This is a genomic window from Octadecabacter temperatus (genome assembly GCF_001187845.1).
Lineage (GTDB): Bacteria > Pseudomonadota > Alphaproteobacteria > Rhodobacterales > Rhodobacteraceae > Octadecabacter > Octadecabacter temperatus.
In genome coordinates this window covers 1,543,132-1,772,807 of record NZ_CP012160.1, presented here as the reverse complement: position 1 = coordinate 1,772,807, position 229,676 = coordinate 1,543,132, and the positions used below count along the sequence as shown (strand labels likewise).

The following is a 229,676-nucleotide window of genomic DNA, read 5'->3' as shown; positions in this document are numbered from 1 at the left end:
ACTGAGCCGACTTTGGCAGTCGTGACACCACTAGGTTGACCCGAATATGTCCACCTGCGCGTAGGGTGTGTGCCATCGCCAAGAACGTGGCCCCTGCTAACATGAAGCCGGAAAAATCTGCGTAGGATGGAATGGTTGAGGGTAAGATACCCGGCGCAAAACGCCCGAAGGCGTTCAGGCAAATCTGAGCTGAGATCAAAAGGCAGATGCACAGGATCAGCCCGCCTGACATCATACCGCATACGTCGTATAGTTTTTGGAGTAGGCGAGACATCGCAAAGCCGTCCTTTTTACAAGAAAAGAGGCCGACAGCTTACATGCTGCCGGCCAGTTCAGGGAGGATTTAATTGTTGTAGGCGCCGAGCACCGCACGTGCGCTGTCTGATGCGGCTGCATCCCATGTCCCGAGCATCGTCTCGCCGATACCTTGCAAGCCTTCAATCAAAGCCGAACTTGGTTCGTAGACGGTGATGCCGTTCTCAGCGAGGGCAGCTGTCATGCTCTCAGCCTCTGTAGCAGACATCTCCCAGCCGCGGGTTTCGGCGGCTTCGGCTGCGGCCAAAACGGCGGCCTGAGTGTCGGCATCCAAACCATCAAACATACGCTGGTTCACAACGACGATGTTCTTAGGCACCCAAGCGTTGATCGGTGTGTAGTGGGTCACGAAATCCCAAGCGGTTGAGTTCACGCCTGTCGACGGGGATGTAATCATCGCTTCAACTTGACCTGTCGCAAAGGCCTGCGGGATATTGGACGCCTCAATCTGGACAGGTGCGGCACCTGCCAGTGTTGCGAATTCTTCCAACGCGGCGTTGTACGCGCGGAAGCGCAACCCGTTCAGATCATCGACGGTTGCGACTTCACCGTTTGTATAGAGGCCCTGGGCTGGCCACGGCACGGAAAACAGCGGCAGCAAGCCTTGTTCGGCCAACAACTCGGATATGACGGGCTTTTGGGCGGCCCAAAGGCGCGCTGCATCCTCATAGCTGGTTGCAACAAAAGGCTGGCTGTCTACGCCGAACGCCAAATCTTCGTTTGACAGACGTGACAGAAAGAATTCGCCCAATGGCACAGAGCGATTGCGCACGGCACCTTTGATTTCGGCGTGCGGGAACAAAGAACCCGCAGAGTGCAGCGTGATATCAAGCGCACCGTCGGTTGCAGCGCGTACGTCATTTGCAAACTGGGCGATGTTCTGAGTATGGAATGTACTGTCGCCATACGGTGTCGACATGTCCCAGCTTTGCGCATGAACGGCCGTTGCACAGACAAGCGCCGCTGCGCCAAGAATAAAGTTTTTCATGTGGTCTCTCCCTATCAAGATCAAAATGGCGCGAATAAATTCGAATCCATTACGTTGACAATTTGTCAGCGTTATATCCATAAAGCAACAACAAATTGATTCTGGGAGAGCGATGTGGATTACGTGGACAATAAGAAGTGGCAGTTTTGGGTCGACCGTGGCGGCACCTTTACAGATATAGTGGCGCGCAAACCTGATGGCACGTTGCAGACCCACAAGCTTTTGTCGGATAATCCAGAAGTCTACCCCGACGCTGCCGTGCATGGCATCAAGTCGCTTCTGGGTGTCGAGCCCGGTGAAGACATCCCGCCCGATCAAATTTCTGCGTTGAAGATGGGCACGACTGTCGCAACCAACGCTTTGTTGGAACGAAAGGGCGAGCGCACGGTTTTGCTAATCACCAAAGGGCTACGCGATCTGTTGCGCATTGGGTATCAGAACCGCCCTGATCTTTTTGCTTTGAACATCAAGCTGCCGGAATTGCTCTATGAAGAGGTGATTGAGATTGACGAGCGGGTCGCAGCCGATGGGGAAATCATCACAGCCCTCGAAACAACAAAGGCGCGCGAAGCGTTGTCGCGTGCCTATGGAAAAGGTTACCGGTCTGTCGCAATCGCGCTGATGCACGGCTATAAATACACCGATCACGAGGTGCGTTTAGGCGAAATGGCACGGCAGTCGGGCTTTACGCAGGTCTCTCTTAGCCATGAGGCCAGCCCGTTGATCAAATTGGTGTCGCGCGGTGATACCGCTGTCGTAGATGCCTACCTATCCCCCATTTTACGCCGCTATATTGAACAAGTTGCGTCTGCCTTGAATGCCAAGGATGGCGGATGTGATAGCCTGATGTTCATGCAATCCAACGGCGGCTTGACGGATGCTGCGCGGTTCCAAGGTAAGGATGCGATCCTGTCCGGCCCTGCGGGTGGCGTTGTGGGTATGGTGCGCACAGCCGCCGACCTAGGGTTTGATCGCTTGATCGGTTTCGACATGGGCGGCACATCGACGGATGTCTGCCACTATGCGGGTGAATTTGAACGCTCGTTCGAGACTGAAGTGGCAGGTGTGCGGATGCGTGCGCCAATGATGTCGATCCATACGGTCGCCGCGGGTGGGGGATCAATTCTGTCTTATCGTGACGGGCGTATGCAGGTTGGCCCTGAAAGCGCAGGCGCTAATCCAGGCCCTGCTGCTTACCGCCGTGGTGGCCCGCTGACCGTGACCGACTGCAACGTGTTGCTGGGCAAGCTGCAGCCTTCCCAATTTCCTTCGGTTTTTGGGCCGGAGGCGGATCAACCGCTCGATGCGGATATCGTGCGTGAAAAATTCACTGCCTTGAAACACGAGATTGGCACGGACAAATCCATCGAGGACATCGCTGAAGGGTTCTTGCGCATTGCGGTCGAGAACATGGCCAATGCGATCAAACAGATCAGTGTGCAACGTGGTTATGACGTGACCCAATACACCATGAATTGCTTTGGTGGTGCGGGCGGGCAACACGCCTGTCTGGTCGCGGACACCTTGGGGATGGAAAGCATCTTTATCCATCCATTCGCGGGCGTTCTGTCTGCGTTTGGGATGGGGTTGGCAGATGTTAGATCGATCCATGAACACCAATTTGCCGGACCCATTGACGACACGACACGGGCTAAAATCGCCCTTGGCGACTTGATTGAAGCGACCCAATCGGACGTGCTGTCTCAGGGTATTGCCGACACAGATATCTCCACGGTCGTCGCCGCGCATATCCGTACCGACGGCGCGCATCAGACGTTGGAGGTGCCTTTCGGCACCCCGAGCGAGATGACCATTAGCTTTAATCAGGCGCATAAAACCCGCTTTGGTTTTGTGCCTGAGAACGCGACGTTGATCATCGATCTGCTTACAGCGGAGGCGATTGGCTCTACTGGCGAAACGGTGACCTTACCCGATACAGCCCACATTAATGTAGACGGTAAAACCGCCCGAATGTATGTCCACGGGACGTGGGTGGATGTACCCTTGGTCAATCGCGCGTGCCTTGCGGCTGGGGAAACCGTCAAAGGACCTGCGATTTTGACCGAACCAACGGGCACCAATATCATTGAGGATGGTTGGCAGGCTGAGTGCGCGGCGGGTGGCAACCTTGTGCTGCGTCGCATCGTGCCGCTGGATCGCGTTGAGGCCATCGGCACCACTGTTGATCCGGTCATGCTTGAGGTGTTCAACAACCTTTACATGTCCATTGCCGAACAGATGGGTGCGACCCTCGCGAACACCGCTTTTTCAGTGAATATCAAAGAACGCTTGGATTTCTCTTGTGCGATTTTCGACCATCACGGTGATCTGGTCGCTAACGCACCACATGTGCCGGTGCATCTGGGGTCCATGTCGGGCAGCGTACGTTCGATCCTGCGGCAGAATGCGGGCAAAATTCGCCCCGGCGATGTGTTCATGATGAACAACCCGTTCAATGGCGGCACCCACTTGCCCGATGTGACAGTCATCACGCCGGTTTTTGATGCCACTGGTGAACACATCATCTACACGGTGGCCTCTCGCGGGCACCACGCCGACATTGGTGGCACGACGCCAGGTTCCGCCCCCCCAGACAGTCGCCATATTGATGAAGAAGGCGTGTTGATCGACAACTTCCTGCTGGTCAAACAAGGCGTCCTGCAAGAGGCGCAAACCCGTGAGTTGTTGTCTTCCGCCAAATATCCGTGCCGCAATGTGGATCAGAACATGGCCGATTTGGCCGCGCAAATTGCCGCCAACGCAACGGGCGAGCGGGAATTGCAAAAGATCACCCGACAGTTCGGTTTAAACGTTGTGCATGCCTATATGGGCCATGTCCAAGACAACGCCGAAGAAAGCGTGCGCCGTGTTTTGGAGGTGCTGCATGATTGCGATTTCACCTATCCACTGGACAGCGGTGCTCAGATCAAAGTGAAGATCTCGGTCGACAAAAAAGCACGTACTGCTGACATTGATTTTACGGGTACGTCCAAACAAGATGAACTTAACTACAATGCACCTTTGTCCATCTGTCGCGCCGTGGTCTTGTATGTCTTCCGCACGCTCGTCGGGGCCAACATCCCCATGAACGAAGGCTGCATGAAGCCACTGCATCTAACTGTTCCCCAAGGATCCATGATCAACCCTGATGCGCCGGCTGCGGTTATTTCGGGCAACACTGAAGTCAGCCAAGCCATCGCAGACACTCTTTATGGTGCGCTTGGTGTCGTCGCGGGCAGCCAAGGGACGATGAACAACTTCGTCTATGGTAATGACGACGTCCAAAACTATGAAACGATTTGCGGCGGCACCGGTGCAGGCGATGGGTTCAATGGGGCCAGTGCTGTACACAGCCACATGACCAACACCCGCATGACGGACCCAGAAGTTCTGGAAACGCGTTTTCCCGTGCGCGTGGAGGAATTTTCAATCCGGCGCGGTTCTGGTGGTGATGGGGCGTTCAAAGGTGGTGACGGCATCATCCGCAAATTGCGGTTTATGGAACCGATGACCGTCACGACCCTGACATCACATCGCAAAACTGCGCCACATGGGGCATCAGGCGGGGCACCCGGCGCTACGGGCGAAAACTCTGTCGTTCGTGCGGATGGAACTCAGATCGCAATGCAGGGTAATGATGTCGCGCAGATGGATGTCGGTGATGTTTTTGTCCTCAAATCCCCCGGTGGTGGTGGTTATGGAAAGGCAAAATCATGAGCGCGGGGTTCCTGTCTGACGTAGAGGCGATGTACGACCGCGCAGCCGTAAATGTGGATATGCCAGATGGCTTGTCTGATAAAATTAAGGCCTGCAATGCAACCTATGTCACCCGCTTTGGTGTGCGTCTGCGCGGGCGGATGTTTACCTTTCGTGGATGGCGCGCCACGCATTCCACCCATAGCGGCCCTGCAAAGGGCGGGATTAGATACGCGCCCAACGTTGATCAAGATGAGGTCGAAGCATTGGCCGCGCTGATGAGTTATAAATGCGCCTTGCTCAACCTGCCGTTTGGCGGATCAAAGGGCGCATTGGAAATCACGCCGTCCGATTGGGAGCCGTTCGAGCTTGAGAAAATCACCCGCCGCTTCGCGCAAGAACTTATGCGCCACGGGTTTCTGGCCTCTGCCACCAATGTTCCGGCCCCTGACGTTGGCACCAATCAGCAAATGATGATGTGGATTGCAGATGAATATCGCCGCTACAAACCCGATGATATCAACGGAATGGGATGCGTTACAGGCAAACCGGTCGAAGGTGGCGGGATCGCTGGGCGAACGGAAGCCACAGGGCGCGGTGTGCAATACGCGATCCATGCGTTCTTTCAGTCTGAACGGGACAGACACGCTGCAGGATTTGAGAGCGACAAACTGGAGGGGCAGCGCGTTATCATACAGGGGTTGGGAAACGTCGGCTGCCACGCCGCGCAGTTTCTCAGCGTTGACGATGGGTGCAAGATTATCGCCGTGATTGAACATGACGGTGTGGTGCGCAACGCCGATGGCTTGGACATCGCGGCCCTCAAAGCGCATCAAATCGCGACGGGCAGCATCATGGGATTTGAGGGCGGAACATCTGACATGAACGGCGCTGCGGCATTGGAAGATGCCTGCGATATCCTGATCCCCGCGGCTTTGGAAAGCGTCATTCACGCGGACAACGCAGCAAGAATTCAAGCGCGGCTGGTGGTGGAAGCTGCGAACGGCCCCGTCACATATGCCGCTGATGAAATTCTCAGACAACGCGGCATCACGATCATACCTGATATGTTGGCCAATGCAGGGGGAGTGGTCGTCAGCTATTTTGAATGGGTTAAAAACCTCACCCACATGCCCTTTGGCTTGATGGAGCGTCGCCAGACCGACCGGGAGCATCGTATTCTCGCCCACTCGATGGAGAAAATGACAGGGCAATCTTTTCCGTCTGAACATAAGGGCGAATTTCTCGCCGAACGCGGCGAAATCGACCTTGTACGGTCGGGTTTGGCTGAAATGATGCATCAAGCGTTTGCCGAAGTGTCGGCACATGCGCACCAAAGCCGGGATGGTGCCGTGACATTACGAGACGCTGCATATGAGATTGCCATCAAACGTATTTCGGGGGCGTATCAAGCGATTGGCCTTTAACTCTGATGATATCAAACCGGACATTGGCGCGGCTGCAGCGAAAGCTAACTTTGTCCGCAGAGCAGACCTTCCGGTAGGCCAGACCGTTCGCAGTTGCAGCGAACGGCGGCTTTGAGCCCATAGCTACGCAGCGATTCCGTAATTTGCCAAATGCCAAAGTTGCCGTTAGCATTAACCTCTATTTTGGGGCGATCCGGCAATATTCTGCGGACGTGCAAGTATTTTAAAAGGAATTTATGATGGCTACGATTACTGCTGCAACTGGAAGTGTTCTGCCTGATAACCGGAATTTTGACGTGGATATTGATGTTGTTTTGACGTCAAGCTCGTCGACATATGAATGGACAACTTTTGACGGAAGTCGAATTACCCTTGTGGGGGCCTTTACCTACCCCGGCGCAGACCCGACGGGCAGCGTCGCCCAGATACTAATCGATACTGAAAATGACGGTGACACTGACCTCACCATCGCGTTTTCGTCGTTGCAGCCGATATTGGCTGACTTGATAAGCGGGAATGACGATTTATTTTGGACGGCTGCGTTTTCACAGGACAATACATTCAACATTGGCGGCGACGCCGTAGATTTTTCCTTTGGACCATACACCCCATTTGAGGGTCATGTGGGGTCGAACGATACAGGCACGCTCACCGGCAGCGGTGATTACCATCTTGACGGCGAGTTTGTCCGTGACGGTTTTGTTGGTGGCAATGATGTCGTTACTATTGATGCTCTCGATCCAAACTTAAGTATTACTGTGAATGGTGAAGGCTTGGTTACTTTTTCGATTGGGGAAATTACCGGTGGTAATGATGAAATCACAGACATCAGCGCCGCTGGCGCCGGGAATGTCACTATCCGCGGCGACTTCAGTAGTAGTCAGATGCATACGATTTACGGGGGTGATGACATTCTCACCGGCACCAATCGTGAGGTCACTTTAACTGGTGACGTACGTTGGCTCTACGGTAATGCCACCATACTCAATGCTGGTGACGACATACTGAACGGCAGCAGTGAAGACGACGCCCTGTACGGTGATTTCGAATATTCCAATTCTTCTGGCGTTATCGTGAATGGAGGTAACGACATTCTCAATGGCCACGGTGGAGATGATGTTCTCTACGGTGATCACGGTTACTCTTCGAGTGGCGCGAATGGGGCGGTCTATTCCGCTGGCAATGACACACTAGACGGCGGAGTGGGTGAAGACACCCTCTATGGCCAATATGGTAATGATGTACTCAACGGTGGCGCGAACAACGACACCCTCTACGGTGGTGTCGGTGATGATACGATTGACGGCGACGGAGGGCGGGATACGGCCGATTTTTCGCAGAGTCTGTTTGGGGTCACGGTCACCCTTGCCGAAGGCGCGGTCGATGGAAGTGCAGTCGGCAACGGCACCGATATTATACGCGATATCGAGAACGTCGTGGGGACCTCAGTCAACGACGTTTTTACGGGGAACTCCGGCAACAATGTCTTCACGGGCGGCGAGGGTAATGACACTTTGGATGGCGGTGTTGGTAACGATACGGCGTCCTATGAAACGGCTGGTTCTGGGGTCACCGTTGACTTGTCCATTCAAGGATCGCAGCAATCAACGGGCGGTGCAGGTGACGACACGTTGATCAACATCGAGCGTTTGATCGGATCCCAGTATGATGACATCTTGTTCGGCAACGGCAGCGACAACGCCATTGATGGTGGTGATGGCGACGACATCATTCTTGTCTCCAGCAGCACTACAAGCTTTCCCGTGCCCGGCACGAACCAGTTCGACGGCGGCGCCGGAAATGATATTATTGGGTTTTCATTGACAGGTGTGGGTCAAGGCAATCTAGGCAGCAACCACGAAATGTCCGGCGGCAGCGGCGTCGATACATTCGTGTTTGAAACCTACTCTTCTGATTACGATGTCGATCTGGAAGGTGAGAGCTTCTACACCGTGAGTGGCACCTACATCGCCGACCTTTTTGAGTTCGAAAACATTTCAGCCGGTGGTGGCGAGGACGTACTGAGAGGCGATAACGCGGTCAACGACATTGATGGCAATGAAGGCGACGACACAATCGAAGGCCGCGGCGGAAGCGACGTCCTCGACGGTGGCGGTAACAGTGCCGTGGGAGACACGTTGTCCTACTCCACCTCGTCATCGGGTGTGTCCGTAAACATGACCACCGGAGCGGCCAGCGGAGGCGATGCGACGGGAGATGTGTTCACCGGTTTTGAGAACCTCGAGGGATCGTCTAACGCGGACACGCTAGAAGGCGACGCAGGCGCGAACGCTATCGATGGCGGCGACGGGACCGACACGGTCACCTTTACCAGCACCACAGGGCGGGTGATTGTTGATCTGCAAATCAACGCGCTGAACTTTGGGTTCGCGGTGGGGGACACGTACACCGATGTCGAGGTGTTCGAAGGTTCAAACTGGAACGACCAGCTGCGGGGCGACACAGCCGACAATATCTTCTACGGCGGCAACTTCACTGACCGGCTCTACGGGCGCGGTGGCGATGACACGTTGTTGGGCGAGGCCGGGGCCGACGCGATCTATGGAAATGCGGGCGTTGATACCATGACTGGAGGCGACGACACGTTGCGCGATCGCTTCATCTACTTCAATACCGTCGAGTCGGGTGTGGGCACGGGCAATCGCGATATCATCACCGACTTCACATCTGGCGAAGACCGGATCGAGATCAGCCGTTTTGACGCCAACTCCGTGGGTGGCGGTGGCAACGACGTGTTCGACTTTATCCAAGACACCGCGTTCTCAAACACCGCAGGCGAACTTCGTTTCGAACAAGACGCCGCGATGGGGACTACCGTGATACAAGCCGACCTCGACGGCGACGGCACGGCGGATTTCGAGATTGAGCTGACCGGATTGGTTGATTTGGAGTCCACCGACTTCCTGCTCTAAAATGGATTTTGACTTGAGGCACCCCAAGTTTTCCAGATACCAGCCTTTTCAAATTGCTCTGTCCTGAGTCAATTTCGGTCGATCACGGCATGCCGTTGTTTATGTGGATGCGGTTTGAGTCATAAGACGTCTCTATGCAATCGAACACGCCCTGCCGTGCGGCATCGCCCGTTGGCTTAAACTAAGTCATAGAACCGCAAGGGCCGATTGCAGTATGTTGTCTCTCTGATGCCGACGCTGGGACGGGCCAATGCAACAGCTTGTCGGCTTGGCCTTAGATGTTAGGTATTTCCTTGAAGTTCGGGGCCAGCTCTGCATTCTCAATGATGCATTAATCTGATACGTGCTTGCTCTGTGTTATGGTGCTGTTTCTCCAGAAGGAGGGCGTGAAATCCAAACCAACAACGACCGTTCAAACCTGGCGTGCGTCCGCCGACTTTAAACTTGCAGACCGGAAGGTTCGCTTCTTCCCGCTTAGCTGACCTTGGAACAGACTACAGCGAAAGTCAGCTATCTGCCCCATTGCGAGCGCTTATCCGACTTTAAAGGCGCAGCTCTGTGGCAGGCGTGCAACGCCAATCATATGACATACCTTGCTTCCGTAGTGCTTGCGCACATACATACCGATACAGTTCACATAGCCTGAATTGCGTTTAAGTATTTGTTTTTATTTAGTAATGTGGCTCCGGCGGTAGGGATCGAACCTACGACAAATTGATTAACAGTCAACTGCTCTACCGCTGAGCTACGCCGGAAAACCAAGGTCCGTATAGCCACGAGATTCTGGCGCGTCTAGGGGGGTTGAAAGGTTTTTTCGCTTCACGTCAGGACAAATTGCGCTGAGGCTGAAAGCGGGCCTATTGATGCGGCTTTTTCGCGTTGGATGAGGTCCACAAGATGGGCCAGCACATTGCGTTGCGCCATTGGAAGTAAGGGCTTTGGGATGTCGTGGTAGATACGGTTGGTTAATTCAACCGATGTTGCGGGGCCGTTGTCTAGCGCGGTGAGAATCTCTGCCTCGCGGGTCAAACGGTGGGAAACGAGGTCTGCGAGGCGCGATTGAGCATCAAAAATCGGCGCGCCGTGGGCAGAATAGGCGCGAGTCATCGCCGTTTTCGAAAGTGCAGCGCAAGACGCCATAAAATCCGTAAGATCACCATCTGGCGGCGAGACAAGCGAGCTGGCCCAACCCATCAAGTGATCACCAGTAAAGGCGGCGTTGCCCCACAGAAAGCTGAGATGATTCCCGAAGTGTCCCGGTGTGTGGCACGCGGTGAGCGTCCAAGCGTCTCCGTCGATAACCTCACCGTCGGTCAACAAAATATCTGGTGTGAAGTCATGGTCGACACCTTCGCCACCACCCATCTCACCTGATGCCGCGAGAGTTTTCATAATCTTCGAACGGCCAGCATAACTATCACCAAAGGCATAGATCGGCGCAGCGGTCTTTTCGGACAGTGCGCGGGCGAGGGGGGAATGGTCCAAATGGCTATGTGTCACGAGGATATGACTAACCGGGCGGCCATCAATTGCGGCTATTAATGCTGCAAGGTGTTCGTCGTCCAAGGGGCCAGGATCGATCACTGCAAGGTTATTTTTTCCGAGAAGGTAGGTGTTCGTCCCCCTGTAGGTCATCGGGGACGGATTCGGGGCCAACACGCAAGACAATCCGTCTTCCAATTGGACCGGAACTCCGGCCTTTGGCGCCTCATTGCTCATACTGCGTTCCCTTGTCTGCCATTTCGCATTAGCTTCGCGTTATGGCTTATCGCATGTCTTTCAAATGGCTCAAACATTACATGCCGCGTTCCCTTTATGGGCGGGCGGCGCTGATCCTTGTTTTGCCGGTCGTCACCCTGCAATTGGTCATTTCTATTGGCATTGTTCAACGCCATTTCGAAAAAGTTACAGAGCAGATGACGCGCTCTGTGTCGCTGGATTTGCAGTATGTGCAAGATGCGGTGAACGCGTCACCGGATTTGACAGACCTAATGGCGGTTGAGGAACGCGTTGCAACGCCGCTGGGGTTAACACTGACCGTCCCTGCGTCTGGCATGCCGACATCAGGCGAACGCCGTTGGTTTGACCTAACGGGGGGCGTGGTTGAGCGAACGTTGCACGAAACCATGAGCGAGCTTGGCCCTGTTGTACTTCCAAATACCAGCAGGGTTGAGTTGTGGTTTGACAGCGCACACGGACCGATGTTGATTGAATTTCAACGGTGGCGTGTGTCTGCGTCCAACCCCCACCAACTGTTGGTTTGGCTGATCGTGCTTGGCGCATTGATGACGTTGATTGCCTATTTTTACCTGCGAAATCAGTTGCGCCCGATCAAACGGCTTGCGGCGGCGTCCACCGAGTACGGACGCGGACATGTCGTGCCCTATCACCCCGCGGGCGCAAACGAGGTTCGCGCGGCGGGTCACGCATTCTTAGATATGCGCAACCGGATTGAGCGCCAAACCCATACCAGAACGATGATGTTGTCAGGTGTAAGCCATGATTTACGCACGCCGCTGACGCGGCTTCGGCTTGGCTTGGGGATGATGGATGAAGACGAGGCTGCGCCATTGGTGCGCGATGTCGATGATATGCAGGGGCTGCTTGATGCATTCCTTGATTTTGCCCGTGGTGATGCCGAGGGCGAGGCGGAAATGGTGGATCCGATCGCACTTGCAGCGACCATTCTGGCTGACGGCGAACGTATGGGGCAGGCGGTTACGGCCGGGGTCATGGAAGGCGGAGGCGAAGTGGCGCTTCGGCCGCTTGCGATCCGACGCGCGCTTGAAAACCTTATTGGCAATGCGCTGCGCTATGCCAGCAATGCCCGTCTGACGGTTTCGATGACGCCAAAAGCGCTGGTGTTTTGTGTTGAAGACGACGGTCCGGGCATTCCAGCTGAGCAACGAGAAGACGCCGTGCGTCCATTCACACGCCTTGATCCTGCGCGCAACCAAGACCGAGGCACTGGTGTTGGGCTTGGCTTGGCGATTGTCGAAGATATTGCACGCGCGCATGGTGGGCTGCTGCGCCTTGGCGAAAGCGCGGACATGGGCGGATTGAAGGCAGAAATCGTTTTGGCGCGTTGATACGAATTGGCGCTGAACCGGAATTAGATGCGTTTGCGGAAACGGCACCGTGAGTTTGCCTTGCAAAAGCGCCACGTCCTGATCCGCGAATTTGCCTTTGCAAATTGCGCGGTGGTAGGCCCGGTAGGACTCGAACCTACGACCAAAGCGTTATGAGCGCTCTGCTCTAACCAACTGAGCTACAGGCCCGCCGAAAACAGGTGCTACCAGACAGAGACGGCTGGTCAAGTGTTTCGCCCCGTTTCAAAAAACATCTTTGGAATAAATGACTTTGAACCTATGGTTTGGATATTAAAAATTTTTGGGGAAAAATTATGAAGACAATTTTCTTAAGCGCTCTTTCAATGGGCTTCGCAACATCGGCTTTTGCCGGCGCACCCGTTTCGACACCAACCGCGTCTAGCGGTGGTGCAGATGGGGCTGTGATCCTCTTGCTGTTGGTCGGGGCTGTGTTGCTTATTAATGGGGTCAACCAGAGCTCAGATCGCGCGAAAGCGCCTGAAGCCGACGCGGATGACGACGATGATCTCATCATGAGGTTCTGATTCTAGCGCGCTGACCGAAACACGCGGCGCAATGGATCTAGTAGAATGGGGCCAAGCCGGTGCGTCATCAAGGGCGCGTCGGCTTTGTCTGTTAGACCAAAGGTCACAACCTCTTTTTCGCGAATTATATAGAGGGTCCCGAAAATCCAATCCCAAACAGCTAAGACCTGCCCGTAGTTGCGGTTGAAGTGGCGTGGCTTAACGGAATGGTGAATTTGATGTTGTGCAGGGGAGATGATCAATCGCTCAATGATTGGCCCGAAGCTGACCCAGATGTGGGAGTGGTGAAAATTGGAGACGGTCAAGTTGGATAAGATCACAAAGGCATTCACACCAGCGATTTCATACAGGCTGAGGTCTGGGCTGAACGCGCCAACTAAAACGCCAAACACAACTCCGAAAATGACAGTTGCCATCGCTGTCGTGACCATCTGGGCGACAGGATGCGTGCGGTAGGCGGTTAACGGCGTCAGAACAGAGGCGCTGTGATGAACAGCGTGTAATGGCCACAAGACCCTTGAGCCGTGATGAATGCGGTGAATCCAATACGACGTGAAGTCCGTTATCACAAAGACCAACCCTGCAAGTACCAACGGCGAGAGGCTGAAACCCGACAACGCGGGATGCTGGATCATCTCCGCGACCCAAGTGGCCACAACAGGTACAGCTGCAAACCGCGCAAATAGGCCAAACAAGGACAAAAGCCGATTGATGACGATGAGCGCCACATCCACCCGAATGGATCTGTGCGACCAGATTTCGCGCGGGATTAAGAATGCGATGAAGCTGCCTTTCTCGCGGCGCACTAAGTAAACCAACGCTGTGAACAGAACGAAACATCCCAGGTAGATCGGGGAGAGCGCTTCATTGAGTGCAAAGGTATCACGGATGAACGTGGTCAAGAATTCCATGCTCTAGTGATGATGATCTAGGCGGTGCTGGTCAAGAAATTGAATACTGCTGCGCAGGGTAGTTGCTCGCAAGGGGGCTTTGAGGTATCGCGCAGGGCAAGGCGACCTAGGGGACAAAGCAGATGAGCGATACGAGCAAAACTGGACTGACATATGCGGATGCTGGCGTTGATATCGACGCAGGTAACACGCTGGTAGAACGCATTAAGCCGGCAGCTAAACGCACCACGCGACCCGGTGTTATGGCAGGGCTTGGCGGCTTTGGCGCGATGTTTGATTTGAAAGGCGCTGGTTATAGCGATCCGATCCTTGTGGGGGCGACGGACGGTGTCGGTACCAAACTGCGCATCGCCATTGATACGGGTAACGTCGACGGCGTTGGGATTGATCTTGTTGCCATGTGCGTCAACGATCTGGTTTGCCAAGGCGCTGAGCCGCTGTTTTTCCTAGACTATTTCGCGACTGGCAAGCTTGAACTTGAACAAGCAACACGCATCATCAACGGCATCGCTAAGGGCTGTGAGCTGTCTGGTTGTGCATTGATTGGCGGCGAAACGGCGGAAATGCCCGGCATGTACCCTGAAGGTGATTTCGACCTTGCTGGCTTCAGCGTTGGTGCGATGGAACGTGGCGCTGATCTGCCTGCGGGTGTTGAAGAGGGTGACGTTTTGGTCGGCATTACGTCCAATGGTGTGCATTCTAACGGCTATTCTTTGGTCCGTGCGATTGTTGAAAAATCCGGTCTTGGCTGGGGCGACGACTGTCCTTGGGGTGCTGGTACATTGGGGGAAGCTCTGCTTGCGCCAACGACACTTTACGTAAAAGGCTGCGTTGCGGCACTGAAAGATGAGGGCGCTGTTCACGCGTTTGCCCACATTACGGGCGGTGGCTTGACCGAAAACCTGCCGCGCGTCTTGCCTGAAGGGCTTGGTGCGAACGTCGAACTGAATGCATGGCCTTTGCCACCCGTGTTCAAATGGTTGGCTGAGCAGGGCGGCTTGGATGAAGCTGAAATGCTTAAGACCTTCAACTGCGGGATGGGCATGGTCGCTGTTGTGAAGCGCGACAAAGCGCAGGCCATCGGCAACACCTTTGAAGCCGCAGGCCACAGCGTGGCAGTAATCGGTGAGATCGTTGCGGGCGAGGGCGTCAGCTACACAGGCTCATTGGTATGAGCAAACGGGTTGCCATCCTGATTTCGGGTGGTGGCTCGAATATGGTGGCGCTTGCGCAAAGCATGGTTGGCGATCATCCGGCGCGTCCGGTGGTCGTGATTTCAAATGATCCTAATGCCGGCGGGCTTGCGAAAGCGCGTGACCTTGGGATTGCGACGGCTGCTGTCGATCATCGTGATTATCCTAATGATCGTAGTGCCTTCGAGGAAGTTCTTCATAAAACGCTTGAGGGTTATCAGCCTGATATCGTCTGCCTTGCGGGGTTCATGCGCATCCTGACAGAAGGCTTCACTGCGCGTTATGAAGGGCGGATGTTAAACATTCATCCGTCGCTGTTGCCCAAGTACAAAGGCCTACACACCCATGCGCGTGCGCTTGAGGCGGGGGATAATGAACACGGTTGTAGCGTCCATGAAGTGACCGCCGCGTTGGATGACGGACCTGTTCTAGGCCAAGCACGTATCGCGATTGAAGAGGGTGATACGCCAGAAACCCTCGCCAGTCGTTTGCTTCCATTGGAACATAAATTGTACCCAGCTGTTTTGCGCAGCTTTGCAGCGAATGACAAAACGCCGATACGTTTCTAGCCAATCTGTAAAAGTTCACCTTCCCAACGTCGCAAACACGCGTGGGCAATTGGGCTTGGTTCATTGACTTGAAGCTCTGGGAACAGGGTTAGAACTTCGGCTTTGGATGCGCGATCTAGGGATGACATTGTCATCGCCCCGAGATGTAAGCTCTCGGAGGGGATGCCCTCAGCATAGATGACCTCGTGTTGATCAAAGCTCATGTGGACGTAGGTGACTTCGTCGCATGGTGCACTGCGAATGGTGGAATCGTTCGTGAGGTGCTTGGCCGCAACAAAAACCTGCGGTTCACCGAAATACATCTCGCTGCGCCAGTCATTCACGAGCATGCGGTGTTGCGGTGAAACATATAGGTTGCGATAATTGCCCAATGCTCCTGCGCGGATCAAGATTGGTGCCATGTCCGCCCGTCCGCTGATCTTGCGGTTTCCGATCCATCGAATTGGCTGGAACCCGTTGTCCATTGTGCGCACAAGATCACCAATGGTCAGTGATTCAACCGCGATTGGCCCTGCATCTGTTTCAATCAATGTACCCTTTGCAAAGCAAGGAAATACGGGTGGGGTTGTCGACAGGCTTGAAAACTCAAACTCTTGATAGCGGGTCGGGCTAATGCCGGGGCCAATTTGGTGATCGCCGGTTGAGATTCCGTCTAAGTCTATTACCAAGCCGGTGTCGCCCACGCCGTCAAAGATAAAGTGATCAGCCGACGTTGCGCGCCCATTGTAGGCGTCGGGATCTGACAGTTGGCTTGTGTATATTGGTGTGGGGGGGGCGGTGTCGGGGTAGGCATAAACCGTAACGATCATGCCGTACTCGAACCCAGTGTCCGAACCACTTACGCCCGAAATCTCTATCCGGAACACGTCAGTCGATGAGCCAAGCGGATTTGTGTCGCCAAGGATGACCTTGGTTCCATTGCTTTTACCGCTGACAGAAACAGAGTTGTAAAACCCAATCTCATCGCCCGTGACGTATAGTTCCAGAGTGGCCACCGAAGTGCCGCCTTTGACCAGTCCCCCCCGGGCAAGCGTCATCACTTTGATGTTCGATTGTTTTCAGATCAACCCAATTACAACCGTTTGGCGAAGATTGTGTCTGTTTTGCACCCTTATGTGGGCTTTAACTTAGGTGGCCGTTCCCCTAGATTGGCGCAAGAAGCGGGTGACCCCGCATTAGCCAAATGAACAGGCCCAGATGAAGACCATCACAACGACGACCGAGCTTGCCGCGTATTGCGCCGAGGCCTCTAAATATCCTTACGTGACCGTGGACACCGAATTCCTGCGCGAACGGACCTATTATTCCAAACTTTGCCTGATCCAACTGGCCTATGCGGGTGATGGAAATGATGACGCAGTTTTGGTTGATCCGCTGTCTGATGGGCTTGACCTGGCACCGCTTTATGCGCTTTTCCAAGATGAAAACGTGGTTAAGGTTTTCCACGCTGCCCGCCAAGACCTTGAGATTTTTTATATTGATCAAGGTGTTATTCCCGCGCCGTTGTTCGACACGCAGGTCGCTGCGATGGTTTGCGGGTTTGGTGAACAGGCCGGCTATGAAACGCTGGTACGCAAAATCGCTAAGGATTCCGTTGATAAGTCTTCGCGCTTTACCGATTGGTCGCGCCGTCCACTGACGGATGCACAGCAAACCTATGCGTTGGCTGACGTGACCCATTTGCGCGTCATTTATGAATTTCTGTCCGCCCAATTAGATAAGTCTGGTCGCAAGAAGTGGGTGGCCGAAGAAATGGCCGTGCTAAACGATCCGGCCACGTACAAAGCCGACCCAGATTTGGCATGGAAGCGGGTGAAGACACGCACAAGCACGGGCAAGTTTTTGTCGATCGTACGCGAATTGGCGCGGTTCCGCGAAAACCACGCGCAATCCCGCAATATTCCGCGCAACCGCGTGTTCAAAGACGACGCCTTGGTTGAGATCGCATCGACTAAGCCCGCGTCTGAAAAAGACCTTAGCCGTTCGCGTCTTTTGCTACGCGAAGCCCGCCGTGGTGAGATTGCCGAAGGTATCTTGAATGCGGTGAAGGTTGGTTTGGCTGTCAAACCCGAAGATGCGCCGCGCGTTGATTCCAACCGTGAGAAACTTCAGGTGAACCCTGCTTTGGCAGACATGCTACGCGTTCTGGTTAAATCCGCCGCGGACACTGAGGGTGTGGCCCAAAAGTTGATCGCCAACAGCGCTGATCTGGATGCGATTGCAGGCGGAATTCGCGATGTCGCAGCCCTTCGTGGGTGGCGCAAAGAGGTGTTCGGCGACGATGCCATGCGCCTTTGCAATGGCGAGATCGGCTTGGCCGTAAAGGGCGAAAAGGTCGTTACGTTTACGCTATAAAAGGTGTTTAACGGCCAGATGTTCGCGCGTTTGTAGCCGCTTGAACGCGAACTGTGCGGATGCCTGAAAGGTCAATACTATCAATGACGTAAGCTGCGCTGATTTGGCGAGAGCGCGTTGTGCCCGGCACTTCTAGGCGGTTCGGTGTTTGGGCGCGGAACTCAAGCATAAGAACCCCGTTTTCAACTCCGCGGCTGACTAGTTCCGCATTAAAGAAGCCCTGCGTTTCAGCAACGCCAACCGCACGCACGATGGCACCACTTGGTGCGCGATCAACGTTGAGGGATGTAATGCTTTGAACTAGAACACGACCATCGACTGTTACGTCACGGCGACCTTCTGGAATAAGTGGGCGAACCTCACTTGGCTCGGCCACGGCGACCTCAGAGCTGTTCCCAAACCAGTTAAAAGGATTGAACCGGCTTTCGGAAATCCGTGCGCAGCCCGAAAGCGTGAGCAGAACAGCGGTGCCTAAAAGTGTTGCGCGCAGCATGTGTCAGTCCCTTTGGTCTTGGTTGGTACGTCTTGCTAGCCCAAAGTTGCGTGTATGAAAAGCGGGCACTGGACGTTTGGCGGGGTGGGGCCTAAGTCAGGAGCAAGATAGGGGATTACTATGGCCACGACCGCCTTTGAAGATATTGCTGAAACGTTCGAGTTTCTGGATGATTGGGAAGACCGGTATGCGCATGTCATCGACATGGGCCGCGAGATGCCGCCGCTTGATGACGCGTTCAAAGTTCCCGCGACCAAGGTTGATGGCTGTGCATCACAGGTTTGGCTGGTTCCCAAGGTCGATGACGGCGTGTTCACGTTCCAAGGCGCAAGTGACGCAATGATCGTCAGCGGGCTCATCGCGATTTTGCATGCATTGTATAACGGACTGCCTGTGAATGAGGTTGCTGGCGTTGATGCGCGGGCGGAATTCGAACGTCTTGGACTGAATGACCATTTGTCGGCGCAGCGGTCCAACGGATTGCGCGCAATGATTGAGCGGATTCGGAGCGTTACTGCTTAACGAACTGCGGCAAGCGACGTTTCAAGATCACCATAGCCAGTCAGGCGACGCTCAAACTTGAGCCCAAGGCGTTCTGCGTGTTTCTTGGCCAGCTCAGTCAGGGCCGGGTCGTCTGTTTGGGCCTGATAGACCATCTTTTCATAATTGCCGAAGTACATATCGCGAAGATCGGGGTGGCGATCCATGCCGAGCGGTTTCCAAATAAACGCGTCAAACTGGCGGACGGAAAAGTCTGTTAGGTAGAATGCTGTCATCTCGCCCAGTTCTTCAAACGCGGCATTGCCCTCAAAGAAACTATAGCAATGGGGGCCTTCGACCATCTGTACACCCATGCGATCGCACGCGGCCTTTAACAGCCCGCCGGTGCCGCAATCGGCGTAAACCACGTAGATGTCCTCAAAGTCATTACGGCGTTCCGCGACCATCTTTTCAACAGCACCCACGATCTTATCGGGCGTGTGGTGAAGGTTCGCGGGCAGGCAATGTAGGTGCAGATGATCCCAGCCGTTCGCTTCGTTCAGCGCGAGGATTTCACGCGCCAAGGCACCACAGGCGATCAAAAGAATGCGACCCGTTCCACGGGTCTGGTTTTGCACGATATCAGGGCTATGCATGGGCTTTGAAGACGTTTGCGACTGCTGGACGCGATGTCATGGCGGCAAAATGCGCCGCGAGTTTCGGATAGTTCGCAATGTCGACTCCATCACCCGCCAGCCAACGACATACAGTTACCAAATGAATGTCAGCGATTGAATAGGTGCCGACGAGCCATCCCGTGTCAGGCAATTGGCTTTCAACATAGGCGCAGCTGTCAGCCATTGTTTGCGGGACTTTGGCAACCATTGAAGCATGGGCCGAAGGGTCGTCAGCCCACCGTGCACCACGAAACCTATGGGCGTGATTTACATGCATCGTCGAGGCGAGATAGCTGAGCATTTCACGTACGCGGGCGCGCTCAATCGCCGCTTCGGGCATCAATTGGCCCGATAGTTCAGCGACGTATTCAAGGATCGCAGGCGTCTCGGTCAGCGGGCCAAAATCGGTGATCAAGGCGGGAACCCGTCCTTTGGGGTTCACGGCCAGAAAGGGTGCTGCGTGCTGGTCACCATCGGCAAAGCTAATCCAGCGGATGTTGTAAGGTAGATTTGCTTCTTCCAGAGAGATCTGGCTGGCAATGGCGACGGTACCCTTAGCTGCAAACAGAGTGAGCATTTCGTGCCTTTCAAATGAAAACGCGTTCGGCAGCATTGGGCCACCAAACGCGCATGTTCGTCAAGTTTGACCCTTGTTTAGGCTGTTGCACCTTGGTTGTGCTTGCGTGCCATAAACGTCTTTGCTGTTTCAACGGCCACAGCTGCGTCACGGCAATAGGCGTCCGCGCCGATGGCTTTGCCGAACTCTTCGTTCAGCGGCGCGCCGCCAACCAGAACGATCATCTCATCGCGGATGCCTTGTTCGATCATCGTGTCGATCACGACTTTCATGTAAGGCATGGTTGTGGTGAGGAGGGCGGACATGCCAAGAATATCGGGCTCTTCAGACGCAATTGCGTCGAGGTAGCTTTCAACGGCGTTGTTGATGCCAAGGTCGACAACTTCAAAGCCAGCGCCTTCCATCATCATGGACACAAGGTTCTTGCCGATGTCGTGGATGTCACCCTTAACAGTACCGATAACCATTTTACCAACACGTGGCGCACCAGTTTCTGCAAGCAGTGGCTTGAGGATGAACATGCCACCCTTCATTGCGTTCGCCGCCAGCAGCACTTCTGGCACGAACAAAATACCATCGCGGAAGTCGTGGCCAACGATTGTCATGCCGCCAACCAGCGCTTTGGTCAGAATGTCGTAAGGCACCCACTTGCGTTCAAGTAGGATATTCACAGCCTCTTCGATTTCCTCTTTGAGGCCATCGTACAGGTCATCAAACATCTGCGCGACAAGATCGTCGTCGTTCAGGTCTGCGAGGATGATGTCGTCTTCTTGGTCGGACATGAGGGAACCCTTTGAAGTGTCGTTGGTTGATTTGTGCGCAAATGTCGCAGGCGGTCTGGACCGATTGCGACACAAGTTGCGCAGACTGCGACGATCAAGCAAATGAATAGTTTGCAGAACGAAGGTGAGGGGGCTTCAGTTTCGCCTGGACTGATTAGCTGCGGCGTCGGCCACGGCGCGGTGCGCGTGTTGGTCCTGCACCATCAGTGCCATCAGATTCAGAAGAAAAACCACCCATTGCTTCGGCGATTTCTTCCAACGTTGGTGCAGCAGCTTTAGGGCGCGTTTCCAGTGCTTCGCGCATCGCCTTCAAATGTTCTGGTGTCGTGCCACAGCAGCCACCAATGATTGACGCGCCGCTATTGCGGGCAAGACAGGCGTAGTCGGCCATCAGCTCAGGTGTGCCATCATAGTGGATGTGGCCTTCAACGTATTTCGGGATGCCTGCGTTGCCTTTTGCGATGACGGGTTGTTCAGGCCCAGCCGCAGCGAACCCCAAGACAGTGCGCAACAGGTCAGATGATCCAACACCGCAGTTCGCACCGAACGCGATTGGTGGGTTTGGTAATTTTCCGACAAGCTTTACCAATTCAGCGCTGGTAAGACCCATCATTGTGCGTCCGGCTGTGTCGAAACTCATGGTGCCGCACCATGGCATGTCGGCAAGCGCAAAGGCTGCGGCGGCGGCTTTGAACTCATCGCCAGCGGAAATTGTTTCGACCCAGCACACATCTGCACCACCAGCTTTCAGCCCTTCAGCCTGCTCGTGAAACATCTCAACGGCGGAATCGAATGTCAGCGTGCCACCCATGTGGTCCATGATGTCGCCCGTTGGCCCGACAGAGCCTGCAACAACGATTTTGCGCCCAGACTTATCCGCGACTTCGCGGCCTATCTCAGCGCCGGCTTTGTTGATCTCAGACACTCGGTCTTGGCCGTCGTGCAATTTGAGGCGTGACGCGTTGCCGCCAAAAGTGTTGGTCAGGAAAATGTCGGAACCAGCATCAACCGCGCCTTGGTATAGGGCGGTGATCCGGTCTGTATGTTCAAAATTCCAAAATTCCGGAGCATCGCCAGACTGTAGCCCCATGTTGAACAGGGTCGTACCGGTTGCGCCATCAGCCAAAAGCCAATCGCGGGTTGCAAGAAGATCAGACAGGGCGTTCGGTTGAATACTGGACATTTTGACGTGCTCCTAAAGGGGTCGCACGCGCTTCGCATGTGCGTGACATCGGCGCAATTGAATAATTTTCATCATTTCGCTGAGCGGTTTTTGGGTGCGGCAAGGGCAGCGGGTAATGAATGGCATAGGCCAAGGTCGCCATTGTGAAAACAAGCTGCGTTTTGCTTGGGGCGCAAAGGTAGCGGGGGTGCCACGTTGGGGCAAAGGATTGTTTAAAGCGACGCAATCCGGCTGAGGCTTCGATCGCTCGCGTTGCGAACGGGATGTTCATTGCGGCTGAAGGGACTGCGGCCAAGGAAAGTTGATGTGCGTTGTCCTGAATTGCAGCAAGAATGCCTGCATGGACAAGCGCATGGATCGTTCCATTGGGCAAAGGCGCGCCTGACGGCAGTGCCGCGTGACGCATAAGATCAAGCGTCCACAACGGCCCTGTGTGAAAACTAACGAAGGCGACCGGGGTCGTTCCGGCATAGGCAGCAAACACACGTTGATGGCGCAGATAGTCGGGACAAAACCGCCCCATGGTATGGCCGCGTTCACCACCTGACGCACGCGCCCATCTTTGCGCGATATGGGCTAGCGACGTGGTGTCACTGACTTCGGAAATATGCAGGCCTGAGGTTGCAAAAGATTTGAGTGCGCGCCGCAATTGGCGTTTCTCAGCGCCTTGGGTAGACCAAGTGGACAGATCAATCAGTGCGTCTTCAGCGCATAAAACGGTTTGCCAACCTGCCTTGCGCGCGTGAACGGCGTGTTTTGCCGAACACTTATAGACTGCGCTTGGTGCGCCCCGTTTTTGCAAATCAGAGAAAGTAATCGTTTCGGGGAAATCCCCGAGAACCGCGCCATTCCCCCAGCAAGACAGCGTGAGGAGGGGCGCTTTCTTGTGGGGGAACACATGAGCCGTCTGCCGCGCAAGGGCGGCTTCGGGATGCTGTATAGGCCGCTGTGATGCGACGGGTGTCGGGCGGATAAGGCAAAGCAATGCGATAGCGGCAGGGAGTGCATAATAAATGGTGCGAAACGCCAGAAGTGCGGCCATTGCCGCGGCAGAATTGCTGACGGGAATAAGAGCGAGCAATGACAGATCAAACGCGCCGACGCCGCCAGGGGCGTTAGAAAGCAACCCTGCGCCAAGCGCCACAACATAGGCTGCAAATAATAGCTGGAAAGAAACCTCTTCAGGCCAAAGCACCCAAAGCGCCGCTGCCGCAAACCCTGTGTCCGCAGCTGTCGCAGAGAGTAAAACAAGGAGTGTGGAGGCCCGAACGGGTGCCGGTATCCAGCCAAGGCGGTGACCAAGGCGTGCCAAAAGCACCAATCCGAAAAGCGATGCGAGACCACCCAAAACAAGCGCATTCGAGTGAGGTATGAGACCAGAAGGCGGCACGATGAGGGCTGCAACAACGGCGAGTGCTGCCAGAAACGACAGGCTTACAGCGGCAGAAAGCCGTGCAATGGCGCTTGCGGATAGGTCCGGAAGGCAACGCCAGCGGACCAAGGCGCTTGTCACTGCGCCAAATCCCAAAGTCTGGGAAACTGCGATCGCCTTTATGCCTGCGCTACGCGCAAGGTTTGGGTGTTGGCGGGTTTGTAGAACGCGGTGCACCAAGACGTCATAGATGCCAATGGCGCGAAAGCTGAGCGCAGTGAACCCCATCGCGACGAGCCATTGCCACCACTGCAATGATCCCAGCGCGGCCCAGATTGCGGTGCTTTCCATCTGCAGTATGTGGCGCACAAACAATGCGCCGAACACGCCGAGCGCCAGTATGGGAACAGATCTCGCGATCCATCCCGTCGAGAAAGCGGAGCTTAACCCCGACGTAGAAGTTTTATCTTGTGACATGCCCATACCCCACCTCAATTTTAGCTAGACCCCACGAGGGGCAACGTAGCGGGGGAATGGTTTTCCAAACGTAAAGGCCAGCGCGTCTAACGACGGGCTGGCCCTGACTTTATCTATTGAATTAGAACGAAATTTTTATCAACCGCGACGGGTTTAAGCTTCGTTAAGCAACTGTGCTTTGGCTTCTGCCATGCATTCCGCCATTTTCGCGCGAATGGTGGCTTCATCGGATAGGTGGCCAACATCTGTGAACAGCTTGCGGTAGACGTCTTCGTGACCGGCTTCCTCGAAATCGGCTTTGATGACTTCTTTCGCGTATTCCGCAGCTTCGTCGCCTTCTTTACCCAACAGGCCAGCAGCCCAGAGGCCAACAAGCTTGTTGCGGCGGGCTTCTGCCTTGAACTGCATTTCTGCGTCATGGGCGAATTTGTTTTCAAAAGCGTTTTCGCGGTCGTCAAAAGTGGACATTTTCAGGCTCCATTTGGTGTTCATACAAGATATGCCCCTCGCAGCGCTTGCCCGCAAGGGGGGCTTGGCTTAAGAGGCGCATATCGGGCCTTTTCTGCCCTCTTTGACGTCCAAAGAGAGGGGCCTGCGCAGGAGACAGCATGGCACGTCGCAAACTGGTTTATGAAGGCAAGGCAAAGATCCTCTATGAAGGCACTGAGCCGGGCACGCTTATTCAGTATTTCAAGGATGACGCGACCGCGTTTAACGCCGAAAAGAAAGACGTAATCGACGGTAAGGGTGTTCTAAACAACCGACTGTCTGAGTTCTTTATGCTGGGTCTACAACGCATTGGCGTCCCGACCCACTTCATCAAACGCATCAACATGCGCGAACAGCTAATCCGTCAGGTTGAGATCATTCCGCTTGAAGTGATTGTGCGCAACTTTGCCGCAGGAACGATGGCCAAACGTCTTGGCATGGAAGAGGGCACACCGCTGCCGCGCCCGATTGTTGAGTTCTCTTACAAGGACGACTCACTTGGGGATCCGCTGGTGCCAGAAGAATACATCATCGCATTTGGCTGGGCTACGCAGCAGGATCTGGACGATATTGTCGCGCTCGCCCTACGAGTGAATGACTTTATGGCCGGTGTTATGCACGGGGTCGGCATCAAACTGATCGATTTCAAAATCGAGATTGGCCGCGTTTGGGACAATGATTTCATGCGCCTTGTTGTGGCAGATGAAATTAGCCCTGACAGCTGCCGTCTGTGGGACATCGAAACTGGGCGCAAGCTCGATAAGGATGTGTTCCGCCAAGACCTTGGTGATCTGGCAGACGCCTACACCGAAGTTGCAAAACGCCTTGGTGTGATGCCGTCCAATGCGACGAACATCACGAAGCCGACACTGATAAACTAACAAAGAAAGACTGCTGCCATGAAAGCCCGCGTACATGTAATGTTGAAAGACGGCGTTTTGGACCCACAAGGGGCCGCCGTAAAGCACGCGCTTGGCGCGCTTGGGTTTGATGGGGTGGACGGTGTTCGCCAAGGTAAAGTCATCGAGCTTGATCTCGCGGATGGCGCGACCGAAGTCCAAGTTGGTGAGATGTGTGAAAAGCTGCTCGCCAATACAGTGATCGAAAGCTACCGGATCGAAGTTCTATGAAGGCGGCAGTAATACAGTTCCCAGGGTCAAACTGCGACCGTGACATGGCAGTGGCGCTTGAGAAATCCGGCGCGGATGTCACGACGGTTTGGCACAAAGATGCAACGCTCCCTAAGGGTGTTGATCTGGTTGCGATCCCGGGCGGGTTCTCGTTTGGGGATTACCTGCGCTGCGGTGCGATTGCTGCGAATTCGCCAATTTGTAACGCGGTTGTCGATCACGCGAATGCGGGTGGATACGTCCTAGGCGTTTGTAATGGCTTTCAAATCTTGACTGAAACAGGCTTGTTGCCTGGTGCGTTGTTGCGCAATGCAGGGCTGAAATACATCTGCCGCACGGTTGGTTTGAAGGTTGAGACATCCAATTCCGCCTATACTGAAGGCTACAACGCTGGCGCTGAAATCGGCGTGCCGATTGCGCACCACGACGGCAACTACTTTGCTGACGACGAAACCATTGCGCAGCTTAAGGGCGATGATCGCGTGGCTTTTACCTACACGGACAACCCGAACGGAAGCCGCGGCGATATCGCTGGCATTCTGTCCGAAAACCGTCGTGTGCTGGGAATGATGCCGCACCCTGAGCGTGCCTTTGAAGAAGCGCATGGCAACACAGACGGTCAGCGTCTTTTTGCCGGTTTGATGGCGCAATTGGCTGACGCCTAAGCGCTGCAATGGACGCCGCGCGGGTAGGGCGGTAGTATCCTGAAATGACCTGGGGAATTCTGTGAAAAGGCGGCGCCTGTCGCCCGTTTGGTGGACGCGCATCCTCGTGAGCGCGCTTGTCCTTGTGGCATGCGTTGTTGTCTTCACGTCCAACCGCCTTTTGACCGAACGCTTTACGGACCGCACGCGCGGCGCTGCGGAAGTTCGGCTGGCGCTATATTCTGCTAACCTTCTCAGTGAGTTACAGCGAAATTCCATTGTTCCACAACTGTTAGCGCGTGACCCGTCACTGATCGGTGCATTGAATTCGGCTGACTACACTCAATCGACATCTCGCCTGTTGTCGTTCGTTGACGAAATTGGCGCGGCCTCTTTGCTATTGATGGATACGGACGGTCGTATAGTTGCGGCGACCAACCGTGAACGTCTGGGTGAAAACCAATGGTCTCAACGGTCTTTTCTCGACGCGCTGCGTACGAACGTGACGACATTCACCGTGGGTGAGCGCGAAGAAGGGGGATACTCGTTCACCTATTCACGCCGCATAGATGACGGCGGTCAGGTAATTGGAGTTGTTTCGGTTGAAGTGGATTTGGCCAAATGGGAACGCTCATGGGCCGGTATTTCTGACGCTGTTATGGTGCTTGATAGCGAAGGTATCGCGATTTTGGCGACAGAACCGCGCTGGCGTGGTCGCCTTGAAGAAGAGGGAATTGCGCTGCAGGAACCGCAAACCGCGATTGAACGAGCATTGCGCGGGACCCCTGATTGGTCTGCTTTGCCAATTGATGCCTACTTGCGCGGGGATGGTGTTATGCGCCAAGAGGCACGCGTATCGTTCCAAGGTTGGCGCGTGGTAAGTTTCACGACTTTCCAATCTGTTCGCGAACGGGTTAACGCGATTTTGGCGCTCGAAATTATGGGCTTTGCGATTACATTGGCGGGACTATTTTGGTTCCTGTCACGTAAATCAAACCTCGCGGCGCGGATGTTCCAGATGGAATCGGCGGAGCTTCGCCAGTTGAATAGTCGCCTACAGCGGGAAATTGCCGAACGGAAAAAGGTCGAAAAGGACCTTGAAGTGGCCGAGCAAACCGTTGCGCAAACCTCCAAGCTCGCCGCCCTTGGTGAGATGTCGGCGGCCGTTTCACACGAGCTGAACCAGCCCCTCGCGGCGATGAAAACTTACCTTGCGGGTGTACGCCTGTTGATCAGCCGTGAACGCCCAGATGAGGCCGTTGTCGCGGTGCAGCGGATCGATAGCCTGATTGAGCGGATGGGCGCGATTACCAAGCAGCTAAAGTCCTATGCGCGCAAAGGCAAAGACAGCCTAGAACCCGTTGATATGAAGGACGCGGTACTGTCTTCCCTGTCCATGATGGAGCCGCAATTGCGCCAACGTCAGGTCGCGATTACGCGTACCTTGCCAGACCAACCGGTGATGATTTTCGGCGATCGGATGCGGCTGGAACAAGTCATCATTAACTTGCTTCGAAACGCTTTGGACGCCACCAAAATGGCGGGTGAACCCGTTATCGAAATCCTGCTGGTCCAAGGGGATGTTGCGCGGCTTTCGGTGCATGACAATGGCGGTGGGATTGAAGACCTCGATGAATTGTTTGAGCCGTTTTACACGACCAAAGCCCCCGGGGATGGTACCGGCTTGGGCCTTGCTATCTCATCAGGCATCGTAAACGACTTCGGTGGACGGCTAACCGCGCGCAATTCTGCGAAGGGTGGGGCTGTATTTGAAGTAGAACTGCCCATATTGGGTTCAGAAATAGAAGCAGCGGAGTAAACGCGCATGGCTCAGGCAATGAAGATCGCGATTGTGGACGACGAACAGGACATGCGGCAGTCCATTTCCCAGTGGCTGGCCCTTTCGGGTTACGACACTGAGACTTTCGCCAGTGCTGAAGATGCTTTGAAAGGCGTCGGCCAAGACTATCCGGGCATTGTTGTCAGCGACATCAAGATGCCGGGCATGGATGGCATGCAGTTCCTGAAAAAGCTGAAAGGCGTTGATAGCTCGCTTCCCGTTATCATGATCACGGGCCACGGCGATGTGCCGATGGCAGTTGAGGCGATGCGCATTGGGGCGTTTGATTTCCTTGAAAAACCGTTCAATCCAGACCGCATGACGGAACTTGCGAAAAAAGCGACTGTTGCGCGACGTTTGACGTTGGATAACCGTGCATTGCGCCGTGAGCTGTCTGACGGTGGGGCGTTGATGAAAAAACTTATCGGCGCTTCACCAGTGATGGAGCGTCTGAAAGAAGACATTCTTGATCTGGGGCAGGCCGATGGTCATGCGTTGATTGAAGGCGAAACCGGCACGGGTAAGACGCTCGTGGCCCATGCGCTGCATGCTGTTGGCGCCCGTGCGAACAAGAAGTTCGTTTTGATTTCTTGTGCCGCTTATGAAGAAGAGGCGCTTGCTAAGCGGCTGTTTGGCCCAGCAGGGCAGGACGATCCGATCCCAGCTATGGAAGAGGCCCGTGGTGGCACCTTGGTGCTGGAAGACGTCGAAGCGCTGTCTGAGACAAATCAAGCGCGTTTGCTGACGGCGATCAATGAGCAGGGCACGCCAGCAGAAACCCGCATCGTCGCGATCTGTAACCTGCAAGATGAAGGCAAGACCTGCGAAAGCGTGTTACGCAATGATCTGTTCTACCGTTTGGCCGCCTTGCGGATCACAGTTCCGCCGCTGCGTGCGCGTGGCGAAGACATCCTGACGTTGTTCACCCGTTTGGGTGAAGGGTTTGCCGAAGAATACGGGTGTGATGCGCCTGAAGTTTCCGCCCAAGAAGCAGCGCAATTGTTGCAAGCCCCTTGGCCGGGCAACGTGCGTCAGCTCTATAATGTGGCTGAACGTGCCGTTCTGCAAAACCGCCGTGGGTCAGGCACCATCGCGAGCCTCTTGATGACGGAAGACGACGAAAGCCAGCCCGCTATAACGACTGAGGGCAAGCCGCTTAAGGAGTTCGTCGAAGCGTTTGAGCGGATGTTGATCGACAACACCATGCGCCGCCACAAAGGGTCCATCGTGAATGTGATGGATGAGTTGTGCCTGCCGCGCCGGACGCTGAACGAGAAAATGGCGAAGTACGGTCTGCAACGGTCGGACTATCTTGGGTAGGGGCTCTCTGTTAACAACCTGATATGACGCGTTCATTTTATACTATCTGGATCACAGTAGCTGTGCTTATCGGAGCCGTGACCTTCTTGGGAATCGGTTTTTTGAGTGCGATGGCATTGAACCCCAATGGCAATACGAGCCCAGCCCCATTGGGTTTGATGTTCGGTATGTCGGGCGGGTTAGTGTTTTATTGGAGTGTGCTCTGTTGGGCGCTTGGGCTTTTACGGCGCAAACCGCTTGTGTCGCTCGGGCTTGTGGCAGGTGCGCTTTTGCTGGCGTTTCTTTATCCGGCTTACGATGCGAGGTCCTACGCAAACCAACGTGCGGCAATAGCGACCCACGCGATTCAGGGCGAGATGCCAAACTTTCATGGCAAGACGGCGGTTTTGTTGTGGGGACGGGATAATACCTGCGCGTATAACTGTTGGAACATTTCAAAACACATGGCTGCCCGCGTTCTTGTGCTGAGACAGGATGATCTTGAAGCTGTCGATTTCAACGGAAACGTAAACCTCCTTGAACTGCCTCTGTATGAATACGGGTTCAGCGACGATATAGATGACTTCAACTTGGCGGATCCTCAGCCCGAAGCCGTTGATTTTGTTTTGGTAAATATTACCGCTTCACCCCGGTTTGATGACGCATTCGAAGCGTTCCGACCACGTGGAATCGCACGCGACGGGTTGCATATTGATGCGTTGATTTTGCCCACGCGTGAACGTCAGTTTGTGAACCTGAAGGACGATATGCCACTGCTCCGCTTGATGAGTGTGAGCAGGAATCTCGCCTCAAACCCGTGGTTGCCGATGGCGGGTCGCCGTTTGTACTGGAACAGCGCGGACCGCCGGGCAAACAACGAAATCGCGCAGCCTTATTTTTGCACAAGCAACCTCGGCAGCAACGGACATTGGTGCCGGAACGCGTTTGATTGACCTAAACGCCCCATCTGAGCAAGTTGGCACACTTAAACATTGTAAAATGCCCCCAGACTCCCCTATGTATAAACCACGGGTGGTTGCCATAACGCTTTGCGCAAAATCCCGGTGAGTTTTTCTGTGTTTTGGTTGAGTGGCCCGATCAGGCGATCCCGTCATACCCAATAGACAGACCGAAGAATGTGGTTTCTTTTATCAGAGGCCAGATGAATAGCCCTCGGCGGTGATGGAAAACCTAACGCTTGGGGCCTTGAACGGGCCACTTTCGCATTTGCATTGGTGGTCGGAGACCAACGCGATGAACCGCGCGACATTATATTGCGAGAGAGCAGGGGGCCAATTGGCCGCCGCATCCGCTGACGCGCGCATCGCCACAATCAATCACGCATCAGACACCGCAGCACCCTCAGGGGGGCCGCCAAATGGCGCGTGGAATAGGATACAATGGCTAAGAAAATGCTTATCGATGCCACCCACGCGGAAGAAACCCGCGTTGTTGTGGTTGACGGAAACAAAGTCGAGGAATTCGACTTTGAAACCCAATCCCGTCGCCAGCTGGCCGGCAACATCTATCTCGCAAAAGTAACACGGGTCGAACCATCGCTTCAGGCGGCGTTTGTGGACTATGGCGGCAACCGCCACGGTTTCCTCGCGTTCAACGAGATCCACCCTGACTACTACCAAATTCCGGTTGCTGACCGTGAAGCGCTGATGGCTGAAGAAAAAGCCTACGCCGAAGCGATGAAGGCCGAGGCTGAAGCCGAAGCTGAAAAGCCCAAGCGTTCACGTCGTCGCCGTAAGCCAAAAGCGGCTGAGGTCGACACAAAGGACGCAGTCGCAACGGCTGAGCCTGCAGAAACACCTGAGGAAGATACCTCCGGTGATATCGCGGGCATGGAAACGATTGATCTGGGTGAAGACGCCGCCATCGTAGAAGGCGAAGCCACGTCGCACATGGAAACTGTTGCGGAAACACCTGTTGAAGAGCCAGCAGATGACGGGGACGACAACAGTGATGACGAAGCTGCGGCTGGAAGCGCAGATGCGACCGCTAAAGATGAATCCATCGAAAGTGTTGCCGATGAGGACGACCAAGAAGATGTACGTCCTGTGCGCAAACCGCGCCCGAAGCGTTATAAAATTCAAGAAGTTATCAAAGTTCGCCAAATCCTTCTGATCCAAGTGGTCAAAGAAGAACGCGGCAACAAGGGCGCTGCCCTGACGACTTACCTTTCCCTTGCTGGCCGTTACTGCGTGCTGATGCCAAACACCGCGCGTGGTGGTGGTATTTCCCGCAAGATCACGAATGCCGCAGACCGCAAGAAGCTGAAATCCATCGCCAATGAAATGCTTGTACCTGAGGGTGCTGGCCTGATCATTCGAACAGCCGGATCGCAGCGCACCAAGACCGAGATCAAGCGCGACTACGAATACCTGCAGCGCCTGTGGGAACAGATCCGCGAGCTTACGCTGAAATCCACAGCGCCCGCTCAAATCTATGAAGAAGGCAATCTGATCAAACGTTCGATCCGTGATCTTTATAGCAAAGAGATCGACGAAGTGATCGTTGAAGGCGAGACCGGTTACCGCACCGCCAAAGACTTCATGAAGATGATCATGCCGTCCCACGCCAAGAACGTGACCAACTATAAAGATCAGATGCCGCTTTATGCGCGCCATCAGGTCGAAGGCTATTTGAACGGCATGTTCAACCCGACCGTGCAGCTGCCGTCCGGTGGCTACATCGTGATCGACACGACTGAAGCGCTTGTCGCGGTGGACGTGAACTCTGGTCGTGCGACCAAGGAAGGCTCGATCGAGCAAACGGCGACAAAGACGAACCTTGAGGCCGCTGCAGAAGTGGCACGCCAATTGCGTCTGCGTGACCTTGCTGGGCTGATCGTCATCGACTTCATCGACATGGACGAGCGTAAGAACAACGCTGCCGTTGAAAAGATGATGAAAGATAAGCTGAAAACGGATCGGGCACGCATTCAGGTGGGCCGGATTTCTGGTTTTGGCCTTATGGAAATGTCGCGTCAGCGTCTGCGTCCGGGCATGTTGGAGTCAACGACACAGCCGTGCCCACATTGCCACGGCACTGGGCTTCTACGCTCTGATGATAATGTCGCCCTCGGCATTCTTCGCCAACTCGAAGAAGAAGGCGTGCGCGGTCGTTCCAAAGAAGTTCTGATCAAAGCACCGGTGATGATCGCCAACTTCCTAATGAACCAAAAGCGCGAACATATCGCACAGATTGAGGCCCGCTATGGTCTGTCCGTGCGTATTGAATGCGATCCGCATCTGGTCTCGCCTGACTACACGCTTGAGAAGTTCAAGACTGCGACCCGCGTGGTTGCCGAAGTAGAGCTTGCATCGGTTATTTCGTCCGAAACAGCCGTTATGGCTGAGGTTGAGGACGTGGATGTGACCGCTGAGGCCCAACCTGAGCAACAAGACGGCGAAGCACCAACCAAGAAGCGCCGTCGTCGTCGTCGTCGTCGTCGCGGCGGTGGGGGCGGTGGCGAGAACGCTGAAGCCAACAACGCTGAGAACGGTGGCGAAAACGCTGGTGAAGTTGCAGCCGCGCCTGTTGAAGGTGAAGCGCCTGCGGTTGAAGCACCTGCTGTCGCCGCTGAGGCCGTGGCAGAAGAGGCACCAAAGCCGAAACGCACTCGCACCCGTCGCAAGAAAAGCGATGCGGCACCAGCCGAGGTTGCTGAAACAGTTGAGACCGCTGAAGCTGCACCAGAAGAACCTGCAGCTGAAGAAGCCCCAGCGAAGCCAAAGCGCACGCGCACCCGTCGTAAGAAAAGCGACGATGCGCCAGCGGAAGAGGTGAAGGCCGAAGAGGTAAAGGCAGAAGAGCCAGCACCTGCAGCGGAAGAAGAGCCTGCGCCAAAGCCAAAGAAGAAGGCCACACGCGCACGTAAGAAGCCTGCGGCAAAAAAGGCTGAGACTGCTGAAGCAGAGGCTCCAGCTGCTGAAACGTCAGCGGAGGCGCCTGAACCTGTCGCAGAAGCAAAGCCGAAACGCGTTCGCAAGACCACATCAAAGCCGAAGCCCGTAGAGGCGGAAGCAGAAGTCGTAGAACCAGCTGCCGAGGCCAAAGAAGCGCCTAAGAAGCGTGGCTGGTGGTCGCTAGGTGGTCGCTAAGGCGACACATGACCTTCACTCCGTAAGGGATTGATAATAAATGCCGCTCCACTAACGTGGGGCGGCATTTTTATTTGGTTACACGCTCAATGACGTAGATCTGATGTGCCCCATCGTCGGTCTGCGACACCAGTCTATGGCCTGCTTCAACGCAGAAATGAGGAATGTCTATCACGGCAATTGGATCATCCGCCCATAGGGTCACAACTGTCCCAACAGGCACACCGCGCATCACCTTACCGAGCTTTAAGACCGGCAAAGGGCACATCAATCCACGGGCATCAACGATATCTTTCATGGCCTAGGGGTGCCGTGCGTTGTCACAAAAGTCCACAAGGAAGTGACCAACTGTCGCGTGACGCCGCGCATACGGAACGCTAAGAGGGTTCTATGTTTGAAACCGAAACCTTCCTTGCCGCCTCACTGATTCCCGCACTCCTCGTTGCGTTTTCCGCGGGCATCCTGTCGTTCCTCAGCCCTTGTGTGCTGCCGATTGTGCCGCCGTACCTTGCTTATATGGGCGGTGTGAGTGTGTCCGAGATGGAAGACAACAAAGACGCGCGCAATCGTGCCGTCGTTTCAGCGTTGTTTTTTGTGCTGGGCCTTTCGACAGTTTTCCTGATCCTTGGGGCAGGGGCATCGGCGTTAGGGCGTACGTTCCTTGGGGTCAAAACCTATTTTGAGATAGGTGCAGGGATTGTTGTCATCATCTTTGGGTTCCATTTCCTTGGGCTTTATCGGCTAAAATTCCTTGATCGCGAGATGCGTGTGGATGCGGGGGATCAAGGCGGGTCGGCGTTTGGTGCGTATTTCCTAGGCCTCGCATTCGCATTCGGTTGGACGCCCTGCCTAGGCCCGATCCTAAGCGCCATTCTGGGTCTCGCTACGGGGCAGGCGGATGTTGGTAAGGGTATGGTATTGCTGGGAACTTACGCGCTTGGCCTTGGTGTTCCTTTCTTGCTTGTTGCCGCGTTCTTCCCGCAGATGAAACGTCCGATGGCTTGGATGAAGCGCAACATGGGTGTGATCGAGAAAACGTCTGGCGTTCTGCTGATCATCGTTGGTTTGGCGATGGCGACGGGTTTCCTCGCGGTGTTTGCTTACTGGATGCTTGAAGCGATGCCGTTCTTGGCCGTTTTTGGTTAACCCGTAACTTATTTTCGCCGAAGTTTGTGTCTATAGTGCCTTCAAATTAAGGGCGAAGCACAATGGATCAGGTTGAGAATAGACAGGTGAAACGCCGTAAGGTGTTCTACATTCCGGGCTATGATCCTATTCACCCACGCCGCTACCGCGAGCTTTATCGCACTGAATCCGCAACACAATCCGAGATATCTGGCTATGAAGTCGGCATCGCTGCGAAAGACGGTGAGCATTACGGCTGGCGTGTAGAATCCCGTATGGACGGCCAATCTGTTGATGCTGAAGTTGAAGTGCTCGTCTGGTCAGACATCGTGCGCAATTCAATGGCGTCGAGCATTCCCGCGACCTACCTGCAATTACTGCGTACCGCGTTCATCTACATCACGTCAGGTGCCTTGCGCCGCTTGATGTGGCTGCGCAAGGGGCCGGTGATTGCCGCGCTATACCCCGTTGGCATGTTGCTGCTGCAGTTGTTGGGGGCCGTGCTCGCAGGGCTTTTGGCGGCAAAGGTCCTGAGCTGGGCGTTGGGCGGGATTGGCCGTGCGATTGTCGGGTTGTTCACGGGCGGCGAGCCGTCGACGTTGGATTTCTCGATCTTTCATACCGGATTATTCGTCGTCCAATTGGTGCTAATTGCATGGGTCGCTTGGCAGGTATTATGCTGGTTCAAGAAGAATGACGGTAAATTCTTCGCTTACTATCTGATGCATGATTTTGCCTATTCCGCCAAAACCAAAGGCACGACCGCGCCCGAGCTTGAAGACCGCATGGCGGATTTTCGCGGCGTGATTGGTGAGGCGTTAGAAGCGGACTTCGATGAAGTCTTGATCGTCGGCCATTCATCTGGCGCGCATCTGGCGGTGTCCATTCTTTCGGATTTGATCCGTGAGGGCGGCGTTCCTGCGGGTGGCCCTGCGCTTGGGTTCCTAAGCCTTGGACAAGTCGTCCCGATGGTGAGCTTCCTTCCAAAGGCTGACCGTTTGCGTACCGACCTTAACTTCTTGTCCACACGGGATGAGCTGACTTGGGTTGATGTCACAGCCCCCGGTGATGGCTGTACATTTGCACTGTGCGATCCGGTCGCTGTGTCTGGTGTCGCGCCAGAAGGCCAAAAGTGGCCGTTGGTGATTTCTGCGGCCTTCACCCAAACCCTGTCGCCTGAGCGCTGGAAGGAACTGCGTTGGAAGTTCTTCCGCCTGCATTTCCAGTACCTTTGCGCGTTTGACCGGGTGGGGGACTATGACTATTTCCGCATCACGGCGGGGCCACAGACCCTTGCTGACCGTTTTGAAGGCCGCGAGCCGTCTAAATCACGCATTGACGTGGCCGCCTCCAAGTTTACCAGTATGAACCATGATCCCGCCCAAACCCCCATCACGTCCTGAGAAGGTCACGCTTTGGCGATACCTTAAGCTGTTTCGCCAAGACATCCTGTCGGCGCAACCGGCAAAGCTGTACCGCGCGTGGATGGCGGAGTTTAAGACGCCGTTCTTTCGCAGTTATTTGGCGAATGATCCCGAATTGGTGAAACGGGTGCTAAAAGACCGTCCCGATGATTTCCCAAAGTCTGATCGCATTGGTGCAGGTTTGCGCCCGTTGCTTGGGAACTCGGTGTTCTTGACCAATGGCGAGACGTGGAAACGACAGCGCCGCATCATTGACCCTGCATTTGAAGGCGGACGTCTGCGCGACACTTATGGCGCGATGTATGCAGCGGGGGAGGCCGCCGTGGAACGGATGGCGGCCAACCTAGGTGTGCAGGATATTGAGCCTGAAACGTCTCATGCTGCCGCTGACGTGATCTTTCGCACCCTGTTTTCCATTCCGATTGAGGATGAAACAGCCACGGCTGTGTTTGAGAAATTCCGCGACCACCAACGTACGCAGCCGATCCTGAACCTCGCCGCGTTTATTCCCGGTCCGCGCTGGATGCCGCGGTTCTTTCGCCGTGCGACCAAAGACACTGCCGCTGATATTCGCCGACTGATCACAGGTCTGACCGAACAACGCATGGCCGAAATTACCGCCGGAACTGCACCGGATGATCTTGCCACTAAGATCATGACCACAGCCGACCCTGAAACCGGTGAGAAATTCAGCACTGATGAAATGGTGGACCAAGTTGCGATCTTCTTCCTTGCAGGCCATGAAACCAGCGCGTCTGCCTTGGCGTGGACGTTCTATTTGTTGGCGATGTATCCGGACTGGCAGGATAAGTTGGCGGATGAGGCTAAAGCCGTTAGCGCGGAATTCGCCAGCGTTTCCAAGTTGCGCCTTGCTCGCGATGTCTTCCGCGAGGCTTTGCGCCTTTATCCGCCTGTCCCAATGATGGTGCGTGAAACCAAATGCCCTGAACAGATGCGTGACCGTCAGGCCCCAAAGGGCGCGCAGGTCGTGCTTAGCCCGTGGCACCTGCACCGACATGAACGTCTTTGGGATAACCCTGATGGGTTTGATCCGACCCGTTGGACCACTGAGAACGGCAAGGAATGCCAGCGAAACGCCTACATCCCGTTCTCTGCAGGCCCGAGGGTTTGTACGGGCGCTGGTTTCGCGATGGTTGAGGGGCCATTGCTGCTGGCCATGTTGCTGCGGCGGTTCAAGTTTGAACTGACAGAGAAAGAACCTGTCCCCGTCGCCCACCTAACAGTGCGCGCAAAGGATGGGATTTGGCTTAAGATTTCGGAACGTTCTGCGCCTTAACCGCTGTCAGAGAATCACTAAAACTGGCGCGCATCGTTTTCTTGCGCGCATTAATTGCATTCTCTCCGATTTGATTGTCGCGTATTCATAAACACTGTTTCCGATCGGGAAAACAAAATTGGGCAAAAATGGGGCAACAGCCCTTTCGATAAGTTGTTATTTTTCAGTATGTTGTGGGTAACCGTATTGGTTGCGCCGCCAATTGTGACGCATCTGCCCTATTCTCCGACGCCTTCGTTTAAACTAAATTAACGATGTGGGGGCTTCAAAGGGGTCGGTCTTATGACTGTAGCGAAGCCAATTTCTATTGTTCTGACAGCACCAAATAGTGTGATGTCTTTTCTGCGTTCCCGTTTCGGCGCGCCGATTGAAGATTTGTATGTTCCAAAGCCAAAAGCACAGCTACCTCAGCGTGAGATGGATCCGCTGATGGTGGATCGTTCTCGCTATGCACGCTTGCTTGATCATGAGCTGGACCGTCAATTGCTGACGGAAGTTGAGCGCGAAGATTCCGATATGCTCGACCGCGTTCGTGCGGCGCTCTATCAGGCCTGATTGTCACGCAGGGTGTTGAGAACAAACACCCGGATCGCAGACGCGAGGCCCACATCACCGCGGGCCTCGTCTATTTTGATCGCCATTCCGTTTAACGTTTGATCGCGTTCAGCGGCAATCTGGCGAAACGCATCCCAAAATTCCGGTTCCAGTGACACGCTCGTGCGGTGGCCACGCAGCGTGAGGCTGTGTTTGACGGGGCGGGTGCTCATTCGTCCTCGAACTTGAGCTGATCGAGGCGGCCCTTGGCCTGTGCTTCGCGGGCAGCTTCTGCCATCCGCTCAGCTTTGGTGCGCCCGAACTTGCGGGCGTTCAGATCGGCCTCGGCCTTTTTCTCTGTACGCTCGCGGTCCTTCCGGACTTTGTTCAGGTTTACGACTTCAGACAATACAGCGCTCCTTCGGTGCGATCATTTGGGGCCGATCATATCCTCAGGGCGCACAACGCGATCAAAGGTTTCTTCGTCAACGAACCCAAGCGCCACAGCTTCGACCCGCAATGTGGTGCCGTTTTTATGTGCAGTTTTCGCGACTTTCGTAGCGTTGTCGTAGCCGATTTCGGGGGCCAATGCTGTCACCAGCATCAGGGATTCCTTCATCAGCTTGTCGATGCGGGCCTCGTTGGCCTCAGTGCCAGCCAGCATACGATCCGTAAAGCTGTCCGTCACGTCGCCCAAAAGCTGCATAGATTGCAACAGGTTATAGGACATCATCGGGTTGTAGACGTTCAATTCGAAGTGACCTTGTGAGCCCGCAAAACCAATCGCGGCGTCGTTGCCCATGATGTGGGCGCACACCTGCGTCATGGCTTCGGCTTGGGTTGGGTTCACTTTGCCCGGCATGATGGAAGAGCCAGGCTCGTTCTCTGGCAGGATCAATTCGCCGAGGCCAGAGCGCGGGCCAGAGCCCAAGAAGCGCATGTCGTTGGCGATTTTGTAGCACGCCATTGCAGTCGTTTTGATCGCGCCAGACATGAACACCATCGCGTCGTGTGCTGCGAGGGCTTCGAATTTGTTTGGGGCTGTGACGAACGGCAGGCCAGTTATGTCAGCCATGTGGCCCGCAACAGTCGTGTCCCAACCTTTGTCGGTGTTCAGGCCGGTGCCCACGGCTGTACCGCCTTGTGCAAGCTCATAGATGCCGGGCAGGGCCATCTTGATGCGCTCAATCCCGTTGCGGATCTGTTTGGCGTAGCCGGAAAATTCCTGACCCAGTGTCAGCGGTGTCGCGTCTTGGGTGTGCGTGCGGCCGATTTTGATGATGTCTTTGAAATCTGCGGCTTTCTTTTCCAGCTCGGCTGCGAATTTTTCGAGACCCGGCAGCATCACGTCGCGCGCCGTCATCGCGGATGCGATGTGCATGGCGGTGGGGAAGGTGTCGTTGGACGACTGGCCCATGTTGCAGTGGTCATTCGGGTGAACCGGCTCTTTGGAGCCGATCACGCCGCCGAGGATTTCAATCGCACGGTTTGAAATGACCTCATTGGAGTTCATGTTGGATTGCGTGCCAGACCCTGTCTGCCAAACCACCAGTGGGAAGTGGTCATCGAGTTTGCCGTCAATCACTTCGCCAGCTGCTTCGATCATCGCATCAGCCAGTTTGCCGTCCAGCTTGCCAGAGGCTTTGTTCGCCATAGCGCAGGCCTGTTTGATCACACCCAACGCGCGCACGATGGCGACGGGCTGTTTTTCCCAACCAATCGGGAAGTTCATCAGGGAACGCTGGGTCTGAGCACCCCAGTAGCGGTCTGATTGAACCTCAAGTGGGCCAAAGCTGTCGGTTTCGGTGCGTGTATCGGTCATGGTACGTCCTTGCAGAAATGTCTGTATACGGTTGTATGCCGTTTATCGCCACGCGCAGCGCGAGGCAACTGCGCAATCAGGGCAGGTTATTTTCGGAATTGATCCAAGCTGACGACTTCGGCGTCTTTCTTGGGGGCGTCTTCCTCGGGTTCGGCCATCACTTCCATCGGGGCTTCTGGCGCGTCCTCGTCGTCTTCATCGTCCTGCGTTTCAAAGCGCAGGCCAAACTCGACGCTTGGGTCGACGAAGGTTTTGATCGCATCGTAGGGCACATAAAGCGGCTCAGGCGTGTCGCCAAAGCTGAGCGTGATTGAGAACCCACGGTCCGTAACCGCGAGGCTTTCGTATTGGTGCTGGATCACGATGGTCATCTCACCGGGGTAACGGTCTGACAGCCAATCCGCGATTTCGACGTCGGGATGCATGGTGTCAAACGTCACAAAGAAGTGGTGATTGCCCGGCAAACCATTGGCAGAAATGTCTGTTAAGACTTCATAAATCAGCCCGCGCATCGCTTTGTGCATCAGGTTGCCGTAATCAATGGTTTGGTTTGTGATAGACACGAGGCAGCGCTCCGGTGTTGAAGACCCCTTTAGCATACGAGATTCTTGGCCGGATAAAAGGGCCGTTTAACCCAGTTGCGCAATTGCGATCCCTGCGAGCGCCATGGTGCCCAATGTTAGCCCCATCGGCCATTTACGCCAAAGGAGGAGGGCGGCGGCAAGGGCGGTAAGAACAGCAGCGGCAAGGTTGAACGACGACCAGATAGGGCTAAGGATTGCGAGCGGACCCTCAGAAACACCCACCTCATCAAACACCACGTGGGCGGCAAACCAAAGCGACAGGTTGGCAATGACGCCGACAACTGCGGCCGTGATGGCGGCAAGCCCTGCACGGATACGCGGGTAACCATCAAGCCAATCAATCAGCGGTGCGCCTGCGAAGATCCAGATAAAGCAGGGCACAAATGTGACCCATAACGTCATTGCAGCCGCCAGCAGGCCAAGCATCCATCCGCCGTGTGCAATACCTGCGAGTTGCCCGACGAACTGTGTCACAAGGATCAGGGGGCCGGGGGTCGTTTCGGCCAGTCCGAAGGCGTCGATCATTTCAGGCGTGCTGATCCAGCCGTAATCCGTCACCACCGTTTGCGTCATATAGGCGAGCACGGCGTAGGCACCGCCGAAGGTGACCAGTGCCAGCTTAGAAAAGAACAACCCAATGGCGAGCAGGAACGTCGCACCGGCCAGCCAAGCGGCAATCAATGGCAAAGCCCATAACGCCCCGCCAACTGCGATTGGCGCAATTGAGTGTCGCCACGGCAGGGCGGATTTAACGCTGGTGTGATCCGTGCAGGCCCATGCGCCGTACAACGCGGCTACGATGATGACCAAAGGATAAGGCAGATTGAATATAAACAGCGCAAGGAATGCGAGTAGGGCAATTATTCGGTAATCCGTTCGCCCCAACGCGCGGCTAAGAAGCTTCAGGATCGCCTGCACAACGATGATGATGACAGCCGCTTTGATGCCCAGAAATGCGGCCTGAACCAATGGCAACGAACCAAGGGCCGCGTAAGCAAACGCAAGCACTGCAATGACCAACGCACCGGGAAGGACAAACAGCCCTCCGGCGATCAGGCCACCGCGAATACCGCTGATTTTCCAACCCGCATAAGTCGCGAGCTGCATGGCTTCAGGGCCGGGGAGCATCATGCAAAATGACAGCGCCTTAAGAAAATCCGGTTGCGACAGCAGCGGGCGGTCGTCCACCAGTTCCTTTTGCATGAGCGCGATTTGCGCAGCAGGGCCACCAAAGGACATGCACCCAATGCGTCCGAATAGGCGGACCATATCTGGGGTGTTCATGGGGCGTCCTGCAGGCTGGCGTGGGTTTCCGCCACGCCATCACGGGCCCAACGGTAGAGCGCATCATAGAGCGGCATCGCGGCGTCCAGCTGTGCGTGATCATCGCGGTGCATGCGCGACAGACCCACTGACATCGCCAAAAGCCCCGCCGCTTGTGGGTTGTCGTCGCGGCCCGTGTCTGCGGCGCGGATGACTTCTGATAAGCGGTTTAAGGCTTCGGTGCGCAAATCAAATAGGTCGAGCATTGCATCAAATGTGCAGTGATCGCCTTTGTGGGTAAAAGCGACATCAGGAATGTCAAAGGGTGTTGCGCCAAAGCGCTCGGCGACGCCTGCGACTTGATCTGGTGCGACAAACATGAATTCCGCCTGCGGATTCACAAAACGGCGGATCAACCACGGGCAAGCAATGCGGTCGATTTTCGGGCGGTGACGTGTGACCCACAGGTTGCTTTGGGGCAAGGCAGCAAAGGGGAGGCGCGGCGCGGCATCTGTGTCGCGCCAACCATACATTCCACCTTCGAGATACTGCGCATCAACACCGCGCGCGCGCAGGTGCGACGCCAGACCTTGGCTGAGCTTAAGGCCCTTCTGACAGGACACAATACAAGGGCGCCCATCCAATGTGCGGATTAACCCGTCAATATCGGTATGTGGATGCTTGATCGATCCGGGGATCAAATAGGGGTCATCTGCGAAATCATCATCAATGCAAATATCGACGATCGCAGGCGCATCAGGCACACCTATCAGTCGCAGAAGGTTTTTGCAGGAAATCTCATTAGGGGCAGCCATAGCGCATGCTTCCTTTCGGTGAACATGCGAACCTTTGGCCTAAGCCTCACGGGGGTGTTCGCATTGCGCCCCATGCCGGTATTTTGCCGTGCCTTCGGGGTGGGGTCAAGTCGCGACGCGCAGGGCTTCTAATCCGTGGAAGTGGTAGGTGTTGCCGTATTGTGGTGGCGTGGCGAGGGCGAGGTTCGGGCAGCGTTCAAACAATACTTGCAGGGCAACCCGCAGCTCTAAGCGTGCAAGGGGCGCGCCGACGCAGAAATGAATGCCGCCGCCAAAGGCCACATTAACCGGACCCGTGCGGGTGGGATTAAACGTATTTGGATCGGGGTAGGGCGCGGGGTCGCGGTTGGCAGCGCCAAGAAGGCATTTGACCGTATCGCCACGTTTGAAGGCATGGCCGAACAGTTCGCAGTCCTCAATGACATAGCGGTCAAACATGTGCAGGGGCGGATCAAATCGCAGGGCTTCTTCGACGATCTTTTCATCGGCCGTGCGGATCTGGCGTTCCAATAGGGTTTTGACAGTGTTGCCAAGCGTGTGCACCGTCGCCTCATGACCTGCGTTCAACAGCAAGATGCATGTGGTGATGAGTTCATCCGTGCTCAGCTTTTCGCCGCCTTCTTCAGCAGCGATGAGGTGGGACATCAGGTCATCCGCAGGCGCCTTTCGCTTCTCGTCAACGTGAGCGCGCATGAAGGTCACGAACGCCTCGGTCGCCTCAATCGCGTGGTCCTCAATGGCGCGGGTACGACCAGAGACATACATCGCGACCATTGCATTGGACCAAGCAAGCAGATCATCGGCACGGTTTTCCGGAACCCCCAATAGACGCGCGATAATGATGACGGGGACGGTGCGGGCGTAGGCGTCCAACAGGTCGAATTCACTGGTTGGAAATGCGTCGATCAATTGATGGCACAGGGTTTCGATCTCGGGCTCAAGCTCTGCGATGCGCCGCGAAGTGAAGGCACGCAGCACCAAACCACGCAGGCGCGTATGGCGAGGCGGGTTAAGCTCAAGCATGGAATGCGCTTCAACGGCGTAGAACGGCGCGAGGTGTTCAGGGATCGCGCGTGCAAACTCAGCCGGAACTTCACGCCCCAAGCGTTTGTCCTTTAGGCAAGCGGCGACAGCGGCGTGCGAAACCGCGCAAACGGCATCGTAGTCTTCCCAAAAGAACAAATCACGACCCGCGCGGGCGAGGTCGTAGAAAGGGTAGGGGTTTTGCACGAAGGTCGGATCGGTCGGGGATTGGGAAAGGCTTTGCATGAAAGTTTGATGCCTCCGGTCCAGTGCGAAGGCAAGGCTAAGCGCGTGCACACGTCTAGAAAAATTGTTGGGTTTGATCTGTGTCAGAGCCCAGTTCACGCAAAAATGACATCTTTTGATTGCTGCAATTATGACGTTAACTGGCTTAATGGATCGTCCATGAAGGGCGGCCCGATTCCAATTCCTTGGGAGGAAACCGATGAAATTTCTTATGAACGCGGCAAGCATTGCTGCTTTGACACTGTCCGCTGGTGCGGCATTTGCTGACACAATGGGCTGCGACGGCGACGAAATTGTTGTTAAGTTCGCACACGTAACAAACACAGACCGCCACCCAAAAGGCATCGCGGCATCTTTGCTGCAAGAACGTGTAAACGCTGAGATGGACGGCACGATGTGCATGGAGGTCTTCCCGAACTCCACGCTGTATAATGATGACCAAGTTCTCGAAGCGATGCTTCAGGGTGACGTTCAGCTGGCTGCTCCATCTTTGTCCAAGTTTGAAGCATTCACGCGTCAGTTCCGCATTTTCGATCTGCCGTTCATGTTCGCAAACATCGACGCGGTTGATGCGTTCCAAGCGTCTGACGCTGGTCAGGCCATGCTGGATTCCATGCAACGCCGTGGTCTTCAGGGTCTTGGTTACTGGCACAACGGCATGAAGCAGATGTCAGCGAACGTTCCACTTGAGCTGCCAACAGATGCAGACGGCCTTAAGTTCCGCGTTCAGAACTCTGACGTTCTGGTTGCGCAAATGGAAGCAATGGGCGCATCCCCACAGCCAATGGCGTTTTCCGAAGTTTACGGTGCGCTGCAAACTGGCGTTGTGGACGGCCAAGAGAACACATGGTCCAACGTTTGGGGTCAGAAGTTCTTTGAAGTTCAGGACGGCACCACACAAACAGATCACGGCGTTATCGACTATCTTGTCGTGACATCTGTTGACTGGTTGGACAGCCTTGACGCGGACACACGCGATCAGTTCCTGACGATCCTCGATGAAGTTACGGTTACTCGTAACGCTGAATCTTTTGCTGTGAACGAAGAAGCAAAAGAATCCATCATCGCAGCGGGTGGCGTTGTACGCCAGCTGACAGACGAGCAGCGCTCTGCTTGGATTGAAGCAATGAAGCCTGTTTGGGACCAGTTCGTTGACGATGTAGGTCAGGAAAACATCGACGCGGCGCAGGCGATCAACGCAGCACTGTAAACGATAGCCGGTGGCGATGCGCGGTGTTCTTCGGAACACTCGACGCAACGCTTGCCAGTAAATTGGGGTCGGCCGCAGATGTGGCCGGCCCCTCTTAAAAGGGGAGGACGCTATGTCTGGGGCATATAAGCCGAAGGGTCGCGTTGGGGCGATCGTTCACACGCTAGAAGAAAGCATCATTGCGTTGTTGTTGGGACTGATGACCCTCGTGACGTTTGTTAACGTCGTTTTACGTTATGGATTTAACAGTCAGCTGATCTGGGGTCTTGAGGTCACGCTCGTCCTGTTCGCGTGGCTGGTTTTGTTTGGTATTTCTTACGGTTTCAAGATTGTGAGCCACCTTGGGGTTGATGCTGTTCTGAATATCGTTGGGCCAAAACCGAAGCGCATTATGGCTGTTGTCGCTGCGCTCGTTTGTATTTTCTATGCAGTGTTATTGATGAAAGGTGCTTGGGATTACTGGGCACCATTTGCAGGGCTTGATGCCACATCTGGACGTTGGTTCCCCACAGGTTTTGAAAGCTCTCGTGATCAAGGCTGGTATGAAACCGACCACGTTCCGATCCCATTTGCCCAAACCTGGCTCGAGAACACGTTCAACCTTGGCGAAGAATACGAAAAGATGCCGCGCCTTGTTCCTTACGCAATCGTTCCGTTTGCAATGGCACTGATGCTGTACCGCCTTGTGCAGGCCTTGGTGCGCGTTGTGCGTGGAGAGATTGATACGCTGATCGTCAGCCATGAAGCGGAAGACGACGTAAAAGAAGCAGGCGAAAGCCTGACTTGGGAGGAATAAGCAATGGATGTTGCAATTCTATTTGGCATGGTGATTGCCTTCCTTGCGATCGGTGTTCCGATTGCTGTGGCACTTGGCCTGTCGTCAACGCTGTTCTTGTTGGTGTTGTCTGACAGCTCGCTCGCCAGCGTCGCGCAGTCGCTGTATCAGGCGATGGCGGGGCACTACACGCTTCTGGCCATTCCGTTCTTCATTCTGGCGTCGTCGTTCATGTCGACGGGTGGCGTGGCACGGCGCATCATTGATTTCGCGATTGCAGTTATCGGACACGTGCGCGGGGGCCTCGCGATTGCGGGGGTTCTAGCGTGTATGTTGTTTGCGGCTTTGTCCGGATCGTCCCCTGCGACGGTTGTGGCTGTTGGGTCCATTGTGATCACGGGCATGGTAAAGTCGGGTTATTCCAAAGATTTTGCGGCCGGCGTTATTTGTAACGCTGGGACACTTGGTATCCTGATCCCGCCAAGCATCGTGATGGTTGTTTATGCCTCTGCCACGGATGTGTCCGTTGGTCGGATGTTCCTTGCCGGTGTAATCCCAGGTCTTCTGGCTGGTTTCATGCTTATGGTGACGATCTATGTCATCGCGCGCATCAAGAACCTGCCAAAGGGTGAATGGCTTGGTTGGTCCGAGATTTTCTCAACCATCCTGACCGCGTCTTGGGGCTTGTTCCTGATGGTTGTCATCTTGGGCGGCATCTACGGAGGTGTGTTCACACCAACCGAAGCTGCGGCGATTGCATCTATCTATGCGTTCATCGTGTCGATCTTCATCTACCGTGACATGGGTCCACTTAAAGGGCGTCCTTGGCTGCAAAAAGACGAGGAAGATTCTGGCCTGTTGGGTATGCGAATTTGGGGTTTCACGCTGGTGACGCTGATCCTTTATGGCGTTGGCTGTTTCGTCATGGACCTCCCGATGTCGATCGCGCTTTGGGCGGCTGGGATTTTCCTTGTGGTTGCCCTGATCCTTGGTGCGTTGATGGCGCAGGCGGTGAAAGAGGGCTGGGAGATGCTTTTGGCCGTTGGCGCAGTGGCCGTGTTTGGTATTTTGCCGATGCTTGTCGCGCTCTGGAACGTATGGACATCCGACATTGGCGTGATCTTCCAGATCATTCAAAGTGTGATGGCCGTGATGTTGCTGTTGTTGCCACCTGCCGTGTTTGTTTTCGCGATGCTTCGGGCTGCGGAACGTCTGAACGTTTCGGGTGAAAGCTATGAACAGTCTGTCATGATCGGCGCAACTGCCATTCTGCGGTCCAACTTTGAGAACATCGTGATGGCCATTCCAGCACTTGTTCACAAAGACACCAAGCAGACCCTGCTTGAGGCCGGTAAGCTGACGATCATGTTGATGTTCATCATCGCCAACGCTTTGATCCTGAAGCATGTTCTGACGGATGAGCAAATCCCGCAGCACATCACAGAAGCCATGCTGGCCGCTGGATTGGGACCGATCACGTTCTTGATTATCGTCAACATCATCCTGTTGATCGGTGGCCAGTTTATGGAACCATCCGGCTTGATCGTGATTGTCGCACCATTGGTGTTCCCGATTGCCATTCAGCTTGGGATTGATCCGATCCATTTGGGCATCATCATGGTGGTAAACATGGAGATCGGGATGATCACACCTCCTGTTGGCCTCAACCTGTTTGTGACGTCCGGCGTGGCAAACATGTCGATGATGCGGGTCGTACGCGCTGCGCTGCCGTTCCTTGCGGTGTTGTTCGTGTTCCTAATCATGGTCACCTATATCCCGTGGCTGTCGACGGTCTTGCCAACGGCCTACATGGGACCAGAGATCATCACGAACTAAAGGCGCGCTACCGCGCGTTCTTAAGTCTAAAACTGGAAAGGCGACGCTCTGTTTTTCAGGGCGTCGCCTTTTGCTTTTGTAGAGATGAGTATTTGTGAGCCAAAGAAAACGGAGGCTTAGGCGCTATTTTCCAAGGCTGTGATAATTGGAGAGAAGTCCGTGGCCCTAAGGGACGCGCCGCCGACAAGTGCACCGTCCACGTTTGGAAGGGCAAAGATGTCATCTGCGTTGCTCGCTTTCACCGAGCCGCCATAGAGGAGGCGCATTTGGGTTCCTTCAGCGCCAAAGCGGGCTTCGAGATGCGTGCGTAGGGCGGCGTGAACGGCGGCGATCTCGTCTGGCGTAGGCGTAAGGCCCGTGCCGATGGCCCAAACGGGTTCATAAGCGATTGTGGTCGTCTCTGCGGTTGCTGCGTCAGGGATGGATTGGTCCATCTGGGCACGCAAGATATCAAGCGTTTCACCGGCGCGGTACTGCGCCTCGGTTTCACCGATGCAAAGGATCACATGCAGGTCGGCGTTCCAACCGGCCTCAGTTTTGGATGCGATGAGGGCGTCGTCTTCTGCGTGGTCTGTGCGGCGTTCAGAATGGCCGGTGATAACGTAGCGCGCGCCTGTGTCTGCGATCATCGCAGCTGAGATATTGCCAGTGTAGGCGCCGGAGTCCGCAGGGTGGCAGTCTTCGCCGCCAATCAGGAGACCCGTGTCGGCCATCCGGCTGAGCAAAGTTGCTGGACCGCAGATCACGACATCAACCGCTGCATCCGCATGGGTGCTGGCCAGTTGTGTCAGTTCCGGTAAATCCGCGCTCGTGCCGTTCATCTTCCAGTTTCCGGCAATCAGTTTACGCATGTCGCTCTCCCCATTTGGTTAAGCGTGATGTAGCAAGTGGCGAGATTAAGTGAAAGGCACCCAATGTCAGAGATTGAGATTCCTCGAATTGATGCGCAGGCATTGTTGGCTGGTGATGAGGCTGTGGTCGAACAGGTTCGTGTCGCCGCGCGGGAGATTGGGTTTTTAACGTTGCATAACACGCCAATTCCAGTTGCGGACATCCAAGAGGTGTTTGACACGTATCGTGCGTTTTTCCTGCTTCCAGCGGCGCAAAAAGAGGCCGTGAACATGGCGCGGACGGGGTCCAACCGCGGGTGGGGCGCAGCTGGTTCTGAGCAAGTCGATCCTGATGCGAACCCAGATTACAAACAGGTGTTTGATTCCGGATTTGAGGTTGAGGGGTCCGAATTGGCGACCTATGCGCCGAACTTATGGCCTGAAGATCCAGAGGATTTTCGCATTGTCGTTGAGAATTACTATGCGCGGGCGTTGGCGTTTTCTGGTGAGTTGCTGGAGGCAATCGTTGGCGGGATTGGCGAAGATAGTAACTACTTTCGTGCGCAATTTGAACAGCCAATGGCCTTGATGCGCGGGAACTACTATCCGCCACGTCCGGCCAGTGCTGGTGCAAAGGATTTTGGGATCGCGACCCACACGGATTACGGCTGCCTTACGTTGTTGGCCATGGATGGAACCCCGGGGTTGGAAGTGCGCAAGCGGGGCGGGGGCTGGATTCCGGTGTCTGCGCCGGTCGGGGAATATGTCGTCAATTTCGGTGAAATGCTTGAAATGTGGACTGAAAAGCGCGTCGTTGCCACGCCGCACCGTGTGATCGGTGGCGACGCTGAACGAATGTCTTTGCCGCTGTTCTTTAACCCAAGTGCGCAAACCAATGTCGCGCCGATCGGGTCGGGGGAGGTCATTCATGCTGTGGATCACCTGCAAAAACGCTTTGATGAAACCTATCTGCACTTGAAGGATAAATCATGATCACGTGTCTTCATACAGCCGACGTTCATGTGGCAACGTTTGGGGCGCTATTGCCGGATGCGAGCCATGTCGTGCGTGTTGATTTCCTTGATCGCGCGCGCGCTGACGGGGTGGATGCCGTCGCCGATGAGGTGAAGATGTTGTTGGGCGATTTAGCGTCGCAAGGCCCAGTTCTGTGCACCTGTTCAACGCTTGGCCCATTGGTGGATGAAGTTGCGCTATCCAATGTTGTGCGCATCGACCGTCCGGCAATGGAAGCTGCGGTGTCCGAAGGCGGAGAAGTGGTCGTTGCGATCTGTTTAGAGAGTACGCGTGACGCGACAATGGCCTTATTTGATGAGGTTTCCGCAGGGCGCGCGTCAGGAAAACTGGTGCTGTGTGATGCGGCTTGGCCATTTTTTGAAGCAGGCGATATGGCTGGGTTTGCTCAAGCCATCGTGGACGCCGTTAGTGGGCAGGCTTCGCGGGTGTTGCTGGCGCAGGCATCTATGGCCGTCGCAGCGCCATTGTTCGCAGAGCAGGGTGTTGAGGTGTTTACGACACCAAAAGCGGCGGCAGATGCGGTGGCTGCGCTGGCCTAAAGGTGGGCGAGGGCGCGGCGCGCTAGATCGCAAGCTTCCTCTGGATCATCCAGCGCTGAATCTGGCAACTTCCAATAAGGCATGGCCGTTGGTTTAGGGGCGTTCTCGCGCTGGTAGGTCCAACGGGTCAGGCCCATCGCGTCAAGTTCGTCTTTAAAGGAACCCGCACCTTTAATCATGGTTCCGTAGTCTGAATGTACGATCGCGAAGATCGTGCCATCAAGATAAAGACACAGACCGCCCATCATCTTGCGGGTCGTTAGTGGGCCGAGGCCGGAAAACAAATCCGTTGCGAATTCAATATCTTCCGGCGTTACGCTCATGTGTTGAGGTTTTCGTCGAATTTGATGGACTCGCCACACCCGCAGGCCTCAGTGACGTTCGGATTGCGGAATTTGAAACCGGCTTCAAGCAGGGACACCTCGTAGTCGATTTCCGTGCCAAACAGGAACATCTGCGCCATTGGCGCGATCATCACACGCGCGCCATCCTGTTCGACAACCTCATCAAGGGGATCGACTTCGGCCACGTATTCCATGGTGTATTCCATGCCCGCACAGCCGCCCTTTTTGACGCCAATGCGTAGGCCTGCGTGTTCATCTTTCGCCATAAGCTTGGCGATTTGTATCGCTGCGGCATCGGTGATGGATACAGCTTGTTTTCCAGGGATTCCAAACATTTAGCGAACCTCCTTAGAGGATTAAGATTACATGAACCCGAGCTCTAGACGGGCCTCATCAGACATCATTTCCATGCCCCATTGGGGCTCCCAGACGAGTTCAACGTCAACGGTTTTCACGCCAGCCAGCGGTTCAATCGCTTCAGCGACCCAGCCCGGCATTTCACCTGCAACAGGGCAGCCCGGTGCGGTGAGGGACATCAGAACTTTGACTTCGTTCTCGTCGTTGATGTCGATCGTGTAGATCAGCCCAAGGTCCAGAATATTTACTGGAATTTCAGGGTCATAAACCGTGCGGCAAGCCTCAACGATGTTCTCGTAGAGCGCGTGTTCGGTGGTGGAAGGCTTGATAAGCGGTGTGCCTTCTAGTGGGGGTGTCGCGTCGTTCATGATTTGGCGTCCTGTAATTCCTGACAGAACATATAGGGATTAGGGTGGCGGGCGTAAAGATGTGGGGGCGCGGCGTTTTCGCTATTTCTTCAAGGTGTTTACGCCAGCAGAACAGGTCGTCTCTTTTCATTCACCCCATCAAAGGCCTAGAAGCGCATGAAGATAAGAGGCCGATATGACAAAGACGTTTTCATTTGAATTGCAAAAAACCGATGGTGCTGCGCGCACAGGCGTGATGCACACGCCGCGCGGGGACATTCGCACGCCTGCGTTTATGCCGGTGGGTACGGCCGCGACGGTAAAGGCCATGATGCCGGAATCTGTGCGTGAAACGGGTGCCGATATTCTACTCGGGAACACCTACCATTTGATGCTGCGCCCTACGGCGGAACGGATCGCCAAGCTTGGTGGTTTACACAAGTTTATGAACTGGGAACGGCCTATTTTGACGGACTCTGGTGGTTTTCAAGTGATGAGCCTCGCCGGTATGCGCAAGCTGACCGAAGAGGGTGTTGTTTTTCAAAGCCATTATGACGGTTCCAAACACAATCTGACGCCGGAACGTTCGATGGAAATCCAGCGCTTGCTCGGGTCTGACATTGTGATGTGTTTTGACGAATGTCCCGCATTACCTGCGGATCGCAAACGCCTTGAAGACAGTATGGAAATGTCGATGCGGTGGGCCAAGCGTAGCCGCGATGCATTCGGGGACCGTCCTGGTCACGCGCTGTTTGGCATCCAGCAGGGCGGGCTTGAGGAAGATTTGCGCAAACGATCAGCCGATGCGCTGCAAGAGATCGGGTTTGAAGGTTACGCCGTTGGTGGCCTCGCCGTGGGTGAGGGGCAGGAGGCGATGTTTGATTGCCTCGATTTCGCGCCCGACCAATTGCCTGTCGATAAGCCACGCTACCTGATGGGCGTTGGTAAACCGGATGATATCGTCGGTGCCGTGAAGCGCGGCATTGATATGATGGATTGTGTTTTGCCGTCCCGTTCTGGTCGTACGGGGCAGGTGTTTACCCGCCACGGTGTGGTGAACATCAAGAACGCGCGTCATGCGGACGATCCGCGCCCATTGGATGAAAACTGCCGCTGCCCAGCTTGTTCAAACTATTCACGGGCCTATCTGCACCATGTGTTCCGCTCTCATGAAATGATTTCAGGGATGCTGCTGACGTGGCATAACCTGACGTATTTCCAAGACATTATGCAGGGTATGCGTGACGCGATCAGTGGAGGAACCTTTGCCGCGTGGGAAAGCGACTTTCACAGTAAACGTGCGCAAGGCGATATTGACCCGTTATAGCGAAAACACGTCTTTTGGTGTCATTTTGCGCCCCTATTTGTGTTTTAACGTACGTTTTTTCGGTTTATCCCCAGTTTTGACAAATTGCTGCCTTGCAGCGACCACGCGGCACAGGCAATGTGGGCGAACCTGAAACGGACTGGTTGAAAGCGGGCAAAAGACCCCCACATCTATAGACCAAGTCCGGAGATTGGTGCGTTGCCTATGAATAGGGACCGCTGATCTTGCCAACAAAGGAAAAGAGCATGCAAGAACCATTGAGTTCATCCTACCCCGTCCTCCCGCTGCGCGACATTGTTGTGTTTCCACATATGGTCGTTCCGCTTTTCGTTGGACGTGAAAAATCTGTTTCAGCCCTTGAAGAGGTGATGGCAGATGACAAGCAGATCCTATTGTCCAGCCAGATCGACCCGGGCGTGGATGATCCCGACCAAGACGGAATCTACAGGGCTGGCGTTCTGGCCAATGTGCTGCAACTGTTGAAGCTGCCGGATGGCACTGTGAAGGTGCTTGTTGAAGGCATCGCACGTGTGCGCATTTCCGAATTCGTTGAAAACGACAAACATTTTGAGGCGACGGCAGAATATCTGACCGAAATGCCGGGCGATATGACCACGATTGAGGCGCTAACCCGTTCCGTGGCCAAGGAGTTTGAGCGTTACGCCAAAGTCAAAAAGAACATCCCTGAAGAAGCGCTTGGCGCGGTGTCCGAGGCGTCCGAGCCTGCAAAACTGGCTGACCTTGTTGCTGGCCACCTTGGGATTGAGGTTGAGCAACGCCAAGAGCTGCTGGAAACACTGTCCGTATCCGAGCGCCTTGAGAAGGTTTACGGCTTTATGCAGGGCGAATTGTCCGTGCTGCAGGTCGAAAAGAAGATCAAGACCCGCGTAAAGACCCAGATGGAACGCACCCAGCGTGAGTACTATTTGAATGAGCAAATGAAGGCCATTCAGAAGGAACTTGGCGATGGTGAAGAGGGCGAAGGCGAAATGGCCGAGCTTGAAGGCAAGATTGCCAACACCAAGCTGTCCAAAGAAGCGCAGGAAAAGGTCGACGGTGAGCTGAAGAAGCTTAAGAACATGTCGCCGATGTCTGCGGAAGCCACAGTTGTGCGCAACTATCTGGATTGGATGCTGTCCATCCCGTGGAACAAGAAATCTCGCGTTAAGAAAGACTTGGGTAAGGCTGAGGCCATTCTTGATGGCGATCACTATGGCCTTGATAAGGTTAAAGAACGCATCGTTGAGTATCTTGCGGTGCAGCAACGTAGCCAAAAGTTGAAAGGGCCAATCATGTGTCTCGTCGGCCCTCCTGGTGTGGGTAAAACCTCGCTCGGGAAGTCCGTTGCGAAAGCCACTGGGCGTGAATTTATTCGCATCTCCCTTGGTGGTGTGCGTGATGAATCTGAAATCCGTGGCCACCGTCGGACCTACATCGGGTCCATGCCCGGTAAGATCATTCAGGCGCTGAAAAAGGCGAAAACCACGAACCCGCTTATCTTGCTCGATGAGATCGACAAGATGGGGCAGGACTTCCGTGGAGACCCTGCATCCGCTATGCTTGAGGTGCTTGATCCGGAACAGAACGGCTCGTTCGTCGATCACTACTTGGAGGTCGAATATGACCTGTCCAACGTGATGTTCCTGACCACGTCCAACTCATACAACATGCCAGGCCCATTGCTGGACCGGATGGAGATCATCCCGCTGTCCGGCTACACCGAAGACGAAAAGCGCGAGATCGCGAAGCAGCATTTGCTTGAGAAAGTGATGAAAAACCATGGCCTTAAGTCCAAGGAATTCACGCTTGAGGATTCCGCGCTGACGTCCATGATCCGCTATTACACTCGCGAAGCTGGTGTGCGGAACTTAGAGCGTGAGATCGCGAAAGTGGCCCGTAAAGCTGTGACCAAGATCGTCAAGAAAGAAGTCGAAAGCGTTGTCGTTACTGAAGACAACATCGAAGATTTCTTGGGCGTGAAGAAGCATCGTTTCGGTTTGGCTGAAGAAAGTGACCAGATCGGCGTTGTCACGGGCTTGGCTTATACTTCTGTCGGTGGGGAGCTTTTGAACATCGAAGCGCTGCGTCTTCCAGGTAAAGGCCGTATGAAAACAACGGGTAAGCTGGGCGATGTGATGAAAGAATCCATCGATGCGGCATCCAGCTACGTGCGGTCTATTTCCCCACAGATCGGGGTGAAACCGCCGGAGTTTGATAAGCTCGACATTCACGTGCACGTGCCAGATGGCGCGACGCCAAAAGATGGGCCAAGCGCTGGTTTGGCGATGGTGACGTCAATTGTGTCCGTGTTGACCAAGATCCCAGTGCGCAAAGATATTGCCATGACTGGCGAGGTGTCCTTGCGCGGGAATGCGATGCCGATTGGTGGTTTGAAGGAAAAACTTCTGGCGGCGCTGCGTGGTGGAATTAAAACCGTGCTGATCCCTGAGGAAAACGTCAAAGACCTCGCGGATATTCCGGACAACGTGAAAGAGGGGCTGGAGATTATTCCAGTGACCCACGCGTCCGAAGTGTTGAAGCATGCGTTGGTGTCTGAACCTGAAGCGGTTGAATGGGACCAAGAGGCAGAAGATGCGGCTGCCGCGGCCGCCGCGCTGCGTGCCCGTGAAGCAGGGACGGGCGCTGTCGCGCATTAAATTTTCTCGAATGGCATGAAAAAAGGGCGCCGCTGGATTCACAGCGGCGCCTTTCATTTACCCAAGAACATGCGCGGGCAAAAACTCTTAAAGTGATGAAAGTTCCGAAACTTGCGCGGCCGAACCGCCACCTTTGCTCAACGCCGCTGCGATCAATGCGATCAGGATCAGTGGTATGATAAGGCCTGCGGATGACGAAGATCCGGCAGTATCTGCCACGATGATTTCAGGCTGCATTGTCATGACCGGGTCAGCTAATCCGCCAGCACTGGCGACTGAGGAAACAGCAATAAGTGCCGCTGCGGACGTTGTTGTAATAAGTTTCATTAATATTCTCCTTTAATTCGCAAAGCGTGAAGTGTTTTGTCGATTCGATCAAGTCTTAGTGAGATGCGGGCGAACGAAAACTCATTTCGGCCGCATGGAAAAAAGGCGCTGAGATCACTCTCAACGCCCTTTACCGTTAGATGGTGTCGTCGGTTTTACCCAGCAGTTGCGGCAGCTACGAGCAGCGCGAAGATGATGACAGGCAACATGGCAGAGCCGCTTGACGGTGTTTCAACGTGTTGGATGATGATTTCGGGATCCATGATCGGATCAGAAATGCCGCCAGCAAAAGCAGGCAATGCGAATGTGGTCGCAAGCGCAGCGGCGACGAGTGTGTTTCTTGTCATAATATTCCCCCCTAGTTAACGCAGGCAAGAATTCAGACTGTGGGCGGAGTGGCAACCCCAAGGTGCAACTTGTCCACAGGTTTCGCGTCACAACTCGCAATTTTCTTCATTATGCCAATGGGAAAAGCCTTAAAGTATCGCTATTGTTTCTGTAACAGGCACAATCTTGTGCGACCGATCGGAGAGAATGATGGCCACTAGCAGTACAAAAACAGCGACAAATACGCCAAAGAAGGCCACGAAAACCGCTGCGAAGTCAGCGCCAAAAGTAGCAACGAAGCCAGTCGCGACAGCGAAAGCCGTGGCCACGCCAGCGAAAGCAGCCGTAATTCCGAAAGCCACCATCGTTGAGACTGTAAAGCCGGTTGTTGCCGGCGCGCCGATCAAAAAGCCTGAGCTTATTGATCGTGTGATGGCCGAAACGGGCATGAAGAAAAAAGACGTTAAACCTGTCGTTGAAGCCATGCTCGCGGTGTTGGGCCGTGCATTGACGAAAGGCGAAGATCTGACGGTTCCACCGCTTGGTAAACTGATGGTAAAGCGTACGAAAGAGGCGGCAAACGCGACGATTGTGACGGTGAAACTGCGTCACCCGAACAACCCAGGTGGCCCTGCGAAAACCGTTGTGGGCGATGAAGTTATCTAGTCAAATCAACGACCTGTAAATTCTATGCGGCACGTGATGGAAACCCCTTCACGTGCCGTTTTGCCTTAGGCTGCGTTTGAACGCGATGCATCCAGCACGCTGTCGGCCACGATCTCGGCGGTGGCGGCGGACAGCGTCCAACCCAGATGGCCGTGTCCTGTGTTGTAAAACACGCCCGAAGATTTGCCCGGACCGACACGCGGCATCATGTTCGGCATCATCGGACGCAGACCAGCCCAGGGGATGGCATGTTCCGTGCTGACGTCTGGAAATAGATTCTCAACCCACTTCACCAGCGGCTGAATGCGGTCATCACGGATGTCGCGGTTTTCACCGTTGAATTCGGCCGTGCCAGCGACGCGGAAACGATTGTCTCCAAGGCGTGAGGTCACGATCTTTGCTTTGTCATCCAGCAGAGACACCCACGGCGCGGCTGCTTGGCTTTGTTCATCGTCCAGCGCGACTGTGATAGAATATCCTTTGACAGGGTAGACGTTTACGCGGTCCCCAACCATCGACGCGAACGCACGGCTACGCACGCCGGCGCAAATGACGATTCCATCAAAGTGACCGGATTGGTTACCTGAGGCTTCGGTCCAGCCGACATCGACGCCGCCGCGCTCACGCGCTGTTAGGGTTTCGACGTAACAGCCGTATTTGAACGTTGTGCCATGTTTCTTACAGGCCTCGCCAAGCCCCTTGGCATAGCTGTGAATGTCACCGGTAAAATCGCTTTCGGTGTAGTAGCCGCCATAGATTTCGCCCTTCAACGCAGGCTCGAGTTCTCGCATTTCATCCGCGGTGACGGCGTGGCGTTCGAGACCACCTTCTTTGAGCATGTCATTCACTTTTGCAGCACCGTCGAAGTCCGGTTTGCAATCATAGACGTGTAGGATGCCGCGTTTTTCCAGTGAAAAATCAAAGCCTTCCTTGGCCGCGTGTGACATTAGATGTTCACGGGCGGCAATGGCGAGGCGCACAGTTTCAACGGTGTTTTTGCGGTAGTTGGGGATGTTGGACATGAATTCCGCCATCCAAGAATATTTGTGCCAGCTTGGTTTCGGGTTCACAAGCAACGGCGCGCCGCGTTGTGTCATCCATTTGAGGCCTTTGAAAATCGTGGACCATTGGGTCCAGACTTCGGCGTTTGATGCGGACAGTTGCCCGCCATTGGCAAAGGACGTTTCCATCGCAGCATAGCGATTGCGATCAAACACGGTGACGTCAAAGCCACGGTTCATCAAGGCGTAGGCGGTGGTTATTCCGGTGATGCCGGCACCGATAACGGCGATTGTTTTCATGGGGTTATTTCCCTTTAGACAGCGTTCAAACATGCCGACGTATCGGCGGTGAACCCATCTGTCAGGGGACCTGAGAGTTTCGCCACGATGATCTGTGACGGCTCCTTCGGTGGGCGCGCCTTAACGCCACTCTCCAGATTGCGATACGCTCCGCGGTCCGTGTGCCTGAGAGTTTCCGGGTCGTTGCTCCTTCGGCGCTGGGTCGAACCCAGACTCTCCCGCGGGCGAGAGATGCAGGCTCTCTATCGGGCTATTTGAATTTCAAATCAATGATTCTGTGCAATCGGGGTTTTGGTTTGTTCGCGCCCGCGCTACCCACGCCATATGACATATCCAGAACTTTATATCCTGCGCCACGGCCAGACCGAGTGGAATGCAGAAGACCGCATGCAAGGTTGGCTAAATTCACCCCTTACGCCCAAAGGTGAGATGGATGCCGCGCGGCAGGGCGAGATCCTGCGCGACCTAGACTTAACGGGTTTTGAATTTTGGTCCAGCCCATCGGGTCGTGCGGTGCAAACTGCTGGCATTGCTTGTGGCCCCTTGGCCGAGGCCGTGCATACCGACACTCGCCTGCGTGAGATTGGCGTCGGTGATTGGGCAGGGCGCCTGCGCGCCGAGCTGCCACAAGGCACGGGGGATGATCCCTATATGGCGCAATATGAGATGGCCCCGAACGGTGAGGGGCTGGCAGCGGTTGAGGCGCGATGCCTTTCGTTCTTGTCTGAAATGAAACGCCCTACAGTTCTGATAACCCATGGAATTACCAGCCGCGTGATCCGTTCCATCGTTGTTGGAAAGGACGCTTTGGCCAACCCAAGCATCCACGGCGGGCAGGGTTGTGTGTATCATTTGAAGGGCGGCACACAAAAGATGCTCACATAGGCAATCGGGGGCTTGCACGTCGTGAAAAGGGGCGCTAAACGCTGCCCATCGGGTCGTTAGCTCAGTTGGTAGAGCGCTTCGTTTACACCGAAGATGTCGGGAGTTCGAGCCTCTCACGACCCACCATTTCCCCCAATTTTGAATAGATCATCGGGCGGAACGCGATTTAGCGTTTCACTTCGGAAACGCGTGCGCGCCCCGTTTCCGGTTAAGCGCTTTATTCCATATCTTCAAAAATCCCTGTCTCAAAGCCATCGACGCTTTTGACGTTCTTCTTATGCCAGAACTTGTCGACGCCCTCTGGGCCCATTTCAGCATACCAAGGCTCCATGTCTTTATCTGCACGGGTTCGGGTGACCTCAACTTCGGGAACGCTTGTGCCACATGAGGTCGTAACCAGATCAATGTCCAAGGTGAAAATATTGCGTGCGCCCGCATAGTCTGGGAAGTGCGCGAGGAGGGCGGTCCAATCCGCATCGCGAGGGTGAACAACACGTGCAGTGCCATAGACACGCAGCGTCAGTGGATCACCTTCAAACGAGCTGAACATCATTGTCATGCGCGGGGATTGTGCGACGTGGGCGGCCGTTTCATTGCCGCTGCCCGTCAAGTTCAACCATACCAGCTGTTTATCAGACAGAATTTTCAGGCAATCTAGCCCCTTGGGTGAGACGTTGACGCGACCGGTCGGGGCTGCTGTGGCGACAAAAAATAGAAATTGCTTTTCGATGAACGCGCGGAACGATCTGTTCAGTTTATCTGTTTGAATTCCCATTTTTTGTCCTTCGATCTGGTCTTCGGGTAATGGCTTTCATCAGGTAACCATGTTGCAAAACAAAATGCGAACAAATTTTATCCTATGATTTTGAACGTGTGTGGGTGGAAAAACACGGTAACGCATTCAAAACATTTCCAGTAATCGGTTTACCCCCCGCTCCAGAAGTCGTTAAGTTCCCCCAAAAGTTGTTAGAGTTAGATGGGGGATTCCATGAAATCAATTATTACAAAGATGATCGCAGGCGGTTGCTTGCTCGGTTTGGCGGGCTGCATGATGGTGCCAGCAGATTTCATTTGGGGCGATAACGCCAGCCAGTGGGCGAACGACGGGGATTGTGATGATCCGCGCTTTACTGGACCGATGGCACACACGCTGCTGCTGCCAGAAGACGCATTGCACGATGCCAACGATTGCCGTGCGCTGTTCTTGGATGGCAAGGTGCAAATGCGCTCGAATTACCAGCAGGGCGTAACGTACGAAAACCCAGGCTACGTCGGACCGAATTGATCCAATGCGCGACTGATTAAAAAAGCCCGCCTCAGTTTTGAGGCGGGCTTTTGTGTTTTAGGACTTTGTGCGTGGCTTGCGTGGGGCGGCGTTTCCGCCTTTGGCTGCAAGGGCGCGTGCCCGGTTTTTCTTGCTGGACGGTTTGCCCACCTTTGGCGCGCCGCCGCCATCTTTGCCCGCCGGCTTACCGCCGCCCTTACCTGCGTATGGCTTGCCGGTAGGCTTCCCATCAGACTTGCCAGCGTAGGGTTTGCCATCACGTGGCTTGCGCGGCTTGTAGGATTCGATGGTATCATCGGATGACTTGTTCTTGTCGAACTTTGGTTTGCCACCATGTGGCTTCGCGCCACCCTTTGGCTTTTTCGCGCGCGGTTCGCGTTCGTCATTCCAATCCACCGGCTTTGTGGTGCCTTTGGATTTGTGGTGCGGCTTGTCGCCGTCCTTGCCACGGTGTGGGGCCTTGTCGCGCGATTTAAAGTCCTTACGCGGTGCGCCACGTTCAAAGACCGGCAGCTTTTCAACGCGGGTGAGGGGGGCGCCGTTTTCCAGCGTCATATCCCCACCGAGTGCGTCCGTCAGCGTCTTGAGGGCGGTTTCGCGCACTTCGATGTAGGATTCGTTTGGCTGAATGCGGATCGCACCGATGTCGTCTTTGGTGATGTTGCCCATCTTGCAGATCATCGGCAGCAAACGGCGCGGTTCGGCACCAGCTTCGCGGCCACCGGGAAGCGAGAACCAGACGGATTTGCCAAAGGCTTCGCGTGGTTTCGCTGGGGCGGACGGTGCAGACAATTCTTCAGGGGCTGTGTGTTTTTCGCGGTAAAGACGCAGGTAAGCCGCCGCAAGCTGTTCCGGCGCGAACCGTTCAGCCATGGTTGTAACCATTGATTGGGCCGAACCGTCGACTTCAGGGGACCAATCCGTGTCCTCGAGCATGCGCTCTTCGTCTTTTGCTCTGACTTCGTCGGCAGACGGGGCATCCGCCCATGTTGCCGTCAGTTTTGCCCAACCCAGTAAACGCTCAGCCTTCTTGCGCACGGCTGGCGGCGCGATCAGTGCAGAAACACCCTTGCGGCCAGCGCGGCCTGTACGACCTGAACGGTGCAAAAGCGTGTCTTGGTTTGATGGCAATTCGGCGTGAATCACCAATTCAAGGTTTGGCAAATCGATACCGCGGGCTGCAACGTCGGTTGCCACACAGACGCGGGCGCGGCCATCACGCATAGCCTGAAGCGCGTTCGTGCGTTCGGCTTGTGACAACTCACCAGACAAGGCCACAACGCTAAATCCACGATTGGACAGGCGCGTAGTCATGCGATTCACGGTTGCGCGGGTGTTACAGAAAACGATTGCGTTTGGCGCTTCATAGTAACGCAGAACGTTGATGATTGCGTTCTCACCGTCACGTGGTGAAACGTTGAATGCGCGGTATTCGATGTCCGCGTGCTGCTTTTCACCTGTCGTAGTCGCCACGCGCTGTGCGTCTTTCTGGTAGCGCTGTGCAAGCTTGGCGATGGACGCAGGGACAGTCGCCGAGAATAGCAGCGTCTGGCGGTCTTCCGGGGATTGTTCGAGGATGAATTCAAGATCTTCGCGAAACCCAAGGTCGAGCATTTCATCCGCTTCATCCAGAACAACCGCTTTAAGGGCGTTCAGGTTGATGGATTTGCGCATGATGTGGTCGCGCAGACGGCCCGGTGTGGACACAACGATATGTGCGCCACGTTCCAATGCGCGTCGTTCATCACGCATGTCCATGCCGCCAACGGTGGATGCAATCACGGCACCCGTTTTCTCGTACAGCCACGCCAGTTCCCGCTTAACCTGCAGGGCCAATTCGCGTGTCGGTGCGATGACCAATGCCAGTGGTGCGCCTGCGCGGTCAAACTTTTCGCTGTCACCCAGCAGGCTTGGCGCAATCGCGATGCCAAAGCCAAGTGTTTTACCAGAACCGGTTTGCGCAGAGACCAGAAGGTCTTTGCCTTCCAGCGCAGGATCGGAACACGCCTCTTGGACGGGGGTCAGCGTTTCGTAGCCACGCGCTTTGATGGCATCAGCAAGAGCCTGTTTCACAGCAGTATCACTTTTCTTAGTTGGGTTTGGCGCAGCCAACACGGGCGCGCATCAATGTTGGCGCGGCTCTAACGTGTTGAAGGGCACTTGTATAGGGCGTCAGGTGGGCGGCAGCTATGCGGTGTGCTTATCCGGTTTGCACGACACGACGGAAGTTACGGGTTTCCCTCAAGGGCCGGCCAAGGGTTGGCCCGACAATCAGACTAAAAAATTGATTATTTTCGCTCTTTTGGGAGAAACTTAAATTCAAGCTCGCTTGTGGCTTGACGGGGCGATGCGTGCTGCCTAGAAGCACCCCACATCGACTAACGTTGATGGACAGTGGGCGGTTGTAGCTCAGTTGGTTAGAGTACCGGCCTGTCACGCCGGGGGTCGCGGGTTCGAGTCCCGTCAACCGCGCCACCGCTGTCCCTTTGGTTCAAGGATTGAACCGCTCTGCTAGAGGATAAAAGCAAAAAGTGCGCGGTTGTAGCTCAGTTGGTTAGAGTACCGGCCTGTCACGCCGGGGGTCGCGGGTTCGAGTCCCGTCAACCGCGCCACTTATTTCTCTGAAATGATCTGATCGACCTGTCGGACGAGAGAATGTCGTGGTGCTTTGTTGACGGACGGATTGTCTGTTACACGGTGCAGCGAATGTCTGGATTGAGCCAATAGTTACCGTCATAGCACGAAAATTCCCTTCCAAAGTGCTTGGGCGTTACTTACGGTGCCCCTGTTGACGCATTGGGAATGAAAGCTATGAAATTCCTTAACCGAATTAAGGCCATTTGGTCGCGACTTTTCCTTGCGGCAGTCTTTGTAGCTCCCGCGCTTTTCCAGTTAAGCGAAACTTTTCCAGATGTTAAAAAGGGGGGGTGGCCTCGGCTGTTTCTATTTTATGTCATTATTTGCGCGGTCGTTGCTTGGGGTTTCTGGTCTAATCGCAAACGGAAGCGCGATATAGACAAAACAGAGCTTTAGCTCTTTCTGAGCTAAAACATCAACGGCAACTAAGTCCCGCAAAACCGCCGTTTCGTGCCTCGAGTACCCGACCAATTTTAGTCCCGTGCGGCTGCGAGTGCAGCGCGTAGAAGGGGGTCTTCGCCTCGCATGAGTGGGGGCGCTTCGATCGTAAACGGGACATCAGGCGGGATGCCAACAGCCTCGTAAAGTGATCCATCCATCGTGCGGTAGGTTTGATGCGACAGGCCTAAGTCCCAGCCGTTCGGCAGTTTGAAACCCAAAATGTCCGATAACCCGCCTGACGTGGCTTCGCCCATGACCGTAACCTGCGGCATTTCACGAAAGGCCATGGTCAAGATCTCAGCGGCAGAGCCTGTGAGCTTGCTGGTGAGGACGATCACTGGTTGGGTGAGGGGTGTCGCGTCAAACGGTTGCAACGTGGCTGTGAACGGGGCGGTTTGCCCATTCCCGTCCCGTGTTGTTTTGGTAAACACATTAAGGGGTTGGTCGACAAAGTGGCTGGCGACGCCAAATGACACCGAATCCGAACCGCCAGGGTTGTAGCGCAGATCGATGATGATGGAATTTGCTTCGGCCAATGCATCGGCGACCTGAATAAACGCCTGCGCCATTGCCGGTTCGCTGCGTGCGCCGAATGGCGTGTCGAACCCCATGTGACGGATGGAAATGTAACCAATGCCATCGGGAAGTAGGGCGTATTCGATGCCAGTAAGTTCAACAGGTGTAAGTGGGGTGCCAACGGTATCATGAGCCGCGCGTGTCAGGTCGGCGCGGATAAGGTAGCCGTCGCGTGTGAAGAACGGGTCTTGGGTGAACCAAGTTGGCGCTTCGGAAGGTGAGAAAAATCCGATCGGCGTTCCAAGCTGAACATGCCCATCGTCCAAGCCTTCCAACGCTTGGCCGATGAGATCGAAAATCTCTGTGTCGTCCAATTCCGCAGTCGGCTCGGGGGCTAATGCACGCCTCGCATCCCAGTCGACGCCATGAAGGTCGAAGAAAGCGTAGTGTTCGTCCATTGCGGTCCACATGGCGTCGAAGACGTCGCGGGGCGAGGCGGCGTCGGCCACTTCGCAAGGCGCGGGCAGGGCGTCGATACGGGTGTAAGGCGTCGCGTCCAATGCACCGTCAACGCGCAGTATAAGGGTGTCGTCTTCTACCGAAACAGTCGCGCCTTCTGCGAACTCGACCAGCTTCAAGTGGGCGGGAAACGTAAGTTGCTCAACGCATGAATGGCTGTTTTCACTATATAACTTAGCCTGAAGCATGTTGAGGGTGATGATCGAACCACCAGTTTGCGCCCGCCAAGCGCCGCGTTGTTCAGCGTCTGGCATGTAGATGAACCAAGACACAATAAACGCGACGACAACCGCGCCGATCACGATCCAAAGCTGGTTAAGCAGGCGCTTCATGTCAGTGCCGCCAGTACCCGCGCCCATGAACGCGTGCCTTTGTGAAACGCTTCAACGTCGTATTTCTCATTGGGTGAATGGATGCGGTCGTCCTCAGACGCAAAGCCGATCAGCATCGCGTCCATGTCCAGCACGGTTTTGAAATGGCCAGCGATGGGGATGGACCCGCCCATGCCGACGAAGACGGCCTCGCGGTCCCATTCATTGCTCAGCGCTTGGCGGGCTTGTTCAAATTCGGGGCGGTCTGTGTTCATTACTGACGCTGGCGCGCCTTCAAGGTCGTTGTCCCAAGTGACGGACGTGCCAAGGCGCAGCTGGCTTTCGACGTGTTTGCGTAGGGCGATGCGGATTTTATCCGGATCCATGTCCCCAACGAGGCGGCAGGTGATCTTGCAATGGGCGTCCGCTGGGATCACGGTTTTGGACCCCGCACCTTGATAGCCACCCCATAAGCCGTTGATTTCTAACGTTGGGCGGGACCATTGTTGTTCGAGGATTGAATAGTTCTTTTCGCCAGCAGACTCGGTAAGACCCGCGTTTTGCATGTATTCGGCTTCATCGAAGCCGCATGTTTTCCATTGCGCCTTAAGGTTGTCGCCAATCTCGATGACGTCGTCGTAAAACCCATCAATCGTTACGCGGCCATCGTCATCATGGAAGGACGCGATGATGCGGCTGATTTCCTTGAGGGGGTTCACGGCGGGGCCGCCGTAGTGACCGGAATGCAAATCCATGGCTGGGCCATGCAGGACAAATTCTTCCTTCAACATCCCGCGCAATTGGCTGGCGATGGAGGGTACGCCTTGGGCGACCATGCCTGTATCACAGATCAGGGCGAGGTCAGCTTTCAACTCATCTGCGTTGGCCTCCATGAAAGGCACCAAGCTGGGGGAGCCGGTTTCTTCTTCGCCCTCAAACAGGAACGTGATGCGGCAGGGGAGTTCGCCATGCACGGCGATCCACGCGCGGCAGGCTTCCATAAAGGTCATTAATTGGCCCTTGTCATCAGACGTGCCGCGGCCGCGAATGACCTTTTTGCCGTCTCGATCTTCGATGAAGGGCGCAAAGGGGTCGTGATCCCATAGTTCAATAGGATCAACGGGTTGCACGTCGTAGTGACCGTAAAACAGCAAGTGTGGGCCAGAGTTCCCGACATGCCCAACGACCATTGGGTGCATCGGGGTGTCGCGTTTGGAGGCGTCCACGCCAAGCGATTTTAGGTCTTCCACAAGCCAGTCTGCAGCCTTGTTAACCTCGTCTTTGTAGGCAGGATCGGTGGACACGGACTGTAGCTTTAGCAGCCCCATCAGGCGATCAAGGGACGCATCGAGATCATCATCAATTTTGGTAAGGACTGCATCTAATGACATGGGGGACTCCGGAATTAAGGTTTCATCGGAGAGTGTCACAGTGGAGGGCAGCGTCAAGCGTTCGTGATGGGACTTGGATCAGGGTGTTAGGGCGCGTAATCTATAAGTGCGACGAACCGTATCAGGGGTAAGATAACGGTGCGCAAAGTGTTGCCTGAATTGGGTCGTGGATATATCAGGCATTAAACCTAATTGGCGGGGCGAGTCCCGCCGCTGTTCGACTAGGAATTCGTTTTGGATTTTGACGCTAAACTTGATGCTGCTTTGGCCCGCCTTCACGAAGAAGGCCGCTACCGCACGTTTATCGATATTGAACGCAAGCAGGGCCAGTACCCGCATGCGATCTGGACGACGCCCGAAGGCACACAAAAGGACATCACTGTCTGGTGTGGCAATGACTACCTCGGCATGGGTCAACACCCTGTTGTGCTTGACGCAATGCACGAGGCGATCAATGCAACGGGCGCTGGTTCTGGCGGTACACGCAACATTTCCGGCACCACGGTTTACCACAAGCGCCTTGAGGCTGAATTGGCGGATTTGCACGCCAAAGAAGACGCGCTTTTGTTTACGTCTGCTTACATTGCGAACGATGCGACGCTGTCCACATTGCCGCGTTTGTTCCCAGGGCTGATCATTTATTCTGACGCGTTGAATCACGCCTCAATGATTGAGGGGATTCGCCGCAACGGTGGCGAAAAGCGCATCTTCAAGCACAACGATCTGGACGATCTGCGCCGGGTAATGGCCGCTGATGACCCCGCTGCACCTAAGCTGATCGCGTTTGAGTCGGTTTATTCGATGGACGGCGATTTCGCGCCGATCAAAGAAATTTGCGACATTGCTGATGAATTTGGCGCACTGACCTATTTGGACGAAGTCCACGCCGTTGGCATGTACGGTCCACGTGGAGGCGGTATAGCGGAACGTGATGGGTTGATGGGTCGTATCGACATCATCAACGGCACATTGGCTAAGGCGTTCGGCGTCATGGGTGGTTACATCGCGGCAAGCGCTAAGATGTGTGACGCTGTGCGTTCTTATGCACCCGGCTTTATCTTTACGACATCCATTCCACCTGCTGTTGCGGCGGGGGCGGCGGCGTCTGTTGCGCATCTGAAGGTCGACCAAGACCTGCGCGATCAGCATCAAACACAGGCGAAAATCCTTAAGACCCGTCTGCGCGGGCTTGGATTGCCGATCATTGATCATGGCAGCCACATTGTGCCGCTGATCGTGGGCAACCCTGTGCACACGCAAAAGCTGTCCGATATGCTGCTGCAAGACCACGGCATGTACGTCCAGCCCATCAATTTCCCGACGGTGCCACGCGGCACGGAACGTCTGCGCTTTACGCCGTCACCGGTGCATGGGCCAAAAGAAATGGATGCACTGGTTAAAGCACTGGACGCACTGTGGTCCCATTGTGCACTTAATCGCGCCGAACTCGCCGGTTAGGTTACCCTACGTCGGCGGGTTTTTGAGCTTCTTGTTTGCCGCACGTGCAAAATAGTTTTTCTTGTGGTAATAAGAGCGTAAGGAACGCGTATGGGACGAATCGACGCGTTTCAACTGGGGCAGCAACACGAGGGTAACGGATGATCCGGAAAGGGTTCAGACGCGCAAAGGAAGAGCAAGCTGTAGAGACAGCCGGCTTTGACGCGTTCGAATTACGTCTTGGTGATCTGATGCGCGGCGAACGCGCAACCATCGGTAAAAGCCTTTTGGATGTTCAACGCGAGTTGAAAATCAAAGCGGCCTACATCGCTGCCATCGAAAATTCCGATCCAACCGCATTCGACACACCAGGTTTTATTGCCGGTTACGTGCGCTCATATGCGCGCTACCTGAACATGGATCCTGACTGGGCGTTTGATACGTTCTGTACTGAATCCGGCTTTGCGACAGCGCACGGCATGTCCGAACAAGCGTCTGGCGCCAAGCCTGTCAAAGCTGCGCCATTTGAGAAAGACATCTTCGCGACCCCAGCCACGCCATTTATTCCGGCAGGGGATGCGATGTTTGCATCTGTTGAACCGCGAGCCATAGGGTCCTTTGCGGTTCTGATCGCTTTGATCGGCGGCCTTGGTTTTGGTGGCTACACGGTTTTACAAGAAGTGCAGAAGGTACAGCTTGCGCCGGTTGAAAATACACCAACCGTTGTTGCTGACATTGACCCACTCGCCGGTGGCGGTTTGCCCGCAGCGGACGCTGGCGTTGATGTTGTTGCTGGTTTTGAAGCGCCGACATCTGAAAGCCTTGATCGTCTTTATCGCCCACAAGCGCTTGATGCGCCTGTTTTGGTGCCACGTGATGGCCCGATCGCAACGCTGAACCCAGGTACGAACGGTGCTTTGGCGCCAACTTCAGCTGAACGTCCTGGTTTGTTGGATGACGGCAGCACGACGCTTGCTGGCGTTGGCCCAAACATCCAAGTCACCGAAAATCCGATCCCTGGTGTACAGCTTGTTGCTGTGCGCGATGCTTGGGTGCGTGTCCGTTCCGCAGATGGCACAGTTCTGTATGAATCGGTTATGACTGCGGGGGATACATACAATGTTCCGCAAAACGAAGTTCCAGCGACTTTGCGTATCGGTGAATCAGGTGCGGTATATTTCGCAGTGAATGGTACCCACTATGGACCGGTTGGCCCACGCGGGCAGGTCACGTCTAACTTGGCGCTTTCCGTTGATAACCTGACCGAAACATATGCGGCCGCAGACATCGAAGCGGACTCTGATTGGCTGAAGGCGCAAGAGATCATTCTCGCGCGTCTCGCGTTGGAACTGGCGAACCCGCTCGACGATGCAGATACGTCTGCACAAGACGCCGACCAATAATCCCGAAACAAACTGTCGCAGCCCGTTGTTCGTACGACGTGCGAGGGATAGGTAATGCCTAACGTATCCTGACAGGTGATCTGATGTCGCTGAACCATATCCGCCCGTGGCGAAATATCTATCGTCGTGAAAGCCGCCAGATTATGGTGGGGAACGTCCCAGTAGGGGGCGGCGCGCCGATCACGGTGCAAACGATGACCAATACGCTGACACCGGATGTTGAGGGTACTCTGGCGCAGATCAACCGCTGTGTGGACGCTGGTGTTGATATCGTGCGCGTGTCCGTGCCCGACGAGGACAGCAGCGCCGCAATGAAAGAGATTTGCGCGCGCAGTCCAGTGCCGATCGTGGCCGACATTCATTTCCACTATAAGCGCGGCATCGAAGCGGCCGAAGCGGGGGCGGCGTGTCTGCGCATCAACCCTGGAAATATCGGATCGCCTGAGCGCGTGCGTGAAGTGATCAAGGCGGCCAAGGACAATAACTGTTCTATCCGTATCGGTGTAAACGCGGGGTCACTGGAAAAGCATCTGCTTGATAAATATGGCGAACCTTGCCCTGATGCGATGGTGGAAAGCGGCCTCGATCACATCAAAATCCTGCAAGACAATGATTTCCATGAATTCAAGATAAGCTGTAAAGCGTCCGATGTGTTCATGGCGGCCGCTGCATACCAACAGCTAGCCGAAGCCACAGATGCGCCTATCCACCTTGGTATTACCGAGGCTGGCGGGTTGACGAGCGGCACGATCAAATCATCCATCGGCATGGGTAGCCTGTTGTGGGCTGGGATTGGCGACACGATCCGCGTGTCACTTTCTGCTGATCCAGTTGAAGAAGTTAAAGTCGGATATGAAATCCTTAAATCCCTTGGGTTGCGTCACCGCGGTGTGAATATCATTTCCTGTCCTAGCTGCGCACGGCAGGGTTTTGACGTGATAAAGACAGTTGAGAAGCTGGAAAAACGGCTTGAGCATATCAAGACACCAATGAGCCTGAGCATCATCGGCTGCGTTGTGAACGGACCTGGTGAAGCGCTGATGACGGACGTTGGGTTTACCGGCGGCGGCAATGGGGCAGGCATGGTTTATCTTGCAGGCAAGCAATCCCACAAGTTGAGCAATGACGAGATGGTTGAGCACATCGTTGAGCAGGTAGAGGCGAAAGCGGCTGAGCTGGACGCGGCGGCAGAGGCAGAGGGTTAAGGATCGAATTGGCTTCGCCAATCCGACACGCTGGGGGCCAGCCCGCCAGACCGACAGGGATATTTCTAAAACAAAAGCAAAGTGACTGGGGTATGGATTTCCTGTCTTTGGGTTTGTGACTCATTCCATATTGTGAACATTGTTCATGGTGGAGTGTGGCGATGAAAAAGTTATTGGTATTCGTGGTTGCTTTGATTGCGATCGGCCTTGGGTCTTATGTGAGCGCGCAAGGGCGTGAGATTTCGGGCGGGTTGCCTTGGAACAATCAAGACGCCGAAGTGGTCTTAAAGGAACGTGTTGCGGAGCGATTTCCCGACGGAACACCGGTTGGGGTTCTGAATGAGATACTCGACGCTGAACGCTTTTCGATGGTGTCAGATGATCGTGGTCAAACGACGCCGACGGGCGATGGATCGCGCTATGCAAGTAGGGGCGTCGCGCGGTTCATTTTTGGTTGTTCCACACGGGTGTCATTGCGTTGGCAGCAACGTGACGGGCAAGTCTTTGAAATGGAAGGCTATATGCACCAAGGGTGCCTATAGTTAACTGTCTTCGCGTTCTTCGGAGATGATCTTGCGCATTTGAGCAAGGTCGACATAGCCGCGCACCAGTTGTTCACCGAATACGAATGTTGGTGTGCCCGAGATTTGCATGCGATCACCCAGTGCGCGGTTGTTGGCGAGAACTTCACGTACTGCATCGCTTTCCATTTCGGCCATGATCGCATCACCGTCCAGATCAAACGCAGAGGCAAGTGCGGACAGGCTGGCAGGGGTCACGTCAGAGCGCATATTGATCAGAGCGTCAGAGACAAGTTTGTAAGCCTCGTCGCCCGCGACGATCTTGGTCGCGACAGCGAACTGCGATGCGATGACTGATTGCTCGCCCAAGATCGGGAATTCTTTTGTGATGATGCGAATATTGCCGTCAGTTTCGATCAGTTCGGCAACTTCTGGGTGCGCACGACGGCAGAACCCACAGCGGTAGTCAGTGAACTCAATAATCGTAACGTCGCCATCAGGGTTACCGCCCACATAAGAGAACCCGTCATCAACAAGTGCGGTCATGTTCGTGGCAACCAGTTGGTCGTCACGCAGGACTTCGGCCTGTGCCTGACGGGTTTCCAAAACGGCGATGGCTTCCATCAGGACCTCGGGGTTTTCCAAAAGATAGGCGCGGACTTCGGCGCGGAATTCGGTGCGCTCGGAATCAGACATCGTGTCTTGGGCAAAAACGCTGGATGCTGTCATCATCAAGGCGGCGAAAGTGGATGTGAGGCGCATTGGAAACTCCGTCAAAATACTATTGTGCAGCAGAAAGCACGTCTTGCGCGCGCTGCCAAGGGGCGGAACCGCGCGGTAGGCGATCTGACGCACGCGTGGCATGCACAATCGCGTCATCTATGCGGCCCTGAAGGGCATAGCGCTCGGCCGTGGCGAGAGACGCAAGGCCAGGTTGACCGGAGCGCGCATAGGCTTGGCCCAAGTCCCGCAAAGTGCTTGATGACTGCCCGTCCAGCGCGCGGGATCGTTCTAAAGCACGCACAGCGCGGGCGTTCCCGTCAGCGGTGTCCAACGCCAATAACGCACGACCGTAGCCCGCAAGGATCAGTGGTTCGTTCCCGTTTAGGGACACCGCGTTTTGGTAGGCTTGAACCGCTGGACCCGGTTGGCGGCTTTCGAGCAAGATTTGCCCGTAAAGTTCGTACCAATAGGCATCGTTTGGATATTGGGCGAGTAGGGTTTGCATTTCACGGATCGCACGGTTCGCATCGGCTTGGCGGTGATAGGCTACCGCGCGGCGCATCACACCAATGGGGCTGTCGTCATTGCGCACACGGCGCAGGGTCCAACCAGGGTTTTGAACAAACGCGCTCAGTTTGCCTTGCGCACGGGCAAACCAAAAATCGGCGTTTGCATTGGCTTCGGCTGCACCGGGGTTGGCGGCGACAAGTCCACGCAAGGCACGGATGCGATCATTGGTAAGGGGGTGAGTACGGGCGTAAGGATCTTGGCGTGAAACGGACAATGCCTCTTGCCCGCGGAAAATCTCAAGCACTTCGATTGAGGCGGCAGGGTCAATTCCAGCACGCAGCATAAAGCGGATGCTGGATTGATCGGCTGAGGATTCTTCTGCACGGGTATGGGCGAAAAACTGTCTTTGCGCAGACCCGGCTGCCCCAGCCGCGATGCCGCCTGCTGCAGCTGGATTGTCTGAGGCCAATGCTACAGCGAGGGCCAGAGCTAGGCCAAATCCAGCCGCACTGCTTGAACCGCGCAGGTTCGTCAGACGTCGAGAGATATGGCCATTGGCGATATGGGCCGTTTCATGGGCGATAATGGACTGCAGTTGGGCTGCTGACGTGACGCGCTGCAAAAGCCCCGAATGAATAAAGATCGCGCGGTTATTGATGACAAAGGCATTCAGCCCGCTGTCATTCACCACCAAAATACGCACGTTGTTGGGGTTCAGCCCCGCAGCACGCAGAATGGGGGCAGCCAGCTGATCTAAACTGTGTTCGATGTCTGCGTCGCGGATTAAGCTCACGGCGTGTGCGGGTTTTGCCGCGCTGATAAACGTCAGGCAAAAGCCTAGACAGAGAGACAAGATCGAGAGGCGCATTGACGGGCTCCGGCTGGACAGGGCAAACAGGGTTCAAAGAAGAATAGGGCGGGCAGCATGCGAAACTCAAGACGGGGCGAGGTTGATCCCTTCATCGTGATGGATGTGATGGAGCAAGCGCGCGCAGCAGAGGCCGCAGGGCGCCATATTATCCACATGGAAGTGGGGCAGCCGGGAACCGGAGCGCCGCGGGCCGCGATTGAGCGATTGTCCGCTGATATGGCGGGGGATCCGCTGGGGTATACTGTCGGGCTTGGGTTGCCGGAATTGCGCGCGCGGATCGCGCAGCATTACTGCGAATGGTATGACTTGGAGCTGGACCCTGAGCGGATTGTTATTACGGCGGGCGCGTCTGGTGCGTTTTTATTGGCGTTCTCGGCGTTATTCGACACGGGCGAACGCGTCGGTCTTGGTGCGCCGTGCTATCCGTCTTATCGCCAGATTTTGAAGGCGTTGGATTTGGTTCCGGTAGACATGCCAACAACGCTGGAGGCGCGGATGCAGCCTGTCGCTGCTGATGTGGCAGCACATGACTTAGCAGGTTTGATTGTCGCATCGCCAGCCAACCCGACAGGTACGATGCTTGATATCGATGCTATGCGCGCGCTGGCTAGGGCATGTGAGGCGACGGGCGCGGCATTTATCAGCGATGAAATCTATCATGGATTGGGATACGAGGGCCGCGCGGTAAGCGCGCTTGAGGTGACGGACGAGGTCTATGTTATCAACTCGTTCTCAAAGTACTTCTCAATGACGGGGTGGCGCGTGGGGTGGATGGTCGTGCCGCAAGACCATGTTCGCAAGATCGAACGCCTTGCGCAAAACATGTTCATTTGCCCGTCCCATGCGTCCCAACGGTTGGCGCTGCATGCCATGGACTGTGCGCCGGAACTGGATTTGAACGTCGATGTGTATCGCGCCAATCGTGCGTTGATGTTGGCGGAACTCCCCAAAGCGGGATTGGACAAGTTCGCACCACCTGACGGGGCGTTTTACGTTTATGTCGATGTGTCGGATTACACGGATGACAGCCTTAAGTTTTGCCGAGAAGTCCTTGATAAGGCTGGTGTTGCGATTACACCTGGCCTCGATTTTGATCCGGTTGAGGGACATAAATGGGTCCGGTTGTCTTATGCGCGTTCAACAGAAGATATTCGTGAGGGGCTTGTCCGGTTGGCGACGTTCATGGATGAGTTAAGGGCGATGCTTTGAGTTTTTTCGCCAAAATGAAGGCCGCGGTTTGCGCGTCGTTGACTGTGCTGGGCTCTGTGGTTGGCGCACAGGAGTTTTCTGCGTTGGCGCGGTTGGATGTGACCCAATCGGGTGCGGACGATGGATTTCGCCACGCGGGGGTTGAGTTGTTTTTGTCCCAACCCGTGCCGTACCGCGTATTTACGCTGGATGATCCGATGCGATTGGTCATGGATTTCCGTGAAGTTGATTTTCGTGGTGCTGACGCAGAGGCATTCACCCAAAGCGACTGGATTTCCGGTGCGCGGTTTGGCGGGCTGCGGCCCGGTTGGTCGCGCATGATCTTGGATTTGACGGACCCTGTGCAAATTGATGAAGCGGGGATGCGGGTGGACGATGTTGACGGCACAGCGCAAATCAGCTTGGTGTTGAAAAGCACGTCTGTTGACGAATTTATTGCCGCATCCGGCGCACCCAATGATCCTGATTGGGCGTTTCTAATGGCGGCTGATCCAGCGACGGCTGCACCGCAAGACGATGATGGCCCATTGGTTATTGTGATTGACCCTGGCCACGGCGGAATTGACCCCGGCGCGGATGTCGGTGACGTGCATGAGGCTGATGTCATGCTGGCTTTGGGATTGGAGCTTGCGGCGGCATTGGGCCGAATTGAAGGCGTGCAGCCTGCAGTGACCCGCGCGGATGATACGTTTGTGCCATTGCAAGAACGCCTTACATTGGCGCGTGGATCGGGCGCTGATTTGTTTATTTCACTTCATGCGGATGCCTTAGAAGGCATTCAGGCAACGGGCGCGTCTGTTTACACACTTACAAGTAAAGCCGCCGAAGAAGCGTCCCAACGCATGGCGGAGCGCCATGAAAGCGGGGATCTGCTGGCCGGTGTCGATCTAAGCGGGCAGGGCGACGAGGTGGCTATGGTGTTGCAGGACCTTGTGCGTGTTGAAACCGCCGCATCCGGAGAACGATTTGCAGATCAACTGGTTACTGCAATGCGTGATACGGGCGCCGTTTTGAATTCGCGCCCGCGTCGTGAAGCGGAGCTGGCCGTTTTGAATGCGGCGGATTTTCCGTCGATCCTTTTGGAGGTTGGATTTTTGTCTAACCCTGATGATCGTGCGCGTCTCACGACAGCACAGGGACGCGCACCGATTGTTGCTGCGGTAACCTTGGCCGTTGGACGTTGGGCGATTGAAGAAGCCGCGCTAAAGCCCCTTATCCGCCAGTAAACCGCGCTAACCAAATGCTATGGCCCTGACAGTTCGGGTCTTCGGCGCGAAAGCTAATGACCTTGAAGCCATTGGCGATCAGAAGGGCGCGATATTCATCGGGGGCCAAGCTGGAATGGTAGACCTGTTCTTTCACCGCATGGCCCCAAACTTCGCCGTCTGACGTGCCGGATGTGAACATCAACGCGGCGTTTGGTGCTGCGTGCGCGGCAAAGATCGGGAACATGGCGCGCTGCGCGTCTTGGTCGAGATGGAAGAAGCTGTTCCACGCAAGAATGGCGTCGAAACTCTCGCCTAGATCAAGGGTTCTCATATCCGCGTGAATGGCGCGGGCGTTTGGCAGGGTCGCCGCAAAGAGTTCGACCATTGTGGCCGCTCCATCTACACCCGTTACGGCAAGCCCGCGATCTGTCAGGTAGGTCGCAATCGGCGCGCCGGGACCACAGCCCAAATCAAGCAATCTACGCTGCGCGACATTGCGTGGGGTAATGCCTAACATCCTGTCTAGGTTCGATTTTTCGAACAAAGACTTGTTGCGCACTGCCTGAAAATCAGCCGCTTCACGTTCATACGTTGGCAGGATGTCGGCGGGTGTTGTGAAGGTTGTCATGGATACGGTGTGGGCTGTCAGGGCGGGGCGCACAAGGGCGTTTCAGGTTACCCCAATGTAACCGGCGGGAATTGGCCAGAATGGGTGTTTGGCCTTTTGACGCCAAGATGCATTCTGCCTATAAGCAGGGCAATTCTACCAAGGGGCGGTCTACTACATGGTCTTGCGATTCATCTTCTCGTTCTTTGGCGGCATCTTTTCGATGCTCACGCTTGGCGCGGGCATGGCAGCCCTGACGCTGGGTGCAATTTTCTACATGTATGGGCGCAACTTGCCGACCTACGAAACTTTGGCGAACTATCAGCCGAAAACCATCAGCCGTGTGTATTCCGGCGAAGGGCAAGTGATTGATGAATTCGCCGAAGAGCGCCGTCTGTTTACGCCGGCAGCTGAAATTCCTGATATCGTAAAGCAGGCGTTTATTTCCGCTGAGGATAAGAACTTTTACACCCATGACGGTTACGATCTGCGCGGTATTGGTGCTGCTTTGGTTGAGGCCGTGGTTAGCCGTGGTGAAAACCTGCGCGGTGCGTCGACGATTACACAGCAGGTTGCTAAGAACTTCCTACTCGATGGCTCGCGCCGTGTTGAGCGTAAGATCCAAGAGATCATTCTTGCGCCACGTATTGAAGAAACTTTGGGCAAAGAGGGCATCCTTGAGCTTTATTTGAATGAGATCGACCTTGGTGTTCGTTCCTTTGGGGTGACGGCTGCGGCGAGGTCTTACTTCAATAAGCCGTTGTCTGAATTGTCCCCCGCTGAGGCTGCATTCCTCGCGGTGCACCCGAAAGCGCCCTATAGCTATCACCCTGTGCGCAACCGTGAAGCCGCGCTTGAGCGCCGTGACTTCATCCTCGAAGAGATGTTTGAAAACGGCTATATCGACGAAAACGAGCTCGCGATTGCATTGGCCGATCCAATTCGCACCGTACAAAATGGCGACTTCCCGAGCGCCCGTTCTGAACGCCCACCACGCGACTACTTCACCGCTGCTATCGTGAACGAAGTTGAAGGGTTGTTTCCTGATTATGAAATGAACTCTGCCGGTCTTTCGATCCGTGCGACAGTGGATGAAAGCCTGCAAGACGCGGCACGTGATGCGTTGCAGCGTCAGTTAGAAAGCTATGACCGTGGGATTGGGCGATGGCGGGGCACTGGCCTTACGCTGCCGGTTGAAATGCTGACGGACGAAGAAACATGGCGCGCCAACCTGCGCAACGCGTCGGTCATCCGCACGGTGACACTGGAAAACCAATGGTACCCTGCTGTTGTACTTGAAGTTGGTGAAAACCAGATGCGCATGGGTATTGAAGGTTGGGAGATCGGCGACGAAGAACCGATCATCCCACGCCGCGATATCGAATGGATGCGTGGTGGGTTTGCTGACAATTTCTCGGCCGGCGATATTGTGCACGTGCGCCGTATGATGACGGGTGACAACGGTGAAGGCGATTTCATTCGCTGGACGCTACGCCAAGTACCAGAAGTGCAGGGTGCGTTCATGGCAATGGACGTGAACACGGGGCGCGTTTTGGCGATGCAGGGTGGTTTCGGCTACGAGATTGCGATTTCCGAATTGAACCGCGCCTATGCCGAGCGCCAGCCTGGTTCGGCGTTTAAGCCGTTCGTTTTCGCGGCAGCGCTCGATTCCGGCTATACGCCTGCGACGATTGTTGTGGATGCGCCGATTGAAGTTGTGGCGGGTGGCGAAGTTTGGCGCCCGATGAACGCATCTGATCGCTTTTATGGCCCAACGCCATTGCGCACCGGGATTGAGCAATCTCGCAACGTTATGACCGTGCGTTTGGCGCAAGAGGTCGGGATGCGCACCATTGCGGAATACGCTGAACGGTTCGGCGTCTATGACCGGATGAATGCCTACCTTTCAGCGTCGTTAGGTTCTGAAGAAACACAGCTGTATAAGCTCGTGGCAGCCTATGCGATGTTCGCCAACGGTGGTGAGCGGGTTGAGCCAACCTTGGTTGACCGTGTTCAAGACCGTTACGGAAACACGATCTATCGCCATGATCAACGCGTCTGTGCTGAATGTCTGGATGCGACCCTTGAACAGGGCCGTGGTCCGCGCATTGCATCTGACCGTGAACGCGTGATGAACGCGGTAACGGCCTATCAGCTGACGTCGATGATGGAAGGTGTTGTACAACGCGGTACGGCGCGTTCTTCCATTAACCTATCGGTGCCGATCGCTGGTAAGACAGGTACGACGAACGATGCCAAGGACGTTTGGTTCGTTGGCTTCAGTTCCAACATCGTGGCTGGTTGCTACATTGGCTTTGATACGCCGCGCTCCCTTGGGCGCGGGGCGTCTGGTGGCGGCCTTTGCGGTCCGGTGTTTAACAGCTTTATGCGTACTGCCATCAATGAGTACGGCGGTGGATCGTTTCGTGCGCCCGAAGAATGTCTGTTCATTAATATTGACCGCTTTACCGGTGCACGCCTTCCAGAAGGGGCAAGCGGCGACAACGTTGTGCGCGAATGTTTCCGCGAAGATGAAGAGCCAGTGTTTGGTATCACGTTTGACGGTGGTTTCGCGATGGCGGCCGATTTGCCGTTGTTTGACGAAGTACGTCCACCAGCGGCCGTTAGCGTAACGACATCAACTGGTGAGACGGCGACCATTAACTCAAACGCGTCTTTCGGGTCGTTGTCTTCGGGTGGTTTGTATTAGGGCTAAGGATTAGGGAAGCGGGCCGATTGCCCAGCCTACAGGGATAGGTTAGACCCTGCACAACCCTTTGACATAGAAGTCTGATATGCGCGCTGAAATCCAAACGATCGTTACCGAAATCGAGAAAAGCCTGGCGTTGCTAGAGCAGCGGATGGACTGGGAAACCGCGCCCCATCGCCTTGAGGAATTTGATGCACGTGTTGAGGACCCCAACCTTTGGGATGATCCAGACGCAGCGCAAAAGCTGATGAAAGATCGCCAAGCGCTGGTGGATGCGATCGCGAATTATGAGGGCATCAAACAAGAACTGTCCGATCAGCAAGAGATGATCGAGATGGGCGAGATGGAAGATGATGCAGACGTCGTTACCGAGGCCGAAGATGCGCTTAAAGCGTTGAAGGTGACAGCAGCCGCGAAAGAGCTAGAGGCGCTGCTGAACGGCGAAGCGGATTCCAATGACACTTTCCTTGAGATCAACTCTGGCGCTGGCGGTACAGAGGCTTGTGATTGGGCCGCGATGCTGGCGCGCATGTATGTCCGCTGGGCTGAGCGCAAGGGCTACAAAGTTGAGCTGCAATCAGAGAGCGCGGGCGAAGAAGTTGGCATCAAGTCGGCGTCTTACAAGATTTCCGGCCACAATGCTTATGGTTGGTTGAAGTCTGAAAGCGGCGTACATCGTCTGGTGCGGATTTCGCCGTTTGATAGCGCCGCCAAACGGCACACGTCATTTACATCGGTGAAGGTCTATCCGGTGGTGGACGACAACATCGAGATTGAGGTTAATCCGGCTGATATTCGTGTCGACACCTACCGCTCGTCCGGTGCGGGTGGTCAGCACGTTAACACGACAGATTCCGCTGTACGAATTACGCACGCACCCACGGGTATTGTGACGACCTCATCAGAAAAATCCCAACACCAGAACCGCGACATTGCGATGAAGGCGTTGAAGTCTCGTTTGTATCAAATGGAGTTGGATAAGCGTTCGGCGCTGGTCAACGAGGTGCACGAGAACGCGGGTGATGCAGGTTGGGGCAATCAGATCCGGTCTTATGTTCTGCAGCCGTACCAGATGGTGAAAGATCTTCGGACTGCTCATGAAACGTCAGACACCAAAGGTGTTCTCGATGGCGATTTGGATGCATTCATGGGCGCGACTTTGGCGATGGACGTGAGCGGTAAAAGCCGCGCGGATGCCAACGCTGAGGACTAATGCGCTAACGCATTGCGCCTGCGGCGGGCGGCGGGCAAAATTCTGCGAATTTTGGCAGCGCTTGCAACGGGCGAGTATTTTCGAACCAAAGAAGACCGCGGGGCGCTTGACCTGACGTGTTTGCCGCTCAATTCTGGGGGCGGAGGATACTTATGTCGCAAGCAGAACACCCAACCGCATCTCCGGTACCTGAAATTGGCACTGTGACCCTTGTTGAAGTGTGGGTCTGCCTGAAGGCGGGGCTCGCGGATTTTCGGGCCGCGCCCCAGTTTGGATTGTTCTTTTCCGCCGTTTACGTTGTTGGTGGGTTTGTAATGTTGTGGCTTGGGGCAGGACATGTGTCTTGGACATTGGCCACGTCATTAGGGTTTCCGTTGGCGGCGCCATTTGCGGCTGTTGGTCTGTATGAGGTTTCCCGCCGTTTAGAGAACGGGGATGCGTTGGATTGGCGCGAAGTTCTGGGGGTAGTTTGGAAGGAACGCACCAAGCAGGTGCCGTGGATCGGCGCGATAATCTTGTTTTACTTTTTGTTCTGGACGTTTCTGGCGCACATGATTTTTGCACTGTTCATGGGGCTGAGCGCGATGACCAACATCTCAACCTCGTGGGATGTGTTTTTTACATCAAACGGATTGACGATGATTGCCGTTGAGTTGGGTGTTGGCGGGGTGCTGGCGTTCTTACTATTCTCGCTGACCGTGGTGAGTTTGCCGTTGGTCTTGGACAAGGAGATCGATTTCGTCACGGCGATGTTGCTGAGCCTGTCCTGCGTGAAGGCGAACTTTCGCATCATGCTGGTTTGGGCTGCGATCATTGCGGTGATGACGTTCGTGGCGTTGCTACCTTGGTTTTTGGGGCTTGTTGTTGTGTTGCCAATATTGGGGCACGCAACATGGCACATGTACCGGCGCGCGCTTTACAGTCCTGTCTAGAGCAAGGCGCATGAAAAAGGGGCCAGCGTTAACACGCGGCCCCCGTTTCGAAATCATTTTCGGATGCTTTACGCTTTTGGCGCAGCAGCCTTCGCAGCCTTAGTCGCACCGGACCCCAGTGGATCATCCTGACGCTGAACGGAGCCTTCAAAGTGGGCGCCAGACTCAATCGCGATCGTCTTGTGGATGATGTCACCCTCAACGCGTGCGGTGGATGTCAGGCGAACCTTAAGGCCGCGGACTGTGCCAACAATGCGGCCGTTGACTACAACGTCGTCTGCCATGCATTCGCCGTTTACAGTGGCGCTTTCCCCGATGGTCAGCAGGTGCGCACGGATGTCGCCGTCTACTGTGCCTTCGATTTGGATATCGCCGGATGTCTTCAGGTTACCTGTGATATGCAGGTCCGTGGACAGCTGGCTGGCCGGTGGCTTTGCCTTTGGTGCGGAGGATTTGAAATCGCTCGCAGCAGGGGCAGGGGCCGGTGTTGCAGGCTTAGCTGCAGCCGTGTCTGATGTTGCGGGTGTGGCAGGGTTGCCAGGCTCATTGATTTTGCTTTTAGAAAACATCTTGTCCAGCTCTTATGTAAATCATTGGGTTAACGGGGCGTCCGCCTACGCGGATTTCATAGTGCAGGTGTGGTCCGGTTGAACGACCAGAGTTACCAATATCACCAATCGGGTCGCCACGCGAGAGTCTTTGTCCAACTTCGACGCGCATTCTGCTTTGGTGCGCATATCGTGTCTCGATGCCGAAAGCATGCTGTACCTTGACGAGACGACCATATCCTGAGGACCAGCCCGCAAAGGTTACCACACCGTCCGCCGGAGCGTAGATTGGCGTGCCGATTGGGGCTGCAAAGTCTGTTCCGTTGTGCATCCGACCCCAGCGCATGCCGAAACCAGAGGTAAAACGGAAACCTGAACGTACGGGCATATCGAACGGAATACGTTCAGCCGCGATGCGATAAAGGTTTAAACGGTCCATAGAGCCGAGAATCCCGTTGGCACGGGCCGCATCTGGGTCTTCACCGCCGCCACGCGTGGAAAACTGAAGTGGTGTCAGTGGGCCACCGGAGCCGGAATAGCCGCGACGTACCTGCGCGAGGACGTCATCGGGATTCATGCCCGCGGCGCGGAACATGTTGTCGAGCGGCTCAACAGAAACGGTAAACGCATCTTCAAGCTGGCGGAAAATCTGGTCGTTGCGTTCCTGCAAGAGGCGCAATTCAAGTTCCATGTCGGATGCACGGCTGAGCGCGAATTCCGCGTCGCTTGCGATTTGGTCGCGTTCTGCAGCTGTGTCTGCCAATGCAGTGGCCAGCAAATCAACGGTGCCATCAGCCTGTCCTGCTTGCGCATAGCCAAGCGGTGTTTCGCCATCGCCGCTTATCGCGGCTTCTAAGGCGGCAACCTGATCTTGTGCGTCTTCGCGTTCGCCCATGGTGCGGCGCAACGTGGATTGGACGACTTCGAGGCCGGTTTCCAATTCGCGGCGGCGGTCTTCTGAGCGCAGCAATTCGGACTGCATCAGGGAAATCTGTTCAAGAGCAGAGGAGAAACGTGCTTGGGCGGCAACGGCTTCGTTGGCGCGAATATCTCGTTCTGTAGAAAGGGCGTTCAGGCGGTCCTCATAGGTGACTTGGTCGCGCTGTGCTTGGGCGCGGAAGTTTCCGGCGCCAATGCTGTCCATAAGGAGAACGGCTGTCGCAATGATCGTCCAGCTGACGATAAGCGCGCTACCTGTCCACGCAACGAGCTGCGTTTCAGGCTTGAGGCGGATAAACCGTGTTTCAGTGTCGGAACGTAGAAACAGACGCTTCTCTGGGAAGCGCTTTTCCAAAGCGACGTGTAGTTTATGTATCAACCGAGCTTTCACGAAGGTTTCCTGATCCCATCCCTGTCCATTAACGCAACCCCCAACATCACGTCTCGACTGTGTTAGCGGGTGGTGGAATCACTGGCAAGGTTTTTGCCCAAAATAGTGAATATTCAGCACGATAGGCGGTATTCCGGCAGCAATTCGCCTATTTACCTTTAGGTTACCGCCTTCAGGTTGTGGTTAACGTGATGATTGTTCGGCGAGCGGCCAATAAAAGTCAGGCGGAATACCTGCTTCGGCGCGTTTTTCCTCGTTGAAGGGAGGTTTTAGCGTTGTGTGGAAGTATTTGCGCACCAGTTCATGAAAAACCGGCGTCGGATCTAGGTTTTCGCGACCACATAGAAAGTGAAACCATTTGGACCCGTAGGACACGTGGTGAACTTCTTCGGCGTAAATCACGTTAAGCGCATCAATCGCTTGTCTGTCTTTCGCTTGCTGGAAAATCTTGATCATGCCGGGCGTTACATCAAGGCCGCGTGCCTCAAGAACCATTGGAACAACAGCCAAACGGCCCATTAGATCGGTTGCCGTGTCCTCGGCCGCGCGCCACATACCTGCGTGGGCTGCCAAGGCGCCGTAGTGGGACCCGTTTGCTTCAAGACAATCGCACATCAGATTGAAATGTTTAGATTCTTCGTCGGCGGCTTTGACCCAATCGTCGTAGTATCCAATCGGCATAGGCGTGTCTGAAAAGCGCGCGATCAGGTCCCAGTGTAGATCAACCGCATTCAGTTCGATGTGGGCCACGGCGTGTAAAATTGCGATGCGACCTTCGGGTGTTCCCGGCTTGCGACGCGGCACGTCGCGTGGGTCCAGTAGTTCCGGTTGGGCGGGGCGTGCTGGCATGTCAGGCGGGGATGCGGTTCCGATTTCGGGCGTTTCACCTGCGTCACGTGCAGCTTTCCAAACGGCGGCGTATTCGCGTGAGATTGCGGTTTTGGTGCGGCCATCGGGTGTGCGCAGAACATCGTCTGCCATTTGTGCGAGCGTTTTCATACCTGAGGAATTACCGCCACGGCCAAGGATGCACAACACTTCAAGCGGCGTAGATGATTGATGCACATCAAGGTGCGTTTCGTGGTTTCTGTTAGATTTAAGCTGTCCCAACAACAAAGGAGCACGCAATGTTTGAGAAAATAGTCGTCGGCTTTGACGGATCGGAACCATCAGAACGCGCGCTAACGCTCGCTTGTGATATGGCGGATAAATATGGCTCGCAAATCCATCTCGTTTACACGCCGCAACCACCAACAGTCGCCTATGCGATGGGGGCAATACCTGGGTATCAAACGGCAGCGATCATGCCGCCAGTCAGCGAGGTGAAGGAAGCGAACGAGAAAGTCATGGCACAAGGCGCGTCTATTGTTGAAGGCTGTGGCCACACGCTGACAGATACCTATATCAAAACGGGCGAACCGGGGGATGTGTTGGTGAATTACGCTGAAAAATGCGGCGCTGATCTTATTGTGCTTGGTCGTCGCGGGCTTGGCGCATTGGGCGCGATTGTTCAAGGCAGCACGTCTTTGCGCGTCAATCACATCGCAAAATGTGCAACGTTGTCAGTGGTATAAACTGCATCCCTAACGTGGAGGCATTCGTGGTTATAACCCGCGCACGGCTTCCAAAACCTCGTCCACATGACCTGGTACTTTAACTTTGCGCCAGATGCGGGCGATCTTGCCATCTGCGATTAGAAATGTCGCGCGCTCGATACCCATGAAGACTTTGCCGTACATCTTCTTCTTGCCCCAAACGCCGTAACGCTCGCAGACGTCACCGTCCGCGTCCGACAAAAGCGCGATCTTGAGGTCGTGCTTGGTGATGAATTTTTCATGCTTGGCAACGGTATCTTTGCTGACGCCCCAGATCGTTGCGCCACTTTGTGCGAAAGCTGCAAGTTCAGCGGTAAACCCAATTGCCTCAGTTGTGCAGCCGGGCGTGTCGTCGCGAGGGTAGAAATACAGCACCAATGGGCCTGATACGTCTGACAGGGTTACCGTTTCGCCACCATCACGGGGCAAGGTGATCGCGGGGGCTGCGTCGCCAATCTGAAGTTCTGACATATGTGATCCAATTTGCGTTTCATTCCCTTTGCCTTCTACCGCGTGAGCGGCGATTATGCACCCCAATGAGTGAGAGCAGTGTGCCTAAAGAAGATAACGTTGAAGTGGATGCGGAGACCCGTCGTCCGCGCCGGTTATCTGTGTGGTGGTGGCTGCGCGCCTTAGTGCTGATTATCGGGGCTCCGCTTCTTATGGCGGTGATCGCCGCGGTGATGCTGATTGGACGCGAGGTAACCGCGCCGTCATGGATTGTGCGCGATGTCGAGGAGCGTGCCGCGGACGTTTTGGCAGGTGGCTCTTTGGGCTTTGGTTCCATGACGTTCACCGTGGGCCAAGACCTGCATCCGCGTCTTGTGTTGCAGAACGCGACGCTTTGGGATGCCGAAGGGGGTGTTCTTGCACGGGTGCCTCGTATTGAAGGGCTGATTTCGCCGCGTGGCGTGTTGCAGGGGCGGGTTCTTGCACAAGAGGTCCAATTGCACGGCGCGCAGATTTCGTTGCGCCGCGCCATGGACGGCACTGTTGCCCTCGCGTTTGATCAAGGGGCCGCTGCGGTTGGGGCTGCGGACGGCTTCGTTGGGCTATTGGATCAGATCGATCAGGTGTTTGAGGAGGGCGCGCTAGAAGCGCTTGAGGAGCTGCGCGCCGATGGGCTGATTATCAACTACGTCGATGCGCGGGCAAGGCGGTCGTGGGTTATCGATGATGGACGTATTGAGCTTGATGTGAACGACGGCGACCTTGACCTGCGTGCGGACGTCGCGCTGTTGTCTGGTCGGGCTTATGTGACCACGGCTTCGTTAAGTTACGAGTCCTTACGCGGCAGCCGCTCGGCTGAAATCGGGCTCAGCATCACAGATGCGGCGGCCCCCGATATTGCCAGCCAATCGCCATTGCTGGCGTGGCTTGGTGTGCTGGATGCACCTATTTCAGGGGCCGTTCGCGGACAGTTGGATGAGGGCGGCGAGTTGTCGACTGTGTCTGCAACATTGCAGATCGGTGAGGGAGAGCTTCGACCGAACTCTCAAACACGGCCTATCCCGTTTGAGTCCGCGCGCACTTACCTTAGCTATGATCCTGCTTTGGAAAAGCTGACGTTTGATGTGTTGGAGGTCGACAGCGCACTCGGAAGCGTGAATGGTTCTGCGCAAACCTATCTGCGCGAATTTCAGGATGGTTGGCCCTTGGCCTTGCTAGGGCAGGTTCAGCTTTCCGAAATGACGATCGCGCCCGAAGTTATCTTTGATGATCCGATTGATGTAGCGCGGGCGAACTTGGATTTCCGCCTGCGGTTGGACCCGTTCACCCTCGATATCGGGCAAGCGGTGATTGAGAGCGGTGATGTTCCTGTTGCGATGCAAGGGCAGGTTTCTGCACTTACAGACGGGTGGTTGGTGTCGCTTGATGCCAACGCGACTGAAATTGCGACGGATCAGGTTATCGCGTTTTGGCCTTCAAATTTGGGTACAAAGACACGAGATTGGATCGAAGAATTTGTCCGAGCCGGCGAGCTACTGAACACTTCTGTCGTCTTTCGTGCGCGCCCCGGGGATGAGACGACGTTTGCGATGACGTCAGAGTTTCGGGACGCCACTGTCGGGTTCATCCGCAACGTGCCACCTGTCGAAAACGCAAGTGGGATGCTATCAATTGTCGATCGCCGCGTGGCGCTGACGCTGGATGAGGGCCATGTAAATGCGCCGCAGGGTGGGCGACTTGATCTGGCTGGCAGCCAAATGGTCATCCCGCGCACGGGCATCCCCAATCCGCCTGCGCGTTTTGATTTGGATCTGGTGGGCGGGGTCACAGCCGCGGTGGCGGTGCTGAACCTCGAACCATTTAACGTCCTGCGCAACTCTGACCTTCCTGTAAGTTTCGCAGAGGGACGTGCGACGATCAGCGCGTCAATTGATACCCCCTTAGGACGGGGCATTCGCCCTGATCAACGGGTTTGGTCCGCGAATGCACGGGTGCGCAATGTGCGATCAAGTGTCTTGGTGCCGAACCAAACGCTGACGGCGTCTGAGCTTCGGGTGCAGGCGGACGTGGATAGTTTGGTGGTGAGCGGGCCGATGCAATTGGGTGACGTTGGCGGGACCGCGACGTTCTCGCGTGCACTTGGGGCCGGATCGGAAGGGACCGCGCGTGTTGAAGCGAACGTGTCGATTGGCCCTGCGTTTCTGCGAGAGTTCAATGTTAATCTGCCGTCGGGAATGGTCAACGGACAGGCCCCAGCGCAAATCGCAATTGATTTAAGCAATCCAAATGCGGCGTCGTTCCGCCTGACGTCTGACTTGCGGGGAATGGGGCTGTCGCTTGCAGGGGCAGGTTGGTCCAAGGCCCGCAATGCAGTGGGGGCGCTTACGGTTGTTGGGCAGCTTGGTGCGACGCCACGCATTGATCAGTTGTCGATTTCCGCACCTGGCCTGCAAACCACTGGGACCATCCGCCTGGCGTCTGGTGGCGGGTTAGAACGTGCTGCATTTGAGCGCGTGCGCCTTGGGGGATGGCTTGATGCGCCTGTCGTGCTTTTGGGGCGTGGTGCTGGGCGGCCCGTGCAAGTTCAAATTGCTGGCGGGTCACTTGATCTAAGGTCTGCCAATTTTGGCGGGGGAGGCAGCGGCGAGGGGGCTCCGATGGACATTGCCTTGGACCGATTGGTGATTACCGACAGTATTCAGCTCGACAATTTTCGTGGAACGTTCACATCGCCCTCAGGCTTGCAGGGAGAGTTTCAGGGTGATGTGAATGGAACTGCACCCATTCGCGGAACGTTGGTGCCGATCGATGGGCGTTCTGCCGTGCGGATTGTCAGTGACGATGCTGGCGCGCTGTTTCGCGCGACGCGCCTTTTGCGCAATGCCCACGGTGGGAGCCTACAGTTAACGTTAATTCCAGCAGGCGCTGAGGGGAGCTATGATGGCACCTTGGTCGGGAACAGTTTGCGGGTGCGCGATGCACCTGCTTTGGCGTCCTTATTGGATGCGATTTCGGTGGTCGGTTTGCTGACGCAGTTGGATGGGCAAGGGTTGCTGTTTACGGATGTTGACGCGAAGTTCAGGCTGACACCGTCGCAAGTGATCGTGACCCAATCCAGTGCGACAGGGCCGGGTTTAGGAATATCGCTGGACGGTATTTATTCGACGGCAGCCCAAACAATGGACTTTCAAGGCGTCGTTTCGCCGTTTTATCTGCTTAATGGGATCGGATCGATCCTGACACGGCCCGGTGAAGGGCTGATTGGGTTTAATTTCAATCTACGTGGTCCCGTTGACAACCCGCAGGTTCTGGTCAATCCGCTGTCCGCACTGACGCCGGGAATGTTCCGTGAAATATTCCGCCGCGCGCCGCCAACTGTGGACCAATAGGACGTGCCATGAAGCTGAGTGAGTTTGACTTTGATCTGCCCGAACACCTGATTGCCGTGCGCCCAGCTGTGCCGCGCAGTTCGGCCAAGATGCTGGTGGCTGAGGGCATGCAAACCCGTGATATGGCGGTGACCGATTTGGTATCGGTGCTGCGGGCCGGCGACCACTTGGTGCTGAACGACACGAAGGTCATTCCGGCACGTTTGTTCGGTGAGAGATCGCGCGTAAGCGAGCACGGAAGCGGTATTGCTAAAATTGAAGTGACGCTGCTTGAGCCGCAAGCGAGTGGAACTTGGGCGGCTTTGATCAAGCCGCTACGCAAGGTGCGTGATGGGGAGACAATTGTTTTCTCGCCCCGTTTGTCCGCCACCCTTACGGCGCGTGACGATGGCATGGGGTATCTGGAATTTAACCTCAGTGGTGATGATTTCGATGCGGCGTTGAACGAGGCAGGCGCGATGCCGTTGCCGCCCTATATCGCCGCCAAACGCGCCGCGGATGAGCAGGACAAAGACGACTATCAAACAGTTTGGGCCGCCAACACAGGCGCGGTCGCGGCGCCAACGGCGTCGCTGCATTTTGAACAATGGCTACTTGATGATCTCGCAGATTTGGGCGTGAAATTCAGCTACGTCACGCTGCATGTCGGGGCTGGCACGTTTCTGCCCGTTAAAGTCGATGATGTGTCCGAGCACGTCATGCATTCCGAATGGGGGCAGGTGAGCGCGCAAACGGCGGCCGAAGTTATGGAGACCAAAGCCGCAGGCGGGCGCGTCATCCCTGTTGGCACCACCGCGTGCCGCTTGATTGAAACTGCGGGACGTTCCGGCGTTCTAGAGGCGTGGGAAGGGGACACAGATATCTTCATCACCCCGGGTTTCGAATTTCAGATAGCTGATGGTTTGATGACGAATTTTCATTTGCCAAAGTCCACGCTCATGATGCTGGTGAGCGCGTTGATGGGCCAAGATCGGATACGTGAAATCTACGCCCATGCGATTACGAACGACTACCGCTTTTTCAGCTATGGCGATGCGTCGATATTACTCCCTAAGGGATAGGTGAAAGACCGCTTTCGGCCCAAATTGACCAAAGTCACGAAGTTAACTAGCGGCCAGATTTCCTCTGCAAATGCTGTTCATCCAGTCTGGCAATTTGGGATCAGGTCAAATAGGCTTTGTTCATCTCAGCAATAAAGGCATTGTGCGCTGCTGCTTGAGTGAGCGGAGCTTCCCGCCCTTAATAAGGCCGATTGACGGTCTTGTTGCGCGCAAACGGCTCCCTTGATGTAACTTAGGCCCCATGCGGTCTGAACAAGGAGGCACACAATGCTGCATAATGATAAACTTGAACAATGGGATCGAGAATCTTTCTTTCACCCGTCGACACATCTGGCGGAGTTCGCGCGCGGAAATGTTGCCCAACGCGTGATCACAGGCGGAACTGACTCACATATTGAGGATCGCGACGGCAATCGAATGCTGGATGCTTTTGCAGGACTATACTGTGTAAATGTCGGTTATGGTCGCACTGAAATCGCGGAGGCAATTGCCGAACAAGCTCGTGAATTGGCGTATTATCATTCCTATGTCGGGCATGGCACCGAGGCGTCGATCACATTAGCAAAAATGGTGATGGATCGCGCACCGGATCATATGTCAAAGGTGTATTTCGGGATGTCCGGTTCGGACGCGAACGAGACCAACATCAAGTTGATCTGGTACTACAACAATATTCTGGGACGTCCTGAGAAGAAAAAGATCATTTCGCGCTGGCGTGGTTATCATGGTTCGGGCCTTATGACGGGCTCTCTCACGGGGCTCGAACTATTCCATAAGAAATTTGATTTGCCGTTGGCACAGGTGCTGCATACCGAAGCTCCGGACTATTTTCGCCGTGCCAATTTGGGACAGACAGAGCCGCAATTCGTTCAACATTGCGTGGCCGAACTTGAGGCAATGATCGCGCGTGAAGGTGCGGGTACGATCGCTGCATTCATCGGTGAGCCGTTGTTGGGAACCGGTGGGATCGTACCGCCGCCCGAGGGCTATTGGCCTGCAATACAAGCAGTTTTAGATAAGCATGATATTTTGCTGATCGCAGACGAGGTCGTTACAGGATTTGGTCGCCTTGGTAGTATGTTCGGGTCCGAACACTACGGTATGAAGCCGGATTTGATCACCATCGCAAAGGGTCTCACGTCTGCCTATGCGCCGCTGTCTGGCTCTATCGTATCCGACAAAATGTGGCGTGTACTGGAACAGGGGACGGACGAGAACGGACCGATTGGGCATGGTTGGACGTATTCTGCGCACCCGATTGGGGCGGCTGCAGGCGTGGCGAATCTTCAACTGATTGACACACTTGGTTTGATTGAAAACGCTGGTACGGTCGGCGGCGGTTTGAACTCAAAGATGCGGGCGGCGTTGACGGATCATCCACAGGTAGGCGACGTGCGCGGCGAGGGAATGATCTGCGCGGTTGAGTTCGTCAAAGACAAGTCAGACCGCGTTTTTTACGATGCTGCCGACAAGATCGGCCCGCAGATAGCCGCCAAGTTGCTGGAGCAGAGCAGCATCATCGCGCGGGCTATGCCGCAGGGCGATATCCTCGGGTTCGCACCACCGTTTTGTTTGACAGAACGAGAGGCGGACCAGATCGTCGACGCAACGGCAAGCGCTGTGAAAGCAGTTCTAGGATGACTGGCCACGCGCCCTTCAGTGCGGCTGAGTACGACCGTCGACTGACACTGACCCGTAAAGCCATGCAAAAGGCAGGTCTTGATGCGGTCTTTATCACCGATCCCTCTAATCAGGCGTGGCTTACTGGCTATGATGGTTGGTCATTTTACGTCCATCAAGGGGTGATCGTTACCCAATCGGGAGAACCGATCTGGTGGGGCCGTAACATGGACAAGTTTGGGGGGCGACGCACCTGTTGGATGGGGCACGACAACATTCTTGGCTATGGCGACCACTACGTCCAGTCGAGCGAAGTCCACCCCATGCAGGACCTTGCCGATGTCATAAAATCGCGCGGTTTGGAAAAAGCCCATATCGGCGTCGAGATGGAGAACTACTATTATTCAGCCAAGGCCCATGAAGTTCTAAAAACTTGTCTTCCAGACGCACGATTGGCTGACGCCACGGGGTTGGTTAATTGGCAACGTCTGATCAAGTCTGAAGATGAGATTGACTTTATAAGCAAGGCGTCAGGTATCACTGACAAGGTAATGCAGGTCGCACTCGAGCGTGCAGAACCCGGAATGCGCAAAAACGACCTTGTCGCGGATATAATGCATGCTGGAATTACGGGGGTCGGTGACGATTGGGGGGACTATCCGGCCATTGTTCCGCTGACCCCTTCAGGCCTTGACGCGACCGCGGCGCATCTAACATGGAACGGCGATAAGTTGCGTGAGGGTGAAGCCACATTTTTTGAGTTGTCGGGGTGCTACCGCCGCTATCACGCGCCTTTGTGCCGGACAATTCATCTTGGCACGCCGCCTGACGAGATGAAGAGGGCAGAAATCGCCCAACTTGAGGGAATTTCCGCGGGATTGGATGCCGCCCGTGCAGGTAACCTCACCTGTGATATCGCGAATGCCTTTATGGCCGTTATGGCAAAACACGGCATCGAACGTCAGGGGCGTATGGGTTACCCGATCGGCCTCAGCTATCCGCCTGACTGGGGTGAGCGTTCGGCCTCTATTCGTTCAGAAGATCAAACCGTTCTTCAAGCGGGTATGGTGTTTCATTTTATGCCTGCCCTCTGGATGGACACATGGGGACTTGAAACAACCGAAACGATCCTCATTACCGAAAATGGTTCCGCTAAGCCGCTGAGCAATGTCGAGCGTAAATTGTTTGTGAAAGGCTAGGGATGTGCTGCAGACCACCAAAGACATTCTTGCGGACCTGATCGCGTTCCCAACAATCTCGTCGGACAGCAATCTGGAAATGATCGCCTATCTCGCAACGAGGTTGGAAGACTGCGGCGCAGAGGTTCAACTATTCACTGATCCTAGTGGCACGAAGGCAAATCTTTTTGCGACGCTTGGGCCAAAAAAGGACGGGGGGATCGTCCTTTCCGGTCATTGCGATGTGGTTCCGGTAGCCGACCAAAACTGGGAGAGCGATCCATTTACGATGGTTGAACGCGATGGCCGCCTTTACGGACGCGGCAGTTGCGACATGAAAGGGTTCATCGCGTCAACTATTGCGATGGCTCCGACATTTGCAAAATCCGTGAACGACCGAGCGCTGCATTTCGCCTTTACCTATGACGAAGAAGTCGGGTGCATCGGAGCCGCCCACCTTGCGCAATCATTTAGCGATTTGGGTGTCCGTCCAAGTGTTGCAATCATCGGTGAACCAACCGAAATGCGGATCATTGAAGGCCACAAAGGGTGTTATGAATACACGACAAGGTTTCAAGGATTGGAAGGCCATGGTTCTGCGCCTGATTTGGGCGTAAACGCGGTTGAATACGCCGCCCGTTACGTCACCTATTTACTGGACCTGAAAGAACAGTTGCGCGACATGTCCCCACCTGAGAGCGCATTTGAACCGCCTTGGACCACCGTAAACTTGGGCGCAATACACGGCGGATCCGTGCACAACGTAATCGCGCCCAAGGCACAAATTGATTGGGAAATGCGGCCTGTGCAGCAATCAGACGCAGTTTTCATCAAATCGCGTCTTCACGCATATTGCCATGACGTGCTTTTGCCGAAAATGCAGGTCATTTACCCTGAGGCCTCTATTGAAACGCAGATTGTTGGCGAAGTAGAGGGGTTGGTCCCAACTTTGGAAAACGAAGCAAAACAGATCGTGTCAGAGCTGACGGGTACCCAAGATGCGCATTTGGTGCCTTTCGGAACAGAGGGCGGACTCTTTCAGGGTCTTGGGATGGACGTCGTCATTTGCGGCCCGGGCTCTATTGAACAAGCACATAAAGCTGACGAGTTTGTCACGGTTGACCAGTTGGAGCGTTGCACCGCAATGCTATCAAAACTCTCCCAAAAATTGGCTTCTTAGCAATCGAGTTGCTTACAAGGTGCCATTGGCCACCGCATCGATGTGGCGCTTATTCCGCAGGGCAGACATTCATCACCAAGCTGCTTAACATCATTTAGTTCGATTCCGTCACTCACGTGTCGCTCTTATGTTCGACCAATGCGAAGATCGGCCTCAAATGGGGGCGAGTGGTAAATTTTCGTCTGAAAGGGCGCGTGATGTTTAAGGTATTTATCTCTTCTTGGGCGCTGTTTCTTGGCATGTTCATGCTGATGGTTGGCAACGGTTTGCAGGGCACCTTGTTGGGTGTTCGCGGCGGCATTGAGAATTTCTCGACGTTCGAGATGTCGATCGTTATGTCGGCCTACTTTGTTGGCTTCCTAGGTGGGTCGCGCCTTGCGCCTGAGATGATCCGCCGTGTTGGGCATGTGCGGGTGTTTGCGGCGCTTGGCTCCACGATTTCGGCCGTGTTGATCTTGTACCCCGTCCTGCCCGAAGTTTGGGCGTGGACGATGGGGCGCATCGTTATCGGGTTCTGTTTCTCGGGCGTGTATGTGACCGCTGAAAGCTGGCTGAACAATTCAGCGACCAATGAAACCCGTGGGCAGTCGCTCAGCATCTATATGCTGGCGCAGATGTCGGGGATCGTTTTGGCGCAAGGCATCCTAAGCGTCGGGGACGTGAGCGGGTATACGTTGTTCATCATCCCGTCGGTCCTCGTGTCTTTGGCGTTTGCCCCGATTTTGTTGTCCGTTGTGCCAACACCGTCGTTTGAAACAACGCGGCCTATGAAGATCAAGGACCTTGTCCAGACGTCACCATTGGCGTCTGTCGGGATGTTTCTGCTTGGCGGTGTGTTTGCGGCGCAGTTCGGTATGACGGCCGTTTATGGCACCCAAGCGGGTCTGAGTGTTGGACAGATTTCGCTATTGGTGTCGCTGATCTATATCGCGGCATTGGTTGCGCAATATCCGATTGGTTGGGTGTCAGACAGGATGGATCGCCGCACGCTGATTATTGGTCTTGCGGCATTGGGTGGGGCAGGTGCGGTGCTGGCCGCGATGTCGGGCGGGGATTTCTACATTATCCTGATTGGTGCCGCCATTGTCGGGGGGACGTCTAATCCGCTTTATGCGCTCTATATTGCCTACGCGAACGACTTTCTTGAACACGAAGACATGGCCGCTGCGTCCGCTGGATTTATCTTTATCAACGGGGTCGGGGCGATCTCTGGTCCGATTTTGTTGGGGTTTGTCATGGGACAATTCGGGGAAGCAGCGTTCTGGGTCGTTGTCGCCGTGTTGATGTCAGCCATGGCGCTTTATGGGGTTGTGCGTGTTCTGCAACGCCCAAGCGAAACCTCAATCGACGATCAGGTGTCCTACACGCCTGTGATGGCCAACGCGTCACCGGTCGCTATGGAATTGGCGCAAGAAATTTATATCGATGCAGAACTGGATGAACAGGAGGCCGAGGAAGAACCTTCCTAATGGTTGCCAGATTTAACGGTTTCTGCAAACTTTGGCTTTAAGGGTCGGTGTAAGGCTCGGATAACGATTGAAAGGGTTGGCTATGGTCACGCCTGAGCAGGTATTGTCGTATTGGGTCGATGAGGTCGGGCCGAAGGGGTGGTATGTCGCCACCGATGAATTGGACGCGCAAGTTCGTGAGAATTTTTTGTCCACTTGGCAAGACGCGCAGGCAGGTGCATGCGGCCTTTGGCTTACCTCACCTGTAGGCACGCTAGGGTACATCGTTCTAACAGATCAATTTCCACGCAATATGTTTCGCGGACATGAAGACAGTTTTGCGACAGACAAAAGCGCGCGTGCGGCGGCGAAAATTGCCATTGAACGCGATTGGGACCTTCGCATTCCTGAACCGGTCCGCCAGTTCTTTTACATGCCTCTCATGCATTCTGAAAACCTGATCGATCAGGATCGATGCGTGCGCTTGATGAAGACACGTTTACCAGAAAGCGGTGCAGATAACCTGCGCCACGCCCGCGCGCACCGTTTGGTTATTCGCCAATTCGGCCGCTTCCCGTTTCGGAATGAAGCGTTGGGGCGCACTCCAACCGCAGCCGAGACTGCATGGATTTCTGAGGGTGGTTACGGTGCTGCGTTGCGGGCTGTCGATGAACTGGCGCCTGCAAGCTAGGGCCGCTTAACCGGATCGTAAGTGTTGGGAAGATAGGGTCGCCGTGGATAAGCGGGGCTCTCGAATGACGAAATCTGAAGCGATTGACGACGGTGAGCTGGTTTCCCAGTCCCTTTCATGGCGCGATAGCCAAGAGACGGATGATGCTGGCCTGATGCTGGCAACCCAAATCATGAACGTGATGGAGCAGGGGATCATCCTTTGGTCGGCGGATGGCACCTGCGAGTTACACAACACCCGCATTTACGAGGTTCTTGAACTTGAACGCTCTGCCCTTGGAATTGGCACGAACCGGGATGAGTTTTTGGCGGCCGCGGTGCCTCGCGGGGAGTATACGGATGAAAAGCTGGCCGAAATGCGCAAGCATTCCAACACCCGAATCGCGTATCAATATGATCGGAAACTCCCATCGGGTGATGTGGTGGAATGTCATGCGCGACCCACGCGCGAAGGTGGGTATGTGGTCACCTGTACCAACGTCACCGAAGCACGACAGGCTGCACGCGAACTTGCGGCGGCGAAAAAGGCCGCTGAAGATGCGGAAAGTAAATCGAGCTTAATTCTCCAAGAGGAGCGTGCGCGTCGCGCCGAAGCACGCACCCTGTCAGATCTGGATGAATGGTTGCAGTCGTGCAAATCGCTGGATGAGCTGTTTCAAATTGTTGCAAAATTTATGGGTTATCTTCTGCCGGACAGTTACGGCGAATTGTACCTTTATTCCAATTCACGCGATGTTCTGGATGGCGCGTGTGAGTGGGGGCAGGAAGATGCCATCAACGCCCACATCACGCCGGATTCATGTTGGTCTTTGCGGCGTGGTCGCGTTTATGAGCACAATCCAGACGCGCTATGTTTCCCGTGCGATCACCTATCCGAGCAATCCAAAGCAACATTATGCGACTATATTTGCATCCCTATCATCGCGCATGGGGATACGGTTGGGCTTTTGCACATCAACTTTAAAGCTGGGATGTCGCGTGCTGAAATCAAGTCCTTGGGTCGGTTTGCAGCACGTTGTGGTGAGCATATCTCAATGGCGATTGCCAATGTGAAACTTCGGGATGAGCTGCATGACCAATCCATCCGCGATCCGCTGACGGGCTTGTATAATCGTCGCTACTTTATGGACGCGATGCGCCGTGAAACGTCAGTCGCGGATCGTGGCGGAAAGGGATTTAGCCTGATCTCATTGGATGCGGATAAGTTCAAAACGTTTAACGACAACCATGGGCACGAAGCAGGGGACCTGGTTCTACGTGCGCTTGCCGAATGTATGTTGGCGGTTTTGCCCAGTAGTGCGGTTTGCGCCCGTGTCGGAGGGGAAGAATTCGCAGTCCTTTTACCACAATGCATTGAGAATGAGGCGATGCAACAAGCCGAAGCCCTTCGGTCCAGCGTTTCGGAAATCGAAGTGCGCACGGCGTTTGGCTTACTCCCACGCGTTACGATTTCTTCGGGCGTTGCAGCCTATTGTGGCGACTCGACCGCGCCAAGTGTGGTGATGAAACGCGCGGATGAGGCTCTTTATGCCGCAAAATCTGACGGGCGAAACTGCGTGAGGCTTGCAAAAACAGGCACTCGCGAAGCTGTGACACCTGTGCATAGCTGAATTGACGTTCGGTCACTGGTTCTAATTTGAAAAGTAGTTTAATGCTAAACTATATTCGGATGAGGAGGATCCCAGCGTGGCTCAAAACTTTGATATGATCGTAATTGGTGCGGGGCCTGGTGGCTATGTGGCGGCAATTCGTGGCGCACAACTAGGCCTGAAGGTTTGTGTGGTTGAACGCGAAAATCTGGGAGGCATTTGTCTGAACTGGGGGTGTATCCCGACGAAGGCATTGCTGCGATCGTCCGAAGTTTTCCACCTAATGGAACGGGCTAAGGAATTTGGCCTATCCGCGGAAAAGATCGACTATGATCTGCCTGCCGTTGTGAAACGCTCACGCGGTGTTGCCAAGCAAATGGAAGGCGGCATTCGCGGCTTGTTCAAAAAGAACAAGGTGACGGTCGTCATGGGCGAGGCCAAGATTGCTGGCAAAGGCAAGGTCAGCGTTAAGACGGACAAAGGCACTGAAGAACTGACTGCTAAGAATATCATCATTGCGACAGGTGCGCGTGCGCGTGAACTGCCTGGCCTTGAAGCGGATGGCGATTTGGTTTGGACATATAGGGCCGCACTTGATCCTGTGCGTATGCCGAAGAAATTGCTGGTGATCGGTTCTGGTGCGATTGGCATTGAATTTGCCAGCTTTTACAACACATTGGGCGCGGATACGACCGTTGTCGAAGTTATGGACCGCGTGTTGCCTGTGGAAGACGAAGACATTTCCAAATTCGCCAAAAAGCAGTTTGTGAAACAGGGCATGAAGATCATGGAAAAAGCCATGGTTAAACAGTTGGACCGCGGCAAAGGCAAAGTTACCGCACACATCGAGGTTGGCGGTAAGATCGAGAAGCAAGAGTTCGACACCGTGATTTCAGCTGTTGGCATCGTTGGCAATGTTGAAGGTCTTGGCCTTGAAGAGGCCGGCGTGAAGATTGATCGCACGCACGTTGTGACTGATGAATTCTGCCGCACTGGCGTTGAAGGGGTTTATGCCATCGGCGATATCGCGGGCGCGCCTTGGTTGGCGCATAAAGCATCCCACGAAGGTGTAATGGTCGCTGACTTGATCGCAGGTAAATCCGCGCATCCGGTAAAGCCAGAAAGCATCGCGGGTTGCACATATTGTCACCCACAGGTCGCGAGCGTTGGCTACACCGAGGCGAAAGCCAAAGAGCTTGGGTACAAGGTCAAAGTAGGTCGTTTCCCGTTTATCGGTAACGGCAAGGCCGTCGCCTTGGGCGAACCTGAAGGCTTGGTCAAAACCATCTTTGACGAGAAGACGGGTGAATTGCTCGGGGCGCATATGGTTGGCGCAGAAGTCACCGAGCTGATCCAAGGCTATGTTATTGGACGTAAATTAGAGACAACGGAAGAAGACCTTATGGAAACGGTCTTCCCGCATCCGACCCTGTCAGAGATGATGCACGAAAGCGTTTTGGACGCTTACGGCCGCGTCATTCACATGTAACGCTGACGTTTTTGAAGACTGAAAAGGGCGCCCGATTGTGGCGCTCTTTTTCGTGGGTTGTCCCTGATGCGAGGGGGGCGTAGCCATCACATATGGAAACGCAACGCACCAATTGGGCGCTTATCGGGCTGCTCTGGACGACCGGCCTTTTGGCAGCGGCACAGTTCGCAAAGCTGACGCTGACGCTTGATGGATTTCAAGCAGCCTACCAAAACCATCCTGCGCCATTGGCGGTGTCTGGCGTTGCCGTTGTTGGTATTTTGGGTGGCGCGGTTGCGGGTTTCTTTGTCGCTAAAATCGGCGCACGCCGCGCTGTGCTTTGGGCGGTTGCGATGTCCGCAGTGGTATCCTTGGTCCAAGGGCAAAAGATGCCGTTTGAGTGGTTCATGTGCACGCGGATCATTGAAGGGTTCGGGCATTTGCTGCTTGTCGTTGCGTTACCGACGATGATGGTCGCGTTGGCTAAACCAAGCGACAAGGCCGTCGTGATGGGTATTTGGGGAACGTTCTTTGGCGTTGGTTTTGCGTTATTGGCACTTGTTATCCCAGTGATCGAAGGCTGGGGCGGGCATTGGGCTGTGTACCGCGCCCACGGGGTTTTGCTGGCGTTGATGTTCCCAATTGTCTGGTTTGTTCTGCCAAAGGTCATGGCGGCTGGTTCCGCGATGCCCAATATATTCGCGCTGCACCGCACAATCTACACCAACCCGCGCTATTTCGCACCGGGGCTGGGACATGGGATTTACACGTCAATCTTCATCGCGTTGGTTGCGTTCTTGCCGGGCACTTTGGGCGCTGCATGGCTGACGCCGGTTCTGCCACTGGCGAACCTTTCAGGTACTTTTGCTGCAGGGTTCATTGCCAAACGGGTGCCCGCATCAAAGCTTTCGATCTATGGGTTTTCTGCTGGAGTTGTTTTGTTTGCACTGATGGCGTTGACGGGATCGATCATCGTGACGTTGGTGGCGTTGTTTATCACAGGGCTTACAGCAGGCGCGAATTTCGCGGCCGTACCCGAGTTGAACGATGCGCCAGAAGACCAAGCGCGGGCGAATGGGTCTATGGCACAGATCGGGAATATGGGTACGTTTTGCGGCACGCCGATCTATGCGCTTGTCGCGGGAAATCTGTGGGGCATTGCAGGAATTAGCATCGTGATTTGCATCATGGGTGCGGTTTTTGCGGGGCTTGCGTATCGCGCCGCGCGAATGTCAGCAGAGTGAGGTTAACCCTTTCTTGTGTTCGCGGAATGTTCTAAATAGAGACTGGTTACCACATGCAACGGCACTATGTGGTGGTTTGAAATAGGGGGTCATGTCTTGGCTGAGTTGACGAACATCGAAGTGCGCGGCGCGCGGGAACATAACCTCAAGAACATCGACGTCGATATTCCGCGTGACAAACTTGTGGTGATTACAGGGCTTTCTGGCTCTGGGAAGTCCTCGCTTGCGTTTGATACGATCTATGCCGAAGGCCAGCGAAGATACGTGGAATCGCTGTCGGCCTATGCGCGTCAGTTCTTGGACATGATGGGCAAGCCGGACGTCGACCATATCTCTGGCCTTAGCCCTGCGATTTCGATTGAGCAGAAAACGACCAGCAAGAACCCGCGTTCGACCGTCGGTACTGTGACTGAAATTTACGACTACATGCGCTTGCTGTTCGCGCGTGTCGGCACGCCGTTTTCCCCGACGACGGGTTTGCCGATTGAAGCCCAGCAAGTACAAGACATGGTTGATCGCGTGATGGCGATGGAAGAGGGGACCCGCGGGTTCCTGTTGGCCCCCATCGTGCGGGACCGTAAAGGTGAATATCGCAAAGAATTCTTGGAGTTACGTAAGCAGGGTTTCCAGCGAGTCAAAGTTGACGGCGAATTCTATGAACTGGATGAGCCGCCCACGTTGGACAAGAAATTCCGCCATGACATAGACGTGGTCGTTGACCGGATCGTTGTGCGTGAAGGGTTGGAAACGCGGCTGGCGGATAGTTTCCGCACGGCGCTCGATTTGGCGGATGGCATTACCATTTTGGAAACTGCGCCCAAGGAAGGCGATCCTGAGCGTATAACTTTTTCCGAGAATTTCTCATGTCCAGTATCTGGTTTCACCATTCCTGAGATTGAGCCGCGTTTGTTCTCGTTCAACGCGCCGTTTGGGGCGTGTCCAGAATGTGATGGTTTAGGTGTTGAGCTGTTTTTCGATGAATCGCTCGTCGTGCCAGACAAGACGTTAAAGGTTTATGACGGGGCGCTGGCGCCGTGGCGTAAGGGTAAAAGCCCGTATTTCCTGCAAACGATCGAAGCCATCGCTAAGCACTATGATTTCGACAAGAATGAGCGTTGGAAAGACCTACCGGCCTTTGTTCAGCAGGTGTTTTTGCACGGGTCTGGCGATGAAGAGATCAAGTTCCGCTATGATGAAGGCGGTCGCGTATATGAGGTAAGCCGCGCGTTTGAAGGCGTGATCCCCAATATGGAACGTCGCTACCGCGAGACGGATTCCAACTGGATCCGCGAAGAATTTGAACGCTATCAGAACAATCGCTCATGCGGGGCATGTGGTGGGTACCGTCTGCGTGAAGAAGCATTGGCGGTGAAGATCGGCGGGCTGCATGTTGGTCAGGTCGTTCAGATGTCCATTAAGGAAGCGTTTGATTGGTGCCTGTCTGTGCCAGATGCGCTGACGAAACAGAAAAACGAGATCGCCGTCGCGATTTTGAAGGAAATCCGCGAACGCCTTGGATTCTTGAACAATGTGGGTCTTGAATACCTTACGTTGTCGCGCAATTCCGGCACATTGTCGGGTGGTGAAAGCCAGCGCATTCGATTGGCTAGTCAGATTGGGTCTGGGTTGCAGGGCGTGCTTTATGTTCTTGATGAGCCATCGATTGGCCTGCACCAACGCGACAATGATCGCTTGCTGACCACGCTGAAAAACCTGCGTGATCAAGGGAATACGGTGATCGTGGTTGAACACGACGAAGAAGCCGTTCGCGAGGCCGACTATGTGTTCGACATTGGGCCAGGCGCGGGAGTGCATGGTGGTCAGGTTGTCGCCAAGGGCACGCCGGATGAGATTATTGCCAACCCTAACAGCATAACGGGCGATTATTTGGCCGGACGTCGCGAAATCGCCGTGCCAAAGGTGCGCCGTAAGGGGAAGAAGAAAAAGGTCAGCGTTAAAAAGGCGAGCGGGAATAACTTGCAAGCCATTGATGTGGATTTTCCATTGGGCAAGTTCGTTTGTGTGACGGGTGTGTCTGGCGGCGGTAAATCGACCCTGACGATTGAGACATTGTTTAAGACCGCGTCGATGAACCTGAACGGCGCGCGCCAAACGCCTGCGCCGTGCGAAACGATCAAGGGGCTTGAGCACCTTGATAAGGTCATCGACATTGACCAACGCCCAATTGGACGCACACCGCGGTCCAACCCTGCGACCTACACCGGCGCATTTACCCCGATCCGTGATTGGTTCGCCGGACTGCCCGAAGCCAAAGCGCGTGGGTATAAACCTGGCCGCTTCAGCTTCAACGTTAAGGGCGGGCGATGTGAGGCATGCCAAGGTGACGGTGTCATCAAGATTGAGATGCACTTCCTTCCGGACGTCTATGTCGAGTGTGAAACCTGTAAGGGCGCGCGCTATAACCGCGAGACTTTGGAAATTCGGTTCAAGGGTAAATCGATTGCCGATGTCTTGGACATGAACGTGGAAGAGGCGCAGGAGTTCTTTAAGGCCGTTCCAAGCATCCGCGACAAGATGGATGCGCTGATGCGTGTGGGCCTCGGCTACATCAAAGTTGGTCAACAGGCGACGACATTGTCGGGTGGTGAAGCGCAGCGCGTGAAGCTGTCCAAAGAACTCGCCAAACGGTCCACAGGTCGCACATTGTATATTTTGGACGAGCCAACCACGGGTTTGCACTTCGAAGATGTTCGAAAATTGCTAGAGGTGCTGCATGAGCTGGTCGAGCTTGGCAACACGGTCATCGTGATTGAACATAATTTGGACGTTGTGAAAACGGCCGACCACGTGATCGATATTGGCCCCGAGGGCGGCGACAAAGGCGGTACGGTGGTTGCTGTCGGCACACCGGAAGAGATCGCTGAAGTCGCGGAATCCTTTACAGGTCAGTACCTCAAAGAGATGCTGAAACCTAAGAAAGCGGTCGCTGCGGAATAAACGCAGCGACGTCTTTTACAGAAGGCGGACTTGGGTGCCGACCTGCACAACAGAGAAGAGTTCTGCGATGTGTTCGTTGTACAAGCCGATACAACCGGACGAACTTTGACGTCCGATCTTGCGGGTGTCGTGCGTGCCATGGATCAGATACGCGGGCCAATCAAGGTACATCGCGTGAGTGCCCAGTGGATTCCCAGCACCTGGTTCCATCATTTGGGGAAGGGACGGGTCACGTACCCGCATGGCAGCTGTTGGTGTCCATGTCGGTCCAACACGCTTGCGTACAATTTGCGAATACCCACGGCGTGTTAGGGCTTCGGTCATCGGAACGGAAGACGGGTACAAACGGTAGCTGCCGTCAGAACCCCAATAGTGCAGTGCGCGCGACGTGATGTCTGCGAGAATTGCACCGCGTCCAAGGGACTGGAAGTGGTCTTGCCAGTCTTGTGTAACGAAAGAAGATGCGTTGCGATCTGGCGCTTCTTGCGCGCGCACCAACATTGGTGTTGCCAGTGTCGCTGCTGCGCCGAGTATGAATGTACGTTTGCTTTGCATGATCTGCCCATCCGATGTTTGTCTTTTCTTCACACGGATGGGCTACAGGATCAAGCCACACAGATTCACACATGCGTGAAACCGTGTCTTATGAAACGGTTATAGTTCCGCGCATATTCGAATGCGGGCGGCAACGGTAGTTGAATGAACCCGCCGCATTGAAGGTCACGCTTGCGGAGTCACCGTTCGCCAGAAGACCGGTGTCAAACGTATCGCCGCTGTCGTCCCATGCGCTGTGACGTGGGCGATCTTCGTTGACCCAAGTCACTGTATCACCTGCAGAAATTGTCAGGTTTTCTGGTGTGAACGACATGTTCTTAATGGTGACGGTGTGGGTTGTTTGTGCTCGTGCTGTTGTTACCAGAACGGGCAGGGCTGCAAGGGTTGCGACGCCACGGAAGAGAAAATTACGGCGAGTTGTCATTTGGTTGATCCTTTCAAAGTTAATGGCTTCCACGTTTTGGAGCCCATATTGAGTAACGACAGGCGTGTTTAGAAAGTTTCATTAAGTTTGAAGTTTTTTCATGATGTTTGTGGTCGGCTAAGAAAGTGCCGCCATATGGGCGACAACATCAGGACGTGGCCAACCTAGAATGTCGAATGCCTGTTCTTGAGTCTGGGCTGTACGTATCAGGATCTTGCTGGATCCTTCCCACGGGTTTCGGGCCATTTCGGCCATTTCTTCGGGCGGACCAGGCGGGGCGTAAAACACGTTTAGCTGCTGGCCGACCTCGGGTGGGTAAATGTCCAAAAGTTTCGCCATGAATTTGAAAAACAGTGGATAATCAACTTCGTAGCTTGTGATCTTACTGAAATCAAAGAAATGGGTTTGCCCGGCAAGTGCCGCACCGCGGGGTGCAAACTGGGTCAGAGCCTCCATAATTTCGGCTGTTTTCACATGCCCATGGTACCGGATGTAAACCAGTGTCGGGTCCGTGAAGATTTCGAATTCTACTGGCATAATTACGTGCCCCAACCAAGATAACTCCTAGATGGGGCACATATTTGATCAAAAGGTCAAGACGTTGGGGTTAGTCCATGGCCTTAAAGTTAAACTCGCCGCCTTCTTTAATGCCTGATGGCCAACGGGATGTGACCGTCTTCGTGCGTGTGTAGAACTTAAACGCATCAGGGCCGTGCTGGTTTAAATCGCCAAAGGCGGATTTTTTCCAGCCGCCAAACGTGTGGTAGGCGAGGGGCACAGGAATTGGCACGTTAACACCAACCATGCCGACATTTACGCGGCTGGCAAAATTGCGTGCTGCGTCGCCGTCACGTGTAAAGATCGCGGTGCCATTGCCCATTTCATGATCCATCGCGAGACCAAGGGCCTCTTCGTAGGAACCGGCACGTACGCAGGACAGGACAGGTCCGAAGATCTCTTTTTGGTAGATTTCCATGTCGGGTGTGACGCGGTCAAACAGGTGTGGGCCAACGAAGAAGCCGTCCTCGTAGCCCTGTAAATTGAAGTTACGACCATCAACCACTAGTTCGGCACCAGCTTCTACACCGCCTTCTACCATTCTGAGAATGTTGGCTTTTGCAGCAGCAGTGACGACAGGACCGTAATCAACATCAGCGTCGGCTGTGTAGGGGCCAACGCGCAGCTTATCGATGCGTGGAATTAGTTCTTCGATCAGGCGATCAGCCGTTTCATCACCCACTGGAACGGCAACGGAAATCGCCATGCAGCGTTCGCCCGCAGCGCCGTAACCAGCACCAACAAGTGCATCAGCGGCCAAGGCCATATCAGCGTCGGGCATGATAATCATGTGGTTCTTTGCGCCACCGAAGCACTGCACGCGCTTGCCGTTGGAACAACCACGACCGTAAATGTATTCCGCAATCGGGGTCGAGCCGACAAAACCGACAGATTGGATCACTTCGTTATCAAGGATCGCGTCGACGCTTTCCTTATCGCCGTTCACGACCTGAATGATGCCCGCAGGAAGGCCCGCTTCTTCAAGAAGTTCGGCAAGCATCAAGGGAACGGATGGATCACGCTCGGATGGTTTAAGAATGAAGGCGTTGCCGCAGGCGATTGCAGGGGCGAACATCCACATCGGGATCATGGCAGGGAAGTTAAATGGTGTAATTCCTGCAGTGACACCAAGAGCTTGGCGCATAGAGTAGATGTCGATGCCCGGACCAGCACCGTCAGTGTATTCACCTTTCAGAAGCTCTGGTGCGCCTATGCAGTATTCCACAACTTCGAGACCACGCTGAACGTCGCCTTTTGCGTCTGGCAGCGTTTTACCGTGCTCGCGGGACAGGGCCTCGGCCAATTTGTCCATGTCGCGGTTCAGCAAACCAACAAAGGCCATCATCACACGTGCACGACGCTGCGGGTTCGTTGCGGCCCATGCTGGCTGTGCTTTGGCTGCGATTTCAACCGCTTGATCCAGTTCAGAGACAGAGGCGAGCGGTACTTTGGCTTGCACTTCGCCCGTAGCTGGGTTGAAGACGTCCGCGAAACGGCCGGACGTTCCTTTGACGTGTGCGCCGCCGATGTAATGGGTGAGTTCTGTGGTCATGTTCGCCTCCCAGCGTTTACCAGTGTTAGCTGCAGCATAGCCTTGCGTTTTCGCCTGTTAAAGCGTCAGTATGGCAAATTCATTTTGCAAAAATGCAGGGCAGCCATGGCGAGTTGGGACGATATGCGGGTGTTTTTGGCGGTGGCGCGGGCAGAAAGCCTGAGCCGCGCGGCGCCGACGTTGCGAATGGACGCAGCCACAGTCGGGCGGCGCATCGCACGGCTAGAGGCGGGACTTGGGGCGGCGTTGTTCGTAAAATCCCCGCAAGGATATGCATTAACCGACCTCGGGGTCCGCATGCGGGACCATGCGGCTGATGCCGAGGCGTCGTTGAGCCAAGCGATTGAAGAAGCGCAGGGGGATCAGGCGGGATTAACGGGGCAAATCCGAATTGGCGCGCCGGATGGCGCCGCGAATTACTTGTTACCACAGGTTTGCGCTGCGATTTCTGCCGAGAACCCAGGCCTCGAAATTCAGGTGCTTGCGTTGCCCCGTGTGGTGAACCTGTCTAAACGAGAGGCCGATATGGCCATCACGGTGTCGCGCCCACAAGCGGGGCGACTAACTGTGCAAAAGGTCAGTGACTATCGACTTCACCTCGCCGCGCCCAAGGGGGAAACGATTGAGAAGATGGATGACCTGAAACAGCATCGCATCGTTGGCTACATCCCCGATATGATTTTCGACAAGGAATTGGACTACTTGGGCGATCTAGGGGCTGACGGCGTGCAGGTCGCGTCCAATTCGGTTGCGGTGCAGGTCATGGCGCTGCGAAACGGGGCGGGGGTTGGAATTATGCATGATTTCGCACTGCCCTTCGCGCCTGAGTTGAAACGTGTTCTGGTGGAGGAACTGTCTTTGACGCGGTCTTTTTACCTCGTGCGGCACGTCAGTGACCGGTCTTCAGACCGCCTGAGCCGCTTTGCCGCAGCCTTAAATCAAAGGCTTAAGGCCGAGATTGCACGGCTAGAGAGTCTGGTTGCTTGACTCCAACACACGCTGGACGCGACACTTGGACTATAAACAATAGGAGATTGCTATGATCGTATCCCAAATCCTCAAGTCCAAAGGCACAAGCGGCGTCATTACGTTGACCTCAGATGCATCCGTTGCGGATGCTGCAAATATAATGTCGGACAAACGGATTGGTACGATCGTAATCAGCGATGACGGTGGCGCGACGCCTGCTGGTATTCTGTCAGAACGCGATATCGTTCGTGAGCTGGGTAAGCAGGGACCTAGTTGTATGGCGACTGTCGTGAGTGAAATGATGACCAAAAAGCTGATCACATGTAATCCGTCCGACACGTCAGACACCGTCCTGAGCAAGATGACCGAAGGACGTTTTCGCCACATGCCAGTAATGGACGGCGACACGATGGTCGGCCTGATTTCTATCGGCGACGCGGTTAAAGCACGCCTTGCTGAACTGGCAGCGGAACGCGATGCGCTGACTGGAATGGTGATGGGCCACTAGGACGCTTGCATTCTGGTTCGTGTTAGGGTGTCTTGCGCCCCACAATCAAGGTGAGGACTACCATGCGCATTGGGCTTTATCCGGGGACGTTTGATCCCGTCACATTGGGACACGTCGATATTATTCGGCGTGCCTGTTCATTGGTCGACAAGTTGGTCATCGGTGTCGCGATCAATCGTGATAAGGGACCGCTGTTCAGCCTTGAAGAGCGAGTGGCAATGATTGAAGCCGAATGCGCCATTCTGTCTGAGGAAACCGGCTGCGAGATCGTAGCCCATCCGTTTGAGAACCTGTTGATCGATTGCGCCAAAGACGTTGGAGCAGGCATTATTATTCGTGGTTTGCGGGCGGTTGCCGATTTTGAGTATGAATATCAAATGGTTGGCATGAACCGCCAGTTGGATGACACCGTAGAGACAGTGTTCTTGATGGCCGAAGCCCAACACCAAGCGATTGCGTCAAAACTCGTTAAGGAAATCGCGCGGCTCGGGGGGGATGTGTCCAAATTTGTCACCCCGCCTGTACGACGCGCTTTGACGGCTCGATTGAAAAACTAAGGCAAACTTATCCGAAGTGAGTTTGGAATGCGTCCTTCAGTGTATCCGCTGGTGTGACACCGTTGATGAAATGCAACGGCGTTCCGTCGGCATCCAGTAATGCAAGTGTAACGTGCGGCTGGCCCATTCTGCGCTGAAATGCAGCGCCAATTTCGGATTTGATGTTTGCGACAAGATAAATGTACTGTTCATCACAGTCATTTAGGGCTGCGCGCGTTTCGCGTTGGAGCGCCAAACACAGCTGACAAGATGGGTCGTGTATTTGAACAATCGCCGGAGTGCCGGTGCCAATGCGGGTCAGGTCAGCTTCCGCAAGCTTTGATCTGAAATCCAGTGCAAAAAGCGCGCCACCTCCGGCGGCAACAGCGGTTCCGGTTCCATAGAGGGCCAAAGACTGCAAAACGGTTCTGCGTGTCAAAGGTACCTTTTGCGGAACCTGCGTTGATTGTGACCGTTTGGATTTCTTGGATTTTGGCATGTTCTGTCCCTAATTAGACGCGAAACATGCTTCAATTATGTAAATCTATACAATCACAGTCGATCAAGTTTCTGTGTGCAGCGCGTGCCGCACGCATGACTTAACCGTAAACAGCTTTGGCAGCGATCTTCTTCGCGTCTGCTGGGCAAATCCCAAGATCATTGATCGCGAATTCAACTGGCAGGTTTGCAAGTTCGAATTGTGTGCGTTTGAAAGCGGCGCGTTTGGTCAGGCGATCGCGGAGGGTGTTCATAAGTGTCATAGCGTATCCTTTCCATGGATATATGTTTGTCTTGACACCAATCTAGTCATGCTGCGCTGCAGCACTAGCCCTTCGTTTGCGCTAACGGGATTGCGTTCTGTGCATAGGTTCGTTTTCACGGTGCAACAAAAAAGGGCCACCCGATTGGGCGGCCCTTAAAAACATAGACATTTTTGGTGTTACAGAAGTTTGCCCATCGCAACGGCTGTGTCGCCCATGCGGTTAGAAAAGCCCCATTCGTTGTCATACCAAGTCAGGATGCGGCACATTTTGCCTTCCATGACACGGGTTTGTTCTGTGTGGAAGATTGACGAATGTGGGTCATGGTTGAAGTCCGTGGACACCAATTTCTTATCGGTGAAGCCAAGGATACCTTTCAGCGGACCTGCGCCAGCTGCTTTGCGGATGATATCGTTGATTTCTTCAGCACTTGTGTCGCGAGCGGCTTCGAATGTCAGATCAACAACAGAAACGTTCGGCGTTGGAACGCGGATCGCAACGCCGTCGAGTTTGCCGTCCAGTTCAGGCAATACAAGGCCAACGGCCTTAGCCGCACCTGTGGATGTCGGGATCATGGACAAGGCCGCTGCACGTGCGCGGTAAAGGTCACCGTGCATTGTGTCCAATGTTGGCTGATCGCCTGTGTAGCTGTGGATTGTTGTCATGAAGCCTTTGACGATGCCGATTTCATCGTTGAGGACTTTTACAACAGGGGACAGGCAGTTTGTGGTGCAAGACGCGTTAGAGACAACAATGTCGTCTGACGTTAACGTGTTGTCGTTCACACCGAACACGATTGTTTTGTCGGCGTTCTTACCAGGTGCTGAAATCAGCACGCGGGAAGATCCGTTTTCAAGGTGTGCTTGGCACGCTTCTTTTGATGTGAAGATACCGGTACATTCCAGCACGATATCAACGTCGCCCCATGGCAAGTCAGCCGGATTGCGCAGTGCGGTCACTTTCATTGGGCCACGGCCAACGTCAATTGTGTCGTCTGTTGTTGTCACTGGGTGCGGGAAGCGGCCGTGAACTGAATCGTACTGCAACAGGTGTGCGTTTGTCTCGACAGGGCCAAGGTCATTGATTGCGATGACTTCAATGTCTGTGCGGCCAGATTCGATGATGGCGCGCAATACATTGCGTCCGATACGGCCAAAGCCATTGATTGCTACTTTTACGGTCATGGGAGCCTCCAGTTTTGGATCAGCGGGTATGGCAACAACGCGCTGCCACTGTTGGCGCTAACATCCCCAAATCTCAGGAAAGGTCAACCCGTCAGACACGGAACTATCGCCAGATTGCGATCCAGCTCATCAATTCTATGATCTTTCTACCAAGAAATACTCCTGCGTTCAGGTGTAGGACGTAATGGTCCAGCACGAAAAACGCGGCGATCAGCAAGAACAGGATAAAGGCGAGGCGTGTGGTCATGGGCCTAGGCCATACCATTCCCGACCGTCATAGGAAATGAGAACCTCGCCGGTGACGTGATTGTGCTTATAAGACCCTCGCGTTCCATCGTCCGCCAGAATAGTGGCGATTGGATAAAGTGACAGCAGCGCAAGAACACCAAGCATGCGCACAATAAACGCAATCTTTAGTTTTCGCTGTAATGTTCGGATTGCTGAACTTTCTAGTTCCTGCGCAACGAGGCCGTGTCGAATGCTGTTTTGTTGATCTTGATATGAATGACTAGCGTGAACTGGGGACGACGCTATCGTCCTCATTTGGCGAAAGAACTGTGGCGTTCCACCGGCGAGGATAAAGCCAGAAAACAAGATACCCAACACAGGCAAATACCCAAGGCGCGAGAATTCAACATAAGACCAAGTTAAGAACGCGACGGCACTCGCAAAACCGATTGCCACCATAATCCAGCTATTGCGCAGTTTGTTTTCCAGATGGCGTTCGGCCAGGCGGGTTAGATGTTCATTGTATGTCGTATCCACGGAGCGTCCCTTTGGGTCGCACCTGTTGTAGCACCGCGTTTTGGCGAAAGTGTGGCCTTAGTTCAAGCGACCCATGTGCGCCGCAACGTCCGCCATACGAACCGAGAAACCCCACTCGTTGTCGTACCATGCCAGAACGCGTACGGTGCGCCTACCGATGACCTTGGTTTGGTCTGGTGCGAAGATTGAACTTTCAGGTGTGTGGTTGAAGTCGATCGAAACCTTTGGTTCTGGATCATAGGTCATCACCATGCCCATGTGCCCAGCGCAGGCCTCGGCGACGACGGCGTTTACGTCTTCAACGGTCACGTCTTTGGCAGCTTCAAATGTCAGATCAACGGCTGAGACATTCGGCGTTGGAACGCGCAGGGCGGTCCCGTCGAGCTTGCCTTCCATTTCCGGCAGTACAAGCGACAGCGCCTTAGCCGCACCTGTCGATGTTGGGATCATTGCCATGGCCGCAGCGCGGGCGCGGTAGAGGTCTTCGTGGCGGCGGTCCAGTGTTGGCTGGTCGCCAGTGTAGCTGTGGATCGTTGTCATGATGCCGCGCTCAATGCCAATGGCGTCATTCAAGACTTTGGCAAGCGGGGCGAGGCAGTTGGTGGTGCAGGACCCGTTGGACACCATGCGGTGGTCTGCTTGCAGGTCGCGGTGGTTCACGCCGTAGACGATGGTCTTGTCTACATTGCTAGCAGGGGCCGAGATCAGGACTTTGCCTGCGCCGCGTTCGAGGTGAACAGAGGATTTGTGACCGTCGTTAAACTTGCCCGTGCATTCAAGGACGATATCGCAGCCGTCCCAGTCCAACTCTTGTGGGTCATAGGTCGACATAACGTCGATTGGACCGCGCCCAAGGTCGAGTTTGCCGTCATTCACAGTGATGTCGCCAGGGAAGCGGCCGTGAATAGAGTCGTATCGTAGAAGGTGCGCATTGGTTTCAACCGGCCCAGTCGCGTTGATTTTGACAACTTGAATATCGTTGCGTGCACTTTCCGCGATGTGGGAGAGGGTGCAGCGCCCGATGCGGCCAAATCCATTGATACCTACTGTGACGGTCATTGCGCAGTTCCTTATGGCAAGTTGGTTGCGCCTTTCTTAGGGGCGACGTCAGGGTGTACCAAGTCTAAATTGGTGATTTATCAATATGTTAGCGATAACTGTGCCTCGCTGCCGCAGGTTTGCGCTAACAGTTTGCCGCCCTTTGCATAACGTTTGCGCTAACCGTTTGTGTTACCGTTGCGAAAACTTGGGTACTAAGAATCAGCTAGGGTCTTGCAGATACGTCGCTGACCGCTAGGTTCTGCACCAACACAGACTTGGAGACGATGATGAGCGGATTGATTGCCCTGTTGGATGACGTAGCAGCCCTGACACGGATTGCGGCGACCAGTATTGATGATGTGGCAAGCATGGCCGCCAAAGCTGGCACCAAGGCGGCGGGCGTTATCATCGATGATGCGGCTGTTACGCCGAAGTATGTCACAGGGCTGAACCCCAAGCGCGAACTGCCGATCATCTGGAAAATCGCACGGGCATCGTTCTTTAGTAAGCTGGTGATCCTGCTTCCGGTGGCGATGTTGCTGAACTACTTCGCGCCATGGCTGCTGATCCCGTTGTTGATGTTGGGTGGTCTGTATCTGTGCTTTGAGGGTGCTGAGAAGATTTATCATGTCATACGGCCCCATCATGATGCTTACGTTGACGCAGACATGGATGCAGGTGATCCGGCGCATCTGGAAGAAAGCCGTGTTAAAGGGGCAATCAAGACAGACTTCATTCTGTCCGCTGAGATCATGACTATTTCACTGAACAGTATCGTTGCTGAATTTCCTGATGCATCCATTTGGTTGCAAGGGATGACACTGGCTGCGATCGCGGTGGCGATCACCATTGTTGTCTACGGTACGGTCGCGCTGATCGTGAAGATGGATGATGTCGGGGCTTGGTTGGCGTTGAACGCAAAATCAGGCGTAGGCCGCGGCGTTGGCAAAGGCCTTGTGCGCGGGATGCCGCATCTGTTGACGGTCCTGTCTATTGTGGGCACGGCTGCGATGCTTTGGGTTGGTGGATCCATCCTCGTGCACGGGTTGCATGACCCGAATTTCCTTGGGTGGGCGCAGCCTTATAGCTTTATCAAAGATCTGTCGCACAGCATTGCTGGGGACAGTGGTTTTGGGAACTGGGCTGTGACGGCGTTTAGTGATGGGGTTCTTGGTTTGGCTGTTGGCCTGCTGTTGATCCCAGTCGTAACCCGCGTGATTGGGCCGGTTATTGGGTCCTTCACGGGCTCAAAAGCACATCACTAGATCAGAAACCTGCAAACCGTCGTTGTAGTGTTTCAATTGAATAGGACTGGCGAATTCCGGCTTCACCTTGTGGAACGAAGCCGGGGTCCGATGTTACGCAGCGCAAGCCGCAAAGCTGTTGCGTGGATTGGGTTTGGAAGTCTACCAGCCATACCCGGCCTCCAGGCGTTGAGACATAGCCATCAATGCCAAACTGGAAGTCAGACGCGAGGTCGATGACCGATGGAACTTCGTTGTCATAGGCGCGCCCAAACGCACCGTGTGTGTGGTAGCTGGCGATGATGCCTTGTCCTGCACGTGGAATTGGCATGTCGCAACCTGCAAACGATCCCGGGCGGGGCGGCGTGCCCTGTAGCCGGCCAGTACCGTCAATGAAGATGTAGCCACAGTATTCGCGGCGCTCTGCAATTGATTGCGCTTGGATGCTGTCTAGGAAGCCACGTGCGAAATTATCCACGACTGGGCCGCTTGGTGCGTTTGACGGCGCGACGGTGAAGCCAGTGTTATACAGCCGAGGTTGAGACACTTCACCTTTTGGCGAAACCTGACTTTGCGGCACGCCACATGCTGTTAAAGCAAAGGTTGCGGCGGTCATTAAGGCGGTCAGCTTCATCATTCTTCAGCTCCAGTCGGTTCGCGTGAAAGGCTAGCAGAAACGAAAAGGGCCACAATCCCGTGTTAAACACGAAACTGTGGCCCAATTTCTTGTTGCGGTGTTGGCGTTATGCCAGCAGATCGCGAACCTTTTGTGCTGTTGCTTCGGCTGTGATGCCGAACTTTTCAAATAGTTCAGGGGCAGGGGCGGACGCACCAAAGCTGTTCATGCCGACAAAGCCAGCTTTTGCCTCGCGGCCGCGCTCACCCAGCAACCATTTGTCCCAGCCAAGACGTACGCCAGCTTCAATAGCCACGCGCACAGGACCGCCCGGAAGCACGCGCTTGCGGATTGCCGCGTCTTGCGCTTCGAACAGCTCCCAACATGGCATGGACACAACGCGTGTACCGATGCCCTCGGCCTCAAGAATGTCACGGGCTGCCATTGCAACGCTGACTTCAGAACCCGTGGCCATCAAGATCGCCTGACGTTTGCCGTTCTCGGCATCAGCCAAAACGTAAGCACCCTGTGCGGTCATGTTCTTGTTCTTGTGTTCGGTGCGGACAAGCGGAAGGCCCTGACGGGACAGGCACAACACGGACGGTGTTTTCTTGGCCGTCAGTGCGAGTTCCCAAGCTTCCGCAACCTCGACAGTATCCGCAGGGCGGAAGACGTGGGTGTTTGGCGTCGCGCGCAGCATTGCAAGGTGCTCAACAGGCTGGTGTGTTGGGCCATCTTCGCCAAGACCGATTGAATCGTGTGTCATGACGTAAACAGTTGGAACTTCCATCAATGCGGAAAGACGCATCGCGCCGCGTGCGTAGTCGGTGAAGCACATGAATGTGCCGGAGTAGGGGCGAATGCCGCCGTGCAGGACCATACCGTTCATCGCTGCGGCCATACCGTGCTCACGGATTCCGTAGTGGATGAAACGCCCAGCGCGGTTGTCTGGATTGAACACACCCAGATCAGCCGTTTTGGTGTTGTTGGATCCTGTCAGGTCAGCAGAGCCGCCAACCGTTTCCATCATGATCGGGTTCACAATCTCAAGCACCTTTTCAGAGCTTGAACGTGTGGCAACCTTTGCGCCTGCTTCAGACGCCTGCTTTTTGAACGACTTGATCGCTGCGGACAGCTTTTTCGGCGCATCAAGGTTCAGGGCGCGGTTGAATTCGTCCTGCTTAGCCTTTGAGAGCTTATCAAAGCGTGCCTGCCATTCAGCGTGTGCAGCTGCACCGCGCTCGCCCATGGCTTCCCACTGGGATTTTACATCCGCAGGGATTTCAAACGGGGCGTAGTCCCAGCCGTAGCCAGCCTTGGCCGCTTTCATTTGCTCAGCATCCGTCAAAGCGCCGTGGCCTTTGGATGTGTCCTGTGCTGCGTGGCCCAGCGCAATGTGGGTTTTGCAGGAAATCATGGACGGACGTGGGTCAGCCTTGGCTTCAACGATGGCTTTGTCGATGGCGACTGGATCGTGGCCGTCGATTTCAATGACATGCCAACCAGACGCTTCAAAACGTGCGCTTTGGTCGGTGATGTCAGCCAGATCAACGGTGCCGTCGATTGTGATGTTGTTATTGTCAAAGAATACGATCAACGAGCCGAGCTTTTGCATACCTGCAAGGCCGATCGCTTCTTGGGACACGCCTTCCATGAGGCAACCGTCGCCTGCGATGACATATGTGTGGTGGTCTACAACGGCCTTACCGTAGCGCGCACGCAGGATTTCTTCGGCAATTGCGAAGCCAACGGAGTTGGCGATACCCTGACCCAGTGGGCCTGTGGTGGTTTCAATGCCTTCCATGTGGCCGTATTCTGGGTGGCCCGCAGTGCGTGCGCCCCATTGGCGGAAGTCTTTGAGTTGCTGAAGGGTGGCTTGCTCATAGCCTGTCAGGTGCAGCAGCGCGTAGATCAACATAGAACCGTGACCTGCGGACAGGATGAAACGGTCGCGATCCGGCCAGTTCGGGGCCTTCGGGTCAAAACGCAGATGCTTTTCGTAAAGAACAGTCGCGACATCTGCCATGCCCATCGGCATACCAGAGTGGCCGGAATTGGCGGCGGCGACGCCGTCAAGCGCGAGGGTACGGATCGCGGTTGCGCGCATCCAGTGCTCGGGGTGGGCTTTACGTAGGGCTTGGATGTCCATGAGCGCGGTCCTTTGGGCTGCAATGTTTGGTGTTAAGGAGGTCATAACAGGGCGGCCCCCAAGATCAAGGCGGCACTGCAACTGCATGAAAACTGCAACGTAGCGTTCTGAAATCGCGTAATTTTCGGCGTTTGCTGCCTAGGGCTGCATGGCTTAGGCTTTGATGAACTGGGCGCGATTCGAAATGCAAAGCCCGATGGTGGCGGCAATTAGGGTGATCTGTTTGATCCTCTGAAAGCTGGAAAGGACAGGCAGATGAGCGAACTTCCCGAACTTGAAACCCGGATCATGGCCGCATTGGAGCGGATCAAAGCCGGTGTTGGTGCGCAAACTGCGTCAGACCCAACGAGCGATGTGGATGCAAGCGCCCTTGAAGCGCAAGTGTCTGAGCTGACCAATAAGCTCGACGAAGAGAAAACGGCGAATTCCCAGCTTGAAGAGCGCGTGAAGCTTCTAAAGGAACGTCAGGACGGCAAGCTCGCCGAACTGGAAAGCAACGTTGACGCAGGGCGTGCGCGGTCGTCACGTATGGATCGTGAGTTGCAACGCCTACGCCAAGTGAATGCTGAGCTGCGCGATATCAACGGCCAGCTGCGCGAAGCTCTGTCTGAAGGCGTAAGCGAGCCGCATCTGGTGAACAAAGCCATGCTTGCCGAACTCGAAGCGCTGCGCGCCACCCGCGCCGCAGACGCCGCCGAGATGGATGCGATACTAGAAGAACTGACGCCGATCATTGAACGGGAGGCCGCAGATGCCACAGGTTGAAATCACAATCGGAGGTCGCAGCTTTGAGGTCGCGTGCCAAGAGGGCGAAGAACAGTTCTTGATGACGGCCGCCGCGATGCTGGACGTCGAGGCATCGTCACTGTCGACCCAAGTTGGACGCATGCCGGAAAGTCGCATGTTGCTGATGGCAGGCCTGTTGTTGGCAGACCGCACGGCGGGGCTTGAGGACAAAGTACGGATTGCTGAAGGCAAGCTGGCGCAAGTTCAAGCGCAGCTTGAAACCGCAAGCTCACAGGGAAAAGTGGAACGCGTCGAGGTTCCGGTAATTCCCGAGGGTTTCGCTGATACAATGTCGGAAATTGCGAAACGCGCAGAAGCGATCGCGGATGACGTGGAAAGCCGCGCGGCGGGCTAAACCAACGTCATTAAAAGATATTTACGGGCAAATCCTATGACAGGATTTGCCCGCTTTTCGTTTAACCGTTGGCTTCGCGGATCTTGTCTGCGGCTTCTTTGTCGTATGTCACGCCGTTCTCAGTGAACAATGTGTCCAGCTCGCCAGACAGGGTCATCTCGGTAATGATGTCGCAACCGCCAACGAATTCGCCTTTGACGTAAAGCTGCGGAATTGTTGGCCAGTCGGAGTAATCCTTGATGCCTTGGCGCATGTCTTCGTCAGCCAGCACGTTCACATCGGCGAACTCAACGCCCATGAAGTTCAAAACGCCAGCCACGCGGGATGAAAACCCACACTGTGGCATGGATTTCGTGCCTTTCATAAAGAGCACAACATCGTTGGCGGTGACGGTGTCTTTGATTTGTGTTTCAGCGGTCATGTTTTAGTCCTTATTCCGGGCGATCTGTTGATTGGCGCGAGTGATGTCGAGTTCTTCCATCCCCGTAAAACCTCTAAGGGTTTTCGGGTCCGGTTTCATATGGCTTAGCGGTTTACGGTGGCGGTTGGCGTACCAATCGTCGGCTAATATCCCTAACACGAGGATCATACCGCCGAATGTCAGCCAGCCAAGCATTACTCAGGGACCTTGGTAGTCAGCGCAAGTGCGTGCAGGTCTCCGTTTGATCCGTCCATTTTGCCTTTCAACGCAGCGTAAACGGCGCGTTGTTGTTGAACGCGGTTTTTGCCTGCGAAACTGGCGTCGATCACTTCGGCTGCGAAATGTGCGCCGTCGTCGCCTTGCACTGTGATTTGTGCGTCGGGGAAGGCATCGCGCAGGAGCGTTTCGATTTCTGGGGCAGAGATGGGCATATGGTATTCCTTTGGGTTCCTTAGAACCTAGGGCGCGGGCGCGCTGCGTTCAAGGGCGGGGTCTGTTGTAACCGCCCCGTTCTCACGGGGCGCTTTACCTAGATTACGCGAATGTTTCGGCGAAGGTTGAACGGAATGTCGCCGCGAGGTCTGCAAGCGGCGCGCTGGCCTCGCCCATCGTCACATCATCACCACCGAATTTACCGACTGTTTGGATGGAAACGCCTGCTTTGCCTGCCTCGATCATCAGGTGCTCCGCTTTATCAAAGCAACAGGCGATGAGGTAACGCGCTTGGTCTTCGCCAAACAGTTCCGCAGTGTCTGCGCTATCAAGCTGGATACCAGTCTCGGCGGCTTCGGCCATCTCGAAGGCTGCCAAAGCAAGGCCACCATCTGCGAGGTCAGTACAGGCGTCGATCCATTCCGCGTTGGCGCGGATGAAATCACCATTCAGCTTTTCCGCTGCAAGGTCGACGTTTGGCGCGTCACCGTCTTCACGGTTGAAGACTTCTGCGAGGAGGGCGGATTGGCCAAGGTGCGTGCCAGTTTCGCCAACCATCAACAGCACGTGGCCTTCGCGCGCCGTGCCTGCAATCAGATCGTCCGCGTTTTTCAACAGGCCGACAGCGCCGATTGTTGGCGTTGGCAGAATGCCTGTGCCGTCTGTTTCGTTGTACAGAGACACGTTGCCGGACACGATTGGCATGTCGAGCGCGATACACGCCGCACCGATACCTTTGATCGCGCCAACAAATTGTCCCATGATTTCAGGCTTTTCCGGGTTGCCGAAGTTCATGTTGTCGGTTGTCGCCAATGGGGTTGCCCCCACGGATGTGAGGTTGCGATACGCTTCGGCAACGGCCTGAGCACCGCCCATTTCTGGGTTCGCTTTGACGTAGCGCGGCGTCACATCGGAGGTGAACGCCAACGCTTTGTCAGTGCCGTGAACACGAACAACACCAGCGCCAAGGCCAGGCGCGCGTACTGTGTCGGCCATGACTTGGCTGTCGTATTGCTCATAAACCCATTGCTTGCCGGCGTAGTTTGGCGCGGCGAGGAGGGCCTTGAGGCCGTCGATGGGGTCGATGCTTGGCACATCTGCCAGCGGTTCAGCCGCAGGTGTTTCCACCCAAGGACGGTCATATTCTGGGGCAGAGCCAGACAGGGTTGCCAGCGGCAGATCGGCTTTTACTTCGCCGTTGTGAAGCACCAAGAAGCGGTCTTCGGCAATGGTTTCACCGACGATTGCAAAGTCGAGGTCCCATTTGATGAACACGGCGCGGGCTTCGGCTTCGAGTTCTGGCTTGAGAACCATCAACATGCGCTCTTGGGATTCCGACAGCATCATCTCATAGGCGGTCATGTTGGTTTCGCGCTGCGGCACGTCTTCAAGGTTCAGCTTAACGCCGAGGCCACCTTTGTCGCCCATTTCAACGGCGGAACAAGTCAGACCAGCCGCGCCCATGTCTTGGATGGAAATAACGGCGCCAGTTGCCATCAACTCCAACGTCGCTTCCATGAGGCGCTTTTCAGTAAAGGGGTCGCCAACTTGAACGGTAGGGCGCTTGTCTTCAATGGTGTCGTCAAATTCAGCAGAGGCCATTGTCGCGCCGCCAACACCATCACGGCCCGTTTTCGCACCAAGGTAAACGACGGGCATGCCAATGCCGGACGCAGCAGAATAGAAAATCTTGTCCGTGTCTGCGAGGCCAGCCGCAAACGCGTTAACCAAGCAGTTGCCGTTATAAGCAGGGTGGAATCGCACTTCGCCACCTACGGTCGGCACACCAAAACAGTTGCCGTAACCGCCAACACCTTCAACAACGCCGTGAACCAACTGGCGGGTTTTGTGGTGGGCTGGTTCGCCGAAGGAGAGTGAGTTCATCGCCGCAATCGGGCGGGCACCCATAGTGAAGACATCGCGCAAGATGCCACCAACGCCTGTCGCTGCGCCTTGGTAAGGTTCGATGTAGGACGGGTGGTTGTGGCTTTCCATTTTGAAAACAACACATTGGCCGTCACCAATGTCGACGATACCCGCGTTTTCACCTGGGCCGCAGACGACCTGTGGGCCCTCAGTGGGCAGGGTGCGCAGCCATTTTTTGGAGGACTTATAAGAGCAATGCTCGTTCCACATCGCAGAGAAGATCCCCAACTCGGTGAAAGTCGGCTCACGTCCGATGATTTCCAAAATCCGGTCGTATTCGGATGGGGACAACCCGTGGGCTGAAATCAGGTCGGTTGTGATGGCTGGCTCTTGCATGTTGGTCCCCTAAAATGCTTGGGCGTCCTTTACGGCAAGGCGGGACTGGGTTCAACGGCGCTTAACGCTCATTAAAGGTATAACGCGCAAGATTGCATGCGTCAGGCACGATCAGGACGGATTGAATTTTTGGGGAGGCCTAGAAAAAGAAACGCCGGGCACTAGGCCTGGCAAAGTCCAACAGGGAGGTATAAAGAGGCAACGCCTCTCTATGCATGTACAATTAATGGGCAGGGTTGAGTCGATCAAGATCAAACGGCCGCTATTAGCGCAATCCCGCTATGCGTGTGGCGCATGGGTAACGCTGGGGGAATGTGCATTTCAATAGGGTTAACCGAGAACAGATTCACCGTCGCGGATGCGTCTTCGGTGGGCGATAATCTCATCCTGAACGAAATCGCGGAAGGCCATGATGCGTTTGGATTGGCGCAATTCCTCAGGATAGGCAAGGAAAACAGGTACTTCGCCGCTTTCGACCTCGGGCAAGACCCGCACGAGGTTCGGGAAGTCCTCGATGACATAGTCGGGCATAACACCGATACCGAGGTCAGACAAAACGGCCTGCAACACGCCAAAATAGTTATTCACGTGCAAAAGGTTTGGTTTGTCGTGGGCAAGCAGTTGTTCAACCAGTGTGGCGCCAGCGGCCACTTGGAACGCGCTGGGGCTTTGGCAAATGAGGCGGTGCTTGCCGATATCTTCCATGTGCTCGAGCGTGCCGACACGGTCGAGGTAGGCTTGGGATGCGTACAGACGCATGCGCACCGTCATAAGCTTCTTGCGGATCAGGTCGGCTTGGGATGGCTCTTTCATGCGGATGGCAACGTCGGCCTCGCGCATTGGAAGGTCGAGCACGCGTTCTTCCAACATCAGGTCGATGTTGAGGTCTGGGTACTTTTCATAAAGCGCGGGTAGGCGCGGCGCGAGCCAAAGTGTGCCGAAGCCAGTCGTTGTGGTGACTTTAAGTTCACCAAACACTTCTTCCGCGCTGTCTTTGATACGTGCGCTGGCTGCATCTAACCTGCGGGACATGGATTTGGTGGCATCAAACAGCAGCTCACCCTGTTCTGTTAGGATTAGGCCGCGGGCATGACGGTGAAATAGAATGGTCGAAAGTGATTCCTCAAGCGCGCGAATTTGGCGCGACACCGCAGATTGGGACAAATGAAGCGTCTCACCGGCGTGGGTTAGGGAACCCGCGTCAGCGACCGCGTGAAATATTCTTAGCTTATCCCAGTCCATTCGGTATCCTTGCTGCATCTGTTATCGCTCACACCATTCCACTTGTTACCCGCGCTTTATGACTGTTTCAGTTCGTGATGTCAGGCACAAATGCGTTTGGTAGGTCAGGAGTTATGACCTATGGTCAAAAAATAGGCGAAAAATTAGCAGGGAGGTGCTTAATGACCCGTCAAGAAGTTACGCTGAATGACCGCTATGACCTGAGCAAACGTCAGGTCTTGTTGAACGGCACCCAAGCGCTGGTGCGCTTAATGCTAATTCAAAAGGCACGCGATGAAGCCGCAGGGCTAAATACGGCGGGATACGTGACGGGTTATCGCGGTTCGCCCCTTGGCGCTGTTGATATGCAAATGGAACGTGCAGAGAAGCAGCTTACGGAGGCTGATGTCACGTTTCAGCGCGGGCTCAACGAGGATTTGGCGGCAACGGCCTTGTGGGGAAGCCAGCAGGCGGAACTGCGCGGCGAGGGATCATACGACGGCGTCTTTGGCTTGTGGTACGGCAAGGGGCCAGGGGTGGACCGTTCTGGCGACGTGATGCGCCATGCGAATATGGCTGGAACGTCGCCAGCGGGCGGTGTCATCATGGCCATGGGTGATGACCATACGGGCGAAAGCTCAACCACGCTGCATCAATCAGATTGGGCGATGGTAGATGCCTATATGCCCATCGTGTCCCCGGCTGGGGTGCAAGAAATTCTTGATATGGGGCAATATGCCTGGGCTTTAAGCCGTTTTGCCGGTGTTTGGGTCGGGTTGAAGACCATGAAGGATACAATTGAAGTCACCAGCGTTGTGGATGGTGACCCGTTTGTCCAAAACTTCGTAACACCTGATTTTGAGATGCCAGATGGTGGGTTGAACATCCGTCTGATCGACACGCCGGTTGAACAAGAAGCCCGCATTATTGACCACAAACGCTTTGCTGCGGAAGCTTTCGCGCGGGCCAATAAGATCGATAAGGTCGGCTGGCCTAACAAGGGCGCTAAGATCGGCTTGGTCGCGGCAGGTAAAAACTGGTTGGACCTGCAACACGCCATGTCTTTGCTGGGTATTGATGAAGCCGAGGCCGAACGCCTTGGCATCACCACCTACAAAGTCGGGCAAGTTTGGCCACTTGATATGGAAAGCTTCCATGAGTGGGCCGAAGGGCTGGATCTGATCATTTCGGTCGAAGAAAAGCGCAAGCTGATTGAGGTACAGATCAAAGAGGCGATCTTTGACGATCATGACGGTCGGCGCGTTTATGGCTGGCATAAAGGGGACCACCGTAAGGAAGGTCGCCGCGAAGAGTTTTTCCCAACCCGCTTTGCGCTTGATCCGATTTTCATTGCTGAAAAGATTGGCGAAGTCTTGATTGAGGAGGGCTGTGGGTCAGAAAAGATTGAAGGCGGGCTCGCGAAACTTGCCGAAGCGAAACGTGCTGATAACGCGGAAGAAATTGCTGCTCGGTTGCCGTACTTCTGTTCTGGCTGCCCACATAATTCGTCCACCAAAGTCCCTGACGGGTCGCGTGCGTATGCGGGGATCGGGTGTCACTACATGGTGCAATGGATGGACCGTGATACCGTCGGGTTTACCCAAATGGGCGGTGAGGGCGCGAATTGGGTTGGCGAGGCTCCGTTTTCAAACCGTGGACATGTGTTCCAAAACCTTGGTGATGGGACGTATAACCATTCCGGTGTTCAGGCGATCCGGTTCGCGTTGATGGCTGGCACGACGATGACCTATAAAATCTTGTATAACGACGCGGTCGCGATGACGGGTGGGCAAGGCAATGATGGTGGGCTGACCCACGATCAAATTTGCCAAGAAGTTTTGGCGATGGGCGTTAAGACCGTACATCTGGTGCATGATCCCGCGGAGGGCGCTGACCTTTCAAATGTTCCATCTGCAGTCAAGATTTCGACGCGTGATCAGCTTGAAAGTGTTCAAATAGAATTGAGCGAAGTCAAAGGTGTATCGGTTCTTGTTTATGTGCAAACTTGCGCCGCCGAGAAACGCCGCCGCCGTAAACGCGGGTTGTTTCCTGACCCAGACAAACGCGTGTTCATCAATACAGACGTTTGCGAAGGTTGTGGGGATTGTGGCTTGCAGTCCAACTGTGTTTCCATCGTTCCAGTTGAAACCGAACTCGGTCGCAAACGTGCGATTGATCAGTCGAGCTGCAATAAGGATTTTTCCTGCGTAAATGGATTTTGCCCGTCATTCGTGACGGTTGAGGGCGCGCAGTTGAAAACTGCCGCGACCAATTCGATCGCGCTGCCAAATATGTCAGACCCAGCGTTGCCGACGATTAATGGCACACACAACGTGGTCATCACAGGTGTTGGTGGAACCGGTGTTGTGACCATTGGTGCCGTGCTTGCGATGGCGGCCCATGTGGATGGTAAAGCTGCAGGTATGATGGAAATGGCTGGGTTGGCCCAAAAGGGCGGTGCTGTGCACATTCATTGTCGGATTGCCGAGAACGCATGTGATATCAACGCGATCCGTGTCTCAACGGGTGAGTGCGATGCACTTATCGGTGGTGACTTGGTCGTTTCTGCGGGGTCAAAGACACTTGGCCTAATGTCGACAGGTCGAACGCGCGGCGTTGTGAATGCCCATGAAATCATCACGGGCGACTTTACCCGTGACATCAGTTTCAAACTTCCCGCAGATCGTCTGACGTTGGCATTGGAGGCACGCCTTCAGAATGGTTTGTCGATGTTTGATGCATCTGAGCTGGCAAAGGCACTGATGGGGGAAGCGATTTATTCCAACATGATGGTGTTTGGGGCTGCGTGGCAAATGGGGGCGATCCCTGTTTCTGGTGCATCAATTCGCAAGGCTATTGAGCTGAACGGCACCGCTGTGAAACGCAATTTGCAGGCGTTTGAATATGGCCGTTGGGCGGTGTTGCATCCTGCAGACGCTGCCAAGGTCCTATCGTCAGATGTGGTTGAATTGCCCAAATCGGCTGAGGAAAAAATCGCATTCCGTGCAACGCATCTGACCGCGTATCAGAATGCCGATTACGCAAAGCGCTACACTGATTTCGTGGCACGTTTTGAGGGTGATCTACGCGATGCCGTGGCCTTGGGCTACTACAAGGTGTTGTCTTATAAGGATGAATACGAAGTCGCGCGGTTGTTGATTGGTACAAAGAAAAAGGCGCAAGCGACCTTTGACGGGGACTTGAAGCTGACCCATCACCTTGCCCCACCGATGCTTGGCGGCACGGGCGCTGACGGGCGACCGAAGAAGCGGGCTATGCCAAGGTTCACCGCTAAGCTGTTTCCGCTTCTAGCACGCTTGAAGGGAGTACGTGGCACGGCGTGGGATGTGTTCGGGCGCACTGAGGAACGTAAGATGGAGCGCGCTTTGATAAAGCAATACGAGGCCGACATGGAGGAGGTGCACAAGCTCGTCCGTCCGGACACGCTGGAAGCGGCGATCGCGCTGGCGAAGCTGCCGCTCGACAACCGCGGCTTTGGCCCCGTGAAGCAGGCCAATGTCGCAAAAACAGCGAAACGTCGGGAAGAATTGCTTACTGTTTTGCGGGAGTCACAGAAGCGTTCAGCAGCCGAGTAGCTTTCGCTGGTGGTTGCTGGGCGGAAGGGTTACCTAAATCAAAAGTGAGTGGACGGCGGACGTTATGGCCAAGAACCAAATTGCGCGCGATATTTCTTATGCCAGCTCTGCATCCTCAAAAGGCGGGCGTGCAGTTATTCGAGTTATGGAAAATGCGACGGGGCGTTTTCGTTTGATCCGCAAGGCCCGTGGTTATGACGCGGAAGTTGCACAGGGCGCTGATTTTTGGCGTGTGATAACAGAACGTTATAAGTTGAACCTCAATGTCGTTGGTGGGTCTTTAGAGAACATTCCAAAGACTGGCCCATTGATCGTTGTGTCAAACCACCCATACGGCATTCTGGACGGATTAATGATGGGGCGCATTCTGTCTGAACGCCGCGGAGGGGATTTCAAAATCCTCGCCAATTCGGTGTTCCGAAAGTCCCCCGATCTGGAACGTGTTATCCTGCCGGTATCGTTTGATGAAACGAAAGAAGCCGCGCGTCTGAATCTTGAAACTCGTAAAGAAGCGCTGCGGTATTTAGACGAGGGTGGCGCAATGGGTATTTTCCCTGGTGGGACCGTCAGCACATCTGCACGGCCGTTTTCCAAACCGATGGACCCGCAATGGCGAAACTTCACGGCGAAGATGGTGTCCAAAAGCGATGCTGTGGTTGTGCCGATCTTTTTTGAAGGCGCGAACAGTCGCGCGTTCCAGCTTGCCAGCCATCTTCACACGACATTGCGCATGGGGCTTTTGGTGCGCGAATTCAAAACGCGGGTCGGGTCGGATGTGCGTGTTGTGATCGGAAAACCAATTCCGTCTGCTAAGCTGGATGCATTTAAGACAGATGCGACAAGTTGCATGGATTTCCTGCGCAAAGCGACGTATGAGCTGAGTCCAAAGGCCGTGAATGTTCAGACATTCGGGCGAGAATTTGATGATCGCTATAAGCGCAAAGGTTAAGCAGATGGCAGTTGGTATTTTTGATAGTGGATTGGGCGGCTTGACTGTGCTGGACGCCGTACAAAAGCGTCTGCCGGATGTTCCGTTCGCTTATTTTGCGGATAGCGCGCATGCGCCTTACGGTGTGCGCACGGCCGACGATATCTATGAAAAGACCACAGCTGCGACGCAGGCTTTGTTTGATGCTGGCTGTGATCTGGTGATTTTGGCTTGTAATACGGCGTCTGCAGCGGCGTTGCGCAAGATGCAAGAAGGCTGGGTGCCTGAAGGCAAACGGGTTCTCGGGGTGTTTGTGCCATTGATCGAAGCCCTGACTGAACGTTCATGGGGCGATAATTCCCCGCCACGCGAAGTCGATGTAAAACATGTGGCTCTGTTTGCGACACCAGCGACCGTTTCAAGCCGTGCGTTCCAACGTGAATTGGCATTCCGCGCTGTTGGTGTGGACGTCGAAGCGCAGGCCTGTGGCGGTGTCGTTGATGCGATTGAAGATAACGATCTGATCTTGGCCGAAGCACTGGTGAACAGCCATGTGGACGCGCTGAAACGTAAAATGCCGCATCCGGATGCTGCGATTTTGGGATGTACCCATTATCCTTTGATGCAGGACGCGTTCCAACAGGCGCTCGGCGAGGATGTTAAGGTGTTTTCGCAGGCCAATCTGGTTGCCGAAAGCCTTGCGGACTATCTTGACCGTCGCCCAGAGATGATTGGGAGCGGGGAGGCCTGTTTCCTGACCTCTGGCGATCCAAAACGCGTGAGCAATAGCGCGACACAGTTCTTGCGACGAGAAATTCAGTTTCAAGCCGCTTAACTGAGAATTGACGCATGCCTAGACCAAGGGTTTGGGCCACGGAGACTAAGAAATGACTTATAAAATCGCGATCCTTGGGGCCTCTGGCTATACGGGCGCTGAACTGGTGCGCTTGATTGCAAGCCACCCGCATATCGAAATCGCAGCACTGTCCGGCAATTCCAAAGCTGGGCAAAGCATGGCGCAGGTGTTCCCGCATCTACGCCACTTGGACCTGCCTGTTTTGACAACCATTGATGATGTTGACTTTGATGGCATCGATCTGGCGTTTTGCGCATTGCCGCACAAGACCAGCCAAGAGGTGATCTCAAAACTGCCAAAAACGCTAAAGATCGTTGATCTGAGCGCCGATTTCCGTTTGCGTGATCCCGAAGCCTATAAGAAGTGGTACGGCAATGATCACGCGGCAGTTGAGCTGCAAAAAGAAGCCGTCTACGGCCTGACAGAGTTTTACCGTGACGAAATCGCGAATGCGCGGCTTGTCGCCGGTACGGGCTGCAACGCGGCGACGGGGCAGTTTGCGCTGCGGCCTTTGATCGCAGCGGGCGTCATCGATCTTGATGAAATCATCATGGATTTGGCCTGTGCGGTGTCTGGCGCGGGGCGCGCTTTGAAGGAAAACCTGCTGCACGCAGAGCTGTCAGAGGGCGCGAATGCCTATGCGGTTGGCGGCACGCACCGCCATCTGGGTGAGTTCGATCAGGAGTTTTCAGCGATTGCCGGACGGCCCGTCGAGGTTCAGTTCACGCCACACTTAATCCCTGCAAACCGCGGAATTCTTGCGACAAATTACGTAAAGGGTGATGCGCAGGCTATTCATGATGTGCTGGCCACGGCCTACGTGGACGAACCTTTCGTCGTCGTGCTGCCGTTCGGCGAATACCCGAGCATTCGCCACATCCGTGGGTCCAATTTCTGTCACGTTGGGGTAGTTGCTGACCGTCGGGATGGCCGCGCCATTGTCATCGCGGCACTTGATAACCTCACCAAAGGGTCAAGCGGGCAGGCCTTGCAGAACGCCAACCTGATGTTAGGTCTTTCTGAGACTGAGGGGCTTATGATGGCTCCGCTATTTCCTTAGGGTTGGGCCATGAAATCGCTAAAGAAGACGCGCCGTATCCAGATTATTGTCGTTGCCTTCGTGGCGCTTGGGCTTTCCACTGCAATCATTGGGTACGCGTTGCGTGACGGGATTAACTATTTCCGTTCGCCGAGCGAAGTGTTGGCTGAACCACCCGTTGAAACGGAACTGTTCCGCATTGGTGGAATGGTGCAGGCGGGGTCAATCGTGCGCGGTGAGGGCACCCATGTGTCGTTCGTTGTAACCGATTGCTTTACCGCCGTTCCCGTGACGTTTGAAGGCATCTTGCCGAGCTTGTTTGAAGAAGGACAAGGTATGGTTGGTCAAGGAAATTACATTAACGGTACATTTGAAGCTGTTGAAATTCTTGCCAAACATGACGAAACATACATGCCTGCCGAAGTTGAAAACATGCATGAACAACAGAACTTCTGTGAGCCGGTTGATCCTGACCTGACCGACGCAACGGACGGTACCGCTACCAGCGGTTAACCTTCATCAGACACCCTTCATGTGCAATTGCATGGGGGTGCCAGGATGCACGATGTTCACCAAATCGCCGAAGGTATTGTTGCTCGTGAGGGTGGGTTTGTTAATGATCCAGATGATCCGGGCGGTGCCACAAACCATGGCGTCACCATTCATACCATGCGCCGCCTAGGGCTTGATCTGGATGGCGATGGGCAGGTGACAGAACAGGACGTGCGCGTGTTAACGCGCGAACAGGCTGTCACGATCTTCATCAATCATTATTTTAATCGGCCTAATATTCGTCTGCTGCCGTCCGCGTTGCAGGCGTCGGTTTTTGATATGTATGTAAACGCTGGGGCCAATGCGGTGCGGATTTTGCAGCGGCTGCTGCAGGACATGCGTATCTTGGTGACGGTTGATGGCGTCATCGGCCCCCAGACGATTGCAGCAACGGAACAGGGTATGGCGGCTGCAGTTGACCATTTCGTTGATGCCTACGGGATTGCACGGCGTAACTACTATTACGCGTTGGCGGATGCGCGTCCGGCCAGCCGTAAATATGCACGGCGCTTGGATGGCGGGAAGGGCGGTTGGATTACACGGGCGGAAGAATTTATCTCGCCACGCTTTCACCTGAGCGAGGACCAGCATCGCGAAAGGACAGCGCGATGGGTTTGATTGAGCGGATTTTCAGGGGCGTGTTTGGCGACGGGCGCAATGTGATCGTTGAAACGGCACAGGTGTTTCGTGAGAACGCCGAAGGCGCGGCAGTGCGTCAGGCAGGGATAAAACAACAAACCATGCAGCAGTTCGCGTCCGAGTTTGCGGTGCAACGGGTAGGGGGCTTTGATCGCCTTATGGACGGGTTGAACCGCTTGCCGCGCCCATTACTGGCGTTTGGGACCATTGGGTTGTTTGTGGTCGCGATGGTTGATCCGGTTTGGTTTTCCACGCGGATGCAGGGGATATCGCTGGTGCCAGACCCGCTGTGGTGGCTTATGGGCGCGATTGTAAGTTTCTATTTTGGTGCACGGCATCAAGCACATAGTCAAGATTTCCAGCGATCCATCGCGCAAACATTGGCGCGGGTTCCGACGGTTGTTGAAAACACACGCGCGTTGCAAGCGCTGCGGTTTGACACACCGCAAGTCGCACAAAGCAAGCCTTCGGCTGATCTAACATTGGGGGCTGTGGAACCTTCCTCAAATCCTGCCCTCCTAGAGTGGCAACGTAACCAGCCCTAGCCGTGACGTTTCGCCCTGCATTGTGATCGCAGTTTCACTGGCGGCGCGGCGCTTGAGACCTATAATCGCACCATGATTATTGAACTCGGACATTTCGCATTGATTCTTGCCGCCCTTGTTGGGGTTGTGCAGATGGTTGTTCCCCTTATTGGCGCTCACAAAGGGTGGCGTGGTTGGATGGGGTTGGCTGATCCTGCTGCGACGGTGCAGTTCCTTCTTGTTGGATTCAGCTTTGCAGCCCTGATGTATGCCTTTGTTGTGTCTGACTTTTCGCTGCGCCTTGTGGTGGCAAATAGCCATTCCGACAAGCCAATGCTTTATAAAATCAGCGGTGTTTGGGGGAACCACGAAGGATCTATGCTGCTTTGGTTGCTGATCTTGGTGCTGTTCGGCGCCTGTGCCAGCTGGTTTGGTAGCAATTTACCTGCCAGCCTGCGTGCCCGGGTATTGGGTGTTCAAGCCGCTGTTAGCGTTGCGTTTTACGGCTTCATCCTGTTCACATCCAACCCGTTTGAGCGTTTGGAATTTCCGCCGTTTAATGGCCAAGATTTGAACCCATTGTTGCAGGATCCGGGCCTCGCGTTTCACCCGCCGTTTTTGTACCTCGGCTATGTCGGGCTGAGCATGTCGTTCTCGTTCGCGATTGCCGCCTTACTCGAAGGACGTGTTGATGCGGCTTGGGGCCGTTGGGTGCGCCCGTGGACATTGGCCGCTTGGATTTTCCTGACCATCGGTATCGCGCTTGGCTCATGGTGGGCCTACTACGAACTTGGGTGGGGTGGCTTCTGGTTCTGGGACCCTGTTGAAAACGCATCCTTCATGCCGTGGCTTTTGGCGGCCGCATTGCTGCATTCCGCCATCGTGGTTGAAAAGCGCGAAAGCCTGAAAGCATGGACGATCCTGCTGGCGATCCTCGCCTTCGGGTTCTCGCTTCTCGGAACATTCATCGTGCGTTCGGGCGTGCTGACGTCGGTGCATGCCTTTGCCAACGACCCTGAACGGGGTGTGTTTATCTTGATGATCCTCGCGGTATTTGTTGGGGGTGGACTACTGCTATTCGCGTTGCGCGCAAAGGCGATGGAGTCGAAAGGCGTCTTTGGGTTGGTCAGCCGCGAAACCGCGCTTGTGTCCAACAATGTGTTGCTTGCTGTGTCCAGCTTTGTTGTCTTCTGGGGCACGATTTGGCCTTTGGTGGTCGAACTCGCGTCGGCTAGCCCTATTTGGAGCGGCGGTATGGCGAACCCGTTCTACGCGCTTGGACTGTTTGATAAACCTGAACAGGTCTCCGTCGGGCCGCCATTCTTCAATTTTGCCTTCACACTGGTTTTCGTCCCACTGGCGATCATCTTGCCTGTGGGTGCAGTGCTGGCGTGGAAACGTGGCAGCCTTAGCAAAGCCATCAAATCTATGGCGCCAGTTGCTGGTCTTGCAATCGCGTTTGGAGCGTTGGCATTTGCGCTACAGACTGGACGCTCTGCGATGGGTCCCATCGGGGTGATCTTGGGCGTTTGGGTTGTTGGTGGCGCATGTATGGACCTTTGGCTGCGCACAGGTCGCGGTGCTGTTGCGGCGCGTTTGAAACGTCTCACCAGATTGCCACGCGCGGACTGGGGTAAATTCACCGCGCATTCCGGCCTTGGAATTACGGTCTTTGCAGTCGCTGCACTGATGGCTTGGGAGGCCGAGGACATTCGGATTGCCCAAGTCGGTGATCGTTGGAACGTCGGTATTCATGAGATCGAACTGGCCGCCGTTGTCGAAATTGACGGCCCGAACTATTTCGGTGAAGGCGGTGAAATAAACGTCTATCGCAACGGTCGCTTTGTCGGGCAGGTCTTTGCGGAAAAACGCGTCTACCCAGTCGCACAAATGCCAACGACAGAAGCTGGCATTCGCAACGGTATTCTGCGCGATGTCTATGTTGTGCTCGGTGATCCACAAACCGGCGGCGGTTGGGCCGTGCGCACCTACATCAAACCCTTCGCGAATTGGATTTGGGGGGGCGCTATTTTGATGGCATTAGGTGGCTTCATTTCTTTGTCCGACCGACGCTTGCGTGTTGCGGCGGGTGCTGCAAAATCCACATCAAACACGGTGGCTGCACAATGAGGTGGTTGGCGTTTGTTCTGTGCATGCTGGTAACGCCGCTCGCAGCGGTTCAACCGGATGAGGTGCTAGATGACGCAGCGCTCGAACTTCGTGCGCGCGCGCTGTCTGAAGGGTTGCGCTGTCCTATTTGCCGCAACGAAAGCATCGATGAAAGCAACGCTGACATTTCACGTGACCTACGTATCTTGCTGCGCGAGCGGCTTGTTGCGGGGGATACGGACGATCAGGCGGTGCAATATCTGGTGGATCGCTATGGCGACTACATTCTGCTGAGCCCACGGGTTGAGGGTGTAAACCTCGCGCTGTGGTTGGCTGCGCCTATTATGCTGTTACTTGCAGGGGGAATTGCAGCCGTGACGATACGGGGGCGGTCTCAGGCTGTCGGGCCAGAAGAATTGAGCGCAGAAGAAAAGGCGCGAATTGATAAGATCATGCGGTCGTAATCAGAGCTGATTTCTATGACGTTGCGTTTAGGCTTTTCTGAACCGGAGAGTTCAGTAGTGTAGGCGCAACGCTACACAAAGGACGACCCATGGAATATTCCGCTATCCGCTTTGAAATCGCTAACGATGTTGCCACGCTGACACTGAACCGTCCGGATATGAAGAACGCACTGAATGTACAGATGCGGGCCGAAATCACCCATGCTGTAAAAGCGGCGGAGCGTGATGCGCGGGTTTTGGTGATTGGTGGCGCGGGGGATGCGTTTTGTTCGGGCCAAGATTTGGGTGACAGCGGTAATGCCACGAACCTTGATCTGGAACGCACGTTGCGCGACGAATACGTGCCGATGCTTAAGGCGATCTTTGACTGTAAAATCCCAACGATCTGCGCGGTGCATGGCGCGGCGGCTGGGGCCGGGGCCAACCTTGCGCTGGCGGCGGATGTCGTGATCGCGGCAGATGAGGCCTACTTCATTCAAGCGTTTACACGCATTGGCCTGATCCCAGATGCAGGCGGCACATATTGGTTGCCGCGTCAGATGGGGTCAGCGAAAGCGATGGGGGCAGCGCTGTTCGGCGATAAGATCACGGGCCGTCAGGCTGCTGACATGGGCATGATTTACGAGGCCGTGCCATTAAAAGAATTCGACACGCACGTTGCCAAACGCGCGCTGCACCTCGCGGCGGGTCCAACGGCGGCCTATCAACGGGTCAAGACCGCACTGCGTGGGTCATTTGAAAACACGCTGGATGAACAACTTGCGACCGAGGCACGCCTGCAAGGTGAATGCGGCAAGACCCGTGACTTCCAAGAGGGCGTGTTGGCATTCCTTGAAAAGCGCCCTGCGAAATATGAGGGGCGTTAAGGGTTCGCAATTCGATCGGCGACAAAATCACCAATCAATTCGTCAAGCAACGCTGCGCCATTATCCCTTTGGTCAGCGCCATCAAGCGCCTGCGATGCCACGCAAACCGTGCCCCAATCAGGGAAGGTCAACAGCACCCGTCGTGACCCGCGAACAAAGTAGACAGTGGCCCCCTGATCATTCCCAACTAGATCGATGTGGGCGTCGTCACATCGAAATGCGCGGTTCTCATCGTTGAGTTGTGGAACAAACTGGGCGCGCTCGCTTTCGGTTGCGTGACGGTTCGTACTATGGCGGCATTCGCCAAGCGATCCGACATGCGCAAGCATGGCAGGAACAGGATCCGTTGCCCCGAGGGTTAGATCAATCGCCACCACTTCGTTGTCGCGTGAAACTCTTAGGTGGATAGTTTCGTGCGGTTTGGCGGCGTCGACAACTTGGAGCAAGGTGTCCGCGGATTCCACATTAAACCCATCAATCGTCAACACGATGTCACCGCTTAGAAGGCCTGAGGTTTCTGCCGGAGTGCCAGGTTCCGTTCGCGTAATCACGAAACCGTCGTCGCCGAAGCTGTAACCGATACCGACCCGCGTGCGCGTAGTTGAAAGGTCGGCAAGGATCGCGTCGCGATCAAGCCAAGCAGGAACGCCAAGATCCACAATCGTGACGCCAACAGGGCAGGCGTCGCCCGCATAGGCTGGGGCGGCAAGCGCAAGGAGGAAGGATGTGGCGAGGTACTTCATAATAAATTCTCTGTAAAATCGGTTAGCCCAAAGGGACTGGGAAATAAGTCCAGAAAGAGGGCTATTATAAGGGTTGTGAAGTCAAGCTGCGAACGCAAAAGGTCGGATCGGCGCAGACGGGGTTCGGCTTTGCCCAGAAATAGAAAAGGGCCCCGAAGGGCCCAGATCAATTCGAAAAGTTAATGTCGCAGATTAGCGGTTTTCGATGTCCACATAGTCGCGCTTTGTCTCGCCTGTGTAGAGCTGGCGTGGGCGACCGATTTTAAGTTGTGGATCGCCAAGCTGTTCTTTCCATTGGGAAATCCAACCAACTGTACGTGCCATCGCGAAGATTGGCGTGAACATAGATGTCGGGAAACCCATCGCTTCGAGGATGATGCCGGAATAGAAGTCGACGTTCGGGAACAGCTTCTTCTCAGCGAAGTACGGATCTGCCAGCGCTTGCTTTTCAAGCTCCATCGCGACCTGCAAGAGTGGGTTATCTTCAACGCCGAGCAATTCAAGAACTTCGTCAGCGGACTCTTTCATCACAGTCGCGCGTGGGTCGAAGTTTTTGTAAACGCGGTGGCCAAAGCCCATCAAACGATAGTTGTCATTCTTGTCTTTTGCGCGGGCGATGAATTCAGGAATACGATCAACCGTGCCGATTTCCTTAAGCATCTCAAGGCAGGCTTGGTTCGCGCCGCCGTGGGCAGGGCCCCAAAGACACGCGATACCAGCAGCGATACAGGCGAACGGGTTTGCACCAGACGAAGACGCAAGACGCACTGTAGATGTAGACGCGTTCTGTTCGTGGTCAGCATGAAGCGTGAAAATACGGTCCATCGCGCGGGCGAGGATCGGGTTCACTTGGTATTCTTCGGCCGGAACAGAGAAACACATGTTCAGGAAGTTGGACGCATAGTCCAAGTCATTGCGCGGATACACGAACGGCTGACCGATTGAGTATTTGTAGGCCATCGCAGCAATCGTAGGCATCTTCGCAACCAAGCGAATGGATGCAACTTCGCGCTGATGCTCATCGTTGATGTCCGTGGAATCGTGGTAGAACGCGGACATCGCGCCAACAACACCAACCATTGTCGCCATAGGCGGCGCATCGCGGCGGAAACCACGGAAGAAGTTGTGCATCTGTTCGTGGATCATCGTGTGGTTCGTGACCAGACGCTCAAACTTTTCAAGCTCGTTTGCTTCTGGAAGGTAACCATAAAGCAGCAAGAAGCACACTTCGAGGTAGTGAGACTGGCCTGCCAATTGATCGATCGGGTAACCGCGGTGCAGCAGTTCGCCTTTTTCACCGTCAATAAATGTAATCGTACTGTCGCAAGCGGCGGTGGACGTGAAACCAGGATCGTACGTGAAAGCACCGGACTGTCCGTAAAGCTTACCAATATCGATTACGTCCGGACCAACTGTAGGGGTATGGATTGGCAGCTCAAACGAATTACCATCAATCGTCAATGTCGCGGTTTTGGTCTCGGTCATATTTATCCCTTTCTAGGTACGCCCTTGGGATATCCCAAGCAGCGACAGCGGTTTTCCAGTCAACACACCCCGTACCTGCAAATGGTAACAAAAGTGTTTCAGCCGGTTGCGTCCTTGATACGAGCGATCGTTTCGTCGCGGCCAAGAACAAGCATCATATCGAACACAGACGGGGAAACTGCGCGCCCAGCTAAGACCGCCCGTAACGGCCCAGCCAGCTTGCCAAGTTTGGTGTCATGGGCCTCTGCGAGGGTGGCCACGATCCCCTGAAGTTCGTCTCGGGACCAGCTAACAGTTTGCAGCTGCGGCGTCAATTCTGTCAGTATACCTTTGTGTACATCGTCGAGAGATTTTGCCGCTTTCTCGTCCATTTCGAGAGGGCGCGATGTCAAAACAAAGTGTGCCTTATCAATGAGTTCTGGGAAAGTCTTTGAGCGTTCTTTCAGGCTTTCCATCGCCTTCAATATTCCGTCATGCTGTTCTGACGTGAGGGCATTTTGCCCCGTCGCATCAAGAAACGCTTCTAATTCATGCAGCAGCGCAGCATTTTCAGAGACAGCGATGTGTTGGCCGCAGATGTTTTCCAGCTTTTTGGTATCAAAACGTGCAGGGCTTTTGCCAATACCGCCAAGGTCGAACCATTCACGGGCTTGGGCATCGCTGAAAAATTCGTCATCGCCATGCGACCACCCCAAACGAGTAAGGTAATTGCGCATGCCGGCAGCCGGATACCCCAGCGCCTGATATTCAGCGGCGCCCGTCGCGCCGTGGCGTTTGGACAGTTTCTTTCCGTCTGGGCCAAAGATCAGCGGGATATGTGCGAGGGTGGGCTTGTCCCAGCCCATTGCGTCGTAAATCAGGTTCTGGCGGAACGCATTGGCAAGGTGGTCGTCCCCACGAATGACATGGGTCACGCCCATGTCGTGGTCATCCACCACAACGGCCAACATATAAACAGGGCTTCCGTCAGAGCGCAGCAGGATCATGTCATCAAGCTGCTCGTTCTGCCAAGTAACGGCGCCTTGAACTTCATCATTCAGCGTCGTCGCACCGTCCCGTGGGGCTTTGACGCGGACAACGAAGGGCAGGTCCGGGTGGTCCGCATCCGCGACATCGCGCCAAGGTGAACGATAAAGTGTCGAGGTCTTGTTTGTGCGCGCGTCTTCGCGGAACGCTTGGATTTCGTCCTGTGTGGCAAAACATTTATAGGCGTGCCCGTTGGCGAGCATTTCGTTAGCAACCTCAATGTGACGGGCAGCTGCCGCTGCTTGCGACGTCGGCGCGCCGTCCCAATCAAGACCAAGCCATGTCAGGCCGTCAAGAATGGCTTGCGTATTTTCATCCGTGGAACGGGCTTTGTCCGTGTCCTCAATGCGCAGCAAAAACTTACCGCCGCGTCCACGTGCATAAAGCCAGTTGAACAGGGCCGTGCGTGCGCCGCCAATATGCAATGCACCAGTTGGCGAAGGGGCGAAACGGGTGACGACTCGAGCTTGCGACATGGGAAATTAACCTTTTGCTAACCACCATTTCGTTAGGATTGGCGGGCTTGATGCGGGAATACTAACAGCGCGGGGTAAGGACAAGTGCGCATGCTGAATGACGCGTGGGCGCAAATCGCAGCGCAGCGTGGTGATTTATTCGGCTGGGCGCCCGTGTTGTTTGGCATTGGCATCACAGGTTACTTTGCATTGCCGATCGAGCCATCGGTTCTGACGGTTTATTCTGCCCTCGCGTTAACGGCTGTCTTGTTCGCTGTGCTTTTTGTGTGCTCAGAACGCGTGAGCCTGTTGGTTACTGTCTGTGCGTTGCTTTGTGCTGGATTTGGGATGGCCGGTTTACGCACCAATATGGTGGCCGAACCCGTGTTAGAGTTTCGATATTATGGCCCGATCCAAGGCCGCATCATCGAGATTGACCGCTCAAGCTCAGACGCGGTGCGCCTAACGCTAGACCGTGTGGTGTTGGCGCGCATGGAGATGCACCGCACGCCTGCGACGGTGCGGGTGTCCTTGCATGGCGAGCAGGGATTTATCACGCCCGAACCGGGGCAGGTGGTTTTGATGACAGGGCATTTGTCGTCCCCAAGTGGGCCAGTGGAACCGGGCGGTTTTGATTTTCAACGCATGGCTTGGTTTGAGGGGCTTGGTGCAGTCGGCTATACCCGTACCCCCGTTTTACTTGGGGCTGAGGCCGCGGAAGGGGCGGCTGGTTTGTGGGTCTACCGCCAACGCGTAGCGATTAGTGCGGCAGTTCAGGGTCGACTGGATGGAGAATCCGGCGCCTTTGCTGCCGCGATTATGACGGGGGATCGCTCTGGCATGGGCCAAGACAGTTTGACCGCGCTGCGGGCGTCTAACCTTGCGCATTTATTGGCGATTTCGGGGATGCATATGGGGATTCTTGCTGCGTTTCTCTTCGCGGCATTGCGCTACAGTATGGCGCTATGGCCCCACGCCGCCCTGCATTGGCCGGTGAAAAAGATTGCCGCGATTGGTGCGTTGATTGCGGCTGCGGGCTATTTGGCGCTGTCGGGGGGGAATGTGTCTACTGAACGCGCGTTTGTCATGGTCGCCGTCATGTTGGTCGCGGTGTTGTTTGACAGGCGTGCATTGACGCTGCGTGCGGTCGCGATTGCTGCGATGATTGTACTTACTCTGCGCCCAGAAGCCCTGTTCGGCCCCGGATTTCAGATGTCATTCGCCGCGACCACGGCGTTGGTGGCCGTATTCGGTGTAATGCGCCAACTAGAGCTTCCCGAGGTGCCTAGATGGTTGAAATCCATTGGCGCGGTTTTCGTATCATCCTTAGTGGCTGGGTTGGCCACAGCGCCCTTTGCCGCATTCCACTTCAACCAAATCGCACAATTCGGACTAATCGCGAACTTGTTGTCTGTGCCGCTTATGGGAACGCTCGTGATGCCCGCCGCTGTGGTTGCGACGGTGCTCGCACCTTTTGGGTTAGAAATGATTGGTCTTTGGGTGATGGACCTTGGGCTGCGTTGGATTTTGGGTGTGGCGCATTTCGTCGCTGATCAAGACGGTGCCCTGCGCCATGTTGCGACACCTGGACCAGAAGTTCTCATGATGATCGCGCTTGGCGGTTTGTTTGTTGTTCTTTGGCAAGGGTGGCTTCGTTGGCTTGGTGTTGGGCCCGTAATTGCGGCGTTTGCATTGTGGCAAGTCGTCGAAAGGCCAATGCTGCTCGTGGCGGACACTGGGTCACTCATCGGTGTCATGACGCAAGACGGGCGCGCGGTTTCCAAGGAGCGCGGTGAATCCTTCGCCGTTGGGAACTGGTTGGAAAATGATGGCGCGCCTGTGGCACAAGACGTAGCGTATAGGCGTGACGGGTTGGTTGAAGAGGGGCGAACGGTGTTCGCGCGGGTTGGCGACGCCCGCGTGCTGAACGTTCGTGGTTCAACCGCGGTCGCGGCACTGGATGGGTGCGGCGGGGCCGACATCATCATCACCAACCAAGAGCTTGACCAGATTGATGGGTGTAACGTCTTTGACATAAGGCGTTTGCGCCAAACAGGGGCGCTGGCGGGTTATGTCGAAAATGGGACGCTAACGCTGATCGGAGCGCACGAACGTACAGGAGAGCGGATTTGGAACACCGCTTCCCTGCGGAGACGTTTGTTTGATTAGTAAGTGCGGATAAGTCCGACCAAACGACCCTGAACCTTAACCTGATCACCACGGAACAGACGGGTTTCATAGGCAGGGTTCGCGGCCTCAAGTGCGATGGCATCGCCATTGCGGCGATAGCGCTTCAGCGTGGCCTCAGAGTCTTCGACCAAGGCAACAACAATGTCGCCATTGTCTGCCGTCGAACTTTCACGGATCACAACGACATCGCCATCGTTGATGCCCGCGTCGATCATAGAATCCCCTTTGACTTCAAGCGCATAATGTTCGCCTTGGCCAACCATCGCTGACGGAACAGAGACGTTATGGCTGATCTCAGAGATCGCAGCGATAGGAACACCCGCGGCGATCCGACCCATGACAGGAAGCTCAATCGCGCCACCGTTTTCAAGGGGCTGTGCACCAGTAGGGCGGCTGTCAGGACGGTCGCCATCGATGACGCGCGGCTGAAAACCACCCGCAGATGGTGTGTCAAACTTGGCTTGCAACGCGTCTGGCAGCTTCACAATTTCTAATGCGCGGGCGCGGTGTGCGAGACGGCGGATAAATCCGCGTTCCTCAAGTGCTGTAATCAGGCGGTGAATGCCCGACTTTGATCGCAGATCAAGGGCTTCTTTCATTTCATCAAAGCTTGGGGGGACACCGTCGCGCTGCACCCGTTTCTGGATGAATTCCAACAGATCAAGTTGCTTCTTCGTGAGCATATGCCCTCTCCCTCAATGGTCTTTGTTAAGGAATGTTCTAGGCTTGTTCTCGTTTTGTGTCAATCTGTTCTTATGCGATGGGGTAAATTGTTACCGGATCGCTTGCGTTTTTGGCTGGGTCATCAATCGGGCGTAGCAAAAGGCAGTTCGCATTCGAAAGCACTGTTAGCATTGAGCTGTCTTGTTTATCAAAAGCCGTAACAGTGCGGGCCTCTAAGCCTTCTTCAAATACCGCACGCATGTAATGGGCACGTGGGCCACCTTCTGGCATTGGTGCGGTTAGGCGCGCTGTTACAGCGCGTGGCAGAACATCCGTTTGGCCCAAGGCACGGCGCACCATTGGCAGTAAAAACAAATGCCCACACACGATTGCAGACACTGGATTTCCTGGAAGGCCGAGGAATGCCGTTGTGCCTTTGGCGCCCGCCATCAGTGGCTTTCCAGGGCGCATGGCGATCTTGTGAAAGCTGCGGGTGACGCCGAAACGATCCAGCGCTGGGGCCACGAGGTCATGATCGCCCACAGACGCGCCACCAATGGTGACGATGATATCTGCGCCCCAGTCGCTGGCCTGTTTTAGGACGGCGTCTAACGCTTCAGGGGTGTCCAGCGCGATGGGCAGAATGCTCGGCTCGGCCCCCGCATCACGTAACATTGCATTTAAGGCAAAGACGTTGGACGCGATAATCTGATCGGGTGCCGGATCACCGCCGGGCATGAGCAATTCATCCCCCGTAGAGATAAGCGCCACTTTCGGTTTGCTGCGAACTGTTACGTTTGCATTGTTCATTGCCGCAAGCAGAGCAAGATCCGGTGACGATAGAACGCGCGGCGGATCAAGTGGGTGTTCGCGTTTAAAATCAGCGCCTTGTGGTCTGATATTCATGTTGGTGCCGATTGGCTCGCTTAGCGTTATCTGTGCGTCCGCAGCCGTCACGTTCTCTTGGATCACAACACAATCGGCGCCGTCAGGTACGGGTGCGCCTGTGAAAATGCGCACGGCTTGGCCTGCTGTTACTGTGCCATCCCAACCGTGGCCCGCAGCAGATTCCGCAACGACATCGAGTACCGCATGTTGAACCGCATCCGCGTGGCGGATCGCGTATCCATCCATCGCAGAGGCCGAAAACGGAGGCTGATCGCGTTTTGCATAAAGCGCTTCAGCGAGTGTTCGTCCTTGAGCGTTTGCGAGGGATACGGTCTCGGAGGGGGTTGTCTTGACTAGATCAAGGCAAAGCGCTTGAGCCTGTTCAACCGTAATCATGCTTCAAAGCGGCCGGACTTTCCGCCGTCTTTTAGTGTGACTTTGATCCCGCCGATTTCCATGTCTTTCTGCACCGCTTTGAGCATGTCATAGACTGTGAGGGCAGCGACGCTGGCGGCAGATAGGGCTTCCATCTCAACGCCGGTTTGTCCGGTGGTTTTGACCGTCGTCTCAATACGCACACCAGGGAGGTTGGCGTCTGGTGTTAGGTCCACGGCGACCTTGGTGATCGGGAGAGGGTGGCACAGCGGGATAAGGTCGGATGTTTTCTTGGCTGCCTGAATGCCTGCGATCCGTGCGATGCCAAGGACGTCGCCCTTTTTGGCGGTGCCTGCAGTGACATGGGCAAGCGTTTCAGGCGACATTTTGATCCACGCGGCTGCGGTGGCGATGCGGCTGGTCACGGCTTTGTCTGAGACATCCACCATGTGAGCCTGACCGTGGTCGTCAAAATGGCTAAGCTTGTCAGACACTTAAACGCCACCCATTGTCGTGCCACCTGCAAGTAGCGTGCGGGTTGCTGCGGTCACATCGTCCTGACGCATCAGGCTTTCGCCGATTAGGAAAGTGCGTGCGCCGTAGCGGGCCATGTCTGCGAGATCATCCGGCGTGGAAAGGCCGCTTTCGCAAACGATCAGGCGATCGGCCGGAACCATACGTGACAGGGTGCGGGTCGTGTCCAGCGTTGTCTCAAACGTTTTGAGGTTGCGATTGTTGATGCCCATCAGCGGAGATTTCAATGCGCAAGCACGTGTCAATTCTTCTTCGTTATGGACCTCAAGCAGCACGTCCATGCCCCATTGCGTGGCGGCGTCTTCAAGTTCGGCGGCTTGGGCGTCACTCACAGAGGCGAGGATGATCAATATAGCGTCTGCACCCAAGGCGCGGGATTCTGCGACTTGGTAGGTGTCGTACATGAAATCTTTGCGCAGGGCCGGCAGGTCAACCGCTTCGCGGGCTGCAACGAGGAATTCATCCGCGCCTTGGAAAGATGGGACATCTGTCAGGACGCTGAGGCAGGTCGCACCACCAGCTGCGTAGGCCTGCGCGAGTTCTGGCGGATTGAAATCATCGCGGATCAACCCTTTGGACGGGCTGGCCTTTTTGATTTCGGCGATGAGCCCGTAACCTTCGCGACTGGCCTCAACCAAGCGGTCTGCAAACCCGCGTGTGGGGGAGGCGTTTCGTGCGGCGGCTTCGACTTCAACCAAAGGGCGCGCCGTTTTGCAGGCCGCGATATGGTCGAGTTTATAGGCTTTGATTTTGTCTAGAATATCCATGATCGTAACGTACTGCGCGCAGATGGGGAAGACAATTGCGCGTGCCGCGAGCGGGGGCCAAAATTTGAGAAATTTTGGTGGTGCGGTCGGATCTGGTTGTGCTTTTGAGGAATGGTGGAGGGGCGCTGCCCCCGCTTCGCGTCCCCGGGATATTTGAGAAACAAAAGCAAGGTTAAGAGGAAAGGCGGTGCCGTAGCGCGGTTAGGTTTCCACCTGACAGAGCAAGCGTTGCGCCGAAGAGAGCCAAGAGGGCCGAAAAGATAAGGGCGCTAATGGCGGTTTGGCGTTTCTCACCTTCAAAGAGTTCGTGGCGCGTGGGGTCATTGGGGTGAACGGTGATGGTCCAAACCATGCCAACTGGGTGCGTTTCGAAGAAGGGTTCGGGCACCGTGCGTTCGTTGGTGATGGCTTGGTCGTTGGAGCTGTAGGTGTATGTGAGGAAAAACTTTGAGGGGCTATCGGGTGTTGGCGCTGTGCTACGCGTGTCAGTGACCGTTGCTTCGGCTGGGATGCCTTCGCGTGAAAGGCTATATGCGTCGCGCGATTGCACGGCAGTGACGACCAGGAAGCTAAACGATAACAGTGTGATAGCGCACCCAACCCAGAAGCGCCTGTTGAAGTTTAACTGTGGCGTCCAACTGGGCATGTTTGGTGCTAGCCTGCTTGTGTGATCTTCGCGAGGGTTTCAACAGCGCGTTTGGCGGCCCCGCTATCGATGCTTTCGGCGGCCAGTTTTGCGCCTGCTTTTAGGCCTTCGACCTTGCCTGCAACAAGCAATGCAGCGGCGGAATTGAGCAGTACCGCATCGCGGTAGGCGGAGTGTTCACCGTCCAACAACGCGCGGAATGCTTTGCCGTTGTCTTCTGGAGTGCCGCCAAGGATTGCTTCGAACGGATGTACTGGAAGACCTGCGTCCTCAGGGTGGATTTCGCGCATGGTAATCATGTCACCGGACATCGCGGCGACCCAGGATACGCCTGTAATCGTGATTTCATCCGTACCGTCGCTGCCGTGGACAAGCCATGCTGCTTCAGATCCTAGGGCCTGCAATGTTTGGGCCATCGGGCGGATCAAATCACGCGAAAACGCCCCTGTGAGTTGGCGTTTGACGCCTGCAGGGTTCGTGAGCGGGCCGAGAATGTTGAAAATTGTACGCGTGCCGAGCTCGGCGCGTGTTGGCATAACGTGGCGGATTGCAGGGTGGTGCATAGGCGCCATCATAAACCCGATGCCAGCCTCAACGATCCCGCGTTCAACGACGTCGGGGCCGACCATGACATCGATGCCCATTTGACCAAGCGCATCTGCCGCGCCGGATTTGGACGACAGATTGCGGTTGCCGTGCTTGGCGACCGGAACGCCAGCGCCAGCCACAACAAAGGCCGTTGCGGTGGAAATGTTCAGCGTGCCTTTGCCATCGCCACCGGTACCGACAATGTCGATCGCGCCCGCCGGGGCCGTGACCGGCAGGCAGTGGGCGCGCATGACAGCCGCGGCGGCCGCATATTCATCCACCGTTTCGCCGCGCGTGCGCATCGCCATCAACAAACCACCCATCTGGGATGGGGTTGCTTCGCCATTGAACAGGATCTGGAATGCTTGTTCGGCCTCATCGCGGGTCAATGGACCCTCGGCGGCGGCGTGAATAAGTGGTTTTAGCGCGTCGCTCATGCCAATTCTCTCTTCATGCCAGTACCTTCATCGTATCTAGGAAGTTTTGCAGCATCGCGTGGCCATGTTCGGATTTGATGCTTTCAGGGTGGAATTGCACACCGTGGATCGGCAGTTCGCAGTGTTGCAGGCCCATGATTGTGCCATCGTCGAGTTCAGCAGTGATTTCAAGGCAATCGGGCAGGGTTTCGCGTTCAACTGTTAGCGAATGGTAACGCGTGGCTTCAAACGGGCTGGGCAGTCCTGCAAAGACAGACTTTCCGGTGTGGTGCATCGTGCCCATTTTGCCGTGGACGATGTCGTGACAGCGCACAACCTTACCGCCGAAGGCTTCGCCGATGGTTTGGTGGCCCAGACACACACCAAACAGGGGGGTCTTGGTTTCAGCGGCGGCTTTGGTGAGCGCGAGGCAAATGCCAGCTTGCGCAGGATCGCACGGACCGGGGGACAGTACGATGCCGGACGCGCCCATTTCCATGGCCTCTTGCACATCAATGGCGTCATTGCGTTTCACGACGACATCCGCGCCGAGTTCACCAAAATAGTGCACCAGATTGTAGGTGAAGCTGTCGTAATTATCGATCAAGAGAAGCATTTATCTGCCACCTTTGGGATGGGTTAATTTGGGGCTACCGTCCGGCGGGCTGCCCCTTGTATAGTGTCGCCATACATGGGCCGCACGGCAAGGTGCGTCAAGGCCCGCATTACACTCGAATTGGCCCATCAGAGGTTAATCGGGACAGAATTGAGAAGGCGACGAGCGCATGCGTGGAATGATCGGTGGAGTGTTGGCAGGGGGCTTTGTCTCGGCTTTGGGACTAGGTGCTGCATCGGTGATGAGCGAATTGCCTGCCGGAGTTACACCACCAGAAGCGCCTTTGGTTGAGGCACCGCAGGTTGAGCCCGTGACCGTTGAGCCAGAAGAATCGAACAGCCCGTCAACACCAGTCGGCAGCGTTTCCATTGAAGAACCGCAAGCGCCTGAATTACCAGATGAAGAGGGCGCATTGGCTGATCCAAAGGTCATTGAACCGGGTGCGCCAGAAGCTATTGAGGCTGAAGTTGAAGCACCGCGTGCTGATACGGACCCATTAGATGAGCCGGCGGTGTTGGCGATTGAGGGGGCGATGGAAGCTCCTGAGGCGTCTGAAAGCGCCGCGTTGCTTGCGCAGCCCGTTGATCCTGTTTTGCCCAATCCCCAGTCACTCGCCCCACAAGTTCCTGCATCGGAAGCGGATCTGACGGTTTCGACAACACCCGCGCAGCCGACGCTTGTCGTTGAGCCTGAGGCCGAGGTTGATGTTGACGTTGATGTTGTCGACCCGATTGATCCGAACCCTGAGGCTGAGACGCCAGAAGAAGGGTCCGAGGACTTTTTCGTAGTCGACCTTGGCGCCGATGCAATCGGAGTTGATGGTGAAGCCGCTACGCCAGATACTGGTGTTGAGGATGCCCCAACGGACCAACCCGCCGATGATATCTTGGCGTCTGCGGAGCCCCAAGAACCCGCGACACCGCGTTTTCAATTGCAAGGTGGCGAGAACACGCTGCTTGGGAATCGCGATACAGGCGTGACCATTCGTCGACCTGGTGCCGATGAAGAGGTCGCGGAGGAAACACCAGAAGCCGCACCTGCAAACACCGACAATGCGCTTGTGGATTTTGCCGCCGATGCGGGCGACGTTGATGGCAAACCACTCATGTCTGTTGTTCTGATTGATGATGGGTCTATGTCCGCGGCGGCTGCCGCGTTGTCAGGTCTGACATTTCCTGTGACCATTGCGATTGACCCAAGTGTTGCGAACGCAGCCGAGCTGATGGAAACCTACCGTCAAAGCGGGTTTGAAATTGCAGTCCTTGCGAAACTGCCTGAGGGGGCTGTGCCAAGCGACGTTGAGGTTACATTTCAGAGCGTGTTCTCCAAACTTCCAGAATCCGTTGCCCTGCTGGACGTGGGCGATGGCGGGCTACAATCTGATCGCGACGTAACCCAACAGGCGATGGATATTCTTGCATCGCAAGGGCGTGGGTTCGTGAGCGTGAGCCAAGGTTTGAACATGGCGGGCCGCGCCGCTGAGGCCGCGGGTGTTCCTGCAGCTGTTGTTTATCGTGACTTGGATGCTGAGGACCAAGACGCCCGCGTTATTCGACGCTTTGTTGATCAAGCGGCCTTCCGTGCGCGTCAGGAAAGCGGTGTTGTGCTGGTTGGACGGGTTCGCCCCGATACGATTTCTGCGCTGATCCTTTGGGGCTCAACCAACAGCGGTGATCAGGTGGCACTTGTACCGATCAGTGCGATTTTGACGGCTGAATAAGTAACCAAACTAGAACAAGCCGTTATCGTTTTGTGACGTGTCTCCAATGACCTGCAGAACATCCCAATGTTCAACGATTTTACCGTTGTCGTCGAACCTGAAGATATCGATGCCAGCATAATCGTCGCTACCGGGCCAAATTTGGTGGCAGTGCAGAACAACCATGTTGCCTTCGGCAATCGCCCGTTTGAAGTGCGTGACTTTTCCAGGGTAGTCGGCTGCCATGCGTTCAAAGTAGGCGATAAACGCGTCTTTTCCGTCTGCCACATGTGGATTGTGCTGGATATATTCATCACCAACAAACTGATTGATTGCGTCACGTGGTTCGCATTGATTGAACATCAAATCATAGAACGCGATCGCGTTGCGTTTGTTCTGCTCTGTGTCGTTGGGCATTCTTAACGCTCCTTTAAGTCGGGCCAAGTGTCGCTTAAGCGATAACCCTCGGGCCATGGATCATCAGGATCAAGCATATGTTGATGCGTTCCGGTGATCCACGCACGACCTGTTATTTCGGGAATGATGGCGAGGGTATTGCCGACTGATGTTGTGCCCACGATCCGACCATGGAATTCCGAGTTTATGATTGAACGGGCCGTGAAGGTTTCGCCAACACCCATCTCACCACGTGCATGAAGAATCGCCATGCGGGCAGAGGCCGCAGTGCCAGTCGGTGAGCGGTCAATCTTTCCCGGTTGGATCGCAACTGCGGCAGAGGTCGTTAAGTGGTTGCCATCGCGGGTGATTGGTCCTGCGAAAAGACAAAACGAAAAATGGGTCCAGTCTGGATTGTCAGGATGGTGGAACGTCAGTTGATCGTTGGCGGCATTGGTGATCGCTACACCTAGTTGTGCGAGGGTCTTGGCCTCGCTTTCGACCAAGTCGAACCCCAGTGCCGCCGCATCGACGACAACGAAGCTATCCCCACCAAAGGCCGTGTCGACAGTGATCTGCCCCAAGCTTGGCACGTTTAACGGCACACCCAATTCACCAGCAAAGGACGGCAGGTTTTGCACAGTGATGCGTTCCGCTTTGCCGTCTTTGCAATCGGCCCGTACGCGCACCAATCCACCGGGGGCTTCTAGAACCATTTCGGTCACGGGCTCCGTCATCGGGATGATCCCGCTGTCCAACAGCACGGTAGAAACGCAGATAGAGTTGGAGCCTGACATTGGTGGCGTGTCTTCTGGTTCCATAATGATCCAGCCCATCTGTGCGTCGGGATGCACAGGCGGGACTAGAAGGTTCACGTGCCTAAAAACCCCGCCACGCGGCTCGTTCAGTATGAAATTGCGCAGGGTTTGATCCTTAGCGATCCATGTGCGTTGCTCCCACAGGGTTTCACCGGGTGGTGGAGCTACGCCGCCAACGATGACATCGCCGACTTCGCCCTCGGCGTGGCAGGACACAACGTGAATGGTTTTGCTGCTGCGCATGTTAGATATCCTTTACCAGCCGCAATGCGTCGTAGATCGCCGCATGGGTGTTGCGGGCTGATACGGCATCGCCAATACGGAACAGTTGGAACGACCCGTTTTCGTTGCGGTTAGCTGATTGGGGTTTGCCTGCGATGAGCGCGTCGTAATCAACTTCGCCAGCGTTGGAAGACATTGGTTTTAGATCAAAATATAGCTCATCAAGCGGCAAGGTACCGTAGTTCACCACGACCTGATCGACTTCGGTATCATAGGAATGGTCAGAATAGTCAGTACCAATCGTTACCGCCAATTTGTTGCCGCTGCGTGAAACGTCTAGCAAGCGGCGCGTGACGGTAAAGGTAACGTCTTTGTCCTGAAGGGCACGCATATAGGGGACCAAATTCATTGCCATAACATTGGGTGAAAACGTGCGGTCTGGCGTCATGACTTCAACCGTTGCGCCAGCATTCGCCGCGACTTCGGCAGCTTGAAGGGCAGGGTGATCGCCGCTCTCGTCATAGATTAGGACTTTGCCAGTAGGTTTCACATCGCCCGATATGATATCCCATGCCGATACAACATTCGCTTGCTCACCCTTCTGTTCGAACAGCTCCATATTCGGCAAACCACCCGTGGCAACGATCACAACATCGGGGTTTAACGCGGTCACATTTTCTGCCTCCGCCCATGTGTTGAAATGGAAGGTCACATCGCGGGCTGCACATTGGGCCATGCGCCACGCGATGATGCCAATCATTTCACGGCGACGGTGGGACCGCGCGGTCAGGCGCACTTGGCCACCAGCCTCGGGTGCGGCTTCAAACACGGTCACATCATGGCCGCGCTCAGCCGCGACACGCGCGGCCTCAAGCCCAGCTGGGCCTGCGCCAATGACGACGATCTTTTTTTTGGTTGCCGCGACAGGGATGTCATGGGGCATCGTCAATTCACGCCCTGTAGCTGCGTTGTGGATGCATAGGGCGTCACCGGCTTGATAGATCCGATCTAGGCAGTAGGTCGCGCCAACGCAGGGGCGGATATCGTCCTCACGCCCCTCGATAATTTTTCGAACAATATGCGGGTCAGCCATATGGGCGCGCGTCATGCCGACCAAATCTAGCAGACCCGCCTGAACCGCATGGCGCGCTGTCGCGACGTCGGGAATGCGGGCTGCGTGAAAGGTTGGCATGCCAGTGGCCTTACGCAACTCGCCCGCAAAATCGAGGTGTGGTGCAGACGTCATACCTTGCACGGGGATCACGTCTGTCATCGCGGGGTCCGTGTGGACCCGCCCGCGAATGACGTTCAGAAAATCGATCTGTCCTGTAGCGGCAAGGCGTTTTGAAATCTCCAAGCCTTCTTTTGGCGTGATACCGCCTTTTTGCGCCTCATCGGCGGTGTATCGCATCCCGACAATGAATTCAGACCCAACGCGTTTGCGGATTGCCTCAACCACATCCATCGGGAAGCGCATGCGGTTTTCTAACGTGTCAGCCCCATATGGTCCGACCAGATCATTCGTAAGGGGGGACCAAAACTGGTCCAACAGGTGTCCGTAAACCTGCAATTCAATCCCATCCATTCCTCCTGCTTTCATCCGCTCGGCGGCATCGGCAAAGTCGTTGATGATGCGGTCGATGTCCCAGTCTTCCAGCAACTTTGGAAAGGCGTGATGCGCTGGTTCCCGGTGTTTGCTGGACGATACTGATGGCAGCCAATTGCCCTTGTCCCACGTCGTGCGTCGTCCCAAGTGGGTCAACTGGATCATCACAGCACAGCCATGTTCGTGCACACTGTCAGTTAAGTTTTGGATCCACGGCACGACCTCGTCCTTGTAAGCAAGGATGTTGTTGAACACGGGCGGGCTGTCACGGCTGACGGCGGCGGATCCTGCGGTCATCGCAAGCGCGACACCAGCCTTTGCTCGTTCCGCATGATAGGCGGCGTAGCGTTCTTTGGGCATGCCTTCTTCGGGGTAAGCCGGTTCATGGCTGGTCGTCATGATGCGATTGCGCAATGTCAGGTGCTTAAGTTGGTAGGGTTGAAGCAATGGGTCGGTGGACATGCGGGCTCCTTTGAAATTCGTTCTGACATGAATATCATCAAATCGGTTCCATTCTGGTCGCGAACCGACGTCTGGACCCAATTTTTGCATCTATTTTGCCGGCGACGCAGTCCACGGCGGTGAAGCTGCAGCGGCTGCAAACCTTTTCGGCGGGTGCCCGTTTCAAGATGAAAACTGATTTCCAAGAAGATTTATCATGCGTTCAATATCGCTTGGCGCACAGTCTTGGCACAGGCTGTCATCCAATTCCGCGTAAAGCCGCCGTGCCGCCGCAATGAGCGCTTCGCCGTGGGCCGTGATCTGAATGACCTTGCTGTTGCGTTTGATCGGGTTGGGAACGTTTTGGATGTATCCAAGGGTGCTAAGCTCGGCCACGGTTTTATGGACTGCTTGGCGTGACAGGTTCAGCCTACGCGCAACTTCGGAAGCGTAGTTGTCAGCGCAGTCCAATGTCGAGAGGAATGACACATGCGTGGGCGTTAGTGTGTCGAAGCCTTGTTTGGCTAGTTCGTCGATCAACCATGTTACTTGCCCTTGCTGATACGCCGCAATCGCCTGAGACAAGCGCAACGCCTGACTGTCGACCAAGACAATGCCTGCGCGTGGTGATCTTGTAATCTTTGTTGACAACTTTTGCTCCCTTGATATTGTCACCCTAGTTGACAAGATTGGGTGCCGCAATGCTGCGAAATTTTCTTTGGGCGAATTGTTTTTCTTGTGCCGTGTTTGGTGTGCTGTTTGTCGCAATGCCGCAAGAGGTTACGCATTTTGTCGGCTCTCCACCAGCAACGATCATTACTGCGCTTGGCCTGCTATTATGCATTAACGCGGTGCTTCTCGCTGTGACCGCAACGAAGCTAAGCCACTTGCCAAAGGTGGTGTTGTTCTTTGTTCTGGGTGATGCTGGTTGGGTTGCCCTGACCGCGGCCTGTTTGATTTTTGGCTTCTGGATCGAGGGCGCCGCCGCGACTGTAGTGTCTATCGTGGTCGCCATTGTGGTAGGGGGCTTGGGCATTGGTCAGTATCGCCATGGTGTCGCAGGAAAGTCGGGCTAAAGCCACTGCGTATACCTGAATTAAGCGCAAATGGCGGCATGGACCGCATGCCAAATTCGGGTGTTTAGGAATTGCCTGACCGGAACATCGCCGCATCGGCGGCCGCGCGTCGGATCGCGTTGCTTTTGTGGACGGTCTCCATGTATTCCGCCTCGGGGTCGCTGTCATAGACAACGCCGCCGCCAGCTTGGATGTACAGCTGATCACCTTTCAGGACTGCAGTGCGTAAGGCAATACACATATCCATGTCGCCATTGGCACTAAAGTATCCGCAGCCTCCGCCATACAGTCCGCGCTTTTCAGGCTCTAGTTCGTCGATGATTTCCATGGCGCGGACTTTCGGTGCGCCGGATACGGTACCTGCTGGCATGCCCGCAAAGAAGGCGCTTAGGGCGTCTTGATCGTCGGCAAGCTCACCGACCACGTTTGACACGATGTGCATAACGTGGCTGTAGCGTTCGACGATGAATTGTTCGGTTGGGCGCACGGTGCCGATCTTGGACACTTTGCCTGTGTCGTTGCGGCCCAGATCAAGCAGCATCAAGTGTTCTGCCAGTTCTTTCTTGTCTGCCATCAAGTCCAACTCGTTTGCGTTGTCCTCTTCTGGTGTCGCACCACGGGGGCGCGTTCCGGCAATCGGGCGGATTGTGACTTCGGATCCGAATACGCGCACCAAGATTTCAGGGCTGGCCCCGATGACTTGGTAGTCGCCGTAGTTGAAATAGAACATGAATGGAGACGGGTTCGTGCGGCGCAGGCTACGATAAAGTGCGAAAGGCGGTTCCGAATAGGTCTGTGTCCAGCGTTGGCTTGGCACGCATTGGAAGATGTCGCCGGCGCGAATGTAGTCTTTCGCTTTTTCAACGGCTTCCATGTAGCCCGACTTGGTGAAATTGGACACAGGGTCGGGCGCGTCTGTCGCGTCGCCCAAAGCGCGGTCTTCCTTTGGAATGGGTCGCTCAAGCGCGCGCTGCGCGTCCATCACGCGTTCAGCGGCTTGCGCATAAGCGGCTTTGGCAGATAGGCCAGAGGTCGCGTAGGCAGGGGCCACCAAAATGACTTCGCCTTTAACACCATCAAGAACGGCAACGACGGATGGGCGTAGCATGACGGCATCGGGCAAGCCCAGCGGGTCAGGGTTTACGTCCGGCAAGTGTTCCACAAGGCGGATCATGTCGTAGCCAAGGTAACCGAACAGCCCTGCAGATGCAGCGGGTAGGTCGGCAGGCAGGTCAATCCGGCTTTCAGCGATCAGGCTGCGCAGGGTCGCCAACGGATCACCGGATTGGTCCTCAAACGCGGTCTCGTCAAAGCGGGCAGAGCGGTTGATTTTGCTTTGCGTTCCGCGACATTCCCAGATCAGATCGGGTTTCATGCCAACGATCGAATAACGCCCACGCACTTCACCGCCCGTCACAGATTCGAGCAAGAACGCGTCTTTGCCAGCGCTGGTCAGTTTCAGCATCAGTGACACAGGCGTATCAAGATCCGCCGTCAGCCGTGTATAGACGATCTGGTTTTCGCCCGCGTTATAGCCAGCGCTGAATGTTTCGAAATCGGGTTTCATGATTTACCGGAAATTCGTGTGAACAGCGTTGAGCGCTTGTTCGTTGATCTGAACATCGGTGCGCAACTGTACAGTGCGGTTGTAAAGCTCATAGATGTCTTGCGCGATGCCTTCGCCAACGGTTTCAGCAACGGATGCGACTTCGGCGGTGTAGGCTTCATCGGTTTCATCTGCGGCTGTGATCGCGTCGAGGCGGACGATGATCGCGTTGCCTTCGTTCGGGATAACACGCACGTCGCCTTGCTCCATTTCGAAAATCTCTGTCAGGAACGTGCTTGGCGCACCGTTGATGAACCCACGACGTGTGATGTTTGTCTCTTGGACAGAATCGAGGTCAAGGAACGCGAAATCCTGTACCGCAGAGCTAAGCTGCGCCTGCTTGTCTTCGGCTGCTGCGATAACAGCGGCTGTGGTTTCTTGGACTTCCCATCCTGCAACGACGTCCTCGCGGATGTCATCCAACGGGATCAGGTCCGGTTCGTGAATTTCAACGACTTCAAGAGCGAACAAGCCGCCGTCGTCCAGTTCCGCCAATTCAGGGTAATCACCAACGTTTTGCGTTACGGCCAATTCACGAAAGGCTGCATAGGCCGCAATGCCATCTGTTGTGACGCTGGTGAAATCAAGCTCGCCGAGCACCATGTCCGTTTGTTCAACCAAGTTATCCAGCGTCGCGCCACCTGCCATAAGGTTGGTGATCGGGTCGATCTGGTCTTCTATTACGCGGCGCGCACGGGCTGCGGATTGATCTTCGCGCAGTTGCGGCAAGGCCTCTTCAAAGGTCGTGTTGCGTGCGGCAAGGACAGCGTTCATGCGAAACAGTGTCGGGCCAAGGTCGCTGGGGAAGGGGCCCGAAACGCCACCGGTTTCGGATGCGAAGATCGCAGCGCCCGCATCACCCATTTCGGCCTCGGTGACATCGCCGCCATCAACATCAGACAAACTAAGACCACGTTCTTCAACCAAATCTGGGAAGGTCGTTTCGCCTGCGTTGATCGCATCAAGTGCTGTCTGTGCGTCTTCTTCACTGGAAAACACCAAACGTTCGATCAAGCGACGTTCTGCTTGGACGAACTCGTCGATGCGTTCTTCGTATTCAGCGCGCAGCTCGTTTTCATCAACTGGCATGTCGTCTTGGATCATATCAGGTGTCAGCCAGACATAGCGTAGCACGCGTGTTTCTAAGCTGGTGTAAAGCTCAGGGTTTGCGTCGTAGTGGGCCTGTAGGTCTGCATCTGTCGGCTCAGGCAGGGTGATTTCAACGTTGTCAGATGTCAAAGGTGCCCATGTGAATGTGCGGCCTTCACGGGTAAATTTCGCCACGACTTCGCCGAAAGCAACCGGATCTGAGACGCCTGTAAAGACAGCGCCTTGCAGCAGTGCCCGCGATGCGCCGTCACGCAGATCAGTTTCATATTCGCGCACGTTGGTGTTCGAGCGCGCCAGCGCTTCGCGGTAGACCGTGCGATCAAACGCGCCATCAATGCCACGGAAAGACGGGTTCGCCAGAACCTGTTCGCCAACAACGTCATCCCCAACAGACAGGCCCAGCATTGCGGCTTCGCTGTCTAGGCTGCGTTCGGCAACGACGGTTTGCAAGGCACGCGCCGGAAGGTTCGCGGCCTCTGCTTCTGGGAAGGACAAGGCACGGCCGGCTTGCGCGCTGGCGATGCTGATTTGCGACTGCAATTCTTGGTAATATCGCTGCACCGAAACGGGCTTTTCGCCAACCGAACCGATCGAGCTGATATTGCCTGAAAGACCCGTGGCGCCAAAGCCCATAAGTCCGACAAACAACAGACCCATAATGATCCATACAAAGAAGTTTTTAGTCTTGCCGTTGGCCATGATGCAGTCGCCTAGAATTAAGTCCGTTTAACGTTTGCAACTGAATAGGCGGGGCGTGGGCCGCGTGCAAGCGAACTTAGCCGTGATAGGCCACGAGACGGTCAAACAATGCCGTTATTCCGGCGCGATCGACGTTCGCGAAAGCCACGCGAAGGTGTTGCGTTCCTTCACCGTCGGGCATGAACATCGTGCCGGGCAGGGTCAAAACACCGGATTTCCTCACCAGATCACGCGCCAAATCATCGGACGCCATATCAAACGGGTGCTTGAGGTAGGCGAAATAGGCGCCGCACCCTTCAAGAATCCAACCATGTTTCGCCAACCGTGGAAACTGTTCCTCAATCGCGGCGCGACGGTCCAGAATTTCCAAACGTTCACCTGCCAGCCAGTCGGTAAGGTTCTGCATCCCCCAAAGGGCGGCGTGTTGGCCAAGCTGGTTAGGGCAGATCGTGACCGTGTCGAGGAATTTCTCGACCTCAACCAAACGGGACGGAGAGGCAACCAAGGCCCCAACACGGTGACCCGTCAAACGGTAGGCTTTTGAGAACGAATAGAGCTGGATCAGCGTGTCGCCCCAGTTGGGGTCCCTAAACAGGTCGTGCGGCGCACCTGTGCGGCTGTCAAAATCGCGGTAGGTTTCATCGATGATCAGTGCGATGCCTTTGGCGCGGGCAAGGTCTGCAAATGCCTGTACCGTTTCAGCCGGATATTCGACACCACCAGGATTGTTTGGTGTTACCAAAACAATCGCGCGGGTCTTGGGTGTTATAAGTGCTTCAGCGTCCTTCGCGTGCGGGACAAGGCCTGCGCCCGCTGTCAAAGGAACAGTTCTCACGCCTGCCATGTCCAACCACATGCGGTGGTTGAAATAATACGGAACCGGAAGAATTACTTCATCATCCTCAGCGCAAAGCGTTGAAATCGCGGCGGTAAACGCCTGATTGCAACCAGATGTGATGGCGACGTTGTCTGCGGAAACCTGCCCACCATAGCTGTTTGACCATTGCGTTGTGACTTCGGCACGTAGGTCCGGCAATCCCAAAACGGGCCCGTATAAATGCGCCTCGTCGTTGTCGACGATGATCTGTGCCATCGCCTGACGCATCGCCAAGGGTGGCGGATCAACGGGTGCGGCTTGGCTCACGTTGATCAGCGGGCGATCACTGAAATCGACCCCGTCCAACCAACGGCGCGCTTCCATCACTGGCGGCGAAAACGTGGTGGCTGTGCGGGGCAGGGTCGGTTTCATTTAATCTTTACCACGGTAAGGTTCGACATATTGCAATGCCATATCCCACGGGAAGAAGATCCACGTGTCTTGGGACACGCCGGTGATGAACGTATCGACCTGCGGTTCACCTTCTGGCTTGGCATAAACCGTTGCGAAGTGGGCATTCGGGTAAAGCTCACGCACCAATTCCAAGGTTTTACCGCTGTCGACTAGGTCATCGATCACAAGAACGCCCGTGCCGTCGCCCATGATTTCAGCGTCAGGGGCTTTCAACACTTTAGCTTCACGGCGTTGATCCGCTTTGCCACCGCCGGAATGGTAGGACACGACGGAAATCGTATCGACCGTGCGCACATCAAGTTCACGCGCGATGATCATTGCAGGGGCCATGCCGCCGCGTGTGATTGCCACAACGGCTTTCCACGCGCCATCATCTGGGCCTTTGCCATCCAGACGCCATGCAAGTGCGCGGCTGTCGCGGTGGATTTGATCCCAAGAGATGTGGAACCCTTTTTCGTGTGGCAGGCGGTCGGTCATGGCATAGGCCTTTTGTTTTGTGTGGCAGGTAGCAGGTTAGGTCGCTGCGATTTTTACGCCAAGAACGGCCAAAGCAGCCCCGAAAGCGCGATCAATTGTGGATTTCAGCCCCGTATAGGCGCGTTTGGTGCGATCAAACGAGAAAACACGCGCGACTGCGCTGTTCCAGATTGTTTCATTGGCAAACACAATGAGCAGAATGACGCCGTAAACCCAAGCTGGTGCCGTCGGTGGCACAGTGCCCAAGAAGATCGCACTGAACAGCACCGCAGGTTTAGGGTTGGCCAGTTGCGTGATCAATCCAAGGCGAAGTGCGTTAAGTGGGGTCAGTGACGGCTGTTTGACGTCTGATACATCAAGCGAAACAGCCGCCTCGCGCCACATATGCCAGCCCATCCAAACGAGATAGGCGCCGCCAATGATCTTGAACCCCAGCAGCAACGCGGGTGCCGCAGCAAAGAGCAAATTCAAGCCAAACAATGCAGCCGCAGCCCAGACAACGCCGCCGATACCAATCCCGACGGATAGAAAAATGCCTGTGCGCAATCCGTCACGAATGCCGATGCGCGCAGACATTAGAACCGCCGGGCCAGGGCTGACCGCGGCCATTAAATGAAGCGACCAAATCGCAAAAAGCGCGGCGACTGACATTTCTTAATCCTTGTTGGGCGACATATCAGGGGCGTCGACCGCTTTCATGCCAACAACGTGGTAACCCGCATCCACGTGGTGCGTTTCGCCTGTCACACCAGTGCTGAGGTCAGACAACAGATACAAAGCAGAACCACCCACTTCGTCGATAGAGACGTTCTTGCGCAGCGGCGAGTTGTACTCGTTCCATTTCAGTATGTAGCGGAAATCACCGATGCCGGACGCGGCGAGTGTTTTGATCGGACCCGCAGAGATCGAGTTCACGCGAATACCGTCTTTACCGAGGTCTTCAGCCATGTAGCGCACGCTTGCTTCCAAAGCGGCCTTTGCAACGCCCATGACGTTGTAATGCGGCATGATACGTTCAGCACCGTAATAGGTGAGGGTAATGGCGCTGCCGCCTTTGTTCATCATCTTCTCAGCCCGCTGCATAACAGCCGTGAACGAATAGACCGAGATGTCCATCGTCATGCGGAAGTTATCCGCGCTGGTGTCCACGTAACGGCCGCGAAGTTCGCTTTTGTCAGAGAAACCAATCGCATGCACGACGAAGTCAATGTTGTCCCAGTGTTCCTTGATGCCATCAAATAACCCATCAATGGAAGCATCATCGCTCACGTCACAGGGAAGAACGATATCTGACCCGAGCGAAGCCGCCAACGGATCAACGCGTTTCTTCAAAGCATCACCTTGATAAGAGAACGCAAGTTCAGCGCCCGCATCAGCAAGGGCTTTCGCAATGCCCCATGCAATGGATTTGTCGTTGGCGAGGCCCATAATCAGACCGCGTTTTCCTTGCATCAAATTGGATGACATAACTTTCCCTTCACTGCGCTTTTTTGTTTACGCACTCGTTTGGCCGCAAATTGGCGGATCTTGTTGCATTGGTTTAGGCGATAGGGGCTGCTCCCACAAGATCAGAGCGAACTAAGGATTGCTCTTGACCACACCCGTGTTGCGCCCACCTATATGAGCGGCGTACCAAAAGGATAATACAGATGGCGGACAGAAGCGGAAAATTTGCAGGCGAGGACCCCTTTGCGATTGCAAGGGCGTGGTTGGCCGATGCGGAAGTCACTGAGCCGAACGATCCAAACGCTATAGCGCTTTCGACTGTTGATGCTGACGGGATGCCGAATGCGCGTATGGTGTTGCTGAAAGAAATCGAAGCGGACGCCTTCGTGTTCTACACAAACTACGACAGCGCAAAGGGGCAGGAGCTGGCCCAGTCCGGCAAAGCGGCTTTTGTGATGCACTGGAAATCACAGCGCCGCCAAGTCCGGGTTCGCGGCACGGTTGTGCGCGAAGACGGCCCGCAGGCTGATGCATACTACGCCTCTCGTAGTCTCAAAAGTAGACTAGGAGCATGGGCATCAAAGCAGTCCCAGCCCTTGCCCTCTCGTGCGACGCTGGTCGGGGAGGTTGCAAAGGTGACCGCGACCAAAGGGATCAACCCTGACCGCCCGCCATTTTGGGGTGGTTTCCGAATCTCTCCGGTCGAAATTGAGTTTTGGGCCGACGGCGACTTTAGGTTGCATGACCGGTTCCGTTGGTCGCGTTCTAGCCTGCATGACCCTTGGAAAATTGAGCGTTTGAACCCCTAATTTTTCACGCTTCGTGAAAATTGCCTTACGGGAAAGCTTGTGTTTTCTTTCCTGACCGTACAGTTAACGAGTGGGTGGAACACGTTTGCGTTAGTTTTGGGGACGCGCAGACAAAGACAAGATTGATACCAAGATGAACACTGACGAATACATTATGGATGGCCACGTGAAGTGGTTTGACCCGGGTAAGGGGTTTGGTTTTATCGTTGCGACAGATGGTGGACCTGACATATTGTTGCATGCCAATGTGTTACGCAACTTTGGGCAGAGCTCGGTCACAGACGGCACGGGCATTCAAGTCATGGTTACGAAAACAGACCGCGGCTTGCAGGCATCTGAGGTCTTGTCGATCGAGCAGAGCTTGGAACCAGTATCCAGCGGCTTGGCCGATTTCGCAGAGTTCGATCCAGAAGAGATTGCAGCGGCTCCGGTTGAGCCAGCACGCGTCAAATGGTTCGATAAGGCCAAAGGTTTCGGATTCGCTAATGTGTTTGGCGACGATGCTGACGTGTTTGTGCATATCGAAGTCTTGCGCCTTGCCGGGCTTGCTGATTTGCTTCCCGGTGAAGCCATTGCGCTGCGGGCCATTGAAGGTAAACGTGGGCTCATGGCGGCAGAGGTTTTGCCATGGGAAAGTGCAGTTCCCCGCGATTAATCACGGGACTAACCACAGCAATGATTGCAGCGGTTTCTTTTGTCGGTGCAGTCAACGCGGCCTGTTCTCCAGATACAGTGACAATTCGAGATGATGCGGGAACAGTTCAGTTCACCGTTGATGTCGCCGACTCAGTCGAAGAACGTTCGCAAGGTCTGATGTTCGTCGAAGAGATGGCAACGATGCAGGGGATGTTGTTCGTTTATGAACGCCCTCAGCGTGCAAGTTTTTGGATGCGCAACACGCTGATTCCGTTGGATATGGTTTTTGTGAATGAGAATGGCGTTGTGCAAAATATTCACGCAATGGCGCAGCCCCTCGATGAAACACCTATTTTTGGCGGTGAAGACATTCAGTTCGTGTTGGAAATCAACGGCGGATTGGCTGCAATGCTTGGTCTTGAGGTCGGCGATCAGCTGCAACATCCAAGCTTTGGCACCGATGCTATTTGGCCCTGTGAAATCAATTGAACATTTTCGTCTTTTTGGGCTTTCCAACCGCGCGAACAGGCATTAGATGAGGCCTCGGTTCGGGGCGTGGCGCAGCCTGGTAGCGCACCTGTTTTGGGTACAGGGGGTCGGAAGTTCGAATCTTCTCGCCCCGACCATTTCTACTAAAACCCAGTTTAAAAGATGTTTGTTTCTAAAGAGGCCGCCCACCGGCGGCACTCAGCAGAGCAGACATCTCTTCTTGTACCGACAGATTGGGGAAACGCACCTGTTGTGCACCTCCTGAACGTTGCGGGACGCGAATGTAGTTGTCCGCTGTCACAAGATATCCTTCCGATGTGCTTTGACCCGAAAACGAAATTACAAACTTCGGAAGCGCTTCGACGGTCCCGTTGAATTGCAAAATGATCGCTGCGGCTGATTCTGGGTCGGGTAGGGATTCGCAACGGACCTCGTTTGCGCTGGGTTGCACCACAGATTGCCCTGGTCCGTTACAAACCGCAGCGGCAGCAAAGAACAAACTATCTGGGTAGTCCTCAAAATATGCCTGTTTCGCGCCCTCGGGGGCAAATCCTGGGGCTGAGGGAGGCGTCGAAACGGGCATTTCCGTGCACCCTGCAATGACCAAAGCGATTCCCAACACAGTCCAACGCATAATTTTCTCCACTCAGATTTCAGTGGCAAGACTGACACAGCCGATCTTGGACGCAAGTCACGTTTCCAAGATGCTGCGTGATCTAAATGCTCTGTGGATAACTCATGTAAAAAGTGAACTTTGCGAGGTAGGGTTCTGGGTTTCCTAGTATTTTTCTGATGGGCCGAAGGTGAAGACCGTTTGCATAGCTCTGTGTGTAACCCTGAGGGAGAATCGGGGGCCACTTTCTGCCGTACACGGCCAAGGTTCGGTCAAGGCTGTTTAATCCACATTTATGGTAAAAAATTCGTTGACCCACTAGGTGTAGTTGAGTGATGTTGTGCGAGCTGGATGAGACGACACAACATATAGTGTTGCAGACGGCGTGGGACAGGTTTCGAGCTACTAGATGCTGAACAGTATCGAAGACTTGACTGCACCCCCTTATTTTTAGGGGTCGCAGCGCATTGTTTGCCACGTGTTGTCGTTTCAGCAGTCGATAGGGTTCGACCTAACACAGGTCGGAATGTGGGATAAGGACCGCTGCAACGTCAGGGTCCACAGTATAGAGGCAAGAGCGCGATGAAAATTGAACGCAACTTCACGAAATCTGGACAGGACGCATACGCAGAAGTGGCATTTAAGTCCGCCACGTCCGAAATCCGGAACCCAGACGGAACGATCGTCTTCAAACTAGATGACTGTCAGATTCCCGAAGCGTGGTCACAAGTTGCGTCAGACGTCATCGCACAGAAATACTTCCGCAAAGCGGGCGTGCCATCTGAAACCGTCAAAGTAGAAGAGAAGGGCGTTCCTGAATTCCTATGGCGGTCTGTTCCTGCTGAGGGCGCTGAGATGTCCGGCGAGATTTCCGCCAAGCAAGTTTTCGATCGTCTCGCAGGTGCGTGGGCGTATTGGGGTTGGAAGGGTGGCTATTTCTCCACTGAAGAAGACGCCAAAACCTATTTTGACGAAATGCGCTACATGTTGGCGACGCAGCGCGCGGCGCCAAACTCTCCACAGTGGTTCAACACAGGCCTACACTGGGCTTACGGCATCGATGGTCCTGCACAGGGTCACCACTATGTTGACTACCAAACTGGCAAGCTGACAGCGTCTAAGTCCTCGTACGAGCACCCACAGCCCCACGCGTGCTTCATTCAGTCCGTTGCTGACGATTTGGTCAATGAGGGCGGCATCATGGACCTGTGGGTACGTGAAGCGCGTTTGTTCAAGTACGGTTCCGGCACTGGGACGAACTTCTCCTCGCTGCGCGCAGCTGGCGAAAACCTCTCAGGTGGCGGTAAGTCTTCTGGTCTTATGGGTTTCCTGAAAATCGGTGACCGTGCGGCTGGCGCGATCAAGTCTGGTGGCACAACACGTCGTGCGGCGAAGATGGTTATCGTTGACGCGGACCACCCTGATATCGAAGAGTTCATCAACTGGAAGGTCTTGGAAGAGCAGAAAGTTGCTTCCATTGTTGCCGGTTCCAAGATGCACGAAGACAAACTAAACCTGATCTTTGATGCGATCAAAGGTTGGGACGGCGCAGAGGCCGACGCTTACGACCCTAAGGTAAACCCACAGTTGAAAGACGCCGTGCGCGAAGCCAAAAAGGTCGCAATTCCAGAGACATACGTTAAGCGCGTCTTGGACTATGCAAAGCAGGGCCACACATCCATCGAATTCCCAACGTACGACACGGACTGGGATTCTGAAGCCTACAACTCTGTTTCCGGTCAGAACTCTAACAACTCCATCCGCGTAACAGACGCTTTCTTGAAAGCTGTTGAAGAAGACGCGAACTGGAAGCTGATCAACCGCAAAAACGGCGAAGTTCACAAGGTCATCAAGGCACGTGATCTTTGGGAGCAAGTTGGCCACGCTGCATGGGCTTGCGCTGATCCAGGCATCCAGTACCACGACACTGTCAATGCATGGCACACCTGCCCAGAAGATGGTGCGATCCGCGGATCCAACCCATGTTCCGAGTACATGTTCCTTGACGACACGGCCTGTAACCTTGCCTCGATGAACCTGCTGACGTTCTACGAGAACGATGAGTTCCAAGTTGAAGACTACATGCACGCGTCCCGCCTTTGGACGGTGACGCTGGAAATCTCAGTAATGATGGCGCAGTTCCCGTCCAAGGAAATCGCGCAGCGTTCTTACGACTTCCGCACATTGGGCCTTGGCTATGCAAACATCGGCGGCTTGCTGATGAACATGGGCTACGGCTACGATTCAGACGAAGGGCGTTCCTTGGCTGGCGCACTGACCGCGATCATGACTGGCGTTTCCTACGCAACATCCGCTGAAATCGCTGGCGAGCTTGGCGCGTTCTCTGGATATGAGCGCAACAAAGAGCATATGCTCAAGGTTATCCGTAACCACCGCAACGCGGCCTACGGTGCATCCGATGGCTATGAAAAGCTGGACGTTAAGCCTGTTCCACTTGATCACGCCAACTGCCCAGCCGCTGGCCTGATCGACATCGCGATGTCCACATGGGACGAAGCGCTGAAGCTTGGTGAAAAGCACGGTTACCGCAATGCTCAAGTGTCCGTTATCGCGCCAACCGGCACCATCGGTCTGGTGATGGACTGTGACACAACCGGTATTGAGCCTGACTTCGCACTGGTGAAGTTCAAAAAGCTCGCTGGTGGTGGTTACTTTAAGATCATCAACCAATCCGTTCCGGCGGCTTTGGCGAAACTGGGCTACACAACGTCCCAAGCTGAAGAAATTCAGGCTTACGCGGTTGGCCACGGCACATTGGGCAACGCACCGGGCATCAACCACACCGCCCTCGTGGGCCAAGGGTTCAGCCAAGTTGAGATCGACAAGATCGAAGCCGCGCTTCCATCTGCTTTCGATATTCGCTTCGTGTTCAACCAGTGGACGCTGGGCGAAGAGTTCTGCACCAAAGTCCTCGGCATTCCAGCCGACAAGCTGAACGACCCGACGTTTGATCTGTTGAAATCCTTGGGCTTTTCGAAGGAAGAAACAGACCTCGCGAACGACCACGTATGCGGCACGATGACACTGGAGGGTGCGCCGCACCTGAAAGAAGAGCACTACACAGTGTTCGATTGCGCCAACCCATGCGGTAAAAAAGGTAAGCGTTTCTTGGGCGTTGAAAGCCACATCACGATGATGGCTGCGGCACAATCGTTCATCTCGGGTGCGATTTCCAAGACGATCAACATGGCGAATGACGCAACGATCGAGGACTGCCAGAAAGCGTACGAGCTGTCTTGGTCCTTGGGCATCAAAGCGAACGCTTTGTACCGCGATGGTTCCAAACTGTCCCAGCCATTGGCTGCCGCGTTGATTGAAGACGATGAAGAAGCTGCCGAAATCCTTGAGAACGGCAACATCACCGAGAAGGCGCAAGTGATCGCCGAGAAGATCATCGAAAAGGTCGTCGTCAAAGAGATCATCAAGTCGCACCGCGAAAAGATGCCTCAGCGTCGTAAGGGCTACACACAAAAAGCCAATGTTGGCGGCCATAAAGTGTACCTGCGGACTGGCGAATATGAAGACGGCAACCTCGGCGAAATCTTCATCGACATGCACAAAGAAGGCGCAGGCTTCCGCGCCATGATGAACAACTTCGCTATCGCGGTGTCTGTTGGTCTTCAGTACGGCGTGCCGCTAGAAGAATTCGTTGACGCGTTCACATTCACCAAGTTCGAGCCTGCGGGCATGGTTCAGGGCAACGACAGCATCAAGAACGCAACGTCGATCCTCGACTACATCTTCCGCGAATTGGCTGTGTCCTATCTCGATCGCACCGATTTGGCCCATGTGAAGCCAGAAGGCGCATCCTTCGATGACCTTGGCCGTGGCGAAGAAGAAGGCGTGTCCAACATTCAGGAAATGTCGGAAACAGCAGCCTCCAAGTCCTTGGAAGTGCTTAAGCAAATCAGCTCAACCGGTTACCTGCGTAAGCGCGTTCCGAACGATCTGGTTGTTCTGCAGGGCGGCGCAGGTGCTGTGGCATTCGGTGGCGGTGACGCATCGGCGGCCTTGGACACATTGGTCCCAGCAGTCGCAGCTGGTGGCGGCATGGCGCAGGCCGTGTCCTCAACTACGGCTGTTTCATCTGGTACCGTGGGTCTCAGCGCCCGCGACAAAGCCAAAATGCAAGGCTACGAAGGCGAAGCCTGCGGCGAGTGCGGCAACTACACGCTGGTGCGCAACGGCACCTGCATGAAGTGCAACACCTGCGGCGGCACATCCGGCTGTAGTTAATCAGTTCCGGCGGGCAGGGTGACCTGTTCGCCGTGAGCGCCCACGGGCCGCAGGCAGAATACCGGGCGGTACACTAGAATGAGCCTAATGGGCGAGACTACACGGGGGGCTTTGGCTCCCCGTTTTTTCTGTGCGAGTACTCTGAATTAGGTGAGTGGAATTATGTTTTTCACGGGATGTCGAACTCGGGTTCAGCCAACGTAAATCCGTCAAACGAAAAACCTGGGCTGACGGTGCAACTGACCAATGTCCAATCTCCGGTCGTGCGTGCGGCTTGCCACCAATCCTTTGGTACAATTCCTTGTGGGCGTTCGCCCGCTGAAATGTCAGGGCCGAGGTGTATTTCGTTTTTCGGCCCGCGATCTGTCTCAGATACACTTAGGATCAAAGGCGCGCCTGCGTGGTAGTGCCAGATTTCTACGGCATCGACAGTATGCCAATGGCTGGCTTCGCCATCTTTCAACAGAAAGTAGATGCAGGTGCCTGTTGGTCGGCCCTTACTGTCTTCGTCCATCCAAGTTTGGCGATAAAACCCGCCTTCGGGATGCGGTGCGAGGTTCAGGGCGTCAATGATGTCTTGTGCTGTCATAGTGTCAGGCTAGGCTGATGCGCAGGGAAGGCCAAGGGAGGTATGCATGAAAGTTATCGTCGTTGGGGCAGGGATCATCGGGGCTACGATTGCGTACAATCTTTCTCGGGATGGCGCTGATGTTACGGTTGTCACGGATCAGTCCCCCAGTGCGACGCAGGCTTCTTTTGGTTGGATCAACGCCAGTTTTTACGCCGATGAAGTGCATCACCGTTTGCGCGTTACGAGTATGGCAGCTTACGGGCGTTTAATGGATACCTTGCCCTCTTTGCCGATCCAAATGAACGGGGCGTTATGGTGGGAAGAACAAGGGGACGGGTTAACTGCGCTGCAAGATGCGCTTTTGACGCTTGGGTATCCGGTTGAACGTCTGGATAGCGTCGACGTGTCAGCACTAGAGCCTGAACTGCGTGGGTTACCAGATGTGTTTTTGCGTTTTCCGAGCGAAGGTGATGCAGAGCCAGACGCGCTTGCCGCTGCATTGCTTAAGGCATCTGGTGCGCATGTGGTGACTGGTGTTCGCGTTAAGCGCATTATTGAGAACAATGGCATGGTTTGCGGTGTCGAAACGCAGATGGGTATTATGGCTGCGAACAAAGTCATCGTGGCGGCAGGCAATGGTGCGCCAGAAATACTAGCGTCTGTAGATGTCGCACTGCCGATGTTGGTGCGCCCGGGCGCTTTGGTAGCGACAAAGCCGATTTCGGGGAAGGTCTCATCGGTACTGGTCACGCCAAATGGGGAGGCGCGCCAGTTGCCTGATGGCCGAATTTTGGCGTCTGCTGTTGCAAGCCATCAAAGTGACAGTTCCGATAAGGTGATTGAAAATGCAGTGGAGATTGCCGTACGCGTGCTGGCATGGCTGGACCCGTTGATCGGCGATGAAAGGCTTGAGTGGGACTGCGTTTCGCTGGCTTATCGCCCCGTTCCGGAAGATGGGTTGCCTGTTATTGGTCGCGTCGGACTAGACGGTTTGTACGTTGCGGTGATGCATTCTGGCGTAACGCTTGCCGCGATTACGGGCGAGGCGATCGCAGCTGACGTGTTGGGAAAAGGTGATGCGTTTGATGCGCTGCTTGCGCCTTATCGCCCATCACGGTTCCAATGAAAAAGGCCCCCGCGATGTGCGAGAGCCTTTGACGTTTGGGTCTTTAGTTTAGCGCAGGATTGAACGGCCAGCGTAGATCGCTGTTTCGCCCAAAAGTTCCTCAATGCGGATCAGTTGGTTGTATTTCGCGAGCCGGTCAGAGCGCGCCAAGGAACCAGTTTTGATCTGACCACAGTTTGTTGCAACTGCGAGGTCCGCAATCGTTGCGTCTTCAGTCTCGCCGGAACGGTGGGACATCACGTTGGTGAAACGTGCGCGGTGCGCCATGTCGACGGCTGTCAGTGTTTCCGTCAGCGTACCGATCTGGTTTACCTTAACGAGCATGGAGTTCGCTGACTTCTGCTCAATCCCCATGGAAAGGCGGGCAGGGTTGGTCACGAACAAATCATCCCCAACGAGCTGGATCTTGTCGCCAATCTTAGCGGTCAGCGCGTTCCAACCGTCCCAGTCATCCTCGGACATGCCGTCTTCGATTGAGATAATCGGGTAGTCGTTGACCAGTGCTTCGAGGTAGGCGGCGTTTTCTTCGGAGGTCAGGGATTTGCCTTCGCCCTTCATTTCGTACTTGCCGTCTTTGTAGTATTCCGTCGCAGCACAATCGAGTGCGAGGTAGATGTCCTCACCCGGTTTGTAGCCAGCTTTTTCGATGGATTTCAAAATGAAATCAAGTGCATCACGGGTGGAGCTAATGTTTGGCGCAAAGCCACCTTCATCACCGATACCCGTGGACAGGCCAGCGGCTGTCAGCTCACCCTTGAGGGTGTGGAACACTTCGGAGCCCATGCGAACCGCGTCACGGATGTTGGTCGCAGACACAGGCATGATCATGAATTCTTGGATGTCGATCGGGTTGTCTGCATGCTCGCCGCCGTTGATGATGTTCATCATCGGAACAGGCAGAACGCGTGCAGCTGTACCGCCGACATAGCGGAACAATGGCTGACCCATGTAATCAGCAGCGGCTTTCGCAACGGCAAGGGACACGCCAAGGATCGCGTTGGCGCCAAGGCGACCTTTGTTGTCTGTGCCGTCCAACTCGATCATTGCGCCGTCGATTGCGACCTGTTCGGTTGCGTCAAAGCCAACGATTGCTTCTGCGATTTCGCCGTTCACAGCCGCCACAGCTTCAAGAACGCCTTTGCCTTTGTAACGGGACTTGTCACCGTCGCGCTTTTCGACTGCTTCGTGAACGCCTGTTGATGCGCCGGATGGCACGGCTGCGCGGCCCATTGTGCCGTCTTCCAGTGTTACGTCGACTTCGACCGTTGGGTTGCCTCGGCTGTCGAGGATTTCGCGGGCAAAGATGTCGATGATCGTGCTCATGTCAGGTGTCCTTTGGTAGTGTTAGCGCAAACGTAGCTTGCATTGGCTTTGCTATAACGGCTTGGGTGACGCATGGGAAGAGCGACGCGAACGAGCTTCGCGAAGTAGCGTAAATACCCCAGCACCAATCACGATTGCGACGCCTATTAATGTAAGCGTGTCGGGGCGTTCATGCAGAAATACGACGCCCACGATTAACGCAAATACCATGCGGGTATAGCGGAACATAGAAATGAAAGCCGCGTCACCTTCGCGGGTCGCAGCAATAATCGCGAGGTATGCCGCGAGCACCACAAAGACGCAAATCCCCAGAATGAGACCGTCGATCAAGTTAGGAATTACCAGTGGGGTACCTTCAAAAAAGCACAACAAAAGGCCGGCGAAGGTCAGCACCGAAAAAGCATGGAGCGAGACATGCGGGCCAGAGATATTCACCTTGATCGCACGTGTCACAAGATCCCGCGCGGCAAGGCACGTCATGCCCGCGATCCCCAAAATCATTGAGAAAGACATCCCACTTAGTGATGGGCGAATGATCAACAATACTCCGCCGAACCCAACCAGGATCGCGGCCCAACGTTTCCAACCAACAGTTTGCCCCAAGAACATGACCCCACCAAACGCCACGACCAAAGGCGTTGCCTGAATGATTGCGGATAATAGGGTTAGGTCCATCCGTACCAATGCCGAAATGAAGAACAGGGTTCCAAGCACGTCGAACCCCGTGCGCAACCAGATCTTCGGGTTCGCATGTTCGCGAACGACGACGGGCTGTTTCTTGGCAATAAACCAAGCGGAAAATGCGATCACCGACCCAATCGCGATAACGCTGATGATCTGTCCCGCTGGTATGCGTGCGCCAAGTGTCTTGATCAACACGTCCTCAATGGCAAAAGCCAACATTGAGAAGGTCATCAATGCTGCGCCGCGTAAGTTTTCCATCAGTTCGGCGCTTTTTTCGGGACGCCATAAAGCTCAAGGCGGTGGCCCTTTAATTCATACCCAAGCTTGTCAGCGATGCGTTCTTGTAAGGCTTCGATCTCAGCATCAAGAAATTCGATCACTTCGCCGGATTGCAGATCAATCAGGTGGTCATGGTGTTCACGATCCGCCGTTTCGTAACGCGCGCGCCCGTCGCCAAAATCGCGTTTTTCAAGGATGCCGGATTCTTCGAACAGTTTGACCGTGCGATAAACCGTCGCCAAGGAAATGCGCGGATCAGCCGCCGCGGATCGATTAAACAGCTCTTCGACATCAGGATGATCTTTCGACGCCTCGAGCACGCCTGCAATCGTGCGGCGCTGCTCGGTCAGGCGCAGGCCCACGGCCTCGCAACGGGAAAGAATGGTGTCGGTCATTTGGGGTCTTCATTTTGTGTTAGCTTTTGTTACGCCATCATCGGGACGGGGGCCAGTGGGGTCGTTGATCATCCTAAGCGTTTCTTCGCACCTGGTCTAAACCTTACCCACGTCCCACCAAGTTGACGCACCTGAGCGCCGGTTCCCAGTTTGAAGCGGGCCAAACCAGCGCTGCGGTCCGTTTCAATGCAACCAAGGTCAAGTGTCCCGTGTCCGAGGTCTGCCATGTCGGACGCTGCACGCCAAAGCAGCAGGCGTGGTGCCTGCAACGCTTTCCCCGTCTCAGACGCCCACGCCGTTTGATAGGTGGCTGTGGTGCCATGGCGAAGGATCAGGCACGCGCCAATTAGCGTTTGTTGACTGAAGGCTGCGAATATCACCGCGTCGCCTGCATTTCGTTGGGCAAATGCAGCCAGCAGGTTGAATGGATAGCTAGAGAACCCACGCTGACGGCCAAGGCGCGCGGCTTGGATGAACAATTCATGCGGTGATCCGTCCCAAACTTTTGCGCAGACGCGCACGTTCTGTTTCTCGCCTTTGATCAATTGATTGCGCCACTTTGGGTGAAGTGCTGCGCGTAAGTCGGGGCGCGTGAGATCCCATTCTGCAATGTGGCTGGGCGTGATGATTTGACGGAACCCCGCATCACGGTAGGCGCGCGGGCAGGGTGTTTCGCCGTTTAGTAGTCGAACTGCAGTTTCGGCGATGCTTTCAGGGGTCGCACGGGATGCAAACGCAATTGATCCAAGGCGTCCGAACCGGCGTTTGAGAATGACCGGATCAGTACCTTCCACAACGCTGCCATAAGCCTGCAGCGCCCGCGCAAATTGAGGTGACTGTTGCAGCGGGACATTGGGTTGATCAGACATGCCCGCATTAACGCGATCTTCACCTAAGACTTGGTTAATAGGCAGATGAAGTCCCTGCCAAATATTCCTGCTCCACGCCTGACACGACCAACACTTGCGCTGGTCGCGTTGATTATCGCATTGGTCGGTGGCGGCGTGTTGGCGTTGTTAACCTAGCTGAACAAGCGCGTGACGTTTCTTGCCCGCGCTAAGCTTGATTGGCGTCGCTAGGTCAGCCGTCGTGATCATCAGGCCGCCATTATCAAGCGCCGCATCATTCATCTTGGCACCGCCTTCAGAAATCAAACGTTTCGCTTCCTTGCCGGACCCCGCAAGACCGGATTTCACGATCAGCTGCACAATGGAAATGCCGTCGCCGATGTCATCGCTGCTGAGGGTCAGCGTAGGTAGATCGTCACCGACGCCACCTTTTTCAAACACTTCTTTAGAAGTCTTTTCAGCGGCTTGTGCGGCGTCCTTACCGTGAAGCAGAGTTGTCACTTCATTGGCGAGAATGATCTTGGCTTCGTTGATTTCAACACCCTCAAGTGCGCCAAGGCGATCGCATTCCTCGACCGACAATTCAGTGTAAAGCTTAAGGAAGCGTCCTACATCGGCGTCAGTCGTATTGCGCCAGAACTGCCAGAACTCGTATGAGCTGAGCATTTCTTCATTCAGCCAAATCGCACCGGACAAGGATTTGCCCATCTTTTTGCCGTCGCTGGTCGTTAGCAATGGTGACGTCAGGCCGAAGATTTGATGATCCAACACACGGCGCGTCAGGTCGATACCGTTAACGATATTGCCCCACTGATCTGATCCACCCATCTGAAGTAAACAGCCGTAGCGGCGGTTAAGCTCAAGAAAATCATACGCTTGTAGGATCATGTAGTTGAACTCAAGGAAGCTGAGGCTTTGCTCACGATCAAGGCGTGACTTCACGCTTTCAAACGACAACATCCGGTTCACCGAGAAGTGCTTTCCGATGTCGCGCAAGAAATCGAGGTAGTTCAGATCGTCAAGCCATTCAGCGTTGTTGATCATTTTGGCGTCCGTCGGGCCATCACCGTAGTTCAAGTAGGCAGAGAATACCTGCTTGATGCCGGCAATGTTGTCATCAATCTGATCAGGTGTCAGCAGAGGGCGTTCATCGGCACGAAAGCTGGGATCGCCAACCTTTGTTGTTCCGCCACCCATAAGGGTAATCGGCTGGTGGCCCGTCTTTTGCAGCCACCGCAACATCATAATTTGGATGAGGGACCCAACGTGCAGCGACTTCGCCGTGGCATCAAAGCCGATGTAGGCGGGCACAACGCCCGCAGCAAAGGCTTCGTCCAGACCTTGATAGTCGGTGCAATCGGCAAGAAAGCCGCGCTCGATCATCACACGGATAAAATCTGATTTTGGATGGTAGGTCATGACTTGTCGCCTCGTGTTCTTTCGGGTCATTCTATAGGGGGCCGTTCGTCCAAGGGAAAGAGCATGTTGAAAGATCAAGTGGTGCGTGTCGTTGGGGCCATGTCAGGCACGTCTTTGGATGGCGTCGATGCGGCCGAAATTGTGACCGACGGGCGCGAACACCTTGAGTTTGGGGAAACTACGTTTCGCCCCTACACAGACGCACAAACCGCCGTGCTGCGCGCGGCCTTGGGTAAGTGGCCCGAGGACGATGTGTCTGTGGCAGCTGAGCTTGTCGAAACGGTTCATGCGCAGGTTCTAAGCGGCTTTTCGGACGCGGAACTTATTGGGTTTCACGGTCAGACATTCGCCCATGATCCCAAAGGGCGCGGAACGCATCAAGCTGGCGACGGTGCGGTCTTGGCCGAAGTGTTGGGAAAACCTGTTGTCTGGGATTTTCGCAGTGCTGATGTCCAAATGGGTGGCGAGGGCGCACCCTTAGCGCCGTTTTATCACTTTGCCTTAGCCAAGAAGATGCAGGTAGACGCGCCGGTGGCGATTTTGAATTTGGGTGGTGTCGGGAACCTCACATGGATCGACCCGTGTATGCCATTGCCTGAAAGCGAAGGCGCCTTGTTGGCGTTTGACACAGGCCCCGCTAATGCACCGATCAATGATTTGATGCAAACGCGATTAAGGCGGGCCTTCGATGAAGATGGCGCGTTTGGGGCCAAGGGCGTTATCGATCAGGGCGTTGTTGACCAGTTTTTACAACAACCGTTTTTCTTTCGCATGCCGCCTAAATCCTTAGATCGTGATGCATTCGCTGGGCTTAGCGCTGCGGTAGAAAATCTGTCAGATGAGGATGCGGTTGCAACACTCACAATGGCCTGCGCTGCCTCTGTTGCGCAGGGCGTGCAGGCTTGTCCGCATGCCCCGGAACGGATTTTGGTCACTGGGGGCGGGCGCCGCAATCCAACATTGATGAGAATGCTTGCGTTGGTTTGTGATGTTCCAGTTGGCCCGATCGAGCACGCAGGTTTTGACGGCGATATGCTTGAGGCACAGGCCTTCGCGTATCTCGCGGTCCGTGTAGCAAAGGGTTTGCCAACCAGTGCGCCCGCCACCACAGGCGTTGGTGCTGCGATTGGCGGTGGCATAATTTCGCGCCCTGGTTAGGGCGGCATTTTGTTTTGCAGCTTTGATTTGAGTATTTTTGAGCCAAAGAAAATGCGAGAAAGTAAGGCGCCATTAACCATGACGCGCTTTTATGTTGACGCGGTACAGGCTGGAGAGCCGATGGCCGTAGCCTGAGAAGACCCCCACACTACGGCGCTTAGCGACCCACTGGTGTGCGGGGCGCTTGGCTGCTCTTGTTGTTTCTTTGGCTCTTAAATACTCAACTTTTCCGACAGCCGCGTTATGCGGGAAGGTGGATATTGAAGCGCTGCCGTATTTTGGCGTCCAGTTCGGGGTCGAACCGCGCAGTGGAGGGGGTTGAGAGGATTGCCTCTTTTCGTGCAATGGCGTTTTTGATCAAGTTAGGTTTGTCTTTTTCCGCCCATTCCTTGGGGCTCATCCGGTTGCCGAGAAATGGATATACGCGATCGCGTTCCATATGGCTGAGCGTGCGGTCGGTGCCGAGATAGTGTCCAACACCTGGGGCGTCATCGGTGCCCAAGCAAACTTCGCGCATCTGATCCAAAGCGAGCGTTTCGTCGTCTACTTCGATACCGCGAACACAGCGCATGGCTTGGCCAATCAGATCATCCCCAAGGATTAGGCTTTCGTGGCAGAACCCGAGGAGGGAGGCGTGCATTCCAGCGGCTTCGTAGATCATGTTGCAGCCGCTGGTCCCTGCGAGCACGTTGGTACACATCTGCTCCCAACCTGCCTGCATGTCTGGCATTTTTGAATCACACGCACCGCCTGTTGCGCCGCCCGGAACGCCGTAGAACGCATGCATTTGGGCGCAGCCTGCGGTCAGGAGCGCTTGTTCACCTGATCCAACGGTCATTGCGCCTGTACGAAGGTCCAAATCGAAAGGCCATGTTCCAAAAATGGTTGGGTGGCCCGGTGCGATCGCGTTTACGTAGACGATACCGGCTAGGCATTCTGCACAAGCTTGCGCAATTGCGCCTGCAATTGTTGACGGAGCCGTTGCGCCAGACATGCCGGCGGACAAGAGCAAAATCGGCATGCCTCCGCGGATGCAGGTTTCCATCGACTCGCAGCTTTCGGTCGCGAATTTCATTGGCGGTACCACAAAGCAGTTGGACATTGAGACGAATGGGCGTTCGCGGTATTTCGCTTCGCCACCGGCAATCTCGTAAACCAGTTGCAAGCATTCTTCTGCGTGACTTGGGTCCGATATTGAGGTGCCGACATGTTTAGTCGTGCCACTGCAACAGGCATAGATCGTGTTGAGGTCCATTTCGAGGTTGTCGGAAATATCGCGGGCAACCATGGGACGCTGCAGGAAGTGGATGTTGTCGAGGGTCTCTGCGATCCGTGCTGCGTCATGCAAGTCTTGCAAGGTGCTTTCACGGAACTCGTTCCCAGCAACGTCGACCAAGTTCACAGCCGCGCCAGCTGTTCCGTAGTGGACACGTTGGCCGCTAAGATTAAGGTCATGGGCAGGATCGCGACCCCGTAAAGTCAAATCTTTGCAAGAGATTGCAAGCATGTCTTCAACCAAAGCGCGCGGGAAACGGATACGACCATCGTCGCCGAGGATTGCACCTGCGTTTGTCAAAATTTCAACACCCGACGGTGGCGCATCAGCAAGGCCAATGGTTTCCAAAGCATTCAGCGCCGTTTCGTGGATCTTTAGAACATCGGCGTCAGAAAGGGGCTTGAAGGTTCCACCCGTCATACCGGCACGCACAGGGCGCATATCATCAGAAAGTTTGGCGTTACGGGCTGCGTGGCGTGCCGCGCGTCCACCGCTGCGGTTGGAGCGGGCGGGGCGGGAAGGAGTTTCGTCGTTCATGTTTAGTCCTCGTGCTGTAGTGAAAATATTGCTTTCCTACAGATCAACGGGTCTTCCACGTGCAGCCCGCCCGCGTCGGGCGCCGATCGTCAGTTGTACGCGTGTGGCGTGGGTGTTTAAGCACATGTATCATACTCCAATACCCGAAAGTTTGGCGTCATGGCGTTAAGGTTCTATCGCTTTTGCGACCTCAGGTCGCTTTTGGGCGATGAAGGGGATCAACTGTCGAATTTTCCTAAAAAGAATGCCCGCTCATTTTTTGTAAGTGGGCATTCTAACAGTCTATTTAGTTGGGCTATGTGGCCTGATTTACCATTTACCGGTCGAACCGCTGCCCGATGAGGTGCCGCCGGCCTCTGCTTTTTCTGGCGTGCGCTTTGAGATCGTATAGGGCGTCACATCGATGTGGCCGCATGCGGGGCAGGTTATGCGTGTTTCACCGGCTCCGTTTTCTTCAAGTGTCGGTTCACGCAGGACTTCACGTGATTTTTGAAGTCCTGTTTTACCGCAGTTGGTGCAGGCTTGGGCTGCGAATTTGGCGGCGTTGCGACGGTTCAGGCCAATGATGCCTGCGATCGCGGCCCCGATTGCACCAAGGATGTAGTAAAGCGTGTTGCTGCTACCTTCGCCTGTTTCCGACTGTGTGCTTTCAACGCTTTGTGTTGGCGCTTCAGGGGCGTTGATGACGCGGTCAAAAATGCCGTCGACACCGTATTCGATACCTTCCGAGTACTTGGAGTCCCGAAATTGCGGTAAAATGTCGTTGGACACGATCAAGTCGGTCTGTGCTGTTATGGTGTCGTCATATCCGTCGCCTACGATAAGTCGAACCTCGCGATCATCGCGAAATACCAGAAGTAAAATGCCCTTGTTTGTTTCATCGTTGCCAAGAGCCCATTGGTTGAACAGCGCGTTTGAATATTCCTCAATCGAGCTGTCGTTGGCGTAGAATTGTAGGGACGACAGAGTTACGACGGCAACCTCAGTGTCGTGTTCTGAAGCGTATTCAGCCAAGCGTGTGTTGATGCGGGCTTCTGTTATAGAATTAACGATATTGGCAAAGTCGTTTAGGCCGCTTTCCGTACGTTCCGGGTAAGTCTGAGCCTGCGCTGCGCTACTGAACGCCAGCACGGCGAGAAGGGTTAAAATACGTCTCATTTAAAAAGTCCTTAGGTGATTAATGCGTCCAGCTTATCACCTGAGATTGAGTGGCCAAGTAGAGAAAATTCCTGTTCCGCAAACATTTGCGCTGCTGCGTCGTGCAATATGCGGTGCGTGGCACGTGCTAATGCGGATCCGAGAGAGATGCGCGCGACACCAAGTTTCGCGAAATCTGCCATCGGGTGCGCTGTGTAGATCGGCCCCGCGACGAGTACATTCACAGGGGCAGAGACCGCAGTGCAAATGCGGGCCACATCATCCATGGATTTCGGCATCGGGGCATAAAGGCAATCCGCGCCGACGGCTTCAAAACCTTGCAAACGGGCGATGGCTTCGTCGATGTCATAGGTATCTGTCATGATGCCATCGGCGCGGGCTGTTAGGACGAAGTCGTTTGGCAAAGCGCGTGCGGCGGATGCGGCGGCTTTAATGCGTTCAATTGCGAATGCGCGGTCATAGGCGTCATAGGACGGCGTTTTGAGGTCTTCGATGCAAATTCCCGCCAAACCTGCTTCACCGGCGAGTTTCACGGTTTCAGCCACTGTGTCAGGATCATCGCCCCAGCCGTTTTCAAAATCGCCTTGAACGGGCAGCCCCGTTGCGGCGGTCAAATCTTGTGCATGGGCCAGTGCTTCATCGCGTGACACGCCAAGCCCGTCGGGGCGACCAAGGGTGAAGGCGTGGGCGGCTGAGGAGGTGGCGATGGCTTGCGCACCCATTGATTTCAGAACTTTAGCGGACCCGATGTCCCATGCGTTGGCGAGGATGAAGGGGTGTCCCGGTTTGTGAAGATCGCGAAAGCTGGTCATGGTGTGGTCCTTTTGTTTAATCGAATTTGGCTGCGCCAAATCCGACCCGCTGGAGGGCCAGCCCTCCAGACCACCCGGGATATTTATGAAACAAAAGCAGGGCTAAGAGGCTTTGTCTTTGGCGAAGTCGAGCAGGGTTTGTAGGGCACTTGTATAGGTTTCGTCGTCGATTGTCATTGCGACGCGGACGTGGCCCGCCGCCGCTGTTCCAAAGCTCTCACCAGGCATCGTGGCGATCAAGTGTTCGTCTAACAAGGCATTCGCGAAGTCTTGTCCGCTTAACCCCGTGGCGCGAACGTCGAGCATCGCATACATCGCGCCGCTGATTGGGCAGCCTTTGACGATGTTTTGCTTGGCAAGCAGGTCTTCGGTGATTTTGCGACGTCGCGAGAAAGGTGCGCTGACCACATCTTCAAGAGGTGTGCCTTCGCCGAGCGCAAACAGGGCCGCGTCTTGGATGTAGCCGGGAACGCCATAGGTAGTGTGGGTCGCGAGGTTGATAAGGTGTTCAATGGCATCAGCCGGACCACAGACCCAACCGACACGCGAGCCTGTCATCGCGTGGCTTTTGGACATGGAACCGACGACAAGTGTGCGATCTGCCATATTCGGTAGAGCGCGGGGGCTAAGATGGCTGCCGTCCCATACTTGTGTGTCATAGACCTCGTCAGAGATCAGCCAAAGATCGTTAGCGATGCAGGTGTCTGCAATGGCTTGCAGGGTGTCGCGTGTGTAGACCGCGCCCGTGGGGTTGTTGGGCGTGTTGATCAGCAGGCTTGTTGCGCCTTTGGCGTGTTCTTCAATGTCTTCGGCGCGCGGTTGAAAGCCGTTTCTTGGGTAAGCCGGAATTGCTTGTGGAACGCCACCGATACCGCGGATCGTACCCGGGTAGGTCGCGTAATAAGGATCAATGAACAACGCGGTGTCGCCTTCATCACAAATGGCGTTGAACGCGGCATAAAGCGCTGCTTGGCCGCCAGGTGTGATGAGGATGTTTTCTGCGCCGGTTGCAACGCCCGTGCGTGTTTGGATGCGCGTCGCGACGGCTTCGCGTAGGGCTTGTGTGCCCGGAACAGCGGCGTATCCGGTATGCCCACCCTTGGCACTGACATGCATCGCATCAAGAATACTTGGATGCGTGCGAATGTCGTGCTCGCCGATCGTCAGCTCGGTGACTGGCTCACCCGCTGTCTTTAGGGCGCGGGCCTTGTAAAAAACTTCCCAGCCGTCAGAGCCGCCAGGGGTGAGATGTGTGATGCGATTTGATAATTCCATTCGGCCACGTGACCTATAGAAACGAGTGGTGTCAATCCGCTATCAACGAGCGAGGGCCAGCCCCCTCGTCGGCACGGATGTCATCGGGGTTGTAAAGTGCGCAGCTGTCCAACGATAGGCAGCCGCATCCGATGCAACCGTCAAGGCGATCACGCAGTAGTTCAAGCTGGGAAATACGTACATTCAGGTCTTTGCGCATGTCCTTTGAGACACGGGACCAGTCTTCTTTACTCGGGGCTTTGTGAATTGGAAGATGCGCAATATGAGCGGCGATGTCTGCCAAGGCGATGCCGAGTTTCTGCGCGATCATTGCGAATGAGAGGCGACGTAAATCATGGGCGCCGTAACGTCGATGCCCACCGGCATTGCGCACAGGGTGCACGATTCCATGCGTTTCATAAAAACGGATAGCAGAAACCGCGAGGCCGGTGCGTTTCGAGAGATCACCGATGGTTAGCCCTGACATGTGTTCATCCTTAAAAAAAGGTCTTGATCTAAAGTGCACTTGAGAAATTAGAAACGAGTCATGAAGCGAATACAAGAACAACACGCAATAGATGGAGCAATAACGATGGCATATTTGGAACATGTAAATATTACGGTGGCGGCCCCCGATGCGACGGCTGGGATGTTTGTTGACCTTTTTGGTTGGCACGTCCGGTGGTCAGGGAACTCGATCCACAATGGGTACTCAGTCCATGTCGGAAGCGCGACGTCTTATGTCGCCCTTTATACGGGCGAAAAGGGATCGCTGCACGACGCGCAACAGGTCAGTTACAATCAACGGGCAGGTTTAAACCACATCGCGTTTGTCGTGGATGATCTCGATACAGTTGAAACCAAGGTTAAAGCGCGCGGGTTTGAACCGCATTCCCATGCAGATTACGAACCTGGACGTCGGTTCTATTTTCAAGATGAGAACGGTTTGGAGATTGAGGTCGTTCAATACGATTGACCGAATAAATACCGGCGAGCGCCGCAGGCTATTCGCTTGCGGCGTGCGCAGTCGGCATAACTTTTCAGGACGGCGAATAGGGTGCTAACGTTGCGCGAAGCTTCTTCGTGAGCGAGTTGCGCACCAGGGCGTAGGAGGTCTCAATTCGATGCTTCAGCTCGTCCTCATCGATGTCCCATGGGATTAAGACCCATGAGCGGTGGAAATACGGAGCTTTGGGCCAGCCGAACATATCTTCGAGGTGCAAAGCGTCTTCGATACTGGAGCATTTTACAGCAACGCCTTGGGTAACGGTGCCCATGCTGGCGAACATCTTGCCTCCGATTTTCCACGCGTCATGACCACCGCCCCAAGGGTCAGACACCTCAGCTGAGGGGAGGGTTTCGCAAATCGCATTGACTGTGGCAAGGCTCATGAGGGAATGATGGAGCATGAGTGATATGTCTGACAAGTGGGTGGCGTTGCTGCGCGGTGTGAACGTGGGTGGGGCCAATAAGGTTCCGATGGCAGAGTTGCGCGCCTTGGCTGAAGGGCTGGGTTGGACAGATGTGAAATCCTACATTGCGTCTGGCAATTTGGTTTTTGAGGCGAATGCCGGAGATTTAGTGGGACAGTTGCGCTCTGCGATGATCGCGCAAATGGGTGTTTATGTTGCCGTGCGTGTCTTGCCCGCGCAGGAAATTTTGGACGCTGAAAACGCCTGTCCTTGGGACGTGAAGGGCAATCTGGTTCATGCATTCTTTTGTTTGGAAGCGCCGGTTTTAGATGAAACGTTACGCGACACGTTGATCACTGAGGATGAAGAACTGGTCATTCAGGGAAAGCGCGTTTGGCTTTTTGCGCCATCCGGCGTGGCGCGATCAAAGCTGATGGCGAAAATGGAACGCGTGCTTGGTGTGCAAGCAACCGCCCGTAACCTCAACACGGTGCGCAAGCTTGCGCAAATGGTGCGTTGACGGGGGCGGTGCGGGACGGCTATTGAGTTCGTATGAAGAGCATTTGCATCATCTGCTGTATTATTACCTGCTGACTTAGTCGCGGGCTGCTCTTTCACGTTTCCTCATATCGTTGAACTTGCTAAGTCCGCGGGCAACCCCTGCGCTAGAGGCACGTCATGACGATTAGACTATTCAACACCGCGGTTCGCAAAAAAGTCGAGTTTGAACCGATCGACCCAGATAACGTGCGCATATATGTGTGCGGGCCGACGGTTTATGACCGCGCCCATCTTGGCAATGCGCGCCCTGTTATTGTCTTTGATACGTTGTTTCGCTTGCTGCGCCACACCTATGGCGCAGAGCACGTGACCTATGTGCGCAATTTCACCGACGTCGATGACAAGATCAATGCGACAGCGCTGAGCCGCCAAAAAGCGGGCGCGGCAGGGACGCTTGAGGAGCTTATCGCTGAGCGGTCTGATGAGACGATTGCATGGTATCTTGAAGATATGGCCAGCCTTGGCGCGTTGGAACCAAACCAAGCGCCACGAGCGACGGCGTATATCGGTCAGATGATCACTATGATCGAAGACCTGATCGAAAAAGGTCATGCTTATAGTGCGGAAGGCCATGCGCTGTTTCGCGTGCGGTCATACGAAGAATACGGCGCGCTGTCTGGGCGTAGCGTGGATGATATGATCGCTGGCGCACGTGTCGAAGTTGCGCCGTTCAAAGAAGATGCGATGGATTTTGTGCTATGGAAGCCAAGCACGGACGACCAACCCGGTTGGGATAGCCCGTGGGGACGTGGTCGCCCAGGATGGCATATTGAGTGTTCTGCAATGGCGTTGGATTTGCTCGGCGAGGAGTTCGACGTCCACGGCGGCGGCAATGATTTGCAGTTCCCGCACCACGAGAACGAGATCGCCCAGTCAACCTGCTGCGGCCACGGCTTCGCTAAGGTCTGGATGCACAACGAGATGCTGCAGGTCGAGGGCAAGAAAATGTCCAAGTCCTTGGGCAATTTCTTTACGGTCCGCGATTTGTTGGACAAAGGCGTCGATGGCGCGGTTATTCGGTTGGTGTTCTTGTTGACCCATTACCGCAAACCAATGGATTGGACGGATGTGAAGCGAGCAGAGGCCGAAAAGATGCTGTCTGATTGGTTTGAGGTACTGCGCAAGCATGGGTATTCGGCCGCAACAGTTGAAAAGCTGAAAGCGTCCGGTGATTGGAACGCTGATGTTGAGTTCATGGGCGTTCTTGGCAACGATCTGAACACATCGGGTGCGATTTCACGCATGCATGTTTTGGCGAAGGCCAAGACTGCGGCGGGGTTGGTTCCTTTGGCCCATGCTTTGGAAATGCTTGGCCTCGTGAATGACTGGGCTGTTCTGGATCAAGCCGAAACTGGCAATGACTTGCCCGAGTGGGTCGCGCCCGTGATTGAGCGTTTGATCGAAGAGCGCAGTGCGGCGCGTGTTGCCAAAGACTGGGGCGAAGCGGACCGCGTTCGCGACGTGTTGAATGCCGCCGGTGTTCAGGTGACGGATGTCGCTGGAACAGCAAGCTGGGAAGCTGGGCCTGATTTTGATGCGTCTGTATTGGAGGCGTTGAAATGATCTTCGATCAGCGCCTGCGGCGAGCGGGGGGCGCGGCTGCGCCGCGCAAGAGTGAGTATTTAAGAGCCAAAGAATCTGGGATGTGTGATCATGGTTGAGCGTCTTTACCTTTATGACACGACGTTGCGCGATGGGCAGCAAACCCAAGGTGTTCAGTTTTCCACGGATGAAAAGCATGCGGTTGCCGCTGTGCTGGATGAACTTGGTGTCGATTACATCGAGGGTGGTTGGCCCGGCGCCAACCCAACCGACAGTGAGTTTTTTGAAGATGCGCCCAAGACCCGCGCGACGGTTGTGGCGTTTGGGATGACCAAGCGGACAGGGCGGTCTGCGGATAATGATGACGTTTTGGCGGCTGTTATGAATGCTGGAACGTCGTCGGTTTGTCTTGTCGGTAAGACCCATGATTTCCATGTGAAGACAGCGCTTGGGATTACGCTGGATGAAAACATCGAGAACATTTCGGCCTCGATCTCGCATATTGTTGGCGCCGGGCGCGAGGCTCTGTTTGACGCAGAGCATTTCTTTGACGGGTTTAAGGCCAATCCTGAATATACGCTGCGCGCGGCGAAAGCGGCCTATGACGCCGGAGCGCGTTGGGTTGTTTTGTGTGACACCAACGGCGGCGCATTGCCCCACGATGTACGCGGCGCGACCAAAGCGCTGATCGAGGCGGGGGTGCCAGGGGATCACATTGGAATTCACACGCACAATGACACCGAAAATGCCGTTGCCAATTCACTGGTCGCCGTCGCTGCCGGTGCGCGCCAGATTCAAGGCACGCTCAACGGGCTTGGAGAGCGTTGCGGCAATGCCAACTTGATTACCCTTATACCGACATTGTTGTTGAAAGAACCCTACGCCAGCCAGTTTGAAACAGGCGTCAGCATGGAAGCGCTTAAGGATCTTCGCAAAGCATCGCGGATGCTTGACGAGATTCTGAACCGTGTACCGAATAAACAGGCGGCTTATGTTGGGGCTTCGGCGTTCGCGCATAAGGCGGGGCTTCATGCCTCTGCCATTGCCAAAGACCCGAGCACCTACGAGCATGTCGATCCGAGCGTTGTCGGCAACAGCCGTATTGTGCCTATGTCCAACCAAGCGGGGCAAAGCAACCTGCGCGAGCGCCTGAGCTCAATGGGTTTGGACGTGGCGAAGGGCGACCCTGCGTTGCAGAACATTCTGAACCGCGTGAAAGATCGTGAAGCTGCGGGATATTCCTATGACACCGCGCAGGCGAGTTTTGAGGTTTTGGCCCGTGAAGAGCTGGGGTTGATGCCTGAGTTTTTCGAGGTGAAGCGTTACCGCGTGACCGTTGAACGCCGTCGTAACAAACGCAACGAAATGGTGTCGCTGTCTGAGGCCGTTGTCGTGGTGAAGGTGGATGGTGTGAAAACGATGTCTGTGTCCGAAAGCCTTGGCCCGGACGGGTCTGACCAAGGTCCCGTCAATGCGCTTAGCCGTGCCTTGATGAAAGATCTGGGGCGCTACGCTGACAAAGTCGCTGACGTCCATCTTACGGATTTTAAGGTGCGTATCACCAATGGTGGCACCGAAGCCGTGACGCGGGTCATTATTGACTCAGAGGACGGGCAGGGCCGCACGTGGTCCACTGTCGGGGTCAGCGCGAACATAGTGGATGCGTCTTTTGACGCCCTTGTGGACGCGATCCGTTGGAAGCTGGTGCGGGACGGGGCTGAAACGTGAGCCTGAACGCCTGCGCTGCAATTGTTGAACGAGGCGACCCACATCGTTTCATGGCGGCTATGGCTGCCCCGGTTGAGGCGCGCCGCGTTTTGTTTCCGCTTTATGCCTTTAACGTCGAAGTGTCGCGCGCGCCTTGGGTGACTGAGGAGCCAATGATTGCAGAGATGCGGCTGCAATGGTGGCGCGATGCCTTGGAAGAGATCGCCAGTGGCGGGGCTGTTCGCCGACATGAGGTTACTACGCCCTTGACTGAGGTTCTAGACGCTGAGGCTGCTTCCGCGCTGGATCAGGTCGTCGCGGTGCGTCGTTGGGACATCTATAAAGACCCGTTTGAAGACGCGCAGCATTTCGTCGATTACTTCCGAAAAGGGGGCGCTGAATTGATGTGGCAAGCGGCCCGTCTGCTCGGGGCGCCTGACGATATGCGCTTGCCTGTGCTGAACTACGGCGCGGCCGTTTCCGTGTCCCGTTACCTTGCCGCCGTGAGCGCCCTTGAAGAGTCCGGTCGTGTTCCGTTGATCAACGGAACGCGTGAAGGGTTGGTGACACTTGCCTTAAATTCCGCCGCGGATGCTGGGTCTGCACGCAACCTTCGCAAACGTTTGCCTAAACTTGCGCACGCTGCATTGCTTGAGGGATGGACTGCGAAGCCGGTTTTGATGCAGATCGCATCTGAGCCACAACGCGTGGCGGACGGAACTGTGGGTATTAGCCAGTTTCGCAGTAAAATTAGACTGTTACGCTGGTCTTAGGCCGCGCGACGGGATTTGAATGTCAGCCAGATCAGTGCACCTGCGGCCAAAGCGATGAACGGTGCCATTGCGATATTCACGGCCGTCCAGCCTGCAATCGGTTCCCCGCCAGAGCAGTTCATCAAGCCACCCGATGCCAGTGACGCCATCATGACTGAGCCGAACACGATCATATCATTAAGGCCCTGAATAACACCGCGTTCGTGCGCAGCGTGCGAAGACGTCAGCAGTGTCGTTGCACCGATGAAACCAAAGTTCCAACCAAGGCCAAGCAAGATCAGGGCGGCGTAAAAGCTTACCAACGACGGCTGGTTTCCATCCGCGAGGCTGACCCCAAAGAGGGCAGCAATACCCGCGGCTGTCAGGATCACAAGGCCAATAGCCATGATCGTTTTGACGCCGTAGCGTACGATTAGGTGCCCCGTGAAGAAGGATGGCGCAAACATCGCAAGCACGTGCGCAGATACAATATTATTTGCATTATCAAGATCATACCCACAACCCACGACGGCAAGTGGGGTGGATGTCATCACAAGGTTCATCAAGGAATAGGACACCAGTGCGACGATCATCGCTACGATGATGTTGGGGTCAGAGAGAAGCTGACCACGGGTGCGCGGGGCGGGGCCGTCGACTTTGGGCTGTCCGCGTGTGCCTTTGGGTAAGTCAAGCGCCAGAAACAGGAACATACCGATTAGGTTCAGCGCAACAACGGCCATATAAGTGCCAAGGAATGGCACCACAGAATAGCCATCAACGATTTTGTTAAGCTGCGGTCCGAGGATCGCCGAAAGCAGACCGCCCGCCATGACATAAGAAATCGCCTTGGGTTTGAAACTGTCGGACGCGCTGTCGGTAGCTGCAAAACGGTAAAACCCCTGCGCGGACATATAAATGCCCGTGAAGTAGGACCCGATCAAAAGCACGGTAAACGAGCCGATATAAAGGCCGTACGCGGCAACCGCGGCACCGAATGCGCCCGCAATCGCGCCAATATAAAAGCCAAACCGTCTTCCGCGTGACTGCATAAGGGGGGATAGCCACGGGGCGGTAGTCATTGACCCAAAGATAATCAGTGAAATAGGCAATGTCGCCCAACAGATGTTGGAGGCCAGTTGCTTGCCCGCCAGCCCTCCGACAACAAAGATCATCGGCATCTGCGCCCCAAGGATTGCTTGGGCGAGAACGAGGACGGCAACGTTGCGTTTTGCGCGGCTGTCGTCTGGGATTTGGGAAGTGGCTTGGGTCATGCGATTTGGCTACGCCTCGCGACTAACCTTGGCAATGGGGCGCGACAATTAATTGATCGGATCAATGATATGCGCGAAAGATCCTGCAACGCGTCCTTCGATCAGGCCCATCGGGCCAAGCGGGGTTCCTTCGGCGTTGGTTGCATTAAACAGGGGCGTCCCATCTGCGCTTAAAGTGCTGGCATAGTGGAATTCATGCGCAGCGTAAGTGCGATGATTGGGTGTATTATATGTCAGAGGATGTTGGGCCAATTGGGTAAGGCTACGGTATCCTAAGTGCAGTTTACGTTCCTTGAAGCTTGTGGTGAGGCCCAGAAGTCCTGCCATCTTATGAGGCGTACCTTCCGCGTCGATCAGGGTTTCGCCAAGCATCATGTATCCGCCGCATTCGCCATATATATCAGTTTCTTGTGCCGCATATTTAAGGCTTTGAATGAAGGTTGCATTGCTGGCGAGGGTGGCCGCGTATAGCTCAGGGTATCCACCCGGCAGGAATAAACGGTCTGCTTCAGGTACAGGTTCATCAGCCAATGGTGAAAACGGTAGGATCGTCGCGCCGCTTTGGTCCCAATCGCGCAGCATGTGAGGATAGGTGAACGAAAAAGCGGCGTCGCGTGCCACGGCAATGCGTCGGGGCGCATTTTTTACGGGCTGTGCAACAGGCCAATCAGATGGTGCTGCTAGTGCTTTCAGCGCCCTGAGATCGACGTTTTCGGCAACTATGTCGGCTGCTTTGTTCAAGAAGGCATTGAGATCAGGCATCTCACCTGCTTGGACAAGGCCAAGGTGGCGAGATGGGCGTGACAATTCGGATGAGCGGGGAATAGCGCCAAGCACAGGGATTTTCAGCGGTGCTAGCGCGGTTTTAAGCATGTCAGCGTGACGTTCAGACCCGACATGGTTCAAGATGGCGCCCGCAATCTTCACATCTTTGTCGTGGGCCATAAAACCGCCAACCAAGGCCGTGATTGACTGTGACATTGCCTTTGCGTCCACAATCAAGACGACAGGCAGCTTAAGCGCTTTTGCGAGTTCGGCGGTAGACCCTCTTCCGTCAGGCGGGGCACCGTCAAACAGACCCATCGCGCCCTCAACGATCAAATCCCCCGCACCAGAGGCGAGCGATTTCAAGCGTTCTGGCGTCATCGCCCATGCGTCAAGGTTCACGCAGGGGTGCCCCGTGGCGGCTGCGTGAAACTGTGGGTCGATATAGTCAGGGCCGGATTTTGCAGATCGGATGCTATGACTCGCACGAGACAGCGCGCGTAGGATGCCAAGTGTTACGGTTGTTTTCCCTGCACCCGAAGACGGCGCTGCGAGGACAAAACCGCCCACTGGATTAGGCCGATTCAGCGGGCCGTCCACGGCCCAATGGGTCTAGGTTTACAGGTGGGATGCCTTCGGCCTGTGCTTGCCAGTTCAACACATCCCGCATGCGCACCGCTTTGCCGACACAGATAATCGCAGGCGGTTCGAGGCCCGCTTTGGCGATGTCAGCCTCAATCGTTCCCAGTGTTGTTTCAATGACCTGTTGGTCTTTTGTGGTGGCGGATGTCACGACCGCGACAGGTTCAGATAAGGGGCGTCCAGCATCGGTAAGGGATGCGGTAATTTGGGAAATGTGCTTCATTCCCATGTAGATAACAATAACTTGCGACCCCTTGGCGATTGAATGCCAATCGAGGCTTTGTGTAGCGTTGCCGGATTGGTCATGGCCCGTCACGAAGGTCACAGATTGGTTTACATCGCGGTGCGTCACGGGGATGCCAGCATAGGCAAGCCCGCCGATCCCAGCTGAAATACCAGGAATAATGCGAACGGGAACACCATGCTGCACAAGCGTTTGCGCTTCTTCGCCGCCACGCCCGAATACGAACGGATCACCGCCCTTAAGGCGCAGCACGCGCTTGCCTGTTTTTGCCAAATCGACCAACTGAAGCGAAATGTCGCGTTGTTTGGCTGACGGTTTGCCGCCACGCTTGCCTGCATAGATATGTTCGGCCTGCGGAGCCCAATCGAGGATCGCGACCTGAACCAACGCGTCATAAATCACAACGTCGGCTTGGCGCAGTGCATTCAAGGCGTGCAGCGTCAAAAGACCCGGATCACCGGGGCCAGCACCGCACAGCCAAACCCAGCCTTTTTCAAGCTCGGGCCAGTCATATGAAGGGAGTCGCGTATCCATACCGTCTTATGGCCCGAGAACGGGGCGTGTGAAAGGGAGCAAACGACATGGTTTTGCGGATTGGCGTCATCGTGCTGCGCGGTTAAGGTCGCGACAATGACACGTAAACCATCAGGAGAGCTGCGGCGGGGCTGGACCACGGGCGCATGTGCCACCGCTGCCACTAAGGCGGCGTTGATGGGGTTATGGGGTGATTTTCCCGACCAAGTTTCAATTACATTGCCCAAAGGCGAGCAGCCTGTGTTTGAGGTTGTTGGCGCGTGCCGTGGCGATGGTTGGGCGCAGGCCGGTATCATCAAAGATGCAGGCGATGATCCGGACGTGACCCATGGCGCGACGATTGATGTGCGCGTTTCGACGTCCATCGGGGGCGTGGTGTTTAAAGCGGGCGAGGGAGTTGGCACCGTCACCAAAGCGGGTTTGCCGATTGGTGTTGGTGAAGCGGCTATTAACCCTGTGCCAAGGGCGATGATGGATGAGATCGTTGCTGAGATGGCAAGCGAATTTGGGCAGTCCCCTAATGTCGAAATTACGGTTAGCATCCCGAACGGCGAAGAAATTGCCCAAAAAACGTGGAACCCGCGTCTTGGGATTGTCGGTGGGTTAAGTGTTCTTGGAACCACGGGGATCGTGCGCCCGTTTTCATGCGCAGCGTGGATTGCCTCTATCCATCGCGGGATTGATGTGGCGCGTGCAGACGGGTTGACCCATGTTGCGGGCTGCACGGGCAATATGTCTGAGAAATCGGTTCAGGCGCTTTATGGGCTACCGGATCACGCGATGCTGGATATGGGCGATTTTATTGGCGGGATGATCAAGTATATGCGCCGCAATCCCATTGCTCGGCTGACGATTGGCGGCGGCATTGGTAAGCTCACCAAACTGGCGCAAGGGGCCGTCGATTTGCACTCGGGCCGCTCGCAAGTGGATTTTGATATGCTATCTGAATGGGCGGGCAACCCTGCTGTGGCGAAAGCAAACACCGCACTAGAGGCCTATGAAATCGCAGGGCCGGAGCTTGGGCAAGTCATTGCACGCAAAGCCGCAAAGCAAGTGCGGGCGCAGTTTGGCGAAGACGCGCCTGAAACAGATATCGTGATGATTGATCGAAGCGGAAAGATTATCGCGCAGGTGGGACTGTGACGGTTCTACTGCTGGCAGGGACAGGTGAGGCCAAGCGTATTGCGTGGGCTTTGACGGATACGGGCATTAACGTGATAGCATCGCTTGCGGGCGCAACGCGCTCGCCCGAACCATTGCCAATTCCGACACGCACGGGCGGGTTTGGCGGCGAAGACGGTTTTCGCGCCTATTTAGAAGACCAAAACATCAGCGCCGTTTTGGACGCAACGCATCCGTTTGCCGATCAGATCACCAATCGCACCGCGCGGATCTGTGCAGAGTTGGGCCTTCCTTATGCGCAACTCGTTCGTCCACCTTGGATTGCTGAGACGGGTGATGATTGGACGATAATTGATGTGCCAGAAGACGCAGCAGCGTATATTCCCGCGAACGCTGTCGTGTTCCTTGCAACGGGGCGTCAAACGCTAACGCAATACGCGAACCTTGAGGGACGGCGCGTGCTGTGTCGTTTGATCGACCCACCCACCGCGCCGTTTCCATTTGAGGGCGGTGAGTTTGTTCTTGGCCGACCGCCATTTTCACCACGAAGCGAGGCGCAGTTGTTCAAAGCGCTTGGGGTAACTCATATCGTTGTGAAGAACGCAGGTGGGGACGGGGGCCGTGCAAAGCTGGACGCAGCGCGTGCGTTGAAGATTCCCGTTTTGCTGTTGAAACGCCCCGAAATGCCGAGCGCGACGCCGCTTTCGAACGTTCAAGAAGCAGTTGCTTGGGTGATGTCGCTTGGGACGCGCCAATGACTGAGCGAATTATTGAAACGGATGCTTGCGTCATTGAAGGCATGGATTGGTTAGCCGCGCATTGCCCGAAGATGAAAGCGGCTTATGCCCAAACGGGGCCACTGCCGCTGCGGCGCAAACCAGACGGGTTTGATCAACTTTTAAATGCGATCGTGGGTCAACAGGTCAGCATCGCAAGCGCGAATGCGATTTGGGGCCGGTTGGTCGATGCGGGCATGACCACGCCTAAGGCCTGCGCTGCCGCGAGCGAGGATGAATTGCGTGGGCTCGGTTTAAGCCGCCAAAAGGCGCTTTACACCCACGAGTTGGCGAATGCCGGTATTGATTTTGACGGGCTGCGCACCATGCCGAGCGTTGAGGTTATTAAGACGTTAACAGCGGTAAAGGGCATTGGTCCGTGGACGGCAGAAGTCTATGCGATGTTCAGTCTTGGCCGTGCGGATGTCTTCGCGCCTGGTGACTTGGCACTGCAAGAAGCCGCCCGCGTTTTATACGACCTACCGGAGCGCCCGAAGGAAAAAGCTTTTCGCGAGATGTCGCAGGATTGGTCGCCGTGGCGGTCGGTTGCAGCGCGGCTTTTGTGGGCGTACTACCGCGTAGACAAAGAGAGAGAAGGCATCATATGACACGGGTTCTAAATTCACAGCGCCGCGAACCGGCATCGGGCGAAATGCGCTCTGCGGTGGTGTTTTTACACGGGTACGGCGCGAATGGGGCCGACCTGATGGGCCTTGCTGATCCACTGGCAGAACACCTGCCTGACACTGCTTTCTTTGCGCCGGATGCACCCGAAGACTGCGCCGGAAGCCCGATGGGGTTCCAGTGGTTCCCGATCCCATGGATTGATGGATCATCCGAGGAAGAATCCCGCGCAGGGTTGGATCGTGCAGCGGATGACCTGAACAGCTATCTTGATGGTATTATGGTCGATGAAGACCTGTTGCCCGAACAGGTGATGGTGCTTGGGTTTAGCCAAGGAACGATGATGTCACTTCACGTTTTGCCGCGCCGTGAAGACGCGGTTGCTGGGCTGACTGCGTTCTCTGGTCGTTTGCTTGAGCCAGAAGCGTTGGTTGATGACGTTGTTTGCCGTCCTCCGGTCCTGTTAATCCACGGAGACGAGGACGACGTGGTTCCCGTTAAATCCTTGCCAGAGGCCGCCGAAGCGCTTCAAGGTGCAGGCTGGAAAGAGGTCTACGCACATATCCAAAAAGGTACAGGCCACGGCATTGCGCCGGATGGATTGCAGGTGGCGCTCGCATTCATGCGCGAACGGCTTGGCTATCAATAGGGTGCACGCCTTAGTGTCTAACCGGCACTGATCTGTCATAAAACTATCAATATCTTGGGCTTGAATGGCTGTGAGCACGAGATATAGTCGGTCTTAAGACTGGAGCGGGGCTCCCGTTCTGGTGCTTTTGATAGCAGACAGGATGGGAACGGTTTTGCAGATTGCAACGAATACAGACACGGATTTCAGATCAGACTTTGTGCGAAAGCCAGTAGGGTTAAAACAGCACCCCGCACTTGTGTTGAATGCCGACTACCGTCCGCTGTCCTATTACCCGCTATCACTTTGGCCGTGGCAGGATGCTGTGAAAGCCGCATGGCTGAACCGTGTCGACATTGTCGCCGAATACGACGAAGTCGCGCGATCCCCGTCGATGGAAATTCGCATTCCATCGGTTGTCGTGTTGCGCGATTATGTGAAGCCGCAAAAGAAGGTCGCGTTTACACGGTTCAATCTGTTCCTGCGTGACGAGTTTTCGTGCCAATATTGTTCTGCAACGGGGGATTTGACGTTCGACCACGTTGTGCCGCGGGCCGCAGGTGGGGTGACATCTTGGGAAAACGTCGTTGCCGCTTGTTCACCGTGCAATCTGTCGAAGGGATCAAAGTCACTGCGCGAGGCACGAATGTCTTTGCGCAAACCACCGCGGCAGCCAGCGGCAGAGCAGTTGCGCAATATGGGCCGCAAGTTTCCACCCAATTACCTACATGCGTCTTGGTTGGATTTTCTGTACTGGGATGCAGAACTTGATGCATAATGCGCGCGCGGCAATGTTTACGCTTTAAACGCGGGTAACGTGCTAGACTTAGATTTAAATCGAAGCTAGAAAGCGCTACGTTAGCGCTAACTTAACCTCGGAGGACCACATGGTCTCGCGCGTGATCCCAGTTGAAGAATTTGACCTCGTAATTTTTGGGGGGACGGGCGATTTGGCCCGCCGCAAAATTTTACCCGGATTATTCCGGCGATTTTTGTCCAACCAAATGCCTGCAGGCTCGCGCATTATTGGTGCAGCGCGCACGGATATGGACAGTGACGGATATCGTCAGATGATCCGCGAAGCGATTGCCGAATTTGGTGGTGACGAGTCCAAAGACAAAGAGTGCATCGAGAAATTCGTTGCACAGCTGCACTACATTCCCGTTGATGCCAAGGGCACCGGGGGCTGGGAAGAGCTGCATGACCTGATCCGTTTTGAGGTCGTGAATGCGTTCTATTTCTCAGTCGCGCCAAGTCTGTTTGGGGATTTGGCGGAACGGTTGCACAGCTTTAAGATTGCCGATGATGACAGCCGCGTCGTCGTTGAAAAACCGTTTGGCCGTGATTTAGAAACAGCGAAGGCGTTGAACGCAACGCTGGCAGAGCATTTTGACGAAAGCCAAATCTACCGGATCGACCATTACCTGGGCAAAGAAACGGTTCAAAACCTGATGGCCGTACGTTTCGGCAACATGTTGTTTGAGCCGCTTTGGAACAACCATTACGTCGACCATATCCAGATCACTGTTGCTGAAACGGTTGGTGTTGGCGGGCGAGGGGCCTATTATGACCAATCCGGCGCGATGCGTGATATGGTTCAGAACCACCTGATGCAGCTTTTGTGCCTGATCGCGATGGAATCGCCGTCGATGTTTGATGCGGACGCTGTGCGTGACGAAAAGCTAAAGGTTATTCGCGCGCTGCAAGCTGTTGAGCCGCACCATATTGTTCGTGGTCAGTATGACGCTAACAAAGACAGCCCAAGCTACCGCGATGACGCAGAAGATCCGCGTTCGCACACGGAAAGCTTTGTGGCCCTGCGCTGTGAAATCGCCAACTGGCGTTGGGCGGGCGTACCGTTCTACTTGCGCACTGGCAAGAAGCTTAAGGCGCGTTCGTCCGAGATTATTGTTGTGTTCAAAGACATCGGGCACTCGATCTTTCCGGGGGATGAAAAACGCCACCGCAACATCTTGTCGATCCAGTTGCAGCCGAATGAAGGCATGCAATTGCAGGTCACGATTAAGGAACCAGGCCCGGGCGGTATGCGGTTGATCGACGTACCACTTGATATGACATTTGCCGAAGCGCTGGGGCCAGACGCCGAAGACAGCACCGACGCCTATGAGCGCCTGATCATGGACGTTATCCGCGGCAACCAAACCCTGTTTATGCGCGGTGACGAAGTTGAAGCGGCATGGGCGTGGACAGATCCGCTGATTGAGGGCTGGAAAGCCCGTGGCGACGTTCCAAAGCTATATGACCAAGGGTCATCTGGCCCTGAGGACGCGTTGATGTTGATGCATCGTGAAGGCCGGCGTTGGCACGAAATTAAGGAATAACGCGATGAAACTTATCGAATATCCTGATGCAGAAATGATGATGATGGACCTTGCCAACACCCTCGCGGGTGAATTGGAAAGCCATTTATTGAACCATGACACCGTGTCGTTTGCCGTTCCGGGTGGCACGACGCCTGGGCCGATTTTTGACGTCCTTTGCGCGGCAAAACACCTCGATTGGGCGCGGATCAACGTGATGCTCACGGATGAGCGGCGCGTTCCAGAAGACCATGCGCGCTCAAACACGCGGCTTGTGAAAGAACGGTTGCTTGTGGATGCCGCTGCTGCCGCCAATTATGTGTCATACCTTCCAGCTGGGGACGCCGCGGATATTGCTGAACTTTCTGGAGCGGTTGAGCCGCATTTGCCGATTTCCGTTCTGCTTTTGGGCATGGGCGCGGATATGCACACAGCCAGCATTTTCCCGAACTCACCTGATCTTGAAATGGCATTAAACACGCCACTTCCACTGGTGACGGTTCAACCACCCGACGGATTGGAGCCGCGGATTTCATTGTCGATGAAAGCACTGCAAGACGCGATGCGCTGTCATGTCGTCATCATAGGAGCGGAAAAGCGAGAGGCGCTTGAGCGTGCGCAGTCGTTAACGCCAACGGATGCACCAATTGCGGGCGTTCTTTCTGGTGCAACAGTTCATTGGGCGGAGAGCTAAGTCATGTGGGGCAAACTACACATCCATCACGAGGCTGTAGAAAACCGTCGTTTTGAAACGCTGTTCGATGTTAAGCGTGCGGATGACTTTACCGCGTCCGTCGGCGATATGCGTCTGGACTATGCCAAAACCAACATCGATGAGCGCGGCCGTGCGTTGCTGATCGACCTGCTTGATCAAGTTGATCTGGCGGGCAAGCGCGATGCGATGTTCGACGGAACGGCGATCAACGAAACCGAAGGTCGCGCTGTATTGCACACGGCATTGCGTAATCTTGATGGTGGACCTGTGATGGTCGACGGTGCGGATGTGATGCCCGAGGTTCTCGGCACATTGGACCGCATGGAAAAATTTGCCGCCGACGTGCGCTCAGGTGCGTTCAAAGGGCAGGGTGGCAAGATCACGGATGTCGTGAACATCGGTATCGGCGGGTCTGACCTTGGCCCCGCGATGGGTGTTCTTGCGCTGGCGCCGTACCACGATGGTCCGCGCTGTCATTTTGTGTCCAACGTCGACCCTGCGGATATTAGTCAGGTGCTGCGCAGCTGCGATCCGACAACGACATTGGTGATTGTGGCGTCCAAAACATTCACGACAATTGAAACCATGACCAATGCCCGCACAGCGAAAGCGTGGATGGGTGAAAGCGTATCCGACCCTGCAGCGCAATTCGCGGCACTCTCTACATCCGAGGATGGCACCGCCGCCTTTGGGATCGATGCCGCCCGCGTGTTTGGTTTTGAAGATTGGGTTGGTGGGCGCTATTCGATGTGGGGGCCGATTGGCCTGTCCATGATGATTGCGATTGGCCCAGATGCGTTTCGTGCGTTTCTGCGTGGCGCGCGAGATATGGACCGCCATTTTCAAGCGGCTGACTGGTCCGAAAACATGCCGGTTATGCTGGCTTTGGTCGGCATTTGGCACAATCAGATATGTGGGTATTCCACACGCGCGGTTCTGCCTTATGATAACAATCTCAGTCGCTTACCAGCCTATCTTCAACAGCTTGAGATGGAGAGCAACGGCAAAGGCGTCAGCATGGATGGCGAAGACCTATCCATCAATTCCGGCCCTGTTGTCTGGGGTGAACCTGGTACAAACGGTCAGCACGCGTTTTATCAACTGATCCACCAAGGCACCCGCGTTATCCCTTGTGAATTCCTTGTGGCGGCCCGAGGCCATGACGATGACTTGCACCATCAACACCAGTTGCTTGTCGCCAATTGCTTGGCCCAGTCCGAAGCCTTGATGAAAGGCCGCGATCTGGATGAAGCGCGTGGTAAAGTTGCCGATAAGTTTGAGGGTGCTGAGCTTGAGCGCCAAGCAAAGCATCGCGTCTTTGCAGGTAATCGACCTTCAGTAACAATTGCTTACCCAAAGCTTGATCCGTTCACTTTGGGCCAAATCATTGCGCTTTATGAACACCGCGTGTTTGTTGAAGGCGTGGTTTTGGGCATCAATTCTTATGACCAATGGGGCGTGGAATTGGGCAAAGAATTGGCGACTGCGCTGCAGCCAATCGTTGAGGGCGCGGATGCGTCCGGCAAGGATGAATCAACGGCTGCGCTCGTCGGGTTCTTGCAACAGCACGGCGTTTAGAGCTGCACGGCACCATCGCGAAGGATGAATGCTTGGCGTAGTGCGTCAGGCAGGGGCCGTTTGGTGTTGTCTTGGTTTAACAACACCGCCACGCAATCACCCGTGGTGGTGATCTGACCGTCGACAAAGGTCGCGTATTCCATGACCCAGCTGGTGTTGCGCATTGAAACCGTGCGGGTAACGTTAATGTAGCTGGTTTCGGGTTTTACTTCAGCTTTGTAGTCTAAGCCTACTGATTTAACGACAAATTTTGGGTTCTCGCCCGCAAGGGTATAGGCGTCATAGTGGTTCAGATAGTTAACGCGTAAGGTTTCATACCAACGCAAATAGGCCACGTTGTTTACGTGGTTCAACACGTCTACTTCCCCGAACCGGACGCGATCGGCCATGCCGAAAGTCCACGGTTCGGGAACGCCCGCATTGCGAAGCGAAAGCTTATCTAACGGGATGATAAACGGGGTCATACTGCCGCGGTGACGATGATTTCGACTTTGTAACCGGTGGTCGCAAGCTTTGCTTCGCCTGTCCAACGTGCAGGCGCGCAGCCTTCTGCAACCCACGCATCCCAAACCGCATTCATATCGGCGAAGTCCGTGCTCATGTCTGCACACCAGATCTGTGCTGTGATCAGCTTGGTTTTGTCTGTGCCAGCTTTTTCCAACAACACGTCGATTTTACCGAGAATGGCTTGCGTTTGCTCAGTCACGGTGCCGCCTTCAGCGCCAACTTGGCCCGCGAGGTAGGCAATGCCACCCGTGATAACGACTTGGCTCATACGAGCGTTTGAATCGATGCGGATGATTTCTGACATGGGATGATCTCCTTCGAAAAAAATGAATGGAGCGGGTAACGAGAATCGAACTCGTAACTGAAGCTTGGGAAGCTTTCGTGATACCTTTTCACCATACCCGCTTGAGCGCACGGGTAACCAAGGCACTTAATAGTGTCAACTCCGCTTCAAGCCACGCTTAGCAATAGACGCACGAGCGCAGTCTGAGAGTTCACGCCGGTCTTTTCGTATATCCGAGTGAGGTGCGTGCGCACTGTATTCACACTGATGCCAAGTTCGTTCGCAATACATTTAAGGCCTTGGCCACTTGCCACATGGCGCGCGACATTGGTTTGGCCTTCAGAGAGGCCAAACACGGTCTGCGCGATAGCTAACTTGCGTTCAACGACGTCATCGAGATCAAATTGGACATAGGTCGCGCTATCTCTCACGTTCAGACAAACGACAGCCACACATCCTTCATCGGTTTCACCCAGAACGACTGGGCAGCGGAATGGACCATCGTTTTGTTCAATGAAACGGGTCATTTCAAAATGCCCGTGATAGAGGCTGGCGTTCTTTAGGGCCGATTGCAGGACTTTGTCCCATGCCAAACGGTTTGCACGCAACCGGCCAGAGGAGATGCTGAAAACTGGGTGCGACGTAAGTTTTTCTCGCGTTGCCTCGTTGGTCCAGATGACATGCCCCGATCTATCGACGGCCAGTGAGGCAACAGAGCTTTGTTTCCGAACTTTGACAATCACATTTGAATGGGCGATTTTCCATCCTTGTGGTGTCTTACGCATAAACCTTGTTTCGTAGGTGTCTGTGAAAATGCCTTCGGCACCTGTCGCGGTACTGTCAAAAGTCACGATCGCCGAGTTGTCATCGATAGATATCGCCATGTCATACTTGTCGTAGTGGGTGTTGTTGCATTGCAGTTTAGTTTCAAACACATGCTGCATGTGCTTGCAGGCTTCCGTCCAGCCACGCAGAACACAAAGTCCTGCGTTTTCAGATACATACACTATATGGGTGGACTCATGGGGAAGCCAACAGGCTTTCCATCCCTCAAAGTCGCCTTCCGAAAATGTGCTTGTTTCGGACAAGATCACATCTTGGATTGCGGTCTCATCAGCGGAGAGGCAGCCATTGATAGAAGAATGATGGGTCATCTGGTCAACATAGTTTCTGTACGGCAAGACGGCAATTGGCACCGACTTTTGTTAGCTTTGCCAGATTTAGCCCCTCAAGGAACGGCCGTACCCAGTTTGTGAGGCTTCCGAATATGGGTATGCTTTGGCGTGCGTAAAAATCTTCTTCGGTTTGGACTTGGCGTTTACCAGCGTTGTGAGAAAGCATTTGCGCGGCAATAATTTGTGAATAATCCATGATGTGCCTCATGTGTTTGAGATTTGGTGCAATCAATTTGCCTCAAAACACATCAGGTGGCCGTCATCTGGAGTGACCACAGGGCACCGATTTTCTGAATTAGTTAGCTGCGGCGACGTCTGCGCCGGCCGGCACCACTGTCACCTTGTGTATTGAACAGAACATCCGGCAAAGGCGTGTTTGAGCGCAAAATGGTAAATGGGTCCGTCGCGTGCGGAATTGCGTTGGCGTTGACGAAGTGTTCTTGGAACTTCGGCTCAATTGCGGTTTCGACTTTTGTGATTTCGCGTACGGTTTTCTCAATGGACGTGCGGGCTTCGACGGAACACAAAGCCATGCGTGCGCCTGTACCCGCAGCGTTGCCAGCAGATGTGACCTTATCAAGCGGCACATCAGGGATCATGCCCAGCACCATCGCGTGTTTGGGGGAAATATGAGCGCCAAATGCACCGGCCAAAACCACGCGTTCAACGGTATCGGTGCCCATTTCATCCATCAACAGACGCGCGCCTGCATAGAGCGCGGATTTCGCGAGCTGGATCGCGCGTATATCGCCTTGGGTTACGGTGATGAGTGGGCCACCATCCGCGGTACCGTCGTGGATGACATAGGAATGGGTGCGCCCATCAGGAATGCAGCGCGTCGTTCCGGTTTGCTCGGGGGCGCCAATCAGACCTTTGGAATCCAACAATCCTGCCATGCGCATTTCAGCGACAGCTTCGATGATGCCAGAGCCACAGATGCCTGTAACACCCGTGGTCGCAATCGCGGCGTCAAAGCCTGCATCGTTTGACCAAATATCAGATCCGATAACTTGGAAGCGGGGTTCTTTCGTTGTTGGATCAATCTCGATCCGCTCAATCGCGCCAGGGGCCGCGCGTTGGCCGCTGGAAATCTGTGCGCCCTCGAATGCAGGGCCTGTCGGTGACGAACAAGCAAGCACTTGGGTTTTGTTGCCAAGCAGGATTTCGGCGTTGGTACCCACATCCACAACCAGCGTCAGCTCGTCTTGTTCATATGGCGCTTCAGACAGGGCGACGGCGGCGGCATCTGCTCCGACATGTCCCGCAATGCACGGGAGAATGAACACGCGCGCAGCGGGGTTCATGCTTGTGAGGTCAAGATCAGCAACATGTAGGGACAGCGATTTCGAGGTGGCGAGCGCGAAGGGCGCTTGGCCAAGCTCAACCGGATCAATCCCAAGCAACAGGTGGTGCATGACCGGATTGCAAACGAACACGGCTTCCATGATTTGGCTCGGCTGGATTTCAGCCTCAGCCGATAGGGTGTCCGTCAGCGCATTCAACGCCGTACGTACCGCGTTGGTCATCTTCACGTCACCACCGGGGTTCATCATCACGTAGGACACGCGGCTCATCAGGTCTTCGCCGAAGCGGATTTGTGGGTTCATGATGCCGCTGGACGCAACAACAGTGCCATTGCGCAGATCGGTTAAGTGCGCGGCGATAGTGGTTGAGCCAAGGTCAATCGCCAGTCCGTAAAGGCGTGTTTCATCAAAACCAGGATGAATGTCTAGGATGCGGTGAACCGTGTCTTGGTGGCCTTTGTGCAGAACCACCGTGCAGGTCCATTTGCCTTTACGAAGAACCGGCTGCAATTTGCGCAGCACAGACATGCCAGCGGTAATGTCGTCAATGTCCCACTGTTCCTTCAGGGCGATCCCAAGGCGTTCGAGATCCCCCGTTGGGGTGTGCATATCAGGCTCTGCGACTTCGACGTAGTAAGACCGAACCGCCGGATCCATAACCATCGCGCGGGCACTGGCAGCCTTACGAACCACTTGGCGGTGGACTTGGCTTTCTGGTGGCACATCAATCACGATGTCGCCTTGCACCGTGGCTTGGCACCCAAGGCGGCGACCATCAATAAGCCCGCGTTTGTCTTTGTAACGCTGCTCGACCGAGTTCCACTCAGAAAGGGCGCCGTCTTTGGCCGTCACACCGTGTTTGGAAAACTCGCCATAGCTTGGCGTGATCTGACATTTCGAACAAATGCCGCGTCCGCCACAAACGGAATCCAGATCGACACCCAGCTGTCGCGCTGCCGTTAGGATCGGGGTTCCGGTCGGGAAATGCCCACGTTTGCCAGACGGGGTAAAGACGACGAGTGGATCATTGCTCATGGAGTTTGGCCTTTAGATTTTTTTCAACAATAGCGTCTCGGTCGCGATGATGCAGCCGCTATCCGCCATCTTAATGTTCAGGAACGTCATGAGGTTGCTTTGTAGGGCGCAGATTTAGCGCGGTTCACCCTTTTCCTTCGGCCCAATCCATGCGAAAGGACCATGCCTAACGACGCCATTGCTTTGGAGAGTATGATGGAGATTCGCGAGGCCCTCACGTTTGATGATGTATTGCTGGTTCCGGGGGCGAGTTCTGTCCTCCCGAGCACCGCTGACACGCGCACGCGCGTCACGCAGGCAATCGATCTAAACATCCCGTTATTGTCCTCTGCGATGGACACAGTCACCGAAAGCCGCATGGCGATTGCAATGGCGCAGGCCGGCGGCATGGGGGTCATTCACAAGAACCTCAATGTTGAAGAACAGGCGCGTGAAGTGCGCCGTGTAAAACGGTTCGAGTCCGGCATCGTTTATAATCCTGTAACACTGCGCCCCGATCAAACGCTGGCGGACGCCAAGGCGCTGATTGAGCGCTACAATTTCACGGGTTTCCCTGTTGTAGACGACAAGGGCCGCGTGATGGGGATCGTGACAAACCGCGACATGCGCTTTGCCACATCCGATGATCAGCCGATCTCGACCATGATGACGCTGGAAGACCTCGCCGTGCTACGCGAACCCGCCGATCGTGATGAGGCTATTTCGCTGATGAAGTCGCGCCGCATTGAAAAGCTGCTGGTCACTGATGACAGAGGTGTTCTGACAGGCCTGTTGACGTTGAAAGACACAGAGCAAGCAGTGTTGAACCCAACCGCCTGTAAAGATGACTTGGGTCGTCTGCGCGTTGCTGCGGCGACTTCAGTTGGAGATTCAGGATTTGAACGCACTGAGGCGCTGATTGCCGCTGGTGTTGATATCGTCGTGATTGATACTGCGCACGGTCATTCCGAAGGCGTGATCGAAGCTGTGAAACGCGCAAAGGCGCTGTCGAGTGGTGTGCAAATCATTGCGGGCAATGTCGCGACTGGCGAGGCCACCAAAGCCTTGATCGATGCAGGCGCGGATGCGGTTAAGGTCGGCATCGGACCGGGGTCAATCTGTACGACGCGTATGGTTGCTGGCGTTGGCGTTCCACAGCTCACGGCGATTTCTGATTGTGCCAAAGCGGCTGGCGATGTGCCAATTATTGCGGACGGCGGCATCAAGTTCTCAGGCGATTTTGCCAAGGCAATTGCGGCGGGCGCGTCCTGTGCAATGGTTGGTTCTATGATCGCAGGTACTGATGAATCCCCGGGAGAAGTCATTCTGTATCAAGGCCGTAGCTTCAAAAGCTACCGTGGAATGGGGTCGCTTGGTGCGATGGCGCAAGGGTCTGCCGATCGCTACTTCCAAAAAGACGCTGCGAGCGACAAGCTCGTGCCGGAAGGCATCGAGGGGCAAGTGGCCTACAAAGGGTCTGCAGCCGCTGTTGTGCACCAAATGGTCGGCGGTCTGCGCGCTGCGATGGGCTATACTGGCTGTGCCACGGTCGATGAGATGCGCAAGAACTGTAAGTTCGTGAAGATCACGGGTGCTGGGCTCAAAGAAAGCCATGTGCACGACGTTCAAATCACGCGCGAGTCGCCCAACTATCGGGCCATGTGATCCATGACACCTGCCGCACGTGTTGCCGCCGCCATCGAAGTTCTTGAAACGATCTTTGAAGGTGCGACGCCTGAAAAGTCCCTAACAGGCTGGGGGCGCACGCACAGGTTTGCAGGGTCCAAGGACCGCGCGGCTATTCGCGACCATGTGTTCCAAGCGCTGCGGTGCAAGGCCTCTTATGGCTGGCTTGGCGGTGCAAACACAGGGCGCGGGGTTATGCTTGGCGCCATGCGGGCTGCGGGGCAGGTGGATGAGATGTTTACGGGCGTCGGACACGCCCCACGTGACGTCGAAGACGGTGAAGAAGCGCGTCTTTTGAAAGATGCGGAACGTTGGATACAGCGTGATATGCCGGGCTGGATGCTGCCGCATTTTGATGCCGCGCTTGGCGCGGATTCAGACGACGTTTTTGACATCCTTAAGGATCGCGCTGGTGTGTTTTTACGTGTGAACGCAGCGCGCAGCACGGCTAAAGATGTGATTGCTTCGCTTGCCGAAGAAAACATCGTCGCTGTTCCCGTTCAGAACATGGGCTTCACACTTCAAGTTATTGAAAATGAAAGACGTGTGGCGCTATCTGCGGCCTATGAAGACGGTCTTATTGAACTTCAGGACACGTCCTCGCAACACGCGATTTCAGCGTTAAACATCACTAAGGGGCAACGCGTTCTTGATCTATGTGCTGGCGGCGGCGGTAAAGCTCTTGCGATGGCTGCTCTTGGCGCGGAAGTAACCGCACATGACATTGACCCCAAACGGATGGTCGACATTGCACCACGCGCCGCGCGGGCTGGCGTGACGATTGAAACCGTTGCGACGGAAAACTTGGCCACGATTGAGCCTTTTGACATCGTTTTCGTCGATGCGCCTTGTTCGGGGAGTGGAACTTGGCGTCGAAATCCGGCGGCGAAGTGGGATTTGACGGCTGAGCGGCTTCAAGAACTGACGACCATTCAGGATGAGGTTCTATCACAGGGCGCAAAGATTGTTCGCGCTGGTGGTGCGCTTGTCTATGCGACGTGCTCTGTGTTTGAGGCGGAAAATAATTCTCGTATTCAATCGTTTATGGCGGTCACTTCGGGTTTCGCGATCGAACAACAGGTTTCAATCGCGCCTCACGCCCTTGGTGATGGTTTCTACTATTCAGTGCTGAGGTGCGCTGCTTAGCAACCACTGATTGCATTGTTTATGAAACGCCCTAGTCTTACTCCAATAACTTAAGTGGAGGTTAAGGATTTTATCGTTAGCTGCACCTAACGAATCTATCCATGAATGAGGCGGGCGTGTCAGAAGAGAAGACCCATAGCCAGTTAACAGCGGCTGCCGAAGCAATAAGTTTGCCTTCACGCCATGAAGCGCGCGATTTTCCTGTTGTTGCGTTAGTCTTGCTGGGGAGTTGCGCAGCTATTGCGGCGTTTTTTCTATCCCAACCTGAATTCCGGTTAGGTCTACTAGCGTTCGCAGTCGCGCTTATTGTATTTGCGGGCTCGGCATCGGGCTACAAGGCGTTGCAAGCTCGCAAAAAGTCTTACGCTACCCAAGCTGTCGTTTCCCTTGTTGAGCATGATCCCACTCCCTGTTTTTTAGCGGATATCGAGGGGAATGTTGCCTTTCGAAATGAGACCGCTGATGAGAAATTCCGCGACAGGGCGAACGATACGCTAAGCTGCATTTTTGCTGACCTATTTGCGGACCCAACCTCTGTACTTTTCCGCCTTCAAAGCAAGGCCCAAGCTCTGGGCAGTGCACGAGAAGATATCGTAACGCGCAAAGGGCATATACGTCTCGCAGTGAACGCTGTTGAGGCCGATATGTACCTGTGGCGCGTAGAGGATCTTTCTGACCGTGGTGGTGGTGCGCGTGCGGCCGACGCGCTCAGCTTACCAATGCTAACAGCGGGGCCAACGGGGACCGTTCTTTACATGAACGAAGCATTTCGTCGCCTGTTAGGCGGGCGCGCGAAGAATTTGAGTGGTGTGTTTGCTGAATTGCCGATCACATCGGGGCATGTTCACAAAGTGCTGTGCGAATCTGGTGAAATCGAAAGTCTTGTGGCTGAGGTGCCAAGTCACGGAGGGCGCCGTGAAATCTACCTTCTTCCTGGCGACGACCTTTCCGATGCTGCGAACACCGGTACCGAATGGGACGCGATCGAGGAGCTTCCGGTTCCGTTACTTAAGATTTCGGCAGCTGGCGAAGTCCTATCGTCCAACCATGAAGCACGTGTTTTGTTAGACAATAAGATCGGTTCTGGATCCCGGATGAGTGATTTGCTTAAGGGGCTAGGTCGACCGCTAACGGATTGGGTCACTGAGACGGTAGAAGGCAAAGGGCTAGGAACGGCTCAATTTTTAGAAGCTGTTCATGAAAGCAAAGAAATCCATGTTCAAGTGTCGCTAAATCCCGCTGGATCAGAGGATGGAACAGATTATGTCGTTGCAGTTTTGAGTGATGTAACCGAATTCAAAAACCTAGAAATGCAATTTGTTCAAAGCCAGAAAATGCAGGCTATCGGGCAGTTGGCCGGTGGCGTTGCGCACGATTTCAACAACCTTCTAACTGCGATATCAGGCCACTGTGACCTATTGCTACTGCGTCATGATCAAGGCGACGGAGACTTTGCTGATCTTGTGCAAATTCATGAAAACGCCAATCGCGCAGCGGCGCTCGTCGCCCAACTGTTGGCATATTCGCGCAAGCAGAACCTGCAGCCAGAAGTTATGGATCTTCGCAACACGCTATCGGAAAGCACGCACCTGTTGAACCGGCTTGTTGGCGAACGTTTAACTCTAACGCTGGATCACGACCCGAGTTTAAGCCCGATCCGCGCCGACAAACGCCAGCTCGAACAAGTCTTGATGAACCTTGTCGTGAACGCACGTGATGCGATGCCCGAGGGAGGGAACATCAGAGTTGAAACTGAAAATACCGCTTTGGTGGAACCACTTCACCGCGACCGCGTTACGGTTCCTGCAGGACGATATGTGGTTCTACGTGTCCGTGATACCGGCATTGGCATTCCAGAAGATGTGCGAACCAAAATTTTCGATCCGTTTTGGACGACCAAGAAGTCGGGAGATGGAACAGGTCTTGGCCTGTCCACGGCTTATGGAATTATCAAGCAGACGGGCGGTTATATCTTTGTCGATTCCGAAGTCGGTGTCGGAACGACATTTAGCATCCTAATACCGCGCCATGATGCGCCGATCGAGCATGTGGAGAAACCGACCGGGAGCCCCAATTCAGTGGCGATCTCAGGGGATGGTGTCGTTCTTCTGGTAGAGGACGAAGCGCCGGTTCGCGCATTTGCATCACGTGCACTGAGGTTACGTGGCTTTACGGTGCTTGAAGCTGATTGCGCCGAATCCGCGCTCACCATGTTGTCTGATCCAGACCTTGAGGTGGATTTGTTCCTTACGGATGTGATTATGCCGGGCAAAGATGGTCCAACATGGGTGCGCGAAGCGCTGACGTCGCGCCCGAATACTAAAGTGATTTTTGTCTCCGGCTATGCAGAAGAGTCATTTGGGGAAGACCAAAAGAGCATTCCTAATTCGGTGTTCCTTCCTAAACCGTTTTCTCTCAACGAATTAACGAAGACTGTCCACAATCAGCTTCATTGAACAGCACGCAAGTTCTCTATGTGGGAAGCTGATCCCAAAAGGGCTGCGTAATCATCTTCAACGACAGAGACCGAAAAATTCGCCATGAAAGGTGAGAACCGCCCTTTGTCTTGAAACGCATCCTTGAAGCCAAATTCTGAAAGGTATGGCGCCAATGCTCTGGCAACACCGCCAACCAAATAGACGCCTCCAAAAGGAAGTTGAATCAAAGATAGATTGCCACAAACAGTTCCTAAGGTCTTTGCAAACAGGCCCGCAGCGTCGCGCGCCAGATTATTGTTGCCTGTTTCACAAGCGGCCATGATGTCTTGTGCGGATAACTTGGCGGGTGTTCCGGCTTCGTCGCAAAGAAACGAATAGACCCGTTCCAAGCCACGCCCAGACAACACGTCTTCGATCGCAGGAAACCCGTGCGCACTTGAGACGTATCGGCATAAGCGGAATTCTTGCTCGGATTGGATCGGTAAGTTCGCATGACCAGCTTCCGAGGGCGGTACAAAACGTCCTGTTTCGGTTTCAAAAACCGGCGCCGCGTTGAACCCTGTTCCGACGCCGACGACCAGCCGAACAGCCTGCGCCGACGTTTCAGGTCCATCAATAATCGGACGGAACGCCGCTGATGCAAGATCCCCAATTGCGTGACCTTGCGCTTGGAGATCGTTCAGGATCGCGACCGTTTTAGCATTTGTCGCGCTCATCAAAGTGTCGCGATCGATTGTCCAGTCGAGATTGGTCATCGTAGCAACGCCGTCGCGAACGGGGCCTGCGACCGCAACACAGGCCGCAGCGGGAACAACTTGTCCTTCATCCGCCAGGTAGGTTTGCAGGACGGCGGCCAAACCATTGTATTTTGCGTTTGAATACCGACGCACGGTTTCCGGTAACACCTCGCGGCCATTGGCAAGCGCGCAACGCGTGTTTGTGCCCCCGATATCGGCGACCAGAGACAGGGTGTTCATCGGATGTGTCATGTTTTCGAAGTTCCAAAACGCGTTACAGAATTTATTCTGTAGGGTTTTTGACCCGACGACGTGTAAGCTTCAATGCCTTTGTTTGAGAAACAGGGATATAGCCTGGGCAACAAAGGTAACAGTTTGCGGATCGCGATGCGACGAACTGCTGTATATCTTTAAAGGTTGAATAGGCGCTCTCTTTACTACCGCTAGGGCGCACGGTACTGGAGGGGATGGCAAAGAAACCCACATCCCGTTCCGGAAAAAATGACAGTGGCCGCGGCCAACGTGACTTGACCGTTAAGGTGAAGTCCGCGCGCGGCCGCAAAATGTCGTCCACGTTGTGGCTGCAACGGCAGTTGAACGATCCCTATGTAACGCGCGCGAAAGCGGACGGGTATCGTGGGCGAGCTGCCTATAAGATTCTTGAGTTGAATGAGAAGTTTAACTTTTTGACGCCAGGAAAGCGCATCGTTGACCTAGGTGCTGCACCGGGTGGTTGGGTACAAGTTGCGGTGCCGCGCATAAATGCTTTGGGCGAACGCAAGGGCAAGCCAACGGGCACGATCCTTGGCGTTGATTTGCAAGAGATGGAACCGATCGCTGGATCTGAATTATACGTCCTCGACTTCATGGAAGACGACGCCGACCTAAAAGTTAAGGACTGGCTGGGTGGTAAGGCGGACGTAGTGATGTCTGATATGGCGGCTTCTGCATCAGGTCACAAACAGACGGACCACAACCGCATTATGGCGTTGTGTGAAGCGGCCGCGTATTTCGCTTTTGACGTTCTTGAAGAAGGCGGTACGTTTGTAGCCAAAGTTCTTGCAGGCGGCGCTGAAGCGGATCTACAACGTATGCTGAAGAAGAATTTCAAGAAAGTTCAATATGTTAAGCCGCCAGCGTCGCGGTCTGACAGTTCGGAAAAATTTGTTGTCGCCACCGGTTTTCGCGGGGGCGAACAGGGAGACGACAACGTATGACCCATATCCTTTCGATCGACCAAGGCACGACATCGAGTCGTGCGATTTTGTTTGATGAAAAAATGGCTATTGCCCATGTCGCCCAACAAGAGTTCACGCAGATTTACCCTCAATCCGGTTGGGTTGAGCATGATGTAGAAGAGATTTGGGACAGCGTTGTGTCGGTTTGCAACGATGTCGTCGCCAAATCGGATGATATTGCCGCCATTGGGATAACCAACCAACGCGAGACCACGATCGTTTGGAACCGTGAGACTGGCGAACCCATTCACAACGCAATCGTTTGGCAAGACCGCCGTACGGCTGCGTTTTGTGATGAGCTAAAAGACGAAGGATTCGAAGCGGAAATCACCCAACGAACAGGCCTTCTTGCCGATCCGTATTTCAGCGCAACTAAGGTGAGATACATCTTGCAAACTGTTGAAGGTGCGCAAGAAATGGCAGATGCGGGCAAGCTTGTATTCGGGACCGTCGACAGCTTTCTGATTTGGCGCATGACCGGCGGCAAACGCCATGTCACAGACGCCACAAACGCAGCGCGCACCATGCTTTACAACATTCGCGATGGCGTTTGGGACGAAACGATCTGCAAGCGGTTCAACATACCAATGTCCATACTGCCAGAGGTGCTAGATTGCGCTGCGGACTTCGGAACGACTGATATGTTTGGCCCAGAACTGCCGATCTTGGGCGTTGCGGGCGACCAGCAGGCGGCAACCATTGGACAGGCCTGTTTTGAGCCGGGGATGTTGAAATCCACTTATGGTACAGGCTGCTTTGCATTGCTGAATACGGGCGATGAGCTCGTAAAGAGTAAGAACCGTTTGCTTGGCACGATCGCCTATCAGCTAGACGGCAAGACGACCTACGCGCTTGAGGGGTCGATTTTCATTGCGGGTGCAGTCGTGCAGTGGCTGCGTGATGGGCTCGGGATTATTGAGGATGCGAAAGATACGCATGCCATGGCTGAAAAGGCCGATCCATCCGTTGAATTGTATTTGGTGCCAGCTTTCACGGGCCTAGGGGCACCATATTGGGACGCTGAAGCACGCGGTGCGATTTTTGGGCTTACGCGAAATGCTGGACCAGCTGAGTTTGCACGCGCGGCTTTGGAAAGCGTCGGCTTTCAAACGCGCGATTTGTTGGAAGCTATGCATGCGGATTGGTCTGGCGCTGCAAAAGGCACCTTGCGCGTCGACGGCGGCATGTCTGCGTCTGATTGGGCGATGCAGTTCTTGGCCGACATCATCGGCGCGCCTGTTGATCGCCCGAAGGTTCTGGAAACAACTGCACTAGGTGCTGCGTGGCTTGCTGGTATGCGGGCAGGGGTCTACCCGACGCAAGATGAATTCGCGGCGACTTGGGCGCTCGAACGTCCGTTTGCACCTGAAATGGCGGCCACTGAGAAAGACCGCCGTTTCGCAGGCTGGAAAGACGCGATTGGTCGCACAAAGACTTAAGGTCTTAGGCGTCCAGCGTGCAGACTTCTACGCCATGGGGCAGGGTCGCTAATACCGTGCCGTGGTTCGTGTCACGCACGTCATACCCGTATCCGCGTAGGCGGAACTTCCATTCGCGATCCGATACGCAGTTTTTGCGTTCATCCATGACAAAAGTGCGGACCTCGGACACGATGGTCGCTGTGTTGCTTGTAAAATGCATTGTTTCTATTCCGTTACCAATACTTCCCATTGGGGGCGATTGTGCACATCGTTCGTGACCGAAATTCAACGTGATTGCGGCGCGCAGACGGTCATTTAGGACGTGGTTGTGGCGCTATTCATTGCGCCCACTCGTTAAAGATTGCCCCGTATAAACAAGGATCGCCATTCCGATGGAACCGCCAACAGAGACCATAAGAAGAACGATCAGGTCTATCGCCCCCCATGTCCCGCAACTTCGAATGGGTCATCGCAAGCAGGAACCAAACCGCTAACACCACGCCAACGGGCATCGATAGCTGCGCCCAAAGGAACTTGTGCCAACTCACCGCACGGTCGCGGATCAGGACAAAGAAGTAGGCCAACGTTACCATAACCACGACAACAACCATGGCCCAGAACAACCCGCGTCCGAAGATTTCTTCAAAAACCGCGAGCAGCGTTGAGAATGTCATATCTTTCATAGCAGGCTCCTTAAGCGCGACCGCGCAACATGGCGTTATAGGTGGCTTTCAAGGCGACATCTTTCATCAGCCATGAGATCCACAGTTCTTCCAACGGGGCGATGATGCCGGGGAAAGAAGGCGTGAGGTCGTTGTTGTAGTCGAATTCAACCAACATAGCGCGGCCGATCCGAGTAATCATAGGGCAGGATGTGTAGCCGTTGTAGGTTTCGGTCGGATCATTGCCTTGGATGGCGCTGACGATGCCGTCCTCAACCACAGGCACCTGCCATTTAACCGAAGCCGCGGTTTTACCCTTTGGAACGCCAGCTACATCACCAAGTGCCCAGATCGTGTTGTAGCGCAGGTGTTGCAGGGTGAATTTATCGCATTCAACCCAGCCTTGGTCTGTCCACTTGTCGGCCCATGACAAACCAGACTCGCGGATAACCTTTGGGGCACGTTGGGGAGGGATGACGTGAATATAGTCGTAGTCCATATCCACCGCAAAGCCGTCCTTGTCTTCAAAGGTCGCCTTAGAAGTCGGGTCGTCCACAGTCGATTGGTATCGAAAGTCATCTCAGGGGGGCGTTCAACACGCCACCCGATCTCCGGACACAGGTCGTAAAACTCGCCAAACGTCTCGCCTTCATCTAAAGCAACCTCTTCACGCGGATCTTCAGGCTGGACTAAAATTTCAGTAAAGTCTGGGCTTTCCTGAAATGGAACGATATCGATCCGGAGGCGAAGCAAATCGCAGAAGACATTGTCAGCGACTCCCGAGGGGATGAGCCGGGGCCGGGGTAGATGTCAAAGTTCGAACCGAAGGGGCTTTTTGGAGCACCTTTTGAGCGGAAACCAGACCTTCGCTGTATTTGCAAATGCTAGCCGCATACATAGACAATGCGGACATTCAATTGAGTTCATGTATCTTCATCAAAAACAAAGAAATTCCGCATAAGCGCGCTTATGTTACGTCATCACAAAGCAGCAAGTTGAAGTGCGCATCCATCGATAATGTGATCGTGCATGGCGCGTTGTGCATGTTCAAATCCACCCGAGCGAATATCGTTCAACAAATCCAAATGCCCAGATAGGGACGCTTCTAGCCCAGGGGCGTCCAGTTTCTCAAAACTCCGGATCGCGATCGATCGATTCCAGATTGCATCAAAACTTTCGAGCAAAAATGCGTTGCCTGAAGTCGCGACAAATGCGCGGTGAATGGTGCGGTTGGCGTCAAAATAGGCAGAATTCGTGTCCGGCTTTTTGCCTTCTTCCTGTGCAATAGTTTCTCGCAAGGTTTCGACCATTTCTTTGTCGTCCAAGCTGGCAAGAAGGCCGGCACAGAACCCTTCGACGGCCTGCCGCGCTTGGTAAATGTCGCGGACCTCGGACTTCGAAACGCGACGGATTTCAAAGCCGCCGTTTACCGATGATCGCAGCACACCTTCTTGTTCTAAACGCAACAAAGCCTCTCGCACGGGGGTTCTGCTGACGTCCAACATTTCTGCCAGCTTGACCTGATGAAGACGCACGTTTGGATCAATCGCCCCCGATTGCAAACCGCCGACAATCTGATCGTACACCAGATCAGCGAGACGTGGGCGGATGGCCGATACTTTTTGTAAGCTTTGCATTGGGGTGCTTTCGATCAAGAGCGTTCAGGGCTCTATATCAAGGGTTTGATGTTTTAAGAAGGATTTGATTTGTGTGACGACGTCAGGGGACGGGGACGTTTGCGTCAGCTTCGAATTTGCGGCGTTGACAAGGTCTGCAGGGACACTGGCGCGGCGAAGTTCTATCAATTCAGAGATGAAATCATTGTTGAACTCAGGGTGTGCCTGCACGGAATATCCGACTTTGCCGTAAGAAATCGCTGCATGTTCGCAGAATGTCGAGCGGCCAACGGTTTGTGCGCCATCGGGCAGGGCGGTGACCTGATCTTGGTGCCAAGCGTTGATTGTGACGGGAGTGTCTATGCCATCAAAGGTGTAGTCATGCGGGCCAAGACCCCAGCCCTTGTCGGATTTTTCGACTTTTCCACCAAGGGCTTGCGCCATTATTTGATGCCCGAAACAAATTCCGACCATCGGTACATGTGCGTCTTTGGCGGTGCGAATGAAATCTTCGAGGCGGGCGATCCATGGCAGATTTTCGTAAGCGGAGGACGCAGATCCGGTTATAAGCCATGCGTCGCAATCTGTAACAGTGCCGGGAAAATCATCGTTAAGGACTGCATAACTTTGAAACGTAAAATCATCATCGGCCAACAGGTTGACGAACAGGTCATCCATCTCACCGTGGTTTGCGTTGATTTCGGGTAAGGTTTGCCCTGTCCGTAAGATACCGATTTTCATGTTATTCACTCCAGTCCAAAGTCGATGATAGTCCGGATGCCGATGCCGCGGTCCAGATCCCCAAAACCTTTGTTGATTTGCGACAGGGGGAGGCGCGCCGTAAGCATGTCGTCGAGGTTCAGGCGCCCGTCCATATAAAGCCGCGCAAGACGGGGCATGTCTGTGCGAAACTGGTTTGACCCCATGTCGCAGCCCATGACTTTGCGTTCCGCGATGAAATGGCCGAAGGGCAGGGCGATGTCTTCTTCTAGCCCCATCAAGCCGATCATAACCGTGGTGCCGCCCTTGCGCGTACTGAGGAAGCATTGCTTGACGATTGCGGGATTTCCGACCGCGTCAAACGCGGCCTCAACGCCTTTACCATCGGTAGCCGCGCGGATGGCTTCAACAGCATCGGTGTCTTTGGGGTTCACCGTATGGGTCGCGCCAAGGGTTATCGCCATCGCCAAACGATCCGCGTTCAGATCGACCGCAACGATCACAGTGGCTCCGGCAAGGCGCGCAGCCTGAATTGTCGATAGGCCAACCGCACCGCAGCCAAACACTGCGACAGTTTCGCCTGCCCGGATTTGAGCGGTGCGCGTCACGGCACCCCATCCCGTCATTACGCCGCATCCGATCAGGGCCGCGCGGTCCAACGGCATCGCGCTGTCGACTTTGGTCAACGCGTGCTCGTGAACAAGGATCTCTTCGGCAAAACCTGACAAGTTCATGAATTGTGACACGGGCTGTCCGGCCATGCTGATGCGTGGCGGTTCGTCGTCGTTACGGTGAAGTGTATCTCCGCCTTCACAGATCGATGGGCGGCCGGACAGACACATTTCGCAGCATCCACAAAACGCCGACAGGCAACCGATAACATGATCACCCGGCTTCAAATATGTAACGCCTTTGCCAACTGCACGTACGATGCCAGCCGTCTCGTGCCCAAGAACGGCGGGGGCAGTTATAGGTAAATGACCGCGCATAAAATGCAGGTCAGTGTGGCATAGGCCGGTTGCGTGGACTTCAACTCGGACTTCATTATGACCCGGATTCCCCAGCGTAATGTCTTCGATAACTAGGTCGGCGCCATACTCGTGTAAAACTGCGGCTTTCATGTCGGGTTCCTTTACTTAAAGACCGTGTTCTAGGAAAAACCGCAGTCGTGCGGTGACGGGCGTAGGGTTTTCGAGGTTTACGATATGACCAGAATTCGGGATTATCGTCGCGCTTGCGCCGGTGATCATCTGCGCGATGGCATAGGCATAGGCAGGGGGAGTTTCCGCATCATCTGCGCCTGCCATGGCAAGTGTGGGGCAGGTGATATCGCCCAGTTTGTCTACCGCATCATGATGCGCGATCAGGCGGGTCGTTAGGGCCAGACCGTTAATACGCGCACGCGACATGGATTTGATCGTCGCCAGCTTAACGTCTTCGGAACAATTGGGACCGACGATAGCGCGGATCATGCCGTCTGAAAATTGCGCAGCAGTGGTGCCGCTGTCAAAGCCCGCAAGAATAGGATCGGCGAATGCGTCAGGATCGGAGTCGCCGCCGTAGCCAAATTTAGGCGAGCTGTCGAGAATCGCCGCGCTGTCAACCAGATCGGGATAGGCTGCCGCAAGATGCTGCAAGATCATGCCGCCGACTGAAAGTCCGACAATGTGCGCGGATTTAAGGCCAAGCGTCTGTGTAACAAAGCGGTGCAATGTCGCGACAGTCCAATCCATGTCGGCACCATCGGGGGCGTCAGCGGAGTCCCCAAAGCCGGGCATATCCCAAGCGATACAGCGGAAATTACTGGAAAATGCATCCATTTGCGGCGCCCACGCCGTCGCGGACCCAGCCATGGCATGCAAAAATATTAAGGTTGGATTTGAGGTGCTTCCAGCCTCTTGCCAAGCGATTTGTGCGGCGGTGTCCGTTGGCATCATCAAGCTCCTTGGGAAAAAACATACTTGTGTATTCATGAATACAGTGAGCATGATGATACCGCAACTGCTGTAAATCGACAGTTAGCCGCCACGACAGGAGAGACATAAATGAAACCGCAACTCGCAGCAGATCTATCCGATCAAGGTCATTTCGATCATGGTATACCGCAAGACGTCTTTAAGGACTTGCGTGCGATGGACGGTCTGGCGTGGAACCCCCTTCCCAGTGAAGGGCCCGACGAGGGGTTTTGGTCTGTTGGCCGGTTTGATGATGTACTTGCGGTAAGCCGCGATCCGGAAACTTTTTCGTCTGCAACCGGTCACATCCAGATGTATAATATCGATGACGACGCGCTAAGCGCGCGTGCGTCGATGATTGACATGGACCCGCCCGATCACACCCGTTTACGCCGTCTGGTCAATCCGGGGTTTATCCCCAAAGTCATCCGTACCTACACCGACATTGTGCGTGAGCGCGCCTCAGCTTTGCTTGACGATATGATGTCGCAAGGCGGTGGTGATTGGGTCAGCAAAGTTGCCAAGCCTATACCCATCGGGATCATTTGCGACATGCTTGGTGTTCCGGAAGAAGACCGTGATTTGATGATTGAGATGACAGATTACCTCGTTGCGGGCACATCTGCTGAGCCACTTGATCCGAACGCTTACGGTAACACGACCCCGCTGCGGCTTTTGCCATTCAACAGTCCTGCCGCACATGGTCTGCGTGAATATGCCCGCAAGCTTGGTGAGGAACGTCGCGCGAATCCGAAGGATGATCTGATCAGCCAGTTGGTGACTATGGAAATCGACGGGGAGATGCTAACCGACGAGGAATATACCAATTTTTTCCGCCTTCTAATCTTTGCAGGCAATGAAACTACCCGAACGGCTATGTCTCATATGGCTTTGCAGCTATCGCAGTACCCCGAACAGTTTGCCCGCCTTAAGGACGAACCTGAACTGATAGATACGGCGGTAGAAGAAATCGTGCGATATTCGTCACCAATAATGTACTTCCGCCGGACAGCGACCAAAGACACCGAATTGTCTGGAACTAAGATCGCCGCCGGGGACCGCGTTGTGATGTGGTACGCCAGCGCGAATTTTGACGACACGCGGTTTGATGATGCGCAAACATTCGACATTGCACGTCCGAAAATGCCGATCCACGCTGGGTATGGCGGTGGTGGTGTGCACACCTGCCTTGGTGCAGGTTTGGCGCGGATCGAATTGAAGGTTCTACTGGAAGAAATTCTTGCACGTGACCTGAAGATCGAAATTGATGGTGAGCCCGAATACGTCAACACGAACTTTGTGAACGGCGTAGAGGTCTTGAACATCAGATTGACCCAAGGAACCGGCGCATGAGCGATCGGTTCACTACCTTTGACGTCTGCGAAGTCGTCAAGGAATCCGACATTATCACGTCGTTCTACCTTGCGCCGCGCACCCCGTTAGCCCGCGCGTTTGTGCCAGGGGAGTATTTGATTTTTGAACATCAGCCGGAAACGGGTGATCCGGTGCGGCGCGAATATTCGATTTCGGGTATGCGCGGTGATGAAATACGGGTGACCATCAAGCACGAAACCGCCCCTGAGGTCGGGATTGCAGATGGTATCATGTCGACCCGTTTCCATAACTCAGTTCACGCAGGTGACACGGTAACAGCCGCGGGTCCAATGGGTGCCTTTACGCTTGATCGGGATTCTGACCGGCCAGTGGTCTTGCTCAGTGGTGGGGTCGGTCTGACCCCAGTCGTCGCTATGGCGCATGATTTAGCTGGGACTGCGCGCGAGACCGTCTTTATCCACGCCTGCGAAAACGGGAACGTCCATGCTCTTGGGCAGGAAATGCGTGATTTGGCGGTGGGGCACGACAATCTGTTGATCCATACGCTGTACCGCGCGCCGACAGATGCAGACCAACAAGGTCGGGATTACGATACCGAAGGGATGATCACACGCGAACTGTTGGACAGATTGGTGCCCGGTCCGCATGCCGATTTTTATCTATGTGGTCCCGGTCCGTTCATGGCTGCGATGTATGACACACTGTTGGATATGGACGTTGACCCAGAAAGGATTTCATATGAATTTTTCGGACCCGCGACCGTGCTGAAACCCAAGAAGCAATTGCAGGAAAAGGCCGCTCCATCGGGTGGGCCTATAATTAAATTTGCCAAATCCGGTGTTGAAGTTGAATGGGACCCGGCAGAGGAAAACTTGTTGGAATTTGCCGAAGAGAACGGCGTTATGGTTGATTACAGCTGTCGTGCGGGGACCTGCGTGACCTGTATGACCAAAGTTACAAAGGGGTCGGTCAGTTATCCCGTTGACCCATTTGAAAAGCCCGAAGAAGGCTATGCGTTGTTATGCTGTTGTGTGCCAGACGGTGATTTGGAATTGGACGTATGACCGGAGCATTAGATGGTCTGCGCGTGCTGGACCTAAGCCGCATTCTAGCTGGACCAACAGCCACCCAACTATTGGGTGATTTTGGTGCGGATATTATCAAGGTAGAACGCCCCGGTCTGGGCGATGAAACAAGGGCATGGGGCCCACCCTTTGTGGAGGGCGTTGATGGCCCGACGCAGGAAAGCGCGTACTATCTTTGCGCCAACCGCAACAAACGATCCATCGCGCTGGATATTGCCACACCCGAGGGCGCGCAAAAAGTGCGTGACTTGTTGGCGACATGCGATGTGTTGATTGAGAATTTTAAGCCCGGTGGGTTAGATAAATACGGGCTGTCGTACGCCGACCTTAAAGATGCATTTCCGAAATTGGTGTATTGTTCGATTTCGGGTTTCGGACAAACAGGCCCGAACCGTGAAAAACCGGGCTATGATTTGCTGGCCCAAGCGTATGGCGGCATCATGAGCCTTACGGGGGAACCTGAGGGTGAGCCTATGAAAACGGCTGTTGGCATCGCTGATGTGATGACAGGGATGTATGCGTCAAATGCTATCCTTGCGGCGCTTCGCCACCGCGATAATTCTGGCGAAGGCCAGCAGATTGATATCGCATTGGTCGACTGCCAAATCGCGTGGTTGATCAATGAAGGCACCAATTACCTAACATCCAAAAACATTCCCACGCGACGTGGTAATCAGCACCCTAATATTGTGCCGTACCAAGTCTTTCAGATGGCTGATGGTCACGCGGTTGTTGCCGTCGGAAATGACGCGCAATTCGGGCGCTTCTGTACGTTGATCGGGCGCGAAGAACTGGCAAACGACCCTCAGTATGCCACGAATGCAGCGCGCCTTGTGAACCGTGATGCATTGATTGCAACGCTGTCAGACACCTTGGCTGGACTGGGGCGCGATTGGCTTATTTCCGGAATGGAAGCAAACAAAATTCCCGGTGGGCCGATCAACAGATTGGACGATGTTTTTGAAAGTGATCAGGTCGCGGCACGCGAAATGAAAATCGCGATGCCCCATGCGTCTGCGGCAACTGGTTCTGTTGATCTGATCGGAAACCCTGTGAAATTCTCGAAAACCCCAGCCACATATCGGCGGGCTCCGCCGATATGTGGAGCTGATACCGATGACATACTGGCCGAACTTGCGGCCACCCAAAAGGACTAACACGATGCATTTTCTGACAGACGGTCAACGCGATATCCAAGCACGTGCAAAGGCGCTTTCTGACGACTACGTTAAAGACATGGCTGCCGAAATTGACCGGACCGAACAGTACCCGTGGGAAACCACAAAGAAGTTGGCCAAAGCGGGATTTATGGGGATGTCGATCCCGAAGGAATTTGGCGGGCAGGGCGCCAGTTATCTGGACGTGGTTCTGGTGATCGAACAAATGGCGCGTAATTGTGGTGTGACTGCACGTATCGTCGTTGAGGCGAATATGGGCGGCATCGGTGCAATCATGGCCTATGGAACCAAAGAACAAAAAGAGCTGTGCGCACCTTACGTGTTGGCCGGTGACAAGCCTGCGATTTGTATAACGGAACCAAACGCGGGATCAGCCGCGACAGAAATGACGACCACGGCCGAAAAGGTCGAAGGTGGCTACAGAATCAACGGTGTGAAACACTGGATAACCGGCGGTGGTGTCTCCAAGGTCCACCTGATTTTTGCACGCGTGGTTGAGAACGGTGAGTTCCTCGGTATTGGCGGCTTCATTGCGATCCGCGACGAGGACGAAGGTCTTCGCGTCGGTGAACGCGAACCTGCAATGGGGCTGCGTGCCATCCCTGAAACGCATCTGCATTTTGAAGACCTTTTTGTTTCTGACGACCGTGCGGTGAAACTACCGCAAGGCTACCGCAAGGGGTTTGCAGCGCTCATGAACGCCTACAACGCGCAGCGTGTGGGGGCGGCAACTGTCGCACATGGTATTGCGCAAGGCGCGTTTGAACGTGCGGTGGAATTCACCAAGGAACGTGAACAATTTGGGCGCCCGATTGCAGAATTCCAGGGCTTGCAATGGATGATGGCAGATATGTCCACTGGCCTCGCTGCGGCGCAGGCGCTGATCTACAAGGCCGCGACGACCGAGGACGGCCAATTCCCGAACATGCAAGAAGCTGCACAGGCGAAAATATTTGCAGCAGAAAATGCGATCAAAGTAACGGACAGCGCACTGCAGGTTCATGGTGCAATGGGCTATTCGCGCAACCTACCGATGGAGCGGATGTACCGGGATGCGCGTATGTTTACGATTGGTGGCGGCACGGCGCAAATGTTGCGCAATCAGGTTGCAAGTTCGGTGCTTGAAATGAAGTTGCCTCAGACCCGCACGGGTTATGTGAAACTCACGACGGAGTAATCTCGATGGACAAACTCGACCGCTTTGGCGCCCCTGTGTCGCACAATGATCAATCAGACATCGACGTCTTTGGTGAAGCGGCTGAGTTGATGTTAGGCTATGCGCCGGACCCTGTTGGCATGACGAAGGTTCTGCTGGAAAAATCGCCTGATTTCATCATGGCGCGATGTTTCTTAGCCGGAATTTTCCTGACGGCGAGTGACAAACGTCGCCAACCATTGCTGCGCAAGCACTACGATATTCTGGTGTCTCTGCTGGATCGTGCGAACGCACGTGAAAAGGGGCATATCTATGCCTTGGGTTTGTGGGCTGATGGTAATCTATATGACGCCAGTCAAGCTTATGCAGATATCCTGAACGATTGCCCTCGCGATCTGGTTGCGCTGCAAATGGGGCACCAAACAGATTTCTTGCTGGGCCAAGCATCGTCTACCCGTGACAGGCCGACCCGTGTCATGAACCACTGGTCCGAGGACGACCCGCAATTTTCCTATATCTTGGGAATGCAGGCATTCGGGTTGGAAGAAGCCGGGCACTACGCCGCGGCGCAATCCATGGCCGAACGCAGTGTAGGGATGAACCCAAAAGACACGTGGGGTGTTCACGCGCTGGCCCATTGTCTTGAAATGCAGGGCAAGGTTGATGAGGGCGTTGATTTTATGATCGCCTGCGAAAACCACTGGGGGAACGATACTTATATGTCGATCCACAACCGTTGGCATTTGGGGCTGTACTATCTGGAACGCTGTGAATTCGACACGGCGCTGACGATGCATGACGACCACATGAGTGTCACACCGAAATCAGAATTGATGGACATGCACGATTCCGCGGCGTTGCTCTGGCGCTTGCAGATGGACGGAGTAGATGTGGGCGATCGATGGCGCGTGGTTGCCGACAATTACGCAGATGTCATAGATCAGGCTTACATGTCGTTTACCGATCTTCATGCCATGATGTCGTTTGCCGCCACCGGCCGCGAGGTCGAGGCCAAAGCGCAGATAGCGGTTCTAGAAAACGCCGCATCCGCCAACACCGACATAGGTACAATCATCCAACAGGCGGGTCTGCCACTGGTGCGCGGGTTCTACGCGTTTGGAAAAGGCGACTACGCCGCCGCCAAACGTCATATTGGCAACGCACGTCACAAAAGCCATCTGATTGGCGGGTCCGTCGCACAGCGCGACGTCATCAACTGGACCCTGATCGAAGCCGCAATTCGCGATGGCGACACCACAATGGCGAACGCTTTGTTGGCCGAACGAACACTAATGAAACCACATTCACCTTTAACGGATATGTTCGCCCGCAAGGCCGTCTAATCTACAATTTGGGCTTGGGAGGGCCATTGCGATGACAGATACGAAAAACACTGACTTACTAGCACGTCGTGAGGCCGCAGTTTCAAATGGCGTCGGTCTGATGCACCCTGTTTTTGCACAACGCGCTGAAAACTCCGAAATTTGGGATGTAGATGGCAAAAGATTTATCGATTTCGCTGCAGGCATAGCCGTTACGAATTGTGGCCACCGGCATCCGGCTATGGTTGCAGCGGTTGCTGAACAGCTGGCGGCGTTTACGCATACTTGTCAGCACGTTGCGCCATATGAAAACATGATTGAACTGGCGGAGCGGTTAAATGAAATCGTTCCCGGTGATGGGCCGATGAAGTCGGCATTCTTTACGAGTGGCGCGGAAGCTGTTGAAAATGCAGTCAAGCTCGCACGTGCCTTTACGGGGCGCGACGGAGTTATTGCGTTTGGCGGCGGCTTTCACGGGCGCACGTTCATGGGCATGTCTCTGACCGGCAAGGTCGCCCCCTATAAGGCGGGTTTCGGCGCGATGATGTCAGACGTTTACCACGTGCCAATGCCCAAGGCATTATCTGGCACGAACGAAGACACCGCGATGGCGGGGCTCAAGGCGCTGTTCAAAGAGAGTATTGAACCGTCGCGCATTGCGGCAATCATCATCGAACCGGTTCAAGGCGAGGGTGGCTTTTATCAGGCTCCGGACACTTTATTAGTTGGGTTGCGGGAATTGTGTGATGCGCACGGCATTTTGCTCATTGCCGACGAAGTACAGACAGGGTTTGCGCGCACGGGAAAAATGTTCGCAATGGAACATTCCGGCATAAACGCCGACCTTACTGCGATGGCTAAGGGCCTTGCCGGCGGGATGCCGCTGTCGGCAGTCACAGGGCGCGCCGCAATCATGGATTACGTTGGGCCGGGCAGCATTGGCGGGACTTACGGTGGCAACCCGTTGGCTGTTGCTGCGAGCCTTGCAGTTCTCGATATCATTGAGAAAGAAGGACTGTGTGAAAGGGCAACGATGCTTGGCGAAGCATTGAGCGCGCGATTGAATGCCATGCGCGCGCAAGTGCCAGAGATTGCTGAAGTCCGAGGACCGGGATTTATGGTTGCGGTTGAATTCCGCGACCCGGTGACAGGCGCACCTTTGGGTGCGATGGCAAACGCGGTTAAGGACGGCGCGCGGGAACGAGGGATGTTGCTGTTGACCTGTGGTACTGACGGCAACGTCGTGCGTTTCCTCGCGCCGTTAACCATACCGCAAGATCATTTTGACGAAGCGATGGCCATTCTCGAAGCGTCAATCCTTGCGGCAAGTGGTAAGTATGATGCATGATTTGAGGGTTACGACTTGCGGAGTCGATGATCCGGAAATGGAGCGATGTTCCCGCAGTACGCGTGGAAAAACATGACCGAGCCTCGACATACAGCCACGCATTGGGGCACCTATAAAGTCGCCTGTGAAAACGGTCGCCTTACGTCCGTGACACCCTTTGCAGACGATCCTGACCCTTCCGATCTTGGTGGGAACATGCTCGATGCGATCCACCATGAAACACGTATCCGTCGCCCAGCCGTCCGCGAGAGTTTTCTAAAAGATCCGACTAGGTCCGATCCGCGCGCGCGAGGTGCAGAACCTTTTGTAGAAATTCCTTGGGACGAAGCTCTCGACCTTGCGGCAGCAGAATTGAAACGCGTCAGAGGTTCGTACGGCAATGAGGCTATTTTCGGCGGCTCGTATGGATGGGCAAGTGCCGGGCGGTTTCATCATGCCCAAAGTCAAGTTCACCGCTTCCTCAATGGTTTTGGCGGGTATACCGCGTCTACGGATACCTACAGCTATGCCGCCGTGAGCGCCTTGATGCCCCACATTGTAGGTCCGTTTTCAAAGTTGGTTTTAGACGAGGCAACATCGTGGGACGCAGTCGCGGATCATGCAGACTTAATCGTGATGTTTGGCGGAATGTCATTGAAAAATGCCGACATAAATGCAGGCGGCGTTGGGCGTCATACGCTTAAAGAATGGTTGGGTAAGATCCGGGCAAGCGGAACAGACTTCATCAACATAAGTCCAATCCGCACCGATGCGCCCGATGTTTGCGAAGCCGACTGGATCGCGCCACACCCCAACAGCGATACGGCTCTAATGCTGGCGTTAGCATATGTCCTTCATACAGAAGGGTTGGCAGATCGGGCATTTCTTGAACGTTACACCACGGGTTATGACCGCTTCCTGCCGTACCTTCTGGGGCAAGTCGACGGCGTTCCAAAAACGCCGGATTGGGCTGCTTCTCTTTGCGGCATTCCCGCTCAGACCATCACCGACCTAGCAAGACGCATGGCGCAAGGGCGGACGATGATTACGGTCGCATGGGCCCTACAGCGGGCAGATCACGGGGAACAACCCTGCTGGATGGCTATCGTTTTGGCTGCAATGTTAGGGCAGATTGGATTGCCGGGCGGCGGGTTTGGCGTTGGGTATGGCTGCGCCAACGGTGTTGGAAATCCGACGCATGCGATCCGTTTTCCTGCCTTTCCACAAGGCAAGAACCCAATACCGGATCCGATCCCTGTTGCGCGTATCAGTGATGCATTGCTTTCGCCGGGCCAACCTTATCGGTTTAACGGCCAAGACCGCACCTATCCGGATCTGCGCTTGGTGTATTGGACTGGGGGTAATCCCTTTCACCACCAGATGGACCTTGGCAAACTGGTACGTGGGTTCCAACAACCTGAAACCATCATTGTGAACGAGGTCTGGTGGACCGCCACCGCCCGCCACGCCGACATTGTTTTCCCTGCGACCTCTAGTTTTGAACGGCGCGACATTTCCATGGTGCGTTGGGATCCGCTCATTACACATATGGACGCGGCTATTCCTCCACAGGGCGATGCGCGTGATGATTATGCCATTTTTGCTGGATTGGCAGAGCGTTTAGGTTTCGCGGATACCTTTACCGAGGGGCGCAGCGCGGATGAGTGGGTTTCCCACATTTGGGAGAACGCGCAGCAGGCCGGTGAGACGGCGGGCATTGCATTGCCTGATCTTGCAGATTTGGCACGAGATGGCACACACGCGCGGCCTATCTCAGAAACACCGTGTGTTCTGCTCGCCGATTTTAGAGCGGATCCCAAGACTCATCCCCTTAGTACTCCGTCAGGTAAGATCGAGATTTTCAGCGATGTCATTGCGGGATGGGGTGACCCAGATTGTCCCGGCCATCCAGTCTGGCTGGGAAGTTATGAGTGGCGCGGTAGCAAGGCTGCCGAAATCTATCCGCTGCATCTGATTAGTAACCAGCCCAAAACGCGGCTGCACAGCCAAATGGATTGCGGCGCTACAAGCGTTGCATCAAAAATCAAAGGCCGCGAACCTGCTACGCTGAACACCGCTGACGCAGCCGCACGCGGTATAAAGGCTGGCGATGTGATCAAGCTATTCAATGCCCGTGGGTCTTGCCTCGCTGGGGCTGAGTTGTCGGACGACATCAAGCTTGGCGTGATCCAGCTGTCAACAGGTGCGTGGTACGATCCCGAAACGCCTGGTGATCCGCAAGCGATGTGTGTCCACGGCAATCCCAATGTTTTAACCCGAGATGCGGGGACGTCAACATTAGGGCAGGGACCCACGGCGCACTCAACGCTTGTCGAGGTCGCCCGCTTTGACGAACCGCTCCCCCCCATAACGGTGTTTTCACCCCCTGAATTTGTGCCGACAGAGCCAAAATAAACCCAACAAGGAAATCGACATGACAAAACCAATCATTCCACTTCCCGAAGGCATTAAGACCGTCGTATTTGGCACCGGAGATATCAACGGTGTGATGCGCGGGAAGCGCATTCCGGCCGCTCACTGGGACACGATCTGCGAAGACGGTTGCGCGATAATTGCAGCGATCTATGCCATGGATATGACCTGCGATATCTGGGACACGCCGTATTGCAGCTTTGGCAATGGCTATGTGGATATGCACCTGTATCCAAGCACGACGCCCGTACCGATCCCTTGGGAACCGGGGGTCGCTATGTGTCTGGGTTACAGCGAAGGAATGGATCATAAACCTGTTCCTATTGACCCGCGTCAGGTGCTGATCCGGCAATTGGATCGGGCCAAAGAAATGGGATTGGAAATTCAGGTTGGATCCGAGTTGGAGTTTTACTTGCTTGATCCGGAAACAAAACTTCCACGGCAAGAAGGAATTCAGGTTTACGGCATCAACCGTCAGTCAGAGATGGAGCACGTCCTTGGTCCAATCCGCGATGACTTGATTGAGATGGGGATTCCGATTGAGCAATCAAACCCTGAGTATGCCGCGGGACAAGCCGAAGTGAACGTTCGTTACTCCGAGGCGCTTTCCAGTGCGGACAACGTGGTTTTGTTCCGTACGTTGGTTAAAGAAATCGCCCAAAAACACGGCTATATCGCGACCTTCATGGCGAAACCGTTCATTGACGAGTCTGGAAGCGGGTTCCACACCCATTACTCGGTTTGGAAGGACGGCAAGAACGCCTTTGCTAAGGACGGAAAGCTCAACGAAATGGGGATGTCGTTCCTTGCTGGGATGCAAAAACGTATCGGGTCAACTTCGTTTGTATCGTCAACAACACCCAACGCATACCGTCGCCGCCAACCCTATACATTCTGTCCAGTCAACGCGAGCTGGGGACACGACAACCGTACCGTAGCTTTGCGGGTTATTGAGGGTGCAGACAAAGCGGTTCGGGTCGAAAAACGCGACGCATCAGCTGACTGCAATCCCTATTATCTGTTGGCCTGCGATATCGCTGCAGGTCTTGACGGGATCGAACAAGGTATGAAGCCAGGCCCCGCTACTGAAGGCGATGCGTATTCCGAATGTGACGATCCTGCATTGCCTCTCAACTTGCGCGACGCTGTGGATGCGGCTGAGGCGGACGGTTTTGTGCGCGGTGTATTGGGCGATGGTTGTTATGACATCTTGATTGAACAGGCTCGCCGTGAAATCGCGTTCGTTGAACATCAAGTGACTGACGTTGAACGTGACCGATACCTTGGCAATTTGTAGGGCGCGTCAATAACATCGATGCTACGTCCCTTTCGGGAACGTGGCAGAAGCCCTTGCAGAAGTACGCAGCGAACGTTCCACTCCGCCAGCTGCAATCACCATAGAGTATACGGAAGTGGTCGCTTGGAACTTGAACTTGCCATTCCATATAAGAAAGTGCTTTTCGATCATCTGGTTGTAGAGTTTTTGGAAACCCTGCGCTGGGTTGGGACAAACCTTAAATCTGTTTGAAGTAGTCTTAGAAGGGATGGCTCCTAGTGTCGGCAAAGGTTGTATTGAGATCGGGCAAGGATCGACTTCGATATGCTGTCAGCTTCGAATTTTTGCTGATGGTTATTCTGGTACCTGCCGGTGCAATTTTTTTTGACAAACCGATTACAGAGATTGGAGTGCTTGGCATAATCCTTGCTGTAAAGGCGATGATCCTAAACCTTGCCTACAACAGAATATTTGATCACTTTGATACCAAAGCAGGTAGAGTATCTAGTCAAAGATCGCAGGTAGGACGGATATTGCATGCAGTAGGGTTTGAGCTCATGCTTCTGATCTCCTCTATACCGCTCTACGCGTGGTGGCTGCAAATTACGTTATTGGATGCGTTCCTAACAGACATTGTCGTAACGACGTTCATCGTCGGCTACACATACTTTTTTACATTGGGTTACGATAAGGCCTTTCCGCTGCCCATGCCGTCCGAGTTCGAGGAAATCTGAATGTACTGTCACAACGATCACGTGGGTCAATGAATAAGTCAGAAGGAAAAACAATGGCTCAACCACAACCATTTCCGGCAGATGAAAGCGCGCTTGATGCCATCCTGAACTGGACCCGCGACCGCATTGTAAACGGCCCAGATCCACGCAACGGTGCCCAGAGCCAAGCGGTTCTTGAGGCTGCATTGGGCAATGCCATTACGCCCGGTGGAATTAACGGCATGCGCGCATTTGAGCTTTTCACGAATAGCATTATTCCCTCAACACGACCTTTTAATCACCCCACGAGCCTCGCTTTTGTCGCCGCCGCCCCAACACCTGCGTCTCTTGCATTTGACGCCGCGCTCGGCGCCGCGGAGATATTCGCGGGCAACTGGGACGGCGGATCCGGCGCGATCCATGCTGAAAATCAGGCGTTGTCGTGGTTGGCGTCGCTGGCGGGATGGCCGAGCAGCGCAGGTGGTGCGTTCGTTTCCGGCGGTACCCTTGGCAATCTGTCGGCACTTCACGCCGCACGCGCCGCATGGACGAAAGATCGACCTGATCGGTGGCGGATTTTGTGCAGCAGCGAGGCACACAGCAGCATCGCGGCTGTAGCGCGGGTGATGGATGCGGAACTGGTATTGGTTGAGGCGGACGCCTATGGGCGCATGTCAGCGGACGCTGCACGCTGCGCAATGGTGGACGGTGTTTTTGCGATTGTTGGGAATGCTGGCGCGACAAATTGCGGAGCCGTCGACGATTTGGAAGGCCTCGCAACCCTTGCGCAAGAGCAAGACATTTGGCTTCATGTGGATGGAGCTTACGGACTTGCAGCCCTTGCCTGTCCTGAAACACGCAAAGTGTTCAAAGGCATTGAGCGGGCGGATAGTTTCATCGTCGACCCGCACAAATGGCTCTTCGCGCCGTATGACAGTTGCGCGCTTGTTTACCGCGATCCGATCAAAGGCGCGCGGGCGCACGGTCAGCAAGGCGTGTACTTGGACACGTTGGATCACACAGCATGGAACCCATCCGATTATGCGTTGCAGCTAACCCGCCGTGCACGTGGCCTGCCGCTTTGGTTTTCTTTGGTTACCTATGGCACACAAGCGTATGAACAGGCGATTGCAAAAACGGTCCAGATTGCCAGTGATCTTGCTCGCGAAATTGACGCGGCGCCGAACCTCGAATTGCTCCTTGGGCCACAGTTGACGGTGGTTTTGTTCAAGGCGGCGAACATGAAAGGGTCTGAACTAGCAGATTGGTGCGAAGTCCAACGGCGTAGCGGTGCGTTGCTTTGCCTGCCGACCAAATGGCACGGAGAAGAGGTGCTACGGCTGTGTATTGTGAATCCCGAAACCAATACGGATCACGTGATGAAGGTGTTGCGGACGCTGAACTGAGTTTCAGGAATACAGGTCCGTGCGCCTGTCGTTGATGTGGGACAGCGACTTACGGACCCGTATCAGATTATCTTTAGAAAGATCAGCAAAGATCATCTCCTCGCCGCCCGCTGCACGTGCCAGATCAATTCCATCCGGCCCGGTGACACAAGACAATCCACAGTATTCAAATGCCCCTTCACCGCCGACACGATTGGCGTAGGCGACGTAGATTTCGTTTTCTTCAGCGCGGGACGGCACGACGCGGGTTGCGACGCCCACATACGGAAGCATGTTGGCCGTTGGGACCAGAAGGGCGTCCGCACCTGCCACTGCATAGGCGCGCACCAATTCGGGGAATTCAACGTCATAGCAAATGGCCAAACCTACGGTCCATTCGCCAAATTGCACGAGCGGGCAAAGGGTATCACCGGCGCTGAACGCAGCCCTGTCCACGTCGCCAAATAGATGCGCCTTGCGACATATCGAAAGGATGGAGCCGGACGCATCAACCAAGGCGGCGGAGTTGAAGACCCGCGAACCGTCGAGCTCAGGGAAGCCGCAAAGGACACCAATGCTGTTGCGTTTAGCGATGTCCTGCAAGGCTTGGACCATCGAGCCGTCACGGGGTTGAGCCAGTTGGCGGATACGGTCGGCACCAATATTGTATCCGGTAACCGCCATTTCGGGGAAAATGATCAAATCGCCGCCGCCTGCTTTGGCCTCTGCACAGGCCTGATCGATAATCGCCAAGTTTTCGTCAACGCTGCGATCAACGGAATTCATCTGGAATATCGCTAGTTTCATGATGTCCTCGGGGGTGGGGTTCGGTAAGGGCCAGTTGCTTCGAATGCGCAGGCCAACGCGAGCAATGCATTGTCAGAATAGGCGCGGCCTGCGAAGGTCAAACCGACTGGCATATGGGTGTCGGCCATTGTGCCCATCGGAACGGTTACGGTCGGGATGCCAAGATGGCGGATCGCAAGATTACCGTTCGCAACCCAAGTCCCATTTCGCCATGCAAGATCCGCGGAGGCGGGATTGATGTCGGCATCTGCGGGGCCAACATCGGCGACGGCGGGAAAGATCACGGCATCGAGGCCAAGGGCGCTCATCCAGTCCTCAAGGTCGATGAGGCGCGTTTCCTCAAGCCCGCGCAGGCCGTCGGCGAGGGTCGGGATATCAAGAAAGCTGTCGCGCGGGTTTGCGCGGGCGTGGTCGGGGTTATCGGCGATGTCGTCGTCAAAGCCGATGTAGCGGTCCGGCAAGCTATCCCCTGGTGCAGGAAAGATTTTGGATCCGTCGACGTCTGCCAAACGGAACAAGTTCGGATCGCCGTTGGATTTCAGGAAATCGTCCCAAGCCCAGACTGACAGATCAGTGATTTCATGGTTGAGGTAGCCTTTGGGGAGTATGCCGCGTGTGCTGATGTTTGGCGCGCCGGTGCGGTCGCCCTCATAGTTTGAAACAGTGGGGAAATCAACGATCACGACCTCAGCGCCCGCGTTTTCGAGGGTAGCACGGGCCGCATTCCAAAGTGCAATGATGGAAGCGCGGGTTTCGATTTTTTGACCTGTTGGACCGCTAATGCCCGATCTGTCGCCGGTGCCGGCGCTAGGGTCACCATTTATGTACATGGCAGGAACACCGAACCGCTTTCCTTTCAATGTTCCCAGCTCAAGCGCAGTGTATGACTTGGGGCGAATTTGCGAAGCGAGTGGAATGGAAATCCAAGGCTGACTGCGCCAAAAATCGCCACGAGGGTCGTGGTCGTCTCCAATCAAAACGTCGAGGACTTCCAGCATATCGGCCATGGAGCGCGTGTGCGGCACGACGACGTCCATGGTGGGCACCAATGGCCAGTTACCGCGCATTGAAATCACGCCACGGCTGGGGGTGTAGGCGCACAACCCGTTGTTGGATGCGGGCGCACGACCGCTCGACCATGTTTCTTCACCCAGACCAAAAGCCGCAAAACTGGACGCAGTTGCGGTTCCTGATCCGTTCGAGGAACCTGACGCGAAGGCCGCCGTAAGGTAATCTGGATTGTATGGCGATTCAGCCCGCCCATACAGGCCAAGTTGCATACCTCCATTGGCCATTGGCGGCATGTTGGTGAGCCCCAAGAGGATCGCGCCCGCTTCGCGCAATTGCGCAATGGCAAAAGCATCGTCTGTGGCGATCAGGTTCGCAAATGCTGGCGATCCCGCTGCAACGGTAAGACCTTTGACCTTGTAGCTGTTCTTGGCTGTGTAGGGGATGCCATCAAGCGGACCGCGTAGTTCACCACATTGGCGCCGATCATCGCTGGCTTGCGCTTCCACAAAAGCATCGGGGTTCAAAACGGGGACGGCATTCAGGCAAGGACCGTTACGGTCAAATTTGTCGATCCGGTCAAGATAGGCGGCAGTGAGGTCAACGGACGTAATCTCGCCACGCTCAAGAGCGCTTCGTAGTTCACTGATCGTGGCCTCGACGACGTTCAAGATGCGCTCTCAAAACCTTGTAGAACGTTGATCGTATTCACACTAATTTCAGCGATATCATACCCGCCCTCCATTACGAACAACGTCGGCAGATTCAGGGTCGCGATGTCTGCGCCGTAGGTTGTGAAATCCTCAGATTTGAGCTTGAAAAAGCTTATGGGATCGGATTCGAACGTGTCGACGCCCAGCGAGATTATCAATTTGTCAGGTGCATAATCGGCGATTTGCGCAAGCGCCCTTTGTAACGCTTCGCGCCACGTTTTGAAATCGGTGTTTGGGGGCATGGGGTAGTTGATTGTAAACCCGTCGCCATTACCATTGCCGGTTTCGTCTGCGTGGCCAAGGAAATGCGGGAAGGCATCCATCGGGTCGCCGTGAAGAGAAATAAAGAGAACGTCATCACGGGCATCAAAGATGTCTTGCGTCCCATTGCCGTGGTGAAAATCAACGTCGAGGATTGCGATACGTTTGGCGCCAGTATCCAACAAGTGTTGCGCTGCCACAGCGGCATTGTTCACGAAACAATAACCGCCGTACATGTCGATCGCGGCATGGTGACCAGGGGGACGACACAGGGAGAAGACAGATTTTGCTCCGTCATTCAGGCGCTGCGCACCCGTCAAGGCAACCTGCGCCGATGCGTAGGCCGCTTCCCATGTTCCTTCGGAAATTGTGGTTTCGCAGGCCAAAGCGTAGTAGCCTAGCCGGCCTTCGATGTTTGTTGGTATTTTTTGTGACATGCGCCGCGCAGGCCACACGGTTGGCATAGCCTCGCCTTCAAAGCCAGCGGACTGCCAGTCGGACCAAGCGCCCTGTAGGAAAGCAATAAAGTCCGCATCGTGAATGGCCAAAATAGGATCCATTCCGTAATCATCAGGTTCGCTAACCGGGCCGAGGTCCACTTCACGCACGCGACCGATGATGTATTCCGCGCGGGACGGTCGCTCGAACGGCTCGACAAGTTGCCCGCCGAACAGTTCGGTTTTTGAATTTCGCAGCCGGTGGCGTTCGGTGAAAATCGTTTCCATTGCTTGTCCCGTTTATCAATCTAATTAGAAACGGCGGCCCCCGCGAAGAGGCCGCCGACAGTTAAGCCAAGGGTGACTTAGTTTTTCAGGTTCGTCCAGATTTGGTCATAGACTGCCTGGGTCGCTTCGTCGCAAACAGCAACGAAAGCGCCTGCACCTGCTACCGCAGGAGGGTTGGCTTCAGGAAGAGAAGCCAGCTCAGGGTCAAGGAACTCCTCAGCACCGGTCACACCCAAGCCATAGCGGGCAAAGTTGGACACTGCGGCGATGTTTTCTGGTTCAAGCAAGAAATCCATAAACGCGATTGCGCTTTCGCGGTTTGGGGCGTCGTTCATAAGAACCACGTTGTCCATCCAAACGACGTAGCCTTGTGTCGGGAAGGCGTATGTAACAGACGGGCGGTCAACACGCGCTTTGGCGCTGAAGCCATCATAAATCATACCGACGGAAACATCGCCAGATACCAACACTTCCTTTGCCGTGTCAGAGTTAAATGAAGCCCAGTGCGTTTTTGCTTCTTGCAGCATATCGTTCAACGCGCTCAGCTGTTCGCGATCTGTTGAGCACTGCGGAATTCCCATGTGCAATGAAGCGAGCGCCATCACTTCACCTTGGCTGTCGAGCATGTTTATGTTGCCTGACAATTCTGCTGGTGGGTTGAACAGAATATCTGTTGTGTTGATATCGCCGGAATACTTGTCGGTATCCACGGAGAAGGATGTCGATCCCCACTGGTAAGGAATGGAGTGCATACGTCCCGGGTCAAACGAAGGGTCCGCCCATTCTGGTGCGATGTTGCCCATGTTAGCCAACTCACCGTCTGCAATGGTGTCTAGGAGTCCTTCGCCAGCCATGATTTGCACCATGTAATCTCCAGGGAAGGCGAGGTCATAAGTACCCAAACCACCCGCCTTAATGGATGCAAGCAATGCTTCGTTCGAGTCATATGTGTCCATTGTGACGTTGATGCCGGTTTCAGCAGTGAATTTTTCGAGCAGCTCGGCAGGCATGTATTCGAACCAGTGGTAAAGTACGAGCTCACCGTCAGCTGCTGCAGTATTTGCCAGAAGGGCCAGTGCCATGGCGGATGTTGTTAGAAGTTTCATGTTGATAGCTCCCTATTGCTATTTTGTGTTGTCCGACTTCGAGACGAAGTAAGAGATGGTCACCATCACGATTGAGAGGCCAAGAAGCATCGTAGATATCGCCATGATGTTGGGCTTAAGCCCTTGTTTCACCGAGCCAAAAATCGCTGTCGGCAGGGTTTCAACCCCTGCTCCTTTGACGAAGTTGGTGATGATGAAATCGTCGAGGCTGACGATGAACGCCAGCAAGAATCCCGATATGATGCCCGGCATCATAAGGGGGAAAAGAATGCGCCTGAACGCCTGTGCTTTGGTCGCATAAAGATCCATCGCAGCATGTTCGTAAGTGTCCTCGATCCCCTGCATCCGCGCCTGAATAGGTAGGTATGCGAATGGGATGCAGAACGCAGTATGCGCGACGAGGATGGTCATATACCCGCGTGTAAAACCGATGGAATTGAAGAAGATCAATGTCGCCACGGCAAGAACAATTTCGGGTACCATAATGGGTAATGAAATTAGTCCAATTGACGGGCCGCGTAGTTTGTACTTCCCGCCCCGTACGATGGCCGTGGCCGCTGCGGTGGCAATCGCTGTCGCAATCGTCGCTGCGATGATGGCGATTGAAAACGAGTTGAAAGCCGCTTGCTGGAACTTTGCACTTTCGGGTCCAGTGAAAACATCGGCATACCAGCGCAATGAAAGGCCGCCCCATGTGGTAATCGATTCCGAAGCGTTGAACGAATAGACCGTCACCACGACCAGCGGAGCATAAAGAATGAATAAGCACAGGATGGTTATGAACCGGAATCCCGCGTAGGTTTTGACATCTGTTGTAGAACTCATTGTTCGCCCCCCCCACGACGTTGCTGGCGGGCAAAGATCAATAGAATAACCATGACCATAGTGAGTAAGACCATTGATGCCGCAGCACCAAACGGCCAGTTGCCTGCGTTTCCTTTGAACTGCTCTTCGATCAGTGAACCGATCATGAAGTTCTTCGCACCTCCCAGCAAGTCAGGCGCTAGGAACGCCCCAAGGCTAGGAACGAATACGAGGATACAGCC

At 54.9% G+C, this 229,676-nt stretch carries 212 protein-coding genes, 7 tRNA genes, 1 pseudogene and 1 riboswitch (2 of these 221 only partly in view); of the genes and pseudogenes, 108 read left to right on the top strand and 112 right to left on the bottom strand.

Translation table 11 applies throughout. The features are described from left to right. Window positions 1–274 carry the 5' portion of a TRAP transporter small permease gene (locus OSB_RS08840; RefSeq protein WP_049834645.1) on the bottom strand. 251 nt of this gene lie to the left of the window's left edge, so 274 of the gene's 525 nt are visible here — the first part of the coding sequence; the start codon lies at window positions 272–274; the stop codon falls past the left edge of the window. Between the two features lie 69 nt (window positions 275–343). Then, a complete protein-coding gene (locus OSB_RS08835) occupies window positions 344–1,303 on the bottom strand; it encodes a TRAP transporter substrate-binding protein (protein ID WP_049834644.1) in 960 nt (319 codons plus the stop codon). Window positions 1,304–1,417: 114 nt separating this feature from the next. Between OSB_RS08835 and OSB_RS08830 the strand changes: the two genes are divergently transcribed. From OSB_RS08830 to OSB_RS08820, 3 genes are all read left to right on the top strand, one after another. After that, window positions 1,418–5,020, top strand: a complete 3,603-nt coding sequence (locus OSB_RS08830; protein ID WP_049834643.1) for a hydantoinase B/oxoprolinase family protein — start codon at window positions 1,418–1,420, stop codon at window positions 5,018–5,020. Further along, the gene (locus OSB_RS08825) at window positions 5,017–6,426 is read left to right on the top strand and encodes a Glu/Leu/Phe/Val family dehydrogenase (RefSeq protein ID WP_049834642.1); all 1,410 of its coding nucleotides are present in this window, start codon (window positions 5,017–5,019) and stop codon (window positions 6,424–6,426) included. The genes OSB_RS08830 and OSB_RS08825 overlap by 4 nt, the downstream gene beginning before the upstream one ends. A gap of 239 nt (window positions 6,427–6,665) precedes the next feature. Continuing rightward, window positions 6,666–9,359 (top strand): beta strand repeat-containing protein, encoded by a 2,694-nt coding sequence (locus tag OSB_RS08820; protein ID WP_049834641.1) that lies wholly within the window; start codon window positions 6,666–6,668, stop codon window positions 9,357–9,359. A 680-nt stretch (window positions 9,360–10,039) separates the two neighbouring features. Here the strand turns inward: OSB_RS08820 and OSB_RS08815 are convergent. Continuing rightward, a tRNA-Asn gene (locus tag OSB_RS08815) sits at window positions 10,040–10,114 on the bottom strand. A gap of 64 nt (window positions 10,115–10,178) precedes the next feature. Further along, the gene (locus OSB_RS08810; RefSeq protein ID WP_049834640.1) at window positions 10,179–11,078 is read right to left on the bottom strand and encodes an MBL fold metallo-hydrolase; all 900 of its coding nucleotides are present in this window, start codon (window positions 11,076–11,078) and stop codon (window positions 10,179–10,181) included. A gap of 53 nt (window positions 11,079–11,131) precedes the next feature. Here OSB_RS08810 and OSB_RS08805 point away from each other — a divergent pair, with 53 nt between their 5' ends. Next, on the top strand, window positions 11,132–12,448 hold the full coding sequence (locus OSB_RS08805; protein ID WP_049834639.1) for an ATP-binding protein: 1,317 nt from the start codon (window positions 11,132–11,134) through the stop codon (window positions 12,446–12,448). Window positions 12,449–12,560: 112 nt separating this feature from the next. On the opposite strand, the gene OSB_RS08800 is transcribed toward OSB_RS08805, so the two are convergent. Then, window positions 12,561–12,637: transfer RNA gene (locus tag OSB_RS08800), tRNA-Ile, on the bottom strand. A gap of 125 nt (window positions 12,638–12,762) precedes the next feature. Between OSB_RS08800 and OSB_RS08795 the strand changes: the two genes are divergently transcribed. After that, window positions 12,763–12,993 carry a hypothetical protein gene (locus tag OSB_RS08795; protein ID WP_049834638.1) on the top strand — a complete coding sequence of 77 codons (231 nt, stop codon included), beginning with the start codon at window positions 12,763–12,765 and terminating at the stop codon, window positions 12,991–12,993. 2 nt (window positions 12,994–12,995) lie between these two features. On the opposite strand, the gene OSB_RS08790 is transcribed toward OSB_RS08795, so the two are convergent. Beyond that, on the bottom strand, window positions 12,996–13,904 hold the full coding sequence (locus OSB_RS08790) for a sterol desaturase family protein (RefSeq protein WP_049834637.1): 909 nt from the start codon (window positions 13,902–13,904) through the stop codon (window positions 12,996–12,998). A gap of 122 nt (window positions 13,905–14,026) precedes the next feature. Here OSB_RS08790 and purM point away from each other — a divergent pair, with 122 nt between their 5' ends. Together purM and purN are read left to right on the top strand one after the other, a co-directional pair. Then, window positions 14,027–15,079 carry a phosphoribosylformylglycinamidine cyclo-ligase gene (gene purM, locus OSB_RS08785; RefSeq protein ID WP_049834636.1) on the top strand — a complete coding sequence of 351 codons (1,053 nt, stop codon included), beginning with the start codon at window positions 14,027–14,029 and terminating at the stop codon, window positions 15,077–15,079. Beyond that, complete coding sequence (purN, locus tag OSB_RS08780) at window positions 15,076–15,666, top strand: phosphoribosylglycinamide formyltransferase (protein WP_049834635.1); 591 nt, start codon at window positions 15,076–15,078, stop codon at window positions 15,664–15,666. The genes purM and purN overlap by 4 nt, the downstream gene beginning before the upstream one ends. Here the strand turns inward: purN and OSB_RS08775 are convergent. After that, window positions 15,663–16,661 (bottom strand): Hint domain-containing protein, encoded by a 999-nt coding sequence (locus OSB_RS08775; RefSeq protein WP_158454109.1) that lies wholly within the window; start codon window positions 16,659–16,661, stop codon window positions 15,663–15,665. The two genes, purN and OSB_RS08775, sit on opposite strands and share 4 nt — an antisense overlap. Window positions 16,662–16,863: 202 nt before the next feature. On the opposite strand from OSB_RS08775, the gene rnd reads away from it, so the two are divergent. Continuing rightward, a complete protein-coding gene (gene rnd, locus OSB_RS08770) occupies window positions 16,864–18,021 on the top strand; it encodes a ribonuclease D (protein WP_049834633.1) in 1,158 nt (385 codons plus the stop codon). 7 nt (window positions 18,022–18,028) lie between these two features. On the opposite strand, the gene OSB_RS08765 is transcribed toward rnd, so the two are convergent. After that, window positions 18,029–18,514, bottom strand: coding sequence for a hypothetical protein (locus OSB_RS08765; protein WP_049834632.1), 486 nt, complete (start codon window positions 18,512–18,514; stop codon window positions 18,029–18,031). Between the two features lie 120 nt (window positions 18,515–18,634). On the opposite strand from OSB_RS08765, the gene OSB_RS08760 reads away from it, so the two are divergent. Further along, entirely contained in the window at window positions 18,635–19,036 is a 402-nt protein-coding gene (locus tag OSB_RS08760; protein WP_049834631.1) for a SufE family protein, read from the top strand. Here OSB_RS08760 and OSB_RS08755 read toward each other — a convergent pair. From OSB_RS08755 to OSB_RS08730, 6 genes are all read right to left on the bottom strand, one after another. Then, window positions 19,033–19,650, bottom strand: a complete 618-nt coding sequence (locus tag OSB_RS08755) for a DUF1638 domain-containing protein (RefSeq protein WP_049834630.1) — start codon at window positions 19,648–19,650, stop codon at window positions 19,033–19,035. The two genes, OSB_RS08760 and OSB_RS08755, sit on opposite strands and share 4 nt — an antisense overlap. Further along, window positions 19,643–20,248, bottom strand: a complete 606-nt coding sequence (locus OSB_RS08750) for a glutathione S-transferase family protein (RefSeq protein WP_049836106.1) — start codon at window positions 20,246–20,248, stop codon at window positions 19,643–19,645. The genes OSB_RS08755 and OSB_RS08750 overlap by 8 nt, the downstream gene beginning before the upstream one ends. 77 nt (window positions 20,249–20,325) lie before the next feature. Then, window positions 20,326–21,030, bottom strand: a complete 705-nt coding sequence (locus OSB_RS08745) for a corrinoid protein (protein WP_049834629.1) — start codon at window positions 21,028–21,030, stop codon at window positions 20,326–20,328. Between the two features lie 154 nt (window positions 21,031–21,184). Beyond that, window positions 21,185–22,213, bottom strand: a complete 1,029-nt coding sequence (gene bmt / locus OSB_RS08740; RefSeq protein ID WP_049834628.1) for a betaine--homocysteine S-methyltransferase — start codon at window positions 22,211–22,213, stop codon at window positions 21,185–21,187. Further along, window positions 22,182–24,062 carry a phosphatidylglycerol lysyltransferase domain-containing protein gene (locus OSB_RS08735; RefSeq protein ID WP_158454108.1) on the bottom strand — a complete coding sequence of 627 codons (1,881 nt, stop codon included), beginning with the start codon at window positions 24,060–24,062 and terminating at the stop codon, window positions 22,182–22,184. The genes bmt and OSB_RS08735 overlap by 32 nt, the downstream gene beginning before the upstream one ends. Window positions 24,063–24,215: 153 nt before the next feature. Beyond that, complete coding sequence (locus tag OSB_RS08730) at window positions 24,216–24,530, bottom strand: DUF1476 domain-containing protein (RefSeq protein ID WP_049834626.1); 315 nt, start codon at window positions 24,528–24,530, stop codon at window positions 24,216–24,218. A 140-nt stretch (window positions 24,531–24,670) separates the two neighbouring features. Between OSB_RS08730 and purC the strand changes: the two genes are divergently transcribed. The 7 genes from purC (at window position 24,671) to OSB_RS08695 (ending at window position 33,576) form a co-directional block, all read left to right on the top strand. Then, a complete protein-coding gene (gene purC, locus OSB_RS08725; RefSeq protein ID WP_049834625.1) occupies window positions 24,671–25,432 on the top strand; it encodes a phosphoribosylaminoimidazolesuccinocarboxamide synthase in 762 nt (253 codons plus the stop codon). Between the two features lie 18 nt (window positions 25,433–25,450). Continuing rightward, complete coding sequence (gene purS / locus OSB_RS08720) at window positions 25,451–25,681, top strand: phosphoribosylformylglycinamidine synthase subunit PurS (protein WP_049834624.1); 231 nt, start codon at window positions 25,451–25,453, stop codon at window positions 25,679–25,681. Further along, window positions 25,678–26,346 carry a phosphoribosylformylglycinamidine synthase subunit PurQ gene (gene purQ, locus OSB_RS08715; protein WP_049834623.1) on the top strand — a complete coding sequence of 223 codons (669 nt, stop codon included), beginning with the start codon at window positions 25,678–25,680 and terminating at the stop codon, window positions 26,344–26,346. The genes purS and purQ overlap by 4 nt, the downstream gene beginning before the upstream one ends. 61 nt (window positions 26,347–26,407) lie before the next feature. Continuing rightward, window positions 26,408–28,144, top strand: coding sequence for a sensor histidine kinase (locus OSB_RS08710; RefSeq protein WP_049834622.1), 1,737 nt, complete (start codon window positions 26,408–26,410; stop codon window positions 28,142–28,144). Between the two features lie 6 nt (window positions 28,145–28,150). Continuing rightward, entirely contained in the window at window positions 28,151–29,485 is a 1,335-nt protein-coding gene (locus OSB_RS08705) for a sigma-54-dependent transcriptional regulator (protein ID WP_049834621.1), read from the top strand. Between the two features lie 23 nt (window positions 29,486–29,508). Beyond that, entirely contained in the window at window positions 29,509–30,417 is a 909-nt protein-coding gene (locus OSB_RS08700) for a hypothetical protein (RefSeq protein ID WP_049834620.1), read from the top strand. A gap of 447 nt (window positions 30,418–30,864) precedes the next feature. After that, on the top strand, window positions 30,865–33,576 hold the full coding sequence (locus tag OSB_RS08695) for an Rne/Rng family ribonuclease (RefSeq protein ID WP_049834619.1): 2,712 nt from the start codon (window positions 30,865–30,867) through the stop codon (window positions 33,574–33,576). 70 nt (window positions 33,577–33,646) lie between these two features. On the opposite strand, the gene OSB_RS08690 is transcribed toward OSB_RS08695, so the two are convergent. Continuing rightward, a complete protein-coding gene (locus tag OSB_RS08690) occupies window positions 33,647–33,874 on the bottom strand; it encodes a sulfurtransferase TusA family protein (RefSeq protein ID WP_049834618.1) in 228 nt (75 codons plus the stop codon). 92 nt (window positions 33,875–33,966) lie between these two features. Between OSB_RS08690 and OSB_RS08685 the strand changes: the two genes are divergently transcribed. The 4 genes from OSB_RS08685 to OSB_RS08670 all read left to right on the top strand — a co-directional run bounded on the left by OSB_RS08685 (window position 33,967) and on the right by OSB_RS08670 (window position 37,977). After that, window positions 33,967–34,722 carry a cytochrome c biogenesis CcdA family protein gene (locus OSB_RS08685; protein ID WP_049834617.1) on the top strand — a complete coding sequence of 252 codons (756 nt, stop codon included), beginning with the start codon at window positions 33,967–33,969 and terminating at the stop codon, window positions 34,720–34,722. 62 nt (window positions 34,723–34,784) lie between these two features. Further along, on the top strand, window positions 34,785–36,104 hold the full coding sequence (locus OSB_RS08680; protein WP_049834616.1) for a hypothetical protein: 1,320 nt from the start codon (window positions 34,785–34,787) through the stop codon (window positions 36,102–36,104). Then, complete coding sequence (locus OSB_RS08675) at window positions 36,073–37,422, top strand: cytochrome P450 (RefSeq protein WP_049834615.1); 1,350 nt, start codon at window positions 36,073–36,075, stop codon at window positions 37,420–37,422. The genes OSB_RS08680 and OSB_RS08675 overlap by 32 nt, the downstream gene beginning before the upstream one ends. Before the next feature lie 282 nt (window positions 37,423–37,704). Beyond that, entirely contained in the window at window positions 37,705–37,977 is a 273-nt protein-coding gene (locus OSB_RS08670; protein ID WP_049834614.1) for a hypothetical protein, read from the top strand. Here the strand turns inward: OSB_RS08670 and OSB_RS08665 are convergent. From OSB_RS08665 to OSB_RS08635, 7 genes are all read right to left on the bottom strand, one after another. Further along, window positions 37,968–38,189, bottom strand: coding sequence for a ribbon-helix-helix domain-containing protein (locus tag OSB_RS08665; RefSeq protein WP_049834613.1), 222 nt, complete (start codon window positions 38,187–38,189; stop codon window positions 37,968–37,970). The genes OSB_RS08670 and OSB_RS08665 overlap by 10 nt on opposite strands. Continuing rightward, entirely contained in the window at window positions 38,186–38,365 is a 180-nt protein-coding gene (locus OSB_RS08660) for a DUF4169 family protein (protein WP_049834612.1), read from the bottom strand. The genes OSB_RS08665 and OSB_RS08660 overlap by 4 nt, the downstream gene beginning before the upstream one ends. 21 nt (window positions 38,366–38,386) lie before the next feature. After that, a complete protein-coding gene (fumC, locus tag OSB_RS08655) occupies window positions 38,387–39,778 on the bottom strand; it encodes a class II fumarate hydratase (protein ID WP_049834611.1) in 1,392 nt (463 codons plus the stop codon). An 86-nt stretch (window positions 39,779–39,864) separates the two neighbouring features. Then, the gene (locus OSB_RS08650; RefSeq protein WP_049834610.1) at window positions 39,865–40,377 is read right to left on the bottom strand and encodes an SspB family protein; all 513 of its coding nucleotides are present in this window, start codon (window positions 40,375–40,377) and stop codon (window positions 39,865–39,867) included. Window positions 40,378–40,407: 30 nt separating this feature from the next. Next, window positions 40,408–41,646 carry a chromate efflux transporter gene (gene chrA / locus OSB_RS08645; RefSeq protein ID WP_049834609.1) on the bottom strand — a complete coding sequence of 413 codons (1,239 nt, stop codon included), beginning with the start codon at window positions 41,644–41,646 and terminating at the stop codon, window positions 40,408–40,410. Further along, window positions 41,643–42,440, bottom strand: coding sequence for a chromate resistance protein ChrB domain-containing protein (locus OSB_RS08640; RefSeq protein ID WP_049834608.1), 798 nt, complete (start codon window positions 42,438–42,440; stop codon window positions 41,643–41,645). Before OSB_RS08640 ends, chrA begins: the two co-directional genes overlap by 4 nt. Window positions 42,441–42,545: 105 nt before the next feature. After that, window positions 42,546–43,709: a cytochrome P450 gene (locus OSB_RS08635; RefSeq protein WP_049834607.1), complete on the bottom strand. Its 1,164-nt coding sequence runs from the start codon at window positions 43,707–43,709 to the stop codon at window positions 42,546–42,548. A gap of 199 nt (window positions 43,710–43,908) precedes the next feature. Here OSB_RS08635 and OSB_RS08630 point away from each other — a divergent pair, with 199 nt between their 5' ends. The 3 genes from OSB_RS08630 (at window position 43,909) to OSB_RS08620 (ending at window position 47,530) form a co-directional block, all read left to right on the top strand. Next, window positions 43,909–44,919: a DctP family TRAP transporter solute-binding subunit gene (locus OSB_RS08630; RefSeq protein WP_049834606.1), complete on the top strand. Its 1,011-nt coding sequence runs from the start codon at window positions 43,909–43,911 to the stop codon at window positions 44,917–44,919. 112 nt (window positions 44,920–45,031) lie between these two features. Continuing rightward, window positions 45,032–45,715, top strand: coding sequence for a TRAP transporter small permease (locus tag OSB_RS08625; protein WP_049834605.1), 684 nt, complete (start codon window positions 45,032–45,034; stop codon window positions 45,713–45,715). 3 nt (window positions 45,716–45,718) lie between these two features. Further along, window positions 45,719–47,530 (top strand): TRAP transporter large permease, encoded by a 1,812-nt coding sequence (locus tag OSB_RS08620; RefSeq protein WP_049834604.1) that lies wholly within the window; start codon window positions 45,719–45,721, stop codon window positions 47,528–47,530. Window positions 47,531–47,646: 116 nt separating this feature from the next. On the opposite strand, the gene tpiA is transcribed toward OSB_RS08620, so the two are convergent. Then, window positions 47,647–48,381: a triose-phosphate isomerase gene (gene tpiA / locus OSB_RS08615; RefSeq protein WP_049834603.1), complete on the bottom strand. Its 735-nt coding sequence runs from the start codon at window positions 48,379–48,381 to the stop codon at window positions 47,647–47,649. A 63-nt stretch (window positions 48,382–48,444) separates the two neighbouring features. On the opposite strand from tpiA, the gene OSB_RS08610 reads away from it, so the two are divergent. Beyond that, entirely contained in the window at window positions 48,445–49,353 is a 909-nt protein-coding gene (locus OSB_RS08610) for an isopenicillin N synthase family dioxygenase (RefSeq protein WP_049834602.1), read from the top strand. After that, window positions 49,350–49,934: a hypothetical protein gene (locus tag OSB_RS08605; protein WP_049834601.1), complete on the top strand. Its 585-nt coding sequence runs from the start codon at window positions 49,350–49,352 to the stop codon at window positions 49,932–49,934. Before OSB_RS08610 ends, OSB_RS08605 begins: the two co-directional genes overlap by 4 nt. Here OSB_RS08605 and OSB_RS08600 read toward each other — a convergent pair. Genes OSB_RS08600 through OSB_RS08590 form a run of 3 tightly spaced genes read right to left on the bottom strand, consistent with a single transcriptional unit; the run spans window position 49,931 to window position 51,003 of the window. Then, window positions 49,931–50,257 (bottom strand): TfoX/Sxy family protein, encoded by a 327-nt coding sequence (locus OSB_RS08600; RefSeq protein ID WP_049834600.1) that lies wholly within the window; start codon window positions 50,255–50,257, stop codon window positions 49,931–49,933. The genes OSB_RS08605 and OSB_RS08600 overlap by 4 nt on opposite strands. Further along, complete coding sequence (locus tag OSB_RS08595; RefSeq protein ID WP_049834599.1) at window positions 50,254–50,613, bottom strand: HesB/IscA family protein; 360 nt, start codon at window positions 50,611–50,613, stop codon at window positions 50,254–50,256. Before OSB_RS08595 ends, OSB_RS08600 begins: the two co-directional genes overlap by 4 nt. A 27-nt stretch (window positions 50,614–50,640) precedes the next feature. Then, entirely contained in the window at window positions 50,641–51,003 is a 363-nt protein-coding gene (locus tag OSB_RS08590; RefSeq protein ID WP_049834598.1) for an SUF system Fe-S cluster assembly protein, read from the bottom strand. Window positions 51,004–51,178: 175 nt separating this feature from the next. Here OSB_RS08590 and tgt point away from each other — a divergent pair, with 175 nt between their 5' ends. Together tgt and lon are read left to right on the top strand one after the other, a co-directional pair. Continuing rightward, window positions 51,179–52,309: a tRNA guanosine(34) transglycosylase Tgt gene (gene tgt / locus OSB_RS08585; protein ID WP_049834597.1), complete on the top strand. Its 1,131-nt coding sequence runs from the start codon at window positions 51,179–51,181 to the stop codon at window positions 52,307–52,309. A gap of 245 nt (window positions 52,310–52,554) precedes the next feature. Next, a complete protein-coding gene (gene lon / locus OSB_RS08580; protein ID WP_049834596.1) occupies window positions 52,555–54,966 on the top strand; it encodes an endopeptidase La in 2,412 nt (803 codons plus the stop codon). A gap of 87 nt (window positions 54,967–55,053) precedes the next feature. Here lon and OSB_RS08575 read toward each other — a convergent pair whose 3' ends face one another. Both OSB_RS08575 and OSB_RS08570 read right to left on the bottom strand, forming a co-directional pair. Then, window positions 55,054–55,293: a hypothetical protein gene (locus tag OSB_RS08575; protein WP_049834595.1), complete on the bottom strand. Its 240-nt coding sequence runs from the start codon at window positions 55,291–55,293 to the stop codon at window positions 55,054–55,056. A 155-nt stretch (window positions 55,294–55,448) separates the two neighbouring features. Further along, a complete protein-coding gene (locus OSB_RS08570; protein WP_049834594.1) occupies window positions 55,449–55,640 on the bottom strand; it encodes a hypothetical protein in 192 nt (63 codons plus the stop codon). A 190-nt stretch (window positions 55,641–55,830) separates the two neighbouring features. Between OSB_RS08570 and OSB_RS16505 the strand changes: the two genes are divergently transcribed. Next, window positions 55,831–56,286, top strand: coding sequence for an HU family DNA-binding protein (locus OSB_RS16505; protein WP_082166444.1), 456 nt, complete (start codon window positions 55,831–55,833; stop codon window positions 56,284–56,286). A 65-nt stretch (window positions 56,287–56,351) separates the two neighbouring features. Here the strand turns inward: OSB_RS16505 and OSB_RS08560 are convergent, their stop codons facing one another. After that, on the bottom strand, window positions 56,352–57,587 hold the full coding sequence (locus tag OSB_RS08560) for a D-amino acid dehydrogenase (protein ID WP_049834593.1): 1,236 nt from the start codon (window positions 57,585–57,587) through the stop codon (window positions 56,352–56,354). 143 nt (window positions 57,588–57,730) lie between these two features. Further along, a riboswitch (glycine riboswitch) is annotated at window positions 57,731–57,818 on the bottom strand. Window positions 57,819–57,911: 93 nt separating this feature from the next. Here OSB_RS08560 and OSB_RS08555 point away from each other — a divergent pair. Both OSB_RS08555 and OSB_RS08550 read left to right on the top strand, forming a co-directional pair. Continuing rightward, the gene (locus OSB_RS08555; RefSeq protein WP_049834592.1) at window positions 57,912–58,472 is read left to right on the top strand and encodes a histidine phosphatase family protein; all 561 of its coding nucleotides are present in this window, start codon (window positions 57,912–57,914) and stop codon (window positions 58,470–58,472) included. Between the two features lie 50 nt (window positions 58,473–58,522). After that, window positions 58,523–58,598 (top strand) — tRNA-Val (locus tag OSB_RS08550). 91 nt (window positions 58,599–58,689) lie between these two features. On the opposite strand, the gene OSB_RS08545 is transcribed toward OSB_RS08550, so the two are convergent. Continuing rightward, complete coding sequence (locus tag OSB_RS08545; protein ID WP_049834591.1) at window positions 58,690–59,247, bottom strand: pyridoxamine 5'-phosphate oxidase family protein; 558 nt, start codon at window positions 59,245–59,247, stop codon at window positions 58,690–58,692. A gap of 213 nt (window positions 59,248–59,460) precedes the next feature. Here OSB_RS08545 and OSB_RS08540 point away from each other — a divergent pair, with 213 nt between their 5' ends. Further along, entirely contained in the window at window positions 59,461–59,757 is a 297-nt protein-coding gene (locus tag OSB_RS08540) for a hypothetical protein (protein WP_049834590.1), read from the top strand. 57 nt (window positions 59,758–59,814) lie between these two features. Here the strand turns inward: OSB_RS08540 and OSB_RS08535 are convergent, their stop codons facing one another. Further along, on the bottom strand, window positions 59,815–61,830 hold the full coding sequence (locus tag OSB_RS08535; RefSeq protein ID WP_049836104.1) for a DEAD/DEAH box helicase: 2,016 nt from the start codon (window positions 61,828–61,830) through the stop codon (window positions 59,815–59,817). Window positions 61,831–62,155: 325 nt separating this feature from the next. Between OSB_RS08535 and OSB_RS08530 the strand changes: the two genes are divergently transcribed. Together OSB_RS08530 and OSB_RS08525 are read left to right on the top strand one after the other, a co-directional pair. Beyond that, window positions 62,156–62,232 (top strand) — tRNA-Asp (locus OSB_RS08530). Between the two features lie 60 nt (window positions 62,233–62,292). Beyond that, window positions 62,293–62,369, top strand: a tRNA-Asp gene (locus OSB_RS08525). A 498-nt stretch (window positions 62,370–62,867) separates the two neighbouring features. Here OSB_RS08525 and OSB_RS08515 read toward each other — a convergent pair. Beyond that, window positions 62,868–64,229, bottom strand: a complete 1,362-nt coding sequence (locus OSB_RS08515; RefSeq protein WP_234967367.1) for a S41 family peptidase — start codon at window positions 64,227–64,229, stop codon at window positions 62,868–62,870. Next, complete coding sequence (locus OSB_RS08510; protein ID WP_049834587.1) at window positions 64,199–65,572, bottom strand: dipeptidase; 1,374 nt, start codon at window positions 65,570–65,572, stop codon at window positions 64,199–64,201. Before OSB_RS08510 ends, OSB_RS08515 begins: the two co-directional genes overlap by 31 nt. Window positions 65,573–65,806: 234 nt before the next feature. On the opposite strand from OSB_RS08510, the gene hemA reads away from it, so the two are divergent. The 4 genes from hemA to OSB_RS08490 all read left to right on the top strand — a co-directional run bounded on the left by hemA (window position 65,807) and on the right by OSB_RS08490 (window position 70,159). Next, the gene (hemA, locus tag OSB_RS08505; protein WP_049834586.1) at window positions 65,807–67,030 is read left to right on the top strand and encodes a 5-aminolevulinate synthase; all 1,224 of its coding nucleotides are present in this window, start codon (window positions 65,807–65,809) and stop codon (window positions 67,028–67,030) included. Window positions 67,031–67,170: 140 nt separating this feature from the next. After that, window positions 67,171–68,412: a helix-turn-helix domain-containing protein gene (locus OSB_RS08500; RefSeq protein ID WP_049834585.1), complete on the top strand. Its 1,242-nt coding sequence runs from the start codon at window positions 67,171–67,173 to the stop codon at window positions 68,410–68,412. Window positions 68,413–68,495: 83 nt separating this feature from the next. Further along, window positions 68,496–69,617: a flavodoxin-dependent (E)-4-hydroxy-3-methylbut-2-enyl-diphosphate synthase gene (ispG, locus tag OSB_RS08495; RefSeq protein ID WP_049834584.1), complete on the top strand. Its 1,122-nt coding sequence runs from the start codon at window positions 68,496–68,498 to the stop codon at window positions 69,615–69,617. 161 nt (window positions 69,618–69,778) lie between these two features. Further along, the gene (locus OSB_RS08490; RefSeq protein WP_049834583.1) at window positions 69,779–70,159 is read left to right on the top strand and encodes a hypothetical protein; all 381 of its coding nucleotides are present in this window, start codon (window positions 69,779–69,781) and stop codon (window positions 70,157–70,159) included. Here the strand turns inward: OSB_RS08490 and OSB_RS08485 are convergent, their stop codons facing one another. After that, on the bottom strand, window positions 70,160–70,900 hold the full coding sequence (locus OSB_RS08485) for a DsbA family protein (protein WP_049834582.1): 741 nt from the start codon (window positions 70,898–70,900) through the stop codon (window positions 70,160–70,162). Between the two features lie 19 nt (window positions 70,901–70,919). Next, window positions 70,920–72,239, bottom strand: coding sequence for a M48 family metalloprotease (locus OSB_RS08480; protein ID WP_049834581.1), 1,320 nt, complete (start codon window positions 72,237–72,239; stop codon window positions 70,920–70,922). Between the two features lie 57 nt (window positions 72,240–72,296). Between OSB_RS08480 and OSB_RS08475 the strand changes: the two genes are divergently transcribed. Beyond that, window positions 72,297–73,451 (top strand): pyridoxal phosphate-dependent aminotransferase, encoded by a 1,155-nt coding sequence (locus OSB_RS08475; protein ID WP_049834580.1) that lies wholly within the window; start codon window positions 72,297–72,299, stop codon window positions 73,449–73,451. Then, window positions 73,448–74,677, top strand: coding sequence for an N-acetylmuramoyl-L-alanine amidase (locus tag OSB_RS08470; RefSeq protein ID WP_234967366.1), 1,230 nt, complete (start codon window positions 73,448–73,450; stop codon window positions 74,675–74,677). Before OSB_RS08475 ends, OSB_RS08470 begins: the two co-directional genes overlap by 4 nt. Here OSB_RS08470 and OSB_RS08465 read toward each other — a convergent pair. Beyond that, window positions 74,664–75,287: a class I SAM-dependent methyltransferase gene (locus OSB_RS08465; protein ID WP_049834579.1), complete on the bottom strand. Its 624-nt coding sequence runs from the start codon at window positions 75,285–75,287 to the stop codon at window positions 74,664–74,666. The genes OSB_RS08470 and OSB_RS08465 overlap by 14 nt on opposite strands. Window positions 75,288–75,444: 157 nt before the next feature. On the opposite strand from OSB_RS08465, the gene OSB_RS08460 reads away from it, so the two are divergent. The 3 genes from OSB_RS08460 (at window position 75,445) to OSB_RS08450 (ending at window position 80,121) form a co-directional block, all read left to right on the top strand. After that, window positions 75,445–77,976, top strand: coding sequence for a penicillin-binding protein 1A (locus OSB_RS08460; protein WP_049834578.1), 2,532 nt, complete (start codon window positions 75,445–75,447; stop codon window positions 77,974–77,976). 85 nt (window positions 77,977–78,061) lie between these two features. Next, window positions 78,062–79,189: a peptide chain release factor 2 gene (gene prfB, locus OSB_RS08455; RefSeq protein WP_049834577.1), complete on the top strand. Its 1,128-nt coding sequence runs from the start codon at window positions 78,062–78,064 to the stop codon at window positions 79,187–79,189. Window positions 79,190–79,341: 152 nt separating this feature from the next. Next, a complete protein-coding gene (locus tag OSB_RS08450; protein ID WP_049834576.1) occupies window positions 79,342–80,121 on the top strand; it encodes a DUF2189 domain-containing protein in 780 nt (259 codons plus the stop codon). Between the two features lie 68 nt (window positions 80,122–80,189). Here OSB_RS08450 and OSB_RS08445 read toward each other — a convergent pair whose 3' ends face one another. The 3 genes from OSB_RS08445 to OSB_RS08435 form a co-directional block, all read right to left on the bottom strand. Next, complete coding sequence (locus tag OSB_RS08445; protein ID WP_049834575.1) at window positions 80,190–80,690, bottom strand: bactofilin family protein; 501 nt, start codon at window positions 80,688–80,690, stop codon at window positions 80,190–80,192. Further along, window positions 80,680–81,999, bottom strand: coding sequence for a M23 family metallopeptidase (locus tag OSB_RS08440; protein ID WP_049834574.1), 1,320 nt, complete (start codon window positions 81,997–81,999; stop codon window positions 80,680–80,682). The genes OSB_RS08445 and OSB_RS08440 overlap by 11 nt, the downstream gene beginning before the upstream one ends. A gap of 183 nt (window positions 82,000–82,182) precedes the next feature. Further along, window positions 82,183–82,998: a ferritin-like domain-containing protein gene (locus tag OSB_RS08435; RefSeq protein WP_049836102.1), complete on the bottom strand. Its 816-nt coding sequence runs from the start codon at window positions 82,996–82,998 to the stop codon at window positions 82,183–82,185. Window positions 82,999–83,126: 128 nt separating this feature from the next. On the opposite strand from OSB_RS08435, the gene OSB_RS08430 reads away from it, so the two are divergent. Then, window positions 83,127–83,573 (top strand): universal stress protein, encoded by a 447-nt coding sequence (locus OSB_RS08430; protein WP_049834573.1) that lies wholly within the window; start codon window positions 83,127–83,129, stop codon window positions 83,571–83,573. 30 nt (window positions 83,574–83,603) lie between these two features. Here the strand turns inward: OSB_RS08430 and OSB_RS08425 are convergent, their stop codons facing one another. Next, window positions 83,604–84,065, bottom strand: a complete 462-nt coding sequence (locus OSB_RS08425; protein WP_049834572.1) for a peroxiredoxin — start codon at window positions 84,063–84,065, stop codon at window positions 83,604–83,606. A gap of 80 nt (window positions 84,066–84,145) precedes the next feature. Between OSB_RS08425 and OSB_RS08420 the strand changes: the two genes are divergently transcribed. The 11 genes from OSB_RS08420 (at window position 84,146) to uvrA (ending at window position 101,869) form a co-directional block, all read left to right on the top strand. After that, window positions 84,146–87,433, top strand: a complete 3,288-nt coding sequence (locus tag OSB_RS08420) for a DUF3971 domain-containing protein (protein ID WP_234967365.1) — start codon at window positions 84,146–84,148, stop codon at window positions 87,431–87,433. 8 nt (window positions 87,434–87,441) lie between these two features. Beyond that, on the top strand, window positions 87,442–88,494 hold the full coding sequence (gene queA, locus OSB_RS08415; RefSeq protein ID WP_049834570.1) for a tRNA preQ1(34) S-adenosylmethionine ribosyltransferase-isomerase QueA: 1,053 nt from the start codon (window positions 87,442–87,444) through the stop codon (window positions 88,492–88,494). Between the two features lie 267 nt (window positions 88,495–88,761). Further along, window positions 88,762–90,135 carry an aspartate aminotransferase family protein gene (locus OSB_RS08410; protein WP_049834569.1) on the top strand — a complete coding sequence of 458 codons (1,374 nt, stop codon included), beginning with the start codon at window positions 88,762–88,764 and terminating at the stop codon, window positions 90,133–90,135. Beyond that, entirely contained in the window at window positions 90,132–91,313 is a 1,182-nt protein-coding gene (locus OSB_RS08405) for a M24 family metallopeptidase (RefSeq protein ID WP_049834568.1), read from the top strand. The genes OSB_RS08410 and OSB_RS08405 overlap by 4 nt, the downstream gene beginning before the upstream one ends. A gap of 4 nt (window positions 91,314–91,317) precedes the next feature. Then, window positions 91,318–92,472 (top strand): acetylornithine deacetylase, encoded by a 1,155-nt coding sequence (gene argE / locus OSB_RS08400; protein WP_049834567.1) that lies wholly within the window; start codon window positions 91,318–91,320, stop codon window positions 92,470–92,472. Window positions 92,473–92,669: 197 nt separating this feature from the next. Next, complete coding sequence (locus OSB_RS08395) at window positions 92,670–93,941, top strand: MFS transporter (protein ID WP_049834566.1); 1,272 nt, start codon at window positions 92,670–92,672, stop codon at window positions 93,939–93,941. Between the two features lie 82 nt (window positions 93,942–94,023). Next, window positions 94,024–94,611 carry a DUF924 family protein gene (locus OSB_RS08390; RefSeq protein WP_049834565.1) on the top strand — a complete coding sequence of 196 codons (588 nt, stop codon included), beginning with the start codon at window positions 94,024–94,026 and terminating at the stop codon, window positions 94,609–94,611. 64 nt (window positions 94,612–94,675) lie between these two features. Continuing rightward, entirely contained in the window at window positions 94,676–96,220 is a 1,545-nt protein-coding gene (locus OSB_RS08385) for a diguanylate cyclase (RefSeq protein ID WP_074202211.1), read from the top strand. A gap of 94 nt (window positions 96,221–96,314) precedes the next feature. Further along, entirely contained in the window at window positions 96,315–97,688 is a 1,374-nt protein-coding gene (gene lpdA / locus OSB_RS08380; protein ID WP_049836100.1) for a dihydrolipoyl dehydrogenase, read from the top strand. Window positions 97,689–97,780: 92 nt separating this feature from the next. Continuing rightward, window positions 97,781–98,911: an MFS transporter gene (locus OSB_RS08375; protein WP_049834564.1), complete on the top strand. Its 1,131-nt coding sequence runs from the start codon at window positions 97,781–97,783 to the stop codon at window positions 98,909–98,911. A gap of 96 nt (window positions 98,912–99,007) precedes the next feature. Continuing rightward, the gene (gene uvrA, locus OSB_RS08370; protein WP_049834563.1) at window positions 99,008–101,869 is read left to right on the top strand and encodes an excinuclease ABC subunit UvrA; all 2,862 of its coding nucleotides are present in this window, start codon (window positions 99,008–99,010) and stop codon (window positions 101,867–101,869) included. A 15-nt stretch (window positions 101,870–101,884) separates the two neighbouring features. Here uvrA and OSB_RS08365 read toward each other — a convergent pair whose 3' ends face one another. The 4 genes from OSB_RS08365 to OSB_RS08350 form a co-directional block, all read right to left on the bottom strand. Then, window positions 101,885–102,424 (bottom strand): L,D-transpeptidase, encoded by a 540-nt coding sequence (locus OSB_RS08365; RefSeq protein WP_049834562.1) that lies wholly within the window; start codon window positions 102,422–102,424, stop codon window positions 101,885–101,887. Window positions 102,425–102,512: 88 nt separating this feature from the next. After that, the gene (locus OSB_RS08360; RefSeq protein ID WP_049834561.1) at window positions 102,513–102,848 is read right to left on the bottom strand and encodes a cupredoxin domain-containing protein; all 336 of its coding nucleotides are present in this window, start codon (window positions 102,846–102,848) and stop codon (window positions 102,513–102,515) included. A 117-nt stretch (window positions 102,849–102,965) separates the two neighbouring features. After that, window positions 102,966–103,385, bottom strand: a complete 420-nt coding sequence (locus tag OSB_RS08355) for a hypothetical protein (protein ID WP_049834560.1) — start codon at window positions 103,383–103,385, stop codon at window positions 102,966–102,968. A gap of 70 nt (window positions 103,386–103,455) precedes the next feature. After that, window positions 103,456–104,958 carry a CoA-acylating methylmalonate-semialdehyde dehydrogenase gene (locus tag OSB_RS08350; protein WP_049834559.1) on the bottom strand — a complete coding sequence of 501 codons (1,503 nt, stop codon included), beginning with the start codon at window positions 104,956–104,958 and terminating at the stop codon, window positions 103,456–103,458. 105 nt (window positions 104,959–105,063) lie between these two features. Here OSB_RS08350 and OSB_RS08345 point away from each other — a divergent pair, with 105 nt between their 5' ends. From OSB_RS08345 to coaD, 3 genes are all read left to right on the top strand, one after another. Then, complete coding sequence (locus OSB_RS08345) at window positions 105,064–105,945, top strand: LysR family transcriptional regulator (RefSeq protein ID WP_049834558.1); 882 nt, start codon at window positions 105,064–105,066, stop codon at window positions 105,943–105,945. 52 nt (window positions 105,946–105,997) lie between these two features. Continuing rightward, a complete protein-coding gene (locus OSB_RS08340) occupies window positions 105,998–106,435 on the top strand; it encodes a CBS domain-containing protein (protein WP_049834557.1) in 438 nt (145 codons plus the stop codon). Between the two features lie 62 nt (window positions 106,436–106,497). Then, entirely contained in the window at window positions 106,498–106,992 is a 495-nt protein-coding gene (gene coaD, locus OSB_RS08335) for a pantetheine-phosphate adenylyltransferase (protein WP_049834556.1), read from the top strand. A gap of 7 nt (window positions 106,993–106,999) precedes the next feature. On the opposite strand, the gene OSB_RS08330 is transcribed toward coaD, so the two are convergent. From OSB_RS08330 to gap (OSB_RS08315), 6 genes are all read right to left on the bottom strand, one after another. Beyond that, window positions 107,000–107,470, bottom strand: coding sequence for a hypothetical protein (locus OSB_RS08330; protein ID WP_049834555.1), 471 nt, complete (start codon window positions 107,468–107,470; stop codon window positions 107,000–107,002). A 100-nt stretch (window positions 107,471–107,570) separates the two neighbouring features. Further along, the gene (locus OSB_RS16775; protein WP_169750364.1) at window positions 107,571–107,732 is read right to left on the bottom strand and encodes a hypothetical protein; all 162 of its coding nucleotides are present in this window, start codon (window positions 107,730–107,732) and stop codon (window positions 107,571–107,573) included. A gap of 179 nt (window positions 107,733–107,911) precedes the next feature. Continuing rightward, a complete protein-coding gene (gene gap / locus OSB_RS08325; RefSeq protein ID WP_049834554.1) occupies window positions 107,912–108,916 on the bottom strand; it encodes a type I glyceraldehyde-3-phosphate dehydrogenase in 1,005 nt (334 codons plus the stop codon). Window positions 108,917–109,019: 103 nt separating this feature from the next. Continuing rightward, a complete protein-coding gene (locus tag OSB_RS16605; protein WP_143831227.1) occupies window positions 109,020–109,163 on the bottom strand; it encodes a glyceraldehyde-3-phosphate dehydrogenase in 144 nt (47 codons plus the stop codon). Continuing rightward, window positions 109,160–109,681 carry a hypothetical protein gene (locus tag OSB_RS08320; protein WP_049834553.1) on the bottom strand — a complete coding sequence of 174 codons (522 nt, stop codon included), beginning with the start codon at window positions 109,679–109,681 and terminating at the stop codon, window positions 109,160–109,162. Before OSB_RS08320 ends, OSB_RS16605 begins: the two co-directional genes overlap by 4 nt. Before the next feature lie 57 nt (window positions 109,682–109,738). Continuing rightward, window positions 109,739–110,740: a type I glyceraldehyde-3-phosphate dehydrogenase gene (gap, locus tag OSB_RS08315; protein ID WP_049834552.1), complete on the bottom strand. Its 1,002-nt coding sequence runs from the start codon at window positions 110,738–110,740 to the stop codon at window positions 109,739–109,741. Between the two features lie 269 nt (window positions 110,741–111,009). On the opposite strand from gap (OSB_RS08315), the gene OSB_RS08310 reads away from it, so the two are divergent. After that, a complete protein-coding gene (locus OSB_RS08310) occupies window positions 111,010–111,987 on the top strand; it encodes a DUF808 domain-containing protein (protein WP_049834551.1) in 978 nt (325 codons plus the stop codon). A gap of 1 nt (window position 111,988) precedes the next feature. Here the strand turns inward: OSB_RS08310 and OSB_RS08305 are convergent, their stop codons facing one another. Both OSB_RS08305 and tkt read right to left on the bottom strand, forming a co-directional pair. Continuing rightward, the gene (locus tag OSB_RS08305; RefSeq protein WP_049834550.1) at window positions 111,989–112,603 is read right to left on the bottom strand and encodes a DUF4329 domain-containing protein; all 615 of its coding nucleotides are present in this window, start codon (window positions 112,601–112,603) and stop codon (window positions 111,989–111,991) included. A gap of 106 nt (window positions 112,604–112,709) precedes the next feature. Beyond that, a complete protein-coding gene (gene tkt, locus OSB_RS08300) occupies window positions 112,710–114,731 on the bottom strand; it encodes a transketolase (protein WP_049834549.1) in 2,022 nt (673 codons plus the stop codon). A 255-nt stretch (window positions 114,732–114,986) separates the two neighbouring features. Between tkt and OSB_RS08295 the strand changes: the two genes are divergently transcribed. Both OSB_RS08295 and OSB_RS08290 read left to right on the top strand, forming a co-directional pair. Continuing rightward, window positions 114,987–115,496, top strand: a complete 510-nt coding sequence (locus OSB_RS08295; RefSeq protein WP_049834548.1) for a hypothetical protein — start codon at window positions 114,987–114,989, stop codon at window positions 115,494–115,496. Next, complete coding sequence (locus OSB_RS08290; protein WP_049834547.1) at window positions 115,483–115,872, top strand: cell division protein ZapA; 390 nt, start codon at window positions 115,483–115,485, stop codon at window positions 115,870–115,872. Before OSB_RS08295 ends, OSB_RS08290 begins: the two co-directional genes overlap by 14 nt. 61 nt (window positions 115,873–115,933) lie before the next feature. Here OSB_RS08290 and grxD read toward each other — a convergent pair whose 3' ends face one another. From grxD to OSB_RS08265, 5 genes are all read right to left on the bottom strand, one after another. Next, window positions 115,934–116,293 (bottom strand): Grx4 family monothiol glutaredoxin, encoded by a 360-nt coding sequence (gene grxD / locus OSB_RS08285; RefSeq protein WP_049834546.1) that lies wholly within the window; start codon window positions 116,291–116,293, stop codon window positions 115,934–115,936. Window positions 116,294–116,296: 3 nt separating this feature from the next. Beyond that, entirely contained in the window at window positions 116,297–116,488 is a 192-nt protein-coding gene (locus OSB_RS08280; RefSeq protein ID WP_049834545.1) for an HAD family hydrolase, read from the bottom strand. After that, on the bottom strand, window positions 116,488–116,724 hold the full coding sequence (locus OSB_RS08275; RefSeq protein ID WP_049834544.1) for a BolA family protein: 237 nt from the start codon (window positions 116,722–116,724) through the stop codon (window positions 116,488–116,490). Before OSB_RS08275 ends, OSB_RS08280 begins: the two co-directional genes overlap by 1 nt. Window positions 116,725–116,827: 103 nt before the next feature. Next, window positions 116,828–118,987 (bottom strand): phosphoribosylformylglycinamidine synthase subunit PurL, encoded by a 2,160-nt coding sequence (gene purL / locus OSB_RS08270; protein ID WP_049834543.1) that lies wholly within the window; start codon window positions 118,985–118,987, stop codon window positions 116,828–116,830. Window positions 118,988–119,317: 330 nt separating this feature from the next. Further along, window positions 119,318–120,229 (bottom strand): LysR family transcriptional regulator, encoded by a 912-nt coding sequence (locus tag OSB_RS08265; protein ID WP_049834542.1) that lies wholly within the window; start codon window positions 120,227–120,229, stop codon window positions 119,318–119,320. A gap of 161 nt (window positions 120,230–120,390) precedes the next feature. Here OSB_RS08265 and OSB_RS08260 point away from each other — a divergent pair, with 161 nt between their 5' ends. The 10 genes from OSB_RS08260 to OSB_RS08215 all read left to right on the top strand — a co-directional run bounded on the left by OSB_RS08260 (window position 120,391) and on the right by OSB_RS08215 (window position 131,781). After that, window positions 120,391–123,804, top strand: a complete 3,414-nt coding sequence (locus tag OSB_RS08260) for an indolepyruvate ferredoxin oxidoreductase family protein (RefSeq protein WP_049834541.1) — start codon at window positions 120,391–120,393, stop codon at window positions 123,802–123,804. 64 nt (window positions 123,805–123,868) lie between these two features. Further along, window positions 123,869–124,753 (top strand): lysophospholipid acyltransferase family protein, encoded by an 885-nt coding sequence (locus OSB_RS08255; protein ID WP_049834540.1) that lies wholly within the window; start codon window positions 123,869–123,871, stop codon window positions 124,751–124,753. Window positions 124,754–124,757: 4 nt separating this feature from the next. Continuing rightward, complete coding sequence (locus tag OSB_RS08250) at window positions 124,758–125,567, top strand: glutamate racemase (RefSeq protein ID WP_049834539.1); 810 nt, start codon at window positions 124,758–124,760, stop codon at window positions 125,565–125,567. A gap of 52 nt (window positions 125,568–125,619) precedes the next feature. After that, window positions 125,620–126,648: an N-acetyl-gamma-glutamyl-phosphate reductase gene (gene argC / locus OSB_RS08245; protein WP_049834538.1), complete on the top strand. Its 1,029-nt coding sequence runs from the start codon at window positions 125,620–125,622 to the stop codon at window positions 126,646–126,648. 9 nt (window positions 126,649–126,657) lie between these two features. After that, a complete protein-coding gene (gene ccmE, locus OSB_RS08240; RefSeq protein WP_049834537.1) occupies window positions 126,658–127,140 on the top strand; it encodes a cytochrome c maturation protein CcmE in 483 nt (160 codons plus the stop codon). A gap of 45 nt (window positions 127,141–127,185) precedes the next feature. Further along, window positions 127,186–127,797 carry a holin-associated N-acetylmuramidase gene (locus OSB_RS08235; protein ID WP_049834536.1) on the top strand — a complete coding sequence of 204 codons (612 nt, stop codon included), beginning with the start codon at window positions 127,186–127,188 and terminating at the stop codon, window positions 127,795–127,797. Then, window positions 127,788–128,363, top strand: a complete 576-nt coding sequence (locus tag OSB_RS08230; protein ID WP_049834535.1) for a holin family protein — start codon at window positions 127,788–127,790, stop codon at window positions 128,361–128,363. Before OSB_RS08235 ends, OSB_RS08230 begins: the two co-directional genes overlap by 10 nt. Before the next feature lie 72 nt (window positions 128,364–128,435). After that, complete coding sequence (locus OSB_RS08225) at window positions 128,436–130,472, top strand: heme lyase CcmF/NrfE family subunit (protein WP_049834534.1); 2,037 nt, start codon at window positions 128,436–128,438, stop codon at window positions 130,470–130,472. After that, complete coding sequence (locus OSB_RS08220; RefSeq protein WP_049834533.1) at window positions 130,469–130,915, top strand: cytochrome c-type biogenesis protein; 447 nt, start codon at window positions 130,469–130,471, stop codon at window positions 130,913–130,915. Before OSB_RS08225 ends, OSB_RS08220 begins: the two co-directional genes overlap by 4 nt. Before the next feature lie 89 nt (window positions 130,916–131,004). After that, a complete protein-coding gene (locus OSB_RS08215; protein ID WP_049834532.1) occupies window positions 131,005–131,781 on the top strand; it encodes an enoyl-CoA hydratase-related protein in 777 nt (258 codons plus the stop codon). Here the strand turns inward: OSB_RS08215 and OSB_RS08210 are convergent. From OSB_RS08210 to gltX, 3 genes are all read right to left on the bottom strand, one after another. After that, on the bottom strand, window positions 131,778–132,524 hold the full coding sequence (locus OSB_RS08210; RefSeq protein WP_049834531.1) for a PDZ domain-containing protein: 747 nt from the start codon (window positions 132,522–132,524) through the stop codon (window positions 131,778–131,780). The two genes, OSB_RS08215 and OSB_RS08210, sit on opposite strands and share 4 nt — an antisense overlap. 192 nt (window positions 132,525–132,716) lie before the next feature. Further along, the gene (gene gltA, locus OSB_RS08205) at window positions 132,717–134,009 is read right to left on the bottom strand and encodes a citrate synthase (RefSeq protein ID WP_049834530.1); all 1,293 of its coding nucleotides are present in this window, start codon (window positions 134,007–134,009) and stop codon (window positions 132,717–132,719) included. A gap of 98 nt (window positions 134,010–134,107) precedes the next feature. Beyond that, window positions 134,108–135,511 (bottom strand): glutamate--tRNA ligase, encoded by a 1,404-nt coding sequence (gene gltX, locus OSB_RS08200; RefSeq protein ID WP_049834529.1) that lies wholly within the window; start codon window positions 135,509–135,511, stop codon window positions 134,108–134,110. A 90-nt stretch (window positions 135,512–135,601) separates the two neighbouring features. Here gltX and OSB_RS08195 point away from each other — a divergent pair, with 90 nt between their 5' ends. Next, on the top strand, window positions 135,602–137,659 hold the full coding sequence (locus OSB_RS08195) for a ComEC/Rec2 family competence protein (RefSeq protein WP_049834528.1): 2,058 nt from the start codon (window positions 135,602–135,604) through the stop codon (window positions 137,657–137,659). On the opposite strand, the gene lexA is transcribed toward OSB_RS08195, so the two are convergent. The 7 genes from lexA to OSB_RS08160 form a co-directional block, all read right to left on the bottom strand. Beyond that, the gene (lexA, locus tag OSB_RS08190; protein WP_049834527.1) at window positions 137,656–138,363 is read right to left on the bottom strand and encodes a transcriptional repressor LexA; all 708 of its coding nucleotides are present in this window, start codon (window positions 138,361–138,363) and stop codon (window positions 137,656–137,658) included. The genes OSB_RS08195 and lexA overlap by 4 nt on opposite strands. 70 nt (window positions 138,364–138,433) lie before the next feature. After that, entirely contained in the window at window positions 138,434–139,627 is a 1,194-nt protein-coding gene (locus OSB_RS08185) for a molybdopterin molybdotransferase MoeA (RefSeq protein ID WP_049834526.1), read from the bottom strand. Further along, window positions 139,624–140,100 (bottom strand): cyclic pyranopterin monophosphate synthase MoaC, encoded by a 477-nt coding sequence (gene moaC, locus OSB_RS08180; RefSeq protein ID WP_074202209.1) that lies wholly within the window; start codon window positions 140,098–140,100, stop codon window positions 139,624–139,626. Before moaC ends, OSB_RS08185 begins: the two co-directional genes overlap by 4 nt. Beyond that, window positions 140,101–140,907 carry an indole-3-glycerol phosphate synthase TrpC gene (trpC, locus tag OSB_RS08175; RefSeq protein WP_049834525.1) on the bottom strand — a complete coding sequence of 269 codons (807 nt, stop codon included), beginning with the start codon at window positions 140,905–140,907 and terminating at the stop codon, window positions 140,101–140,103. A gap of 172 nt (window positions 140,908–141,079) precedes the next feature. Further along, window positions 141,080–141,553: a DUF3592 domain-containing protein gene (locus OSB_RS08170; protein WP_049834524.1), complete on the bottom strand. Its 474-nt coding sequence runs from the start codon at window positions 141,551–141,553 to the stop codon at window positions 141,080–141,082. Window positions 141,554–141,561: 8 nt separating this feature from the next. Continuing rightward, the gene (gene trpD, locus OSB_RS08165) at window positions 141,562–142,578 is read right to left on the bottom strand and encodes an anthranilate phosphoribosyltransferase (RefSeq protein WP_049834523.1); all 1,017 of its coding nucleotides are present in this window, start codon (window positions 142,576–142,578) and stop codon (window positions 141,562–141,564) included. A 13-nt stretch (window positions 142,579–142,591) separates the two neighbouring features. Further along, a complete protein-coding gene (locus OSB_RS08160) occupies window positions 142,592–143,173 on the bottom strand; it encodes an anthranilate synthase component II (RefSeq protein WP_049834522.1) in 582 nt (193 codons plus the stop codon). 169 nt (window positions 143,174–143,342) lie between these two features. Here OSB_RS08160 and OSB_RS08155 point away from each other — a divergent pair, with 169 nt between their 5' ends. Further along, the gene (locus tag OSB_RS08155; RefSeq protein ID WP_049834521.1) at window positions 143,343–144,893 is read left to right on the top strand and encodes a divergent polysaccharide deacetylase family protein; all 1,551 of its coding nucleotides are present in this window, start codon (window positions 143,343–143,345) and stop codon (window positions 144,891–144,893) included. A gap of 9 nt (window positions 144,894–144,902) precedes the next feature. Here the strand turns inward: OSB_RS08155 and OSB_RS08150 are convergent, their stop codons facing one another. From OSB_RS08150 to OSB_RS08135, 4 genes are all read right to left on the bottom strand, one after another. Beyond that, entirely contained in the window at window positions 144,903–145,289 is a 387-nt protein-coding gene (locus OSB_RS08150) for a nuclear transport factor 2 family protein (protein ID WP_049834520.1), read from the bottom strand. Between the two features lie 2 nt (window positions 145,290–145,291). Further along, window positions 145,292–146,329 (bottom strand): trans-3-hydroxy-L-proline dehydratase, encoded by a 1,038-nt coding sequence (locus tag OSB_RS08145; protein ID WP_049834519.1) that lies wholly within the window; start codon window positions 146,327–146,329, stop codon window positions 145,292–145,294. 1 nt (window position 146,330) lies between these two features. Then, on the bottom strand, window positions 146,331–148,376 hold the full coding sequence (locus tag OSB_RS08140) for an NADH:flavin oxidoreductase (protein WP_049834518.1): 2,046 nt from the start codon (window positions 148,374–148,376) through the stop codon (window positions 146,331–146,333). Window positions 148,377–148,538: 162 nt separating this feature from the next. Further along, on the bottom strand, window positions 148,539–149,006 hold the full coding sequence (locus tag OSB_RS08135; protein ID WP_049834517.1) for a MarR family winged helix-turn-helix transcriptional regulator: 468 nt from the start codon (window positions 149,004–149,006) through the stop codon (window positions 148,539–148,541). A gap of 50 nt (window positions 149,007–149,056) precedes the next feature. Between OSB_RS08135 and OSB_RS08130 the strand changes: the two genes are divergently transcribed. Further along, entirely contained in the window at window positions 149,057–149,431 is a 375-nt protein-coding gene (locus OSB_RS08130; RefSeq protein ID WP_049834516.1) for a hypothetical protein, read from the top strand. A 64-nt stretch (window positions 149,432–149,495) separates the two neighbouring features. Here the strand turns inward: OSB_RS08130 and trpE are convergent, their stop codons facing one another. The 6 genes from trpE to fabI all read right to left on the bottom strand — a co-directional run bounded on the left by trpE (window position 149,496) and on the right by fabI (window position 156,081). Next, complete coding sequence (gene trpE / locus OSB_RS08125; protein ID WP_049834515.1) at window positions 149,496–150,998, bottom strand: anthranilate synthase component I; 1,503 nt, start codon at window positions 150,996–150,998, stop codon at window positions 149,496–149,498. A gap of 3 nt (window positions 150,999–151,001) precedes the next feature. Next, entirely contained in the window at window positions 151,002–152,846 is a 1,845-nt protein-coding gene (locus OSB_RS08120; protein WP_049834514.1) for a peptidylprolyl isomerase, read from the bottom strand. 76 nt (window positions 152,847–152,922) lie between these two features. After that, the gene (locus OSB_RS08115) at window positions 152,923–154,095 is read right to left on the bottom strand and encodes an aminotransferase (RefSeq protein WP_049834513.1); all 1,173 of its coding nucleotides are present in this window, start codon (window positions 154,093–154,095) and stop codon (window positions 152,923–152,925) included. Further along, window positions 154,096–154,614, bottom strand: a complete 519-nt coding sequence (gene gpt, locus OSB_RS08110; RefSeq protein WP_049834512.1) for a xanthine phosphoribosyltransferase — start codon at window positions 154,612–154,614, stop codon at window positions 154,096–154,098. Window positions 154,615–154,650: 36 nt separating this feature from the next. Next, window positions 154,651–155,265, bottom strand: coding sequence for a LysE family translocator (locus tag OSB_RS08105; RefSeq protein ID WP_049834511.1), 615 nt, complete (start codon window positions 155,263–155,265; stop codon window positions 154,651–154,653). Between the two features lie 3 nt (window positions 155,266–155,268). Further along, on the bottom strand, window positions 155,269–156,081 hold the full coding sequence (gene fabI / locus OSB_RS08100; protein ID WP_049834510.1) for an enoyl-ACP reductase FabI: 813 nt from the start codon (window positions 156,079–156,081) through the stop codon (window positions 155,269–155,271). A gap of 182 nt (window positions 156,082–156,263) precedes the next feature. Here fabI and pdxH point away from each other — a divergent pair, with 182 nt between their 5' ends. From pdxH to OSB_RS08080, 4 genes are all read left to right on the top strand, one after another. Continuing rightward, a complete protein-coding gene (gene pdxH, locus OSB_RS08095; protein WP_049834509.1) occupies window positions 156,264–156,869 on the top strand; it encodes a pyridoxamine 5'-phosphate oxidase in 606 nt (201 codons plus the stop codon). 133 nt (window positions 156,870–157,002) lie between these two features. Next, on the top strand, window positions 157,003–157,524 hold the full coding sequence (locus tag OSB_RS08090; protein WP_049834508.1) for a cold-shock protein: 522 nt from the start codon (window positions 157,003–157,005) through the stop codon (window positions 157,522–157,524). A gap of 20 nt (window positions 157,525–157,544) precedes the next feature. Then, entirely contained in the window at window positions 157,545–157,994 is a 450-nt protein-coding gene (locus OSB_RS08085) for a DUF192 domain-containing protein (RefSeq protein WP_234967364.1), read from the top strand. A 60-nt stretch (window positions 157,995–158,054) separates the two neighbouring features. Beyond that, window positions 158,055–158,131: transfer RNA gene (locus OSB_RS08080), tRNA-Pro, on the top strand. 35 nt (window positions 158,132–158,166) lie between these two features. On the opposite strand, the gene OSB_RS08075 is transcribed toward OSB_RS08080, so the two are convergent. Further along, window positions 158,167–158,628, bottom strand: coding sequence for a hypothetical protein (locus OSB_RS08075; RefSeq protein WP_049834506.1), 462 nt, complete (start codon window positions 158,626–158,628; stop codon window positions 158,167–158,169). A gap of 561 nt (window positions 158,629–159,189) precedes the next feature. Between OSB_RS08075 and OSB_RS08070 the strand changes: the two genes are divergently transcribed. Beyond that, window positions 159,190–162,864: a vitamin B12-dependent ribonucleotide reductase gene (locus OSB_RS08070; RefSeq protein ID WP_049834505.1), complete on the top strand. Its 3,675-nt coding sequence runs from the start codon at window positions 159,190–159,192 to the stop codon at window positions 162,862–162,864. 169 nt (window positions 162,865–163,033) lie between these two features. Here OSB_RS08070 and OSB_RS08065 read toward each other — a convergent pair whose 3' ends face one another. Further along, entirely contained in the window at window positions 163,034–163,453 is a 420-nt protein-coding gene (locus OSB_RS08065; protein ID WP_049834504.1) for a cupin domain-containing protein, read from the bottom strand. A gap of 46 nt (window positions 163,454–163,499) precedes the next feature. Here OSB_RS08065 and OSB_RS08060 point away from each other — a divergent pair, with 46 nt between their 5' ends. After that, window positions 163,500–164,561, top strand: a complete 1,062-nt coding sequence (locus OSB_RS08060) for an NAD(P)/FAD-dependent oxidoreductase (RefSeq protein ID WP_049834503.1) — start codon at window positions 163,500–163,502, stop codon at window positions 164,559–164,561. A gap of 48 nt (window positions 164,562–164,609) precedes the next feature. Here OSB_RS08060 and eno read toward each other — a convergent pair whose 3' ends face one another. The 5 genes from eno to tyrS all read right to left on the bottom strand — a co-directional run bounded on the left by eno (window position 164,610) and on the right by tyrS (window position 169,509). Beyond that, the gene (gene eno / locus OSB_RS08055) at window positions 164,610–165,884 is read right to left on the bottom strand and encodes a phosphopyruvate hydratase (RefSeq protein WP_049834502.1); all 1,275 of its coding nucleotides are present in this window, start codon (window positions 165,882–165,884) and stop codon (window positions 164,610–164,612) included. A gap of 51 nt (window positions 165,885–165,935) precedes the next feature. Continuing rightward, a complete protein-coding gene (locus OSB_RS08050; protein ID WP_049834501.1) occupies window positions 165,936–166,826 on the bottom strand; it encodes a DMT family transporter in 891 nt (296 codons plus the stop codon). Continuing rightward, the gene (locus OSB_RS08045) at window positions 166,826–167,242 is read right to left on the bottom strand and encodes a Fur family transcriptional regulator (RefSeq protein ID WP_049834500.1); all 417 of its coding nucleotides are present in this window, start codon (window positions 167,240–167,242) and stop codon (window positions 166,826–166,828) included. The genes OSB_RS08050 and OSB_RS08045 overlap by 1 nt, the downstream gene beginning before the upstream one ends. A 68-nt stretch (window positions 167,243–167,310) precedes the next feature. After that, the gene (locus tag OSB_RS08040; RefSeq protein ID WP_049834499.1) at window positions 167,311–168,111 is read right to left on the bottom strand and encodes a GNAT family N-acetyltransferase; all 801 of its coding nucleotides are present in this window, start codon (window positions 168,109–168,111) and stop codon (window positions 167,311–167,313) included. 147 nt (window positions 168,112–168,258) lie between these two features. Continuing rightward, window positions 168,259–169,509, bottom strand: coding sequence for a tyrosine--tRNA ligase (gene tyrS / locus OSB_RS08035; RefSeq protein ID WP_049834498.1), 1,251 nt, complete (start codon window positions 169,507–169,509; stop codon window positions 168,259–168,261). 63 nt (window positions 169,510–169,572) lie between these two features. Here tyrS and OSB_RS08030 point away from each other — a divergent pair, with 63 nt between their 5' ends. Next, window positions 169,573–170,667, top strand: a complete 1,095-nt coding sequence (locus OSB_RS08030) for an anhydro-N-acetylmuramic acid kinase (protein WP_049834497.1) — start codon at window positions 169,573–169,575, stop codon at window positions 170,665–170,667. Between the two features lie 241 nt (window positions 170,668–170,908). On the opposite strand, the gene OSB_RS08025 is transcribed toward OSB_RS08030, so the two are convergent. The 5 genes from OSB_RS08025 to soxR all read right to left on the bottom strand — a co-directional run bounded on the left by OSB_RS08025 (window position 170,909) and on the right by soxR (window position 176,191). Then, complete coding sequence (locus OSB_RS08025; protein ID WP_049834496.1) at window positions 170,909–172,480, bottom strand: trimethylamine methyltransferase family protein; 1,572 nt, start codon at window positions 172,478–172,480, stop codon at window positions 170,909–170,911. Between the two features lie 309 nt (window positions 172,481–172,789). Next, window positions 172,790–173,638: a TPM domain-containing protein gene (locus OSB_RS08020; protein WP_049834495.1), complete on the bottom strand. Its 849-nt coding sequence runs from the start codon at window positions 173,636–173,638 to the stop codon at window positions 172,790–172,792. 11 nt (window positions 173,639–173,649) lie between these two features. Then, window positions 173,650–174,450: an isocitrate lyase/PEP mutase family protein gene (locus OSB_RS08015; RefSeq protein ID WP_049834494.1), complete on the bottom strand. Its 801-nt coding sequence runs from the start codon at window positions 174,448–174,450 to the stop codon at window positions 173,650–173,652. 102 nt (window positions 174,451–174,552) lie between these two features. Further along, window positions 174,553–175,725: a pyridoxal phosphate-dependent aminotransferase gene (locus OSB_RS08010; RefSeq protein ID WP_049834493.1), complete on the bottom strand. Its 1,173-nt coding sequence runs from the start codon at window positions 175,723–175,725 to the stop codon at window positions 174,553–174,555. Between the two features lie 31 nt (window positions 175,726–175,756). Next, window positions 175,757–176,191 carry a redox-sensitive transcriptional activator SoxR gene (gene soxR, locus OSB_RS08005; protein ID WP_049834492.1) on the bottom strand — a complete coding sequence of 145 codons (435 nt, stop codon included), beginning with the start codon at window positions 176,189–176,191 and terminating at the stop codon, window positions 175,757–175,759. A gap of 105 nt (window positions 176,192–176,296) precedes the next feature. Here soxR and OSB_RS08000 point away from each other — a divergent pair, with 105 nt between their 5' ends. After that, window positions 176,297–176,680 (top strand): VOC family protein, encoded by a 384-nt coding sequence (locus OSB_RS08000; protein ID WP_049834491.1) that lies wholly within the window; start codon window positions 176,297–176,299, stop codon window positions 176,678–176,680. A gap of 64 nt (window positions 176,681–176,744) precedes the next feature. On the opposite strand, the gene OSB_RS07995 is transcribed toward OSB_RS08000, so the two are convergent. Next, window positions 176,745–177,095, bottom strand: coding sequence for an MmcQ/YjbR family DNA-binding protein (locus OSB_RS07995; protein WP_049836098.1), 351 nt, complete (start codon window positions 177,093–177,095; stop codon window positions 176,745–176,747). A gap of 16 nt (window positions 177,096–177,111) precedes the next feature. Between OSB_RS07995 and OSB_RS07990 the strand changes: the two genes are divergently transcribed. From OSB_RS07990 to OSB_RS07975, 4 genes are all read left to right on the top strand, one after another. Next, the gene (locus OSB_RS07990; RefSeq protein ID WP_049834490.1) at window positions 177,112–177,636 is read left to right on the top strand and encodes a DUF1697 domain-containing protein; all 525 of its coding nucleotides are present in this window, start codon (window positions 177,112–177,114) and stop codon (window positions 177,634–177,636) included. Between the two features lie 158 nt (window positions 177,637–177,794). Further along, complete coding sequence (cysS, locus tag OSB_RS07985; RefSeq protein WP_049834489.1) at window positions 177,795–179,240, top strand: cysteine--tRNA ligase; 1,446 nt, start codon at window positions 177,795–177,797, stop codon at window positions 179,238–179,240. A 90-nt stretch (window positions 179,241–179,330) separates the two neighbouring features. Then, entirely contained in the window at window positions 179,331–180,947 is a 1,617-nt protein-coding gene (gene cimA / locus OSB_RS07980) for a citramalate synthase (RefSeq protein WP_049834488.1), read from the top strand. Continuing rightward, window positions 180,944–181,699: a squalene/phytoene synthase family protein gene (locus OSB_RS07975; RefSeq protein ID WP_049834487.1), complete on the top strand. Its 756-nt coding sequence runs from the start codon at window positions 180,944–180,946 to the stop codon at window positions 181,697–181,699. The genes cimA and OSB_RS07975 overlap by 4 nt, the downstream gene beginning before the upstream one ends. On the opposite strand, the gene OSB_RS07970 is transcribed toward OSB_RS07975, so the two are convergent. Genes OSB_RS07970 through cobA form a run of 3 tightly spaced genes read right to left on the bottom strand, consistent with a single transcriptional unit; the run spans window position 181,696 to window position 185,134 of the window. Then, window positions 181,696–182,949: an MFS transporter gene (locus tag OSB_RS07970; protein WP_049834486.1), complete on the bottom strand. Its 1,254-nt coding sequence runs from the start codon at window positions 182,947–182,949 to the stop codon at window positions 181,696–181,698. The two genes, OSB_RS07975 and OSB_RS07970, sit on opposite strands and share 4 nt — an antisense overlap. A 48-nt stretch (window positions 182,950–182,997) precedes the next feature. After that, entirely contained in the window at window positions 182,998–184,284 is a 1,287-nt protein-coding gene (locus tag OSB_RS07965) for a cobyrinic acid a,c-diamide synthase CobB (protein WP_049834485.1), read from the bottom strand. Window positions 184,285–184,288: 4 nt separating this feature from the next. Beyond that, on the bottom strand, window positions 184,289–185,134 hold the full coding sequence (gene cobA / locus OSB_RS07960) for a uroporphyrinogen-III C-methyltransferase (RefSeq protein WP_049834484.1): 846 nt from the start codon (window positions 185,132–185,134) through the stop codon (window positions 184,289–184,291). Window positions 185,135–185,230: 96 nt separating this feature from the next. On the opposite strand from cobA, the gene OSB_RS07955 reads away from it, so the two are divergent. The 8 genes from OSB_RS07955 to pgi all read left to right on the top strand — a co-directional run bounded on the left by OSB_RS07955 (window position 185,231) and on the right by pgi (window position 192,898). Further along, window positions 185,231–186,277: a cobalt-precorrin-5B (C(1))-methyltransferase gene (locus OSB_RS07955; protein WP_049834483.1), complete on the top strand. Its 1,047-nt coding sequence runs from the start codon at window positions 185,231–185,233 to the stop codon at window positions 186,275–186,277. Then, a complete protein-coding gene (locus tag OSB_RS07950; RefSeq protein WP_049834482.1) occupies window positions 186,274–187,014 on the top strand; it encodes a cobalt-precorrin-6A reductase in 741 nt (246 codons plus the stop codon). The genes OSB_RS07955 and OSB_RS07950 overlap by 4 nt, the downstream gene beginning before the upstream one ends. Further along, the gene (locus OSB_RS07945; RefSeq protein WP_049834481.1) at window positions 187,011–187,640 is read left to right on the top strand and encodes a DNA-3-methyladenine glycosylase family protein; all 630 of its coding nucleotides are present in this window, start codon (window positions 187,011–187,013) and stop codon (window positions 187,638–187,640) included. The genes OSB_RS07950 and OSB_RS07945 overlap by 4 nt, the downstream gene beginning before the upstream one ends. Beyond that, window positions 187,637–188,305 (top strand): alpha/beta hydrolase, encoded by a 669-nt coding sequence (locus OSB_RS07940; protein WP_049834480.1) that lies wholly within the window; start codon window positions 187,637–187,639, stop codon window positions 188,303–188,305. The genes OSB_RS07945 and OSB_RS07940 overlap by 4 nt, the downstream gene beginning before the upstream one ends. A 142-nt stretch (window positions 188,306–188,447) precedes the next feature. Continuing rightward, a complete protein-coding gene (locus OSB_RS07935) occupies window positions 188,448–189,062 on the top strand; it encodes an HNH endonuclease (RefSeq protein WP_049834479.1) in 615 nt (204 codons plus the stop codon). 109 nt (window positions 189,063–189,171) lie between these two features. Further along, on the top strand, window positions 189,172–190,626 hold the full coding sequence (gene zwf / locus OSB_RS07930) for a glucose-6-phosphate dehydrogenase (protein ID WP_049834478.1): 1,455 nt from the start codon (window positions 189,172–189,174) through the stop codon (window positions 190,624–190,626). A 4-nt stretch (window positions 190,627–190,630) separates the two neighbouring features. Beyond that, a complete protein-coding gene (gene pgl / locus OSB_RS07925; RefSeq protein WP_049834477.1) occupies window positions 190,631–191,299 on the top strand; it encodes a 6-phosphogluconolactonase in 669 nt (222 codons plus the stop codon). 3 nt (window positions 191,300–191,302) lie between these two features. Beyond that, window positions 191,303–192,898: a glucose-6-phosphate isomerase gene (gene pgi / locus OSB_RS07920; protein WP_049834476.1), complete on the top strand. Its 1,596-nt coding sequence runs from the start codon at window positions 191,303–191,305 to the stop codon at window positions 192,896–192,898. On the opposite strand, the gene OSB_RS07915 is transcribed toward pgi, so the two are convergent. The 5 genes from OSB_RS07915 to OSB_RS07890 all read right to left on the bottom strand — a co-directional run bounded on the left by OSB_RS07915 (window position 192,895) and on the right by OSB_RS07890 (window position 197,202). Then, window positions 192,895–193,362: an acyl-CoA thioesterase gene (locus OSB_RS07915; protein ID WP_074202208.1), complete on the bottom strand. Its 468-nt coding sequence runs from the start codon at window positions 193,360–193,362 to the stop codon at window positions 192,895–192,897. The two genes, pgi and OSB_RS07915, sit on opposite strands and share 4 nt — an antisense overlap. Beyond that, window positions 193,359–193,709, bottom strand: coding sequence for a RidA family protein (locus OSB_RS07910; RefSeq protein ID WP_049834474.1), 351 nt, complete (start codon window positions 193,707–193,709; stop codon window positions 193,359–193,361). The genes OSB_RS07915 and OSB_RS07910 overlap by 4 nt, the downstream gene beginning before the upstream one ends. Window positions 193,710–193,736: 27 nt before the next feature. Beyond that, a tRNA-Gly gene (locus tag OSB_RS07905) sits at window positions 193,737–193,810 on the bottom strand. 45 nt (window positions 193,811–193,855) lie between these two features. Then, window positions 193,856–194,842 carry a helix-turn-helix domain-containing protein gene (locus tag OSB_RS07900; RefSeq protein ID WP_049834473.1) on the bottom strand — a complete coding sequence of 329 codons (987 nt, stop codon included), beginning with the start codon at window positions 194,840–194,842 and terminating at the stop codon, window positions 193,856–193,858. A gap of 320 nt (window positions 194,843–195,162) precedes the next feature. After that, on the bottom strand, window positions 195,163–197,202 hold the full coding sequence (locus OSB_RS07890) for an ASKHA domain-containing protein (RefSeq protein ID WP_049834471.1): 2,040 nt from the start codon (window positions 197,200–197,202) through the stop codon (window positions 195,163–195,165). 195 nt (window positions 197,203–197,397) lie between these two features. On the opposite strand from OSB_RS07890, the gene guaB reads away from it, so the two are divergent. From guaB to OSB_RS07875, 3 genes are all read left to right on the top strand, one after another. Continuing rightward, a complete protein-coding gene (guaB, locus tag OSB_RS07885; protein ID WP_049836097.1) occupies window positions 197,398–198,846 on the top strand; it encodes an IMP dehydrogenase in 1,449 nt (482 codons plus the stop codon). 3 nt (window positions 198,847–198,849) lie between these two features. Further along, window positions 198,850–200,013 carry an RsmB/NOP family class I SAM-dependent RNA methyltransferase gene (locus OSB_RS07880; RefSeq protein ID WP_049834470.1) on the top strand — a complete coding sequence of 388 codons (1,164 nt, stop codon included), beginning with the start codon at window positions 198,850–198,852 and terminating at the stop codon, window positions 200,011–200,013. A 101-nt stretch (window positions 200,014–200,114) separates the two neighbouring features. Further along, the gene (locus tag OSB_RS07875) at window positions 200,115–202,469 is read left to right on the top strand and encodes an ATP-binding protein (RefSeq protein ID WP_082166439.1); all 2,355 of its coding nucleotides are present in this window, start codon (window positions 200,115–200,117) and stop codon (window positions 202,467–202,469) included. Here OSB_RS07875 and OSB_RS07870 read toward each other — a convergent pair. Next, window positions 202,463–203,440, bottom strand: a complete 978-nt coding sequence (locus OSB_RS07870; protein ID WP_049834469.1) for a glucokinase — start codon at window positions 203,438–203,440, stop codon at window positions 202,463–202,465. The genes OSB_RS07875 and OSB_RS07870 overlap by 7 nt on opposite strands. A 215-nt stretch (window positions 203,441–203,655) precedes the next feature. Between OSB_RS07870 and OSB_RS07865 the strand changes: the two genes are divergently transcribed. Continuing rightward, window positions 203,656–204,405 carry an RlmE family RNA methyltransferase gene (locus OSB_RS07865; protein ID WP_049834468.1) on the top strand — a complete coding sequence of 250 codons (750 nt, stop codon included), beginning with the start codon at window positions 203,656–203,658 and terminating at the stop codon, window positions 204,403–204,405. Next, window positions 204,402–205,865 (top strand): glycerol kinase GlpK, encoded by a 1,464-nt coding sequence (glpK, locus tag OSB_RS07860; RefSeq protein ID WP_049834467.1) that lies wholly within the window; start codon window positions 204,402–204,404, stop codon window positions 205,863–205,865. Before OSB_RS07865 ends, glpK begins: the two co-directional genes overlap by 4 nt. Window positions 205,866–205,869: 4 nt before the next feature. On the opposite strand, the gene OSB_RS07855 is transcribed toward glpK, so the two are convergent. From OSB_RS07855 to OSB_RS07825, 7 genes and pseudogenes are all read right to left on the bottom strand, one after another. Next, entirely contained in the window at window positions 205,870–206,067 is a 198-nt protein-coding gene (locus tag OSB_RS07855) for a hypothetical protein (RefSeq protein ID WP_049834466.1), read from the bottom strand. 114 nt (window positions 206,068–206,181) lie between these two features. Further along, window positions 206,182–206,521, bottom strand: a pseudogene (locus OSB_RS07850) (DUF5368 domain-containing protein). A gap of 19 nt (window positions 206,522–206,540) precedes the next feature. Further along, on the bottom strand, window positions 206,541–207,065 hold the full coding sequence (locus tag OSB_RS07845; RefSeq protein WP_327196172.1) for an NAD(P)/FAD-dependent oxidoreductase: 525 nt from the start codon (window positions 207,063–207,065) through the stop codon (window positions 206,541–206,543). 424 nt (window positions 207,066–207,489) lie between these two features. Next, complete coding sequence (locus OSB_RS07840) at window positions 207,490–208,146, bottom strand: GntR family transcriptional regulator (RefSeq protein WP_049834465.1); 657 nt, start codon at window positions 208,144–208,146, stop codon at window positions 207,490–207,492. Window positions 208,147–208,170: 24 nt separating this feature from the next. After that, window positions 208,171–208,866 (bottom strand): type 1 glutamine amidotransferase, encoded by a 696-nt coding sequence (locus tag OSB_RS07835; RefSeq protein ID WP_049834464.1) that lies wholly within the window; start codon window positions 208,864–208,866, stop codon window positions 208,171–208,173. Between the two features lie 5 nt (window positions 208,867–208,871). Beyond that, on the bottom strand, window positions 208,872–209,966 hold the full coding sequence (locus OSB_RS07830) for a Zn-dependent alcohol dehydrogenase (protein ID WP_049834463.1): 1,095 nt from the start codon (window positions 209,964–209,966) through the stop codon (window positions 208,872–208,874). Between the two features lie 15 nt (window positions 209,967–209,981). Then, window positions 209,982–210,779 carry an alpha/beta fold hydrolase gene (locus OSB_RS07825; protein WP_049834462.1) on the bottom strand — a complete coding sequence of 266 codons (798 nt, stop codon included), beginning with the start codon at window positions 210,777–210,779 and terminating at the stop codon, window positions 209,982–209,984. 111 nt (window positions 210,780–210,890) lie between these two features. Between OSB_RS07825 and OSB_RS07820 the strand changes: the two genes are divergently transcribed. From OSB_RS07820 to OSB_RS07775, 10 genes are all read left to right on the top strand, one after another. Then, the gene (locus tag OSB_RS07820; RefSeq protein WP_049834461.1) at window positions 210,891–212,153 is read left to right on the top strand and encodes a cytochrome P450; all 1,263 of its coding nucleotides are present in this window, start codon (window positions 210,891–210,893) and stop codon (window positions 212,151–212,153) included. Then, complete coding sequence (locus tag OSB_RS07815; protein ID WP_049834460.1) at window positions 212,150–213,199, top strand: 2Fe-2S iron-sulfur cluster-binding protein; 1,050 nt, start codon at window positions 212,150–212,152, stop codon at window positions 213,197–213,199. Before OSB_RS07820 ends, OSB_RS07815 begins: the two co-directional genes overlap by 4 nt. Further along, window positions 213,196–214,377: a CaiB/BaiF CoA transferase family protein gene (locus tag OSB_RS07810; RefSeq protein WP_049834459.1), complete on the top strand. Its 1,182-nt coding sequence runs from the start codon at window positions 213,196–213,198 to the stop codon at window positions 214,375–214,377. The genes OSB_RS07815 and OSB_RS07810 overlap by 4 nt, the downstream gene beginning before the upstream one ends. A 4-nt stretch (window positions 214,378–214,381) precedes the next feature. Next, the gene (gene acdA / locus OSB_RS07805) at window positions 214,382–215,575 is read left to right on the top strand and encodes a 3-sulfinopropanoyl-CoA desulfinase (protein ID WP_049834458.1); all 1,194 of its coding nucleotides are present in this window, start codon (window positions 214,382–214,384) and stop codon (window positions 215,573–215,575) included. Between the two features lie 5 nt (window positions 215,576–215,580). Next, window positions 215,581–216,897 (top strand): tetratricopeptide repeat protein, encoded by a 1,317-nt coding sequence (locus OSB_RS07800; protein WP_049834457.1) that lies wholly within the window; start codon window positions 215,581–215,583, stop codon window positions 216,895–216,897. A 31-nt stretch (window positions 216,898–216,928) separates the two neighbouring features. Further along, window positions 216,929–218,224 carry a 4-aminobutyrate--2-oxoglutarate transaminase gene (gene gabT / locus OSB_RS07795; protein ID WP_049834456.1) on the top strand — a complete coding sequence of 432 codons (1,296 nt, stop codon included), beginning with the start codon at window positions 216,929–216,931 and terminating at the stop codon, window positions 218,222–218,224. Window positions 218,225–218,296: 72 nt separating this feature from the next. Continuing rightward, a complete protein-coding gene (locus tag OSB_RS07790) occupies window positions 218,297–220,618 on the top strand; it encodes a molybdopterin-dependent oxidoreductase (RefSeq protein ID WP_049836095.1) in 2,322 nt (773 codons plus the stop codon). 19 nt (window positions 220,619–220,637) lie between these two features. Continuing rightward, the gene (locus tag OSB_RS07785; RefSeq protein WP_049834455.1) at window positions 220,638–221,933 is read left to right on the top strand and encodes a glutamine synthetase family protein; all 1,296 of its coding nucleotides are present in this window, start codon (window positions 220,638–220,640) and stop codon (window positions 221,931–221,933) included. 257 nt (window positions 221,934–222,190) lie between these two features. Continuing rightward, window positions 222,191–222,646 carry a PACE efflux transporter gene (locus OSB_RS07780; protein ID WP_049834454.1) on the top strand — a complete coding sequence of 152 codons (456 nt, stop codon included), beginning with the start codon at window positions 222,191–222,193 and terminating at the stop codon, window positions 222,644–222,646. Between the two features lie 53 nt (window positions 222,647–222,699). After that, a complete protein-coding gene (locus OSB_RS07775; protein ID WP_082166437.1) occupies window positions 222,700–224,031 on the top strand; it encodes a pyridoxal phosphate-dependent decarboxylase family protein in 1,332 nt (443 codons plus the stop codon). A 3-nt stretch (window positions 224,032–224,034) separates the two neighbouring features. On the opposite strand, the gene OSB_RS07770 is transcribed toward OSB_RS07775, so the two are convergent. The 6 genes from OSB_RS07770 to OSB_RS07745 all read right to left on the bottom strand — a co-directional run. Further along, window positions 224,035–224,817: a carbon-nitrogen hydrolase family protein gene (locus tag OSB_RS07770; RefSeq protein ID WP_049834453.1), complete on the bottom strand. Its 783-nt coding sequence runs from the start codon at window positions 224,815–224,817 to the stop codon at window positions 224,035–224,037. Beyond that, window positions 224,814–226,496 (bottom strand): amidase, encoded by a 1,683-nt coding sequence (locus tag OSB_RS07765; RefSeq protein ID WP_049834452.1) that lies wholly within the window; start codon window positions 226,494–226,496, stop codon window positions 224,814–224,816. Before OSB_RS07765 ends, OSB_RS07770 begins: the two co-directional genes overlap by 4 nt. Then, window positions 226,493–227,524 carry a histone deacetylase family protein gene (locus OSB_RS07760; RefSeq protein ID WP_049834451.1) on the bottom strand — a complete coding sequence of 344 codons (1,032 nt, stop codon included), beginning with the start codon at window positions 227,522–227,524 and terminating at the stop codon, window positions 226,493–226,495. Before OSB_RS07760 ends, OSB_RS07765 begins: the two co-directional genes overlap by 4 nt. 77 nt (window positions 227,525–227,601) lie before the next feature. Next, window positions 227,602–228,630, bottom strand: a complete 1,029-nt coding sequence (locus tag OSB_RS07755; protein WP_049834450.1) for an extracellular solute-binding protein — start codon at window positions 228,628–228,630, stop codon at window positions 227,602–227,604. Between the two features lie 18 nt (window positions 228,631–228,648). Then, window positions 228,649–229,455, bottom strand: coding sequence for an ABC transporter permease (locus OSB_RS07750; protein WP_049834449.1), 807 nt, complete (start codon window positions 229,453–229,455; stop codon window positions 228,649–228,651). Beyond that, window positions 229,452–229,676: the 3' end of an ABC transporter permease gene (locus tag OSB_RS07745; protein ID WP_049834448.1), read on the bottom strand. Its footprint extends 702 nt past the window's final position; only the last 225 of its 927 coding nucleotides appear in the window; its start codon lies beyond the right edge, outside the window; it ends in the stop codon at window positions 229,452–229,454. Before OSB_RS07745 ends, OSB_RS07750 begins: the two co-directional genes overlap by 4 nt.

What these genes read in the sequence shown, in the direction of transcription:
- OSB_RS08835 (WP_049834644.1), bottom strand. Translation starts at nt 1,303, where the DNA reads ATGAAAAACTTTATTCTTGGCGCAGCGGCGCTTGTCTGTGCAACGGCC.
- OSB_RS08825 (WP_049834642.1), top strand. Translation starts at nt 5,017, where the DNA reads ATGAGCGCGGGGTTCCTGTCTGACGTAGAGGCGATGTACGACCGCGCA.
- OSB_RS08820 (WP_049834641.1), top strand. Translation starts at nt 6,666, where the DNA reads ATGGCTACGATTACTGCTGCAACTGGAAGTGTTCTGCCTGATAACCGG.
- OSB_RS08810 (WP_049834640.1), bottom strand. Translation starts at nt 11,078, where the DNA reads ATGAGCAATGAGGCGCCAAAGGCCGGAGTTCCGGTCCAATTGGAAGAC.
- OSB_RS08805 (WP_049834639.1), top strand. Translation starts at nt 11,132, where the DNA reads ATGTCTTTCAAATGGCTCAAACATTACATGCCGCGTTCCCTTTATGGG.
- OSB_RS08795 (WP_049834638.1), top strand. Translation starts at nt 12,763, where the DNA reads ATGAAGACAATTTTCTTAAGCGCTCTTTCAATGGGCTTCGCAACATCG.
- OSB_RS08790 (WP_049834637.1), bottom strand. Translation starts at nt 13,904, where the DNA reads ATGGAATTCTTGACCACGTTCATCCGTGATACCTTTGCACTCAATGAA.
- purM (WP_049834636.1), top strand. Translation starts at nt 14,027, where the DNA reads ATGAGCGATACGAGCAAAACTGGACTGACATATGCGGATGCTGGCGTT.
- purN (WP_049834635.1), top strand. Translation starts at nt 15,076, where the DNA reads ATGAGCAAACGGGTTGCCATCCTGATTTCGGGTGGTGGCTCGAATATG.
- rnd (WP_049834633.1), top strand. Translation starts at nt 16,864, where the DNA reads ATGAAGACCATCACAACGACGACCGAGCTTGCCGCGTATTGCGCCGAG.
- OSB_RS08765 (WP_049834632.1), bottom strand. Translation starts at nt 18,514, where the DNA reads ATGCTGCGCGCAACACTTTTAGGCACCGCTGTTCTGCTCACGCTTTCG.
- OSB_RS08760 (WP_049834631.1), top strand. Translation starts at nt 18,635, where the DNA reads ATGGCCACGACCGCCTTTGAAGATATTGCTGAAACGTTCGAGTTTCTG.
- OSB_RS08755 (WP_049834630.1), bottom strand. Translation starts at nt 19,650, where the DNA reads ATGCATAGCCCTGATATCGTGCAAAACCAGACCCGTGGAACGGGTCGC.
- OSB_RS08750 (WP_049836106.1), bottom strand. Translation starts at nt 20,248, where the DNA reads ATGCTCACTCTGTTTGCAGCTAAGGGTACCGTCGCCATTGCCAGCCAG.
- OSB_RS08745 (WP_049834629.1), bottom strand. Translation starts at nt 21,030, where the DNA reads ATGTCCGACCAAGAAGACGACATCATCCTCGCAGACCTGAACGACGAC.
- bmt (WP_049834628.1), bottom strand. Translation starts at nt 22,213, where the DNA reads ATGTCCAGTATTCAACCGAACGCCCTGTCTGATCTTCTTGCAACCCGC.
- OSB_RS08735 (WP_158454108.1), bottom strand. Translation starts at nt 24,062, where the DNA reads ATGTCACAAGATAAAACTTCTACGTCGGGGTTAAGCTCCGCTTTCTCG.
- OSB_RS08730 (WP_049834626.1), bottom strand. Translation starts at nt 24,530, where the DNA reads ATGTCCACTTTTGACGACCGCGAAAACGCTTTTGAAAACAAATTCGCC.
- purC (WP_049834625.1), top strand. Translation starts at nt 24,671, where the DNA reads ATGGCACGTCGCAAACTGGTTTATGAAGGCAAGGCAAAGATCCTCTAT.
- purS (WP_049834624.1), top strand. Translation starts at nt 25,451, where the DNA reads ATGAAAGCCCGCGTACATGTAATGTTGAAAGACGGCGTTTTGGACCCA.
- purQ (WP_049834623.1), top strand. Translation starts at nt 25,678, where the DNA reads ATGAAGGCGGCAGTAATACAGTTCCCAGGGTCAAACTGCGACCGTGAC.
- OSB_RS08705 (WP_049834621.1), top strand. Translation starts at nt 28,151, where the DNA reads ATGGCTCAGGCAATGAAGATCGCGATTGTGGACGACGAACAGGACATG.
- OSB_RS08700 (WP_049834620.1), top strand. Translation starts at nt 29,509, where the DNA reads ATGACGCGTTCATTTTATACTATCTGGATCACAGTAGCTGTGCTTATC.
- OSB_RS08695 (WP_049834619.1), top strand. Translation starts at nt 30,865, where the DNA reads ATGGCTAAGAAAATGCTTATCGATGCCACCCACGCGGAAGAAACCCGC.
- OSB_RS08690 (WP_049834618.1), bottom strand. Translation starts at nt 33,874, where the DNA reads ATGAAAGATATCGTTGATGCCCGTGGATTGATGTGCCCTTTGCCGGTC.
- OSB_RS08685 (WP_049834617.1), top strand. Translation starts at nt 33,967, where the DNA reads ATGTTTGAAACCGAAACCTTCCTTGCCGCCTCACTGATTCCCGCACTC.
- OSB_RS08680 (WP_049834616.1), top strand. Translation starts at nt 34,785, where the DNA reads ATGGATCAGGTTGAGAATAGACAGGTGAAACGCCGTAAGGTGTTCTAC.
- OSB_RS08675 (WP_049834615.1), top strand. Translation starts at nt 36,073, where the DNA reads ATGATCCCGCCCAAACCCCCATCACGTCCTGAGAAGGTCACGCTTTGG.
- OSB_RS08670 (WP_049834614.1), top strand. Translation starts at nt 37,705, where the DNA reads ATGACTGTAGCGAAGCCAATTTCTATTGTTCTGACAGCACCAAATAGT.
- OSB_RS08665 (WP_049834613.1), bottom strand. Translation starts at nt 38,189, where the DNA reads ATGAGCACCCGCCCCGTCAAACACAGCCTCACGCTGCGTGGCCACCGC.
- fumC (WP_049834611.1), bottom strand. Translation starts at nt 39,778, where the DNA reads ATGACCGATACACGCACCGAAACCGACAGCTTTGGCCCACTTGAGGTT.
- OSB_RS08650 (WP_049834610.1), bottom strand. Translation starts at nt 40,377, where the DNA reads ATGCTAAAGGGGTCTTCAACACCGGAGCGCTGCCTCGTGTCTATCACA.
- chrA (WP_049834609.1), bottom strand. Translation starts at nt 41,646, where the DNA reads ATGAACACCCCAGATATGGTCCGCCTATTCGGACGCATTGGGTGCATG.
- OSB_RS08640 (WP_049834608.1), bottom strand. Translation starts at nt 42,440, where the DNA reads ATGGCTGCCCCTAATGAGATTTCCTGCAAAAACCTTCTGCGACTGATA.
- OSB_RS08635 (WP_049834607.1), bottom strand. Translation starts at nt 43,709, where the DNA reads ATGCAAAGCCTTTCCCAATCCCCGACCGATCCGACCTTCGTGCAAAAC.
- OSB_RS08630 (WP_049834606.1), top strand. Translation starts at nt 43,909, where the DNA reads ATGAAATTTCTTATGAACGCGGCAAGCATTGCTGCTTTGACACTGTCC.
- OSB_RS08625 (WP_049834605.1), top strand. Translation starts at nt 45,032, where the DNA reads ATGTCTGGGGCATATAAGCCGAAGGGTCGCGTTGGGGCGATCGTTCAC.
- OSB_RS08620 (WP_049834604.1), top strand. Translation starts at nt 45,719, where the DNA reads ATGGATGTTGCAATTCTATTTGGCATGGTGATTGCCTTCCTTGCGATC.
- tpiA (WP_049834603.1), bottom strand. Translation starts at nt 48,381, where the DNA reads ATGCGTAAACTGATTGCCGGAAACTGGAAGATGAACGGCACGAGCGCG.
- OSB_RS08610 (WP_049834602.1), top strand. Translation starts at nt 48,445, where the DNA reads ATGTCAGAGATTGAGATTCCTCGAATTGATGCGCAGGCATTGTTGGCT.
- OSB_RS08605 (WP_049834601.1), top strand. Translation starts at nt 49,350, where the DNA reads ATGATCACGTGTCTTCATACAGCCGACGTTCATGTGGCAACGTTTGGG.
- OSB_RS08600 (WP_049834600.1), bottom strand. Translation starts at nt 50,257, where the DNA reads ATGAGCGTAACGCCGGAAGATATTGAATTCGCAACGGATTTGTTTTCC.
- OSB_RS08595 (WP_049834599.1), bottom strand. Translation starts at nt 50,613, where the DNA reads ATGTTTGGAATCCCTGGAAAACAAGCTGTATCCATCACCGATGCCGCA.
- OSB_RS08590 (WP_049834598.1), bottom strand. Translation starts at nt 51,003, where the DNA reads ATGAACGACGCGACACCCCCACTAGAAGGCACACCGCTTATCAAGCCT.
- tgt (WP_049834597.1), top strand. Translation starts at nt 51,179, where the DNA reads ATGACAAAGACGTTTTCATTTGAATTGCAAAAAACCGATGGTGCTGCG.
- lon (WP_049834596.1), top strand. Translation starts at nt 52,555, where the DNA reads ATGCAAGAACCATTGAGTTCATCCTACCCCGTCCTCCCGCTGCGCGAC.
- OSB_RS08575 (WP_049834595.1), bottom strand. Translation starts at nt 55,293, where the DNA reads ATGAAACTTATTACAACAACGTCCGCAGCGGCACTTATTGCTGTTTCC.
- OSB_RS08570 (WP_049834594.1), bottom strand. Translation starts at nt 55,640, where the DNA reads ATGACAAGAAACACACTCGTCGCCGCTGCGCTTGCGACCACATTCGCA.
- OSB_RS16505 (WP_082166444.1), top strand. Translation starts at nt 55,831, where the DNA reads ATGGCCACTAGCAGTACAAAAACAGCGACAAATACGCCAAAGAAGGCC.
- OSB_RS08560 (WP_049834593.1), bottom strand. Translation starts at nt 57,587, where the DNA reads ATGAAAACAATCGCCGTTATCGGTGCCGGCATCACCGGAATAACCACC.
- OSB_RS08555 (WP_049834592.1), top strand. Translation starts at nt 57,912, where the DNA reads ATGACATATCCAGAACTTTATATCCTGCGCCACGGCCAGACCGAGTGG.
- OSB_RS08545 (WP_049834591.1), bottom strand. Translation starts at nt 59,247, where the DNA reads ATGGGAATTCAAACAGATAAACTGAACAGATCGTTCCGCGCGTTCATC.
- OSB_RS08540 (WP_049834590.1), top strand. Translation starts at nt 59,461, where the DNA reads ATGAAATCAATTATTACAAAGATGATCGCAGGCGGTTGCTTGCTCGGT.
- OSB_RS08515 (WP_234967367.1), bottom strand. Translation starts at nt 64,229, where the DNA reads ATGGGCGCGGGTACTGGCGGCACTGACATGAAGCGCCTGCTTAACCAG.
- OSB_RS08510 (WP_049834587.1), bottom strand. Translation starts at nt 65,572, where the DNA reads ATGTCATTAGATGCAGTCCTTACCAAAATTGATGATGATCTCGATGCG.
- OSB_RS08500 (WP_049834585.1), top strand. Translation starts at nt 67,171, where the DNA reads ATGATCCGGAAAGGGTTCAGACGCGCAAAGGAAGAGCAAGCTGTAGAG.
- ispG (WP_049834584.1), top strand. Translation starts at nt 68,496, where the DNA reads ATGTCGCTGAACCATATCCGCCCGTGGCGAAATATCTATCGTCGTGAA.
- OSB_RS08490 (WP_049834583.1), top strand. Translation starts at nt 69,779, where the DNA reads ATGAAAAAGTTATTGGTATTCGTGGTTGCTTTGATTGCGATCGGCCTT.
- OSB_RS08485 (WP_049834582.1), bottom strand. Translation starts at nt 70,900, where the DNA reads ATGCGCCTCACATCCACTTTCGCCGCCTTGATGATGACAGCATCCAGC.
- OSB_RS08480 (WP_049834581.1), bottom strand. Translation starts at nt 72,239, where the DNA reads ATGCGCCTCTCGATCTTGTCTCTCTGTCTAGGCTTTTGCCTGACGTTT.
- OSB_RS08475 (WP_049834580.1), top strand. Translation starts at nt 72,297, where the DNA reads ATGCGAAACTCAAGACGGGGCGAGGTTGATCCCTTCATCGTGATGGAT.
- OSB_RS08465 (WP_049834579.1), bottom strand. Translation starts at nt 75,287, where the DNA reads ATGACAACCTTCACAACACCCGCCGACATCCTGCCAACGTATGAACGT.
- OSB_RS08460 (WP_049834578.1), top strand. Translation starts at nt 75,445, where the DNA reads ATGGTCTTGCGATTCATCTTCTCGTTCTTTGGCGGCATCTTTTCGATG.
- prfB (WP_049834577.1), top strand. Translation starts at nt 78,062, where the DNA reads ATGCGCGCTGAAATCCAAACGATCGTTACCGAAATCGAGAAAAGCCTG.
- OSB_RS08450 (WP_049834576.1), top strand. Translation starts at nt 79,342, where the DNA reads ATGTCGCAAGCAGAACACCCAACCGCATCTCCGGTACCTGAAATTGGC.
- OSB_RS08445 (WP_049834575.1), bottom strand. Translation starts at nt 80,690, where the DNA reads ATGTTTTCTAAAAGCAAAATCAATGAGCCTGGCAACCCTGCCACACCC.
- OSB_RS08435 (WP_049836102.1), bottom strand. Translation starts at nt 82,998, where the DNA reads ATGAAAACGCTCGCACAAATGGCAGACGATGTTCTGCGCACACCCGAT.
- OSB_RS08430 (WP_049834573.1), top strand. Translation starts at nt 83,127, where the DNA reads ATGTTTGAGAAAATAGTCGTCGGCTTTGACGGATCGGAACCATCAGAA.
- OSB_RS08425 (WP_049834572.1), bottom strand. Translation starts at nt 84,065, where the DNA reads ATGTCAGAACTTCAGATTGGCGACGCAGCCCCCGCGATCACCTTGCCC.
- queA (WP_049834570.1), top strand. Translation starts at nt 87,442, where the DNA reads ATGAAGCTGAGTGAGTTTGACTTTGATCTGCCCGAACACCTGATTGCC.
- OSB_RS08410 (WP_049834569.1), top strand. Translation starts at nt 88,762, where the DNA reads ATGCTGCATAATGATAAACTTGAACAATGGGATCGAGAATCTTTCTTT.
- OSB_RS08405 (WP_049834568.1), top strand. Translation starts at nt 90,132, where the DNA reads ATGACTGGCCACGCGCCCTTCAGTGCGGCTGAGTACGACCGTCGACTG.
- OSB_RS08395 (WP_049834566.1), top strand. Translation starts at nt 92,670, where the DNA reads ATGTTTAAGGTATTTATCTCTTCTTGGGCGCTGTTTCTTGGCATGTTC.
- OSB_RS08390 (WP_049834565.1), top strand. Translation starts at nt 94,024, where the DNA reads ATGGTCACGCCTGAGCAGGTATTGTCGTATTGGGTCGATGAGGTCGGG.
- OSB_RS08385 (WP_074202211.1), top strand. Translation starts at nt 94,676, where the DNA reads ATGACGAAATCTGAAGCGATTGACGACGGTGAGCTGGTTTCCCAGTCC.
- lpdA (WP_049836100.1), top strand. Translation starts at nt 96,315, where the DNA reads ATGATCGTAATTGGTGCGGGGCCTGGTGGCTATGTGGCGGCAATTCGT.
- OSB_RS08375 (WP_049834564.1), top strand. Translation starts at nt 97,781, where the DNA reads ATGGAAACGCAACGCACCAATTGGGCGCTTATCGGGCTGCTCTGGACG.
- OSB_RS08365 (WP_049834562.1), bottom strand. Translation starts at nt 102,424, where the DNA reads ATGCAAAGCAAACGTACATTCATACTCGGCGCAGCAGCGACACTGGCA.
- OSB_RS08360 (WP_049834561.1), bottom strand. Translation starts at nt 102,848, where the DNA reads ATGACAACTCGCCGTAATTTTCTCTTCCGTGGCGTCGCAACCCTTGCA.
- OSB_RS08355 (WP_049834560.1), bottom strand. Translation starts at nt 103,385, where the DNA reads ATGCCAGTAGAATTCGAAATCTTCACGGACCCGACACTGGTTTACATC.
- OSB_RS08350 (WP_049834559.1), bottom strand. Translation starts at nt 104,958, where the DNA reads ATGACCACAGAACTCACCCATTACATCGGCGGCGCACACGTCAAAGGA.
- OSB_RS08345 (WP_049834558.1), top strand. Translation starts at nt 105,064, where the DNA reads ATGGCGAGTTGGGACGATATGCGGGTGTTTTTGGCGGTGGCGCGGGCA.
- OSB_RS08340 (WP_049834557.1), top strand. Translation starts at nt 105,998, where the DNA reads ATGATCGTATCCCAAATCCTCAAGTCCAAAGGCACAAGCGGCGTCATT.
- coaD (WP_049834556.1), top strand. Translation starts at nt 106,498, where the DNA reads ATGCGCATTGGGCTTTATCCGGGGACGTTTGATCCCGTCACATTGGGA.
- OSB_RS08330 (WP_049834555.1), bottom strand. Translation starts at nt 107,470, where the DNA reads ATGCCAAAATCCAAGAAATCCAAACGGTCACAATCAACGCAGGTTCCG.
- OSB_RS16775 (WP_169750364.1), bottom strand. Translation starts at nt 107,732, where the DNA reads ATGACACTTATGAACACCCTCCGCGATCGCCTGACCAAACGCGCCGCT.
- gap (WP_049834554.1), bottom strand. Translation starts at nt 108,916, where the DNA reads ATGACCGTAAAAGTAGCAATCAATGGCTTTGGCCGTATCGGACGCAAT.
- OSB_RS16605 (WP_143831227.1), bottom strand. Translation starts at nt 109,163, where the DNA reads ATGACCACACGCCTCGCCTTTATCCTGTTCTTGCTGATCGCCGCGTTT.
- gap (WP_049834552.1), bottom strand. Translation starts at nt 110,740, where the DNA reads ATGACCGTCACAGTAGGTATCAATGGATTTGGCCGCATCGGGCGCTGC.
- OSB_RS08310 (WP_049834551.1), top strand. Translation starts at nt 111,010, where the DNA reads ATGAGCGGATTGATTGCCCTGTTGGATGACGTAGCAGCCCTGACACGG.
- OSB_RS08305 (WP_049834550.1), bottom strand. Translation starts at nt 112,603, where the DNA reads ATGATGAAGCTGACCGCCTTAATGACCGCCGCAACCTTTGCTTTAACA.
- tkt (WP_049834549.1), bottom strand. Translation starts at nt 114,731, where the DNA reads ATGGACATCCAAGCCCTACGTAAAGCCCACCCCGAGCACTGGATGCGC.
- OSB_RS08295 (WP_049834548.1), top strand. Translation starts at nt 114,987, where the DNA reads ATGAGCGAACTTCCCGAACTTGAAACCCGGATCATGGCCGCATTGGAG.
- OSB_RS08290 (WP_049834547.1), top strand. Translation starts at nt 115,483, where the DNA reads ATGCCACAGGTTGAAATCACAATCGGAGGTCGCAGCTTTGAGGTCGCG.
- grxD (WP_049834546.1), bottom strand. Translation starts at nt 116,293, where the DNA reads ATGACCGCTGAAACACAAATCAAAGACACCGTCACCGCCAACGATGTT.
- OSB_RS08280 (WP_049834545.1), bottom strand. Translation starts at nt 116,488, where the DNA reads ATGCTTGGCTGGCTGACATTCGGCGGTATGATCCTCGTGTTAGGGATA.
- OSB_RS08275 (WP_049834544.1), bottom strand. Translation starts at nt 116,724, where the DNA reads ATGCCCATCTCTGCCCCAGAAATCGAAACGCTCCTGCGCGATGCCTTC.
- purL (WP_049834543.1), bottom strand. Translation starts at nt 118,987, where the DNA reads ATGCAAGAGCCAGCCATCACAACCGACCTGATTTCAGCCCACGGGTTG.
- OSB_RS08265 (WP_049834542.1), bottom strand. Translation starts at nt 120,229, where the DNA reads ATGGACTGGGATAAGCTAAGAATATTTCACGCGGTCGCTGACGCGGGT.
- OSB_RS08260 (WP_049834541.1), top strand. Translation starts at nt 120,391, where the DNA reads ATGACCCGTCAAGAAGTTACGCTGAATGACCGCTATGACCTGAGCAAA.
- OSB_RS08255 (WP_049834540.1), top strand. Translation starts at nt 123,869, where the DNA reads ATGGCCAAGAACCAAATTGCGCGCGATATTTCTTATGCCAGCTCTGCA.
- OSB_RS08250 (WP_049834539.1), top strand. Translation starts at nt 124,758, where the DNA reads ATGGCAGTTGGTATTTTTGATAGTGGATTGGGCGGCTTGACTGTGCTG.
- argC (WP_049834538.1), top strand. Translation starts at nt 125,620, where the DNA reads ATGACTTATAAAATCGCGATCCTTGGGGCCTCTGGCTATACGGGCGCT.
- ccmE (WP_049834537.1), top strand. Translation starts at nt 126,658, where the DNA reads ATGAAATCGCTAAAGAAGACGCGCCGTATCCAGATTATTGTCGTTGCC.
- OSB_RS08235 (WP_049834536.1), top strand. Translation starts at nt 127,186, where the DNA reads ATGCACGATGTTCACCAAATCGCCGAAGGTATTGTTGCTCGTGAGGGT.
- OSB_RS08230 (WP_049834535.1), top strand. Translation starts at nt 127,788, where the DNA reads ATGGGTTTGATTGAGCGGATTTTCAGGGGCGTGTTTGGCGACGGGCGC.
- OSB_RS08225 (WP_049834534.1), top strand. Translation starts at nt 128,436, where the DNA reads ATGATTATTGAACTCGGACATTTCGCATTGATTCTTGCCGCCCTTGTT.
- OSB_RS08220 (WP_049834533.1), top strand. Translation starts at nt 130,469, where the DNA reads ATGAGGTGGTTGGCGTTTGTTCTGTGCATGCTGGTAACGCCGCTCGCA.
- OSB_RS08215 (WP_049834532.1), top strand. Translation starts at nt 131,005, where the DNA reads ATGGAATATTCCGCTATCCGCTTTGAAATCGCTAACGATGTTGCCACG.
- OSB_RS08210 (WP_049834531.1), bottom strand. Translation starts at nt 132,524, where the DNA reads ATGAAGTACCTCGCCACATCCTTCCTCCTTGCGCTTGCCGCCCCAGCC.
- gltA (WP_049834530.1), bottom strand. Translation starts at nt 134,009, where the DNA reads ATGACCGAGACCAAAACCGCGACATTGACGATTGATGGTAATTCGTTT.
- gltX (WP_049834529.1), bottom strand. Translation starts at nt 135,511, where the DNA reads ATGTCGCAAGCTCGAGTCGTCACCCGTTTCGCCCCTTCGCCAACTGGT.
- OSB_RS08195 (WP_049834528.1), top strand. Translation starts at nt 135,602, where the DNA reads ATGCTGAATGACGCGTGGGCGCAAATCGCAGCGCAGCGTGGTGATTTA.
- lexA (WP_049834527.1), bottom strand. Translation starts at nt 138,363, where the DNA reads ATGCTCACGAAGAAGCAACTTGATCTGTTGGAATTCATCCAGAAACGG.
- OSB_RS08185 (WP_049834526.1), bottom strand. Translation starts at nt 139,627, where the DNA reads ATGATTACGGTTGAACAGGCTCAAGCGCTTTGCCTTGATCTAGTCAAG.
- trpC (WP_049834525.1), bottom strand. Translation starts at nt 140,907, where the DNA reads ATGGATATTCTAGACAAAATCAAAGCCTATAAACTCGACCATATCGCG.
- OSB_RS08170 (WP_049834524.1), bottom strand. Translation starts at nt 141,553, where the DNA reads ATGCCCAGTTGGACGCCACAGTTAAACTTCAACAGGCGCTTCTGGGTT.
- trpD (WP_049834523.1), bottom strand. Translation starts at nt 142,578, where the DNA reads ATGAGCGACGCGCTAAAACCACTTATTCACGCCGCCGCCGAGGGTCCA.
- OSB_RS08160 (WP_049834522.1), bottom strand. Translation starts at nt 143,173, where the DNA reads ATGCTTCTCTTGATCGATAATTACGACAGCTTCACCTACAATCTGGTG.
- OSB_RS08155 (WP_049834521.1), top strand. Translation starts at nt 143,343, where the DNA reads ATGCGTGGAATGATCGGTGGAGTGTTGGCAGGGGGCTTTGTCTCGGCT.
- OSB_RS08150 (WP_049834520.1), bottom strand. Translation starts at nt 145,289, where the DNA reads ATGCCCAACGACACAGAGCAGAACAAACGCAACGCGATCGCGTTCTAT.
- OSB_RS08145 (WP_049834519.1), bottom strand. Translation starts at nt 146,329, where the DNA reads ATGCGCAGCAGCAAAACCATTCACGTTGTGTCCTGCCACGCCGAGGGC.
- OSB_RS08140 (WP_049834518.1), bottom strand. Translation starts at nt 148,376, where the DNA reads ATGTCCACCGACCCATTGCTTCAACCCTACCAACTTAAGCACCTGACA.
- OSB_RS08130 (WP_049834516.1), top strand. Translation starts at nt 149,057, where the DNA reads ATGCTGCGAAATTTTCTTTGGGCGAATTGTTTTTCTTGTGCCGTGTTT.
- trpE (WP_049834515.1), bottom strand. Translation starts at nt 150,998, where the DNA reads ATGAAACCCGATTTCGAAACATTCAGCGCTGGCTATAACGCGGGCGAA.
- OSB_RS08120 (WP_049834514.1), bottom strand. Translation starts at nt 152,846, where the DNA reads ATGGCCAACGGCAAGACTAAAAACTTCTTTGTATGGATCATTATGGGT.
- OSB_RS08115 (WP_049834513.1), bottom strand. Translation starts at nt 154,095, where the DNA reads ATGAAACCGACCCTGCCCCGCACAGCCACCACGTTTTCGCCGCCAGTG.
- gpt (WP_049834512.1), bottom strand. Translation starts at nt 154,614, where the DNA reads ATGACCGACCGCCTGCCACACGAAAAAGGGTTCCACATCTCTTGGGAT.
- OSB_RS08105 (WP_049834511.1), bottom strand. Translation starts at nt 155,265, where the DNA reads ATGTCAGTCGCCGCGCTTTTTGCGATTTGGTCGCTTCATTTAATGGCC.
- fabI (WP_049834510.1), bottom strand. Translation starts at nt 156,081, where the DNA reads ATGTCATCCAATTTGATGCAAGGAAAACGCGGTCTGATTATGGGCCTC.
- pdxH (WP_049834509.1), top strand. Translation starts at nt 156,264, where the DNA reads ATGGCGGACAGAAGCGGAAAATTTGCAGGCGAGGACCCCTTTGCGATT.
- OSB_RS08090 (WP_049834508.1), top strand. Translation starts at nt 157,003, where the DNA reads ATGAACACTGACGAATACATTATGGATGGCCACGTGAAGTGGTTTGAC.
- OSB_RS08085 (WP_234967364.1), top strand. Translation starts at nt 157,545, where the DNA reads ATGATTGCAGCGGTTTCTTTTGTCGGTGCAGTCAACGCGGCCTGTTCT.
- OSB_RS08075 (WP_049834506.1), bottom strand. Translation starts at nt 158,628, where the DNA reads ATGCGTTGGACTGTGTTGGGAATCGCTTTGGTCATTGCAGGGTGCACG.
- OSB_RS08070 (WP_049834505.1), top strand. Translation starts at nt 159,190, where the DNA reads ATGAAAATTGAACGCAACTTCACGAAATCTGGACAGGACGCATACGCA.
- OSB_RS08065 (WP_049834504.1), bottom strand. Translation starts at nt 163,453, where the DNA reads ATGACAGCACAAGACATCATTGACGCCCTGAACCTCGCACCGCATCCC.
- OSB_RS08060 (WP_049834503.1), top strand. Translation starts at nt 163,500, where the DNA reads ATGAAAGTTATCGTCGTTGGGGCAGGGATCATCGGGGCTACGATTGCG.
- eno (WP_049834502.1), bottom strand. Translation starts at nt 165,884, where the DNA reads ATGAGCACGATCATCGACATCTTTGCCCGCGAAATCCTCGACAGCCGA.
- OSB_RS08050 (WP_049834501.1), bottom strand. Translation starts at nt 166,826, where the DNA reads ATGGAAAACTTACGCGGCGCAGCATTGATGACCTTCTCAATGTTGGCT.
- OSB_RS08045 (WP_049834500.1), bottom strand. Translation starts at nt 167,242, where the DNA reads ATGACCGACACCATTCTTTCCCGTTGCGAGGCCGTGGGCCTGCGCCTG.
- OSB_RS08040 (WP_049834499.1), bottom strand. Translation starts at nt 168,111, where the DNA reads ATGTCTGATCAACCCAATGTCCCGCTGCAACAGTCACCTCAATTTGCG.
- tyrS (WP_049834498.1), bottom strand. Translation starts at nt 169,509, where the DNA reads ATGACCTACCATCCAAAATCAGATTTTATCCGTGTGATGATCGAGCGC.
- OSB_RS08030 (WP_049834497.1), top strand. Translation starts at nt 169,573, where the DNA reads ATGTTGAAAGATCAAGTGGTGCGTGTCGTTGGGGCCATGTCAGGCACG.
- OSB_RS08025 (WP_049834496.1), bottom strand. Translation starts at nt 172,480, where the DNA reads ATGAACGACGAAACTCCTTCCCGCCCCGCCCGCTCCAACCGCAGCGGT.
- OSB_RS08020 (WP_049834495.1), bottom strand. Translation starts at nt 173,638, where the DNA reads ATGAGACGTATTTTAACCCTTCTCGCCGTGCTGGCGTTCAGTAGCGCA.
- OSB_RS08015 (WP_049834494.1), bottom strand. Translation starts at nt 174,450, where the DNA reads ATGACCAGCTTTCGCGATCTTCACAAACCGGGACACCCCTTCATCCTC.
- OSB_RS08010 (WP_049834493.1), bottom strand. Translation starts at nt 175,725, where the DNA reads ATGGAATTATCAAATCGCATCACACATCTCACCCCTGGCGGCTCTGAC.
- soxR (WP_049834492.1), bottom strand. Translation starts at nt 176,191, where the DNA reads ATGTCAGGGCTAACCATCGGTGATCTCTCGAAACGCACCGGCCTCGCG.
- OSB_RS08000 (WP_049834491.1), top strand. Translation starts at nt 176,297, where the DNA reads ATGGCATATTTGGAACATGTAAATATTACGGTGGCGGCCCCCGATGCG.
- OSB_RS07995 (WP_049836098.1), bottom strand. Translation starts at nt 177,095, where the DNA reads ATGAGCCTTGCCACAGTCAATGCGATTTGCGAAACCCTCCCCTCAGCT.
- OSB_RS07990 (WP_049834490.1), top strand. Translation starts at nt 177,112, where the DNA reads ATGAGTGATATGTCTGACAAGTGGGTGGCGTTGCTGCGCGGTGTGAAC.
- cysS (WP_049834489.1), top strand. Translation starts at nt 177,795, where the DNA reads ATGACGATTAGACTATTCAACACCGCGGTTCGCAAAAAAGTCGAGTTT.
- cimA (WP_049834488.1), top strand. Translation starts at nt 179,331, where the DNA reads ATGGTTGAGCGTCTTTACCTTTATGACACGACGTTGCGCGATGGGCAG.
- OSB_RS07970 (WP_049834486.1), bottom strand. Translation starts at nt 182,949, where the DNA reads ATGACCCAAGCCACTTCCCAAATCCCAGACGACAGCCGCGCAAAACGC.
- cobA (WP_049834484.1), bottom strand. Translation starts at nt 185,134, where the DNA reads ATGGATACGCGACTCCCTTCATATGACTGGCCCGAGCTTGAAAAAGGC.
- OSB_RS07955 (WP_049834483.1), top strand. Translation starts at nt 185,231, where the DNA reads ATGACACGTAAACCATCAGGAGAGCTGCGGCGGGGCTGGACCACGGGC.
- OSB_RS07945 (WP_049834481.1), top strand. Translation starts at nt 187,011, where the DNA reads ATGACTGAGCGAATTATTGAAACGGATGCTTGCGTCATTGAAGGCATG.
- OSB_RS07940 (WP_049834480.1), top strand. Translation starts at nt 187,637, where the DNA reads ATGACACGGGTTCTAAATTCACAGCGCCGCGAACCGGCATCGGGCGAA.
- OSB_RS07935 (WP_049834479.1), top strand. Translation starts at nt 188,448, where the DNA reads ATGGGAACGGTTTTGCAGATTGCAACGAATACAGACACGGATTTCAGA.
- zwf (WP_049834478.1), top strand. Translation starts at nt 189,172, where the DNA reads ATGGTCTCGCGCGTGATCCCAGTTGAAGAATTTGACCTCGTAATTTTT.
- pgl (WP_049834477.1), top strand. Translation starts at nt 190,631, where the DNA reads ATGAAACTTATCGAATATCCTGATGCAGAAATGATGATGATGGACCTT.
- pgi (WP_049834476.1), top strand. Translation starts at nt 191,303, where the DNA reads ATGTGGGGCAAACTACACATCCATCACGAGGCTGTAGAAAACCGTCGT.
- OSB_RS07915 (WP_074202208.1), bottom strand. Translation starts at nt 193,362, where the DNA reads ATGACCCCGTTTATCATCCCGTTAGATAAGCTTTCGCTTCGCAATGCG.
- OSB_RS07910 (WP_049834474.1), bottom strand. Translation starts at nt 193,709, where the DNA reads ATGTCAGAAATCATCCGCATCGATTCAAACGCTCGTATGAGCCAAGTC.
- OSB_RS07900 (WP_049834473.1), bottom strand. Translation starts at nt 194,842, where the DNA reads ATGACCCATCATTCTTCTATCAATGGCTGCCTCTCCGCTGATGAGACC.
- OSB_RS07890 (WP_049834471.1), bottom strand. Translation starts at nt 197,202, where the DNA reads ATGAGCAATGATCCACTCGTCGTCTTTACCCCGTCTGGCAAACGTGGG.
- guaB (WP_049836097.1), top strand. Translation starts at nt 197,398, where the DNA reads ATGGAGATTCGCGAGGCCCTCACGTTTGATGATGTATTGCTGGTTCCG.
- OSB_RS07880 (WP_049834470.1), top strand. Translation starts at nt 198,850, where the DNA reads ATGACACCTGCCGCACGTGTTGCCGCCGCCATCGAAGTTCTTGAAACG.
- OSB_RS07875 (WP_082166439.1), top strand. Translation starts at nt 200,115, where the DNA reads ATGAATGAGGCGGGCGTGTCAGAAGAGAAGACCCATAGCCAGTTAACA.
- OSB_RS07870 (WP_049834469.1), bottom strand. Translation starts at nt 203,440, where the DNA reads ATGACACATCCGATGAACACCCTGTCTCTGGTCGCCGATATCGGGGGC.
- OSB_RS07865 (WP_049834468.1), top strand. Translation starts at nt 203,656, where the DNA reads ATGGCAAAGAAACCCACATCCCGTTCCGGAAAAAATGACAGTGGCCGC.
- glpK (WP_049834467.1), top strand. Translation starts at nt 204,402, where the DNA reads ATGACCCATATCCTTTCGATCGACCAAGGCACGACATCGAGTCGTGCG.
- OSB_RS07855 (WP_049834466.1), bottom strand. Translation starts at nt 206,067, where the DNA reads ATGCATTTTACAAGCAACACAGCGACCATCGTGTCCGAGGTCCGCACT.
- OSB_RS07840 (WP_049834465.1), bottom strand. Translation starts at nt 208,146, where the DNA reads ATGCAAAGCTTACAAAAAGTATCGGCCATCCGCCCACGTCTCGCTGAT.
- OSB_RS07835 (WP_049834464.1), bottom strand. Translation starts at nt 208,866, where the DNA reads ATGAAAATCGGTATCTTACGGACAGGGCAAACCTTACCCGAAATCAAC.
- OSB_RS07830 (WP_049834463.1), bottom strand. Translation starts at nt 209,966, where the DNA reads ATGAAAGCCGCAGTTTTACACGAGTATGGCGCCGACCTAGTTATCGAA.
- OSB_RS07825 (WP_049834462.1), bottom strand. Translation starts at nt 210,779, where the DNA reads ATGCCAACGGACACCGCCGCACAAATCGCTTGGCAAGAGGCTGGAAGC.
- OSB_RS07820 (WP_049834461.1), top strand. Translation starts at nt 210,891, where the DNA reads ATGAAACCGCAACTCGCAGCAGATCTATCCGATCAAGGTCATTTCGAT.
- OSB_RS07815 (WP_049834460.1), top strand. Translation starts at nt 212,150, where the DNA reads ATGAGCGATCGGTTCACTACCTTTGACGTCTGCGAAGTCGTCAAGGAA.
- OSB_RS07810 (WP_049834459.1), top strand. Translation starts at nt 213,196, where the DNA reads ATGACCGGAGCATTAGATGGTCTGCGCGTGCTGGACCTAAGCCGCATT.
- acdA (WP_049834458.1), top strand. Translation starts at nt 214,382, where the DNA reads ATGCATTTTCTGACAGACGGTCAACGCGATATCCAAGCACGTGCAAAG.
- OSB_RS07800 (WP_049834457.1), top strand. Translation starts at nt 215,581, where the DNA reads ATGGACAAACTCGACCGCTTTGGCGCCCCTGTGTCGCACAATGATCAA.
- gabT (WP_049834456.1), top strand. Translation starts at nt 216,929, where the DNA reads ATGACAGATACGAAAAACACTGACTTACTAGCACGTCGTGAGGCCGCA.
- OSB_RS07790 (WP_049836095.1), top strand. Translation starts at nt 218,297, where the DNA reads ATGACCGAGCCTCGACATACAGCCACGCATTGGGGCACCTATAAAGTC.
- OSB_RS07785 (WP_049834455.1), top strand. Translation starts at nt 220,638, where the DNA reads ATGACAAAACCAATCATTCCACTTCCCGAAGGCATTAAGACCGTCGTA.
- OSB_RS07775 (WP_082166437.1), top strand. Translation starts at nt 222,700, where the DNA reads ATGGCTCAACCACAACCATTTCCGGCAGATGAAAGCGCGCTTGATGCC.
- OSB_RS07770 (WP_049834453.1), bottom strand. Translation starts at nt 224,817, where the DNA reads ATGAAACTAGCGATATTCCAGATGAATTCCGTTGATCGCAGCGTTGAC.
- OSB_RS07760 (WP_049834451.1), bottom strand. Translation starts at nt 227,524, where the DNA reads ATGGAAACGATTTTCACCGAACGCCACCGGCTGCGAAATTCAAAAACC.
- OSB_RS07755 (WP_049834450.1), bottom strand. Translation starts at nt 228,630, where the DNA reads ATGAAACTTCTAACAACATCCGCCATGGCACTGGCCCTTCTGGCAAAT.
- OSB_RS07750 (WP_049834449.1), bottom strand. Translation starts at nt 229,455, where the DNA reads ATGAGTTCTACAACAGATGTCAAAACCTACGCGGGATTCCGGTTCATA.